Source organism: Mycetocola sp. 2940 (genome assembly GCF_040548835.1).
Lineage (GTDB): Bacteria > Actinomycetota > Actinomycetes > Actinomycetales > Microbacteriaceae > Mycetocola_A.
On sequence record NZ_JBEPSK010000003.1, the window covers coordinates 1 to 225,017 of the forward strand.

221 protein-coding genes, 5 tRNA genes and 1 pseudogene are annotated in these 225,017 nt (G+C 67.1%); 91 read left to right on the top strand and 136 right to left on the bottom strand.

Translation table 11 applies throughout. The features are described 5' to 3' along the window. Nucleotides 1-95 precede the first annotated feature (95 nt). The 6 genes from ABIE24_RS04765 to serS form a co-directional block, all read right to left on the bottom strand. A tRNA-Ser gene (locus ABIE24_RS04765) sits at nt 96-187 on the bottom strand. A gap of 71 nt (nt 188-258) precedes the next feature. Beyond that, nucleotides 259-1,518, bottom strand: a complete 1,260-nt coding sequence (locus ABIE24_RS04770; protein ID WP_354497333.1) for an LCP family protein — start codon at nt 1,516-1,518, stop codon at nt 259-261. 52 nt (nt 1,519-1,570) lie between these two features. Further along, the gene (locus tag ABIE24_RS04775) at nt 1,571-2,854 is read right to left on the bottom strand and encodes an LCP family protein (RefSeq protein WP_354497335.1); all 1,284 of its coding nucleotides are present in this window, start codon (nt 2,852-2,854) and stop codon (nt 1,571-1,573) included. A gap of 42 nt (nt 2,855-2,896) precedes the next feature. Next, a tRNA-Ser gene (locus tag ABIE24_RS04780) sits at nt 2,897-2,984 on the bottom strand. Between the two features lie 99 nt (nt 2,985-3,083). Then, nucleotides 3,084-3,884, bottom strand: coding sequence for an HAD family hydrolase (locus ABIE24_RS04785; protein ID WP_354497337.1), 801 nt, complete (start codon nt 3,882-3,884; stop codon nt 3,084-3,086). After that, nucleotides 3,881-5,146: a serine--tRNA ligase gene (gene serS, locus ABIE24_RS04790; protein ID WP_354497339.1), complete on the bottom strand. Its 1,266-nt coding sequence runs from the start codon at nt 5,144-5,146 to the stop codon at nt 3,881-3,883. The genes ABIE24_RS04785 and serS overlap by 4 nt, the downstream gene beginning before the upstream one ends. 37 nt (nt 5,147-5,183) lie before the next feature. Here serS and ABIE24_RS04795 point away from each other — a divergent pair, with 37 nt between their 5' ends. Further along, nucleotides 5,184-6,155 carry a diacylglycerol/lipid kinase family protein gene (locus ABIE24_RS04795; protein WP_354497341.1) on the top strand — a complete coding sequence of 324 codons (972 nt, stop codon included), beginning with the start codon at nt 5,184-5,186 and terminating at the stop codon, nt 6,153-6,155. Between the two features lie 143 nt (nt 6,156-6,298). Here ABIE24_RS04795 and gdhA read toward each other — a convergent pair whose 3' ends face one another. The 4 genes from gdhA to pheA all read right to left on the bottom strand — a co-directional run bounded on the left by gdhA (nt 6,299) and on the right by pheA (nt 9,855). Continuing rightward, nucleotides 6,299-7,639, bottom strand: coding sequence for an NADP-specific glutamate dehydrogenase (gene gdhA / locus ABIE24_RS04800; protein ID WP_354497343.1), 1,341 nt, complete (start codon nt 7,637-7,639; stop codon nt 6,299-6,301). 165 nt (nt 7,640-7,804) lie between these two features. Then, nucleotides 7,805-8,272: a hypothetical protein gene (locus ABIE24_RS04805; RefSeq protein WP_354497345.1), complete on the bottom strand. Its 468-nt coding sequence runs from the start codon at nt 8,270-8,272 to the stop codon at nt 7,805-7,807. Next, complete coding sequence (locus tag ABIE24_RS04810) at nt 8,269-8,844, bottom strand: hypothetical protein (RefSeq protein WP_354497347.1); 576 nt, start codon at nt 8,842-8,844, stop codon at nt 8,269-8,271. Before ABIE24_RS04810 ends, ABIE24_RS04805 begins: the two co-directional genes overlap by 4 nt. Nucleotides 8,845-8,904: 60 nt before the next feature. Next, nucleotides 8,905-9,855: a prephenate dehydratase gene (pheA, locus tag ABIE24_RS04815; RefSeq protein WP_354497348.1), complete on the bottom strand. Its 951-nt coding sequence runs from the start codon at nt 9,853-9,855 to the stop codon at nt 8,905-8,907. Between the two features lie 172 nt (nt 9,856-10,027). Between pheA and ABIE24_RS04820 the strand changes: the two genes are divergently transcribed. Next, nucleotides 10,028-11,350 (top strand): alpha/beta hydrolase, encoded by a 1,323-nt coding sequence (locus ABIE24_RS04820; RefSeq protein ID WP_354497349.1) that lies wholly within the window; start codon nt 10,028-10,030, stop codon nt 11,348-11,350. 41 nt (nt 11,351-11,391) lie between these two features. Beyond that, nucleotides 11,392-13,011: a phosphoglucomutase (alpha-D-glucose-1,6-bisphosphate-dependent) gene (pgm, locus tag ABIE24_RS04825; RefSeq protein ID WP_354497351.1), complete on the top strand. Its 1,620-nt coding sequence runs from the start codon at nt 11,392-11,394 to the stop codon at nt 13,009-13,011. A 93-nt stretch (nt 13,012-13,104) separates the two neighbouring features. Here the strand turns inward: pgm and ABIE24_RS04830 are convergent, their stop codons facing one another. Together ABIE24_RS04830 and ABIE24_RS04835 are read right to left on the bottom strand one after the other, a co-directional pair. Continuing rightward, nucleotides 13,105-13,779 carry an SGNH/GDSL hydrolase family protein gene (locus ABIE24_RS04830; protein WP_354497352.1) on the bottom strand — a complete coding sequence of 225 codons (675 nt, stop codon included), beginning with the start codon at nt 13,777-13,779 and terminating at the stop codon, nt 13,105-13,107. 36 nt (nt 13,780-13,815) lie between these two features. Further along, nucleotides 13,816-14,763 carry an amidase domain-containing protein gene (locus tag ABIE24_RS04835; protein WP_354497354.1) on the bottom strand — a complete coding sequence of 316 codons (948 nt, stop codon included), beginning with the start codon at nt 14,761-14,763 and terminating at the stop codon, nt 13,816-13,818. 293 nt (nt 14,764-15,056) lie between these two features. Between ABIE24_RS04835 and ABIE24_RS04840 the strand changes: the two genes are divergently transcribed. After that, nucleotides 15,057-16,370, top strand: coding sequence for a cysteine desulfurase (locus ABIE24_RS04840; RefSeq protein WP_354497356.1), 1,314 nt, complete (start codon nt 15,057-15,059; stop codon nt 16,368-16,370). Further along, nucleotides 16,367-16,816: a Fe-S cluster assembly sulfur transfer protein SufU gene (gene sufU, locus ABIE24_RS04845; protein ID WP_354497358.1), complete on the top strand. Its 450-nt coding sequence runs from the start codon at nt 16,367-16,369 to the stop codon at nt 16,814-16,816. Before ABIE24_RS04840 ends, sufU begins: the two co-directional genes overlap by 4 nt. Before the next feature lie 102 nt (nt 16,817-16,918). On the opposite strand, the gene ABIE24_RS04850 is transcribed toward sufU, so the two are convergent. The 3 genes from ABIE24_RS04850 to lplAB form a co-directional block, all read right to left on the bottom strand. Continuing rightward, the gene (locus tag ABIE24_RS04850) at nt 16,919-17,845 is read right to left on the bottom strand and encodes an LLM class F420-dependent oxidoreductase (protein WP_354497359.1); all 927 of its coding nucleotides are present in this window, start codon (nt 17,843-17,845) and stop codon (nt 16,919-16,921) included. After that, entirely contained in the window at nt 17,842-18,855 is a 1,014-nt protein-coding gene (locus tag ABIE24_RS04855) for a DNA-methyltransferase (protein ID WP_502916249.1), read from the bottom strand. The genes ABIE24_RS04850 and ABIE24_RS04855 overlap by 4 nt, the downstream gene beginning before the upstream one ends. A 167-nt stretch (nt 18,856-19,022) precedes the next feature. Beyond that, complete coding sequence (gene lplAB / locus ABIE24_RS04860) at nt 19,023-20,072, bottom strand: lipoate-protein ligase LplAB (protein WP_354497361.1); 1,050 nt, start codon at nt 20,070-20,072, stop codon at nt 19,023-19,025. An 88-nt stretch (nt 20,073-20,160) separates the two neighbouring features. Between lplAB and ABIE24_RS04865 the strand changes: the two genes are divergently transcribed. Then, complete coding sequence (locus tag ABIE24_RS04865) at nt 20,161-20,784, top strand: histidine phosphatase family protein (RefSeq protein ID WP_354497362.1); 624 nt, start codon at nt 20,161-20,163, stop codon at nt 20,782-20,784. Between the two features lie 135 nt (nt 20,785-20,919). On the opposite strand, the gene ABIE24_RS04870 is transcribed toward ABIE24_RS04865, so the two are convergent. Then, nucleotides 20,920-21,795 (bottom strand): alpha/beta hydrolase, encoded by an 876-nt coding sequence (locus ABIE24_RS04870; RefSeq protein WP_354497364.1) that lies wholly within the window; start codon nt 21,793-21,795, stop codon nt 20,920-20,922. A 107-nt stretch (nt 21,796-21,902) separates the two neighbouring features. Here ABIE24_RS04870 and ABIE24_RS04875 point away from each other — a divergent pair, with 107 nt between their 5' ends. After that, the gene (locus tag ABIE24_RS04875) at nt 21,903-22,328 is read left to right on the top strand and encodes a MarR family winged helix-turn-helix transcriptional regulator (protein WP_354497366.1); all 426 of its coding nucleotides are present in this window, start codon (nt 21,903-21,905) and stop codon (nt 22,326-22,328) included. A 5-nt stretch (nt 22,329-22,333) separates the two neighbouring features. Beyond that, on the top strand, nt 22,334-23,740 hold the full coding sequence (locus ABIE24_RS04880; RefSeq protein ID WP_354498105.1) for an MFS transporter: 1,407 nt from the start codon (nt 22,334-22,336) through the stop codon (nt 23,738-23,740). Nucleotides 23,741-23,805: 65 nt separating this feature from the next. Here ABIE24_RS04880 and ABIE24_RS04885 read toward each other — a convergent pair whose 3' ends face one another. From ABIE24_RS04885 to ABIE24_RS04900, 4 genes are read right to left on the bottom strand one after another with little or no spacing between them, the layout of a single operon-like run. Then, the gene (locus ABIE24_RS04885) at nt 23,806-24,651 is read right to left on the bottom strand and encodes a transglutaminase family protein (RefSeq protein WP_354497367.1); all 846 of its coding nucleotides are present in this window, start codon (nt 24,649-24,651) and stop codon (nt 23,806-23,808) included. After that, nucleotides 24,648-25,577, bottom strand: coding sequence for an alpha-E domain-containing protein (locus ABIE24_RS04890; RefSeq protein ID WP_354497368.1), 930 nt, complete (start codon nt 25,575-25,577; stop codon nt 24,648-24,650). The genes ABIE24_RS04885 and ABIE24_RS04890 overlap by 4 nt, the downstream gene beginning before the upstream one ends. Then, on the bottom strand, nt 25,571-27,232 hold the full coding sequence (locus tag ABIE24_RS04895) for a circularly permuted type 2 ATP-grasp protein (RefSeq protein ID WP_354497370.1): 1,662 nt from the start codon (nt 27,230-27,232) through the stop codon (nt 25,571-25,573). The genes ABIE24_RS04890 and ABIE24_RS04895 overlap by 7 nt, the downstream gene beginning before the upstream one ends. A 47-nt stretch (nt 27,233-27,279) precedes the next feature. Then, a complete protein-coding gene (locus ABIE24_RS04900) occupies nt 27,280-28,323 on the bottom strand; it encodes a LacI family DNA-binding transcriptional regulator (RefSeq protein WP_354497372.1) in 1,044 nt (347 codons plus the stop codon). Nucleotides 28,324-28,505: 182 nt separating this feature from the next. Between ABIE24_RS04900 and ABIE24_RS04905 the strand changes: the two genes are divergently transcribed. From ABIE24_RS04905 to ABIE24_RS04915, 3 genes are all read left to right on the top strand, one after another. After that, the gene (locus tag ABIE24_RS04905; RefSeq protein ID WP_354497374.1) at nt 28,506-28,901 is read left to right on the top strand and encodes an L-rhamnose mutarotase; all 396 of its coding nucleotides are present in this window, start codon (nt 28,506-28,508) and stop codon (nt 28,899-28,901) included. Between the two features lie 4 nt (nt 28,902-28,905). Next, entirely contained in the window at nt 28,906-30,072 is a 1,167-nt protein-coding gene (rhaI, locus tag ABIE24_RS04910) for an L-rhamnose isomerase (protein ID WP_354497376.1), read from the top strand. A gap of 178 nt (nt 30,073-30,250) precedes the next feature. After that, a complete protein-coding gene (locus ABIE24_RS04915) occupies nt 30,251-31,834 on the top strand; it encodes an HNH endonuclease signature motif containing protein (RefSeq protein ID WP_354497378.1) in 1,584 nt (527 codons plus the stop codon). A gap of 250 nt (nt 31,835-32,084) precedes the next feature. Here the strand turns inward: ABIE24_RS04915 and ABIE24_RS04920 are convergent, their stop codons facing one another. Further along, nucleotides 32,085-32,633: a hypothetical protein gene (locus ABIE24_RS04920; RefSeq protein ID WP_354497379.1), complete on the bottom strand. Its 549-nt coding sequence runs from the start codon at nt 32,631-32,633 to the stop codon at nt 32,085-32,087. Nucleotides 32,634-32,639: 6 nt separating this feature from the next. After that, nucleotides 32,640-33,218, bottom strand: coding sequence for a dienelactone hydrolase family protein (locus ABIE24_RS04925; RefSeq protein ID WP_354497381.1), 579 nt, complete (start codon nt 33,216-33,218; stop codon nt 32,640-32,642). A gap of 172 nt (nt 33,219-33,390) precedes the next feature. Between ABIE24_RS04925 and ABIE24_RS04930 the strand changes: the two genes are divergently transcribed. The 3 genes from ABIE24_RS04930 (at nt 33,391) to ABIE24_RS04940 (ending at nt 37,784) form a co-directional block, all read left to right on the top strand. After that, nucleotides 33,391-34,152, top strand: a complete 762-nt coding sequence (locus tag ABIE24_RS04930) for a DeoR/GlpR family DNA-binding transcription regulator (protein ID WP_354497382.1) — start codon at nt 33,391-33,393, stop codon at nt 34,150-34,152. Between the two features lie 70 nt (nt 34,153-34,222). Next, complete coding sequence (locus ABIE24_RS04935; protein WP_354497384.1) at nt 34,223-36,274, top strand: bifunctional aldolase/short-chain dehydrogenase; 2,052 nt, start codon at nt 34,223-34,225, stop codon at nt 36,272-36,274. A 94-nt stretch (nt 36,275-36,368) separates the two neighbouring features. Next, a complete protein-coding gene (locus ABIE24_RS04940) occupies nt 36,369-37,784 on the top strand; it encodes a rhamnulokinase (protein WP_354497386.1) in 1,416 nt (471 codons plus the stop codon). On the opposite strand, the gene ABIE24_RS04945 is transcribed toward ABIE24_RS04940, so the two are convergent. Continuing rightward, entirely contained in the window at nt 37,781-37,999 is a 219-nt protein-coding gene (locus ABIE24_RS04945) for an SCO4848 family membrane protein (protein ID WP_354497388.1), read from the bottom strand. The two genes, ABIE24_RS04940 and ABIE24_RS04945, sit on opposite strands and share 4 nt — an antisense overlap. Before the next feature lie 59 nt (nt 38,000-38,058). Here ABIE24_RS04945 and ABIE24_RS04950 point away from each other — a divergent pair, with 59 nt between their 5' ends. The 3 genes from ABIE24_RS04950 (at nt 38,059) to ABIE24_RS04960 (ending at nt 41,205) form a co-directional block, all read left to right on the top strand. Further along, complete coding sequence (locus ABIE24_RS04950) at nt 38,059-38,979, top strand: 2-hydroxyacid dehydrogenase (RefSeq protein WP_354497390.1); 921 nt, start codon at nt 38,059-38,061, stop codon at nt 38,977-38,979. Nucleotides 38,980-39,212: 233 nt separating this feature from the next. After that, on the top strand, nt 39,213-39,950 hold the full coding sequence (locus ABIE24_RS04955) for a FadR/GntR family transcriptional regulator (RefSeq protein WP_354497391.1): 738 nt from the start codon (nt 39,213-39,215) through the stop codon (nt 39,948-39,950). Then, nucleotides 39,943-41,205: an alpha-hydroxy acid oxidase gene (locus tag ABIE24_RS04960; protein WP_354497393.1), complete on the top strand. Its 1,263-nt coding sequence runs from the start codon at nt 39,943-39,945 to the stop codon at nt 41,203-41,205. The genes ABIE24_RS04955 and ABIE24_RS04960 overlap by 8 nt, the downstream gene beginning before the upstream one ends. Nucleotides 41,206-41,295: 90 nt before the next feature. On the opposite strand, the gene ABIE24_RS04965 is transcribed toward ABIE24_RS04960, so the two are convergent. The 3 genes from ABIE24_RS04965 to ddaH form a co-directional block, all read right to left on the bottom strand. Then, on the bottom strand, nt 41,296-42,033 hold the full coding sequence (locus tag ABIE24_RS04965; protein WP_354497395.1) for a polyprenol monophosphomannose synthase: 738 nt from the start codon (nt 42,031-42,033) through the stop codon (nt 41,296-41,298). A 115-nt stretch (nt 42,034-42,148) separates the two neighbouring features. Beyond that, nucleotides 42,149-43,636 carry an ornithine--oxo-acid transaminase gene (rocD, locus tag ABIE24_RS04970; protein ID WP_354497397.1) on the bottom strand — a complete coding sequence of 496 codons (1,488 nt, stop codon included), beginning with the start codon at nt 43,634-43,636 and terminating at the stop codon, nt 42,149-42,151. Beyond that, entirely contained in the window at nt 43,633-44,493 is an 861-nt protein-coding gene (ddaH, locus tag ABIE24_RS04975) for a dimethylargininase (RefSeq protein WP_354497399.1), read from the bottom strand. The genes rocD and ddaH overlap by 4 nt, the downstream gene beginning before the upstream one ends. Nucleotides 44,494-44,672: 179 nt before the next feature. On the opposite strand from ddaH, the gene ABIE24_RS04980 reads away from it, so the two are divergent. After that, nucleotides 44,673-45,110, top strand: coding sequence for an Lrp/AsnC family transcriptional regulator (locus ABIE24_RS04980; RefSeq protein WP_354497401.1), 438 nt, complete (start codon nt 44,673-44,675; stop codon nt 45,108-45,110). A gap of 90 nt (nt 45,111-45,200) precedes the next feature. Here the strand turns inward: ABIE24_RS04980 and ABIE24_RS04985 are convergent, their stop codons facing one another. Beyond that, nucleotides 45,201-45,368 carry a hypothetical protein gene (locus ABIE24_RS04985; protein WP_354497402.1) on the bottom strand — a complete coding sequence of 56 codons (168 nt, stop codon included), beginning with the start codon at nt 45,366-45,368 and terminating at the stop codon, nt 45,201-45,203. A 178-nt stretch (nt 45,369-45,546) separates the two neighbouring features. Between ABIE24_RS04985 and ABIE24_RS04990 the strand changes: the two genes are divergently transcribed. Next, entirely contained in the window at nt 45,547-45,885 is a 339-nt protein-coding gene (locus ABIE24_RS04990; RefSeq protein WP_354497404.1) for a cupin domain-containing protein, read from the top strand. A gap of 3 nt (nt 45,886-45,888) precedes the next feature. Here ABIE24_RS04990 and ABIE24_RS04995 read toward each other — a convergent pair whose 3' ends face one another. Then, nucleotides 45,889-46,722, bottom strand: coding sequence for an alpha/beta fold hydrolase (locus tag ABIE24_RS04995; RefSeq protein WP_354497405.1), 834 nt, complete (start codon nt 46,720-46,722; stop codon nt 45,889-45,891). A gap of 103 nt (nt 46,723-46,825) precedes the next feature. Here ABIE24_RS04995 and ABIE24_RS05000 point away from each other — a divergent pair, with 103 nt between their 5' ends. Together ABIE24_RS05000 and ABIE24_RS05005 are read left to right on the top strand one after the other, a co-directional pair. Continuing rightward, nucleotides 46,826-48,592 (top strand): alkaline phosphatase D family protein, encoded by a 1,767-nt coding sequence (locus tag ABIE24_RS05000; protein WP_354497407.1) that lies wholly within the window; start codon nt 46,826-46,828, stop codon nt 48,590-48,592. Further along, on the top strand, nt 48,546-49,295 hold the full coding sequence (locus tag ABIE24_RS05005; RefSeq protein WP_354497408.1) for a GTP pyrophosphokinase: 750 nt from the start codon (nt 48,546-48,548) through the stop codon (nt 49,293-49,295). The genes ABIE24_RS05000 and ABIE24_RS05005 overlap by 47 nt, the downstream gene beginning before the upstream one ends. A gap of 23 nt (nt 49,296-49,318) precedes the next feature. Here ABIE24_RS05005 and ABIE24_RS05010 read toward each other — a convergent pair whose 3' ends face one another. Beyond that, nucleotides 49,319-50,203, bottom strand: coding sequence for a Vgb family protein (locus ABIE24_RS05010; RefSeq protein WP_354497409.1), 885 nt, complete (start codon nt 50,201-50,203; stop codon nt 49,319-49,321). A gap of 78 nt (nt 50,204-50,281) precedes the next feature. Here ABIE24_RS05010 and ABIE24_RS05015 point away from each other — a divergent pair, with 78 nt between their 5' ends. Further along, nucleotides 50,282-50,650, top strand: coding sequence for a GntR family transcriptional regulator (locus ABIE24_RS05015; protein ID WP_354497411.1), 369 nt, complete (start codon nt 50,282-50,284; stop codon nt 50,648-50,650). Nucleotides 50,651-50,770: 120 nt separating this feature from the next. Here ABIE24_RS05015 and ABIE24_RS05020 read toward each other — a convergent pair whose 3' ends face one another. Further along, nucleotides 50,771-52,162, bottom strand: a complete 1,392-nt coding sequence (locus tag ABIE24_RS05020; protein WP_354497413.1) for a DHA2 family efflux MFS transporter permease subunit — start codon at nt 52,160-52,162, stop codon at nt 50,771-50,773. 34 nt (nt 52,163-52,196) lie between these two features. Beyond that, a complete protein-coding gene (locus ABIE24_RS05025; protein WP_354497414.1) occupies nt 52,197-55,853 on the bottom strand; it encodes a proline dehydrogenase family protein in 3,657 nt (1,218 codons plus the stop codon). A 153-nt stretch (nt 55,854-56,006) separates the two neighbouring features. Between ABIE24_RS05025 and ABIE24_RS05030 the strand changes: the two genes are divergently transcribed. Next, complete coding sequence (locus ABIE24_RS05030) at nt 56,007-56,903, top strand: LysR substrate-binding domain-containing protein (protein WP_354497416.1); 897 nt, start codon at nt 56,007-56,009, stop codon at nt 56,901-56,903. 379 nt (nt 56,904-57,282) lie between these two features. Continuing rightward, the gene (locus tag ABIE24_RS05035) at nt 57,283-58,944 is read left to right on the top strand and encodes a phytoene desaturase family protein (protein WP_354497418.1); all 1,662 of its coding nucleotides are present in this window, start codon (nt 57,283-57,285) and stop codon (nt 58,942-58,944) included. An 85-nt stretch (nt 58,945-59,029) separates the two neighbouring features. On the opposite strand, the gene ABIE24_RS05040 is transcribed toward ABIE24_RS05035, so the two are convergent. After that, nucleotides 59,030-59,614, bottom strand: a complete 585-nt coding sequence (locus tag ABIE24_RS05040; protein WP_354497420.1) for a helix-turn-helix domain-containing protein — start codon at nt 59,612-59,614, stop codon at nt 59,030-59,032. Between the two features lie 67 nt (nt 59,615-59,681). Here ABIE24_RS05040 and ABIE24_RS05045 point away from each other — a divergent pair, with 67 nt between their 5' ends. Next, nucleotides 59,682-61,349 (top strand): FAD-dependent oxidoreductase, encoded by a 1,668-nt coding sequence (locus tag ABIE24_RS05045; RefSeq protein ID WP_354497422.1) that lies wholly within the window; start codon nt 59,682-59,684, stop codon nt 61,347-61,349. A 4-nt stretch (nt 61,350-61,353) separates the two neighbouring features. Here the strand turns inward: ABIE24_RS05045 and ABIE24_RS05050 are convergent, their stop codons facing one another. Beyond that, nucleotides 61,354-62,358 carry a DNA-3-methyladenine glycosylase family protein gene (locus ABIE24_RS05050; protein ID WP_354497423.1) on the bottom strand — a complete coding sequence of 335 codons (1,005 nt, stop codon included), beginning with the start codon at nt 62,356-62,358 and terminating at the stop codon, nt 61,354-61,356. A gap of 118 nt (nt 62,359-62,476) precedes the next feature. On the opposite strand from ABIE24_RS05050, the gene ABIE24_RS05055 reads away from it, so the two are divergent. Continuing rightward, nucleotides 62,477-63,994 carry an aldehyde dehydrogenase family protein gene (locus ABIE24_RS05055; RefSeq protein WP_354497425.1) on the top strand — a complete coding sequence of 506 codons (1,518 nt, stop codon included), beginning with the start codon at nt 62,477-62,479 and terminating at the stop codon, nt 63,992-63,994. 1 nt (nt 63,995) lies between these two features. Here ABIE24_RS05055 and ABIE24_RS05060 read toward each other — a convergent pair whose 3' ends face one another. The 11 genes from ABIE24_RS05060 to ABIE24_RS05110 all read right to left on the bottom strand — a co-directional run bounded on the left by ABIE24_RS05060 (nt 63,996) and on the right by ABIE24_RS05110 (nt 74,798). Then, entirely contained in the window at nt 63,996-64,580 is a 585-nt protein-coding gene (locus ABIE24_RS05060) for an acyl-CoA thioesterase (protein WP_354497426.1), read from the bottom strand. Nucleotides 64,581-64,685: 105 nt separating this feature from the next. Next, the gene (locus ABIE24_RS05065) at nt 64,686-65,801 is read right to left on the bottom strand and encodes a bifunctional 2-methylcitrate synthase/citrate synthase (RefSeq protein WP_354497427.1); all 1,116 of its coding nucleotides are present in this window, start codon (nt 65,799-65,801) and stop codon (nt 64,686-64,688) included. An 89-nt stretch (nt 65,802-65,890) separates the two neighbouring features. Beyond that, a complete protein-coding gene (prpB, locus tag ABIE24_RS05070; RefSeq protein WP_354497428.1) occupies nt 65,891-66,790 on the bottom strand; it encodes a methylisocitrate lyase in 900 nt (299 codons plus the stop codon). Continuing rightward, nucleotides 66,790-68,325, bottom strand: coding sequence for an MmgE/PrpD family protein (locus tag ABIE24_RS05075; RefSeq protein WP_354497430.1), 1,536 nt, complete (start codon nt 68,323-68,325; stop codon nt 66,790-66,792). Before ABIE24_RS05075 ends, prpB begins: the two co-directional genes overlap by 1 nt. Beyond that, entirely contained in the window at nt 68,322-68,987 is a 666-nt protein-coding gene (locus ABIE24_RS05080) for a GntR family transcriptional regulator (RefSeq protein WP_354497432.1), read from the bottom strand. Before ABIE24_RS05080 ends, ABIE24_RS05075 begins: the two co-directional genes overlap by 4 nt. 94 nt (nt 68,988-69,081) lie before the next feature. Further along, nucleotides 69,082-70,122: an enoyl-CoA hydratase/isomerase family protein gene (locus ABIE24_RS05085; RefSeq protein WP_354497434.1), complete on the bottom strand. Its 1,041-nt coding sequence runs from the start codon at nt 70,120-70,122 to the stop codon at nt 69,082-69,084. Between the two features lie 114 nt (nt 70,123-70,236). Beyond that, complete coding sequence (locus tag ABIE24_RS05090) at nt 70,237-70,650, bottom strand: hypothetical protein (protein WP_354497435.1); 414 nt, start codon at nt 70,648-70,650, stop codon at nt 70,237-70,239. A gap of 114 nt (nt 70,651-70,764) precedes the next feature. Then, nucleotides 70,765-71,592, bottom strand: a complete 828-nt coding sequence (locus ABIE24_RS05095; protein WP_354497436.1) for an SDR family oxidoreductase — start codon at nt 71,590-71,592, stop codon at nt 70,765-70,767. Nucleotides 71,593-71,715: 123 nt separating this feature from the next. Next, a complete protein-coding gene (locus ABIE24_RS05100; RefSeq protein WP_354497438.1) occupies nt 71,716-72,486 on the bottom strand; it encodes an enoyl-CoA hydratase/isomerase family protein in 771 nt (256 codons plus the stop codon). Between the two features lie 118 nt (nt 72,487-72,604). Further along, entirely contained in the window at nt 72,605-73,369 is a 765-nt protein-coding gene (locus tag ABIE24_RS05105; RefSeq protein WP_354497440.1) for a 3-hydroxyacyl-CoA dehydrogenase, read from the bottom strand. 235 nt (nt 73,370-73,604) lie between these two features. Continuing rightward, the gene (locus ABIE24_RS05110) at nt 73,605-74,798 is read right to left on the bottom strand and encodes a thiolase family protein (protein ID WP_354497442.1); all 1,194 of its coding nucleotides are present in this window, start codon (nt 74,796-74,798) and stop codon (nt 73,605-73,607) included. A 119-nt stretch (nt 74,799-74,917) separates the two neighbouring features. Between ABIE24_RS05110 and ABIE24_RS05115 the strand changes: the two genes are divergently transcribed. The 3 genes from ABIE24_RS05115 (at nt 74,918) to trhO (ending at nt 77,252) form a co-directional block, all read left to right on the top strand. Next, complete coding sequence (locus ABIE24_RS05115) at nt 74,918-75,481, top strand: dihydrofolate reductase family protein (RefSeq protein ID WP_354497443.1); 564 nt, start codon at nt 74,918-74,920, stop codon at nt 75,479-75,481. Between the two features lie 46 nt (nt 75,482-75,527). After that, on the top strand, nt 75,528-76,268 hold the full coding sequence (locus ABIE24_RS05120; RefSeq protein ID WP_354497444.1) for an NUDIX hydrolase: 741 nt from the start codon (nt 75,528-75,530) through the stop codon (nt 76,266-76,268). A gap of 78 nt (nt 76,269-76,346) precedes the next feature. Further along, nucleotides 76,347-77,252 carry an oxygen-dependent tRNA uridine(34) hydroxylase TrhO gene (gene trhO, locus ABIE24_RS05125; RefSeq protein WP_354497446.1) on the top strand — a complete coding sequence of 302 codons (906 nt, stop codon included), beginning with the start codon at nt 76,347-76,349 and terminating at the stop codon, nt 77,250-77,252. Here trhO and ABIE24_RS05130 read toward each other — a convergent pair. Further along, nucleotides 77,249-77,500, bottom strand: coding sequence for a hypothetical protein (locus tag ABIE24_RS05130; RefSeq protein WP_354497448.1), 252 nt, complete (start codon nt 77,498-77,500; stop codon nt 77,249-77,251). The two genes, trhO and ABIE24_RS05130, sit on opposite strands and share 4 nt — an antisense overlap. A gap of 251 nt (nt 77,501-77,751) precedes the next feature. After that, complete coding sequence (locus ABIE24_RS05135) at nt 77,752-79,212, bottom strand: MFS transporter (RefSeq protein WP_354497450.1); 1,461 nt, start codon at nt 79,210-79,212, stop codon at nt 77,752-77,754. A 39-nt stretch (nt 79,213-79,251) separates the two neighbouring features. Here ABIE24_RS05135 and ABIE24_RS05140 point away from each other — a divergent pair, with 39 nt between their 5' ends. Further along, entirely contained in the window at nt 79,252-80,262 is a 1,011-nt protein-coding gene (locus tag ABIE24_RS05140) for an MDR family oxidoreductase (protein ID WP_354497452.1), read from the top strand. Nucleotides 80,263-80,569: 307 nt separating this feature from the next. On the opposite strand, the gene ABIE24_RS05145 is transcribed toward ABIE24_RS05140, so the two are convergent. From ABIE24_RS05145 to ABIE24_RS05165, 5 genes are all read right to left on the bottom strand, one after another. Continuing rightward, entirely contained in the window at nt 80,570-81,262 is a 693-nt protein-coding gene (locus ABIE24_RS05145; RefSeq protein WP_354497454.1) for a hypothetical protein, read from the bottom strand. 80 nt (nt 81,263-81,342) lie between these two features. Continuing rightward, the gene (locus ABIE24_RS05150) at nt 81,343-82,320 is read right to left on the bottom strand and encodes a sugar kinase (RefSeq protein WP_354497455.1); all 978 of its coding nucleotides are present in this window, start codon (nt 82,318-82,320) and stop codon (nt 81,343-81,345) included. Further along, complete coding sequence (locus ABIE24_RS05155; RefSeq protein WP_354497456.1) at nt 82,317-82,934, bottom strand: bifunctional 4-hydroxy-2-oxoglutarate aldolase/2-dehydro-3-deoxy-phosphogluconate aldolase; 618 nt, start codon at nt 82,932-82,934, stop codon at nt 82,317-82,319. The genes ABIE24_RS05150 and ABIE24_RS05155 overlap by 4 nt, the downstream gene beginning before the upstream one ends. Next, a complete protein-coding gene (locus ABIE24_RS05160; RefSeq protein ID WP_354497458.1) occupies nt 82,931-83,689 on the bottom strand; it encodes an SDR family oxidoreductase in 759 nt (252 codons plus the stop codon). Before ABIE24_RS05160 ends, ABIE24_RS05155 begins: the two co-directional genes overlap by 4 nt. A 31-nt stretch (nt 83,690-83,720) precedes the next feature. Next, a complete protein-coding gene (locus ABIE24_RS05165; protein WP_354497460.1) occupies nt 83,721-84,764 on the bottom strand; it encodes a zinc-dependent alcohol dehydrogenase in 1,044 nt (347 codons plus the stop codon). A gap of 162 nt (nt 84,765-84,926) precedes the next feature. Between ABIE24_RS05165 and ABIE24_RS05170 the strand changes: the two genes are divergently transcribed. Genes ABIE24_RS05170 through ABIE24_RS05190 form a run of 5 tightly spaced genes read left to right on the top strand, consistent with a single transcriptional unit; the run spans nt 84,927 to nt 89,484 of the window. Then, nucleotides 84,927-85,952, top strand: coding sequence for a TRAP transporter substrate-binding protein (locus tag ABIE24_RS05170; RefSeq protein ID WP_354497462.1), 1,026 nt, complete (start codon nt 84,927-84,929; stop codon nt 85,950-85,952). A gap of 28 nt (nt 85,953-85,980) precedes the next feature. Continuing rightward, entirely contained in the window at nt 85,981-86,496 is a 516-nt protein-coding gene (locus ABIE24_RS05175; protein WP_354497463.1) for a TRAP transporter small permease, read from the top strand. Further along, nucleotides 86,493-87,803 carry a TRAP transporter large permease gene (locus tag ABIE24_RS05180; RefSeq protein WP_354497465.1) on the top strand — a complete coding sequence of 437 codons (1,311 nt, stop codon included), beginning with the start codon at nt 86,493-86,495 and terminating at the stop codon, nt 87,801-87,803. Before ABIE24_RS05175 ends, ABIE24_RS05180 begins: the two co-directional genes overlap by 4 nt. A 44-nt stretch (nt 87,804-87,847) precedes the next feature. After that, complete coding sequence (gene kduI, locus ABIE24_RS05185) at nt 87,848-88,684, top strand: 5-dehydro-4-deoxy-D-glucuronate isomerase (protein WP_354497467.1); 837 nt, start codon at nt 87,848-87,850, stop codon at nt 88,682-88,684. A 29-nt stretch (nt 88,685-88,713) separates the two neighbouring features. Next, nucleotides 88,714-89,484 (top strand): IclR family transcriptional regulator, encoded by a 771-nt coding sequence (locus ABIE24_RS05190; protein ID WP_354497468.1) that lies wholly within the window; start codon nt 88,714-88,716, stop codon nt 89,482-89,484. A 43-nt stretch (nt 89,485-89,527) separates the two neighbouring features. Here ABIE24_RS05190 and hemL read toward each other — a convergent pair whose 3' ends face one another. The 11 genes from hemL to hemE form a co-directional block, all read right to left on the bottom strand. Continuing rightward, nucleotides 89,528-90,847, bottom strand: coding sequence for a glutamate-1-semialdehyde 2,1-aminomutase (gene hemL, locus ABIE24_RS05195; protein ID WP_354497469.1), 1,320 nt, complete (start codon nt 90,845-90,847; stop codon nt 89,528-89,530). Further along, nucleotides 90,844-91,770, bottom strand: a complete 927-nt coding sequence (hemB, locus tag ABIE24_RS05200; RefSeq protein WP_354497470.1) for a porphobilinogen synthase — start codon at nt 91,768-91,770, stop codon at nt 90,844-90,846. The genes hemL and hemB overlap by 4 nt, the downstream gene beginning before the upstream one ends. 93 nt (nt 91,771-91,863) lie before the next feature. Beyond that, complete coding sequence (locus ABIE24_RS05205) at nt 91,864-92,670, bottom strand: uroporphyrinogen-III synthase (protein ID WP_354497472.1); 807 nt, start codon at nt 92,668-92,670, stop codon at nt 91,864-91,866. A gap of 11 nt (nt 92,671-92,681) precedes the next feature. Then, nucleotides 92,682-93,641, bottom strand: a complete 960-nt coding sequence (gene hemC, locus ABIE24_RS05210) for a hydroxymethylbilane synthase (protein ID WP_354497474.1) — start codon at nt 93,639-93,641, stop codon at nt 92,682-92,684. After that, nucleotides 93,638-94,819 carry a ferrochelatase gene (locus ABIE24_RS05215; protein WP_354497476.1) on the bottom strand — a complete coding sequence of 394 codons (1,182 nt, stop codon included), beginning with the start codon at nt 94,817-94,819 and terminating at the stop codon, nt 93,638-93,640. The genes hemC and ABIE24_RS05215 overlap by 4 nt, the downstream gene beginning before the upstream one ends. After that, nucleotides 94,816-95,538 carry a hydrogen peroxide-dependent heme synthase gene (gene hemQ / locus ABIE24_RS05220; RefSeq protein ID WP_354497477.1) on the bottom strand — a complete coding sequence of 241 codons (723 nt, stop codon included), beginning with the start codon at nt 95,536-95,538 and terminating at the stop codon, nt 94,816-94,818. Before hemQ ends, ABIE24_RS05215 begins: the two co-directional genes overlap by 4 nt. A 290-nt stretch (nt 95,539-95,828) precedes the next feature. After that, the gene (locus ABIE24_RS05225) at nt 95,829-96,095 is read right to left on the bottom strand and encodes a hypothetical protein (protein ID WP_354497479.1); all 267 of its coding nucleotides are present in this window, start codon (nt 96,093-96,095) and stop codon (nt 95,829-95,831) included. After that, entirely contained in the window at nt 96,082-96,495 is a 414-nt protein-coding gene (locus ABIE24_RS05230) for a phage holin family protein (protein ID WP_354497480.1), read from the bottom strand. The genes ABIE24_RS05225 and ABIE24_RS05230 overlap by 14 nt, the downstream gene beginning before the upstream one ends. Nucleotides 96,496-96,513: 18 nt before the next feature. Continuing rightward, nucleotides 96,514-96,867: a YtxH domain-containing protein gene (locus ABIE24_RS05235; protein WP_354497481.1), complete on the bottom strand. Its 354-nt coding sequence runs from the start codon at nt 96,865-96,867 to the stop codon at nt 96,514-96,516. A 44-nt stretch (nt 96,868-96,911) separates the two neighbouring features. Beyond that, complete coding sequence (gene hemG / locus ABIE24_RS05240; RefSeq protein WP_354497483.1) at nt 96,912-98,438, bottom strand: protoporphyrinogen oxidase; 1,527 nt, start codon at nt 98,436-98,438, stop codon at nt 96,912-96,914. Further along, on the bottom strand, nt 98,435-99,550 hold the full coding sequence (gene hemE, locus ABIE24_RS05245) for a uroporphyrinogen decarboxylase (protein WP_354497485.1): 1,116 nt from the start codon (nt 99,548-99,550) through the stop codon (nt 98,435-98,437). The genes hemG and hemE overlap by 4 nt, the downstream gene beginning before the upstream one ends. A 249-nt stretch (nt 99,551-99,799) precedes the next feature. On the opposite strand from hemE, the gene ABIE24_RS05250 reads away from it, so the two are divergent. Further along, the gene (locus tag ABIE24_RS05250) at nt 99,800-101,272 is read left to right on the top strand and encodes an SDR family oxidoreductase (RefSeq protein ID WP_354497487.1); all 1,473 of its coding nucleotides are present in this window, start codon (nt 99,800-99,802) and stop codon (nt 101,270-101,272) included. Nucleotides 101,273-101,275: 3 nt separating this feature from the next. Here the strand turns inward: ABIE24_RS05250 and ABIE24_RS05255 are convergent, their stop codons facing one another. Beyond that, a complete protein-coding gene (locus ABIE24_RS05255; protein ID WP_354497489.1) occupies nt 101,276-101,860 on the bottom strand; it encodes a thermonuclease family protein in 585 nt (194 codons plus the stop codon). A 30-nt stretch (nt 101,861-101,890) separates the two neighbouring features. After that, nucleotides 101,891-102,448, bottom strand: a complete 558-nt coding sequence (locus ABIE24_RS05260) for a MarR family winged helix-turn-helix transcriptional regulator (RefSeq protein ID WP_354497491.1) — start codon at nt 102,446-102,448, stop codon at nt 101,891-101,893. A gap of 67 nt (nt 102,449-102,515) precedes the next feature. Here ABIE24_RS05260 and idi point away from each other — a divergent pair, with 67 nt between their 5' ends. From idi to ABIE24_RS05300, 8 genes are all read left to right on the top strand, one after another. Continuing rightward, entirely contained in the window at nt 102,516-103,064 is a 549-nt protein-coding gene (gene idi, locus ABIE24_RS05265) for an isopentenyl-diphosphate Delta-isomerase (RefSeq protein ID WP_354497492.1), read from the top strand. Beyond that, nucleotides 103,061-104,128, top strand: a complete 1,068-nt coding sequence (locus tag ABIE24_RS05270; protein WP_354497494.1) for a polyprenyl synthetase family protein — start codon at nt 103,061-103,063, stop codon at nt 104,126-104,128. The genes idi and ABIE24_RS05270 overlap by 4 nt, the downstream gene beginning before the upstream one ends. Further along, nucleotides 104,125-105,012 carry a phytoene/squalene synthase family protein gene (locus ABIE24_RS05275; RefSeq protein WP_354497496.1) on the top strand — a complete coding sequence of 296 codons (888 nt, stop codon included), beginning with the start codon at nt 104,125-104,127 and terminating at the stop codon, nt 105,010-105,012. The genes ABIE24_RS05270 and ABIE24_RS05275 overlap by 4 nt, the downstream gene beginning before the upstream one ends. Then, entirely contained in the window at nt 105,009-106,589 is a 1,581-nt protein-coding gene (gene crtI / locus ABIE24_RS05280; RefSeq protein WP_354497498.1) for a phytoene desaturase family protein, read from the top strand. The genes ABIE24_RS05275 and crtI overlap by 4 nt, the downstream gene beginning before the upstream one ends. Further along, nucleotides 106,586-106,906: a lycopene cyclase domain-containing protein gene (locus ABIE24_RS05285; protein ID WP_354497500.1), complete on the top strand. Its 321-nt coding sequence runs from the start codon at nt 106,586-106,588 to the stop codon at nt 106,904-106,906. Before crtI ends, ABIE24_RS05285 begins: the two co-directional genes overlap by 4 nt. Then, on the top strand, nt 106,903-107,238 hold the full coding sequence (locus ABIE24_RS05290) for a lycopene cyclase domain-containing protein (protein ID WP_354497502.1): 336 nt from the start codon (nt 106,903-106,905) through the stop codon (nt 107,236-107,238). Before ABIE24_RS05285 ends, ABIE24_RS05290 begins: the two co-directional genes overlap by 4 nt. Beyond that, nucleotides 107,225-108,109, top strand: coding sequence for a prenyltransferase (locus tag ABIE24_RS05295; protein ID WP_354497504.1), 885 nt, complete (start codon nt 107,225-107,227; stop codon nt 108,107-108,109). The genes ABIE24_RS05290 and ABIE24_RS05295 overlap by 14 nt, the downstream gene beginning before the upstream one ends. Before the next feature lie 213 nt (nt 108,110-108,322). Further along, entirely contained in the window at nt 108,323-109,663 is a 1,341-nt protein-coding gene (locus ABIE24_RS05300) for a glutamyl-tRNA reductase (protein WP_502916242.1), read from the top strand. A 155-nt stretch (nt 109,664-109,818) separates the two neighbouring features. On the opposite strand, the gene ABIE24_RS05305 is transcribed toward ABIE24_RS05300, so the two are convergent. Then, a complete protein-coding gene (locus tag ABIE24_RS05305) occupies nt 109,819-110,223 on the bottom strand; it encodes a DUF4190 domain-containing protein (RefSeq protein WP_354497506.1) in 405 nt (134 codons plus the stop codon). A gap of 156 nt (nt 110,224-110,379) precedes the next feature. Further along, the gene (locus ABIE24_RS05310; protein WP_354497508.1) at nt 110,380-111,765 is read right to left on the bottom strand and encodes a glycine--tRNA ligase; all 1,386 of its coding nucleotides are present in this window, start codon (nt 111,763-111,765) and stop codon (nt 110,380-110,382) included. A gap of 149 nt (nt 111,766-111,914) precedes the next feature. Here ABIE24_RS05310 and ABIE24_RS05315 point away from each other — a divergent pair, with 149 nt between their 5' ends. From ABIE24_RS05315 to ABIE24_RS05325, 3 genes are read left to right on the top strand one after another with little or no spacing between them, the layout of a single operon-like run. Then, nucleotides 111,915-112,664, top strand: coding sequence for an alpha/beta fold hydrolase (locus ABIE24_RS05315; protein WP_354497510.1), 750 nt, complete (start codon nt 111,915-111,917; stop codon nt 112,662-112,664). Further along, the gene (locus ABIE24_RS05320; protein WP_354497512.1) at nt 112,661-113,416 is read left to right on the top strand and encodes an esterase/lipase family protein; all 756 of its coding nucleotides are present in this window, start codon (nt 112,661-112,663) and stop codon (nt 113,414-113,416) included. Before ABIE24_RS05315 ends, ABIE24_RS05320 begins: the two co-directional genes overlap by 4 nt. Next, the gene (locus ABIE24_RS05325) at nt 113,413-113,820 is read left to right on the top strand and encodes an NUDIX hydrolase (protein WP_354497514.1); all 408 of its coding nucleotides are present in this window, start codon (nt 113,413-113,415) and stop codon (nt 113,818-113,820) included. The genes ABIE24_RS05320 and ABIE24_RS05325 overlap by 4 nt, the downstream gene beginning before the upstream one ends. Nucleotides 113,821-113,958: 138 nt before the next feature. Here ABIE24_RS05325 and ABIE24_RS05330 read toward each other — a convergent pair whose 3' ends face one another. The 8 genes from ABIE24_RS05330 to ABIE24_RS05365 all read right to left on the bottom strand — a co-directional run bounded on the left by ABIE24_RS05330 (nt 113,959) and on the right by ABIE24_RS05365 (nt 121,522). Next, a complete protein-coding gene (locus tag ABIE24_RS05330) occupies nt 113,959-114,423 on the bottom strand; it encodes a DoxX family protein (protein WP_354497516.1) in 465 nt (154 codons plus the stop codon). 196 nt (nt 114,424-114,619) lie between these two features. Beyond that, nucleotides 114,620-115,021, bottom strand: a complete 402-nt coding sequence (locus ABIE24_RS05335) for a VOC family protein (protein WP_354497518.1) — start codon at nt 115,019-115,021, stop codon at nt 114,620-114,622. Nucleotides 115,022-115,195: 174 nt separating this feature from the next. Next, nucleotides 115,196-116,119, bottom strand: coding sequence for a serine hydrolase (locus ABIE24_RS05340; protein ID WP_502916243.1), 924 nt, complete (start codon nt 116,117-116,119; stop codon nt 115,196-115,198). 167 nt (nt 116,120-116,286) lie between these two features. Then, nucleotides 116,287-118,302: a M13 family metallopeptidase gene (locus tag ABIE24_RS05345; RefSeq protein ID WP_354497521.1), complete on the bottom strand. Its 2,016-nt coding sequence runs from the start codon at nt 118,300-118,302 to the stop codon at nt 116,287-116,289. Nucleotides 118,303-118,392: 90 nt separating this feature from the next. After that, a complete protein-coding gene (locus ABIE24_RS05350; protein WP_354497523.1) occupies nt 118,393-118,533 on the bottom strand; it encodes a heme-binding protein in 141 nt (46 codons plus the stop codon). A 12-nt stretch (nt 118,534-118,545) separates the two neighbouring features. Continuing rightward, nucleotides 118,546-120,165: an ABC transporter permease gene (locus tag ABIE24_RS05355; protein WP_354497525.1), complete on the bottom strand. Its 1,620-nt coding sequence runs from the start codon at nt 120,163-120,165 to the stop codon at nt 118,546-118,548. After that, complete coding sequence (locus ABIE24_RS05360; protein WP_354497526.1) at nt 120,162-121,118, bottom strand: ABC transporter ATP-binding protein; 957 nt, start codon at nt 121,116-121,118, stop codon at nt 120,162-120,164. Before ABIE24_RS05360 ends, ABIE24_RS05355 begins: the two co-directional genes overlap by 4 nt. 32 nt (nt 121,119-121,150) lie before the next feature. Beyond that, nucleotides 121,151-121,522, bottom strand: coding sequence for a VOC family protein (locus ABIE24_RS05365; protein ID WP_354497528.1), 372 nt, complete (start codon nt 121,520-121,522; stop codon nt 121,151-121,153). Between the two features lie 192 nt (nt 121,523-121,714). On the opposite strand from ABIE24_RS05365, the gene ABIE24_RS05370 reads away from it, so the two are divergent. The 7 genes from ABIE24_RS05370 to ABIE24_RS05400 all read left to right on the top strand — a co-directional run bounded on the left by ABIE24_RS05370 (nt 121,715) and on the right by ABIE24_RS05400 (nt 128,302). After that, the gene (locus ABIE24_RS05370) at nt 121,715-123,028 is read left to right on the top strand and encodes an MATE family efflux transporter (protein WP_354497530.1); all 1,314 of its coding nucleotides are present in this window, start codon (nt 121,715-121,717) and stop codon (nt 123,026-123,028) included. A 137-nt stretch (nt 123,029-123,165) separates the two neighbouring features. Next, nucleotides 123,166-123,747: an RBBP9/YdeN family alpha/beta hydrolase gene (locus tag ABIE24_RS05375; protein ID WP_354497532.1), complete on the top strand. Its 582-nt coding sequence runs from the start codon at nt 123,166-123,168 to the stop codon at nt 123,745-123,747. A gap of 172 nt (nt 123,748-123,919) precedes the next feature. Next, on the top strand, nt 123,920-124,822 hold the full coding sequence (locus ABIE24_RS05380) for an ABC transporter ATP-binding protein (protein ID WP_354497534.1): 903 nt from the start codon (nt 123,920-123,922) through the stop codon (nt 124,820-124,822). Further along, entirely contained in the window at nt 124,815-125,684 is an 870-nt protein-coding gene (locus tag ABIE24_RS05385; protein WP_354497535.1) for an ABC transporter permease, read from the top strand. Before ABIE24_RS05380 ends, ABIE24_RS05385 begins: the two co-directional genes overlap by 8 nt. 112 nt (nt 125,685-125,796) lie before the next feature. Beyond that, on the top strand, nt 125,797-126,972 hold the full coding sequence (locus ABIE24_RS05390; protein WP_354497537.1) for a sensor histidine kinase: 1,176 nt from the start codon (nt 125,797-125,799) through the stop codon (nt 126,970-126,972). Beyond that, on the top strand, nt 126,969-127,622 hold the full coding sequence (locus ABIE24_RS05395; RefSeq protein WP_354497539.1) for a response regulator: 654 nt from the start codon (nt 126,969-126,971) through the stop codon (nt 127,620-127,622). Before ABIE24_RS05390 ends, ABIE24_RS05395 begins: the two co-directional genes overlap by 4 nt. A gap of 110 nt (nt 127,623-127,732) precedes the next feature. Beyond that, complete coding sequence (locus ABIE24_RS05400) at nt 127,733-128,302, top strand: GNAT family N-acetyltransferase (RefSeq protein ID WP_354497541.1); 570 nt, start codon at nt 127,733-127,735, stop codon at nt 128,300-128,302. Nucleotides 128,303-128,325: 23 nt separating this feature from the next. Here ABIE24_RS05400 and ABIE24_RS05405 read toward each other — a convergent pair whose 3' ends face one another. The 8 genes from ABIE24_RS05405 to ABIE24_RS05440 are packed head-to-tail and all read right to left on the bottom strand — an operon-like array spanning nt 128,326 to nt 136,537. Beyond that, nucleotides 128,326-129,729, bottom strand: a complete 1,404-nt coding sequence (locus ABIE24_RS05405) for an alkaline phosphatase family protein (RefSeq protein ID WP_354497543.1) — start codon at nt 129,727-129,729, stop codon at nt 128,326-128,328. After that, nucleotides 129,726-130,895, bottom strand: a complete 1,170-nt coding sequence (gene eboE, locus ABIE24_RS05410) for a metabolite traffic protein EboE (RefSeq protein WP_354497545.1) — start codon at nt 130,893-130,895, stop codon at nt 129,726-129,728. The genes ABIE24_RS05405 and eboE overlap by 4 nt, the downstream gene beginning before the upstream one ends. Next, the gene (locus tag ABIE24_RS05415) at nt 130,895-131,773 is read right to left on the bottom strand and encodes a TatD family hydrolase (RefSeq protein ID WP_354497547.1); all 879 of its coding nucleotides are present in this window, start codon (nt 131,771-131,773) and stop codon (nt 130,895-130,897) included. The genes eboE and ABIE24_RS05415 overlap by 1 nt, the downstream gene beginning before the upstream one ends. Nucleotides 131,774-131,775: 2 nt before the next feature. Further along, on the bottom strand, nt 131,776-132,384 hold the full coding sequence (locus ABIE24_RS05420; protein ID WP_354497548.1) for an EboA domain-containing protein: 609 nt from the start codon (nt 132,382-132,384) through the stop codon (nt 131,776-131,778). Further along, on the bottom strand, nt 132,381-133,268 hold the full coding sequence (locus tag ABIE24_RS05425; protein ID WP_354497550.1) for a sugar phosphate isomerase/epimerase family protein: 888 nt from the start codon (nt 133,266-133,268) through the stop codon (nt 132,381-132,383). The genes ABIE24_RS05420 and ABIE24_RS05425 overlap by 4 nt, the downstream gene beginning before the upstream one ends. Beyond that, nucleotides 133,265-134,167 (bottom strand): SCO3242 family prenyltransferase, encoded by a 903-nt coding sequence (locus tag ABIE24_RS05430; protein ID WP_354497552.1) that lies wholly within the window; start codon nt 134,165-134,167, stop codon nt 133,265-133,267. Before ABIE24_RS05430 ends, ABIE24_RS05425 begins: the two co-directional genes overlap by 4 nt. Beyond that, nucleotides 134,164-135,381 carry an inositol-3-phosphate synthase gene (locus tag ABIE24_RS05435; RefSeq protein WP_354497553.1) on the bottom strand — a complete coding sequence of 406 codons (1,218 nt, stop codon included), beginning with the start codon at nt 135,379-135,381 and terminating at the stop codon, nt 134,164-134,166. The genes ABIE24_RS05430 and ABIE24_RS05435 overlap by 4 nt, the downstream gene beginning before the upstream one ends. Before the next feature lie 28 nt (nt 135,382-135,409). Beyond that, a complete protein-coding gene (locus tag ABIE24_RS05440) occupies nt 135,410-136,537 on the bottom strand; it encodes a polyprenyl synthetase family protein (protein WP_354497555.1) in 1,128 nt (375 codons plus the stop codon). 304 nt (nt 136,538-136,841) lie between these two features. On the opposite strand from ABIE24_RS05440, the gene ABIE24_RS05445 reads away from it, so the two are divergent. Next, nucleotides 136,842-137,936 (top strand): FUSC family protein, encoded by a 1,095-nt coding sequence (locus tag ABIE24_RS05445; protein WP_354497557.1) that lies wholly within the window; start codon nt 136,842-136,844, stop codon nt 137,934-137,936. Between the two features lie 9 nt (nt 137,937-137,945). Here ABIE24_RS05445 and ABIE24_RS05450 read toward each other — a convergent pair whose 3' ends face one another. Next, on the bottom strand, nt 137,946-139,019 hold the full coding sequence (locus ABIE24_RS05450; protein WP_354497558.1) for a LacI family DNA-binding transcriptional regulator: 1,074 nt from the start codon (nt 139,017-139,019) through the stop codon (nt 137,946-137,948). A 132-nt stretch (nt 139,020-139,151) separates the two neighbouring features. On the opposite strand from ABIE24_RS05450, the gene ABIE24_RS05455 reads away from it, so the two are divergent. The 4 genes from ABIE24_RS05455 to ABIE24_RS05470 all read left to right on the top strand — a co-directional run bounded on the left by ABIE24_RS05455 (nt 139,152) and on the right by ABIE24_RS05470 (nt 143,392). Next, complete coding sequence (locus tag ABIE24_RS05455; RefSeq protein ID WP_354497560.1) at nt 139,152-140,387, top strand: MFS transporter; 1,236 nt, start codon at nt 139,152-139,154, stop codon at nt 140,385-140,387. 206 nt (nt 140,388-140,593) lie between these two features. After that, nucleotides 140,594-141,289, top strand: coding sequence for an endonuclease NucS (nucS, locus tag ABIE24_RS05460; RefSeq protein ID WP_354497562.1), 696 nt, complete (start codon nt 140,594-140,596; stop codon nt 141,287-141,289). A gap of 61 nt (nt 141,290-141,350) precedes the next feature. Beyond that, on the top strand, nt 141,351-142,055 hold the full coding sequence (locus ABIE24_RS05465) for an HAD hydrolase-like protein (protein ID WP_354497564.1): 705 nt from the start codon (nt 141,351-141,353) through the stop codon (nt 142,053-142,055). A gap of 53 nt (nt 142,056-142,108) precedes the next feature. Beyond that, nucleotides 142,109-143,392: a coiled-coil domain-containing protein gene (locus ABIE24_RS05470; RefSeq protein ID WP_354497566.1), complete on the top strand. Its 1,284-nt coding sequence runs from the start codon at nt 142,109-142,111 to the stop codon at nt 143,390-143,392. Nucleotides 143,393-143,476: 84 nt separating this feature from the next. On the opposite strand, the gene ABIE24_RS05475 is transcribed toward ABIE24_RS05470, so the two are convergent. Beyond that, nucleotides 143,477-144,604 carry a peptidoglycan DD-metalloendopeptidase family protein gene (locus ABIE24_RS05475; RefSeq protein WP_354497568.1) on the bottom strand — a complete coding sequence of 376 codons (1,128 nt, stop codon included), beginning with the start codon at nt 144,602-144,604 and terminating at the stop codon, nt 143,477-143,479. 215 nt (nt 144,605-144,819) lie between these two features. Between ABIE24_RS05475 and ABIE24_RS05480 the strand changes: the two genes are divergently transcribed. Next, entirely contained in the window at nt 144,820-145,341 is a 522-nt protein-coding gene (locus ABIE24_RS05480) for a GNAT family N-acetyltransferase (RefSeq protein WP_354497570.1), read from the top strand. A 12-nt stretch (nt 145,342-145,353) separates the two neighbouring features. Here ABIE24_RS05480 and ABIE24_RS05485 read toward each other — a convergent pair whose 3' ends face one another. Next, nucleotides 145,354-146,178 (bottom strand): hypothetical protein, encoded by an 825-nt coding sequence (locus ABIE24_RS05485; RefSeq protein ID WP_354497571.1) that lies wholly within the window; start codon nt 146,176-146,178, stop codon nt 145,354-145,356. Nucleotides 146,179-146,192: 14 nt separating this feature from the next. Beyond that, nucleotides 146,193-148,028 carry a hypothetical protein gene (locus ABIE24_RS05490; protein ID WP_354497573.1) on the bottom strand — a complete coding sequence of 612 codons (1,836 nt, stop codon included), beginning with the start codon at nt 148,026-148,028 and terminating at the stop codon, nt 146,193-146,195. Between the two features lie 249 nt (nt 148,029-148,277). Here ABIE24_RS05490 and ABIE24_RS05495 point away from each other — a divergent pair, with 249 nt between their 5' ends. Beyond that, the gene (locus ABIE24_RS05495) at nt 148,278-149,423 is read left to right on the top strand and encodes an AI-2E family transporter (RefSeq protein WP_354497575.1); all 1,146 of its coding nucleotides are present in this window, start codon (nt 148,278-148,280) and stop codon (nt 149,421-149,423) included. Between the two features lie 78 nt (nt 149,424-149,501). Next, nucleotides 149,502-150,884, top strand: a complete 1,383-nt coding sequence (locus ABIE24_RS05500; protein WP_354497577.1) for an FAD-binding oxidoreductase — start codon at nt 149,502-149,504, stop codon at nt 150,882-150,884. Between the two features lie 11 nt (nt 150,885-150,895). Here the strand turns inward: ABIE24_RS05500 and ABIE24_RS05505 are convergent, their stop codons facing one another. The 6 genes from ABIE24_RS05505 to ABIE24_RS05530 all read right to left on the bottom strand — a co-directional run bounded on the left by ABIE24_RS05505 (nt 150,896) and on the right by ABIE24_RS05530 (nt 156,289). Next, nucleotides 150,896-152,287 carry a YibE/F family protein gene (locus ABIE24_RS05505; protein WP_354497578.1) on the bottom strand — a complete coding sequence of 464 codons (1,392 nt, stop codon included), beginning with the start codon at nt 152,285-152,287 and terminating at the stop codon, nt 150,896-150,898. A gap of 14 nt (nt 152,288-152,301) precedes the next feature. Next, nucleotides 152,302-153,525 (bottom strand): MFS transporter, encoded by a 1,224-nt coding sequence (locus tag ABIE24_RS05510; RefSeq protein ID WP_354497580.1) that lies wholly within the window; start codon nt 153,523-153,525, stop codon nt 152,302-152,304. Nucleotides 153,526-153,592: 67 nt separating this feature from the next. Next, nucleotides 153,593-154,030: a DUF5655 domain-containing protein gene (locus tag ABIE24_RS05515; protein ID WP_354497582.1), complete on the bottom strand. Its 438-nt coding sequence runs from the start codon at nt 154,028-154,030 to the stop codon at nt 153,593-153,595. After that, nucleotides 154,027-154,683: a TOPRIM nucleotidyl transferase/hydrolase domain-containing protein gene (locus ABIE24_RS05520; RefSeq protein ID WP_354497584.1), complete on the bottom strand. Its 657-nt coding sequence runs from the start codon at nt 154,681-154,683 to the stop codon at nt 154,027-154,029. The genes ABIE24_RS05515 and ABIE24_RS05520 overlap by 4 nt, the downstream gene beginning before the upstream one ends. Before the next feature lie 582 nt (nt 154,684-155,265). Beyond that, the gene (locus tag ABIE24_RS05525) at nt 155,266-155,802 is read right to left on the bottom strand and encodes a hypothetical protein (protein WP_354497586.1); all 537 of its coding nucleotides are present in this window, start codon (nt 155,800-155,802) and stop codon (nt 155,266-155,268) included. A gap of 49 nt (nt 155,803-155,851) precedes the next feature. After that, nucleotides 155,852-156,289, bottom strand: coding sequence for an Lrp/AsnC family transcriptional regulator (locus tag ABIE24_RS05530; protein WP_354497588.1), 438 nt, complete (start codon nt 156,287-156,289; stop codon nt 155,852-155,854). Between the two features lie 67 nt (nt 156,290-156,356). Here ABIE24_RS05530 and ABIE24_RS05535 point away from each other — a divergent pair, with 67 nt between their 5' ends. After that, nucleotides 156,357-156,986: a LysE family transporter gene (locus ABIE24_RS05535; protein WP_354497590.1), complete on the top strand. Its 630-nt coding sequence runs from the start codon at nt 156,357-156,359 to the stop codon at nt 156,984-156,986. A gap of 5 nt (nt 156,987-156,991) precedes the next feature. On the opposite strand, the gene ABIE24_RS05540 is transcribed toward ABIE24_RS05535, so the two are convergent. After that, nucleotides 156,992-157,201: a hypervirulence associated TUDOR domain-containing protein gene (locus tag ABIE24_RS05540; RefSeq protein WP_354497592.1), complete on the bottom strand. Its 210-nt coding sequence runs from the start codon at nt 157,199-157,201 to the stop codon at nt 156,992-156,994. A gap of 22 nt (nt 157,202-157,223) precedes the next feature. After that, nucleotides 157,224-157,952: a DUF72 domain-containing protein gene (locus ABIE24_RS05545; RefSeq protein WP_354497594.1), complete on the bottom strand. Its 729-nt coding sequence runs from the start codon at nt 157,950-157,952 to the stop codon at nt 157,224-157,226. 110 nt (nt 157,953-158,062) lie between these two features. Between ABIE24_RS05545 and ABIE24_RS05550 the strand changes: the two genes are divergently transcribed. From ABIE24_RS05550 to ABIE24_RS05565, 4 genes are read left to right on the top strand one after another with little or no spacing between them, the layout of a single operon-like run. Further along, on the top strand, nt 158,063-159,214 hold the full coding sequence (locus tag ABIE24_RS05550) for a zinc-dependent alcohol dehydrogenase (protein ID WP_354498109.1): 1,152 nt from the start codon (nt 158,063-158,065) through the stop codon (nt 159,212-159,214). A gap of 15 nt (nt 159,215-159,229) precedes the next feature. Next, nucleotides 159,230-159,799: a hypothetical protein gene (locus tag ABIE24_RS05555; RefSeq protein WP_354497596.1), complete on the top strand. Its 570-nt coding sequence runs from the start codon at nt 159,230-159,232 to the stop codon at nt 159,797-159,799. Nucleotides 159,800-159,859: 60 nt separating this feature from the next. Beyond that, complete coding sequence (locus ABIE24_RS05560; protein WP_354497598.1) at nt 159,860-160,675, top strand: endonuclease/exonuclease/phosphatase family protein; 816 nt, start codon at nt 159,860-159,862, stop codon at nt 160,673-160,675. A gap of 37 nt (nt 160,676-160,712) precedes the next feature. After that, nucleotides 160,713-161,321: a DUF2238 domain-containing protein gene (locus tag ABIE24_RS05565; RefSeq protein WP_354498111.1), complete on the top strand. Its 609-nt coding sequence runs from the start codon at nt 160,713-160,715 to the stop codon at nt 161,319-161,321. 80 nt (nt 161,322-161,401) lie between these two features. On the opposite strand, the gene ABIE24_RS05570 is transcribed toward ABIE24_RS05565, so the two are convergent. From ABIE24_RS05570 to ABIE24_RS05585, 4 genes are all read right to left on the bottom strand, one after another. Continuing rightward, nucleotides 161,402-161,776, bottom strand: coding sequence for a fluoride efflux transporter FluC (locus ABIE24_RS05570; protein WP_354497600.1), 375 nt, complete (start codon nt 161,774-161,776; stop codon nt 161,402-161,404). After that, the gene (locus tag ABIE24_RS05575) at nt 161,773-162,222 is read right to left on the bottom strand and encodes a fluoride efflux transporter FluC (protein WP_354497602.1); all 450 of its coding nucleotides are present in this window, start codon (nt 162,220-162,222) and stop codon (nt 161,773-161,775) included. The genes ABIE24_RS05570 and ABIE24_RS05575 overlap by 4 nt, the downstream gene beginning before the upstream one ends. Beyond that, on the bottom strand, nt 162,219-162,725 hold the full coding sequence (locus tag ABIE24_RS05580) for a universal stress protein (RefSeq protein WP_354497604.1): 507 nt from the start codon (nt 162,723-162,725) through the stop codon (nt 162,219-162,221). The genes ABIE24_RS05575 and ABIE24_RS05580 overlap by 4 nt, the downstream gene beginning before the upstream one ends. A 133-nt stretch (nt 162,726-162,858) precedes the next feature. Further along, complete coding sequence (locus tag ABIE24_RS05585) at nt 162,859-164,184, bottom strand: FAD-dependent oxidoreductase (protein WP_354497605.1); 1,326 nt, start codon at nt 164,182-164,184, stop codon at nt 162,859-162,861. 91 nt (nt 164,185-164,275) lie between these two features. Between ABIE24_RS05585 and ABIE24_RS05590 the strand changes: the two genes are divergently transcribed. Then, nucleotides 164,276-164,653 carry an ArsR/SmtB family transcription factor gene (locus ABIE24_RS05590; protein ID WP_354497607.1) on the top strand — a complete coding sequence of 126 codons (378 nt, stop codon included), beginning with the start codon at nt 164,276-164,278 and terminating at the stop codon, nt 164,651-164,653. 117 nt (nt 164,654-164,770) lie between these two features. Further along, a complete protein-coding gene (locus ABIE24_RS05595) occupies nt 164,771-165,409 on the top strand; it encodes a hypothetical protein (protein ID WP_354497609.1) in 639 nt (212 codons plus the stop codon). A 119-nt stretch (nt 165,410-165,528) separates the two neighbouring features. On the opposite strand, the gene ABIE24_RS05600 is transcribed toward ABIE24_RS05595, so the two are convergent. From ABIE24_RS05600 to ABIE24_RS05615, 4 genes are all read right to left on the bottom strand, one after another. After that, a complete protein-coding gene (locus ABIE24_RS05600; RefSeq protein ID WP_354497611.1) occupies nt 165,529-166,839 on the bottom strand; it encodes a TRAP transporter large permease in 1,311 nt (436 codons plus the stop codon). A 7-nt stretch (nt 166,840-166,846) separates the two neighbouring features. After that, on the bottom strand, nt 166,847-167,455 hold the full coding sequence (locus ABIE24_RS05605; protein WP_354497613.1) for a TRAP transporter small permease: 609 nt from the start codon (nt 167,453-167,455) through the stop codon (nt 166,847-166,849). A gap of 110 nt (nt 167,456-167,565) precedes the next feature. Continuing rightward, nucleotides 167,566-168,597: a TRAP transporter substrate-binding protein gene (locus ABIE24_RS05610; RefSeq protein WP_354497615.1), complete on the bottom strand. Its 1,032-nt coding sequence runs from the start codon at nt 168,595-168,597 to the stop codon at nt 167,566-167,568. Nucleotides 168,598-168,799: 202 nt separating this feature from the next. Beyond that, on the bottom strand, nt 168,800-169,885 hold the full coding sequence (locus tag ABIE24_RS05615) for a LacI family DNA-binding transcriptional regulator (protein ID WP_354497617.1): 1,086 nt from the start codon (nt 169,883-169,885) through the stop codon (nt 168,800-168,802). Nucleotides 169,886-170,016: 131 nt separating this feature from the next. Between ABIE24_RS05615 and ABIE24_RS05620 the strand changes: the two genes are divergently transcribed. The 3 genes from ABIE24_RS05620 (at nt 170,017) to ABIE24_RS05630 (ending at nt 173,473) form a co-directional block, all read left to right on the top strand. Next, nucleotides 170,017-170,382 (top strand): adenine nucleotide alpha-hydrolase family protein, encoded by a 366-nt coding sequence (locus ABIE24_RS05620; RefSeq protein ID WP_354497619.1) that lies wholly within the window; start codon nt 170,017-170,019, stop codon nt 170,380-170,382. Between the two features lie 116 nt (nt 170,383-170,498). Beyond that, complete coding sequence (locus ABIE24_RS05625) at nt 170,499-172,859, top strand: glycoside hydrolase family 3 protein (RefSeq protein WP_354497620.1); 2,361 nt, start codon at nt 170,499-170,501, stop codon at nt 172,857-172,859. 215 nt (nt 172,860-173,074) lie between these two features. Next, nucleotides 173,075-173,473 carry an iron chaperone gene (locus ABIE24_RS05630; RefSeq protein WP_354498112.1) on the top strand — a complete coding sequence of 133 codons (399 nt, stop codon included), beginning with the start codon at nt 173,075-173,077 and terminating at the stop codon, nt 173,471-173,473. A gap of 73 nt (nt 173,474-173,546) precedes the next feature. On the opposite strand, the gene ABIE24_RS05635 is transcribed toward ABIE24_RS05630, so the two are convergent. Beyond that, nucleotides 173,547-173,831, bottom strand: a complete 285-nt coding sequence (locus ABIE24_RS05635) for a PLDc N-terminal domain-containing protein (RefSeq protein ID WP_354497622.1) — start codon at nt 173,829-173,831, stop codon at nt 173,547-173,549. A gap of 178 nt (nt 173,832-174,009) precedes the next feature. Next, a tRNA-Leu gene (locus ABIE24_RS05640) sits at nt 174,010-174,093 on the bottom strand. Nucleotides 174,094-174,311: 218 nt separating this feature from the next. Here ABIE24_RS05640 and ABIE24_RS05645 point away from each other — a divergent pair. The 7 genes from ABIE24_RS05645 (at nt 174,312) to pknB (ending at nt 183,233) form a co-directional block, all read left to right on the top strand. After that, nucleotides 174,312-175,058, top strand: coding sequence for an FHA domain-containing protein (locus tag ABIE24_RS05645; RefSeq protein ID WP_354497624.1), 747 nt, complete (start codon nt 174,312-174,314; stop codon nt 175,056-175,058). Continuing rightward, nucleotides 175,055-175,594 (top strand): FHA domain-containing protein FhaB/FipA, encoded by a 540-nt coding sequence (locus tag ABIE24_RS05650; RefSeq protein ID WP_354497626.1) that lies wholly within the window; start codon nt 175,055-175,057, stop codon nt 175,592-175,594. Before ABIE24_RS05645 ends, ABIE24_RS05650 begins: the two co-directional genes overlap by 4 nt. Before the next feature lie 6 nt (nt 175,595-175,600). After that, nucleotides 175,601-176,854 (top strand): Stp1/IreP family PP2C-type Ser/Thr phosphatase, encoded by a 1,254-nt coding sequence (locus ABIE24_RS05655; protein WP_354497628.1) that lies wholly within the window; start codon nt 175,601-175,603, stop codon nt 176,852-176,854. Nucleotides 176,855-176,961: 107 nt separating this feature from the next. Further along, on the top strand, nt 176,962-178,308 hold the full coding sequence (locus ABIE24_RS05660) for an FtsW/RodA/SpoVE family cell cycle protein (RefSeq protein ID WP_354498114.1): 1,347 nt from the start codon (nt 176,962-176,964) through the stop codon (nt 178,306-178,308). Then, nucleotides 178,305-179,759: a peptidoglycan D,D-transpeptidase FtsI family protein gene (locus tag ABIE24_RS05665; protein WP_354497630.1), complete on the top strand. Its 1,455-nt coding sequence runs from the start codon at nt 178,305-178,307 to the stop codon at nt 179,757-179,759. The genes ABIE24_RS05660 and ABIE24_RS05665 overlap by 4 nt, the downstream gene beginning before the upstream one ends. Next, nucleotides 179,756-181,477, top strand: coding sequence for a protein kinase domain-containing protein (locus ABIE24_RS05670; RefSeq protein ID WP_354497631.1), 1,722 nt, complete (start codon nt 179,756-179,758; stop codon nt 181,475-181,477). Before ABIE24_RS05665 ends, ABIE24_RS05670 begins: the two co-directional genes overlap by 4 nt. Nucleotides 181,478-181,538: 61 nt before the next feature. After that, nucleotides 181,539-183,233: a Stk1 family PASTA domain-containing Ser/Thr kinase gene (gene pknB / locus ABIE24_RS05675; protein ID WP_354497632.1), complete on the top strand. Its 1,695-nt coding sequence runs from the start codon at nt 181,539-181,541 to the stop codon at nt 183,231-183,233. A gap of 235 nt (nt 183,234-183,468) precedes the next feature. Here the strand turns inward: pknB and ABIE24_RS05680 are convergent, their stop codons facing one another. The 9 genes from ABIE24_RS05680 to ABIE24_RS05720 all read right to left on the bottom strand — a co-directional run bounded on the left by ABIE24_RS05680 (nt 183,469) and on the right by ABIE24_RS05720 (nt 189,042). Next, on the bottom strand, nt 183,469-184,161 hold the full coding sequence (locus ABIE24_RS05680) for a DUF3618 domain-containing protein (protein ID WP_354497634.1): 693 nt from the start codon (nt 184,159-184,161) through the stop codon (nt 183,469-183,471). Then, nucleotides 184,158-184,571, bottom strand: coding sequence for a phage holin family protein (locus ABIE24_RS05685; protein WP_354497635.1), 414 nt, complete (start codon nt 184,569-184,571; stop codon nt 184,158-184,160). Before ABIE24_RS05685 ends, ABIE24_RS05680 begins: the two co-directional genes overlap by 4 nt. Beyond that, the gene (locus ABIE24_RS05690; protein WP_354497637.1) at nt 184,568-185,212 is read right to left on the bottom strand and encodes a hypothetical protein; all 645 of its coding nucleotides are present in this window, start codon (nt 185,210-185,212) and stop codon (nt 184,568-184,570) included. The genes ABIE24_RS05685 and ABIE24_RS05690 overlap by 4 nt, the downstream gene beginning before the upstream one ends. Nucleotides 185,213-185,565: 353 nt before the next feature. Further along, entirely contained in the window at nt 185,566-186,201 is a 636-nt protein-coding gene (locus ABIE24_RS05695; RefSeq protein ID WP_354497639.1) for an anthranilate synthase component II, read from the bottom strand. A 9-nt stretch (nt 186,202-186,210) separates the two neighbouring features. Further along, entirely contained in the window at nt 186,211-186,369 is a 159-nt protein-coding gene (locus ABIE24_RS05700; RefSeq protein WP_354497641.1) for a hypothetical protein, read from the bottom strand. Nucleotide 186,370: 1 nt separating this feature from the next. Continuing rightward, nucleotides 186,371-187,069: a class E sortase gene (locus ABIE24_RS05705; protein ID WP_354497643.1), complete on the bottom strand. Its 699-nt coding sequence runs from the start codon at nt 187,067-187,069 to the stop codon at nt 186,371-186,373. A gap of 254 nt (nt 187,070-187,323) precedes the next feature. Continuing rightward, the gene (locus ABIE24_RS05710) at nt 187,324-187,569 is read right to left on the bottom strand and encodes a cell division protein CrgA (protein ID WP_354497644.1); all 246 of its coding nucleotides are present in this window, start codon (nt 187,567-187,569) and stop codon (nt 187,324-187,326) included. Between the two features lie 18 nt (nt 187,570-187,587). Beyond that, nucleotides 187,588-188,307 carry a rhomboid family intramembrane serine protease gene (locus ABIE24_RS05715; protein WP_354497646.1) on the bottom strand — a complete coding sequence of 240 codons (720 nt, stop codon included), beginning with the start codon at nt 188,305-188,307 and terminating at the stop codon, nt 187,588-187,590. 192 nt (nt 188,308-188,499) lie between these two features. Continuing rightward, the gene (locus tag ABIE24_RS05720) at nt 188,500-189,042 is read right to left on the bottom strand and encodes a peptidylprolyl isomerase (protein ID WP_354497648.1); all 543 of its coding nucleotides are present in this window, start codon (nt 189,040-189,042) and stop codon (nt 188,500-188,502) included. A gap of 107 nt (nt 189,043-189,149) precedes the next feature. Between ABIE24_RS05720 and ABIE24_RS05725 the strand changes: the two genes are divergently transcribed. Both ABIE24_RS05725 and ABIE24_RS05730 read left to right on the top strand, forming a co-directional pair. Next, entirely contained in the window at nt 189,150-189,668 is a 519-nt protein-coding gene (locus tag ABIE24_RS05725) for a DNA helicase (protein ID WP_354497650.1), read from the top strand. Nucleotides 189,669-189,800: 132 nt separating this feature from the next. Further along, entirely contained in the window at nt 189,801-190,229 is a 429-nt protein-coding gene (locus ABIE24_RS05730) for a pyridoxamine 5'-phosphate oxidase family protein (protein WP_354497652.1), read from the top strand. Between the two features lie 31 nt (nt 190,230-190,260). Here ABIE24_RS05730 and ABIE24_RS05735 read toward each other — a convergent pair whose 3' ends face one another. From ABIE24_RS05735 to dnaA, 11 genes are all read right to left on the bottom strand, one after another. Beyond that, nucleotides 190,261-190,674 carry an NUDIX hydrolase gene (locus ABIE24_RS05735; RefSeq protein ID WP_354497654.1) on the bottom strand — a complete coding sequence of 138 codons (414 nt, stop codon included), beginning with the start codon at nt 190,672-190,674 and terminating at the stop codon, nt 190,261-190,263. Nucleotides 190,675-190,751: 77 nt separating this feature from the next. After that, nucleotides 190,752-190,824: transfer RNA gene (locus ABIE24_RS05740), tRNA-Ala, on the bottom strand. A 35-nt stretch (nt 190,825-190,859) separates the two neighbouring features. Continuing rightward, a tRNA-Ile gene (locus tag ABIE24_RS05745) sits at nt 190,860-190,933 on the bottom strand. An 83-nt stretch (nt 190,934-191,016) separates the two neighbouring features. Then, nucleotides 191,017-191,421, bottom strand: coding sequence for a DUF3566 domain-containing protein (locus tag ABIE24_RS05750; protein WP_354497656.1), 405 nt, complete (start codon nt 191,419-191,421; stop codon nt 191,017-191,019). After that, the gene (gene gyrA, locus ABIE24_RS05755; RefSeq protein WP_354498116.1) at nt 191,418-193,958 is read right to left on the bottom strand and encodes a DNA gyrase subunit A; all 2,541 of its coding nucleotides are present in this window, start codon (nt 193,956-193,958) and stop codon (nt 191,418-191,420) included. Before gyrA ends, ABIE24_RS05750 begins: the two co-directional genes overlap by 4 nt. Nucleotides 193,959-194,025: 67 nt before the next feature. Beyond that, complete coding sequence (gyrB, locus tag ABIE24_RS05760) at nt 194,026-196,035, bottom strand: DNA topoisomerase (ATP-hydrolyzing) subunit B (protein ID WP_354497658.1); 2,010 nt, start codon at nt 196,033-196,035, stop codon at nt 194,026-194,028. 121 nt (nt 196,036-196,156) lie between these two features. Then, nucleotides 196,157-196,660 carry a DciA family protein gene (locus ABIE24_RS05765; RefSeq protein ID WP_354497660.1) on the bottom strand — a complete coding sequence of 168 codons (504 nt, stop codon included), beginning with the start codon at nt 196,658-196,660 and terminating at the stop codon, nt 196,157-196,159. After that, nucleotides 196,653-197,831, bottom strand: a complete 1,179-nt coding sequence (gene recF / locus ABIE24_RS05770; protein ID WP_354497662.1) for a DNA replication/repair protein RecF — start codon at nt 197,829-197,831, stop codon at nt 196,653-196,655. The genes ABIE24_RS05765 and recF overlap by 8 nt, the downstream gene beginning before the upstream one ends. 35 nt (nt 197,832-197,866) lie before the next feature. Continuing rightward, nucleotides 197,867-198,757 (bottom strand): phosphogluconate dehydrogenase (NAD(+)-dependent, decarboxylating), encoded by an 891-nt coding sequence (gene gnd / locus ABIE24_RS05775; protein WP_354497663.1) that lies wholly within the window; start codon nt 198,755-198,757, stop codon nt 197,867-197,869. Nucleotides 198,758-198,788: 31 nt separating this feature from the next. Further along, nucleotides 198,789-199,937, bottom strand: a complete 1,149-nt coding sequence (dnaN, locus tag ABIE24_RS05780; RefSeq protein WP_354497665.1) for a DNA polymerase III subunit beta — start codon at nt 199,935-199,937, stop codon at nt 198,789-198,791. A gap of 414 nt (nt 199,938-200,351) precedes the next feature. Continuing rightward, on the bottom strand, nt 200,352-201,785 hold the full coding sequence (dnaA, locus tag ABIE24_RS05785; protein WP_354497667.1) for a chromosomal replication initiator protein DnaA: 1,434 nt from the start codon (nt 201,783-201,785) through the stop codon (nt 200,352-200,354). A gap of 329 nt (nt 201,786-202,114) precedes the next feature. On the opposite strand from dnaA, the gene rpmH reads away from it, so the two are divergent. The 9 genes and pseudogenes from rpmH (at nt 202,115) to ABIE24_RS05830 (ending at nt 209,908) form a co-directional block, all read left to right on the top strand. Next, nucleotides 202,115-202,252, top strand: coding sequence for a 50S ribosomal protein L34 (gene rpmH / locus ABIE24_RS05790; protein WP_010204566.1), 138 nt, complete (start codon nt 202,115-202,117; stop codon nt 202,250-202,252). Between the two features lie 29 nt (nt 202,253-202,281). After that, entirely contained in the window at nt 202,282-202,623 is a 342-nt protein-coding gene (gene rnpA / locus ABIE24_RS05795) for a ribonuclease P protein component (RefSeq protein WP_354497669.1), read from the top strand. Nucleotides 202,624-202,661: 38 nt separating this feature from the next. Beyond that, a complete protein-coding gene (yidD, locus tag ABIE24_RS05800) occupies nt 202,662-202,961 on the top strand; it encodes a membrane protein insertion efficiency factor YidD (RefSeq protein ID WP_354498117.1) in 300 nt (99 codons plus the stop codon). A gap of 7 nt (nt 202,962-202,968) precedes the next feature. Then, nucleotides 202,969-203,922, top strand: a pseudogene (gene yidC / locus ABIE24_RS05805) (membrane protein insertase YidC); the annotation flags it as partial. A gap of 223 nt (nt 203,923-204,145) precedes the next feature. Next, nucleotides 204,146-204,664, top strand: coding sequence for a Jag family protein (locus ABIE24_RS05810; protein ID WP_354497671.1), 519 nt, complete (start codon nt 204,146-204,148; stop codon nt 204,662-204,664). 948 nt (nt 204,665-205,612) lie between these two features. Then, entirely contained in the window at nt 205,613-206,248 is a 636-nt protein-coding gene (gene rsmG, locus ABIE24_RS05815; RefSeq protein WP_354497673.1) for a 16S rRNA (guanine(527)-N(7))-methyltransferase RsmG, read from the top strand. A gap of 168 nt (nt 206,249-206,416) precedes the next feature. Further along, complete coding sequence (locus ABIE24_RS05820; RefSeq protein WP_354497675.1) at nt 206,417-206,722, top strand: GIY-YIG nuclease family protein; 306 nt, start codon at nt 206,417-206,419, stop codon at nt 206,720-206,722. Between the two features lie 1,261 nt (nt 206,723-207,983). After that, nucleotides 207,984-208,955 carry a ParA family protein gene (locus ABIE24_RS05825; protein WP_502916244.1) on the top strand — a complete coding sequence of 324 codons (972 nt, stop codon included), beginning with the start codon at nt 207,984-207,986 and terminating at the stop codon, nt 208,953-208,955. Next, a complete protein-coding gene (locus ABIE24_RS05830) occupies nt 208,955-209,908 on the top strand; it encodes a ParB/RepB/Spo0J family partition protein (RefSeq protein WP_354497677.1) in 954 nt (317 codons plus the stop codon). The genes ABIE24_RS05825 and ABIE24_RS05830 overlap by 1 nt, the downstream gene beginning before the upstream one ends. A 22-nt stretch (nt 209,909-209,930) precedes the next feature. On the opposite strand, the gene ABIE24_RS05835 is transcribed toward ABIE24_RS05830, so the two are convergent. From ABIE24_RS05835 to ABIE24_RS05870, 8 genes are all read right to left on the bottom strand, one after another. Next, nucleotides 209,931-210,884: a D-alanine--D-alanine ligase family protein gene (locus ABIE24_RS05835; RefSeq protein ID WP_354497679.1), complete on the bottom strand. Its 954-nt coding sequence runs from the start codon at nt 210,882-210,884 to the stop codon at nt 209,931-209,933. A 35-nt stretch (nt 210,885-210,919) separates the two neighbouring features. Further along, the gene (locus ABIE24_RS05840) at nt 210,920-212,242 is read right to left on the bottom strand and encodes an aminotransferase-like domain-containing protein (RefSeq protein ID WP_354497681.1); all 1,323 of its coding nucleotides are present in this window, start codon (nt 212,240-212,242) and stop codon (nt 210,920-210,922) included. A 143-nt stretch (nt 212,243-212,385) separates the two neighbouring features. Continuing rightward, nucleotides 212,386-212,709 (bottom strand): thioredoxin, encoded by a 324-nt coding sequence (trxA, locus tag ABIE24_RS05845; protein ID WP_297359289.1) that lies wholly within the window; start codon nt 212,707-212,709, stop codon nt 212,386-212,388. Between the two features lie 30 nt (nt 212,710-212,739). Then, on the bottom strand, nt 212,740-213,714 hold the full coding sequence (gene trxB, locus ABIE24_RS05850) for a thioredoxin-disulfide reductase (RefSeq protein WP_354497683.1): 975 nt from the start codon (nt 213,712-213,714) through the stop codon (nt 212,740-212,742). Nucleotides 213,715-213,905: 191 nt separating this feature from the next. Beyond that, nucleotides 213,906-215,534 carry a murein biosynthesis integral membrane protein MurJ gene (murJ, locus tag ABIE24_RS05855; protein ID WP_354497685.1) on the bottom strand — a complete coding sequence of 543 codons (1,629 nt, stop codon included), beginning with the start codon at nt 215,532-215,534 and terminating at the stop codon, nt 213,906-213,908. Further along, entirely contained in the window at nt 215,531-217,759 is a 2,229-nt protein-coding gene (locus tag ABIE24_RS05860) for a DUF6049 family protein (RefSeq protein ID WP_354497687.1), read from the bottom strand. The genes murJ and ABIE24_RS05860 overlap by 4 nt, the downstream gene beginning before the upstream one ends. Nucleotides 217,760-218,263: 504 nt before the next feature. Further along, entirely contained in the window at nt 218,264-218,536 is a 273-nt protein-coding gene (locus tag ABIE24_RS05865; RefSeq protein ID WP_354497689.1) for a GIY-YIG nuclease family protein, read from the bottom strand. A 196-nt stretch (nt 218,537-218,732) separates the two neighbouring features. After that, on the bottom strand, nt 218,733-219,086 hold the full coding sequence (locus tag ABIE24_RS05870; protein WP_354497691.1) for a hypothetical protein: 354 nt from the start codon (nt 219,084-219,086) through the stop codon (nt 218,733-218,735). Between the two features lie 141 nt (nt 219,087-219,227). Here ABIE24_RS05870 and ABIE24_RS05875 point away from each other — a divergent pair, with 141 nt between their 5' ends. Then, nucleotides 219,228-219,593 (top strand): TraR/DksA family transcriptional regulator, encoded by a 366-nt coding sequence (locus ABIE24_RS05875; RefSeq protein WP_354497693.1) that lies wholly within the window; start codon nt 219,228-219,230, stop codon nt 219,591-219,593. 3 nt (nt 219,594-219,596) lie between these two features. Here the strand turns inward: ABIE24_RS05875 and ABIE24_RS05880 are convergent, their stop codons facing one another. From ABIE24_RS05880 to ABIE24_RS05895, 4 genes are all read right to left on the bottom strand, one after another. Beyond that, nucleotides 219,597-221,111 (bottom strand): glycoside hydrolase family 43 protein, encoded by a 1,515-nt coding sequence (locus tag ABIE24_RS05880; protein ID WP_354497695.1) that lies wholly within the window; start codon nt 221,109-221,111, stop codon nt 219,597-219,599. Between the two features lie 74 nt (nt 221,112-221,185). Then, nucleotides 221,186-222,193 carry a carbohydrate ABC transporter permease gene (locus ABIE24_RS05885; protein ID WP_354497697.1) on the bottom strand — a complete coding sequence of 336 codons (1,008 nt, stop codon included), beginning with the start codon at nt 222,191-222,193 and terminating at the stop codon, nt 221,186-221,188. After that, entirely contained in the window at nt 222,190-223,215 is a 1,026-nt protein-coding gene (locus ABIE24_RS05890; RefSeq protein ID WP_354497699.1) for an ABC transporter permease, read from the bottom strand. Before ABIE24_RS05890 ends, ABIE24_RS05885 begins: the two co-directional genes overlap by 4 nt. Beyond that, nucleotides 223,212-224,723, bottom strand: coding sequence for an extracellular solute-binding protein (locus ABIE24_RS05895; protein WP_354497701.1), 1,512 nt, complete (start codon nt 224,721-224,723; stop codon nt 223,212-223,214). Before ABIE24_RS05895 ends, ABIE24_RS05890 begins: the two co-directional genes overlap by 4 nt. Nucleotides 224,724-225,017: the final 294 nt, after the last annotated feature.

Genomic DNA, 225,017 nt, shown 5'->3' on the forward strand with positions numbered 1-225,017 from the left:
CTATCAAGCCAAGAAATGACGAAAACCCCCTCCCGAAGGAGAGGGTTTTCAAGAATGTCTCGACACATTTGTCAACGATGTCCCGACACATCACATGGCGGAGACGGCGGGATTTGAACCCGCGGTCCCCTTACGAGGACTCCACCTTAGCAGGGTGGTGCACTAGGCCGAACTATGCGACGTCTCCATGAGCGACCGACGAGCGAGCGCACGGGCTTAATCATAACCGGCAAACCGCCAACGACCGAATTGAGCACATCAGTTCGCGACGGAACAGGTCTGATCCAGGGCCGTCTGCCCCTGGAGGCCTTCGATCACATCCGTCGTCGGCGTCGGCTGCGGGGTCGCGCCAGGGGTGGCCGGTGGCGTGGTGGGTGCAGTCGCTGGTGGCGGAGTCGTCGGGGTCGGCGTACCCGGGACCGCATCGACGCCGAAGCGGTTCACAGTGGGATCGGGCAGAAACGGCACGTCCGCGGCGATACGGTCGAACAACTCCTCGGCCAGTCCCGCGAGCGGGACGACACGATTCGGGTTGGTCGGATCGTCCACGACGGGGTACTGAACCAGGTTGAGTTTGTCGAGGTCGATGGTCTGCAGCGTGCGCGCCATCGCGACCATGCGCGTCAGGCTCGTCAGCGACGTCGACAGCCGCACGTGCTTCGCGGCGACCTGCGCGAGTGAGTAGAGCTTGGTCACATCCGTGAGCGTGTCGTTGCTCTTGATCGTCCTCACCAGCGATGAGATGTACTGCTGCTGGCTGGCGATCCGCGACAGGTCGCTTCCGTCGCCGACACCGTGGCGGGTTCGCAGGAACGCGAGTGCGGTCTGGCCTGAGATCACGCTGGTTCCTGCGGGCAGGTCGAGGGCAGAGAAGGGGTCGTCGATCGGGGCGGTGAGGCAGACGGGAACGCCGCCGACGGCATCCGTCATGCGCACGACGGACTCGAACGACATCTGTGCGGCGTACTCGATGTCGAGGCCGGTCAAGTCGGATATCGTCGCGACCACGCAGGCCAGGCCACCGCGCTGGAGCGCGGTGTTGAGCGGCTGGGCCAGCAGGGCGTTGTGGGGCTCGCCGGTTTCAGGGTCGGTGCACGGCGGGTGCGGGACGATGAGGTCGCGGGGAAAGCTGACCACGACCGCCGAGGAGTGATCCTCGGCCACATGCAGAAGCATGTTGACGTCGTTGAGCGTGACGTCGCGGGTTCCGTAGGCGTTCTTGTCCTGGCTCTCGTCGTTGTCCGCTCCGACGACGAGGAGGTTGAATCCGCCCTCCAACGCGTCGATGTCGGGCACGTCCGGCACGGGAGTGCTGGTGTCGTCGGGTCGGCTGATGTCGACCGCGTTCGACGTGACGTTCGAGGCCAGGTCCCAGACCACCCACGTGGCAACGGATGCTCCGCTCACGAGCACGACGGCCAGTGCGATCGCGAGTCCACGAAGCAGCGTGGCGATCGCGCCGTGGCGCGGCTGGCGGCCATGGTGCATGGCACGCTGCGCTGGCCTCGAGCTTTTCACAGAGCAACTCTAGGGCGCTGGGCGAGAAGCGGAATCCCCCCAGGGAGGGACGTTAGTCGTTGCCCTTCGAGCAGGTGTAATCCCCGGCGGTCTGGCCCTGGACGGATGAGTCGAGGACGACACCTGGGGTGGCTTCCGGCGTCGGAGTACCTGTTCCATCCGGCGCGGGGCTCGCCTCGGTGGTCGGGGGAACGGTCTCCTCCGGCGCGGGGGTCGCTTCGACTGGAGCGTTCGGGTCGAGGACGGATCCGGGTCCGGTCTCACCGCTGAGCGACAGCGGTTCATCGTCGGCGAGTGCTTCGAACAGCTCAGCCGCGGGAGTCTTGAGGGGGAGGACGCCCTCGTAGCCGTTGATGTCGCCGTACTCGGTCGGGTACTGGGCGAAGACAACCTGCTCGAGCGGAATGTCCTTGAGCGCCAGGGCGATCGACACCATCGTGTTGACGTTCGACAGGCTCGTCGACAGCGTCATGTTGCTCGCCGCCGCCTTGGCGATGCCGAAGAGCTTGGCTGGGTCGGTCAGCGTCTCGCCGCTCTTCAGCGTGCGCACGAGTGACGAGAGGAACACCTGCTGGTTGCTGATGCGCCCGAGGTCGCTGCCGTCGCCGACGCCATGGCGGGTGCGGAGGAACTGCAGCGCGGCCATGCCCTGAAGCGTGTGGGTACCCGCGTCGAGGTAGGTCTGGGTGTAATCGTCGTCGATCGGCTCCGCGACACAGACGTCGACGCCGCCGACGGCGTTCGACAGTTCGATGACCCCGTTGAACTGCACTTCAGCCGCGAACGGAATCTTCAGTCCGGTGAGTTTCTCTACGGTCAGCACCGTGCAGGCCAGGCCACCGAAGGAGAGCGTCGTGTTGATCTTCTGCGCCGCCATGGCGTCGTAGGTGCCGCCGTCTTCTTTCGGGCAGGACGGGATCGCCACGAACATGTCACGGGGAAAACTGACGACCGTCGCCGACGTGTGGTCCTCAGAGATGTGCAGGAGCATCGTGACGTCGTTGAGCTTGGCTGTTTCTTTCTCGACGTCACCGAAAACGGCATCCTGGCCCTGTCGGCTGTCGCTCCCCACGAGAAGCAGGTTGACGCCACCTTCGATGGCGTCGATGTTCGGCACCGCGGCACCGGGTGTTTCGTTCGCGAGGGAGACCGACGGGGCGACGCTCGACGTGATGTCCCACACGGCGTACGCGGCGATCGCGGATCCGCTGACCAGAACCACGGCGAGGACCGCGGAGATGAATCTCGCGATCGCTCCTGCCGTCGTCGAGGTGCGAAGCCTTCCGTGCCTGGCGGTCGGCGAGGATCGCCGGGGGCGGCGGACGGGTTCGCTCACGCAACGTTCCTTTCGCGGCAGGCAGGTGAAGAGGTAAAGAGATGGCGGAGGGCGTGGGATTCGAACCCACGAGACATTTCTGCCCACCAGTTTTCAAGACTGGCTCCATCGGCCGCTCGGACAGCCCTCCATGCACGCCGTTCTACGAACAGCAGGCAACGCTCGATTGTAGCCGATGAGGGCTCTTCCAGAGTGACAGGAACGCCTGACAGCAGCCTGTACGCCCGGGTCAGAGCGAGTGAAGGACCGCCACGAGGCCGTCGTCCTCGATGCTTCCGGTGACCTCGGTCGCTGCCGCTTTCACTTCGTCGGGGGCCTGCCCCATCGCGACGGCCCGGCCGCTTCGCCCGGCCCATTCGAACATTTCGATGTCGTTGCGCCCGTCTCCGACGGCCACGACCCGGTCGGCCGGAATGTCGAGCCACTTGCGAACACGCTCCAGGGCGGTCGACTTGTTGACACCGAGTGGGGCGATGTCGAGCCACGCGGTCCAGCCGATGGCGTAGGTGACGGAGTGCAGGCCCATCTTCTCGACGACGTCGAGAAAGTCGAGCTCGTCGTGTTCGGGCGAGACGACGACGACGCGGGTGACCGGTTCGGAGAGGAGGTGCTCGAACTCGACCTCTTCGGCGTTCTCGAGATTCCAGTCGGTCATGCCCTCGGTGTAGCGGCGGTAACCGCTCGGATACTCGACCATGTACCGGCCGTCGGCAAGGTGCGACCGGATCTTCGTCAGCACCTCCCGCGGGTTGAACGTCTCGATCAGGTGCCTGCGGTAGCCGGTGGGCTCCGCCTCATCACGCCGCATGATGAGCGCCCCGTTCGCGCAGACGACGTATTCGGGAGCGATGCCGAGCTGCTCGAGGACGTGGTCGGTGGTCTCCCAGCTGCGCCCGGTTGCGAGCATGAGGTGGTGACCGCGAACGGATGCCGTCTGCGCGGCGTCGATCACGGCATCCGACATCGTGCCGTCTTCGTTCAGCAGGGTCCCGTCGACGTCGAGGGCGACGAGAAGTCCGGTGTGGGTCACAGGGGCGACACGACCTCGAGCCCGCCGAGGTACGGGCGCAACGCTTCGGGGATCACGACCGAACCGTCGGCCTGCTGGTGGGTTTCGAGCAGGGCGACGAGCCACCGCGTGGTGGCGAGGGTGCCGTTGAGGGTGGCGACCGGTGTCGTCTTGCTGTCGTCGCCCGCGCGGTACCGGATGTTGAGGCGCCGCGCCTGGTACGTCGTGCAGTTGGAGGTGGAGGTGAGCTCGCGGTAGGCGTCCTGCGTGGGAACCCACGCCTCGACGTCGTACTTGCGGGCCGCACTCGAGCCCAGGTCGCCGGCGGCGGTGTCGATGACGCGGTAGCTCAGGCCGAGCGCCTGCAGCATGCCCTCCTGCCAGCCGAGCAGGCGGAGGTGCTCGGCTTCGGCCTCTTCCGGTGTTGTGTACACGAACATCTCGAGCTTGTTGAACTGGTGCACGCGGATGATCCCGCGGGTGTCGCGGCCGTAGGAGCCTGCTTCGCGGCGGTAACAGGTGGACCATCCGGCATACCGGATGGGGGCATCCGCCACGTCGATGATCTCGTCGGCGTGGTAGCCGGCGAGCGCCACCTCGCTCGTGCCGGTGAGGTAGAGGTCATCGGCGGGGAGGTAGTACACCTCATCAGCGTGGGCGCCGAGGAACCCGGTCCCAGCCATGATCTCGGGCTTCACGAGGGTCGGCGTGATCAGCGGGATGAACCCCTCGGTGAGGGCACGGTCGAGCGCCATGTTCATGATCGCGAGCTCGAGGCGGGCGCCGATGCCGCGCAGGTAGTAGAACCGGGCGCCGGACACCTTCGTGCCGCGCTGCATGTCGATCGCGCCGAGCAGTTCGCCGAGCTCGAGGTGGTCCTTCGCCTCGAAGTCGAAGGCGGGCTTCTCGCCCACCTCACGGAGGGTGATGAAGTCGTCTTCGCCGCCGGCAGGCACACCGTCGAGGATGGGGTTCTGGATGGCGCCGGCGATCTCGGTGAAGCGGGTCTCGGCATCCGTCACCTGCTGGTGGGCCCGCTTGACCTGCTCGGAGAGGCCCTTGACCTCGGCCAGCAGGGCGGGCTTCTCCTCTTTGGACGCTTTGGCGACGCGCTTGCCGAAGGCGTTTTGCTCGGCGCGGAGCTCCTCGAACGACGTGATCGCGGCACGACGCACGCGATCGGCGTCGAGGGCCTGGTCGACGAGGTCGACGGGCGATCGCCGGGCCTCCTGCGAACGCCTGATGAGGTCTGGATTTTCGCGGAGGAGCACTGGATCAATCACGCCTGCAAGTCTAACTGCGCACGGTACGGTTGCAGGTATGACTGAGCCCGGCCCGAAGCGCGCGGCGGTCGTGTACAACCCCACCCGCGTCACCGCCGCAACGCTGCGCGCCCTCATCGAGCCCGCAGCGGCAGACGCCGGCTGGGGCGAGACGCTCTGGTACGAGACGACGATGGCCGACCCGGGAAAGGAACTGACCCGCAGGGCGGTGCGCGCCGGGGCGTCGATGGTCTTCGCGGCGGGGGGCGACGGGACAGTCCGGTCTGTCGCCGAGGGCATCCGGGATTCGGGCGCGGCCCTCGCGCTCCTCCCCCTGGGAACAGCGAATCTCCTGGCGCGCAACCTCTACCTCCCTGTGGGTAATGTGCCCGACGCCATCGCGATCGCGTTCACCGGGCGCACACGGAACATCGACCTCGGCATCGCCACGCTCAGCCGGGTCGACGGCACGATCGAAGAGCACGGGTTCCTCGTCATGGCCGGGATGGGCATCGACGCAGACATCATGGCGAACACGAACGAGACCCTCAAGAAGACCGTGGGCTGGCTCGCGTACGTCGACGCCGGCATCCGGGTGATTCCGAATGCGGGTCCGTTCCGCATCCAGTACCAGCTCGACGACAAGCCCGTCCACACCGCCCACGTGTCGACGATCCTGTTCGGCAATTGCGGCACCCTCACCGGCGGGCTCGAGATGATGCCGGATGCCGTCGTCGACGACGGCCTGCTCGACGTCGCGGTGCTGCAGCCGAAGGGAACGCTGGGCTGGATCGACATCTGGCGCAAGCTGCGCTGGGAGAACGGGTTTCTGCGGCGGTCGAGCATCGGGCGGCAGATCATCCGGGTGACGTCGGGCAACGCGTCGACGATCACCTACCTGCGCTCGAGCGGCATCACCGTGTCGCTCGACAAACCCCGCGACGTGGAACTCGACGGCGACGGGTTCGGCGTGATCTCGGCTGTGCGTTTCTCGGCGGATGCCGGCGCGCTCGCCGTGCGCGTCCGGTAGCGGCGCTCACATCCCGCACGCTCAACAGGAACAATCGCGCCGTTCGCACCGTAAACAGGAAGAATCGGCCCCGTTGTGGACCCGGATCCTGTTGACCGTGCGGTGGCATACGAACGTGCCCGCGCACGCCCGTGACGAGGAACCTAGATGACGCCCTGGGCGAGCATCGCGTCCGCGACCTTGACGAACGCGGCCGTGTTCGCGCCGACGACATAGTCGCCGGGGCGGCCGTACTTGTCGGCGGCCTCATGCGCGGCGGCATGCACGCCGCGCATGATCTTGTGCAGGCGGTCCTCGCTGTCGCTGAAGGTCCAGCGCTGACGCGAGGCGTTCTGGCTCATCTCGAGGGCGCTCGTGGCGACACCACCGGCGTTCGCCGCCTTACCCGGCCCGAAGAGCACGCCCGACTGCTGGAACGCGTGGACCGCATCCGGGAAGCACGGCATGTTCGCGCCCTCCGCGACGGCCTGGACGCCGTTGCCGATGAGCGCCTTGGCGTCGGCCAGCGTGAGCTCGTTCTGCGTCGCGCTCGGCAGGGCGATCTGGCCGGGAACATCCCAGACACTGCCGCCGGAGATGAAACGGGCGGAGGCACGCCGCTCGGCGTACTCCGAGATCCGCAACCGCTCGACCCCCTTCACCTGCTTGAGCAGCTCGAGGTCGACACCCTTTTCATCGACGATGTACCCGGACGAATCGGATGCCGTGATGGCACGCCCGCCGAGCTGCTGAACCTTCTCGATGGCGTACGTGGCGACGTTCCCGGAGCCCGAGACGATGGCGGTCTTGCCGTCGATCGACGAACCCTTTGTCGCCAGCATCTCCTCGGTGAAGAAGACAGCGCCGTACCCGGTCGCCTCGGTCCGGACCTCGGCGCCGCCCCAGCCGGTCCCCTTGCCGGTGAACATGCCCGACTCGTGGCGGTTGGTGATCTTGCGGTACTGGCCGAAGAGGTACCCGATCTCGCGCGCGCCGACCCCGATGTCGCCTGCCGGAACGTCGGTGTGCTCGCCGAGGTGCCGGCCGAGCTCGTTCATGAAGCTCTGGCAGAAGCGCATGATCTCTGCCTCGCTCTTGCCGTGCGGGTCGAAGTCGCTGCCGCCTTTGGCGCCGCCGATGCCCTGGGCGGTGAGCGCGTTCTTGAAGATCTGCTCGAAGCCGAGGAACTTCATGATCGACAGGTTCACCGTCGGGTGGAAGCGCAGGCCGCCCTTGTACGGACCGAGCGCCGAGTTGAACTGCACCCGGAACCCACGGTTGACCTGCACCCGGTTGTTGTCGTCGGTCCACGGCACCCGGAACATGATCTGGCGCTCAGGCTCAACCAGCCGCTCGAGGATCCCTGCTTCGCCGTACTCCGGGTGCTCGGCGAGCGCCGGTTCGATCGACTCGAGCACTTCGTGCATGGCCTGGTGGAACTCCGGCTCTCCGGGGTTCCGCTGGACAGCGGCCTGATAGACGGAGGTGACGAACGCGGAAGGCATGGATGGTGAGGGCACTGGAGATCTTTCTGGGGGAGCGTGAAAACAAGCGAACGACGCTGAACGCAGGGAACGCGGGGCACCCGATTTCACGGATTCATCGGGGGCATGGCGCGCAGAAAGGCCCTGGTGAGGCCCCGGACAGTCTGACTTGCGAGGCGGCATCCGTCAATTTCCGGCAAGTGGATGCCGGTTGTTCCAGCGGGCCGCTGCCAGAAAGAGTGAGCCGATGATCAGGGCCAGTCCGGCGAAGGTGAGGACGCCGGTCGGCAACCACTGCCACGCTCCCCCCGGCGAGCCGAGCAGGGGCCCCTCGATGCCTCGCCATGACATCGACACGTTCCCGTCCTCCTCTTCGCGAATCTGATAGGCGCGGTCAGGAACCTCCACCCCCGTCGACAGGCTCTGCAGGATCAGCACCCGGCGGATGAAGCCGGCGTCATCGACGACTGACTCGACCATGCCCGCACGCTCAAGAATCCGGCGTTCCTCCGGCGTCAGCGTGACGGCGGCCGTGGCCGCGTCGCTGCGCAACTGGGCGTCGACGGCGGCGGCGACGACGCCGGAGACGAGGAGGAGGACGCCCAGGGCAGCAGCCAGGCCGGCGATGCCCCGGCGGCGAACGGAAGCCATCATCGGCCCGCCAGGCTCTCGCCTTCACTGCTCTCGAACTCGTCCTCGTCCAGCGCGCGGCGGGGACGCCACCGGTGCGCAACGAAGAAGAGCTCGCCCAGCAGCGTCAGCACTCCGGCCAGGGTCAGCAGGGGCGCCAGCCCCCACGCCAGCTGCGAGGCGATCATCGCCTCCTGCATCTCTTCGTCTGACACTCCGTCCCCGAACATTTGGCCACCATAGGTCTGGCTCACCGCCCAGCGGAAGGCACCGATTCCGACGACGACGAGCGCGATCCCGGCGACCGTGAGAGCGACGAGATACGGGTTCCGCCAGGGCGACGCCGGCAACTCCGGTTCCCCGGACGTCCCGGCGGTCGACTCCTCGAACTCCGGTCCGGACAACACCGCACCGGCCTCAGCAGAGTCCCGCGCAGCGGGCGCGGGAGGGATGCGCCGCACGGTGGGCGGAACGGGGACGCGCTCGACCGGCCCGGTCTCCGCCGAGACGGGGCTCTCGTCCGCATCGTCGGCGGCTGGATCGAATCCGCGCTGGAATTCGGGGCTGTAGCGAGGGTCGAAACCTGCGCCGTCCATCCGATGCTCCTTCGCCGATATGTCTGGAGCCTAGCGAACCGTGCGGGTCACGGCGAGTGCTCAGGCGCCGGGTTCGCCCGTGATCAATCCGCGCAACCAGTCGCGCGCGTCGGCGAACACATCATCGGAGTACTTCGGGTCGAACGTGATCGACGCCTTGTCCGCCCGCGGATACGACCCGAGGAACATCACGCCAGGGCTGAACCGGCGCACGCCGAGCAGGGCATCGGCGACCCGTTCGTCCCGGATGTGCCCGTCGGCGTCGATGATGAAGCGGTATCGGCCGAGTTCGTCGCCGATGGGACGCGACTCGATCAGGCTCATGTTGACCCCACGGGTGGAGAATTGCTCGAGCAGCTCGAGCAGAGCACCCGGGCGATCCACCGGCAGTTCGGCGATGAGGCTGGTCTTGTCGGCGCCCGTCGGCTCGGGCAACTCGGTTGTCTTGCTGACCAGAAGAAAGCGCGTGACCGCGTTCGGGTTGTCGCCGATGTTCTCGGCGAGCACGTCGAGGTCGTAGTGGCCGACGATCCCGGGCGGCGCGATCGCGGCATCCGCAAGGTCGTTCTCGAGAAGTGCGGATGCCGCGGCCACGTTGCTGGTGGCGGGGATGTGCCCATGCTCGGGCAGGGTGGCATCGACCCACAGGTGGCACTGCGCGTATGCGACAGGGTGGGCGTTGATCACTTTGACGTCGGCGAGGGCGGTACCTCGGCGCGCGACGAGCACGAAATTCACCGGCACGAGGTATTCACCGATGATCCGGAGGCCCGGCATCGTGGCCAGGGCGTCCTGGGCGACGGAGACCCCGCCTTCGATCGAGTTCTCGATGGCGATGACGGCCGCATCGCTGCGTCCCTCGATCACGTCGTCGAGCGCCTCACCCACATTGTTGACCGACCGCCAGTTCTGGCCGACCGCCTCAGGCACCTGGGCGAGGGCGGCCTCGGTGAAGGTGCCGCGGGGGCCCAGGTAGCTGTAGGTACGGAGTGGGGGGCGGGATTCTGCCATGGTTGTGAGCCTACTGGTCCGACCCGAAAGGGGAGTGTGCCCGGGGGCCCCCGACCAGTAGAGTAATTAGAGTCTGCCCACTTGTGTCTTCGCTGGTGGGAGCGACATTCGGGCGTCGTGGGACTGAGGGTGGAACTCGGTGGGATTCTGGGGGGTAGCCAGGGGGACGGTGTTGCACCGTGTTTCCCCGGTTTGGCATGCCTTCGGAGGGGCAGCAACCGCACTCGCCATCGGCGTCGCCGCGTTCGGCCTCGTGCCCGATCCCAGGGCCACGAACGACTCGCCCGTGCCGGTCGTCGCCGCGGAGCCGGTGGCCTCGACCGGCCCCGGATTCGCTGCGCAATACGCCGGACGCGCGTCCGCCGCCGCCGACAGGCTCACCACCCTTCCTCCCGCGCAGGTGGCGGCACTGTGGCGGGACCTGCCCCAGCACTTCGTCAGCGAGCTCATCGAGCAACGGCCGGATGTCGTCGGCAACCTCGAAGGCGCCCGGTACACCGACCGCGACGACGCAAACATCCGGCGCCTGACCACGGTGAAGGAAGAAGCCCTGGCCGCCGAGCAACTGGCGCTCTCGGAGCTTCGCTCGCCGTCGTCGCGCGGGTCGTCCGCGTTGACGGCCGCCGAGGCATCCGCTCGCGTCGAGGCCGTCGAGGTCCTGCTCGCGCTGTTCACGGACGCACCGTCGAAAGACCGCTACCTGCTCAGCCTCGACCCCTCGGTCGACGGGCCGCCGCTCGCCGCGATCGCCGTCGGGAACCTTGACTCAGCCCTGTACGCGACCTACTTCGTGCCCGGCATGAACAGCAACGTGCTCCAGGCCGAAGACCTCCTGCGGGGCGTCACGCGCATCCAGCAGGCCTCGGCCGACAGCGCCGCGGTGCTGTGGCTCGGGTACGAAAGCCCCGGGCCGGTCGAGACGGTGTCGACGGCTCGCGCGGAAGCGGGCGCCGTGCTGCTCAGTGCGGCCCTCGGCGGCTACGACGCGTATCGCACCGCTGTCGGCCTGCAGTCGGAACTGACCGTGCTCGCGCACTCCTACGGTTCGACGACCGCAGCCATCGCGCTGGCCGACGCCGAGTACTCGGTCGACTCGTTCGTGATGATCGGCTCGGCCGGTGTCCCTCCGTCGATCAGCCTCGACGACCTCCACGTCCCGTCCGACCGCGTTTTCGCGTCAGAGGCGACAGCCGACGACATCGCCGCCAAAGGCCAGTTCTGGTCGGGACGAGCCAATCCGGCGTCGATCGAGTGGGGCGCCCGCCTGTTCAGCAGCAACGGAACCACCCTCGCCGACGGAACCATCCTCGCCGCGGTCCGCGCCCACGACGTCGTCGGCGCCGATGACGAAACCGATCAGGAGAAGTACCTGGGCGACGGAACCGAGAGCCTGTACGGCATCCGCAAGATCGTAACCGGCCAGCCGTACGACATCACCCCCGTCGCCCCGGCTCCATCGACGGACTCCACGATCCTGGCCTCGGCCGCGGGGTAATTCCCTGACGAAGTCGCGGAGCTTGATGCCACAATGGGGGCATGACTGACCGCGCAGGAACCCCAGCAGCTGAGTCCGACCTGATCGACGTCCCGGCCCTCCTCGAGGCGTATTTCGCTTTGAAGCCCGACGTGTCGATCCCCGAGCAACGAGTGGTGTTCGGCACCTCCGGCCATCGCGGCTCCTCCCTCAACACCGCATTCAACGAACACCACATCGCCGCGACGACGCAGGCGATCGTCGAATACCGGGCCGACCAGGGCATCACCGGTCCCCTGTTCATCGGGTCAGACACCCACGCGCTCAGCCATCCCGCCCAGACCACCGCCCTCAAGGTGCTCGTCGGCAACGACGTGCGGGTGCTCGTCGACGAGTACGACGACTACGTCCCCACCCCGGCGCTGAGCCACGCCATCCTCACCTGGAACAACTCGGGCGCTGAAGAGCAGGCCGACGGCATCGTCGTCACGCCGAGCCACAACCCGCCGGCGGACGGCGGCTTCAAGTACAACCCGCCGCACGGTGGTCCCGCCGACAGCGACGCGACGAGCTGGATCGCGAACCGGGCCAACGAGATCATCGAAGCCGGCCTTCTCGACGTGAAGATGGCAGAACCGAGCGCGGTCGAGACGTATGACTTCCGCAGCAAATATGTCGAGGACCTCGGCTCCATCATCGACATGGATGCCATTCAGCGGTCGGGCATCCGGATCGGCGCCGACCCGCTCGGCGGGGCGAGCGTCCACTACTGGCAGGCGATCGCCGAGCGGTACGACCTGAACCTCACCGTGGTGAACCCGCTCACCGACCCCACCTGGCGGTTCATGACGCTCGACTGGGACGGCAAGATCCGCATGGATCCGTCGTCGCCCTCGGCGATGGCATCCGTTCTCGCGCACAAGGACGACTACGACATCCTCACCGGCAACGACGCCGACGCCGACCGGCACGGCATCGTCACGCCGGACGGCGGGCTGATGAACCCCAACCACTTCCTCGCCGTGGCGATCGACTACCTGTACCGCAACCGGTCAGGCTGGGGGGCGGATGCTGCGATCGGCAAGACGCTCGTCTCCAGTTCGATCATCGACAAGGTGGCCGAGTCGCTCGACCGGCGGCTCGACGAGGTCCCCGTGGGGTTCAAGTGGTTCGTGCCGGGGCTCGTCGACGGCTCGGTCGGCTTCGGCGGCGAGGAGAGCGCAGGGGCGAGCTTCCTGCGCAAGGACGGCACGGTCTGGACCACCGACAAGGACGGCATCCTGCTCTGCCTGCTCGCCGCTGAGATCCTCGCCGTGACCGGCAAGACGCCGTCGCAGCTGTACCGGGAGCTGACCGAGAAGTTCGGCGACCCGGTCTACGAACGCGTCGACGCTGCGGCGACTCCGGCGCAGAAGGCGGCGCTCGGCAAGCTCGACGGTGCCGCCATTCCGGCCACCGAGCTGGCCGGCGACCCGATCGTCGCGAAGCTCAGCAAGGCGCCGGGCAACGGAGCGGCCGTGGGCGGCGTGAAGGTCGTCACCGAGAACGCCTGGTTCGCGGCCCGGCCGAGCGGCACCGAGGACGTCTACAAGATCTACGCTGAGTCGTTCAAGGGGCCGGAGCACCTCAAGCAGGTGCAGGCCGAGGCGAAGCTGATCGTGGATGCGGCGCTCGGCGGGTAGCTCGCAGAGCTTCGACCGGACTGACGCTCCCGAAATCGACAGATCCTCCTGCTGAGCGTCCACGACGGGCGATTTGCCCTGTCGAACGGCGGGCTACAGCCCCAGCTTCGTGAGCTCGGCGTCCATCCGCTCCGCGATTTCGGTGTGCCCGGCGTCGTTGGGGTGGATGCCGTCCGGGGCCATCCACTCGGGGTGTCCCTCGAGCCAGCGTGACGCACCCGGGATGTAGTCCGCGCCGACGTCCGCCGCGGCATCCGACACCCAGCCGATGATCGTGTCGACGGACGCCGGCCGCTCGTCGGTGTACCAGAACGGCTCGACGACGACGAGGCGGGCATCGGGAAGCTCATCGGCGAAGGTGTCCAGGTCGTCGCGGATCGCCGACTCGATCGCTTCGGCTTCGCCCGGCATCGAGAAGTTGTCGTTGAGGCCCATGGTGACGAGCACGATGTCGGGATCCTCGGCGACGATGAGCTCCACCAGGTCGTCCGGGAGCAGACTGCGGTTGTTAACGAAGCCGAGCCCGTCGACGCTCGGGTTCACTTCAGCCCAGCCCCGGTCTTTCGAGAGCTGCGTCGACCACCGAAACTCCGGGTCGCTCACCCCGGTGCCGCGCGTGTACGAGTCGCCATAGAAAGCAGCGACCGGTTGTCCGGGGTCCCGGGATGCTCCCAGGCCGCTGTCGGGCACGGCCGCGGAACACCCGGCGAGGGCGACGGTCGCGAGCGCGACAGCGATCAAAGACCGGTGTGCTGTGGATGCCGCCATCGGGATTTCTCCGGTCGGGAAGGGCGCCGAAGCGCCTTATGCGGGGATGCTCCAGAACCAGGCGGTTCCGCCCGGGTGCTCGACGTTGAGGACGTTGTCGAGGTCGCGGTAGTCGCCATCGAGGTTGTGGCTCACGAAGGCAATCTTCGTGACGCCGTCGACGACCTTCACACTCGACACGAGCATCACGTGGTCAGGGGTGTTGTTCAGGTTCCAGTCGAACATGCCGATGTCGCCCACCTTCACCTGGTCGCGCTGGTCGAGGGTGAGCCTGGTCAGGCCGAGGCTTGCGTCGCTCGCGAGCCACTTCTCCATCGCAGGCACGTAACCCCACTCCGGGCTCCAGTCGGAGATCGTGGCGGCGGCGTTCCGGTTGAACCAGGTGTCGTTCTGTGCCCAGCCGCGCTGGATCAGGGTCTGGCTGACGAAGTTGGCGCAGTCGCCGCCGACCGGGTTCAGGTTGCCCCACTGGGCCGAGTTGTAATCCTTCCAGTGCTTCAGCGCGTACTGCATCTGCGCGTCCACGCCGGTTTCCACCGCGTAGGCGAAGTTCAGCGGCGTCGGTTGCGGCACCGTCTCGCTCCCGCTGGCGACGACGATGGCGGCAGCCGCCGGCTGGTAGTGCAGGGCGGCAGGTGCGACCGCGGTGACCGAGCCGTCTTCGGCGACGGTCACGTCCGTGGCGGGGACACCGCCGATGGTGACGTCCGTGACATCCGCGAGCCCGGTGCCGGTCAGGGTGAGCGTGGTGCCGCCGGAGACCGATCCGGATGCCGGCGACACGGCGGTCACTGCGGGGGCCTCGGCGACCTCGGCGGGCGTGGAGGTGCTGCTCGGCTGCGGCCGTGCGTCCGCTGTCGGCGCCGGGGCGGGCGCCGCGGAGCATCCGGCCCACAGAAGAGCCGAGCTCGCCAGGAGAACCGCCGCTGTCATGCGCCGACGGCGGACCCGGGGGCTGACTGGTCTGCGGGCGCTACTCGGCACGGTACATCCTTCGAAAAACTGCGGTGAATCTCCATGGTAGGCGACGGATGTGAACGGATCCTGATGACGCGGCGGAAACCCGCCCGGCCGCGAGTCGCAGGCTTTGCAGGGGTGCGGTGGCCGCGAAACCACAACATAGTCAGCACCGGGCGGGGCTCAAGAGGCACAATAGAGGAATACCCCGCGGCGTCGGGCCCTTGAGAGAAGGGGACGCCCGGACCCGGCGCGAAACACGGGCGAACGTCCCTGGGCGTTCCCCGCCGTGCCCCGAAAAACAGATCGTGAGTTGTGCAATGCCCCACCCGACCGGAACGACAACGGAGCTGGCCGCACCGCTGGCCGACGCCGAGGTTCTGCTTCTGCGCCGCGACTTTCCGGCCCTCGCGCAGCAGGTCAACGGACACGACCTCGTCTACCTCGACTCCGGCGCGACCTCGCAGAAGCCGGTGAGCGTGCTCGACGCTGAACGCTCGTTCTACGAGCGCGAGAACTCCGCCGTGCACCGCGGCGCCCACACCCTCGCGGCGAACGCCACCGAACTCTTCGAAAACGCCCGGGCCACGGTCGCCCGCTTCGTCGGCGCGCGCGAGAACGAAATCGTCTGGACCTCGAACGCCACCGAAGGCCTCAACCTGGTCGCCTACGGCATGTCGAACGCGAGCATCGGTCGAGGCGGGGCGGATGCCGCGCGCTTCGTCCTGCGCGCAGGCGACGAGATCCTCACCACCGAGGGCGAGCACCACGCCAACCTCGTGCCCTGGCAGGAACTCGCCGCCCGCACCGGCGCGACTCTCCGTCACATCCCCGTCGCCGACGACGGCACCCTGCGGATGGAGGAGGCCGAGCGGCTGATCACCGACCGGACGAAGCTGGTCACGTTCACCCATGTCTCCAACGTCACGGGCGTGATCAACCCGGTCGAAGACCTCGTCCGCCTGGCCCACGCCGTCGGGGCGCTCGTCGTGCTCGACGCCTGCCAGTCGGCACCGCACAAGGCGCTCGACCTGAAAGCGCTCGACGTCGACTTCGCCGTGTTCTCGGGCCACAAGATGCTCGCGCCCACGGGGATCGGTGTGCTCTACGGCCGGGCGGAACTGCTCGACGCGCTGCCTCCCTTCCTCACCGGCGGATCGATGATCACGACCGTGACGCTCGAGGCATCCGGTTACCTGCCCGCTCCGCAGCGCTTCGAAGCCGGCACCCAGAAGGTGTCGCAGGCGATCGCCCTCGCCGCCGCCGTCGATTACCTCTCGGCCGTGGGCATGGACCGGATCGGCGACTGGGAGGCGGAGCTCGGCGCCCGCCTCGTCGACGGGTTCAGTGCGATCCCGGGCGTGCGGGTGCTCGGCCCGGCGGCCGGCATTCACCGCGCCGGGCTCGTGAGTGTCGACGTCGACGGTGTGCACGCGCATGACGTCGGCCAGTTCCTCGACGACCGCGGCATCGCTGTGCGCGTTGGGCACCACTGCGCCCAGCCGCTGCACCGTCGCTTCGGGGTGACCGCGTCGACCCGCGCGAGCGCTTACCTGTACAACACCACCGGCGACGTGGATGCCGTCATCGAAGGCATGGCCGCCGTGCGCGCCTTCTTCGGGGTGACCTCATGAGCGGCGACCTCGCTGGGCTGTACCAGCAGGTGATCCTCGACCACTCGCGCGAGAAGCACGGGTTCGGGCTCGCTCCGACCGCGGATGCGTCAAGCCACCAGCTCAACCCCACCTGCGGCGACGAGCTCACCCTGCAGCTGCATCTCGCCGACGGGGTGATCGGCTCGGTGACGTGGGAGGGCGCCGGATGTTCCATCTCGATGGCATCCGCGTCGCTGCTTCATGACCTGGCACCGGGTCTCACGCTCGCCGAGGCACGGGAGCGGATCGCCCTGTTCCGGGAACTGATGCAGTCGCGCGGCGCCGGCGTCGATGACGAGGATGAGCTGCTCGGCGACGCCATCGTGCTCGAGGGCGTCTCGAAGTACGTCGCCCGAGTGAAGTGCGCGATGCTCGCCTGGGTCGCCCTCGAGGCGGACCTGGGGCAGCTCGACGCCCAGCGCTGAGCGTGCATGCTCAACCGGAGAATCTGGCCCCGCCGCACGCCCAACAGGACAACTGGGCCGGTTCCGAAGGCAGCGCCCTGTTGAGCGTCGAACGGATGCCGTTCAGCTGAGCGCCGGCACGACCTCAGCGGCGAGGAACTCGAGGTGGTCGAGGTCACTGAGGTCGAGAATCTGCAGGTACGCGGTCTCGACACCGTCGTCCTGCAGCGCGCCGAGGCGGTCCACGATCTCCGACGCCGTCCCGGCAAGCCCGTTCTCGCGCAACTCCGCCGGTTCGCGGCCGATCCCCGCCGCCCGCCGCACGTATTCCGCCTCGTCCGCGCCGCCGGCCGTCACGAACGCCGCCGAGTAGACCAGCTCGTTCGGGTCGCGCTCGATCGCCTCACAGGCCGCACGCACCCCGGCGAACTTCCCGGCGATCTCGTCGAACGGGAGGAACGGGAGGTTGAACTCGGTGGCGAATCGGGCGGCGAGGGCTGGCGTGCGCCTGGCCCCTCCGCCACCGACGATGATGGGCAGCTGCGACTGCACCGGCTTCGGCAGCGCCGGTGAGTCGGTGAGCGTGTAGTGCCTGCCGGAGAACGAATAGGTGTCGCCGACCGGTGTGCCGAACAGACCGGTGACGATCTCCAGTTGTTCCTCGAGCATCCCGAATCGCTTCGGCGGGAAGGGTATGCCGTATGCGGCATGCTCTTCTTCGAACCACCCGGTACCGAGCCCGAGTTCGACCCGGCCGTTCGACATGGCGTCGACCTGGGCCACCTGGATGGCAAGAATCCCGGGCGCACGATAGGTAACACTCGTCACGAGGGTTCCGAGACGGATGCTCGTGGTCTCGCGGGCAAGGCCGGCCAGCGTCGTCCACGCGTCGGTCGGTCCCGGAAGTCCCGAGAAGTGGTCGCCCATCAGCAGGTAGTGGTCGCTGCGGAAGAACGCGTCGAACCCGAGCCGCTCAGAGGCCTGCGCGACCGCGAGGAGGTCGTCGTAGCTCGCGCCCTGCTGCGGCTCGGTGAAGATTCGGAATTTCACAGGTGGGGTGCCTCCTCGGGTTGGGGGTCGATGTGCCAGTCGACGGGGATGCCGGCCAGCCGCTTCTGCATCACGGTGATCGCTTCGGGGTTCTGGTCGATGAGCACGAACTGACGACCCAGCGCGGCAGCCACCGCGCCGGTCGTGCCGCTGCCGGCGAAGAAGTCGAGCACCCGGTCGCCTTCACGGCTGGATGCCTGGATGATCCGCCGGAGCACGCCCACCGGTTTCTGGGTCGGGTACCCGGTCTTTTCCTTCCCGGTCGGCGAGACGATGGTGTGCCACCAGACGTCGGTCGGCAGTTTGCCGCGCTCCGCCTTCTCGGGGGTGACCAGGCCGGGCGCCATGTAGGGCTCGCGATCGACAGCATCCGAGTTGAAGTAGTAGCGTTTCGGATTCTTCACGTAGACGAGGATCGTGTCGTGCTTTGTGGGCCACCGGCTCTTCGACTTGGCGCCGTAGTCGTATGCCCAGATGAGTTCGTTGAGGAACGAACTGCGCCCGAAGATCGCATCGAGGAGAACCTTGGCGTAGTGGGCCTCACGGTAGTCAAGGTGCAGGTAGAGGGTGCCGTCGTCGGCCAGGAGCCGCCACGCCTCGAGCAACCGCGGTTCGAGGAACGCCCAGTAGTCGTCGAAGGCGTCGTCGTAGCGCTTCAGCGCGCCACGGATGCGGTCGTAGCTCTGCCCCTTGAAACCGACGGTGCCCCCGGAGCCGGGCTCCGCCCGGACGCTGCTCGTCTCGTGGCGCTGCTGCTCCCGCCCGGTGTTGAACGGCGGGTCGATGTAGATGAGTGTGAACGACTCGTCGGGCAGTGTCGGGAGGATGTCGAGGTTGTCGCCGAAGTAGACGGTGCCAGGGTAGACGGTGCCGGGGTAGACGGTGCCGGAATAGACGTCGCCGGCGGGAGCGGCAACCGGCACCTCCACTTCCACCGGAATCGAGATCGAGATCGTTCCGTCGAGGATGCTGCCCAGCCCGTCTCCGGGGATGGGCGCCGGCGCCGGGATCCGCGTCTCGCGGTCGCGTTCGATCTGGGCCACGTGCCTGGTGGGGGCGAAGACCTCATCGAACACGCCGAGGGCGCCGCCGGTGGTGGTGCCGCTCGGGCGCTTCCGCTTGCGCGCCTTGGGGGTGAACTCCGCCGGCAGCTTCTCGTCGGGAGCCAGGTCGTCGCTCACGGAACCCGATTCAGCCAGGTGTCCGAGGCGAACTTCGACTCGGCGAGGAGTTCTGCCGCGGCATATTCCTCGGGCGTTATGTTCCCCGGATCCGCCCCGGTGAGGCTGATGAACGTGTCCTTCATCCGCTCGATGATCTCCGCCCGGCTGAGCCCGGTCTGACTGCGCAGTGGGTCGACGCGCTTGGCTGCCGACTTCGTCCCCTTGTCGCTGAGCTTCTCCCGGCCGATGCGCAGCACCCGCGCCATGAGCTCGCCGTCCATGTCGTAGCTCATCGTCACGTGATGCAGAACCGCCCCGTTTCCGAGGCGTTTCTGGGCGGCGCCGCCGATCTTGCCCGCGGGACTCGTGATGTCGTTGAGCGGCTGGTAACTCGCGTCGATGCCGAGGGACTGCAGTGCGATGAGGACCCAGTCGTCGAGGTACGCGTAGCTGTCGGCGAAGGTCATGCCCTGCACGAGCTCGGCGGGCACGTAGAGCGAGTAGGTGATCACCTGACCCTTCTTCATGAGCATCGCCCCGCCGCCGGAGATCCGGCGGACCACCTCGAAACCGTTCTGCTCGGCCTGGTCGAGGTCGACCTCGTTCTTCACCGACTGGAAGCTGCCGAGCACGACGGCAGACTCGTCCCATTCCCAGATCCGCAGGGTGGGACCGCGGCGCCCCGCGCCGACCTCGGCCGTGAGGACCTCGTCCAGCGCCAGGTGAACGCGCGGTGGAACAGCCGCCGAGTGGATCAACTGCCAGTCGAAATCCTTCCAGTCCGCTGCTCCGGCGAGCGACCGGCGGATCGCCGTGCCGACCGCCTCGGGGCTGAAACCGAGCAGCGTCGCATCGGCAGGAAGCGCGCGACGGATCGCGGATGCCAGCGACGAGGCATCCGTTTCGGCCGGAAGCCCGTTGACCGCACGGTTGATGTCGTCGAGGGCTGAATCCGGTTCGAGGAAGAAGTCTCCGGCGAGCCTGAAGTTCGTGATCCGGCCGTCGACGACGTCGAGGTCGACCACGACGAGTTTTCCGCCGGGGACCTTGTACTCACCATGCATGCGTTCAGCCTAGTCTCGGCCGTGCGGGGCGGGATCAGTGCGGTGGGGAGCCGGGCGGTCTGGAGGCCGTCGGGAGCAGAATGGGTCCATGACGACTCTCTTCCTGGCCAGGCACGGCGAAACCGTGTGGCACGCAGAACACCGGTACGCCGGGATGGCCGATGTCGGGCTCACCGAGACGGGTTATCGCCAGGCGGAATCGCTGGCGCTGTGGGCTGCCGAGGCGCGGCTGGACGCGGTCTACTCGTCGACGCTGAGCCGTGCGGTGCTGACCGCGGAGCCCAGTGCGCGGGCGCTCGGCGAGATCGTCGAAACCGACCCGGACCTGTGCGAAGTCGCCTTCGGCGTCGGAGAGGGCCGCACGCTCGACGAGCTGCGGCCCGACCATGCGGATGCCGTGGACGCGTTCGTCGCACGCCCGGCTGAGGCCGTTCTGCCCGGCGGCGAGCGCGGACTGGACGGCATCACCCGCTACCTGCGGGCGTTCGACCGCATCGAGGCGGCCTTTCCGGACGGCCGCGTGCTCGTCTCGTGCCACGGCACCGCGCTGCGGCTCACCCTGTGCGCTCTGCTGGGGATCGACCCCAACCGCTACCGGGAGCTCATGCCTGCGGTGCAGAACTGTTCACTCACGACTCTCGAGTACACCGACGGCCACGCCCGGCTGTATGCGTTCAACGTTCCCGCCGACGCCGCTGCGCACCGGTACTGAGGCCGGCGGCATCCGCTCGTTGGGACGTCCAGCGCCGACCTGCCCCGAAACGTTGTTCCCTGCGAGCAGGAACAGCACTTTCGGGCGACTCGATCCCACGGACAGCACGTCGGGGCAACTCGATCGCGCGACGTGTCAGGCCCGGGCAGCCGTGTGCCGGTCCAGCCACTCCACGAGGTCGGCGATGATCTCGGCGCGATTGGTCTCTCTGTAGATCTCGTGCCTGCACTCCGGGTAGATGCGCAGGGTCACATCGCTGAGCTTCGCCCGCTTCACGTAGGCGTTCCGCAGCATCGTCAGCCCGCGCGTCCCGCCGAGTGGGTCTTCCGCGCCACCCTGGATGAGCATCGGGATGTCACGGGGCATAGCCCGCGGGGGACGTCCGAGAAACGCGAACGCCTGCACCGGCGTCCAGGCCGGGGTCACCGCGATGTCGAAGTTCTGCTCGTCGGCGGTGAACGCCGCCCAGACAGCTTCGTCGCGACTGAGCCATTCCAGCCCGGTGGCCGTCGGTGATTTCCACTTCTTGTTGTAGTTGCCTGTGCCGATGACGCCGGGCACCGCGAGCGACGAGCCGCTGAGCACCACGGCGTCGTAGATGTTCGTGCGGTTGATGATCTTCTGCCCCATGAGCGAGCCCCAGCTGTGGGCGAGGAGCACGAGCGGGGTGTCGGGGTCATCGGCCCGGAGCCGTTCGCCCACCAGCTGGACGGCGGCCATCGCCGCCTTCGTCGTCTTCTCGCCGAGCTTTCCGACCCCGAGGTGGTGAAGCCCGGTCTGCCCGTGGCCGCGGTGGTCGTCGGCGACGACGGTGTACCCGGCGGCGTTGAGGTCCGCGGCGAGCGCCGTATAACGGCGCGCGTGCTCGCCGACGCCGTGACTGAGGTGGATGACCGCCTTCGCGTCGACCGCCTGCCACACGTAGTAGTAGATCGTGACCCCGCCCGCGTCGGTCAGGGTCCGGGTTTCGGGAGTCGTGGCATCCGCCCCGGTTCGATCGTCTTCGGCCATTTTCCCAGCGTAGTGAATCGGCCGCGCCGAACGGCAGTAACCTTGCTTAATTAGCCTTGCTAAACAGATGCTTAACATTGCTAACTATTCTGTTAGACTCGACCTCCGTGGCAAAGACAATCGCAGAGCAGGCAGCAGACCTGCGCATGGGCACCTTCAGGCTTGCGCGCCGGCTTCGCAACGAACGCGCGGACGACGACCTGAGCGACGGCCAGTTCTCGGTGCTCGGCGGCCTGTACACCCACGGACCCCACACCCTCAGCGGCCTGGCCGAACGTGACCATGTCTCTGCGCCGTCGATGAACCGCACGGTGAACTGCCTCGAGGAATCGGGCTACCTCACCCGGGTCGCCGACGCCGCGGACAAACGCCGCGTGACCATCGAACTGACGGATGCCGGCACGGCGATCGTCAAGGAAACCGTCAAGAAGAGAGACGCCTGGCTGCACCGCCAGTTGCGCACCCTCGACCCCGCCGACCGGGAGACCCTGGCGAAAGCCGCAGACCTGATGAGGAGAATCGCCACCCAGTGAGTGCAATGTTCCGTTCCCTGTCGAGCTACAACTACCGGTTGTGGTTCATCGGCGCGCTCGTGTCGAACATCGGCGCCTGGATGCAGACGACGACCCAGAGCTGGGTCGTGCTCACCGTTCTGACCGAGAACGACGCCGTTGCGGTCGGAATCACCATGGCCCTGCAGTTCGGGCCACAACTCCTGCTCGTGCCGGTCACCGGCCTCATCGCCGACCGCTTCGACCGGCGCAGGATTCTGCTCATCACGCAGTCCTCGCTCATGCTGCTCGGCGTCGGGCTCGGACTGCTCCTCATCCTCGGCCATGCGGAACTGTGGCACCTCTACCTCTTCGCCCTCCTTCTCGGAATCGTGAGCGCGTTCGACAATCCTGCGCGCCAGACCTTCGTCTCCGACCTCGTCGACGAGCACAACATGTCGAACGCCGTGGCGCTCAACTCCGCCTCGTTCAACCTGGCACGCATGATCGGCCCCGCCGTCGCCGGACTCCTCATCGTTGTGATCGGCTCCGGCTGGGTGTTCCTGGTCAACGCCTTCACCTTCCTGGCCGTGCTGCTCGCCCTCTCCAGACTGCGAACGGCGCAACTGCGCAAGCGCCCGCGGGCACCCCGCCAGCGCGGCCAGCTGGTCCAGGGCTTCCGTTACGTGCTCTCCCGCCCGGACCTCGGGGTGATCTTCGTCATCGTCTTCATCATGGGAGCGTTCGGTATGAACTTTCCGATCTTCGCATCGACGATGGCGGTGGAGCTCGGGGGCGGCGCCGGCGACTATGGCCTGCTCTCCTCCATTCTCGCGATCGGCTCGCTGACCGGCGCCCTGCTGGCCGCCCGGCGCGACCGGCCCCGCATGCGTGTCATCATCGCGGCCGTCGGCCTGTTCGCGGTCGCCGCGTTCGTGGCATCCGTCATGCCGACGTTCTGGACTTTCGGCGCGGCCCTCATCGTCATCGGGTTCGCCACCGTCACCATGCTGACCACCGCCAACGCCTTCGTGCAGACGACGACGGATGCCGCGGTGCGCGGCCGCGTCATGGCGCTGTACATGGCTGTTCTGATGGGCGGCACACCATTCGGCGCCCCGGTCGTCGGCGGTATCGCCAACGCCTGGGGCCCCCGGTGGGCCCTCGCCGCCGCCGGTGTGGCCGCCGCGATCGCGTGCCTGTTCGCCCTGACCTGGGCGGTTCTCGCCCGGAGCCTGCGCGTGCGCGTGCACCCCGAGTTCCGCTGGCGCCTCGTGCTCACCCACGCGGGCAAGCCGCTGCCGGTGTCGTCGCTCGTGCCCGAGGACTTCTCGGAGCAGATCGCATTCACGTCCCCGATTTCGCTGCGGGCGCTGGCGAAGCAGAAGCCGCGCATGGCGTACGACTCCGACGAGATTCGCTCGAGCGCGGGCGACCCGGTTTCGCGCCGGTGATTTTTCACCCGCGCCGGGCCGAAACACCCGCGCGAACGGTCGGGTGCCCTGCGGATGCCGCCGGCTCAGGATTCGCGCGTGATCTGCACCGTCACGAAGAGTTGTGAACTGAACGGGCCGGCGTACACCCCGCGCAGCGGCGACACATCCGAGTAGTCACGTCCCCGCCCGACGAGCACGTGCCGGTCTTCGATGTCGATGAGGTTGGTGGGGTCGTAGCCGCGCCAGGTGCCACAGTTCCACTCCACCCAGGCGTGGGACTCCCCGGTGATCGTCTCACCGATCTGGGCGTCGGACTTCGGCAGCAGGTAGCCGGACACATACCGGGCCGGGATGCCGACAGACCTGAGCGCTCCGATGGCGATGTGTGTGATGTCCTGGCACACGCCCTGTTTCTTCGCCCACGCGTCTGCCGCAGTGGTCCTCACGCCGGTGACTCCCTGCATGTAGGTGACCTGCCGACCGACCTCCTCGGCGATCTCCAGGCCGGCGTCGCACGGGTTCTCGTGGGCATCCGCGATCTCACGGGCGAGCGCGGCGAGATCGTCAGGAGGATCCGACCGTGGGGTCTGGGCGAGCTGCTCCACGGTCTCGATGCTCCGGCCGGCCTGCTGGCGCAGTTCTTCCCACGTCATCGCATGGTCGGGGTGCTGCCGCGGGCGCACCTCCACGAGGCTGGAGGCGGTGAGCGACATCTCGGTGTGGGGCGTGAGCACCTCGAACGACGTCACCCGGGTTCCGAAGTAGTCGACGTAGCCGTGCTGGGACGCAGGCGGCTGGATGTCGATGTGCGACGACAGCACGAACTGGCCGTCCGTGGTCGACGGCAGCATCCGCGCCTCGTTGTACGACGCGTTGACTTCGCCCTGATAGCTGAAGCCGGTGCGGTGGTGGATGCGCAGTCTTTTCACGAGTGTCCCCCGATCCAGCTCGGTTCGGCATGCGTCGGGAAGAACCGCTGCCGGATCGCCTCCGAGGTGTCGAGGGTGACCTGCTGGATGGCATCCATGTGCGGGAGCAGGTTGTCGAGCACCTCGCTGATCGGCGTGTACTCGAGGGTGCTGCGGGCCTGGCCGAGCAGGCGTTGCGCCTTGCCGCCGACGACGGCGCGATTCGAGTGTGGTTCAAGTTCTCGCATGCAATCCTCCGCCTGGCTCAGGGCGAACAGGATGGAGCGGGGGAACAGGCGGTCGAGAATGAGGAACTCTGCCGCATTCTTCGAGCTCGGCACTCCCCGATAGGTGCGAAGGTACGCCTCGTAGGCGCCGCACGACCGCAGAATGGTGGTCCAGCTGGGGCCGGATGCCTCGGTGAGCGACCGCGTCGCGAGCAGCCGGGCGGTCATGTCGGCGCGTTCGATGTTGCGGCCGAGCGTGAAGAAGTGCCAGGCCTCGTCGCGGCTCGTCGCCGAGTCGAAGATCCCGACGGCGAGGGCCGCGCGCTCGTGAACCCAGCCGAAGAATTCGTGCACCTTCTCACCCTGCAGCCGGCGCGGCATCCGGGCGCTCGTCGTGTTGAGGCACTCCCACACTTCGGTCGAGACGATCTCACGTGCACGGCGGGCGTTTTCGCGCGCCGCTGCGAGGGAATAGGCGATGGACGCCGGTTCTGAGCGGTCCATGGCGAGCCGCTGCAGGACGTCGCGTCGCTCCAGGCGCGCCTCTGCCGGTGCGACGCTCCCCATCACGCTCAGGAGGGAACGGCAGGCCGAGTCCTCATCGATCCACGGGTCCTCGAGCAGGAGTTGCAGGTGCACGTCGAGGATGCGCGCGGTGCCGTCGCTGCGTTCGATGTAACGGCCGATCCAGAACAGGCTTTCTGCGATTCGGCTCAGCATGTCGCGTCTCCTGCCTGCTGTTGCTGTTGCTCGTGCTGGTCGCCGCGACGGTGTGGTTCATCCTGCGGCGAGTGCTCGGGCTCATGCCGGTCGTCGTACACGATCGGGAGCGCCTGAGTGACGGTGGCCTGGTCGGCGACGAGCCCCTGGATGTCGTGAGGGCCAACGGTGGACCCGCGCCGCCCGACCACCCAGGTGTCCTTGGAGCCGCCACCCTGGCTGGAGTTCACGACGAGCTGGCCCTCGGGCAGTGCGACCCGGGTCAGGCCACCGGGCAGAACCCAGACGTCTTCGCCGTCGTTCACTGCGAACGGCCGCAGGTCGGCGTGCCGGGGGCGCATCCCGTCCTCGACCAAGGTGGGGATGGTGGACAGCATGACCACGGGCTGCGCGATCCAGCCCCGCGGGTCCTTGCGGAGCCGAGCCGCGAGAGCGTCGAGTTCTTTCTTCGACGCATCCGGTCCGACGACGAGTCCCTTTCCGCCGGACCCGTCGACGGGCTTCACCACGAGTTCATCGAGCCGGTCGAGGACCTCCTCGAGTGCTCCCGGATCCTCCAGGCGCCAGGTGTCGACGTTCGGCAGGATCGGCTCTTCGCTGAGGTAGTACCGGATGAGATCCGGCACGTAGGTGTAGACGAGCTTGTCGTCGGCGACACCGTTGCCGACCGCGTTCGCGATGGTGACGTTACCGAGGCGGGCGGCGAGCATGAGTCCCGGCGAGCCGAGGGTCGAGTCGGCGCGAAAAGTCAGCGGGTCGAGGAACTCGTCGTCGACCCGCCGGTAGATGACGTCGACGCGCTGCGGTCCGAAGGTGGTGCGCATGTACACCTTGCCGCCGGAGCAGAACAGGTCCCGCCCCTCGACGAGCTCGACGCCCATGAGCCGGGCGAGCAGGGTGTGCTCGAAGTACGCCGAGTTGTAGACGCCCGGGGTGAGCACGACCACGTTGGGCTCGTCGATGCCGTTCGGTGCGCTGGCGCGCAATGCCTGCAGCAGTTTGTTGGGGTAATCGCCGACCGGGCGCACCCGCATCGATACGAACAGTTCGGGCAGGGTCTGCGCCATCACGCGACGATTGGAGATGACGTAGCTCACGCCGCTCGGCACCCGCACGTTGTCTTCGAGTACCCGCATCTTGCCGGCGCCGTCGCGGATGAGGTCGATGCCTGAGACCTGGATGCGGACGTTGTTCGCGCTGACGATTCCGGCGGCCTGCCGGTGGAAGTGGCTCGAGGAGCTGATCAATGCGGCGGGAATCACTCCGTCGCGCACCGCATTCTGCCTGCCGTACACGTCGGCCAGGAAGGCCTCGAGGGCTCGCACCCTCTGCTTGATGCCGCCCTCGATTTCGGTCCACTCGTCCTGCTGGATCACACGGGGAACCGCGTCGAGCGGGAACGGTCGCTCCTCGCCGGCGAAGTCGAAGGTGACACCCTGGGCGAGGTACGAGCTCGCGAGTGCCTCCGTACGCCCGCGGAGGTCATCCTGGCTCATCTGTGCCAGTCCGGCATAGATCTCCCGGTACGCGTCACGCGATTCAGCCGGATGCCCCGGCGCGGGCGGGTCCTGGAACATTTCGTCCCACGGGACCTCGCCTGTGGCGCTGACCCGTGGTGCCAGGGTGCCGCCGTAGCCATCGAAGAGGTCCGCCATGGGCCGAGCGTAACCGGGGCGTGTTGCGGGCATGTTTCACCTTCAGGTCAGGAAGACGCCGTACCGTCAACGGCGATCAGGGGTGGTGCTGTGGATGCCCGGACGACGAGCTCCGGCTGAAAGACGACGTGCTCGTGGGTGAAGCCGTCAGGCGCGGCAGCCTCGCGAACGAGCAGGTCGACGGCCGTGTGGCCGATCAGGGCGCTCGGCTGGCGGACGGACGACAGCGGCACGACGGCCGCCGACGCGAAGTCGATGTCGTCGTAACCGATCAGTGCGATCTCCTCGGGCACACGGGCGGAACCGAGCATGCTCAGCGCCTGCAGCACGCCCATGGCGAGCAGGTCATTCGCGGCGAAGACGGCATCCGGCCGGGCCTCGGGGCTGCGTGCGAGGATCACCTCGCCGACGTGCCGGCCCTGCAGGACGGTCAGCGCTTCGGTTTCGACCACCTCGAGTTCGGTTCCGGGCGTCTCGGCGACGGCCTTGCGGGCGCCGGCGAGGCGGTCGGCGACCTGCTTCAGCCCGCCTGGACCACCGACGAAGGCGATCCGGCGGCGGCCCGTGTCGACCAGGTGCCGCACGGCCAGATAGCCGCCGGCGACGTCGTCGACCGATACCGAGGAGAACCGGTCGTCGTCGGTCTGGCGGTCGACGAGCACCGTCGGGATGCCGCGGCGCAGCAGGCGCTCGAGGCGAGCACTTTCGTCTCCCACGGGGGTGAGGAGCACCCCATGGACGCGTTGCTCCTCGAACAGGTCCAGGTACGATTTCTCGCGGTCCGCGTCCTCATCGCTGTTGCCAAGCAGAAGGGTGAGCCGCTCTTCGGCAGCCCGGTCCTCGGCGCCCCGCGCGACGTCGGTGAAGAAGGGATTCGAGACGTCCAGCACGATCATGCCGATGCTGCGGCTGCGTCCGGCGCGGAGTTGCCTGGCGGCGTCGTTACGGACGAACCCGAGGGTCTCGATCGCGGCCTGCACCCGCTCGATGGTCGCGGGTGACACCTTGTCAGGGCGGTTCAGGACGTTGGAGACCGTTCCGACGGACACGCCCGCGTGCCTGGCGACATCCCGCACGCTCATCGACGCCATTGCCGGCCCTCCCGCCCTCTGAGAGCCAGCCTAGGGTAACCACGGATCTGAAACGTGTCAGCGAGCGGATCTTGACGCATAGGCCTCCGGCACCTATATTCGAAGAATGCCTTTGAAACGATTCACGGCGGCAGTGTCGCTCCGCGAAAAAAACCCTCGCCACGGCACAGGGCGGGTTTGAGATGGAACGCGTGTGCTTCCAACTCCAGGTGAAGCCGGGTCGGATCGGCGAATACACCGAACGCCATCGGTCGATCTGGCCCGAGATGGCTGCGGCGCTCACGGCGACCGGCTGGAACAACTACTCCCTCTTTCTGCGACCGGACGGGCTGCTCATCGGCTACTTCGAAACCGAATCGCTTGAAGCGGCCCGCGCGGGCATGGCAGCGACCGACGTGAACGCTCGCTGGCAGCACGAGATGGCCGAGTTCTTCGAGGACCTCGACGGCATGCCGGACGAGGGATTCACCCGCATCCCCGAGGTCTTCCACCTCGAGGACCAACTGCCGGGAACCGGCCCGCCAGCATCCGCCTCCCAGGCAACGACCACCACCAGACCAAGAGACACAGAGAAGTGACACCATGACGACTTTCGACTCCATCGCCGACCAGCTGGCCCAGCAGGCCATCGAACTTCCGTCCTGGGCGTTCGGAAACTCGGGCACCCGCTTCAAGGTATTCGGCACACCCGGAACACCCCGCACGATCCAGGAAAAACTGACCGACGCGGCGCAGGTGCACAAGCTCACCGGCCTCGCGCCGACGGTTGCCCTGCACATCCCGTGGGACAAGGTCGACGACTACTCGGAGCTCCGCGACTTCGCCAGAGACCTCGGCGTCGACCTCGGCACCGTGAACTCGAACACGTTCCAGGACGACGTCTACAAGTTCGGCAGCCTCACCCACACCGACGCCGCGGTCCGACGCCAGGCGATCGACCACCACCTCGACTGCATCGACGTGATGGATGCCACGGGCTCGCGTGACCTCAAGATCTGGCTTGCCGACGGCACCAACTACCCCGGCCAGGGCGACATCCGCGGGCGCCAGGAGCGACTGGCCGATTCGCTGCAGCAGATCTACGCCCGCATCGGCGACGACCAGCGGCTCGTGCTGGAGTACAAGTTCTTCGAGCCGGCGTTCTATCACATGGATGTTCCCGACTGGGGAACCTCGTACGCCCACGTGACAGCACTCGGCGAGAAGGCTCTGGTGTGCCTCGACACCGGCCACCACGCCCCAGGTACCAACATCGAGTTCATCGTCGCCCAGCTCCTGCGCCTCGGCAAGCTCGGCTCGTTCGACTTCAACTCACGGTTCTACGCCGACGACGACCTCATCGTCGGTGCCGCAGACCCGTTCCAGCTCTTCCGCATTCTCTTCGAGGTCGTCCGAGGTGGCGGCTACGGACCCGACAGCCCGGTCGCGTTCATGCTCGACCAGTGCCACAACGTCGAGGACAAGATCCCCGGTCAGATCCGAAGCGTACTCAACGTGCAGGAGATGACCGCACGGGCCCTGCTCGTCGACCGGCTCGCCCTGACCGCCGCGCAGGACGCTGGGGACGTGCTGGGCGCAAACGCGATTCTGATGGACGCCTTCTACACGGATGTCCGTTCGGACCTGGCTGCGTGGCGGGAGTCACGCGGTCTTCCGGCCGACCCGATGGCTGCGTACGCGGCATCCGGCTACCAGCGGAAAATCGCCGAGGAACGCGTCGGCGGGCACCAGGCCGGCTGGGGTGCCTGAGCAGTTATCCACAGCTTTGTGAGGCGGGGGCACAACGACGCTCGAATGTCAGTGGTCGGTGGTGTACTAAAACCATGAACCAGCCACGCACACTCTCCACCCCGGCACCGGTTGTGCTTGGCGGGGCGAGCGTGTGCGGCCGGTTGCTGACCTCGACACCCGGTGGTGACCTGGAGCCATGAACCCTCCGGTGAGCGCCCTCCGCCCGGCATCAGATGTGCCCGGCGAAGTGCAGGCGCTCGACGGGGTGCTGGCCCACCTCGGTGAGGTGATCGACACGCTCGATCTCGACTACCTCAGTCGGCTCGACGGCGATACGGTGCTCACCGTGCTGGCGAAGACCGCGGCGTTGGGGCGCGGCGTCGAGGCCATCCTGTCGGCGGCGAGCGCCGAAGTGGCGGTCCGCTCGGATCCGGTGCGCGGAAGCGAGGGTCTCGCGGCGAGGCTGAACTTCGCACAACCGTCACACCTGATCGAAATGGTCGCCGGCGTCTCAGCGGCGACGGCAGCGCGGCTCATGCGAGTCGGTTCGCGCACCTCCCCCCGGGCCACCGATTCAGGTCTCCCGCTCCCGCCGCTGTTTCCGGCCGTGGGCGAGGCGATGAAGGCCGGGCTGATCGGTGTCGAGACGGCCGAGGTCATCACCCGTGAACTCACCGTGGCTGCGCCCCGAGCAGAGGTCGAAGAACTCGCCGTCGCCGAGCGGATTCTGGTCGGCCAAGCCACAGGATCCGGTGATGACGCAGGCCTACCGATGCCACCGGACCTCATTGCCATCCAGGCGCGGCAGTGGCGTGATCGTCTCGACCAGGACGGCACCGAACCCCGCGCCGACAAGGCGTTCCAGAACCGCGACTTCTGGGTTTCCCGGACCCCGGTGAATGGCCTGGTGAAATTCGGCGGCAAGGTCACGGTCGATGTCGGCGCGAAACTGCAGGCCTTGTTCAACTCCATCCTCACTCCTCGCTCAGCACCACGGTTTCTCGCCGACGAAGAAGAAGCCGATCGGAGCGACGCCGCGAACGACGCCACAACCACGGATGCCACGGTCACGGATGCCACACTCACGGATGCGGCCACCAGGGATGCGGCCACCAGGGATGCGACCATCAGGGATGCGACCATCACGGGCGGATCCACCGAGAAGTCGGTAGCCGACGCCGGATCAGGCCCAACGCGACCAGCTGGATCAGATCAGCGGGTTCCCAAGGAGACCCGCACTCCCGGGCAGATACGCGCCGACGTCTTCGCCGCGATGATCGACTCGCTTGCCCGCTCCACCGACGTCCCCACCGTCTCGGGAGCGGCACCGACCGTCGTCGTCCGCGTCACAGCCGAGGTTCTCAAAAAACAGAAAGGCACCGGCGAGATCGTGGGAGTGTCGGATCTGATTCCGTACTCGACGATCAAGCAAATCCTGTGCGACGGCTCCGTCCTTCCGGCGGTGATCGATCCGGACGGAGCACTTGTCGCCCTCGGCACGGAACAACGGCGTTTCAATCGACCGCAGCGAATGGGCATGATCGCGCGTGACGGACCGACCTGCGGCATCCCCGGCTGCATGATCCCGGCCACCGCCTGCGAGGCCCACCACATCATCGAACATCACGAGCAGGGCAAGACTCATACCGACAACGGCGCGCTCTACTGCTGGTTCCACCACCGCATGATCGACACCGGTGTGTTCTCGGTCGAGATGGTCGACGGCCGGCCGGTGGTCACGATCCCGGACTGGCTGCTGCGGAAGCCGTACTTTCAGTGAGATGCGGCTCCCGCGCGGCCGACAGTCGCTGACGGACTCACGTCGGACAGGCGCCGCGGACTCAAGTTCGACAGGCGCCGCCGCGGGCATGGGAGGCCGGGACGCGAACGGAGAGCCTCAACTCAGGACGGCGACCCAGGACAGCGACCCAGAACAGCGACCCAGGACAGCGACCCAGGACAGCGACCCAGGACAGCGACCCGGAACAGTGACCCGGAACAGTGACCCGGAACAGCGACCCGAACTGCGACTAGGACCTCGGATTGCCCGGTGTCGCAGGTTTTGAGTGGTCCTGAGAGCTTGGGCGGTCGCGAGGACTCGGGTGGCCGCGAAGGCTCAGGAGCCCACCGGCCACGCAGTACGCGATCAGCACACCCAACGGTATGAGAACAGAGAAAGCCACGCCGACCATCGCCATCCCCTGCCAGCCCTCGCTCCGCGCATACGGGATAGCGGATGAAACGGCGAAGAACGCCACGGGAATCGCCGCGACAACGAACGCCACGAGAGCGCGCGACCCAAAGCCTCGCTTTCGCACCAGCAGATTCCCGAGGGCCACGAAAACGGCCCACACCGTGATTGGGGCCGCAAGGAAAGCGACCGCCTGCACCATCCGCACGGCGAAGTCGAGACCCGACGTGTACGGCTCGGCGATCGGCACGTTATTGCGCACCGCATTGGCGGAATAGAGCAACAGCCAGACCGTGACAATCCCCAGGAGAATTACGCCCGTGGCCGCGGGCTCCGTGTACCACCGGGTCGCCTCAGGATCCGCCCTTTTGGGAACACCATCTGCCATGTCGCTTCACCCGACGCGATCGAGGAAGGCCAGCACGCGTTCCTTCAGGAGACTCGTCGCGGCGTCGTCATACGAGTCGAGACTGCTGTCGGCGAAGAGGTGCCTGTCGCCGGGGTACAGGAACAATTCGGCGTCCTCTGCATCATCGACCAGCGCGCGCGCCTCATCGATGTCACCCGAATCGACGAACTCCGGGTCGCCGTCCATGGCGTGGATCTGAACAGGCACTCCAGCCGGCCAGCGATCACTGAATTCCGAGACCGGCAGGGCCGCGTGGAAGAGCAGGGCCGCCTGCGCGCCCGGCCGGGTCTGGGCAAGCAGTTGGGCCGGCATCCCGCCAAGCGAGAACCCGGCGTAGACGAGCTCGTTCGGCAGAGAGTCCGCAGCCGCCCGCCCGAGCTCGAGGACGGTGTCGAACCCGAGCCTGCGGACATAAGCCATGCCATCGTCCAGGTCCTGGAACGTGTTGCCGTCGTAGAGATCGGGCACGTGCACGGTGTGACCGGCATCACGGAGGGTGTCGGCGAAGGCGTGCACGCCGGGCGTCAGGCCCTGGGCGTGGTGAAACAGCAGGATCTCGGACATTTCTTGGACGGCTCCCGGCTCAGGCCCCGTTGGGCTCAATTCGACCGAGTATGGCCGAAGAGGCAGACGACCGGAAGGGGCTTCGCACCTGCGTCAGCAGCGCGAAGGCTGCCGTCGACCGGGATCCGTGACCGATCCAGCGATAGCATTTCAGCGAAGACAGGAGCACGACATGGCAACGACGTCGACCGTTGACGCTGAATCCCGCCGCGAGCGCCTGCTGGAAATCCTCAACGCCGACGGCATCATCAGGCTCGATGCGGCTGCCGAGCGGCTCGGCGTCTCGCCGATGACCGTGCGGCGTGACCTCGCGGACCTCGAAACGGATGGCCAGCTGCGGCGTGTGCGAGGCGGCGCGGTGCCGTCGCTTCGGCCTCGCTCCTTCGTCGAGCGGATGTCGATCGGGGCCGAAGCGAAGCTCGTCATCGCCGACAAGGCGCGCGCTCTCGTGCCCGCGGCGGGCGCCGCGGCTTTCGATGCGTCGTCGACGGTCGGAACCCTGCTGTCCCGGCTGGAGGGAGCATCCGACCTCTCCATCGCGACCAATTCGTATGAAAACTTCCAGGTGGCGCGCCGCCTGCCGGGCGCGCACGCGCTTCTCATCGGCGGAGAGGCCGAGGAACGCACAGACAGTTTCGTCGGGCTCCTGGCCTGCCAGGCGGCCGGCTCTCTTCACTATTCGCGGTTCTTCACCTCGTCGGCGGCCGCAGACCCCGCCCGCGGAACGAGCGAGGTCACCCTCGCCGAAACGCAGGTGAAGCTGGCTTTCGTCGAGGCGTCCGATGAGACCGTCCTCCTTGTCGATTCCACGAAGCTCGGCCAGCGGGCCCTCGCCCGGGCCCTGGACTGGGACCGGATTGACACCATGGTGACGGAACTCGACCCGGCAGACGAGCGGCTGGACGCCTACCGGGAGCTCACCAATCTGTTGTGACGTCTTGACCATCCCAACAGCTGCTGTTACTTTGTGTAATAAGTAACACAAACAAACAGGAGATGGGCGCATGACCGAGGACACCGCAGCAGCACTTCTTGCACGCAGCAATCGGCTCGGCGCCGATCCGAAAAACACGAACTACGCCGGTGGAAACACCTCGGCGAAGGGCACGGGAACCGACCCCGCCACGGGCGAAGATGTCGAGCTGCTCTGGGTCAAAGGCTCAGGCGGCGACCTCGGCACCCTCACGGCCGAAGGGCTCGCGGTGCTGCGCCTCGACCGGATGCGGGCGCTCCAGAACGTATACCCGGGCCTCGACCGCGAAGACGAGATGGTCGCCGCCTTCGACTACACACTGCACGGCAAGGGCGGGGCCGCCCCGTCGATCGACACGGCCATGCACGGCCTCGTCGACGCGGCGCACGTCGACCACCTTCACCCCGACTCCGGCATCGCCCTCGCCACGGCCGCCGACGGTGAAGAGCTCACGAAGACGATCTTCGGCGACAAAGTCCTCTGGGTCCCCTGGCGCCGCCCCGGCTTCCAGCTCGGCCTCGACATCGCGAAGATCAAGGCCGAGAACCCGGATGCCGTCGGCTGCATCCTCGGCGGACACGGCATCACTGCGTGGGGCGACACGAGCGACGAGTCCGAGAAGAACTCGCTCTGGATCATCGACACCGCCGCCGAGTACATCGCCGCGAACTCGCGTCCCGAGCCGTTCGGCCCCGCCCTTGACGGGTACGGTGCGCTCCCGGAAGCGGAGCGCCGCGCCAAGGCCGCCGCCCTCGCACCGACCCTCCGCGGGCTCGCGTCCACCGACAGGCCGCAGGTCGGCCACTTCACCGACGACGCTGTCGTCCTCAACTTCCTCGCCAGCGCCGAGCACCCCCGGCTTGCCGCGCTCGGCACGAGCTGCCCCGACCACTTCCTCCGCACCAAGGTGAAGCCGCTTCTCGTCGACCTGCCGGCATCCGCGTCGGTGGAAGAGACGATCGAACGCCTGCACGCCCTGCACGAGGAGTACCGGGCCGACTACACCGCGTACTACGAGCGGAACGCGGTTTCGACAGGCTCAACCACCGAGTGGCCCGCGATCCGCGGCGCAGACCCCCTCATCGTGCTCGTCCCCGGCGTCGGCATGTTCAGTTACGGCGCGAACAAGCAGACCGCCCGTGTCGCGAGCGAGTTCTACCTCAACGCCATCAACGTCATGCGCGGCGCCGAGGGCCTGTCCACCTACGCCCCCATCGACGAGGCCGAGAAGTTCCGCATCGAGTACTGGGCGCTCGAAGAAGCCAAGCTGCAGCGCATGCCGAAGCCGAAGCCGCTCGCCACCCGCGTCGCCCTCGTGACCGGTGCCGCCGGCGGAATCGGCAAGGCCATCGCCGTCCGGCTCGCCGCCGAGGGCGCCTGCGTCGTCATCGCCGACCTGTCGCTCGAGAAGGCGCAGGAAGCCGCCGCCGAGATCGGGAACACGGATGTCGCCATCGGAGTCGCCGCTGACGTCTCGAACGAACAGGCTGTGCAGGCCGCGATCGACGCCGCCGTGCTCGCGTTCGGCGGACTCGACCTGGTCGTGAACAACGCCGGGCTGTCGCTGTCCAAGTCGCTGCTCGACACGACCGAAGCGGACTGGGACCTGCAGCACAACGTCATGGCGAAGGGCTCCTTCCTCGTCTCGAAGGCCGCGGCGCGCGTGCTCATCGACCAGAAGCTCGGCGGCGACATCATCTACATCTCGTCGAAGAACTCGGTCTTCGCCGGCCCGAATAACATCGCGTACTCGGCGACGAAGGCAGACCAGGCCCACCAGGTGCGGCTGCTCGCCGCCGAACTCGGCGAGTACGGCGTCAAGGTCAACGGCATCAACCCCGACGGCGTCGTGCGCGGCTCCGGGATCTTCGCCTCGGGCTGGGGTGCGAACCGTGCCAAGACCTACGGCATCGAAGAAGAGGACCTCGGCAAGTTTTACGCCCAGCGCACCATCCTCAAGCGCGAGGTCGTCCCGGAGAACGTGGCCAACGCCGTGTTCGTGCTCTGCACGAGCGACCTCTCGCACACGACCGGCCTGCACATCCCCGTGGATGCCGGCGTCGCGGCCGCGTTCCTCCGATGAGTGCGCCAGGCCAGGTCATCCGTTTCGGTCCAGGTCATCCGGTACGCCGGGTGACCGCGTCCGAAACGGGTGACGTCGTGCGCGGGTTCGAGCGATGAGCACGGGAACCGTCGCCGCCGTCGACCTCGGCGCGACGAGCGGGCGGGTCATGCTCGGCCACGTCGCCCCTCACCAGCTGCGGCTCGAGCCTGTGCACCGGTTCCCCAACGGACCGACGAGCACCGACGACGGGTTGCACTGGGACGCGACCGGACTGTTCCGGTCCGTTCTCACCGGCCTCACCGAAGCCGCGCGCCGCGAGCCGGCCATCCAGAGCATCGGCATCGACTCCTGGGCGGTGGACTACGCCCTGATGTCAGACGGGCGGATGCTGTCGGAACCGTTCCACTACCGCGACGACCGCACCGCGCGCGGGGTCGCCGCCGTGCACGGTCGCGTGCCCTTCGCCGAGCTGTATGCGCAGAACGGGTTGCAGTTCCTCCCGTTCAACACGCTGTACCAGCTGGCCGCGGACGCCCGCCTGCACGATGCCGACTCGGTGCTGCTCATCCCTGACCTCCTGGCGCACTGGCTCACCGGTGCCCGCGGTGCCGAGGTCACGAACGCGTCGACCACGGGACTGCTGTCGCGCGACGGAGCCTGGAACGACGACCTGGTCGCCCGCCTCGGTTTTCCGCGCGGCGTCTTCCCGCCGCTCGTCGAGCCGGGGACGCTGCTCGGCACGGTGCTGCCCGCCATCGCCGCCGAAACCGGGCTCTCGCCGCAGACCCCGGTGACCGCCGTCGGGTCGCATGACACGGCATCCGCTGTCGTGGCCGTGCCGATGACGACACCGAACGCCGCGTGGATCTCCTGCGGAACCTGGGGCCTCGTCGGACTCGAACTCGACAGCCCCGTGCTGACCGACGCCAGCCGTCAGGCCAACTTCACGAACGAGGGCGGCGTCGACGGGCGGGTGCGGTTCCTCCACAACGTGATGGGACTCTGGCTGCTCAGCGAATCGGTCCGCACCTGGGAACGCGAATCAGCCGAGGTCATCGACCTGGCCGCTCTCCTCGCCCAGGCTGCGGCCGTCACCACCCCGATGCCCGTCTTCGACGCCGACGACCCGCGCTTCCTCCAGCCCGGCGACATGCCCGCACGCATCGCCGACGTGCTCACCGAGCAGGGAAAACCCGTCCCGCGCACGAAGGCCGAGTTCGTCCGCTGCATCCTCGAAAGCCTCGCGGATGCCTTCGCGCGCGCCGTCCACACGGCATCCGACCTCGCGAGCGTCCCGGTTTCGGTCGTGCACATCGTCGGGGGCGGCTCGCTCAACACCCTGCTGTGCCAGCTCACTGCGGATCGCGCCGGACTTCCGGTGCTCGCCGGCCCGGTTGAGGCCACCGCACTCGGGAATGTGCTGGTCCAGGCGCGGGCAGTCGGCCTCATCGACGGCGACCTCGAGTCGCTGCGCGCGCTCGTCGCCACGTCGTTCGAGCCGGTGAGGTACACCCCGAGCTCGCGCTAAGGGACGAGCAGGACGATTCCCGCGACAACGCTCGCGACGGCCAGAGCGAGGGCGATGGCGACGAGAACGACATGGACCCTCAGGAAGGCCGTCGCCTTGCCGCTCGCGTTCCGGGCGCGCGGGTCGCGGGAAACCCGGCGAAGGAACTGGGGCCACGCGACAACATTGAACAGCGCGTTCGCGAACAGAACCACGACGGCAAACAGTGAGTCCATCCCCCGAACCTAACAGCGGGCACCCGGCCGGGCGGCATCCGCTTCGATAGGCTCGAGGCATGACTACTCCGTTGCGCGTCGGCGTACCAGGCACCACCCTCCAGAAGGCCATCGGCGACATCGACAATGTCGAGTTCGTGTCGTGGGACATGTCCGGGCCCCCGCCGGTCCCGACGTTCGACATCGTGGTGCAGCCGTACATGGGCGGGACGACGAAGCTCGGCGCCCTCGCCGGAGTCCCAACCCGGCTCGTGCAGAGCCAGTCGATCGGTTACGACGGCGTCGACGAGGTGCTGCCTCCCGGCAATGTCTTCGCGAACGCGTCGAGCGTTCATGAGACGTCGACCGCCGAGCTGACGCTCGCGCTGATCCTGGCTGCGCAGCGCGGCATCCCTGACTTCGTTCGCGCCGCAGGCGTTGGACGCTGGGCTCCGGCCCGCCACGCGAGCCTGGCCGACCGCACCGTGCTGCTGCTCGGCTACGGCGGTGTGGGCAAGGCCATCGAAGACCGCCTCCTCCCCTTCGAGGTGACCGTCGTACGCGTCGCCACGACCGCACGCACCGACGAGCGCGGCGCGATCCACGGCATCGATGAACTGCCCCGGTTGCTGCCCCAAGCCGACATCGTCGTCGTGGGTGTTCCTCTCAACGACAGCACCACGGGACTCGTCGATGACGAGTTCCTGGCGGCCATGCGCGACGGCGCCCTGCTCGTCAACATCGCCCGCGGTGCGGTGGCGAACACCGACGCGATCCTCCGCTCCGCCGAGTCCGGGAGACTGCGGTTCGCACTCGACGTGACGGACCCCGAGCCGCTGCCGGACGGGCATCCGCTCTTCGCTCTGACCAACGTGCTCATCAGCCCGCACGTCGGTGGCGCCTCCACCGCCATGATGCCGCGGATGGCGCAGCTGGTCAGGGAGCAGATCGAGCGGATGCAGCGCGGCGACGAACCGGTCAACGTGGTGCTGCGCACGTAGTGCCGCTGTAGCTTCCGGGCGAGCGGCCCACGCGGGTCGTTTCGCGTCGCGCGGGCGCACGAGCGCCCGCTTCGCGTAAAGGGACCCGCGCGGGGCATTGCGGCTCCCGCGTCCGTCGAACGTGCCGGCCAAACGTGCCAGCCTGGAAATGCGCCCAGCCGGCAACGGGCCCGCACAGGGAAGCCGAAACTGTGTAAACTGTGTGGTCTGACCACACAGGGAACGGGAGCAGCGTGACGGACGAACCTCGCGCCTGGCAGGTGGTGCTCGAGTCGATCGAGCGCGACCTGCTCGACGGTCGGTTGCGCCCCGGCGACCACCTCCCGGGCGAGCGCGCCCTCTCCGCCGACCTCGGCGTCGGCCGCTCGAGCGTGCGGGAGGCACTCCGGGTGCTGGAGGTGCTCGGGCTCATCCGCACCGCGACCGGCTCAGGGCCCAACTCAGGAGCGATCATCGTCGCCCTGCCGGGAGGCGGCATGTCCTCGCTCATGCGCCTGCAGGTTGCCGCGACCGGCTTCGCCGTCGCCGACATCGTGAAGACGCGCCTCGTGCTCGAAACCGCTGTCGCCGCCGAACTCGCCGATGCGTCGCCCCGGCCGGACCTCACGGCATCCGCCGACCTGCTCGACGCCATGGAGTCGCGCGCGCTCCCGGCGGCCGAGTTCCTTGCTCTCGACGCGCAGTTCCACCTGGCGCTGGCGGAGGCGTCCGGTAACCAGGTCATCGCCGCGACGATGGCCGGACTGCGGAGCTCCATCGAGCGCTATGTGCGCCAAGGTGCGGCGACGCTGCCGTCCTGGCCCGAGACGTCGGCCCGGCTGATGCGCGAACACCGCAGCATTCTCGCCGCGATCGAGTCCGGCGAGGCGGCGAGCGCCCGCGAGCTCGTTCACGCCCACATCTCCGGTTACTACGCCGAAACCAACCTGCCCACCCGTAGGACGCCGACAGAAAGAGACCCTCATGGTTGAGAGACGAATCCCCAAGGTGCGAGACCTCGCGCCGCTGATGCAGTTCAAGAAGCCCGAGTTGAACGCCCGCACCCGGCACCTGGCCGCCGCGACGAGCATCGCCGACCTGCGCCACATCGCGAAGCGCGTCACCCCGAAGGCCCCGTTCGACTACACCGACGGCGCCGCCGAGGGCGAGATCTCGCTTAGCCGCGCCCGGCAGGCGTTTGAAGACATCGAGTTCCACCCGGCAGTGCTCCGCGACGTGTCGACGGTCGACACCACCCGGGACGTGCTCGGCAAGACGAGCGCGCTGCCCTTCGGCATCGCCCCGACCGGCTTCACCCGCATGATGCAGACCGAGGGCGAGCGCGCCGGAGCGACCGCCGCCGAAGCCGCAGGCATCCCCTTCACACTGTCCACCATGGGCACGACCTCGATCGAAGACGTCGCCGCGGCCGCCCCCGGCGGGCGGAACTGGTTCCAGCTCTACATGTGGACCGACCGCGACCGCTCCCTCGCCCTCGTCGACCGCGCCCAGGCCGCCGGCTACGACACCCTCATGGTCACCGTCGACACCCCGGTGGCCGGGGCCCGGCTCCGCGACGTGAAGAACGGCCTGTCGATCCCGCCGGCGCTCACCCCGAAGACCGTGATCAACGCGCTGCCCCGGCCGGCCTGGTGGATCAACTTCCTCACCACCGAACCCCTCGCGTTCGCGAGCCTGGACCGCTGGTCCGGAACCGTCGCCGCCCTCATCGACACGATGTTCGACCCGACCGTCGGCCCCGACGAAGTGCGCTTCATCCGCGAACAGTGGAAGGGCAAGCTCGTCGTGAAGGGCATCCAGTCCGTCGCCGACGCCCGCCTCGCCGTCGAGCTCGGCGCCGACGCCATCATCCTGTCGAACCATGGCGGCCGCCAGCTCGACCGCGCCCCGATCCCGTTCCACCTGCTGCCCGCCGTGGTCCGCGAGGTCGGGTCCGAGGTCGAGGTCCACCTCGACACCGGCATCATGAACGGCGCCGACATCGTGGCATCCGTCGCGCTCGGTGCCCAGTTCACCCTCATCGGACGCGCCTACCTCTACGGCCTCATGGCCGGGGGCCGTGAGGGCGTCGACCGCACCATCGAGATCCTCTCGGCCGAGATCCGCCGCACGATGAAGCTGCTCGGGGTGGCAAGCCTCGACGAGCTCGAACCCCGCCACGTCACCCAGCTGGCCCGGCTCGTGCCGTACGCGCTCCCCGCGGCGGATGCGGTCGCCCAACGCTGAGGTCTGACACTCGGGAGGATAATTCGCGGGTTCATCGTCGCTACGGCGACGGACCCCCGGATTGTCCTCCCGAATTCTTCGTCGGCCCGATCAGCGCCCGACCAGGCGCCGCAGCCGCCCTGGCAGGGCGCCGATCCCCCAGAGCGTCACCCGCAGCATCGCTTCGAGCACGATCCCGCCGGTCATCTTCGACTCGCCGAGCCGGCGCTCCACAAAGATGATGGGCACCTCGACGATCCGGAGCCCGGCGCGGGCGGCGTGGAACAGCAGGTCGACCTGGAACCCGTAACCCCGGCTGTGCACGTCCTGCAGCCGGATGCTGTCCAGCGCGTGCCGAGTAAGCACCCGGTAGCCTCCGGTCACGTCGCGCTGCGGCAACCCGAGCAGAACGCGGGAGTACGCGCTGCCGGCCCGCGACAGCAGCTCCCGGTACGTCGGCCAGTTCTCGACGCCGCCGCCCGGAACCCAGCGCGACCCGAGCACGACGTCGGCACCCGCATCAGCGGCCGCAAGCAGGGCCGGGAGCTGCTCGGGCTGGTGTGACCCGTCGGCATCCATCTCGACGAGGCGGGCATACCCACGCTCGAGCCCCCACCGGAACGCCGCGCCGTACGCGGCGCCCAGGCCGGTCTTGCCCGAGCGGTGCAACACGAAGACGGCGGGGTCGGATGCCGCGAGACCGTCAACGATGCGCCCAGTGCCGTCAGGGGAGTTGTCGTCGACCACCAGCACGTCGACCTCGGGCGTCGCCGCGCGCACCCGGGCAACGATGCCGGGGATGTTCTCGCGTTCGTTGTACGTGGGGATGATGACGAGCGTGTCGGCCACGGCATCCCTCCCTCATGCGCGTGCGCACGTCGCCCCAGCGGCACCCGTGCGGCGGCATGAGAAACCAGACTACCGAACGCCGCCCGCTCTCCTGGCGCTGGGGCGCATCGCGTGATCACCCGGTCGGGATGCCGCGCAACTCCTGCAGCACCTCGCCGAACTGGTCGACCATCCAGTCGAGGTCGGACTCGTCGATGACGATCGGCGGGGCGAAACGGATGGTGGAGCCGTGGGTGTCCTTCGCCAGGATCCCGCGTTCCATCAGCCGCTCGCAGACCTCACGGCCCGTGGCAAGCGCCGGGTCGATGTCGACCCCGGCCCACAACCCAGCGCCGTGGACGTCGAGAACGCCGGAGCCGACGAACGCGCCGAGCTTCTCGTGCAGTCGCGCCCCGAGCACCCGCGCGCGTTTCTGGTATTCGCCGCTCGCGAGCATCCGGACGACCGCGTGCCCGACAGCGGATGCCAGCGGGTTGCCGCCGAACGTCGAGCCGTGCTGACCAGGCTGGAGCACCCCGAGGATGTCGTCGTTGCCGACCACGGCGGAGACGGGCACGATTCCGCCGCCGAGGGCCTTGCCGAGCAGGTACAGGTCGGGCACGACCCCGGCGAGGTCACAGGCGAAGGTGGTTCCGGTGCGGCCGAGGCCGGACTGGATCTCGTCGGCGATGAACAGCACGTTCTGGGCTGTGCAGAGCGCCCGGACTGCGGGCAGGTACCCCGTCGGTGGCACGAGGACGCCGGATTCGCCCTGGATCGGTTCGACCAGCACGGCGACGGTGTTGTCGTCGATGGCGGCGGCCAGCGCGTCGGTGTCGCCGTACGGCACCGTGCGGAATCCGGGTGTGTACGGGCCGAAGTCGGCGCGAGCGTCGTCGTCGTCCGAGAAGCTGATGATCGTGGTCGTGCGGCCGTGGAAGTTGCCCGACATGACGATGATGTTCGCCGCGTCGCGCGCGACGCCCTTGACCCGGTAGCCCCAGGCGCGGGCGACCTTGATCGCCGACTCGACGGCTTCGGCGCCGGTGTTCATGGGGAGCACCATGTTCTTGCCGCACAGTTCGGCGAGCGCCTGGGCGAACGGTCCGAGCTGGTCGTTGTGGAATGCCCGGCTGGTCAGGGTGACCCGCTCGAGCTGTGCGCGAGCGGCGTCGAGAAGCACCGGGTTGGAGTGGCCGAAGTTCACGGCCGAGTACGCGGCGAGGCAGTCGAGGTAGCGCCTGCCGGTGACGTCGGTCACCCAGGCGCCCTCGGCGGAGGCGACGACGATCGGCAGCGGGTGGTAATTGTGGGCGACGACGGCCTCTTCGGCTGCGATGGCTGCTTCGGACTTCTCCGAACCACCACGGCTGGCGTCAGCTCCCCCAGCCCCCTCCGACACGCGGATTGAGGCGGCTGCCTCTGTCTTCTCCGGAGACCCGACGGCGGCGACGTCGAGCCCGTCAGATACACCGACGGCGGTGACGTCGGAAGGTCCGGGTGTGGTCGGGCCTCTATGGGCGGGACCTTCCGAGGTCGCCGCCGTCCCCTGCAAACCGCTCGACGTCGCCGCCGTCCCCGCAAGACCGTCCGGCGTCGTCGCCGCCTCCTGCATAAAACTCATCGTCTCAACTCCAACGTGCAGCACTTCACTCCGCCGCCACCGAGCAGAAGCTCCGACAGGTCCACCCCGATCGGGTTGTACCCCCGCTCTCTCAGTTGCCGTTCGAAACCGGTGGCCCTGGCCGCGATAACGACGTTGTAGCCGTCGGAGATCGAGTTGAGCCCGAGGATCGACGCGTCCTCTTCACTGACGATGATGGCATCCGGGTAACGGTCCTGCAGGATCGCGAGCGACTTCGCGTCGAACGCACTCGGCAGGTACGCGATGTTCGCGTTCTCGTCCCCGGTCAGCGGGTCGAGCACGGCGACCGCGGTGTCGAGGTGGTAGAAGTTCGGGTTGACGAGGCTCAGCGTGACGACCTCGCGGCCGAACAGCGCGGCCACTTCGGAATGACTGCGGGATTCGCTCCGAAACCCGGTGCCGGCGAGGATCGTGTTGCCGACGAGGAGGAAGTCGCCCTCCCCCTCGTTGATGTTCTGGGGTACCCGCACATCGAAGCTCCGCTCCCGGAACCAGTCCATGTAGGCCGGACCCTCGGCCTGGCGTTGGGGAAAGGTGAAGCTCGCGCCATAGGCCACGTTGTCGATGATGAAGCCGCCGTTGGCGGAGTAGACCATGTCGGGCAGCCCGGCGATCGGGTCGACAAGCTCGACGGTGTGGCCGAGGCCGATGTACGTGTCGTACAGCGTCTGCCACTGCAGGAGCGCCCGGGCCGTATCGGTCGGCCTGGTCGGCTCCATCCAGGGATTGATCTTGTACGACACGGTGAAAAACTCCGGTCGGCACATGAGGTAGGTGCGGGCAGTGGGCGTTCGGGTGGCCGAAGCCACCTCCGCCGCGGTGTCGGTGTCAGTCATGCACGTCTCCTGAAAGGGAAGCGGCGGACGCAGTCCTCGAGTCCCTGCCGCATTGTCGACCGCGGGGGCACGCCGTGCTCCCAGTGTTGCACGCAGCACCGCTGAAGTGTCCGCCGTTCGGCGCAGGAATCCTGCGTCAAAACGGCGTCAAACGCAACGAAAGCGCATAGACTGGGGGTATGGACAATCTGGATCGTGGCATCATCGACCTTCTGCGCCAGAATGCGCGCGCGGGTTACGGCGATATCGGCCAGGAGATCGGGCTCAGCGCTTCGGCCATCAAGCGGCGGGTCGATCGGCTCGTTGCCGATGGCGTCATCCGCGGCTTCACGATCAAAGTGGACCCGACGGTCGACGGCCTCCATACCGAGGCGTACGTCGAGCTGTTCTGCCGTGGCACGGTGGCCCCGGGTGAACTGCTGAAGATCCTCTCGGCGGTGCCCGAAGTGGTTGACGCGGGCACCGTGACCGGCGGCGCCGATGCGATCGTGCACATGCGATCCCGTGACATCCCGAGCCTGGAAGCCGCGCTCGAGCGGGTGCGGAACGCCCCGAATGTCGACCACACCCGGAGCGCAATCGTGCTCTCCCGGCTGATCCACCGCACCGCCGACTGACGGAAACGACGAAGCCACGCCCCCGGAACCTGTCGGTTCGGGGGCGTGGCTTGTCTGTTCAGTTGTGGCCGGGTTTCCCCGTGAAGTCGGTTAGACGCGCTTCTTGCCTGAGAGGGACCGGAGCAGCCAGACGATGATCGCGATGACGAGCAGAACGATACCGACCCACAGCAGGAACTGGAGCGACTGCACCAGCCCACCGGTGATGGCAAGGATAATCGCGATGACGATGATGACGATCAAGAGTGTGTTATTCATGATTTGGACGCTATCAGCAGCTGACTTTCGGCGGTTTCAAAGCTGGGGGGCCTTGCGTTAAGCATTGCGGGGCTGCTATGACGCTCCGCCGTGATCCCCGATGCGACGGCCGGAATCCCTTGATTCGCGGGGGTGGGACGAGAACAATGGAGGCCCACCGTTCGCGGAGGGAGTCTTCATGTTCACTCGCGTTTCCGCGTCCGACCTCGTCACCGACACAGGACGCACCGCCCGGTTCGAGGGCAAGGACCACCAGTCCGGGGTGTCGTTCTTTCTCGTCGACAACGATCCCGGCCAGGGCCCTGTGCTTCACCGGCATCCGTACACCGAGACGTGGGTGGTGCGCGCCGGCTCCGTCACGATCACCGCGGATGATGAAACCGTCGAGGCGGGCGCCGGTGACATCCTCACCGTGCTGGCGGGTACGGCACACAAGTTCACGAACTCAGGCCCCGGCCGCCTTGAGATGGTGTGCATCCACGCGTCTCCTCGGATGATCCAGGAGAACCTCGAGTAGCGCCTACGTCCGAAGAAAGGCGAGCAGCGCCTCGTTGATCTCGTCGGCGTGGGTCCAGAGCAGGCCGTGGGGCGCCCCCTCGATCTCCACGTACTCGGCGTCAGGCAGGAGCTTCGAGAACGGGCGCCCGGTCGAGTCGATCGGCAGGATCCGGTCGGCGGTGCCGTGCACAATGAGCGCCGGCACGTCGATCGCGGGGATATCACGACGGAAGTCGGTGTACCAGGTGGGCACGACGGCGGCGACCGCGAACCACGAAGCCGATGTGGCGACGTTCCAGCTGCCTCGCACGGCCGCATCGCTCATGCGCGAGCCGAGGTTCTCGTCGAGGTTGTAGAAGTTCGGCAGGAAGCCCTCGAACCAGGCGAATCGGTCCGCGACGGTGTTCGCACTGATCTCGTCGAACACCGACTGGGGAACGCCGTCCGGGTTGTCGTCGGTGTGCAGCAGGAACGGCCCGAGCGAGGCGAGGAAAGCGACCTTTGCCACACGCCGGGAGCCGTGGGTTCCGAGATACCGGACGACTTCGCCTGAGCCCATCGAGAATCCGATGAGCACGGCGTCGCGCACGTCCAGCGCCTCGAGGAGCGTGTGAAGGTCGGCGGCGAAGGTGTCGCAGTCGTAGCCGGTGGTGGGTCTCGACGATCGTCCGAAGCCGCGGCGGTCGTAGGTAATCACGCGGTAGCCGGCATCCAGAAGCGCCCTCGACTGTTTCTCCCACGAGTTGCCGTCGAGGGGGTACCCGTGGATGAGCACGACGGGCTGCCCTGAACCGTGGTCCTCGTAGTAGAGATCGATACTGGTCGAGTTTTCCTGGCCTACCGGGATGAACGTCATGAGCCCGATCCAACCATGGATTCTGCGCGCCCGGCCAGTGGTTCCTCCTCCCTTTTCCGCCGGACCATGGCGTGCGCCGGGCCGGAGCAGGTAGAACTGTGTCATGACGAACTCACCGCTCGTGCTCGGCCCGTTGATGCGGTACGTGGATGAGACCTCGGCGAGTGTCTGGGTGGAGACACGGGACGCCGCGCGGGTCTCGGTCCGTGCCGGCGGCGGACGCTGGGCCGCCCGGACATTCCAGGTGCACGGCCACCACTACGCCCTGGTCGAGGTGAACGGGCTGGAACCGGGAACGGTGACGGCCTACGAACTGGACGTCGACGGAATCCAGGCCTGGCCGGATGCCTCGTCCGAGTTCCCGCCGTCGAAGATCGCCACGCTGGATCCGGCCAGGCCGCTCCGGCTGGCCTACGGCTCGTGCCGTACCAGCGTGCCCCATGACGAATCCGGCAACCGGAGCCACGGCGTGGACTCGCTGCGCGCCTACGCACTGGCCATGGCCTCCGGCCGCGACCTGCCATGGCCTGATCTCGTGGCCTTCCTCGGGGACCAGGTCTACGCCGACGCGACCAGCGAGCAGATGCAGGAGTTCATCCGCGCCCGCCGGGACATCGAGGCACCGCCAGGCGAGGAGCTCAAGGACTTCGAGGAATACGCTCACCTCTACTACCTGGCCTGGTCGGATCCCGCCAACAGGTGGCTGCTTTCGACGCTGCCCAGCGCGATGATCTTCGATGACCACGACATCCGCGACGACTGGAACACGTCGCTCAGCTGGAAGAAGGAGATGGAGGCGACAAGCTGGTGGCACGAGCGGATCGTTGCCGGGCTGGCCTCGTATTGGCTCTACCAGCATCTCGGCAATCTGTCACCGCAGGAGCGGGCCGAGGATGCCATCTGGCAGAAGGTTGCCGGGTACAGCGGCGATGCCGAGCTCGACCTGAGCACGACGCTGGACCGTTTTGCGGAACGGGCCGACTCGGACCCCGTGTCGTACCGCTGGAGCTACTGCCGGGATTTCGGGGACACACGGCTGGTTGTGGTGGACTCCCGCGCCGCCCGGGAGCTGGACCCGGACAACCGGGCCCTGCTCGACGAGGAGGAACTGGCCTGGCTCGATGGCAAGATGCGTGGCGGCTTCGACCACCTGCTGGTTGCGACGTCGCTGCCTTTCCTGCTGCCAATGGGTCTTCACCACGTCGAGTCCTGGAGCGAAGCCCTCGCGCAGGGCGGGTGGGGTAAACGAGCGGCCCGGGTGGGCGAGAAGATGCGCCAGGCGGCTGACCTGGAACACTGGGGCGCCTTCCAGAACAGCTTTCGCACGGTGGCGGCGATCGTGTCCGAGGTCGCCGACGGCAAACGCGGCCCGGCTCCGGCTACCATCGCCTTTCTCTCCGGCGATGTGCACTTCTCCTACGTCTCGGAGGTGAAGCGTTCCTCCGGCAGCCGGGTCGTGCAGGCGGTCTGCTCACCGATTCGTAACCCACTACCCCGCCTGACGAGGTTCTTCACGGCGATCATGTCCTACGGCCTGGCCGCCCCGGTCGGGGCGTTGGTTGCGCGGTCGGCGCGGGTCCCTGACCCGCCGTTCCGCTGGTCAGGGATGAAGGGCCCGTGGTTCGACAACAATCTTGCTCACCTCGAGGTGACACCGGAGGGGCTCAAGCTCTCGTGGCGCAAAGGCGTCGTTGAAGACGGCGACCATCTGCACCCCAGGCTGGAAGAGGTGGCGTCGCTGACCGTCACGGCGTTCGATCAGCGGCCGGGTGGCAGACTGAAAGCCGGCGGAAACAGCCCCGCCCCCGGAAGGAACCGCCACCATGGCAGACGTCCCGCGAGAGTTGACCGACCTTCGCAAACTCACTGACGAGTTCACCCGTTTCATGTTGTCGTACAAATTCGGCATCGACGAGGTCATGACCAAGCTCAACATTCTCAAGGAAGAGTTCCACCACCGGCACGACTACAGCCCCATCGAGCACGTCAGTTCGCGCCTGAAATCTCCCGAAAGCATCATGGAGAAAGCGAACCGCAAGGGCTGCGAGCTGACGCTCGACGGCATCCGCTCGGAGCTCCACGACATCGCCGGCATCCGGGTCACCTGCAGCTTCATCTCGGACACCTACAAGGTGTCGGAGATGATCTCCGCCCAGCAGGATGTCACCGTCCTCGAGGTGCGCGATTACATCCGCGAGCCGAAGAGCAACGGATACCAGAGCCTGCACATGATCATCGAGGTACCGGTGTTCATGTCTGATCGTGTCGAACGGGTGAAGGTCGAGGTGCAGATCCGGACCATCGCCATGGACTTCTGGGCGAGCCTCGAGCACAAGATCTATTACAAGTACCACCGCTCCGTTCCGGAAACCCTGCTCGACGAGCTGCGGCAGGCGGCTGAGGCGGCCAGCCGGCTCGACGTCAAGATGGAGCGACTGCACGACGAGGTGGTCGCCCTCAGCGACGTTGCGGGAGCGGACGACGGGGTCATCGAACCAGCGGAGATCGGGCGCTCCGACCTGCCGGACGCCCTGGTCCGCATGCTCAGCGCCGCGCGGATCGAGCGGTCATGAGCTCCGGGCCCGGCTGACCGCGGTCAGGGTCGCAGTTCGGCCAGGGCGCCGGTCGCCAGCGCCAGCCACACGGCGCCGTCTGCCGCGACGGCCACACCGTGCGGTTCGCTGTCCGGCGTCGGCAGCTCGGTCACGGCGGTGGTTCCATCTGCGGAAACAAAGCCGACCTGGTTCGACCCCGGCAGGGTGAACCAGCAGCCGCCCGCGGGATCGGCGGCGATGGCGGAGGGTGTGCTCGAGCGATCGGGCAGGGCGAACTCGGCGAGCGCACCGTTGCGATCGATCCGACCGACCTGGCCGGCGCCGCTCTCGGTGAACCAGGCCGCACCGTCGCTCGCCACCGTGATCCCGACCGGCGCTGAGCCGTCGGCGGGCAGGGCGGTGACCACCGGCGCGGAGTTGCCTCCGCGGATGTACCCGACCGCATTGCCCTCGGAAAGGGTGAACCAGACGCTCTCGCCGTCACAGGCGACTCTCGAGATTCCGCCGCCAGCCGGGCCGGCGGCGAATTCGTCGACGCGCCCGAGGATGCCGATCCGTCCGAGTGCCGAAGCGCCGCTCTCGGTGAACCACACCTGGCCCGAGGGGGCCGCCGCGATCCCGAACGGGCGGGCGCCCGGTGTCGGCACCGCGAGAGAACCGCGGATGCCATCCGGCCCGACCCGCAGGATCCGGTCGCCGCCGGAGTCCGTCACCCAGACCGAATCCTCCGTGGCCGCCGTGAGGAGCGACGGTTCGGAGCCGTCGCCGAGCGGGATCGTGGTCACCGTGCCGTCGGCGTCGCGGCGCACGACGGCTTCACCTCGGGTCAGCGTCGCCCAGACGGCGCCGTCCTGGGTCACGGCCACCCCGTACAGTCCGGCCGTTGCGTCGGCGATGCGGTGTTCGGTCACGAGCGGGGACGTCATCCGCTCAGCCTAGCCGGGGCGAGGCTTTGCGCCCCGGCCGTTCCGGTTGCTACGTTGACCTCAACAAGGGAGCCAGCCATGGGCGGACCATTTGCGATCGATGAGGGTTCGTCGACCCCGCCGTTCGAGCAATTGCGGAGACAGGTCATCGACCGGGTGCGAACCGGCGACCTGGTTCCGGGCGACAAGCTGCCGACGGTGCGCGGACTGGCCGGGGAGCTCGGCCTCGCCGCCACCACCGTGGCCCGCGCATACCGGGAGCTCGAGCAGGACGAGGTCATCGAGACCCGCGGCCGCAAGGGGTCCTTCGTCTCCGCGGTCGGCGACCCCACGCACAAGCAGGCTCAACTCGCCGCCGTCGCGTACGCCGACCGGGTGAAGTCGCTGGGCCTGGACGCTGATGAGGCGCTGTCGATCGTGACCGCCGCCCTCGGCATCCGCACCTGACCCCTGCCTGCGCTCGCAACTCCGCCTGGCCACAGGTCCCGCCCGGTTCTCACCCCATTCGCGACGGAGTCGGATGCGATCAGGCGGAGTTGTGCGCGTCAGCCTCATGAGGGTCCGGATTCAGGCTGCGGTCGGGGATTCGTCCGCGAGTTCCGGGTTCCGGATGCCCAGCCACGAGACGATCCCGCCGAGGATCAACGCGATCGCCGTCGCGAACATCGCCCGGTGGAAGCCGGGCAGGTCGAGGACGTCGCCGAGGATCAGGCCCGCGCAGGCGACCGCCACGAGGCCGGCGACCCGGGCCACAGCGTTGTTCACGGCCGACCCGATTCCGGCCTGGCTTGAGTCGATGGCGCCCAGGATCGCACTGGTGAGCGGCGCGACGGTGATCGAGAGACCGATACCGAAGACAACGAGCCCGGGCAGCAGCTGCAACCAGTAGTCGACCTCGGCTCCGACCGTGAGCATGAGCAGAAAACCGACTCCCCCCATGATCGGCCCGACGGTCATGAACAGCCGCGGCCCCAGCTTTCCGGCGAGCGCGCCGATCCGGCTCGACAGCAGCAGCATGACGATCGTGGGCGGCAGGGTGGCGAGCCCGGCGAGCGTCGCCGACCAGCCCGCGACCTGCTGCAGGTAGATCGAAATGACGAAGAACCCGAGGCCGAGCGCGCCGTAGATGAACACCGTCGCGATGTTGCCCGCCGAGAAGTTGCGCGAGGAGAACAACGACAGCGGCATCATCGGGTCGCGGGTTCTGCTCTCCCACCACAGGAACAGGCCGAACGCGAGCATGCCGATCACGAGCGGGACCCAGACGATCGGACTCGCCCAGCCGTACCGGCCCTGCTCGATGAGGGCGAACACCGGGCCGCCGAGCCCGACGGCCGCGAGAATCGCCCCCACGACGTCGACCCGTGGCCGGTTGAGGTGCGCCGGCTGCTTCTCCATCTTGAGCAGCAGCCAGAGCGTGACGGCGATCGGCAGCACGTTGATCCCGAACACCCACCGCCACGAGACGGTGTCGACCAGGAGCCCGCCCAGGAGCGGGCCGACGATCAGGGCGGTGCCGGTCCAGGCTGTCCAGGTGCCGATCGCTTTGGCCTGCGCCTGCCCGGAGAAGGTCGAGATGATGATGGCGAGCGAGCTGGGCACGAGGAGCGCAGCGGCCGCCCCCTGCAGGGCGCGTGCCACGATGAGGAACTCAGCGCTGGGCGCGATCGCACAGAGCAGGGAGGTCGCCCCGAACCCGATCAGGCCGATGGCGAGGATGCGGACCCGGCCGAAGGCATCCGACAGCGAACCGGCCAGCAGGATAAACGCGCCCAGGGTGAGCAGGTATGAGTCGACGACCCACTGCTGCACCGGCAGGCCACCGCCGAACTCGCGCGAGATCGCCGGCAGCGCCACATTGATGATGGTGCCGTCGAGGAACGCGACGAACGAGGCAAGAATCGCGACGAGCAGCACGATGCGCTGCGTGGCCGCATCGGTGCGAGGGACGGATGCCATGACACCCAGTATGCTCCGCCGGTCGCGCGGCGCGTCAGCCCTGAATGACCTCTTCGCTCCACGGGTCGGGGTTGCCGAAGCGGTGCGCCGTGATCGAGATCGCCTGCTCGTGCAGGAACGGAAGCATCTCGATCCGCCCCGACGGCGTCACGGCGCCGGAGTAGATCGCAAGGTCCGGGTTGCCCCTGGCGGCACCGGCGAGCGCTGCGTGCAGCGCCCTCCGCGATGCCTCACTGCCCACCAGGCGTACCCGGGGCACGTCTCCGGTGGCCGTGCGGGCGATCCACTCGTCGTCGGTTTCCACGACGACGGGAACGTTCAGGTCGCCGAGGACTCCCCGGACGGCGGCGGGCAGGCCGGATGCCATGCTCAGCGAGAACGAGGACCGGGCACGCACGGCGGCGAGCGCGACGCGCAGCACCTCGCCGAGGTCGGCGTCGCCCGTGCCGCGGATCGCGACGGGCACCGGGCGGTAGCGGAAGAGGTTGCGTTCGACCGGAATGCCTGAGGCGTCCTTCGTCTCGCCGTATTCGTTGCCCCACGCGATGGCATCCGACAGCGCCGACCGGCGCAGCACGTCGAACTCCTCGTAACCGAGCGACGGCTGGGCTGCTTCGATGAGCCGGGTGACCCGGCTGTCCAGGCCGCGCAGGTGCAGCGTCTTGCTGCTCGACCCGGCGTCGGGAACCCACGACCCCAGCGTGAGCAGGTAGTTGGGCCCGCCGGCCTTGGCGCCCGCACCGACGGCGGAGCGCTTCCAGCCGCCGAACGGCTGACGCTGCACGATGGCCCCGGTGATGCCGCGGTTGACGTAGAGGTTGCCGGCTTCGACGGTGGCGAGCCACTCGGCGAGCTCCTCGGGATCCTGCGTGTGAAGCCCCGCCGTGAGCCCGTAGTCGATGGCATTGGTGAACCGGATCGCCTCGGTCAGCGTCGCGGCGTGCATCACGCCGAGAACCGGCCCGAAGAACTCAGTCAGGTGGAAGTACGAGCCGGCGGCGACACCGGACCGGATACCGGGCGACCAGAGCCGACCGGTGTCGTCGAGCCGTTTCGGTTCGACAAGCCATTTCTCGCCGATGCCGAGTTCGGTGAGGGCGTGGAGCAGTTTGCCGGCGGCCGGTTCGATGATCGGGCCCATCTGGCTGGTGGCGTCGTCGGGGTAGCCCACCCGCAGCGATGTCGCCGCGTCGACGAGCTGGCGGTGGAACCGTTCACTCCGCGCAGCCGAGCCGACGAGGATGACGAGGCTCGCCGCCGAGCATTTCTGGCCGGCGTGACCGAACGCGCTCTTCACGACGTCGGCGACGGCAAGGTCGAGGTCGGCGCTCGGGGTGACGATGATCGCGTTCTTGCCGCTGGTCTCGGCGAGGAGCGGCAGGTCCGGCCGCCAGGACCGGAACAGGTCGGCCGTCTCCCAGGCACCGGTGAGGATGACGCGGTCGACGCTGGGGTGCGAGACGAGCTGCTTGCCGAGGTCGCGTTCGTCGAGGGTCACCAGGGTGAGAAGCTCCTGCGGGATACCGGCCTCCCACAGCGCCTCGGCGAGGATGGCGGCGGAGCGGCGGGCCTGGTGTGCCGGCTTGAGGATGACGCCGGAGCCGGCGGCGAGCGCGGCGAGCACTCCGCCGGCGGGGATCGCGACCGGGAAGTTCCACGGCGGGGTGACCACCGTCAGCTTCGACGGCACGAACCGGGCCCCGCGCACGGCGTCGAGTTCGCGCGCCTTGGCTGCGTAGTAGTGGGCGAAGTCGATCGCCTCGCTCACCTCAGGGTCGGCTTCGGCGATCGTCTTTCCGGTTTCGGATGCCATCACCTCGATCAGGCGGTCACGGTTCGCAGCGAGCGCCAGCCCGGCCTTCTCGAGCACCGCCGCACGGTCGGCGGCAGGAAGCGCTCCCCAGGCTGCGCCACGGCTGCGGACGCCGTCGATGATGAAGTCGAGCGTCGCGGCATCCGACACGGTGCACTCGGCGATGGTGCGATTGCCGAGTTCGCTGCCGGGGACCCGCGCCAGGATGCGCCCTGCCCAGGCCCGGTTCGCGGGGAGCGACGGGTCGGTGTCGCGGGTGTTCACGAAGCCGGGGGCGCCGAGGTCGGTTGCCGGGACCGTGTTGAGGGTGGTGGTGTCGAAGACACGCACCGTGTCGAACGGGGATTCCTGCTTCGCCCCCCGGGCCAGGCCGAGGACCTGCTGGGTCATGCTGAGGTCGTCTGTGTCGGGTTTCGTGAAGCTGTCTGCGGCGGTCGGGGTGACGGGGTTGCCCGTCGCGAGCGTCCACTCCGTCTCGCGGTTCTGGATGCGACGCGGAGTCGGGATCTCGTGCGGGGTGGCCTCGAGCTGCGCCGCAGAGGCGAGGAAGCGCTGTTTCTCACGCTCGAACAGGGCCTCGTTCTCATGCAGCTCGAACACCGCGGACATGAAGTTCTCCTGCGACGCGTTCTCCTCGAGCCGCCGGATGAGGTACGAGATGGCGACGTCGAACTCCTTGGGGTTCACCACCGGTGTGTACAGCAGCAGGTTGCCGACGTCGCGCTTCACGGCGGCGGCCTGGCCGGTAGCCATCCCGAGGAGCATTTCGAATTCGACCCCGTCGGTCACGCCGCGGTTCTGGGCGAGAAGCCAGGCAAAGGCAAGGTCGAAGAGGTTGTGCCCGGCGACGCCGACACGCACATTGCGCGTCCGTTCCGGGGTGAGTGCCCACATCAGCACGCGCTTGTAGTTGGCGTCCGTGTCCTGCTTCGAGTCGTACGGCGCCGTCGGCCAGTCGTGGATGGCGGCGTCGACACCCTCCATGGCGAGGTTGGCGCCCTTCACGAGGCGCACTTTGATCGGCGCCCCGCCGGATGCCACGCGCGCGGCGGCCCAGTCCTGCAGCGTCTGCATCGCCGACAGGGCGTCGGGCAGGTAGGCCTGCAGCACGATTCCCGCCTGCAGGTTCTTCAGCTGGGGCTGGTCGAGGATCCGGGTGAACGCCGCGATGGTGAGGTCGAGGTCGCGGTACTCCTCCATGTCCAGGTTGATGAACTTCTCGGTGCCGGCGCCGGCCGCCAGTTCGTAGAGCGGGGTGAGCCGCTCGACCACCCGCCGGACGGCATCCTCGAACGACCACATCGACAGCTGCGAGGCGATCGCCGAGACCTTGATCGAGACGTAGTCCACGTCGGGCCGCGCGAGAAGTTCGCGGGTGCCGTCGAGACGTTTGGCGGCCTCACGTTCGCCGAGGACGGCCTCCCCGAGCAGGTTGAGGTTGAGCCGTGACCCCTCCTCGCGGAGGTGCTCGATGGCCGGGCCGAGTTTGGCGGGCGTGGCGTCGACGACGAGGTGGCCGACCATGTCGCGGAGAACGCGCCGTGCGGCCGGGATGACGACCCACGGGATCACCGGGCCGAGGATGCCGCCGGCCAGAATCGCCGCGCGGAGGTGCCAGGGCAGGAACGCCGGGGCGAGCTTCGCCACACGCTGCAGGTTGTACCCGGCGACAAAGAGGTCCTCAGGGCGCATGACGCCGTCGACGAAGCCCACCGTGAAGGCGAGGCCGTTCGGATCCTTGAGCACCTCGGCGAGACGCTGCGCGGCGGGATCGACGGGAGCGTCGGCGCTCTCGTCCAGCCAGGTGCGGGCGAGGCTGACGGCATCGGTGGCGAGCTGGGTGGCGCTCAAATCGGCGCCGGCCGAGGTGTGAGGCATGACCATGAGACTATTCCCTCTCGATGTGCTGGGCGGGGAGCGTTGCGGCGGTTGAGCCAACTCCCAGTCTCAGTGTGCGGCCGGTTCTCGATTCACAAAAGCGAATGTTTCTGATGGATATTCATCAGCTTTGCCGATGAGTACGCTGGGTGGATGCTCGACATGAGACGGCTCAGGCTTCTGCGCGAAGTGCAGCTGCGCGGCACGCTCGCTGACGTGGCGGAGGCGCTCGCGTACAGCCCGTCGTCGGTGTCGCAGCAGCTGGCGCAACTGGAACGCGAGGCGGGCGTCAAGCTCCTGCAGAAGAGCGGCCGGCGCGTGCAGCTGACGCCGCAGGGTGAGCTGCTGGCGACGCGTGCCGCCGAACTCCTCGACAGCATGGAACGAGCCGAGGCCGAACTGGCCACGTCGCTCGACGCGGTGACCGGCACGGTGCGGCTGGCCGTGTTCCAGTCGGCGGCGCACGCGGTGATCCCTGAAGCGCTCTCACTTCTCCGGGAGGAACATCCGCAGTTGCGCGTGGAGATCGTCGAGCGGGAACCCGAAGCCGGTCTGTTCGACCTGGCCGCGCGCGACTTCGACCTCGTGCTCGCCGAACAGTACCCGGGCCACACCCGGCCGCACCTCGCCGACCTTGATCGGGAGTTCCTCGCGACCGATGTCCTGCGACTGGCGCTGCCACCGGCATCCGACGTGGCCTCCCTTGCGGATGCCGCCGCCCTCCCGTTCGTGATGGAACCGGAGGGCACCGTCGCGCGGCTCTGGGCGACGCAGCTGTGCCGGGCGACCGGCTTCGAGCCCGACGTGCGTTTCGAAACCGCCGACCTCATCGCCCACATCCGGCTGATCGAGTCGGGGAACGCCGTTGGCATGCTGCCCGACCTGGTCTGGTCGGGCCGCGACCCGGTACTGCGCCTCGTCGACCTGCCCGGAACGCCGTCGCGGACGGTGTTCACGTCGGCCAGGCGGGTGAGCGCCGACCGGCCCGCGGTGACGGCGGTGCGGGCGGCGCTCGCGCGGGCGACCGGGTTTCTGGTGCAGCCGGCCTGAATCGTCCCGTCGCGCGCACAACTCCGCCAGAACACCGCTCGCCCGGGACGGCACGCCGTCAATTGCTGCCCGAGGCGCCGACCGCACCCGATACCGGCGGAGTTATGCGCGCAGTGTGCTCAACGGTTCACCCCCCGCTACCTCGCACCAAAACGCCCCTCCGAACGCGCACAGGCGGAGTTGTGCGCGGAACCCCCGGCACCCTTCTTGAGACCGCGCTCGAGGGATGGGCGCGGACAGCCGGCGGGTCGCCTCACTCCGCCAATCTCGTCGGCTCCGCTGGCGCCCCCGCGGGAGCCCGGCTCTCCCTCGCACTTCCGCCGCGGATTGGCGGAGTTGTGCACGCCGCACACCGCGGCCCGCGTGGAAGAATCGCAGCATGACGACACTGCAGGGCTACGACGCCATCATCGTCGGCGGCGGTCACAACGGCCTCGTCGCCGCTGCGTACCTCGGCAAGGCGGGCAAGAAGGTGCTGCTGCTCGAACGACTGGATGCCGTCGGCGGCGCCGCCGTGTCGGCCCAGGCGTTCGAGGGGGTGGAGGCCTGGCTCTCCCGGTACTCGTACCTCGTCAGCCTGCTTCCGCAACGGATCATCGACGACCTCGGTCTCGACATCACGCTCGTCCGCCGGCGTTACGCCTCGTACACGCCCGATCCGGCCGACCCGTCCCGCGGGCTCCTCGTCGACAACGACGATGCCGAAGCGACCGCCGCCTCCTTCGCCCGGATCGGCGCCCCGGCCGACGAACATGAACTGTTCGAGCTGTTCTACGAGCACTGCCGGCGGCTCACCGAAGTGCTGTGGCCCACGATGACCGAGCCGTTGCCCACACGCTCCGAAGCGAAACGGATGGTGCTGGATGCCGGCGGCGCGAGCGAGTGGAAGGCCATGATCGAGACGCCCATCGGCGATGTCATCCGCCACCTGCACACCGACCTCGTGCGCGGCGTGCTGCTCACCGACGCGCTCATCGGCACGTTCGCCCGCGCCGACGACGAGGAGTTGCAGCAGAACATCTGCTTCCTCTACCACCTGATCGGCGGCGGCACCGGCGACTGGGACGTTCCGGTCGGCGGGATGGGGGCCGTGTCGAGCGAGCTCGCGCGGGCCGCCCGTGACGCGGGAGCAGAGATCACGACGAACGCCGACGTGACCGCCATCGACCCGGGCGGCACGGTGCGGTACCTGGTCGACGGGGCGGAACATGAGGCATCCGCCCACTGGATCCTCGCCAACGTCGCCCCGGCGACCCTCGCGACGCTCGTCGCCGCCGGGACGACGGTGTCGTCCGGACGTGAGCAGCTGGCCGCCGGCGAACCGTCGGCTGGCGTGTTCGAGGCGCGACCCTTCGCCGCCGGCCTGAAGCCGAACCACTCCCGCGAGGGCGCCCAGGTGAAGGTGAATCTCCTGCTCACGCGCCTGCCGCGGCTGCTCGACGACTCAGTCCGCCCGGAGGCGGCGTTCGGCGGGACCTTCCACATTCACGAGACGTTCACGCAACTCGACGACGCATACCTCGCAGCCGCCGGCGGGAGCATCCCGAGCCCGCTGCCGTGCGAGATCTACTGCCACTCCCTCGCCGACCCGACCATCCTCTCGCCCGAACTTCGCGAGGCCGGGGTGCAGACGCTGACCGTGTTCGGGCTGCACGTCCCGTCGCGGCTGGTCGACGCCTCGAACAACGACGAGATGCGTGCCCGGCTGCAGGACGCCGTGCTGGCGTCGCTCAACTCGGTGCTCGCCGAGCCGATCGAGGATGTCCTGCTGAAGGATGCCGCCGGCCGCCCCTGCATCGAAACGAAAACGACGCTCGACATCGAACAGGCCATCGGCATGCCGGGCGGCAACATCTTCCACGGCGGGCTCGACTGGCCGTTCCTCGAGGATGACGCACCCGTCGCGACGCCCGCCGAACGCTGGGGCGTGGCGACGCAGCATCCGCGGGTCGTGCTCTGCGGCTCCGGGGCACGCCGGGGTGGAGCGGTGTCGGGCATCGGCGGGCACAACGCGGCGATGGCGGTGCTCGAGAGCGAGTAGCCGCAGGTCACGCGCACCGAACGAAACGCGGCACGCCGGATGATTCGGTCCGGAGTGCGTGAAGTGGGGGACGGTGCGGAGATGGTCAGCGCGTGGCGGGTTTCGGCGCGGCGCGCAAGTGGATCCGCTTACCCTCCTTGCTGAAGATGGACAGTATCTCGACGGGCCCGGAGCCCGTGGCCGACAGCCAGTGCGGGATCCGGGTGTCGAACTCGGCCGCCTCCCCCTGCCCCAGCGTGACCTCCTGTTCGCCGATCACGAGCCGGAGTCGTCCGGAGAGCACATAGAGCCATTCATGACCGTCATGCACCTTCGGTTCGGGCACGGCGACGACGCCCGCCGGAGTCGCCGGCAGCGTGACCTTGTAGGTCTGCACCGGGCTGGACTCGGGCGAGAGCGTTTCGTACGTCGTCTCGCCGACCCGCCGCGTCGTGCGCGACACCCGCGGGTCCGGCGCCGCACGGGGCACGATGTCGTCGAGTTCCAGCCTCAGGGCCCGCGCGATGGGAATCACCAGTTCGAGGTTCGGGGCGCGCTTGCCCGCCTCCAGACGCGACAACGTGCTGGACGAGATTCCCGTGGTCTTCGAGAGTTCGGCGAGCGTCATGCTGCGCTTCTCTCTCCAGCTCTTGAGACGCGGGCCGATGAGGGCGAGGGAGTCGTCGGGCATGGTCCTCCGTTTTGCCGATTCAGCATCGATAGTTGCCATCACGATAGCAGGTCGGCACGCTGGAACCATGACCGATGAACCCACCTCTGCATTCACCCCCGCCTTCGACGGCCCGAGTTCCTCGATCTCCGACGTGCGCTGGGACGTTCTCATCGTCGGCGGCGGCTCCGCCGGGCTCAGCGCCGCGCTCATCCTCGCTCGCGCTCGTCGGCGTGTGCTCGTGCTCGACGCCCAGGCGCCCCGCAACAGGTTCGCGCCCCACATGCATGGCGTGCTCAGCCGCGACGGCTACTCGCCGCTCGACCTCGTCGCCGACGGCTACCGTGAAGTGCGGGCCGTCGGCGGCGTGATCGAGAATGCCCGCGTCGCGGAAACGCGCGCGATCCCCGACGGGTTCGAGGTCGTGACCGACGCCGGCGTCCGTGCCACGGCGCGCCGGCTCATCGTGGCCACGGGAGCCCGCGACCAGCTGCCCGACATCCCGGGCCTCGCCGACCAGTGGGGCCGCGGGGCCGTCGCGTGCCCGTACTGCGACGGGTATGAAGCGACCGGGCGCGCCATCGGCGTGCTCGCCGGCTCAGTCCAGGGACTGCACAAAGCCCACATGTTGCGGTCGTACTCGAGCGATATCACGGTCTTCACCGCACTCGCCGGACCGATCCCCGACACCGACAGGGCCGTACTCGAAGAACGTGGAATGCGGATCGAGCAGCGCGTCGTCACACGCGTCGTCACGGCCGGAGACGCCATCACGGGGCTCGGCCTCGCCGACGGCACGGTGGCACCGGTCGATGTGGTGTTCGCCGAGCCGGCCCTCGTCGCCCTGGACGAGCCGCTGAGGCAGCTCGGCGTCGAACGCACCGACACGCCGTTCGGCTCGTGGCCCGCAGTCGACGCGTTCGGCAGGACGAGCGTCCAAGGGGTCTGGGCGATCGGCAATGCGGCCAACCCGGCCGCGCTCGTTCCCATTGCGGCCGGGTCGGGCGCGACGGCGGCGCTCGCCCTCAACGGGGAGTTCGTAGCCGAGGAGGTCGCCGCGGCATCCGAGCGGGTGGGCGCGGCATCCGCCAGCGACGTGCCGTCCGACGGCGGTGACACAGCCCCCACCGGGCCGGCCGGGTTCTGGGAGGCGCACTACACCGCCAACCGCGGCGACACCGGGCAGGTGTGGAGCGGTCGGGTCAACGCGACCGTCGCGCAGGAGATCGCCGGCCTGGCGCCCGGGACAGCGCTCGAACTCGGATGCGGTGAAGGCGCGGATGCTCTCTGGCTCGCCACCCGGGGCTGGGCCGTGACGGCGATCGACATCTCGGCGACCGCCCTGGCTGTTGCCGAGGCGAAGGCCGCCCGGGATGGGCTCGCCGACCGGATCACGTGGGTGCAGGCCGACCTCGCGGACTGGCATCCGTCGGAAGAGTTCGACCTCGTGACCGCCGCGTTCCTGCACTCCCCGGTCGAGCTTGCCCGCGACGAGATCCTCCGGCGTGCTGCCGCGGCGGTGGCACCCGGTGGACGGCTGCTCGTCGTCGGGCACGGAGCCTTTCCGCCGGGCTCGGGCCACAGCGACCACGACGCCCCGCCCCTGCCGACACCCGACGAGGTGCTCGCGTCGCTTCGGCTGCCCGACGGCTGGGTGGTCGAGACCACCGGGCTCGTCGACCGGCTGGTGTCGGGGCGCGATGGTCACCCCGCCACCCTCGTCGACACGGTGCTGCGGGTGCGGCGGCAACGATAGGGCGTCAGTGCCTGCGGTGGTCCTGGATCGTGATCCGCGGCCCCCGCCGGGGCTTGGTGATTCCACTGAGCAGGATCAGCCGCAGCACGCGCTGGCGCTGCCCCGCCCACGGCGCGAGCAGCTCGAGCATGCCGTCGTCGTCCACCGGCGAGCCGGTCAGGGCCATCCCGACGGTCGACGCCAGGTGGTAGTCGCCCACGCTGACGGCATCCGGGTCGCCGTGCGCCCTGCTCGTCACTTCGGCGGCGGTCCATACACCGATCCCCGGCAGGCTGCGCAGGCGAACGGATGCCTCGGCCGCCTCGTCGAGGATGCTCCCCGCCCCCGTGACCGTCCGCTGCAGCGCGACCGCCACCCGCGACGCGCGCACCGCCGACTCCGACCGCTGCGGCCCGACGCCCGCGGTGTGCCACTCCCAGCTCGGGATGAGCCGCCAGGTGTCGGCGGCGGGCGCGACCACCATGCCGTCGGGCGCCGGCCCAGGGGCCGGCGAACCGTGCCTCCGCACGAGGAGCCGCCACGCCGCCCACGCCTCGACGGCGGTGACTTTCTGCTCGAGGATCGACGGCACGAGCATCTCGAAAACCAGCCGGTTGCGGCCGAGCCGCAGCCCCGGGTTACGGCGACGCACCTCGGTCAGCAGCGGGCTCGGCGACAGGTCGATGTCGCTCCAGTCGTCACGCGAGCCCAGCAGCTCGGGCACGCCGTCGAGTGCCCACTCGGCGCCGGGCCCCCAGGCCTCGGCCGCGATGCCGTCGGCATCCTGTTCGAGGTGGAGCGTCACCGGCCCGGTCGGCGCCCGCATGGTGATCCAGGCGCCTGTCGCAGTGCGCCGGAGACACGGCCCGTCGCCGCCGCGAGCCATCGGACTGAGGATCTTGTGCAGGTGAAGCGGATGCCGCGGAGCGTACCGGGCGCGACGAACCGGCATCCCTGGATCGACCGCCGGGTCTACAGCTGGGCCGTCCGCGTCGTCGGGGGCGACGCGGGGCGCGGTGCGTGCGTCCATTCCCTTCACACTACGTCAGCGCCACCGACATTTTCGTGCGGTCTCCTCGGCCTCCTCCACAACGCCATCTGGCGAACCCCCACTGTCCGCACGGGGACGGAGGTGGCAGCATGTGCTCATGACAGCGACGTCCGACGTGAAACTGCAGAACCCGGGCACCATCACGAACCCGGCGAGCGGGGCCGTGGCCGGAGAGGTCCACTGGACCGACCCCGCTGAGGTGCCTTCCCTGGCCGCCGCCCTCCGGGAGGCGCAGAAGGAGTGGGAGGGCCGCGGCCCGAAGGGTCGAAGGAAGGTGCTCGCCCGGTACGCGGTGTGGCTCGGCACGCACCGCGCCGAGATCGAGAGGCAACTGATCGAGGAGACCGGCAAGTCCGCCATGGACGCCGAGCAGGAGGTGCCGCTCATTCTGCTGATTCTCGCCTACTACGTGAAGACGATGGAGAAAGCGCTGGCGCCGGAGGACCGCCCGGCCGCGCTGCCCTACCTGGCCGTCAAGAAGGTCACCGTGTACTACCGGCCGTACCCGGTCGTCGGCATCACGGCTCCGTGGAACTACCCGGTCGCCCTCCTGCTGATGGACTGCATCAGTGCGCTCGCGGCGGGCTGCGCGGTGCTCCTCAAGCCCTCCGAGCGCACGCCGCTGACCGCCGAACTGCTGCTGAAGGGCTGGCGGGACTCCGGCGGACCCGAGATCGTCGCGATCGTGCAGGGGGCGCGGGAGGCCGTCGAGGCCGTGGTGGACAACGCCGACTTCGTCCAGTTCACCGGGTCGAGCGCGACCGGCGCCGTCGTGATGGCGCGCGCCGCCCGCAGGCTCACGCCGGTCAACCTCGAACTCGGCGGCAAGGACCCGATCATCGTGCTCGACGACGCTGACGTCGACCTTGCCGCGCACGCGGCCGTCTGGGGTTCGATGTTCAATGCCGGGCAGACCTGCGTATCGGTGGAACGGGCCTACGTCCTCGAGTCGGTGTACGACCGGTTCGTCGCCGCCGTGGTTCGCGATGTGACGAGACTTCGGACGGGTGCGGGCGACGGCTCCCACTTCGGCGCGCTGATTGACGAGCGCCAGCTCGCGGTGACCGAGCGCCACGTTCGGGATGCCGTGGCCGCCGGCGCGACGGTCCTGACCGGGGGTGCACGCCCCGACGGGCCCGGCACCTTCTACCCGCCCACCGTCCTGGTCGACGTCGACCACTCGATGGCGTGCATGACCGAGGAGACCTTCGGCCCGACGCTGCCGATCATGAAGGTCACGAGCGTCGAGGATGCCGTCCGGCTGGCCAACGACAGCGCCTACGGCCTCTCGGCGTCGGTGTTCTCTCGGAACGTCGACCGAGCCAGGGCGGTCGCGGTGCAACTGGAGTGCGGCGCGGTGAACATCAACGACGTGCTCACCAACCTGATGTGCACCACCGCGCCGATGGGCGGCTGGAAGAGCTCAGGGTTCGGGGTGCGGTTCGGCGGCGCCGACGGGCTGCGCAAGTTCTGCCGCCAGGAGGCCGTGGTCGCACCGCGCACCCGGGTCGGCGCAGGCAGCCTGTACTACGGCAACTCGCCGAAAGCACTCAGGCGCCTGAACCGGGTCCTGACCCGGCTGGCCATGATCGGTCCCCGGCGCGCGGCGAAGTAGGTCAGCGCGGGTCGACCGGAACCGCCCCGGGCCACTCGCTCGGGGCCGGGGCCGAGGTGGACGGCAGGGCGACGTCCTGACCCCACCGCGCCTGCCATTCCGGCAGGCGGAGCTCGGGCGGAACCGTGCCGATGGCGTCGATGAGTTCGTCGACCGAGACGGTTCCGCCGCGTCTCTTGAGGAACCGCGCGCGGATCACGGCCTGGGCGTAGATCTCACCGTCCACGACGATGCGCTGGTCGACGAAGACCGCCTTCTCGTCGTAGCCGGACACCCTCGTCTCGATGACGAATTTCTGCCAGAGGTTCAGCGACTTGCGGAACGTGATGGTCTCCGAGACGACGACCGGGTACCAGCCACGGCCCCGGAGGATGTCCCAGATACCGTTGCGGATGAGCAGGTCGAACCGGCCGAGGTCGAGCACCGACAGGTACACCCCGTTGTTCATGTGGCGGTTCAGGTCGAGGTCGGTCGGCAGCGTGCGCATCGGCAGCCGGCCGACGTCGTAGTGGCCGAGCGGTGTCCCCCGGCGCCCGGCCCGGGGGGACCGCCAGAACAGGAGCAGGGTGCGGAAGATCATATGCATTCGACGGATGCTACGCAGTCGCGCGCGACGCAGCATCCGCCCTGTAGATGACGGACAAGCCGCATCGACCGAACGGCGACGGCTCTGCACCGAGCCGACAACGGGTCAGTCGGGCAGGTGCCGCTCCTCGTGTCCGTTGTAGGCGGACAGCGGACGAATCAGCGCGTTGGATGCCGCCTGTTCCGCGATGTGAGCGGTCCAGCCGACGACCCTCGAGGCGACGAACAGCGGAGTGAAGGTCAGCGTGTCGAAACCCATCAGGTGATAGGCGGGACCGGACGGGTAGTCGAGGTTCGGCAGGATGTTCTTGCGCGATGTCATGGCCTGTTCGAGCGTGTCGTACAGCTCGAGCATGTCCTGGCGGCCGTAGTGCTCGACGAGGGTGTCGAGCGCCGCCTTCATCGTCGGCACGCGCGAGTCACCGTGCTTGTAGACGCGGTGCCCGAAGCCCATGATCTTGCGCTTTGAGGCGAGGGCCTCGTCGAGCCAGGCTTCCGCTTTGTCGGCGCTGCCGATCTCGTCGAACGTGTGCATGACCGCTTCGTTCGCACCACCGTGGAGAGGTCCCTTGAGCGCGCCGATCCCGCCGACCACAGCCGAGTACAGGTCGCTGAGCGTCGACGTGATGACGCGGGCGGTGAAGGTGGACGCGTTGAAGGAGTGCTCGGCGTAGAGGATCATCGAGACGTTGAAGGCGTCGACGACGACCTGGTCGGGGACTTCACCGAAACTCATCCAGAGGAAGTTCTCCGAGTAGCCGAGGTCGTCCCGCGGCGGCACGAGTTCCTCTCCGCGTCGGCGACGCTGGTCATAGGCGACGATCGCCGGGAGCTGGGCGTAGAGCCGGGCAGCCTTGTTGAGGTTGGACTCCTCGGTCGCCAGGTCGGCGTCCGGATCCGAGGCCCCGATGGCGCTGACCGCGGTACGGATGACGTCCATCGGGTGCGAGGTCGTGGGAATGAGGTCGACGACGGCGCGCACGTTGTCGTCGAGCGCGCGCTGCCCCCGTTCGACGCTCTCGAACTCGGCCAGTTCGGCATCCGTCGGGAGTTCGCCGTACCAGAGGAGGTAGGCGACCTGTTCGAAGCTGCAGCTCTTCGCGAGCTCCTGCACGGGGTACCCGCGGTAGAGCAGGGAGTTCGTGTCAGGGTTGACCTTCGAGACCGCCGTGTAGTCGACGACGACGCCCGCAAGACCCTTCTTGATGTCGGTTTCGGTCATTCCGTGCTCCTTTGCGTGAATAGCGGGCGCTGGGTACAGTCCACCCTATGTACTGGCGGCTCGGCCGCCTATGCCGGTGTGCGTCGTTCTTAGCGCGAAACCGTGAAGTTGAACACCGACGTGTCGAAGTGGTTGTAGCCCTCGTAGTCGATGAGCTCGTAGAGGTCGGCGCGGTGCTGCATCTCACCGAGCTTCGAGGTGAGCGACCCCTCCTCGGTCAGCGTGTCGAGCGCACGGCCCGCCGCACCCATCGCGATGCGGAGCAGCGACACCGGCCAGATCACGATGTTGATGCCGACGTCGGCGAGCTGCGCCGAGGTGAACAGCTCGCTCTTGCCGAACTCGGTCATGTTGGCCAGGATCGGCACGTCGACCGCGTCACGGATGGCCTCGAACTCGCTGAGGTCACGCATCGCCTCGGGGAAGATGGCATCGGCGCCGGCATCGACCAGCTTTTTGGCGCGATCGACGGCGGCATCGAGACCATCGACGGCACGGATGTCGGTGCGCGCCATGATCAGGAAGTTGTCGTCCCGTCGCGCGTCAGCGGCGGAGCGGATGCGCTTGAGCGCGGTGGATTCGTCGACGACCTGCTTGCCGTCGAGGTGCCCGCACCGCTTCGGATTGACCTGGTCCTCGATGTGCATGCCGGCGAGGCCGGCGTCCTCGAGTTCCTGGATCGTGCGGGCGACGTTCATCGGTTCGCCGAAGCCGGTGTCGGCGTCGACGAGCGCGGGAAGTTCGGTCATCCGGGCGATCTGCTTCGCCCGCCCGGCCACCTCGGTGAGCGTGGTGAGTCCGATGTCGGGCAAGCCCAGGTCGGCGCTGAGGACCGCTCCGGAGATGTAGACGCCGTCGAAGCCCTTCTGCTCGATCAGCCGGGCGGACAGCGGGTTGAACGCGCCCGGAAAACGCAGGAGCTCGCCGCTGGCGAGACGCTCGCGGAAGATCCGGCGCTTGTCCTCGGGTGTGGTTGTGGCGTACAGCATTAGAACAGTCCCTTCGGTGACGGCACGGAGGCGAGAACGCCGGGTGAGGCCTGGATGGTGAGACCGCCGAGTTCCTCGGCGGTGAGCTCGGGAAGGCGTTGGACCAGCCCGAGGAACCGTTCGATCTCGGCGGGTTCGAGAACGGGCTCCGCGAGGGTGCGGAACTTCGCGATGTAGTCCTCGCGGGCGAACGGCCGGGCACCGAGCGGGTGGGCGTCGGCGACGGCGATCTCGTCGACGAGAGTGGAGCCGTCCGTGAGGAAGATCTCCACGCGGCCGCCGAAGGCCTTCTCGGCCGGGTCGAGTGAGTGGTACCGGCGGGTCCATTCGGCGTCTTCTTCGGTGGTGACCGTGTTCCAGAGCGCGACGGTGTCTGGGCGCGCCGCCCGCTCGGGCGAGTAGGAGTCGACGTGGTGCCAGCTGCCGTCCTGCAGTGCGACGGTGAAGATGTAGGGGATCGAGTGGTCGAGTGTCTCGCGGGAGGCCGTCGGGTCGTACTTCTGCGGGTCGTTCGCACCGGAGCCGATGACGTAGTGCGTGTGGTGCGAGGTGTGGATCACGATGTGGTCGATCGCCCCCCGCTCGCCCTGGGCCTGCAGCAGTTCCGGGTGCTCGGAATGCAGCTTGCGGGCGAGGTCGATCCAGGCCTGCGCCTGGTACTCCGCCGAGTGCTCCTTCGTGTAGCTGTCGAGGATGGCGCGCTTCGGCTCGCCCTTCTCCGGAAGCGGCACCTCGTAGGAGGCGTCAGGGCCGTCGAGCAGCCAGGCGATGACGCCGTCTTCGCCTTCGTAGATCGGTTCGGGCGAGGTCTGGCCGCGCATCGCCCGGTCGACCGCTTCGACCGCCATCTTGCCGGCGAACGCGGGGGCGTGTGCCTTCCAGGTGGAGATCTGGCCCTTACGGGACTGGCGGGTGGCGGTCGTGGTGTGCAGCGCCTGGCCGACGGCCTGGAAGATGGTTTCGACGTCGAGGCCGAGCAGGGTGCCGATTCCGGCGGCGGCCGAAGGGCCGAGGTGGGCCACGTGGTCGATCTTGTGCTTGTGCAGGCTGATCGCCTTGACCAGGTCGACCTGGATCTCGTACCCGGTGGCGATGCCGCGCACGAGGTCGCGGCCGGTCGAACCGACGTGCTGGGCGACGGCGACGATCGGGGGGATGTTGTCGCCCGGGTGCGAGTACTCGGCCGCAAGGAACGTGTCGTGATAGTCGAGCTCGCGCACGGCGACGCCGTTGGCCCACGCCGCCCATTCCGGGCTGACGCGACGGGCGGCATCCGGCCCGAAGACCGTCGCCCCGTTGCCGCCTGTGGTGACCGGGTGGGCGAGGGCCTGGGCGCGGGCCGACACGACCGGCGCGCGGGTGAGGGATGCCGCGGCGACGGCGGCGTTGTCGATCACCCGGTTGATGATCATGTCGGTGACCTCGGCGGAGACCTCCACCGGGTCGGCCGCGACCTCGGCGATCGCCCACGCGAGCTGACCCGTGCGTTCCAGGTTCTCTTCGCTCTTGTGGACCCTCAGATGGTGGCTCTTCATGGTGTTCCCTTCGTGGAATTCGAGACGGCATCGCCGGTGGCGACGGCGTCGAGGAGGTTGGCGAGGCTCTTGCGCAGGTGCACGGCGGTGGCCTGGGCGGCGAGCATTTCGTCGCGGTCGAGGATGGCCTGGACGATGAGCAGGTGTTCGGACACCGACTCGGCCAGGCGGGACGGGTTGTCCTGTGCCAGGCGGCGGACGCGGGCGAGGTGGTTGCGCAGGCCGGCGAGGGAGGCCAGGAGGAACGGGTTGGCGATGGCGACATCGATCGCGGCGTCGAGGCGGGCGACAAGTTCGTAGTAGCCGCTCGCTCCATCGACGAGGCTGGCCGGCGCCGAGAGGAAGTCCTCGCGCAGCTGCTCGAAGGTCGCGGCGTCCCGTCGGCGGGCGGCGAGCCGCGCCGCCTGCGTTTCGAGGGCTTCGCGCAGCTCGAAGAGTTCGGGGAGGTTCGCGGGCGACACGTCGGTGACGACGCCGGCCCGGCCGCGCTGGGTGTCGACGAGACCTTCGGCCGCCAGGCGGGTGATGGCCTCGCGGAGCGGGGTCCGGGAGATGCCGAGCCGCTCCGACTGTTCGGTTTCGCCGAGGACGGTGCCGGGCACAAGGCGCCACTGAAGAATGTCTTCCTTCAGGACGTCGTAGGCCCGGTCGCTTGCTCGCACGGGATCAGCATACGCGCTTCGCGGGCCTTCGGTATACAGAGGCGGGGAAAAAGTCCGGTGGGGCGCGGGTTTCCCTGCACTCCGTATACCGGACTCAGTGTTTCGGGGGCTGGGATTGCAGGGCCGCCTCGGCGACGCCGGCGGGGACGGCCGCGAGGGTCGACGGCATCCACCGGGGGCTGCCGTCCCTGTCGAGGACCTGCGCGCGGATGCCCTCGGTCCAGTCCGGCTGGTCGGCCAGCCAGGACGCGACCCGGTATTCCAGCTCGAGAGACGCGCGCAGCGTGCCCAGCCGGCGTGCCTCCCGCACTGCGGCGAGGGCGACCGTGAGGGCGAGGGGCGAATACCTGGTGAGTTCGTCGGCGGCGTGGCGGGCATCCCGGTCGGCCTCCGAGCCGAGGCGCTCGAGGATGTCGGCGACGGAGTCGCCCGAATAGCAGCGGTCGATCCAGATCCTGCGCGCCAGGAGTTCCGACGGAGGCGGCGTCTCGTCGAACAACAGCACGATCTCGGCCGGGGAGCCGGGGTCGGCCCGCTCGCCGAGGGCCTGGTAGAGGTGTCGGAGCAGGTCGGAGGGGACGTAATAGTCCGCGAATCCGCACGCGACGGCATCCGGCCCGGTCATCGTCGCCCCGTTGAGCGCGAGGTACGTGCCGACGTGCCCGGGGGCACGGGAGAGGAGGTGGGTGCAGCCGGCGTCAGGGCTGAAGCCGACCCGGGTGTCGGGCATGGCGATGCGGCTGCGCTCGGTGACGATACGGATGCCCGCGTGCGCCGAGATGCCGACGCCACAGCCGAGGGTGAGGCCGTCCATGATCGAGACGATCGGTTTGGGGTACTCGGCGAGGGTCGCGCAGAGTTCGTACTCGTCGTACCAGAAGCGTCGCGAGAGGTCGTTGCGACCGGTGACAGCGTTGGCGTGCAGGACGCGAACGTCGCCGCCAGCGCTGAGCCCGTGCTCTCCTGCGCCGTCGAGGATGATGAGCGACACCTCAGGATCGGTCCGCCAGCGCTCGAGGGCGCCCAGGATGCCGAGGACCATCGCGTGAGTGATCACGTTGAGGTCGTCCGGGCGGTTCAGCGTGAGGTGCCCGACGCCGTCGCCCACGCTGGTGAGAAGTTCGTCCACACCCATCCCCCTCCCGTCTCCTCGAGCTTAACCCCGCGGTTCTCGCTTCGGACAGGTTCAGGCGATGCGCCAGGTGATTGGTCCGGAACGAGCGAAAACCGCGGAGGGGCGGTGCGTGATTCAGTCGCCTCCCCCACCGCCGTCGCCGCCACCACCACCGTCGCCCGAGCCTGGGTCGGAGTCGTCGGAATAGCCGCCACCGTCCCCGCCCGAACCATCCCGGCCGGCGGGGCCGCGCCTGCCCGTGCGGTATCCCTTATCGGGGCCAATGCGCCCGTTGAGAAAGAGGGTCCAGCCGAGGAACGCCACCAGGCCGCTCGCGGAAGCCATGCCGAGGATGGCGCCGCCGTGCGAGACATCCCAGGAGCCGCCGTCGGGCGGAAGCACGTCGATGCCGCCGAAGAGGAATGTGCCGACCAGGAGAATCGCGATCAGGGTGCCGATGACAAGCACGACGATGCCGAGAAGCATGAGTGCCAGCCGAAGCAGCAGCGGTCGAGAATCCATCGTCGGTGCTGCGACCCGTCTACCCATGGTCGAAAGCGTATCGGTCCCAGTGCCTCAGGCCGGTCGCTTCACCCGGACGAAAACACCCGGGGAACAGCGTTGGCTGGTCCGCGCCGATCCCTCCGGCGGCCCGGGATGCCGCTACAGGAAGATGTCGGGGAAGAGGTCCTTCTCGTCCACACCGGGCGAGTACCGCGAGAAGTCGGTGACCCCGGCGGCGATCAGCACGTCCTCGACGATGAGTGACTGGCCCGTGTACTCCCGCGCCGGTTTCGTGAGCACCTCGTAGGCGGCATCCGCGTAGATCTCGGGCGTGCGGCTCTTTGCGAGCAGGGCCTCCCCGCCGAGGATGTTGCCGACCGCAGCCGTCTTGATCGTGGTGCGCGGCCAGAGCGTGTTGGCGGCGATGCCATCGCGGGCGAACTCGGCGGCGAACCCGAGGGTCGCCAGCGACATGCCGTACTTGGCGAGGGTGTAACCGGTGTGGGCGCCGAGCCACTTGGGGTCGAGGTTGATCGGCGGGCTGAGCGAGAGGATGTGGGCGTTCTCGGCCGCTTTGAGATGCGGCAGGGCCGCCCGGGAGAGCATGAACGTGCCGCGCATGTTGACGTCCTGCATGAGGTCGAAGCGCTTGGGGTCGAGGTCGAGTGTGCGGGCGAGGCTGATCACGCTCGCGTTGTTGACGACGATGTCGATGCCGCCGAACGTCGACACCGCCTGGTCGACCGCGTTCGCGATGTCGCCGTCGTTGCGCACGTCGCCGACGACGGCGAGCGCCTGCCCGCCCGCCTTCTGGATGGCATCCGCAGCGGTGTGGATCGTTCCCTCGAGCCGCGGGTCGGGGATGTCTGTCTTGGCGAGCATCACGACGTTGGCGCCGTCGCGGGCGGCGCGGAGGGCGATGGCGAGCCCGATGCCGCGGCTCCCGCCAGACATGAGGAGGGTTTTGCCGTGGAGTGGTGCGGTCATGGGGTCTCTTTCGGTGGGAGGGTGCGGATGCTGCGGGGCCGGGTCATCCGTTCCGGTCGAGGTCACCCGGCGTACCGGGTGTTTCCGTCCGGAACGGGTGACCTGGCCGGTGCGGCCGAGACGCTAGCGGCGGGCGGAACGGGCGAGGAACGCGCCGATCCGCGCTTGGGCGTCGGGCGTCTCGAACGCCGCTCCGATGGTGCGGGCCTCGTCGTTGAGTGCGGCGCCGTAGTCGCGACCGACCCCGCCGCGGAGGAGTCGCTTCGCCTCTCCGAACGCTGCGGTGGCGCCGGTGAGCCAGCCGGCGGCGATCTCGCGGGCGCGGGCATCCGTCTCGCCGTCGGCGACGACCTCGGTGACGAGGCCCCAGTCCAGCGCCTCGGCCGCCGTGAGCAATCGGCTCGTGAGGGTGAGCTGCAGTGCACGACGCATGCCGACCGCCTCGGGCAGGAGTGTGGAGACTCCGCAGTCGGGGGTGAGGCCGACGTCGGCGTACTTGGAGACGAACCGGGCCGACTCGGCGGCGACGATGTAGTCGGCGACGAGCATGAAGCCGAGTCCGCCGCCGGCCACAGCGCCGTTCACGGCAGCGACGATCGGTTTCGGCATCGCGGCGAGCGTGCGGTGGCCGTCGTGGATGATGTCGGCGAAGGCCGCTATCGAGTTCACGCTGCCTCCCATGGCCGACATCTCGGCGACGTCGCCCCCGGCGCAGAACGCGGGGCCGACGGCGTCGAACAGGACGGCGCCGACGTCGGAACGGTCGGCCACCTCCGTCGCGATGTCCCGCCACGCCATGGCCGCCTCGGCGTTGATCGCGTTGAGGCGCTCCGGACGGTTGAGGGTGACGTGGGCGAGTCCGTCGTTCACGGTGAGAAGGATGCTGTCGGTCATGCGGTCACTTTCGGTGGAAGGTGGGTGGTGCGGGTCGAATTCACTCGTTACGGACCGATTCACCCGGCGCACCGGGTGTACCCGACCGGAACGTATGTTCTCGACCGGATGGGCGCCGCTACTTCGGCGCCATCCGGATGGCGCCGTCGAGCCTGATCGTCTCGCCGTTGAGGTAGGCGTTCTCGAGAATGTGCTGCACGAGCGCCGCATACTCGTCCGGGCGCCCGAGCCGGGACGGGAACGGCACCTGCTCGCCCAGCGAGTCCTGCGCCTCCTGCGGCAGGCCCTTGAGCATGGGGGTCTCCATGATGCCGGGGGCGATGGTGTTGACCCGGATGCCGTGGCGCGCGAACTCCCTCGCCAGCGGCAGCGTCATGGCGTGCACACCGCCCTTCGACGCCGCGTAGGCGGGCTGGCCGATCTGGCCGTCGAAGGCGGCGACGGATGCGGTGTTGATGATCACGCCGCGTTCGCCGTCGGCGTCGGGTTCCGATCCGGCCATCGCAGCGGCCGCGAGTCGGACGACGTTGAACGTCCCGATCAGGTTGATCTCGAGAACGCGGGTGAAGTTCTCGAGGGGCAGCGTGCCGTCCCGGCCGAGGACCTTGCCCGGGGTCGCGACCCCGGCGCAGTTGACGACGATCCGGAGGGGCGCGAGTGCGACCGCCGCGTCGACGGCCGCCTGCACCTCGCTGTCGTTCGACACGTCTGCGGGAACGAACCGGGCGTTCTCGCCCAGCCGCGCCGCGGCATCCGCACCGGGCGATGACGGCAGGTCGACGATGACGACCGACACGCCGGCCGCGGCAAGTCGGGTTGCGGTGGCGTTGCCGAGGCCGGATGCGCCCCCGGTGATGAGGGCGGATGCTCCGGGTAGCTTCATTGCTGGATCCTCACTGTGCTGGAGAGGGGTGTGTTGCGAGCCTAGGGGAGGCCGGGGAGCGCTTCACACCCGTTGTCGGGGCGGCTGTTCCCACGACGGTCGCCGCGCGGCGCTGTTGTGCCGTGTCTACAACGACGGTGGTGATGCTCAACAGGATCGGGCGCGGAATGTCGGGCACATTCTCCTGTCGAGCGTACGGACGCCGCCCAATCTCCTGTCAACCGTCCGCGCCAAGTCAAATCCGCTCGATGATGGTGGCGTTCGCCATGCCGCCGCCCTCGCACATCGTCTGCAGCCCGTACCGCCCGCCGCTCGTTCGAAGCGCGCTGACCAGGGTGGTGAGGAGTCGCGTTCCCGAGGCACCGAGCGGATGGCCGAGGGCGATCGCGCCGCCCCACGGGTTGAGCCGCGACGCGTCCACGTCGAATTCACGCTGCCACGCGAGCGGCACCGACGCGAAGGCTTCGTTGACCTCGAACACCTCGATGTCGTCGATCCGGATGCCGGTGCGGTCGAGCACGCGCCTGGTGGCCGGGAGGATGCCGGTGAGCATCTCGATCGGGTCGCTGCCGACCTGGGCGAAGCCGACGAATCGCGCGAGCGGCGTCAGGCCGAGCTCATCGGCTTTGTCCTCGCTCATGAGAAGGGCGGCGGATGCGCCGTCGGTGAGCGGCGACGAGTTGCCCGCCGTGATGTTCCAGCCGATCTCGGGAAAGCGCTCGGCGTACTCGTCGGTGCGGAACGCCGGCTGAAGACCGCCGAGGGCCTCCGCGGTCGTGCCTCGCCGCACCGTCTCGTCGACGCCGAACAGGGAGAGCCGGCCGTCGGCATCCGTCAGGGTGACCGGGATGACCTCGGGAACGAACAGGCCGCGGTCGATCGCCGACGACGCGCGGGCGTGGGACTGGGCCGCGTACGCGTCGAGCTCAGCCCGGCTGATGTTCCAGCGGGAGGCAATGAGTTCGGCGGAGATGCCCTGGTGCACGAGGCCGTCCGGGTAACGGTCGCGCAGCATCGGGCCGGCGACGTCCTCGCCGAGTGTCGAGTAGCCGATCGGCTGCCTGCTCATCTGCTCGACCCCGCAGGCGATGACGACGTCGTTCGTTCCGCTGAGGATCGACTGGGCCGCGAACTGCGCCGCCTGCTGGCTCGAGCCGCACTGCCGGTCGATCGTGGTTGCCGGGACGCTTTCGGGGAAGCCGGCAGCGAGCACCGCGTTCCGCGCGATGTTCGTCGATTGGCGCCCGGCCTGGGTGACGCAGCCGGCGATGACATCGTCGACGATGCCGGGGTCGATCCCCGCCCGGGCCACGAGGTGCTGCAGGGTCTGGGCGAGCAGGTCGACCGGGTGGATCGTGCTCAGCGCACCCCCCGGTTTGCCGCGCCCCGACGGCGTGCGCAGGGCGTCGATGATGACGGCGGATGACATGGCGCTCCGATCGATCGGTTCACGTCGAGCGTACGACGGATGCCGCCCGGCGGGCCAGCGGCATCCCCTTCTCACGCGGGCGATCCGGTGGCAGCGTTGGGGTCACGAGAGGAGAGGACATGGGAAACATCATCGTTCAGCAGGGCGTGAGCCTCGACGGGTATGCCGCGGACGCCCGCGGGGGGCTCAGCTTCTTTTCCGCGGTGGAGGACTGGACCGAGCCGGACACGGACCAACTGGACCAGCTCGACTCGATCTCGCACATGGTGCTCGGCGGCACCACGTACCGGGAGTTCGTCGGGTTCTGGCCGACGGAGCAGTCGCGCGACGAGATCATCGCCGACAAGCTCAACGCCCTCGACAAGGTCGTCTTCTCCCGAACGCTCGAGCGGGCCCCGTGGGGCGGGTACCCCGAAGGCCGCGTCGTCGACGGCGACCCCGCCACGACCCTGCGTTCTCTCGCCGAGACCGCGCCGGGCGACCTGATCGTCTGGGGCAGCCTGGAGCTGACCGACCAGTTGTTCCGCTCGGGAGGAGTCGACCAGGTGCAGCTCCGGATCTGCCCGGTAGCCATCGGGAGGGGTCGGCGCGTGTTCCCTGACGGGTTCGCGACCGCACTGCGGCTTCTGCGCTGCAGGACCTACGACTCCGGGCTGATCTGGGCGGACTACGCCCTCACCTGACCCGCACACGGACATTCAGCGGGCCTAAGCTGGCAGCAGAGAAGCCATGACACTCACGCCACCGGCCGTACCGCGCCTCGCCGCCACCATCGTGCTCGTGCGCGATGACCCCTTCGAGGTTCTCCTGGTGCGCCGCCATGAGAAGGCCGTGTTCGCATCAGCCCTCGTCTTTCCGGGCGGAGCGGTCGACGACGACGATGACTGTGACGAGTGGCTGCCCCTGCTGGGAAGCGGGGTCGAGCTGCCGCGGAACGAACGCGCCATCCGCATCGCCGGCATCCGGGAGGTGTTCGAAGAGACCGGCGTGCTGCTCGCGAGCCGCCCGGATGGTTCGGACGTGGAACAGCCGGAGCGCGCGACCGCCTCGTTTCTCGACGTGGTGCGGGCATCAGGAGGCCGGCTGATGCTCGACGACCTCCATCCGTTCGCGCACTGGATCACCCCGGAGGTTGCGCCCCGGCGCTTCGACACCCACTTCCTCCTGGCGCGGGCGCCGAAGGGCCAGCAACCGACGCCGGACGGCGCGGAGATCGTCGCCGTCGAATGGGCGCGACCGGCTGACGTCGTGCGGCGGGCGGAGCACAAGGAGCAGCCGCTCATGTTCCCCACCCTGCTGAACCTGATGCGCCTGGCCGAAAGCGAGGATGCGGCGAGCGCGATCGCCGCCGCACAGAACCGGCAGCCGTACACGGTGCTGGCCGCCATGGAGATCGGTGACGACGGATCGAAAAAGGTCGTGATTCCTGCCGAGGCCGGGTACGGCGTCACCGAGCACCCGTTCCCGTAGCGAGGCGCAGTGAGTCGTGCCGCGGCCCAGCCGCCGTTCCGGCCAGCCGCCGTTCAGGCCAGCGGGTAAAATCGACCCGTGGCCATTTCGAAGATCCTCCTCTACTACGTCTTCACGCCACTCGCCGACCCGGATGCCGTGCGGCTCTGGCAGCGGGACCTCGCGGAGTCGCTGAACCTGCGCGGGCGCATCTTGCTCTCCAGGGACGGCCTGAACGGCACGATCGGTGGCGAGCTCGGCGCCGTGAAGAAGTACCTCCGCAAGACCCGTGAGTACCCGGCGTTCAAGAACCTCGATGTGAAGTGGTCGGAGGGCACCGGTCTCGATGAGAGCGGTGCGAGCCTCGACTTTCCGCGGCTCGTGGTCAAGGTGCGCGACGAGATCGTCTCGTTCGGTGCGCCGGGCGAGCTCGAGGTGGACGAGAACGGCGTCGTCGGCGGCGGAACGAGGCTGCAGCCCGCCGAACTCCACGACCTCGTGGCGGAGCGCGGCGACGACGTCGTGTTCTTCGACGGCCGGAATGCGTTCGAAGCCGAGATCGGCCGGTTCAGGGACGCGGTCGTTCCCGACGTGTCGAACACGCGCGAGTTCGTGGCCGAACTCGACAGCGGAAAGTACGACCACCTCAAAGACAAACCGGTGGTCACGTACTGTACCGGAGGCATCCGGTGCGAGGTACTCTCCGGGCTGATGAAAAGCCGGGGCTTCGGTGAGGTCTACCAGCTCGAGGGCGGTGTCGTCCGCTACGGCGAGACGTACGGTGACGACGGCCTGTGGGAGGGGTCACTGTACGTCTTCGACAACCGCATGTCGATGGACTTCTCCGATCACACGGCCGTGATCGGCTCGTGTGCCGTTTGCGGTGTGGCATCCCGGCACATGCAGAATTGTGCGGATGCCTCCTGCCGCACCCAGCTCGTCCTCTGTGCCGACCACGCGGCCGCGGCGCCGCTCTGCGAGACGCACGCGGCCCTCGCGGGTTAGCCGTCGGTGCGGCCGTCGATCTGATCGTTGAGGATCTCGTCGGCGGCGTCCGGATCGGCGTCGTCGGCGTTGTAGTGCTCCTTGAGGACTTCGTTGTCGCCCTCGTAGTCCTGGCCGCGCTGCGCCGGCGACGAGACGATGTCTTCGCCGAAACCCTGGTCGACGAACTGGGCGTCGATCACCTCGGGCGTCGCGGCGAGGCCGTCGGGCAGGGCGTTCTTCGGGGAGCCGTTCTCGATGTCACTCATAGTGTTCCTCTCGTTGCGTACCCTTCGACGCTAGGCGGCCCGGCTCGACGCGGGCAAGGCCTTGCGTTCGGTTTGACACGGCGACGCCCCGCCTGCGTTCGATGTGGGCGGTGGTCTCTGCTGGCACGTCCTCCTGCGCGGATGCCGTCAGCACCGCACAAGGAAAACACCGCCAGATAAGGAAAGGATCAACAAACCTGTCCTTGCCTGAGGGCTTTTTCCTTCCCTCGTGTCGACGATCCGCTCACCCCTTAGGACCGACCTGCAGCCGTCCGCGGTCCACCCGCCACTTCGTCGCCGGCCTTTGCCGGCATCCGCGCCGCTTCGATCGCCGGCAGCACCAGCAGCACAGCCACGACTCCGAACGCCCAGCGGTAGCCGAGTTCGGGCGTGCCCGGGTCGACGGCATCCGCTGCGACGGTCGTAACCCGCACGACCAGCGCCGCGACCGCGATGCCGAGCCCGGTCGCCACCTGCTGCATCGTCGACGCGAGCGTGTTCGCCCGCGACGTCAGCGTCGGGGGCACATCGGCGAACTGCACCGAGTTGTATCCGCTGAACCCAATCGAGCGGAAGACTCCACTCGCGAAGAGCAGCAGAGCGGTCACCACGAGCGGAGTGCTCGGCGTGAGAAAGACGCAGCCGACGTACACCAGCGCGCCGCAGAGGTTCGCGCCCACGATCACGCGCCGAAAGCCGAACCGCCGGATCAGCGGGCTGGTCGCCGGTTTGATCAGGATGTTTCCGAGAAACACCGCCATCACCATGAGCCCCGCCTGCGACGCGCTCCAGCCGAACCCCGCCTGGAATAACAGCACGAACAGGAACGGTGCCGCACCGATGAGCAGACGGTAGACCCCACCGCCGACATTGCCGACCCGGAACGTCGCGATCCGCAACGCCGAGAGATCGAGAAGCGGATGCCGCGCGAACCGCAACCGCAGAAACGCCCCAGCCCCGACGAGACCGGCCAGGAGAAGCAACCCGGCGCTGAGCCGCCAGTCGGTCGGGTCTGCCCCGACCTGCTCCATGCCGAGCACGAGTGCAGCCAGGGCGACGCCGACGAGGAGGAAACCCCACCAGTCGAGGCCCTCCCTGCTCCGCTCGGCGAGAGCGGGCACGTATCTCAGGGCGGCCAGGAACGCGACGATTCCCAGCGGGATGTTGACGAGGAAGATCCATTCCCAGCCCACCGTGTCGGCGAGGATTCCTCCGAGCACCGGCGCGATCACGGGCGCGAGCAGGGCGGGCCAGGTCAGGTACGCTATCGCATTCAGCAGGTCGCCCTTGTTCACCGCGCGGAGCACCGCGAGCCGGCCGACCGGCACCATCATGGCGCCGCCGATACCCTGCAGCACCCGCATGACGCACAACATCGGCAGTGACGTGCTCACCGCACACAGGGCCGACGCGATCGTGAAGATCACGATGGCCATGCAGAAGATCCGTTTCGTGCCGAATCGGTCGGCCAGCCAGCCGCTGACCGGCACGCCGACGGCCAGCGCCAGAAGGTACGTCGTCATGGCGAGGTTGATGTCCACCGCGCGAACGCCGAAATCCGCCGCCATGGCGGGCGCCGCGGTCTGGATGATCGTGGCGTCGAGGATCTCCATGAACGCCGTCCCGGCGACGAGAAGCGCGAGAGGCCGGTTGAGGGTGGTCCCTGAGCGAGGCCGCCCGCGGCCGCGCTGAAGGGTGGATGATCGGGGCATCCCCCCATTCTGCCCCGGCCGCGCCCCTAGGCTGGGCGCATGACGACCACGTTCCGGGCCTGGCTGGTTTCGAAAGAAACGGATGCCTCCGGCACCGCCACGCAGACAGCATCCGTTCACGGCTTCACCGACGACGACCTGGGAGCGGGCGACACCACCGTCTCGGTGCAGTACTCGAGCATCAATTACAAGGACGGACTCGCCCTCTGCGGCCGGCCGGGTGTGGTGAGAAACTGGCCACTCGTCGCGGGGATCGACCTCGTCGGCACCGTCGAGTCTTCGGACTCGGCCGGATGGGCGCCGGGCGACACCGTCCTGCTGAACGGCGCGGGGTTGGGCGAGAGCCTGCACGGCGGTCTGGCGCAGCGCGCCCGCATCGACGGATCGCGCCTGGTTCGGGTTCCGGATGCTCTCGGCCCACTCCGGGCCGCCGCGATCGGCACGGCCGGATTCACGGCGATGCTGTCGGTGATGGCTGTGGAGCGCCACGGGGTCTCCCCCGGCGACGGGCCCGTACTCGTCACCGGCGCGGCCGGAGGTGTCGGATCGGTCGCCGTCGCGCTTCTCAGCCGGCTCGGGTTCGAGGTCGTTGCCTCAACGGGACGTGCCGACACCGAGCGCGAGTACCTGACGATGCTGGGCGCGACGGAGATCCTCGACCGCGGCACGCTCTCGGAACCGGGCAAACCGATGCAGTCGCAGCGCTACGCCGCCGTCGTCGACGCGGTCGGAAGCCACACCCTCGTCAACGCCATCGCCCAGCTGACCTCCGGCGGTGTGGCGACCGCCTGCGGTCTCGCCCAGGGAACCGACCTGCCGGCGACGGTTCTGCCGTTCATTCTCCGCGGCGTCAGCCTCGTCGGCATCAACTCGGTGGAAGCGCCCCTCGGGTTACGGCAGGAGGCGTGGAGCCGGCTGGAGCGCGACCTCGATCCCGAACTGCTCGACGGAATGATCGAGGTGATCCCCCTCGACGCCGCGAAAGACAGCGCTGAGCGCATCCTTGCCGGCGGTGTTCGAGGGCGAACCGTCGTCGACGTGAACGCCTGAGTCGACCGTCAGCGGCCCGCTCGGGGATCTCGCGCGGGTGAGCTCGCCACACGCGGCTGAAACTGCACCCGCGCGCGACGAAAAGACCCGCGCCGGGGCTCGGCACCAGCACCCCGAGCCCGACGGGACGGCGAACCGCTGCTGGCTCGGATGCGGACGCGGATGCGACCGGCAGCTCTCCAGAAAGACGCGCGCGGGTGGATTCGCGGCCCGCGGCTGAAAGTGCACCCGCGTGCGGCGAAAAGACCCGCGCGGGCGCGTCGGCAGCGGCCTGCCGCTTGCACCCGCCGCGATGGGCCGCGACGGCCTAGACCGAGTCGGTGGGGGCGGATGCCGTGTCGGCGGGGGCGGATGCCGTGTCGGCGGGGGCGGGCGCGCCGGTGGGGGCGGGCGCGCCGGTGGGGTCGGGCGCGCCGGCGGCCGGAGTCGTTTTCGGCGTCGTCTTCGGGCGGCGCGGTGCGCGGGTCCTGGCCGCAGCCGTTGCCGTTTCGGGTGTCACGACGGCGGTGGCATCCGGTGTCACGTCTGTCGGGGCCGGCGTGCTGTCGGCGGCCGGGGCGTCGGCATCGGTTTTCGGCTTCACGACGCGCTTGGGCTTCGGCGTCACCTGCGGGGTCGTCTTGCGCGCGCGGGGCGACTTCTTCGCCGGCTTCGCGTCGAGCTGAAGCTTGGAGACGAGCTCCATACCGTGCTTCGTCGTGATGATCAGCCGCGAGAACTCCTCGTCGGCGACGTCGATCACGACCGAGGGTTTGGTGCCCTTGAGCACGAGGAAGTCCTTGCCCCCGTGGAACTTCCACTGGCCGACCGCGAGGGTCAGGGGAATCGCCGTCCCGGGCGCCCGGATGCCGCGCACCCAGATCCACGGATCGTCTGTCAGCGTGGCCGAGCGGATGGACGAACGCGGCACCACGATGTTCTCCCGGCGAAGCGAGAGCGTCTTTTCAGCGGTCGACAAAATGACTTCAAGACGATCGGAGTGCAGCAGGAGTCGAGCCATCCCCCTAGTCTGCCAGTGACCTCCGACAATTCCGGTGGTGAAACCTCACAACGAGGTAACGTCCGCCTTGTCGGTGGTTCTCACCGACTGACCGGGTCGCCGCCATTTCCGTCCAGCCATGCGATGTCGCTCCGGGTGGGAGCTGACTCCCAGTCGCCCTGGGCAAGGCACGCGAAAGCACCGCACCGCACTGCCAGGTCGAGCCGGGCTCCCGCGTCCCCACCGCGGGTCCATTCGACCAGCCACCCCGCCGCGAACGCATCACCCGCTCCCACGGTGTCGACCACCGTGACGGCGATCGCAGACCGCTGCGTGGCGGCACCCTCCCGACACTTCTCGAGCGCGCCACGTTCACCGAGCTTGACGACAGCATGCTGTGGACCAAGCGCAAGGATGGCGTCGAGTTGCCTCTGCGGGTCTGCATGACCCGTGAGTATGGCCGCTTCGTCGTCACCGGCGAAAACGACGTCGGCGCGCTCGGCAAGACCCCGATACGACCGCGTGACGGCATCGAGGTCGTCAACGAGAGAGCTGCGATGGTTCACATCGAAGGCCACCAGCGTCCCCGCAGACTTCGCGTAATCAATGGCGGCGTGAGCTGCGGCCAGTGGGCTCGCGCCGAGGGCGGCCGAGATGCCGGTGATATAGAGCACTTTCGCATCGGCGACAGCGTCCGGTGCGACGTCAGATGGACTGAGTCGACTTCCTGCGTGCCCCCGGCGGTAGTAGGTGATGCGGCTCGCGCCGGGGTACGGCCGTTCTTTCAGCATGAGAGCCGTCGGTGCGTCGGTGTCGCGGGTTGGATGGACGGATACTCCCTCGGCGCGCAGTTCGCGGACGATGAGGTCACCAATAGCATCGGAGCCGACCCTGCCGATCCACGCGGCTGCCGCTCCGAGTCGCTGGACCCCGATGGCCACGTTGCTTTCGGCGCCTCCGAAGGTGAGCCGCAGTTCCCCGCCGAGGGAGAGGCGCCCCGCTCGATCGCTCACAATGAGTCCCAGGCTTTCCCCAAGAACGACCACATCGTGTTTCCGGGTGGCAGGAAATGACGTCATGAGGAGGCCCCAACTGCTTCGCGCGCGCGCTCGGCAACCGCGCTCGCACCCTGCGCCGCGGGCTGGACGATCCAGCTCCCGCTCACAGCGAATACGGCGGGATGCGCCAGGTGTGCCGCGAGGTTCGCAGGACCGACGCCACCGGACGGCATGAACTTGACGTCACGGAAAACGGCCGAGTATGCCTCGATCAGCGCGACCCCGCCGAACACGCCAGCAGGAAAGAGTTTGACGCGTGTCAGCCCTGCCGCGCGCGCGGACTGGATCTCTGTCGGAGTAAGGACACCCGGCACGATCGGAAGATTCGCACCGCGCACGTATTTCACCACCTCCAGATCAAGACCCGGCGTGACGATGAACGCCGCTCCCGCGTCGATCGCATCGCGCGCCTGGTCAATCGAAAGCACCGTGCCGGCACCGACCAGGATGTCTCCTCGGTCCGCAAGCCGCCTGAGCGCCGGCAATCCGAAGTCGCTTCGCAACGCAACCTCGACGACCGGAAGTCCACCGGAGACGAGGCCGTCGCCGATCGCATCGACAACCCCGGGGTCTGAGATGGATGCAAGCGGCACCACCCGATGGCTGAAAAGCGGGTGCTCCCGCTCATCGCTCATCGCCCCATCCATCCGCCATCGACCGGAAGGACGACGCCTGACACATAATCGGATGCTCGGCTCGCCAGGAACACCGCGGCTCCTCCAAGGTCGCTGGCTTCGCCCCACCTGGCAGCGGGGATACGGGACAGAATCGATTGTGAGCGCTCCGGATCGTCGCGAAGCGCTTCGGTGTTGTCGGTCGAAATGTATCCTGGCGCGATCGCGTTCACGTTGACCCCGCGCGACGCCCACTCGTTGGCAAGCGCTTTCGTGAGACCACCGATCGCAGACTTCGTCGCCGCGTACCCGGGAACCGTCACTCCACCCTGGAAGCTGAGCAGACTCGCGGTGAAAATGATCTTTCCGCCCCCACGCTCGATCATCTGGCGTCCGACGTGCTGGGTGAGCACGAACTGGCTGTTCAGATTGACGTCGATCACCTCATCCCACCATTCGAGTGGATGCTCCGCGGCCGGTGCGCGCCGGATCGTGCCCGCATTGTTCACGAGGATGTCGGTGCGCGCGGCGACGTCCTGACCGAACGCGGTCACAGCGTCCCGGTCGCGGAAGTCCACGCCGTGACCTTCGAATGAACGGCCGAGTTCTCGTACTCTGCGGCCGATTGCACCGCCGTCAGCTTCCTGGCCGGCGGATGCGGCGATGATGTCTGCGCCGGCGACGGCGAGGGCTTCGGCCATCGCAAAGCCGATGCCGCGACGTGCTCCGGTGACGACCGCCGTCTTTCCGGTGAGGTCGAACGGGTTGGTGTTCATGTGTGCTCCTGGATCTCTTCGCTGGCGCTGGTCAGTTCTGGACGTCCACAAGCACCTTCAGGGCTTGCGCTGTGGTGAGGGTCTCGAAAGCTTCGAGGGTGCGGGCAAGGGGGACTGTCGCGCTGATGAGTTCGTCGGCGGGCACGAGCCCGCTGCGGATCAACTCGATGGCGTGGTCGAAATCTTCTCGCTCGTAGACGCGAGCGCCGATGAGCTCAAGCTCGCGCCAGAACACCCGATGCAAGTCGATGGGAACGGGCTGCGGGTGGATGGCGACCATGACAACGCGGCCGCGGGTGCGGGCGTGGCGAACAGCGTCCAGCGCCGTGGCGGCCACCCCGGCTACCTCGAAGACGACATCGGCGCCAGCGCCGGAGGTGTGTTCGCTCACGATGGCGCCAAGGTCGTCGGCGATCGGGTCGACGACGGTTGCTCCATGCCTGGCCGCGAAAGCGCGGCGGTCGGCGTTGGGCTCAGCGAGGATGACTTTCGCTCCGACCTGGGCGCTGACCAGTGCGATGAGTTGGCCGATCGGTCCGCCGCCGATGACGAGGGCAGTCTCTCCTGCGGCGAGACGAGACCGGCGCACGTCGTGCGACGCCACGGCGAGCGGTTCGACGAGAGCGGCGTGCTGGAGGGAGACACCGGCCGGTATGGGCACGACTATCGACGCGGGGACCGTCCAGAGTTCCTGGAGTGCACCGGTCGTCTCGATGCCGACGAAGTTGAGCCGGTGACAGATGTGAGCGTGTCCGGCACGACAGGCGGGGCAGTCACCGCACCAGTCCAGCGGCATCACGGTGACCGTGTCACCCGGGCGAACGGAATCGACGCCGGCTCCGACCGCTTCGACCGTGCCGCTCATCTCGTGCCCGATGGGCTGCGGTGCGTTGACCCGGTGGTCCATGTGGCCGTGGAGGATGTGCAGGTCCGTGCCGCAAATACCGACGTACGCGACCCGGATCTGAACAAGACCTTCATCCGGCGGGAAGGCAGGACTGCTGCCCAATTCGATGTGGCCGCTCTTCGTGTAATTCGCCGCTCGACCGCCGCCTGCATATCGTGTCATTGCCATGAGAATTCCTCGCTCGATGATTCCGCAGGCATGCTGCCGGCGAATTCGGTTTGGTCTCTTTGAGTTCCGTGTGGCGAAACTCGGTTCCGTTTCTGTATAGTAGCCCAAGATCGAACGGCCGGCGCAGTGGTGACCGGTTCCGACTCAATGAGGAGATTTCACATGCACAAGCGATTTGTTGGTGCCATCGGCGCCACGGCAGTTCTCGCGCTGGGCCTTGTCGGCTGCGCCTCCGGAGGAGACGCAGACGCAGACGCGGGCGCGGACACCGGCGGCAAGGCGCGGGTGTTTCGCGTCGCATTCAATCAGAACGAATCGCACCCGCAGGCGCAGGCCATTCTCGAGCTTTCCGACAAGCTGGAGGAGGCGACCGATGGTCAGTACTCCCTCGAGTTGTACGCAGACGGCACGTTGGGCGCACAGGAGGCGACCATCGAGCAGGTTCAGTCGGGAACGATCGACTTCGCTTTCGTCGCCGGCTCGTTGCTCGAAAGCTTCAATCCCGACTTCTCGGTAGTGAACCTGCCATACATGTACGAGTCGCCTGAGCACCAGATGGAAGTGCTCAATGACCGCGACGTTGTCGGCGACCTCTACGATTCGCTCGACGCGGACAATCTGACGCTTCTTGCCGCGTTCCACGGTGGAGTGCGCAACGTCTACACCGACAAGCCGATCAAGACGCCGGCGGATCTCGCCAGCTCCAAGGTCCGCGTCATCGGATCGGAAACCAACGTACGGATGATGGAACTCATGGGTGGTATCGGCACCCCGATGGCACAGGACGAGGTCTATACAGCCATCCAGTCGGGTGTCCTCGACGGGGCGGAGAACAACGAGTTGATCTACTCGTCGCTTGCTCACGACGAAACGGCTCCCTTCTACTCGTACACACAGCACCTGATGATGCCCGACTACTTCGTCGCCAGTCCGACCGTGTGGGATGGCCTGGACGAGGAGACCCGCGGGCTCTTCGAGGATCTCCTCGACGAAGCGGTTGACGATGAACTGGAAGCATTCGATGCCGCGGTCAAGGCCGCCGTCGCCGACGCTGAGGACGCGGGCGCAACTTTCGTCAAGGCGGATGTCGATGCCTTCCGCAAGGCTGTCCTCCCACTGCACGAGGAGCTCATCACCACTCCTGCATCCCAGGAGATCTACGACGCCATCGACGCCGCGCGCGGCTGATACGTCCGTCTGAGGGAAGAGTAAGTCCATGACCACATTTCGCGCCTGGCTCGACCGAGTGTTGCGAGTTCTCTGCGTCGTCCTGTTCGCGGCGCTCGTGCTGCTCGTCGTCTGGCAGGTTTTCACACGTCTGGTCTTGAACGACCCGAGCGCCTGGAGTGAAGAAGCCGCCAGATACACGTTCGTGTGGGTCAGCCTGATCGGGGTCGCGATTGCGATCGGCGAGAAGGCCGACGTGGTCATGGACTTCCTCGTCGAGAAGCTTCCCGTCGCCTTGCAACGGGTCGCCGACATCCTCGCGTACCTGTCGGTGTTCGCTTTCGTCGGCTATGTGATGATCTACGGCGGAATCAAACAGTCGGCGATGGCGTGGACTCAGACCAATCCGTTGCTCCCGTTCACCCAGGGGCAGCTCTACCTGGCTCTGCCGATCGCCGGCGTCTTGATTGCTTTCTATCTTGTGCTGCACATCTCTCACGCCCTTTCTCCGGCCTACAAGGGTCGCGAAGGGTTTCACGAAGACCTGGAGGCGGCAACCGCATGATCGATCCTCTTGTCCTGAGCGCCATCCTGATCGGCGGGCTCATCATCCTGCTCGCCATCGGGGCACCGGTATCGATCGCCATCGGGTTGCCGTCGGCGGTATGCATGCTGCTGCTGGCCGGCTTCGACAACGGCGCGACGACGTCCGTCCAACAGATGTTCCGTGGGGCGAACTCGTTCGCGTTGCTCGCGATCCCCTTCTTCGTTCTCGCGGGGGCGATCATGAACACCGGCGGAATCGCCGCGAGGCTCATCAATCTGGCGCGAGTCTTGGTTGGTCGAACCCCGGCGGCGCTCATGCACAGCAATGTCATCGCCAACGCGATCTTCGGGACCGTCTCCGGATCGGCCGTTGCGACGGCCGCTGCGGTGGGTTCGACGATGACGCCCATGCTTCGAAAAGAGGGTTACAACCCGGCGATGGCGGCAGCGGTCAACGTCAGCTCAGCCCCGGCGGGAATGCTCATTCCCCCGAGCAACACGCTCATCGTGTACTCGCTGGCCGCGGGTGGGACCTCGATCGGTGCCCTCTTCGTAGCTGGATACATCCCCGGTCTGCTCTGGGCCCTGGCGTGCACCGTAACGGTCTTCTTCTATGCCCGACGCCACCCAGAGCTCAAGGGGACGCCGTTTCCCGGGTGGACGGTGTTCTTCACCACCGTCCTCCGGGCTCTGCCGTCCCTCGGCCTCATCGTCGTCGCCATCGGCGGCATCATCGCCGGGTTTTTCACCCCTACCGAAGGCTCAGCGATCGCGGTGGTCTACGCGCTTGCGCTCTCAATGATCTACGGCACGGTCAAGCTGCGGGATATCCCGGGAATCCTCTTCGACGCCTGCCGCACCAGTTCGATCGTCATCTTCCTGATCGCAGTGTCTTCGATCATGGGGTACGTGATGACTTACGCGCGGCTACCGCAGCTGATCGCTGAGACGCTGTTCGGATGGACCGACTCGAAGGTGGTCGTGCTTCTGATCATGATGCTCGTGCTGCTCGTCATCGGAATCCCGCTTGACCCGACTCCGGCGCTGCTCATTTTCGTTCCGATCTTCCTGCCGATCGCGGTCTCCTACGGCGTGGATCCCATCCACTTCGGAATCATGATGGTCTTCAACCTCTCGATCGCCGTCATCTCCCCGCCGTCTGCGCCGGTGCTGTTCGTGGGCACGCAAGTGGCGAAAGTCAGGCTCGAGCCGGTCATCGCCAAAATGGTCCCCTTCCTGCTGCTGTTGGTCGCGATGCTGTTTGTCGTGGTGTTCGTGCCCGAGCTCTCGATGTGGTTGCCGCGCCTGCTCGGTCTCGCCAACTAACGCCCCAGCACATGCCTTTCGAACCGATCGTCCTTGGAGGACTCATGTCATCACTAATGCGCGGCCCCGTCGCCGCTGAACAGATCCCCGGCTTCTCACAACAGGACCTGCGGGATCGCTTCCTCGTGGAGCGCCTGCTCGTGCCGGGCGAGTTGATCGCCGTTCCGACGCACTACGACCGGGTGGTCGCCGTCGGCGCGGTGCCGACGGCTTCGCCCATCGAACTCAGGCCGATTCCGGAGATCCGCTCAGAGTATTTTCTGGAGCACCGCGAGATCGGGATCGTCAACGTCGGCGCGGCCGGCGCGGTGCGGGCAGACGGCACCGACTATCGAATGGAACCCGAGGCGGTCCTCTACCTGGGCCGCGGAACCCGACAGGTCGTCTTCACGTCAGACGACCCGACAGTCCCGGCCAAGTTCTACGGATTCTCCGCGCCCGCGCACACGGCGTTCCCCAACATGCTCGCAGGACCCGACGAAGGTACTGTTCGCGAGCTCGGCGATCAACTCACCTCCAACTCCCGCACGCTTCGGCAGGTCATTCACGAGAACGGCATCCGTAGCTGCCAGGTGGTCATGGGAGTGACCCGCCTGCACCCTGGGAACATGTGGAACACCTTGCCGTCGCATACCCACGAGCGCCGCTCCGAGTTCTACCTGTATTTCGACGTGGCCGCGGACGCACGGGTGCTGCACCTCATGGGCGAGCCCAGCGAGACGCGTCACCTCCTCGTCGCGAACGACGACCTGGTCATGTCGCCGAGCTGGTCGATCCATTCCGGTGTTGGTTCGCGCGCGTATGCATTCGTATGGGCGATGGCAGGGGAGAATCAGTCGTTCGACGACATGGATCATGTGCAGATCACCGAGCTGGTGTAAAAGTAGAGGTGACTGACAGGGAGAGCTGAATGGAGTCGTCGACGGGGGCGCACGCGTCAGTGTCCAACGCGAACCAGAAGACGCTGCGCGTGCTCGAGGTGGCATTGCTCAACGAGCGCTTCACCGACATCGTGACCGAAACGGGCCTCCCGAAATCGACCGTGCATCGAATCCTCGCGTCCCTGATCGAGGAGGGATTCCTCTCTGGTGATGCCGAACGCGGCTACCATGGGGGCTCCCGGTTCATGGCATTGGCGGGGCGGGTACTTTCACGCGTCGATATCTCGCGCATCGCTGCGCCGGTCGTCGATCAACTCGTTGCTGAGGTGGACTGCACCGTGCACGTCGGGACGCTTTCTGGCGATGAGATGGTCTACGTGATCCGCACGGATTCGTCGAAGCCATACCGCATGCGTTCACGAGTCGGCCTGGCCATTCCCCTGCACTCGACGGGGATGGGGAAGGCCGTCATGGCGTTCTGGCCGGACGACCGGATAGCCTCGTATGCCTCACGGACAGGCCTGCCCGCCCGAACCGACTCGACGATCACCGATCTCGGGCGGCTTCGTGACGCGCTCGCTGACGTCAGAGAGAGGGGCTACGCGCTCGATCTCGGCGAGAACGAACCGGGGACCGTCTGCGTGTCCGCCCCGATCTCTGACCACACCGGTGAAGTTTCGCACGGCCTGTCTGTCTCGTCGATTGCTCTCGAGCATCCCGGACAATCGATCGAAGAATTCGCACCACAGGCAGTTGCGGCCGCGAACGAGATCTCCCGGCTGTTGGGCGGTACGCGCTGACTCCAGACGGGGCAGGTCGGCTGACCGCCGAACGGGGAACCGGTCAGGCCAGTTTCGCTGCTGCGGCCGCGCGGGCCGCCGCCGGGAGCGCCTCGACGATCCGCGAGATCACGCGCTCGTCGTGCGCTGCCGAGACGAACCACGCCTCGAAGACGCTCGGCGGCAGCGAGACTCCGCCGTCAAGCATGGCGTGGAAGAACGGCGCGTACCGCCAGGCCTCCTGCGCCTGCGCCTGCGCGTAGTTACGGGGTCGCTCCTCGGCGAAGACGAAGCTGAACAGGTTTCCTGCGCGCTGCACGACGTGAGCGACGCCTTCCTGGCTGAGCGCGTCGGACACGGCCTGGGACAGCACGGCGGATGCCTCATCCAGGCGCTCATACACAGCTGGGGTGGCTCGCTCGAGAGTGGCGAGTCCTGCCGCGACGGCGACGGGGTTCCCCGACAGCGTCCCGGCCTGGTACACCGGGCCCTGGGGAGCGAGGTAGTCCATGATGTCGGCGCGCCCACCCAATGCCGCGAGCGGCATACCTCCGCCGATGACCTTGCCGAAGGCGAACAGGTCGGGCGAGTAGAGCGGGCCGTCGGCGAGCGAGAGGCCCCAGTAGCCCGAGGAACTCACGCGGAACCCGGTGAGCACCTCGTCGAGGATCACGAGGGCCCCATGCTCGTGCGCGAGTTCGACCAGCGCGGCGTTGAAGCCCTTCTCGGGCGCGAGCACGCCCATGTTGGCGGCCGCCGCCTCGGTGATGACGGCGGCGATCGAATCGCCCCGTTCGGCGAACACGACCCGGAGAGCGTCGAGGTCGTTGTACGGCAGAACCAGGGTCTGGGCGGCGATCGCGGCAGGTACGCCGGCCGAGCCAGGCAGGGCGAGCGTGGCGAGGCCTGAACCGGCTTCGGCGAGGAGTCCGTCCGAGTGGCCGTGGTAGTGCCCGGCGAACTTGACGAGGAGGTCACGGCCGGTGAAACCGCGGGCGAGCCGGATGGCCGTCATCGTGGCCTCAGTGCCGGTGGACACCAGCCGGAGCTTCTCGATCGGCGACATCCCGACGGCCGACACCCGCTCCTTGACCAGCTCGGCCAGTTCCGTCTCCGCCGGCGTCGATGCGCCGAAGGAAAGGCCGCGGGCGGCAGCCTCCTGAACGGCGCGCACCACCTCCGGGTGGGCGTGGCCGAGGATGGCGGGGCCCCAGGAACCGACGAGGTCCACGTATTCGGTGCCGTCGGCATCCGTCACCGTGGCACCGGATGCCTTCACGAGGAAGCGGGGGGTGCCGCCGACGGAGCCGAACGCCCGCACCGGGGAGTTCACCCCGCCGGGGATGGAAAGCTTCGCGCGGGTGAAGAGGTCGTCGTTGTTCATCGCAGCCACCCCGCCAGTTCGGTCGCCCAGTAGGTCAGGACGACATCGGCCCCCGCCCGGCGAATGCCGACGACGGACTCCTCGATGGCGCGGCGCCTGTCAATCCAGCCGTTCTGCGCGGCCGCCTCGATCATCGCGTACTCCCCGGAGACCTGGTATGCCCAGACTGGAATGTCGCTCATCGCGGCCACATCGGCGAGCACGTCGAGGTAGCTGCCTGCTGGCTTCACCATGACGATGTCGGCGCCCTCGGACATATCGAGGGTGGCCTCGCGCATGCCCTCCCTGCGGTTGGCCGGGTCGAGCTGGTAGCTGCGGCGGTCGCCGCGAAGCTGGGAGTCGACGGCCTCGCGGAACGGACCGTAGAACGCCGAGGCGTACTTGGCGGAGTAGGCGAGGATCGCGGTGTCGACGAAGCCGGCTTCGTCGAGGGCGCTGCGGACGGCGTCGACCTGCCCGTCCATCATGCCGCTCAGGCCCAATATGCTCGAGCCGGCATCCGCCTGGACCAGTGCCATGTCGACGTAGCGTTCGAGGGTCGCGTCGTTGTCGACCCGGCCCGACTCGTCGAGCACGCCACAGTGGCCGTGGTCGGTGAATTCGTCGAGGCAGAGGTCGGTCTGCACGACGAGAGCGTCGCCGACTTCGGCGACGAGAGCAGCGGTCGCCACGTTGAGGATGCCGTGAGGGTCGGTGGCACCGGACCCGACGGCATCGCGCACGGCGGGAATCCCGAACAGCATGACGCCGCCGACACCGGCCTCCGCGGCATCCGTCGCCGCCCGTTTGAGCGAATCGAGGGTGTGCTGCGAGACGCCCGGCATCGAGCTGATCGGCACGGCGTCTTTCACGCCCTCGCGGACGAAGAGCGGAAGGACCAGCTCGGCCGGATGCACCCGGGTCTCGGAGACGAGGCGGCGCATGGCGGGGGTCTGACGGAGTCTACGGGGACGAATCGAGGGTACGTTCACCCGTTCAGCCTACGCGTCGACGGCTGTACGCCGCAGAACGGTGGGTCAGTCCTCGACCGCCACGTCGAGCGCCTTCGGCGCGTCGCCGGACTCGACGAGGGCGACCATACTGTCGAGCAGGGCGGCAACCGTCTGGTGCCGGGAGACCACGTGGACGGCGAGACCGAAATCGGCGGCGTCCTTGGCCGTCCTCGGACCGATGGCGGCGACGAGGGTCGACTCCGGCAGTGTGCCGAACTGTTCGACGACCTGCTGCGCCACGCTGCCGCTCGTGACGAGGATGCCGTTGATCCGTCCGGAGCGCACGTCCTCAATGACCTTCTCTGAAACCGGTTCGCCGACGGTGCGATAGGCGACCACCGATTCGACGTCGTGCCCGGCGTGAATGAGACCCTCGGTCAGGAGGGGCTTGGCGATCTCGGAGCGCAGGGTGAGGAACCGTTTCGGTTTCGGCTCGAGCTTCGTGAGTTCCGAGACCATGCCCTTGGCGGAGTTGTCCTTGGCCGGCACGAGGTCGACGCGGTAGCCGACGGCCTGGAGTGCGGCGGCGGTCGTCTCACCGACGGCGGCGACCCGGGTGCGCTCGGGGATGCGGACACCCTGGGAGTACATGACGTCGACAGTCGTCGCACTCGTCACGGTGAGCCAGTCGAACGCGCCGTTGGCGAGCGCCGCGAGGGCGGCGGTCAGCCGCTCGGGGTCGTTGGTCGGCGCGAAGTTGATCATCGGCGCCACGACGGGGGTCGCCCCGCGGGCCCGGAGGTCGGCGGCGACACTGTCACCCCACGGCCCGCCGCGAGGCACAAGAATGCGCCAGCCCTTCAGCGGCTTGGACGGTACGGGTGTGGACATTATTACTGCCTTCAGCTCTGCCTGAGGGGTGCGAGGGTGGCCGCGCCCTGGGCCAGCAGGTCGTCGGCCAGGGCACTGCCGACGGTCTCTGCCGTCCCTATGATGTCGTGTACGGCTGAGGTCGCGAAATCGGCCCGCCGGTTGAGCCTGAGCGTACCCGATCCGTCGGGCGCGTAGACGGCTGCGTTGAGATCGATCCCGTCCGGGGTGACGACGGCGTGCGCGCCGATCGGGGCGGCGCAGCCGGCTTCGAGCTTTGCGAGGATGGCCCGCTCCGCTGTTGCGGCGGCGCGGGTGGCCGGATGCTCGATCGCTGCGAGAGCGTCGAGGATGTCAGCGTGCCCCTCCTGATCGTCGAAGATGGCCGTGCGGACCTCGATGGCCAGTGCACCCTGCGCGGGTGCGGTCGGCCAAACGTCCAGCTCGAAGAACTCGGTGACCGCATCGAGCCGGCCCAGCCGGCCCAGCCCGGCAGCGGCGAGCACGACGGCATCCAGTTCGCCGGAGGAGACGAAGCCCAGACGGGTTCCGACGTTTCCCCGGATATCCACGATCTGGAGGTCGGGACGCTGGGCGGCGAGCTGCGCGGCCCGACGGGGTGATCCCGTTCCCACCCGCGCACCGACGGGCAGCGTGGCGAGGGTGAGGCCGTCCCGCGCGCAGAGCGTGTCGCGGGCGTCGGCGCGCACCGGAACGGCGCCCACCCGCAGCCCGGCATAGGCGACCGTCGGCAGGTCCTTCATCGAGTGCACGACGAGGTCGCACTCGCCGCGGAGCAGAAACTCGCGCAGGGCGGAGGCGAACACACCGGTCCCGCCGAGGCTCGACAGCGACTCCCGCGACACGTCACCGTGGGTGGTCACGGGGACGAGCTCGGTGTCCACACCTGTCGCGGCCTCGATCGCCCGCGCGATGTCGCCGGTCTGTGCCATCGCGAGGGCGCTGCCCCGCGTACCGATCCGCAGGGTCATGGCTGCAATCCGGCGAGTGCCGGCTTGAACCCGAGGCGCACGTTCTCGCAGCATCCTGGCCGGCACACGTCATACCAGGGCCCGAGATCGGTCAACGCCGGACGCTCAGCGACGGGCGTGCCGTCGCGACGCTCGAGAACGAGATCGATGAGGCCGGTGACGTAAGCGGCGTGCGTGCCGGGCGTGGGAACGCGTACCGAGTAGAGCTTGTTCTCCTCGGCGGACTCGGTGGCCTCGTTGTCGAGGTCCCAGAGCACTTCCATGTGGTCACTCACGAAACCCAGCGGCACGATGACGACGGCACGGATGCCACGGGCAGGCAACTGGGCGATGGCGTCGTTGATGTCCGGCTCGAGCCACGGCATGCTCGGCGGGCCCGAGCGGGACTGGTAGACGAGCTGCCAGGCCAGTTCGCCGTCGAGGGCGAGTTCACGCTTCACTGACTCGATCACGACCTCGGCCACGGCGTTGTGCTGCGCGGCGTACGCGCCCCCCTCACCGAAACCGCGTTCTGCGGGGCCGGACTTCGCGGCATCCGTCGACGGGATCGAGTGGGTGGAGAAGAGGATCTCGACCTCGGAGAACAGGTCGATCCCGGGGTTGTCGCGCTGGATCTGCGTCAGTCCGTCGCGAACGCCGTCGATGAACGGGGTGACGAAGCCGGGGTGGTCGAAGAACTGGCGCACCTTGTCGATCGCGATGTGCCCGAACAGGCTCGTCTCGTCGAGGGCGATGGCGAAGTCCTCGCGGTACTGCCGGCAGCTCGAGTACGACGAGTACGCGCTCGTGGCGATTGCGATGAGCTTCGTATAGCCGCGGTCGTTGGCCTCGACGAGAGCGTCGCGCAGGTACGGGTCCCAGTTGCGGTTGCCCCACAGCACCGGCAGGTCGATCCCGCGCGAGGCCAGCTCGGCCTCGAGCGCGGCCTTGAGTTGCCGGTTCTGGTCGTTGATCGGGCTCACTCCGCCGAAGTGACGGTAGTGGGTCGCGACCTCCTCGAGGCGTTCCTCGGGGATCCCGCGCCCGCGGGTGACGTTGCGCAGGAACGGGATGACGTCATCCTGCCCCTCCGGGCCGCCGAAGCCGGCGAGAAGAATCGCGTCGTAGGCGACGGGCACCTCGATGTGCGGGTCGCCGGATGCTGCGGCATCCGTCGCACCGAGAACGGCTTCGGTCACTGCAGGACCTCCGGGATCTCGCTGGTGGCGATGCGGCGGCCCGTGTAGAACGGGACCTCCTCGCGGACGTGCCTGCGGGCATCCGTCGCGCGGAGGTCACGCATGAGGTCGACGAGTTCGAGCAGGTCGTCGGACTCGATCGGGAGGATCCACTCGTAGTCGCCGAGCGCGAACGCGGAGACGGTGTTCGCGATGGCGCCGCGGAACGCTGCCCCCTTGCGGCCGTGGTCGGCGAGCATCTTGCTGCGTTCCTCGTCCGGAAGGAGGTACCACTCGTAGCTGCGCACGAACGGGTAGACGGTGAGCCAGCCCTTCGGCTCGATGCCGCGCAGGAACCCGGGGATGTGGCGCTTGTTGAACTCGGCCTCGCGGTGCACGCCCATCGCGTTCCAGGTGGGGAGCAGGTGCCGCAGGATGCTGGTGCGGCGGAGCACACGGAGGGCACGCTGGAGACTGTCGGCGGTGTCGCCGTGCAGCCAGATCATGAGGTCGGCGTCTGAGCGTAGGCCGGAGACGTCGTAGAAGCCGCGAATGGTCACCCCATCAGCCTCGATGCGCGAGACAGCGCCGTCGAGTTCGAAGACGGCGTGCTCGCTGAGCGGGGCTCGATGTTCGGGGTCGCGGCGGAGAACGGCCCAGAGCGTGAAGCCTGTGGGGTTCTCTTCGGGTTCGGGGTTGTGCATGGTCGATGGTGCCTCGGCAGAGGCCGGGTGAGTCATACCTAACATCATCACTCTTTCTCCTCCACTACCCAAATTGCTTCACCGTGGAAGCGAAGCTTTCTCAGCGAAGCAGATCGCCCTTCGACAGGCTCAGGACCCGCATCCGGCACGCTGCCGGATCGTATCGAGATTTTCGCTGCGAGACCCGCCCCCACCAACGCGAGATAAGGAAAAAGCCGCCAGATAAGGACGCGAACGCCGAGGCATCCTTTCCTCGCGCCTTTTTCCCTGTGCCGCGCTGACCCGACACCGTCAAGCGGATGCCGCCGCGCGGCTCGGCCGAGGAACTAGCGCGTCGCGATCGCCCGCGCCACGGCCCAGGCCACGGTCCCTGCCACGGCTGCAACCGCGGCGATGCCACCGATGAAGGCAGCAGGGCTCTCGCGCTGCAGTTTCGCAGCCGCGACCTTGCCGCGGGCAATGGCACGCGACACCTTACGGGGGACGTTGAGCTTGTCCTCGATCGCGTTGAGCGTCGACACCAGTTCGGCTCGTGCCTGCTCGGGCGACGAGGGCGTCGACGGAACAGGGTATGCAGGATTAATAGCGGTCATATTCTCCCTCTCCCTTCACAGCGCGGATGTCTTTCTTCACGCTTTCGATCGGATTCGGGTCGGAACTGAGCTTCTTGAAGTAGCTCACTCCGATGAGCGCAAGCACGGCCGCGATCAGCAGGAACACGACGAACACGATCAGCGCGGCGAGCCACGCCGGCATCACGAGTGACAGCGCCAGGATCCCGACGGCGACGAGGATGCCGACCGCGAAGAACACGAAGATGAGCGCGAGCACCATGAAGATTGCGCCCTTGCCCGCGTACGAGCCGAGATGCTGGGCCTTGGTCTTGAGTTGGTCGATCTCGGCCTGAATCAGGTTGGTCAGCAGACCGGGCAGGTTCCCGATCAGGGTGGCCAGCGATTCCCGGTTCTTGTCGCTCACGGTGCGATCCGTCATGAAAGAACTCTCCGACGTCTAGTTGGTGGTGCTCGGGTTCGATGTGCCCGTCTGCCCCGGGATCGGGGGCGTGTAGGAGGAGGCGTCCGCCGGGGTCGGGGCTCCGGTCGACCAGGACGAATCCTGGGTGGACTTGCCCTTGGTGTTGATGGCGTCCGAAACCTTCTTCACGCCGGCGACAACCGCAGCAGGAAGCTCGCTGGCTCGTGACTTGGCAAAGTCTTCGACGAGTTCGACCTTCTCCTGGACGGCGTCGGTCTCCCACACCTTGAGCCAGTTTTTCTTGATCTGCTCGTACCGTGCACGTCCCGCACGGGATCCGAGCACGTATCCGGTGGCCAGACCGGCCACAAAAATCAGCTTGCCCCTCATATTCACTCCGTTTCGTCGCGCTACCAGCTTGACCAGCGTAGACCCTAAGCGCCCGTTTCGTCCGGACTGGTTTTGTCCATGCCGATTCTGGTATGCCCGTCGCCCAGCACGTCGTGTTCCAGATAGAACGACGCCACGAGGTGCCGAATCCGTGCGGACGCGGCCAGCGCGTCAGGCACAACGGATGCCAGTCCCGTGCCCGAGAGCCAGGCCCCCGTGAGATCCACGTCGCCGACGGCGAGCGCTGCGGTCCGCAGCGATTCCGCGCGTTCCCGCTGGCCGATCGCCGCACCAGGCAGCGTGCCTCGCCACACCGTCCGCTCGAAGCCAGCCACGCTCGACGGGTCGAGGCGCACGCCGAGGATGCCAGAGGCATCCTGGAGCGCAATCGCCAGCGCCTCTCCGTCGTCGAGATCGGTCGTCGGGTTCGCGGCGCCCTGCCTGCCGTAGGACAGCCGAATCACGTGGCGGTGAGGATGCTGCGCGGCGGCTTCGGCGCGCAACCATCCCCACTTGGCGGTGGAGTGGGTCAGGGCCTTGGCGACGACGCCGGAACGGGGCGACTCGGCCACGAGGACCCCGGTTCCGCGGGGCGCGGCATCGAGCTCCTCCGCGTCGAGAACGAGGGTGATCAGTTCGACGGTGGGCGTCTCGGCCGGTTCGGCAGCGAACTCGGGGGCGAACGGCGCGAGCAGTCGGAGCGCTTCGGCTTCGGGTGTCGCGACGATCACGTAGTCGGCGGTGAGGACCCGCTCGTCGTCGAGGGTGACCTGCCAGCCTGCGGCCTCACCCGGATCGTCTGAAGCAGGGACCCGGGCGAGCCCGGTCACGCCGAGGCCGAGCAGCAGCTCCCCCTCGCGGCTGCGGAGCTCAGCGACGAGGGCGTCGATGAGCGTCGACATGCCGCCGCGCAGGCCTTCCACGGCGGAGCCGGCCGCGCCGGCCGGGGCGTCGGCACGAAGCAGGGCGACAGCGCCCGAGAGCGAGCCGGCCACCGTCAGGGCCCGGTTCAGCCCCGGCGCCGCGCGGGTGACGTCGAGGTCGTGCGGGTCAGCGGAATACACACCGCGGGTGACGGGGGCGACGAGAGACTCGAGAACCGCCTTGCCCATCCGGCGCTCCACGAGGTCGCCCAGGTTGTGCTCGCGCCCGATGGTGAGCACGGGAAGGATGCGGTCCAGGTACGCCCGGGTCGCACCGCGCCAGCCGATCACGCGCCGTACATCGTCGGCGAGCGGATTCGACGGAATGCCGAGCAGCCCGGCCTTCGGCAGCGGGACCGACCGGCCGTCGGCAAGGCGCACCCAGGCGCCGGCGGCAGCGGGCCGCACCACGGCGTCGGCCAGCCCAAGGCTGTCGATGAGCGCCCGGACCGTTCCACCCCGCGTGGCGTAGCTTTCGGCGCCGGTGTCGACGCGGATGCCGGCCACGGTCGCGGTCGCGACGTTGCCGCCCGCCGACGGGGCACGGTCGACGACCGTCACCCGGATGCCGACCCGGGCGCAGTCGAGCGCCGCGACAAGTCCGGCGACGCCGCCGCCGATCACCAGAACGTGACGCGGTTCGATCATTGCGCGTGCACGAATTCCACGAGGCGGGTGAGGACGGCCGGGTCGGTTTCGGGCGGAACGCCGTGGCCCAGGTTGAGCACGTGGGAGGGCGCGCTGGCGCCGCGCGCCAGCACATCGCGCACGTGCGCTTCGAGCACCGGCCACGGCGCGGCCAGGAGTGCCGGGTCGATGTTGCCCTGGACGGGAACGACCCCGCCGAGCCGGCGCGACGCCTCATCGAGCGGAACCCGGTAGTCGACGCCGACGACGTCAGCGCCGATGTCGTGCATGGCCTTGAGCAGCTCGCCCGTCCCCACGCCGAAGTGCACGATCGGCACCGAGTGGACCGGAGCGTGCAGGTCCAGCTCGGTGGGTTCGGTGGTGTAGCTGAGGTCGCGCACGTGCTCGAGGGCGCGGGCGGATGCCGGTGCCACGTGGCGCACATAGTCGTCGAGCGAGAGCGCCCCGGCCCACGAATCAAACAGCTGCGCGGCTGAGGCGCCGGCGAGCACCTGGGCGCGGAGGAACCGGCCGGTGACTTCGGCGACCCACTCCATGAGCCGGGACCATGCCTCCGGTTCGGCGTGCATGAGGGTGCGGGCGTGGATGTGATCCTTCGACGGCCCGCCCTCCACGAGGTACGCGGCGAGGGTGAACGGCGCACCGGCGAAGCCGATGAGCGGGGTCTTCCCGAGTTCAGCGACGGTGAGGCGCACAGCCTCGACGACCGGCGCGAGGCCCTCGTCGAGAACCGCCGGGTCGAGCGCGATGAGCTCGTCGACATCGGCGGCCGTGCGGACCGCCTTGCCGAGCACGGGACCCTTGCCGGGCACGATCTCGACATCGACGCCCACCTGCTTGAGCGGGACGACGATGTCGCTGAAGAAGATGCCGGCGTCGACTCCGTGCCTGCGCACCGGCTGCAGGGTGATCTCGCTGGCGAGCTCAGGTGTGAGGCACGCGTCGAGCATCGCGTTCCCGACCCGCAGTTCGCGGTACTCGGGCAGCGAGCGCCCGGCCTGGCGCATGAACCACACCGGCGTCACCTCTGGCCGGGTGCCGCCGTAGGCGGTGATCAGCCGGGAGTCGTGGGTGAGTCCTGCTTCGAGCGGGTGGTTCTGAGAGAGCTGCACCCTCTCATTGTGTCAAAGTTCATTGTGTTCACGGTCGTTGCCCAACGTCGGCAAGGTCGCACCTGTCGGCCGTCCGAATTCCCGGACGGACGGCGTGCTCACCACACCGTCGCCAGCTCCGCCTGGGCGGAATGTCGCCGAAACCATCCGACTGAGACCGCCTCGGCATGGACGCGGACGGTGCTGTTCCCGCTGGGAGCTCCCCCGCAAGCCCCGCCAAAGCGGAGACTCCGGGCGTAGGGTCGCCCCATGACAGCGAAGCGCATCCTCGTCACCGGCTCAACGGGTTACGTCGGCGGCCGGCTGGTGCCCCGGCTCCTCGCCGCCGGGCACGAGGTGCGGGTCCTCGTCCGCACCCCCGAGAAACTCCGCGACGTTCCGTGGGCCGGTCAGGTCGAGATCGTCGAGGGGACGCTCCAGGACAGGGATGCGACGTCCCGCGCCTGCGAGGGCATCGACGTCGTCTACTACCTCGTCCACTCGATGACGGGCCGGGGCAATTTCGAGACGGAAGAGCGCACGGCGGCCGAGAGCGTGGCATCCGCCGCCCGGGACGCCGGGGTCGGGCGCATCATCTACCTTGGCGGTCTCCACCCGGATTCCACGGACCTGTCACGCCACCTGCGCTCCCGGGTGCTCGTCGGCAGGACGCTGCTCGAGTCCGGCGTGCCGACCGTCGCCTTCCAGGCCGGCGTCGTCATCGGATCGGGGTCGACCTCGTTCGAGATGATCCGGCATCTCACCGAGGTCCTTCCGTACATGCCTGCGCCGAAGTGGGTGCGCAACCGGATCCAGCCGATCGCGATCCGGGACGTACTGCACTACCTCCTCGCGGCGATCGACCTGCCGCCCGAGATCAACCGGACCTTCGACATCGGCGGCCCGGACATCCTCCGCTACGGGCAGATGATGAACGGCTACGCGGTCGAAGCGGGGCTCCCGCAGCGCGCCATCGCCGCCCTGCCGGTGCTCACCCCGTGGCTCGCGTCGCAGTGGGTGAACCTCGTCACGCCGATCCCGCGCTCGATCGCCGTGCCGATCGTCGAGTCCCTCCAGTTCGACTGTGTCATGCGCGAGCACGACATCGACGAGGTCATCCCTCCCCCGGAGGGCGGACTCACCGGCTATCGCCGCGCCGTGCAGCTGGCGCTGGCGAAGATGCGCGACGGCGACGTCGAGACCAGCTGGCAGAACGCGTCGGTCGACGGCGCACCGAGCGACCCACTTCCGAGCGACCCCGACTGGGCCGGGCACACGGTCTTCACCGATCTGAAGGTGCGCGAGACGGATGCCTCGACGGCGCAACTCTGGACGGTCATCGAGGGAATCGGTGGCGACAACGGCTGGTACTCGTTCCCCCTCGCCTGGGCGCTCCGCGGCTGGCTCGACAAGCTCGTCGGCGGTGTGGGACTTCGCCGCGGCCGGCGGCACGCCCAGGAACTGCAGACCGGTGATGCGCTGGACTTCTGGCGGGTGGAGGCTCTCGAGCACGAGCGCCGGCTGCGGCTCCGCGCCGAGATGCGGGTTCCTGGCAAGGCCTGGCTCGAGATGGAGATCGAACCCCGGCCGGAGGGCGGCTCCCGTTACCGCCAGCGCGCCGTGTTCTTCCCGATGGGCCTGTCCGGGCGGCTGTACTGGTTCGCCATCCTGCCGTTCCACGGCATCATTTTCAACGGAATGGCGAACCGCATCACGCTCGAGGCGGAGACCCGCCCGGCCTGACCGTCAGGCGCAGGCACTCCACAAGCCGCGCCCGCCGGTCTGCGCCTCGACGCCGAGGGCATCGAATCCGGCCTTCCGCGAATGGGAGTCCCGATACGGTTCAGCGAATCCGCCGCTGAGCAGGAGCACCTCGACCGAGTTCCACGTGCCGGCATCCGCCACCCAGACGTACCGGAGCAGCCGGCCGTAACGGTCGGTGTCGGCCTGGCTCGGATCGGGGTCGAGACTCACCGTTCGGCCGGCGAGGAGGCCGGTGAGGTAAGCGGATGCCTCGGGGCCGAAGCACTCGACCGGTGCGTTCGGCGCGACGGTCTCGGGAGTGTCGACGCCGACAAGCCGCACCCGTTCGTCGCCGTTGCCGCGATCGACCACGAGCGTGTCGCCGTCGACCACCCGCACCACTGTCGCCGTCTGGGCCGAGGCGGACGGAGCCGTGGGAAGCCCGGCGGGAAGGACCCCGGGCTCGACCGGGGGCGCCTGCGATGGGGCAGGAATCCCGTGAATCGGGACATCCAGCCAGGTGCAGACGAGAAGAGCGGCGATCGCGAGGACGCCGGCGATCAGGATCAGTTTCAGTCTTCGGAGCATGGTTCCTCCCTGGACTGCTGCCCTCCGAGCCTACGGCCCCTCCTCGTCCACCGCCGACACGGCGCTGAGGTCCGTCAGGAACCTGATCACGACCTCGCGCTCGTCTGGACTGAGCCGTGCCGCTGCTTCGAACCGGCGGGCGTGGATCCGGCCGACGCTCTCGCGGGCGTCGGTGCGCGTGGCATCCGTCACCGTGATCATCAGCGCCCGGCGGTCGGTCGGGTGCGGCGAGCGGCGTATGTGCCCGGCCCGCTCCAGCCGGTCGAGAAGCTTCGTCGTCGACGCCGTCGAGATCCGCAACGTCTCGGCGAGCAGACCAGGCGTCACTACCGCGCCGGCGTTGCGCGACGCCATGAGAAAACGGAGGGCCTTCATGTCTGTTGCGTTGAGCTTCATGTGCCTCTGCGAGGCCTCGCTCATCGCCTGTTCCGCGTCGCGCCAGGCGCGCAGGGCGGCAAGCACACTGACGACGGAGTCAACCTCGGCATCATCCATCGACGCGCGTTTCACGAGGTCCTGGGTGGGGTCGATGACGCGCGGATCGAGCATCCATTCCCCGGAGCCGGGAGGTGTGCGATCGGAGGTCATTCCGCTAGTCTACGAGAAAGAGCCGTGCTAATCTATTTACTCGCCTAGCTAGATATACCGGAGAATCATGCCCGTTCAGGAGACGACCGAACGCGTCGTGCTTCTCGATGCCCATGGTGACCCCATCGGCTCTGACTTCAAGTCGACCGTGCACACCGAAGACACCCCGCTTCACCTCGCCTTCTCCTGCCATGTCGTGAACGCGGCAGGGCAGGTGCTCGTCACCCGCCGGGCACTCGGGAAGAAGACCTGGCCGGGCGTCTGGACGAACTCGTTCTGCGGACACCCCCAACCCGACGAGGACTCCGCGGATTCTGTCGCCCGACGCGCGGCCCACGAGCTCGGCCTCACTCTCACCCGCCTGGAGCTCGTCCTCCCCGAGTTCCGGTACCGCGCCGTCGACGCATCCGGGGTCGTTGAGAACGAGATCTGCCCGGTCTACGTGGCACGCGTCGACGCCGACCCGATCCCCAACCCCCACGAGGTGATGGACGTCGCGTGGGTCGACCCGATCGCCCTGGGCGAATCGGTCGCCCGCACGCCGTGGGTGTTCAGCCCCTGGCTGGTGCTCCAGGCCGAGCAGCTCGAGTTGCTCGGCGGAACGGCGCCCGCATGACCGTTCTCACCGACTTCGCCGGCACCGGCGTGCACGAGGCGGTCCAGGACCGCCTCGATGCCTTCTTCACCGATCGGATCAGCCTCGCGGCGGCGTACGGCGACAATTACCGCCTGCTCTGGGAGGCGGCACGGTCCGCCAGCCGGGGCGGCAAGATGTTCCGCCCCGCCCTCGTCGTGGGCGTCTACCGCGACCTCGGCGGCTCCGACGACGACTCCGCACTGCGCATCGCCACCGCTTTCGAGTTGCTGCACACGGCCTTCCTGCTGCACGACGACGTGATCGACCGCGATCTCATCCGCCGCGGCGTGCCGAACCTGGCCGGCTCGTTCGCCGCGGATGCCACGGCGCGCGGTGCGACGGAGGCCGCGGCCGAGACGTGGGGGCAGGCATCCGCGATCCTCGCCGGCGACCTGCTCATCCAGGCGGCGCAGGGATTCCTGGCCCGGCTGAGCGTCTCGGCCGGGATACGCGCAGACCTGCTCGACCTGTTCGACCGGAGCATCTTCGTCACCGCCGCCGGCGAACTGGCCGACGTCGCGTTCAGCGCCGGCGTGCGCCTGCCGTCTCTCGTCGACGTGATGGCGATGACCGAGCAGAAGACCGCGAGCTACTCGTTCGAAGCGCCGCTCAAAGCGGGCGCCATCCTCGCGGGAGCCGACGCCGAGACGCTGACGATCCTCGGCGAGTTCGGCCGGCTCGTCGGCGTCGCTTTCCAGCTCCGTGATGACCAGCTCGGCGTCTTCGGTGACGCGCAGGTCACGGGGAAGAGCGTCCTCAACGACCTCCGCAACCGCAAGGAGACGCCGCTCATCGCACACGCCCGCTCCACGCCGCGGTGGGCGCAGATCGAGGAGGCCCTCGAGATCCTCGGAACCTCCGACTCAGACGGCACCAGCGTGCGTGCCGCCCTTGAGGAGTGCGGCGCCCGCACCTTCGTCGATTCCCTGATCGACGACCACGTGGCTCGCGCCCAAAGCCTTCTCGACGACTCCGGCCTCCCGGCAACCCTGCGAGGTCACCTGCGCGACGTCGCCAGGCACGCGGTGGTGCGCGCCGCATGAGGCAACGAAAGCCGGTCGCAGTCAGCGACCTCTCCCTGTACTCGCGTGTTGCCCACCGGAGCTCCTCACGGATCATCCGCGATTACTCGACGTCGTTCGGCCTGGCGTCGCGGTTGCTGTCCGCAGACGTCCGCACGCGCGTCGAAGACATCTACGCGCTGGTCCGAGTGGCCGACGAGGTCGTCGACGGCGCCGCCGAGCAGGCCGGCCTCGGACTCGACCGCCAGCGTGCGCTCCTCGACGCCCTCGAGGCTGAGACGGATGCCGCGCTGGGCGACGGCTACAGCACCAACCTCGTCGTCCACGCATTCGCCATCACGGCGCGCGAGAGTGGCATCGGCGCCGACCTCACCGCGCCGTTCTTCGCCTCTATGCGGCGGGACCTCAGCCCGGTGGACTTCACCGAGGACGAACTGCGCGAGTACATCTACGGCTCGGCCGAGGTGGTCGGACTGATGTGCCTGCGGGTGTTCCTCCGCGGCCGTGCGATCGACGAATCGCAGCGCTTCCGGCTCGAGGCGGGGGCTCGACGGCTCGGCGCCGCCTTCCAGAAGATCAACTTCCTTCGTGACCTCGCGACCGACTGGAGCACCCTCGGGCGCAGTTACTTTCCCGGTATCGACCCCGGCCACCTGACCGAGGAGCAGAAGCTCGCGCTCGTCGCCGACATCGAGGCGGACCTGAACGCGGCCGGTTCGGTCATCCCCGACCTGCCGCCGAACTGCCGTCGAGCGGTCGCCGCCGCCCACGGCCTGTTCCGGGTGCTGACCGAACGAGTGAAGGCCACCCCGGCCGAGGATCTCCTGGCCGCACGGGTACGGGTTCCCGCCCGCACGAAGCTCGCTGTCCTCGCCCGCACGCTGATGCCGGCCCGGTCGCTGTGACGGGCGCTGGGACGGGCGCCGGCCGCTCGGCCATCGTGATCGGCGGAGGCATCGCGGGCCTCGCCACCGCCGGGCTCCTGGCGAAGGACGGCTTCGCGGTCACCCTGCTCGAAGCGCGGAGCGAGCTCGGCGGCCGTGCGGGCAGCTGGGAGAAGGACGGCTTCCGGTTCGACACCGGTCCCAGCTGGTATCTCATGCCCGAGGTCTTCGACCACTTCTTCCGGCTGATGGGAAGCTCGGCCGACCGCGAACTCTCGCTGACGAAGCTCGACCCCGGTTATCGGGTGTTCTTCGAAAGGCACGACGACCCGATCGACATCGCCGCCGATCGGAACACCAACCTCGACACCTTCGAACGGGTGCAACCGGGCGGGCGGGCCGCGCTCAGCCGCTACCTGGCATCCGCCCGCGACACCTACGAGATCGCCCTCAAGCGCTTTCTCTACAGCACCTTCCAGTCGTACCGCACCGCCCTGACCCGCGACGTGATCGGCCGTACCGGGCGGCTGGCCCGGCTTCTGCTGCAGCCCCTCGACACCCTGACCTCCCGCTCGTTCTCCGACCCGCGGCTCCGCCAGATCCTCGGCTACCCGGCCGTGTTCCTCGGCTCGTCGCCGTTCGTCGCCCCGAGCCTCTACCACCTGATGAGCCACCTCGACCTCGAGGACGGCGTGTACTACCCGCGCGGTGGCTTCACCGACATCATCACGCGCATCGCCCGCCTCGCGACGGATGCCGGGGTGACCGTGACGACGGATGCCACGGTGACCGCGATCACGACGGACGGCTGGAGGCGGGCCAAGGCGACAGGGGTGCGCTACACCGACGCCGCCGGCGTCGGGAACCACCTCGACGCCGATCTCGTCGTCTCGGCCGCAGACCTGCACCACACCGAGACGACGCTCCTGCCCGAGCACCTGCAGAGTTACCCCGAGAGCTGGTGGGCGAACCGCGTCCCCGGGCCCGGCGCCGTGCTCGTCATGCTCGGCGTGCGGGGCGCGCTGCCCGAGCTCGCCCACCACAGCCTGTTCTTCACCGAGGACTGGCACGACAACTTCGACCGCATCTTCGGCGCTGAGACGTCGATCCCGTCGCCGGCGTCGATCTACGTCTGCCGCCCCAGCGCCACCGACGATTCGGTCGCCCCGGCCGGGCACGAGAACCTGTTCGTGCTCGTGCCGGTTCCCTCCGACCCCGGCATCGGAGTCGGGGGCGAGGACCGCGCGGGATCCCCGGTCGTCGAAGAGGTCGCTGACGACGTCATCGCGCAGATCGCGACCTGGGCGGGAATTCCCGACCTCGCCGACCGGATCGTCGTGCGCAGGACGGTCGGACCGCAGGACTTCCGCGACGACCTGAACTCGTGGCGGGGAACGTCCCTCGGCCCGGCGCACACCCTCCGGCAGAGTGCGTTCCTGCGCGGCAGGAACGTCTCGTCGAAGGTCGACGGCCTCTACTATGCCGGCGGCACCACCGTTCCCGGCATCGGACTGCCGATGTGCCTGATCAGTGCCGAACTCGTGCTCAAGCGCCTCCGCGGCGACCTCAGCACCGGCCCCCTGCCCGAGCCGCGATGAGCGTCGTCTACCTGCTCGTGCTGCTCGCCTCGATCGGCTGCATGGTGCTGCTCGACCGTCGCTTCTCACTGTTCTTCTGGAGGGATGCCCGCCGCGCGACGTTCGTGCTCCTCGCCGGCGTCCTTTTCTTCGTGCTCTGGGACCTGCTCGGCATCGGCCTCGGCATCTTCTACCGCGGTGAGACATCGTTCATGACCGGACTCGTCGTCGCCCCCGAATTGCCCGTCGAGGAACTCTTCTTCCTTGCCTTCCTCTGCTACCTGACGATGGTCCTGCTCACCGGTGCGGACCTGCTGCTGCGGGCGGTGCGCCGATGACCTACGTCACCCTGAGCCTCGTGTTCCTGGCCGTCGCCGCCGCGGTGCTCGCGGTCGCCCTGCTCACCGCCAGCGACCGCCGACGGCTCGTGGCCCGCTGGTGGCTGCCCGCCGTGGCCACCGCCATCGCCCTGGCGGTCCTCACCGCTGTGTTCGACAACGTCATGATCGCAACGGGCCTCATGGTCTACGAACCGGCCCACCTCGTCGGCATCCTGATCGGCGGGGCCCCGATCGAGGACTTCGCCTACCCGTTCGCCGGCCTTCTGCTCCTGCCGGCCGTCTGGCTGCTTCTCGGCCGCACTCGAAAGGACGCCGGTGACGATCAATAGCCCCGCACGGATCGCCGGGCAGCTGCTGCTCTCATCGCGGCCGCTGAGCTGGATCAACACGGCGTTCCCGTTCGCTGCCGCCTACGTCCTCACCAGCGGATCTGTCGACCTCGCGCTCATCGTCGGAACGATCTTCTTCCTCGTGCCGTACAACCTGGCGATGTACGGCATCAACGATGTCTTCGACTACGAGTCGGACCTTGCCAACCCGCGCAAGGGCGGGGTCGAAGGGGCCGTGCTCGACCGCAGCCTGCACCGCTGGACCCTCGCCGCCGCGGCCGTCACCTGCATCCCGTTCGTCGTGGTCCTCGTGCTGCTCGGCGGCCCGGCATCCTGGCTCGTCCTCGGCGTCAGCCTCTTCGCGGTGATCGCATACTCGGCGCCCGGCCTGCGGTTCAAGGAACGACCGTTCCTCGACTCGATCACGTCGAGCACGCACTTCGTCAGCCCGGCCGTGTACGGGCTCGTGCTCGCCGGCGCGACGTTCACCCCGCAGCTGGTCGCTGTCCTCGCGGCGTTCTTTCTCTGGGGCATGGCGAGCCACGCCTTCGGCGCGGTGCAGGACATCCTTCCCGACCGTGAGGGCGGGATCGCCTCGATCGCCACGGTGCTGGGGGCGTCGGCGACGGTGCGCTTCGCGCTCGGCGCGTGGACGGTCGCCGGCCTGCTCATGCTTCTCACCGAGTGGCCGGGCCCGCTGGGTGCGTTCCTCGCGCTCCCCTACATCCTCGCCGCCCTGCCGTACCGCTCACTCAGCGATGCGGACTCCGAGCGGGCGAACCGTGGCTGGAAGCACTTCCTCTGGCTGAACTACCTCGTGGGGTTCCTCGTCACGATGCTGCTGATTGCGTGGTCGTTCCTCAGCGCATGACGCGGTCGGCTCGGTGACCGAACCAGGCGGCGCATAACTCCGCCGGAACGCACGCCCGGCGGCATCCGACCCGCAGAACTGTGCGGCCCAGCACCGGCCCCCGCCCATCCGAGGCGGAGTGATGCGCCGGCAAGACACCGGCCCGGATGCGCCCTGAGCGGACGCGCGTCGACCTGGGCCCGAGCACTCGATCGGGGACGGTATCCTTGTCTGGTGCTCATGTGTCTGACGGCGAGTCACAAAAACGCCTCCTTCGACCTCCTCGAGCGTCTCTCCGGGGGCGCCGGGCTCGTTGCCGAACGCATCACCGGTCACTCGGAGTGCGTCTCCGGAGCCGTCGTCATCGCGACCTGCAACCGTTTCGAGGCGTACATCGACCTCGATGAACCGCTCACGGCAGGCCAGCAGGTGGGCGTCGAAGCCGCGACGGCCGCGATCAGCGCCGCCTCCGGCATCCCGGCCGAGGAACTGCGTTCGACCTGGAACGTCCACACCAACGAAGACGCCGCCCGGCACCTCTTCGCCGTGTCGGCGGGTCTCGAATCCGTCGTCGTGGGCGAGGGCGAGATCGCCGGCCAGGTGCGCCGTTCGCTGGAGTCCGCGCGCGAGGCCGGTACGACGACGAGCGACCTGGAGCGGCTGTTCCAGCGCGCCTCGCAGACCTCCCGCGGGGTGAAGAACAACACCCCGCTGGGCCGGGCGGGCCGCTCGATCGTGCGCCTCGCCCTCGACCTCGCCGAAAGCCGCATCGTGGACTGGTCCGCGGTCCGCGTGCTGCTCATCGGCACCGGCGCGTACGCCGGCGCAAGCCTCGCCGCGCTCCGCAACCGCGGCGTCACCGACGTCGCCGTGTACTCACCTTCCGGCCGCGCAGCAGGTTTCGCGGCCAGCCACGCCATTCGCGCCGTCGAAGCGGACGCCTTCCCCCGCGAAGCCGCTGAGGCGACCATCGTTGTGACCTGCACGACGGCATCCGGATTCGTGCTCGACGCCGCCCTGCTCACCGCCGGGCGCCGGGCATCGCTCGAGTCGCTGCCCCCCTTCGCCCACGATGGCACCCCGGGCTGCCCCGTACACACCGACGCGAACCAGCTGGTCATCGACCTCGGCCTTCCCCGCAACGTCGACCCCGACGTCGCCGGTGTCCACGGCGTCGATCTGCTCGACCTCGAGACCATCCGCATCCACGCTCCGCTCGAGGAGTTGCAGGCGACCGATCACGCGCACGAGATCGTGGATCGCGCCGCGCGCAAATTCGCCGCCGTCACCGACGAGCAGAGCCTCGCCCCCGCCGTCGTCGCCCTGCGCAGGCACGCGCAGGAACTCCTCGAGTCCGAGATCGCCCGAGTAGCCCCGCGCGACCCCGACGGGGTCGCCGCCCAGGCGCTGCGGCACATGGTGGGCCGGCTTCTGCACGCTCCGACGGTTCGTGCCCGCGACCTGGCCCGCGCGGGCGACGCCCAGCGTTACATCGATGCCCTCGACGCGCTGTTCGGCCTCGCCGTGGAATCGGAAGCCGTCGTCGATCTCGACGCGAGCGAAGAGGCATCCTGAACTGACAGGCTGCTCGCCGCTCGACAGGACCAGTCGTACGCAACCAGCCGGTTTTTCCTGTTCAGCGTACGCTTCGGCCGTTTCCTCCTGTTGTAGGTGCACAAACAAAGAACGCCCGCACCACGAAACCGTGGCGCGGGCGTTCGTGAAGCGTTCTAGTACGTCTCGAAGCCGGTCGTTCCGGCGGAGCCGAGGATCGCGAAGAACGCGATGATCGCAATGATGTAGCCGATCGTGGAGAGTGCGCCGATCACGATACCGACGATGGCGAGGACCTTGCCCTGCTCGCCGGTCCGCTTGATCTGGTTCAGCGAGATGATGCCGAGGACGATCGAGATGATCGCGAAGCCAAGAATGGAGCTCACGAGGGTGATGATCGCGAGGACGTTCCACTTCTGCGACTGCTGGCCGGGCTGGCCGTAAGCCGGGACACCGTACTGGGGTGCCTGCTGCGGAGCGTTGTACTGCGGAGCGCCGTACTGCGGAGCCTGCTGCGGGTTCTGACCGTAGGGCGGGTTTGAGCCGGCCGGGGGTACTGGCGGAATGTTGTTCTCAGTCATAGTGCTCCTTCGTAAGCCGGATTCCATGCTGGCAGTCCGGCCATACGAGTGTCAATTGCCGCGGCAGCCCCGAAGTGGGCAGAACTACCCGCCCCAGGCTCGGGCGAAGGCCGCCCCCGGAGCCGGGAACGGCCTTCTGGTGGAACGGGACTCGGGCTACGCGCCCCTGAGCCGCTCGGCGAGGTACAGGTAGAGCTTGTCGACCGGCACCCGTTCCTGGGCCATGGTGTCGCGGTCGCGCACGGTGACCGCGTGGTCCTCGAGGGAGTCGAAGTCGACCGTGACGCAGTACGGCGTGCCGACTTCGTCCTGGCGGCGGTAGCGGCGGCCGATGGCGCCGGCGTCGTCGAAGTCGATGTTCCAGGTCTCCCGCAGTTCGGCCGCGATCTTCTTCGCGATCGGCGAGAGTGCTTCGTTGCGGCTGAGCGGAAGGACCGCGGCCTTCACGGGCGCGAGGCGCGGGTCGAGCTTGAGCACCGTGCGCTTGTCGGTGCCGCCCTTCGCGTTCGGCACTTCCTCCTCGTGGTACGCGTCGACGAGGAACGCCATGAGCGAGCGGGTCAGTCCGGCCGCGGGCTCGATGACGTAGGGAACCCAGCGTTCGTTCTTGCCCTGGTCGAAGAAGGACAGGTCCTTGCCCGAGTGCTCGGCGTGGGTGGTGAGGTCGAAGTCGGTGCGGTTCGCCACACCCTCGAGCTCGCCCCAGTCGCCGCCGACGAAACCGAACTTGTACTCGATGTCGACGGTGCGCTTCGAGTAGTGCGAGAGCTTGTCCTCGGGGTGCTCGAACAGGCGCAGGTTCTCGGGGTCGATGCCGAGGTCGGTGTACCAGGCGAACCGGTAGTCGATCCAGTACTGGTGCCACTCTTCGTCCGAGCCGGGCTCGACGAAGAACTCGAGTTCCATCTGTTCGAACTCACGGGTGCGGAAGATGAAGTTTCCGGGTGTGATCTCGTTGCGGAAGCTCTTGCCGATCTGGCCGACACCGAACGGCGGCTTGATGCGGGCGGCCTGCAGCACGTTGGCGAAGTTGACGAAGATGCCCTGGGCGGTTTCGGGGCGCAGGTAATGCATGCCCGACTCGTCTTCGACCGGGCCGAGATAGGTCTTGAGCATCATGTTGAAGTCGCGCGGAGGCGTCCACTCACCGCGGGTGCCGCAGTTGGGGCAGGCGATCTCGAGCATCCCGGTCTCCGGGGCACGCCCCTTCTTCTCTTCGAACGCTTCGAGGAGGTGGTCCTCGCGGAACCGCTTGTGGCAGCTGAGGCATTCGACGAGCGGGTCGGTGAAGACACCGACGTGGCCGGATGCTTCCCAGACCTTCTTGGGCAGGATCACGCTGGAGTCGAGGCCGACCACATCATCACGGCGGGTGACCATGTACTTCCACCACTGGCGCTTGATGTTCTCCTTGAGCTCCACACCGAGAGGCCCGTAATCCCAGGCGGATCTCGAACCTCCGTAGATCTCACCGGCCTGGAAGACGAATCCGCGATGGCGGGCGAGGGCGATGACTGAGTCGAGACGGCTGGATGCGGCCACTGTGGCTCCTGATGCAAAAAAGAGGCCCGTGCCGGCTGCACGGACGCCTCTCCAGCTTAGCCGCGCCTCTCCGGCCCGGCTGCCGGGCCCCTGCGGTGGATCCGTCAACCCTCAGGGTGCTGCCCGGGAGGGCTCCGTAGACTGACGGGATGTCCACCCCGCACACCTCCGCGTTCCGGTCGCGCGAGCGCGTCACGGTGATCGCGGAGAGCGGCATCCGGACCGGGCCCAGCTTCATCCTGCTGCACGGCATCGGCATGGGCCGGCGCTACTGGGGAACCCTCACCGACACGCTGGGCCGGCACGGGCGGGTCTACGCGCTCGACCTCCCCGGTTTCGGCGACGCGCCCGAGCCGGAGGCACCCCTCGACCTGCGCCAGTCGGGCGACCTCATCGCTGAACTGGTGGAACGCCTGCGAATCCCGAACCCGGTGCTCGTGGGCCATTCCATGGGTGCGCAGGTCGCTGTCGAGGCGGCGGCGCGGCATCCGGAGCTCTTTGAGCGGATTGTCCTGATCAGCCCAACGGTCAACCCGGAGGAACGTGGCGCCCGGGTCCAGGCGCTGCGGCTGCTGCAGGACCTCTGGGGCGCACAGGTCCGCGTTCTCGGGTTCGGTCTCGTGTACTACCTGAAGGCCGGGCCGCGCTGGTATTTCAAGACGCTGCGCACGATGATGGAGCACCGGGTCGAGGAGACCTTGCCTCGGGTGTTGGCAGACACGCTTGTCGTGCGGGGCAGCGAGGACCGGCTCTGCCCGAAGAGCTGGGTCGACCGGATCGTCGCAACGGTTCCGCGGTGCCGGCTCGTGCAGGTACCCGGGACCGGACACGAGGTCATGATGACCAACGGTAAGACGGTGGGCAGCCTGATCGCCCGCCACGCGGAGGGACGACGGTGAACAAACTGCTGCACAACCTCGGGGTGTGGGCGATGGACTACGTCGATGCCGGCCTCGTGCACGCCCGATCGATCCTGGCCTGGTCGGTGCCGCCCGAGTTCAGCACCGGCGACCCCGGCAAGCCCACGATCGTGCTGATCCCCGGGGTGTACGAACGGTGGAGCTTTCTGCGCCCGATCGCCGAGCGCCTCAACGCGGCCGGCTACCCGATCAGCGTGGTGCACGGGCTGGGCTACAACCGCCGCCCGATCGTCGAGACTTCGGAGCGGCTCGCGCGGGCACTGTCGCTCGTCTCGGCGAATCCGGCGGGCCGGTTGATCGTCGCGCACAGCAAGGGCGGCCTCGTGGGCAAGCACATGCTGGTGTCGTTCTCCGAGGACCTCCACCTGCGCGGGCTGGTCGCTGTGTGCACGCCGTTCGCCGGCTCGCGCTATGCCCGCTATGTGCTCGGGCAGACCCTTCGGGCGTTCATTCCGACGCACGAGACCATCGTCAGCCTCGGGAGCAACACGAGCGTCAACGCCAAGATCGTCTCGATCTTCGGCGGATTCGACCCGCACGTGCCGGACGGCAGCGTGCTCATCGGCGCGACGAACGTGAAGCTTCCCGTCGACGGCCACTTCCGGATTCTGCACCGGCAGGAGACGCTGGATGCCGTCACAGATGCTGTCGACCTGCTCGTGCGCTCATCGGCAGCCTCGGCTGTGCTCGGCGCGGTCGCCGGCGACGGCACTGGCGAGCACACGGCGTGAGCGCGCTCCCCGACATCTCGGTGGCGGCCGTCGCGCTGATCCGCGACCGCCGGATGCTCATGGTCACCGCACGCAATCGTGACGTGCTCTACCTGCCCGGCGGCAAGGTGGACCCGGGCGAGTCCGCGGCGGATGCTGCCGCCCGCGAAACCCGCGAAGAGGTGGCCGTCGAACTCGTGGCCGACACCGTGCGCGAACTGTTCACCGTGGTGACCCAGGCGCATGGCGAACCCGATGGGCGCCAGGTGCGCATGGTCGTCTTCGCGGCGGAAACCGATGGCGAACCGCAGCCGAGCGCCGAGGTCAGCGAAGTGCACTGGGTGACGACCGCTGATGCGCACCGCTGCCCACCGGCCGGCACAGACGTGCTGAGGCGCCTGGCCGCGATGGGCCTCATCGACTGAGCCGTACTCACGCGGTCTCCGGCTGCGGACGATTTGTACGACCGGGGCAGAGTGATCTGCAATCCGTCCGGTCGTGCGAATGTCTCCGACGTTTTGCGAACAGCCCCGGGCGACGCCCGGGGCTGCCCTCGCGCAACGTCAGACGGCGACCGGCTCCGGCGCAGCGACAACGGCAGCGCGACGGCGGCGGGCGCTGGCGATCAGTTCGTCGACGCTGAACGTGCCAGGGCCGATGAGTGCGATCGCGATGGCGGCGGCAGCGAGCAGCAGCACGAATTCGTAACCGCCGGCGTCGACGAAGAAGCCGAGGGCGGCATGGAACGTCGCGATGGCCACGATCATGTTGATCGTCAGCAGGGCAGCGATGATGCGGGTGAACGCTCCGACGATCAGGAGCACGCCGCCGACGAGTTCGAGCAGCGACACGGCGGGAGCCGCGACCGCGGCCAGAGGAATACCGAGGCTTTCGAAGAAGCCCTGAACGCCGGGGAACGTCTGCTCGAAGGTCTTCTGCGCGCCGTGCAGGACGAAGATGATGCCGACGACGACGCGGAGGAGCGTGAGGCCGATGGTCTGGCGGAGGGCGGAGCGGAAGGCAGGCATAGCGGAGTTCCTTTTCGTTGCACAATCGTTCCCGCCAGGGGCGAGAACTTGAAGCTACAACTATATCTGGACCTCGGGTGGGTGACAAATCGACGGATGCCCCGTCACGAATTCACCCGTTGCGGACGAGAACACCCGGCGCACCGAGTGAACCGGTCCGGAGTAAGTGAATACGTGGCGTGGCCGCCCCAGTTGGTCACCGGGGTCCGTCGAGCTCCTGAAACACCGTGATCTGCAGGTCCGGGGCCTCGAGCCGCGCGTTCAGCGACCGCCACGGCGTCTCGGTCGGCTCGGCGACGAGCGTTGCACCAGCCGCGGTGAGGGTCTCGGTCGTGCCGGCGGCATCCGTCACCTCGAAGGCGAGCCTGAACTTCGGGGCGACCGGCCGACCCACCTCGACGTCATCGATCAGGCGCTTCTGCGCCGGGTTGATGATCTCGAGGGTCGCGCGGCCGGCATCGAGGATCATCACGCGGGCATCGCCCTCGCCCTGGAACGCGGCCTCCTCGTCGAGCCCGAGCGCGTCACGGTAGAACGCGACGGCAGCGTCGTAATCGTCGGCCTCGACCACCAGCCGCATCTGCAGAACCTTACCCATGGTGTCCCCACTTCTTGAACCGGTGCCTGGTGCAACCGCAAACGCGACCGCACCCTTCCCTCGAGCGCTTGCTCCGCCGAAAAGGGTCACGAACTCGAAGAAAATCCAGCCGTTCTCGACCGAGCACGGCGCGAACAGCCGTTTGTGACCGAGGAGGGCGACAGCAGCCGGACGTCAGTGGATGTACTCCACCACGTCGAGGCCGACGGTGTGCATGGCGTCGTACACGGCGAGCCTCGTCGACAGGTCGGTGTCGGCGAACGACACGGCGACGGCGTAGGCAACCCCGGCCCGCGGCCCGCGCACCACCCCGGCGTCGGCGCGAATGCCGGGGTCCGCCCCGGTCTTGTTGAACATCTGGAGGCCGTGATCCCCGGCGCGGTGCGACAGCGGATCCATGCCGAACGCGGAGGCCACCATCGACAGGTCTGCGTTGAGCGACAACCAGCCGGCCACGCGCTGGCTCGTGGACTGGTCGACGATCTCACCCCGGGCAAGAGCCGAGAACAGCCAGGCGATCTCCTTCATCGAGCCGACCGACAGATGCGGGGCATCGTCGGGCCCGCGCTGGTCGCGCACACGGTCGAGGAGCGCTGTGCGCTTGAGCCCGATCGCCTCGGCTCGCTTGCGAACGGAGTCGAGCCCGATCAGTCGCAGCAGCACGTTGGTGGCGAGGTTGTCGCTCGTCGCACCGATCAGGGCGGCGAGGTCAGCGACCGGCAGGGAAGGGGCCTGCAGGTGCTGCCAGATCCCGGAGTCGCCGACGGAATCGTTCGACTCACGGTCGAGGATGGTGAGCGCCGCAAACTCGGTGTCGGCCAGGCGCGCGGCGACGTCCACAAGCAGCAGGACCTTGCCGATCGATGCGGTCGGCATGACGACGTAGTCGTCGACGCTCAGCAGTTCCGCACCCGTGGAGAGATCGGTGACCCGGGCAGAGACCTGCACGCCGTTCCTGGCGAGGAAACCGAGCGCTTTCAGGCTCCGCGAGAACGTCTCAGCGGGTTCAGCCGCTCGGTGCCGGGCGCGTCGACGTTCGCGTTGCCGAATCCGGCCACGCGGCTGCGGTGCAGCAGGGTGTTGCGTCGACGGTGCCACTGGCTTGATCTTCCGTAGAGTGACCGGCAGTGTCGCGGAAATCGCGCCGATCACAGATTGCTCTGGTCCGGCCTGAAAAACGGATGTCCGCCCCTCACGGGAAGCACGGACGATCGGAAGTGGCCGTCCTCTCAGTATCGCAGACTTGCCACGGCCAGGGCAGGAAACTACCAGATGGTGACCCGCTGCGACGGGTCGAGCCAGAGAGCGTCGGCGGGCGTGACGTCGAAGGTCTCGTAGAACTCATCGATGTTGCGGACGATCTGGTTGCAGCGGAACTCGTTGGGCGAGTGCGGGTCGATCGCCAGCAGCCGGATCACCTCGGCGTCACGGGCTTTCTGCTGCCAGGCCTGGGCCCAGGACAGGAAGAATCGTTCGGCACCGGTGAGGCCGTCGATCACCGGCGGCTCCTGCCCTCGGAGGGAGATGAGGTAGGCCTTCCAGGCGATCGACAGGCCGCCGAGGTCGCCGATGTTCTCGCCGATCGTGAGGGCACCGTTGACGTGGTGGTCGGGCACCTGGGCAGGCGCGAGCGAGTTGAACTGGGCGATCAGCGAGGCGGTCCGCTTCTCGAACGCCTTGCGGTCCCGGGCGGTCCACCAGTCGGTGAGTTTGCCGTTCCCGTCGTACTTCGACCCCTGGTCGTCGAAGCCGTGCCCGATCTCGTGCCCGATCACGGCGCCGATCGCGCCGTAGTTCGCCGCGGCATCCCGGCCCTCTTCGAAGAAAGGGAACTGGAGGATCGCCGCGGGGAACACGATCTCGTTGAATCCCGGGTTGTAGTAGGCGTTGATCGTCTGGGGAGTCATGAACCACTCCTCGCGATCGAGCGGCTTGCCGATCTTGCCGAGCTCGCGATTGAACTCGAACAGGCTGGCCCGTCGGACGTTGCCGAGCAGGTCGGTGCGCTGCACGTCGAGGCTCGAGTAGTCGCGCCACTTCGACGGAAAACCGATCTTGGGCGTGAACTTCTCGAGCTTCTCGAGCGCGCGCTTGCGGGTGTCGTTGCCCATCCAGTCGAGCTTCGAGATCGACTGGCGGTACGCCTCGACCAGGTTGGCGACGAGCACGTCCATCGACACCTTTGCCGCCGACGGGAAGTGCCGGTCGACGTAGATCTTGCCGACGGCCTCGCCGAGCACGCTCTCGACGAGCGAGACCCCGCGCTTCCAGCGGTCGCGAATCTCCGGCGTACCGGAGAGAGTGCGGCCGTAGAAGGCGAAGTTGGATGCCACGAATTCGTTCGAGAGATAGGGCGCGGCGCCGTGGATCACCTTCCAGGCGAGCCAGTCCTTCCAGGCTTCGAGCTTCGATGGCACCAGGAGCGTGCCGAGCCCGGTGAAGAAGCTGGGCTGGCGGACGACGATCTCATCGAAGGCGCCCTCCGGCGCCCCGAGGGCCTGGAGCCAGGCGTCGAGAAGCGCGCGATCTCCGGCCCCGCTGGCGAAGAGGCCGGCCGCTTCGTTCCAGGTGTGCAGGTTGTAGGTGGCTTCGCTGTCGCGGGAACGGACGTTGTCCCAGTGCACGGCGGCGATCGCGGTTTCGATGTCGAACACGTGCTGGGCGCGGGCGGCGGCGGGCCGGAACTGCGTTCCTCCCGGGAGCCCTTCGGCCACGAGCTCGAACAACTGCTCGACGTGGGAGACGTACGCGGTGCGGATCGACGCGAACTTGTCGTCGCGGTAGTAGCTCTCGTCGGGCAGGGAAATGCCGCCCTGCTCGAGGAGCACGAGATACCGCTCGGGGTTTCCCGGGTCGTTGTCGACGTAGAGCTGGAAGAACCCGCTCACGCCCGCCCGGTCCAGCTGCGCCGTGGTGCGCACGAGCTGCTCGATCGACCCGATGTTGTCGATCGCGGCGAGCTGGCCGGCGATGGGCGTCGCGCCGAGCGCCTCGACCAGGCTCTCGTCCATGAAGCTCGCGTAGAGGTCGCCGACCTTGCGCTGCTCCGGGTCGGTGTTCTCGTCGTCCGGGGCATCCTGCGCTTCGAGGATGATCGCTTGGACCGCCTTCTCCGCCTCTTCCGCGAGCATGTGGAACGAACCCCACCGTGCCTTATCCGCCGGAATCTCGGTTCGTGCGAGCCACTTGCCGTTGACGTGCCGGTACAAATCGTCTTGCGGCCGAACGGTCTGGTCGAGTTCGCCGAGAGAGATGCCGGAGGGAAGAGCAACGTCAGTCATGCCTCCACCATAGGAGACTGCGGGCGGTTCCGGGCGGTCAATTCTCGACTCGCCCTGCAGCATCCGCCGCAGGGCGAGTGGGTCCGGCGTCTAGAGCGCAGCAGCCCCCGCCTCGGCGACCGAGTGGTCCTGGTCGCCCGAGCCTCCGCTGACACCGATCGCGCCGACCACCTGGCCCTCGCGCGTGAGAGGGATGCCACCCGCAAAGATCAGACCCGGCCCGAATTGCAACCCGCCGTGTCGTCAGGTGGACTCCACATCCCTGCGCCGGAACAGGATGAATGCTGCGCCGCCGGCCAGTAGCGCCAGCCCCGCCATCACGATCCCCCCGCTCCAGTCGGTGTCCGCGCCGGACGGCACGGGGCTGTGGCTGAACGGAGAGAGCTCAGCCGTCCAGTCCGGCAGCCCGACGAGGGCACCGAAGATGCCGAGAAAGACCGAGAGCACCAGCAGTCCCCAGCCGAGCCCGGCGGTGAGCCGCGGCACGACCGACCAGACGAGCGCCACGACCGCGAGGAAGAGCAAGGCCGCCGGAAGCTGGGCGAAGGCCGCCACCACCGAGTCCTCGATGCTCTCCTCCGGCGCCCCGACCGTGAGGGCCGCGAGAACGGATGCCGTCGCGCCGGTCGCGAGGACGAGCACGACCGCGATGGCCCCGATTCCGATGTACGACCCTGCCCAGTGGTCCCGCGACACCGGTGTTGCCAGAACGAGCTCCCCGCCGACGTGCGACTCCTCCTGCCGCATCCGGACGATGGCCTGGATGGCGCAGCCGGCCGCGACCACGCCGATGATCGTGAAGATGACCGAGATGAAGGCTTCGGTCAGGGTGTCGCCGCCCCGCGAGAGCCGGGCAAGTTGGTCGGCGATCGGGCTGTTTCCCAGGTCGGATGTCGCCACTGCCGTTCCGAGCGATCCACCGAAGACCCCGAATGCGGCTGCCCCGACGCACCATGCGACAGTCGAGGGCCACTGCAACCGCCAGGCCAGCCCGAACGGGCCGGCGAGGGTCGGCAGGGCCGTCGTCCGGCCCGAATTGGTCGCCAGGACGCTGGCGCCGGTGTCCCTGCGCGCCATGATGAGCACCGCGACGCCCACGAACACGCCCGCGGCAGCGAGGCTCAGCAGAAGCGGCGCAAGGGTGTCCTCGGTGAACGGCCGCGTCTTCTGGGCCCAGCCGATCGGTGACAGCCAGGCCAGCCAGGAGCTCTCGACGCTCAGCCCGTCATCGGACACGGTTCCGAAGGCATCCGCGATCCCGCGCAGCAGGTAACTGAAGAGGACGGCTCCGACGGCGAGGCCGTTCGCTGCCCGGGCACTCGGCATGAGTTCGGATGCCACACCGCCGACGGTGAGGAAGACGACCCCGATGGCGGCGAGCGCCAGGCCCGTGACGACCGAGCCGGCTGGGTCCTGACCGGCGAGAAGAAGGCATCCGGCGACCGCGACCGCCAGCACGGCGTTCACGAGGAGGCCGTACAGGAGCGTTGCCAGCGGCGGGAACGCCCTGGCAGCGGGGGTCGACGCGACGAGGTCGGCCCGCCCGCTCTCCTCCTCGGCGCGCAGGTGGCGGACCGCCAGGAACGTGTTCATGAGGCCGACCAGCACCCCGAGAAAGGCGAGGACCGTGAAGATCAGGACCGCAGCGGCGCCTGTGCCTTGCGGCACGCCACGGATGAACATGATCGCCGGGTTCGCCGAGGCGAGTCGAACGAGGAGCGTCCGCTCGGTCACGTCACCGAACGTGTCCTGGAGGGCGAGCGCCGAGAACAGGAGAAGGGCCGCGATCGACGCCAGCCACACCGGGATCTGGATCCTGTCACGTCTGATCCGATGACGGATGAGGATCGCGAGGGTGGTCATCGCCCGACCCGGCTGTGGCGCGCGGCGCGGCGCGTCTGGCGGGCGACATCGGTCGAGAGGTCGCCGTAGTGGCTGAGGAACAGCTCCTCGAGCGACGGCGGGGTGACGGTGAGGCCGCGGACCCGGAGCTGTGCCAGGGTCGGCAGCACGTCGACGAGCTCGTCGCTGTCCGCGGTGAACCGCGCGCGCGGTCCGTCGATCACGAGGTCGTGGCTGCCTGGGATGTCACGCAGGTCGGCCTCGGCGAGGCCGTCCAGGGAGAAGGCGACCTCGGTGCGGGTGAGGTGCCGCAGGTCGGCAAGTGTGCCGGTCTCGACGATGCGGCCGGCGCGGATGATGCTGACCCGGTCACAGAGCTGCTCGACCTCGCTGAGGATGTGGCTGGAGAGAAGAGCGGTGGCTCCGTCGGCCACGACGGCGGAGAGTTCCCGGCGGAAGACCGCTTCCATCAGGGGGTCGAGCCCCGCGGTGGGTTCGTCGAGCAGGTACAGGCTGGCCGGCGTCGCCAGGGCGGCGATGAGGGCGACCTTCTGGCGGTTCCCGGTCGAATACGTGTGGCCCTTGCGGCTCGGATCGAACTGGAAGGCCTCGGTGAGGTGCTCCCGTCGCGCCGCGTATTGCACCGGGTCGTCGATGCCCCGGAGCCGGCTGAGCAGGTCGATCGCCTCGCCACCGGTCAGGGTGGGCCAGAGGGCGACGCCGCCGGGGACGTAGGCGATTTTGCGGTGGAGTGCCACGGCATCCGTCCAGGGATTCCTGTCGAGCACCGTCACGCTGCCGGAGGTGGCCCGGGCCAGGCCGAGGAGGATGCGGATCGTCGTCGACTTGCCCGCGCCGTTCGGGCCGAGGAAACCGTGGATCTCGCCCGTCGTCACGGTGAGGTCGAGGCCGTCGAGGGCTCGCGTCCTGCCGTAGTACTTCCGCAGGTCCTGGGCTGAGATCACCGTACTCATGCTGCGGACATTACGCCTGTACTTCGGCGTTGTTAAGGGGTTGCAGGGCTCACGTCGACGAGGCAGAACGGATGCCCGGCGGGGTCGAGATAGACCCGGAAATCGGCTTCGCGGTAGCCGGCATCCGTCGCCCCGAGCGCGAGGACCTGCTCCTCGGCGGCATCGAGGTCGTCGACCCTCACGTCGAGGTGCATCTGCTGGGGCACGAGCTGTCCGGGCCACTGTGGCGGGGTGTACGGGTCGACGAGCTGGAAGGCGACCCGGGCGGTTCCCGGGCCGGTGGAGATGGCGACCCAGTCGACCTCGTCGGAGACGCGGTCCATGCCGAGCAGCTCCTGGTAGAACGAGGCGAGTTCGTCGGGATTCGGGCAGTCGATGACGACGCTCCGCAGTTGTCCGATCATGGCCGCGAGACTACCCGGGCCGGGGTTCGGCGCGGAAGCCCTCGGATCGAGTCGCCACAGCCACGAGTCGAGTCGCCACACAATGCTGTTTTGGCTCTCGAGTGGCCGAACTCTGTCGTCCACCGATCCGCGGGAGCGCAATACGTGGCACATCGATCGAGGTGAGACGCCCCTGGGGATAGGCTCGCTCTGGTGACCACCGTGAACCGCGACATCCTGCGCCTCGCGGTCCCCACTCTCGGCGCGCTGATCGCCGAACCGCTGTTCCTGCTCGCCGATTCGGCCATGGTGGGGCACCTCGGCATCACGCCGCTGGCCGGGCTCGGCATCGCGGGCGTCGTGATCCAGACCATCATCGGGCTCATGGTGTTCCTCGCCTACGCGACGACGCCGGCGGTCGCCCGGCGGCTCGGTGCCGGCGACGAGCGCGGGGCGGTCTCGGTCGGCATCGACGGGTTGTGGCTCGCGCTCGGCCTCGGCCTGGTGCTCGGCGTCTCCGGCTGGTTCGCCACACCTCTCCTCGTCGCACCGTTCGGGGCGTCGCCGGAGGTGACGGAGCAGGCATCCATCTATCTCTCGATCTCGATGGCCGGGCTTCCGGCGATGCTCCTCGTGTTCGCGGCGACGGGGCTGCTGCGCGGGCTGCAGGACACCCGCACCCCGCTTCTTGTCGCGACGGCCGGATTCGCGGCGAACATCGCGCTCAACTTCGTGCTCATCTATCAGCTCGAGTTCGGCATCGCCGGGGCGGCCCTGGGCACGGTGCTCGCGCAGTGGGGCATGGTGATCGCCTACCTCGCTGTGGTGCTGCGCCACGCGCGCCGCACGGGCGCGACGGTCCGGCCGCACCGGGAGGGCATCTCAGGGTCGGCACTCTCGGGCGGCTGGCTGTTCGTGCGCACGGTGAGCCTGCGCGCCGCGATCCTCCTGGCCACGTTCGTCGCGACGAGCCTGGGCACCGCGGAACTGGCCGGGTTCCAGATCGTGATGACCCTGTTCACCCTCACCGCCTTCGCGCTCGACGCGCTCGCGATCGCCGCGCAGGCGCTCATCGGCAAGGGCCTCGGTGCCGCCGACACGACCCTCGTTCGCGCGATCCTCGCCCGGTGCCTGCAGTGGGGGGTCGGTGCAGGACTCGTGCTCGGCCTCCTCGTGATCGCCACCTCGGGCGTCGCCGGGCTGCTGTTCACCGGCGACCCGGAACTGGCCCGGCTGCTGATGCCAAGCCTCGTGATCCTCGGCATCAGCACCCCGCTGGCCGGGTTCGTCTTCGTGCTCGACGGGGTGCTGATCGGAGCCGGTGACGCGCGGTATCTCGCGCTCACGGGCATCCTGAACGTCGCGGTGTTCGTGCCGCTGGCCCTGTGGGTTCTCATGGCAGCGCCCTCGGATGCCATGGGCCTCTCCCTGCTCACCGCTGCGTTCGCGATCGGGTACCTCGGCGCGCGCGCGGTGACGCTCGGGCTGCGGGCCCGCACGACGGCGTGGATGCGCACGGGCGCCTAACGTCTGCGGCTTGTGCGTCGCCGCCCGACCGGAGGGACCGGGCCTGGCGCACCCCCAACAGGAGGAAGTGGCCGGATTCTCCCTCTGCATCCTGTTGGGCGTTCGGGAGGAGGAGACGGTGCTGGCAGACTCGAGCTATGGCTCCCCGGATCGTCGTCGCGCATGGCTACCTCGCCTCACCCGAGAAGCACTGGTTCCCGTGGCTCGTCGGGCAGTTCGATGAGGGCGTCGTGCAGGTGCCTGCCCTGCCGAACTCGACCAGGCCCCAGCCCGGGCCGTGGCTCGAGACGCTGCGGGATGCCGTCGGCGAGGTCGACGACGACACGATCCTGATCGGCCACAGCCTGGGGTCGGTCACCACGCTCCGGCTGCTCGATACCCTGCCGGGTCCGTGGTCGCTCCGCGGGCTCGTCCTCGTGGCCGGGTTCGCCCAGCCGCTGCCGAACCTCCGCAAACTCGACGCGTTCACGGCGGCACCGCTCGACTTCGCGTCGATTCGCGCGGGCGCACCTCGGCGGCACGTGTTCGGGTCGGACGACGACACCACCGTCGCGCCGCCGATCACCGCGGCCCTGGCCCGGAGCCTGGACGCCCCGCTGACGATCATCCCGGGCGGCGGTCACTTCGTGGAACGGCAGGGCTGCCGCTCTCTCCCCGAGCTTCTGCCGGTGCTCGACGCGATGCTCGCGGCGCCGGACGTCGTGCGCGACGAGGGATGACCGCGCGGGTGGCTCTGCCGGGCGCGCGTGAACCCGCACCCGCGCGCTGCAAAAACGCCAGCGGGCGGCTGAACCCGTCGCATCCGCTGCCGCAGCATCCACCGATCGGTTGATGCCGGATTCAGCCGGATCACCGCTACCAGGGCATGCGCAACGCGGGCACGCTGGAAGCATGAACCAGCACGCTACAAGCACTCCCATCGTCGAGGTCGAAAACCTCGGCAAGCGCTACGGCAGCCTCGCCGCCGTCGACGACGTGAGCTTCGACATCTGTCGCGGTGAGACCTTTGCCCTCCTCGGCCCCAACGGAGCCGGCAAGTCGACCACCATCGAGATCCTCGAGGGGTACCGGGACCGCACGAGCGGAACCGTCCGCGTGCTCGGCGTCGACCCGCAGAAGGCCGACCTCGCCTGGAAGGCGCGGCTCGGCATCGTGCTCCAGTCGAGCGCCGAAGCAGCGCACGTCACCGTTCGCGAGCAGGTCGAGCAGTTCGCTGCCTACTACGACCGCCCCCGGAACGTCGACGAGGTGATTGCGGCCGTCGGGCTCACCGAGAAGGCGAAGACCCGCATCGGCAAGCTCTCCGGCGGCCAGCGCCGTCGCGTCGACGTCGCGCTCGGGGTGATCGGCCGGCCACAACTGCTCTTCCTCGACGAGCCGACCACCGGTTTCGACCCTGAGGCCCGCCGCCAGTTCTGGCAGCTCATCCGCTCGCTCAAGGCCGACGGTACGACCATCCTGCTCACCACCCACTACCTCGACGAAGCCGCCCAGCTCGCCGATCGAGTCGCCGTCATCGCGGCAGGCCGGCTCGTCGAGATCGGACCGGTCGACACCATCGGCGGAGCGGATGCCAGGACTCCGGTCGTCCGCTGGCGCGACGAATCCGGGCTGCACGAGAAACGCACATCCGAACCCGCCGCCTTCGCCGCGCGCCTCCACGCAGCCACCGACGGTGAGCCGCGCGACCTCGAGATCCTCCGGCCGACCCTCGAGGACATCTACCTCGGCCTCGTCGGGGCCAGCCGCGTTCCGTCCACCGCGCTCATTCCAGGAGAAACAGCACATGTCTGAGCAAACACTCACCAGGCCCGTCTCCACCGGGCTCCCCGCCCTCTCACGCGGTCGCGGCATCCGCCTCGGCCTGAAACGCATCGCCTACGAGATCCGGGTCTACTTCCGGGTGGGAGACCAGGTCTTCTTCACCTTCCTCTTCCCGATCGTCATGCTCTCGATCTTCGCCACGGCGTTCTCGACGAGCGGCAACGTCGGCACGAACCCCGACGGCAGCGGTGGCATCAGCCAGGGCGCCTACTTCCTGCCCGGGATGATCGCCGCAGGCATTCTGCTCTCCGGGGTGCAAAACCTCGCCACCGACATCGCCATGGAGAAGAGCGACGGCACGCTGAAACGGCTGGGCGGCTCGCCCCTGCCGGTGATGAGCTACTTCCTGGGCAAGATGGGCCAGGTCTTCGTGACCTCATTCGCCCAGCTCGTGCTGCTCCTGCTGGTCGCGAGCGTGGTCTTCGGCATTGAGCTGCCGACCGAACCCGAGAAGTGGCTGACGCTCGCCTGGCTCTACCTGCTCGGCATCGTCACCTCGGCCGTGCTCGGCATCGCGCTGTCGTCCGTTCCGCGAACGGGCAAGAGTGCGACGGCCGTGGTCATCCCCATCGTGCTCGTGCTGCAGTTCATCTCCGGGGTCTACCTGATGTTCACGATGCTTCCGGAATGGCTGCAGAACATCGCAAGCCTGTTCCCGCTCAAGTGGCTGGCGCAGGGGATGCGGTCGGTGTTCCTGCCCGAGAGCTTCGCCGCCCTGGAGCAGAACGGCACGTGGGACCTCGGCTGGGTCGCCGTCAACCTGCTCGTCTGGTGCGTCGTCGGGCTCGTGCTCTGCCGGCTCACCTTCCGCTGGATCCGCAAGGACAGCTGATCGCTGCCCAGGTCATCCGTTGCGGACGAGAACACCCGGCGTACCGGGTGACCTCGTCCGCTTCGGGTGATCTCGCCCAGTACCGCCGACCGAAATACGAGAGAGTAGTTTCGTGACCAATCCGAAGTGGTGGGATATCGCGGTGACGGCGACCCTCCTGATCGTCGGCACGACCGTGGCGATCGCCGATGACGGCCCCGACCGGTGGGCCGCCTGGATCGCCCTCGCCCTGATCGGCGTCCTCTATGCCGCCTTCGGCCGCAGGCTCATCGGCGCTGGGGACCGCGAGCCGCCCCCGACGTCGATGGCGCCGAGCATCGCCCTGCAGGTGGGCCTCATCCTCATTCTCGCCGTCGGCGCGGCCTTCCAACCGAACATCGTCACGGCGCAGGTCATCGTCTACCCGCTGCTCTGGGTGGTCTCGCTCACCAGGAAACAGGCCGTGCTCGCCAACATCGGTGCGTCCGTCACGATCACCGTCGGCTTCATCATCGGCATCGACGAGGGCGCGGCGGGGATTCTCCAGGGCCTCTTCATCGGTGGCCTCTCGCTCGGCTTCAGCCTCGCCCTCGGTCTCTGGATCACGAACATCGCCGAGTACGGCGAGGAACGCCAGCGCCTGCTCGACGACCTGCAGGCCGCCCAGGGCGAGCTTGCGGCGCTGAGCCGGGATGCCGGTGCCACCGCCGAGCGGGAACGCATCGCCCGCGAAATCCACGACACGATCGCCCAGAGCCTCACGAGCGTCGTCATGCTCGCGCAGCGCGCACGGCTCGAACAGCCGACCGCGGACTCCACCCTCGAGATGATCGAGTCGACCGCCCGCGAAGCCCTCAGCGAAGCCCGCTCGCTCGTCGCCGCCAATGCCGGTCTCCCGCAGCGCGACGCCTCGCTCGCCGACACCCTCGCCCGACTCGGCGAGCGCTTCACCCGCGAGACCGGCGTCACCGTGACGACCGAAGCGTCGCCCACCGAACTGCCCCGCGACGTCGAGGTCGTGCTGCTGCGGTGCGTGCAGGAGGGACTCGCCAACGTGCGCAAGCACGCGAACGCGCGCGCGGCATCCGTCACCATCACCCAATCCGACACGAGCGTTCGCCTGCGGGTCGCGGACAACGGCCGCGGGCTGGGCGGATTCCAGCCCGGCGACGAACACGGGTTCGGCCTCAGCGGCATGCGCGACCGGGTGGGCCTGGTCGGCGGATCGCTGACCGTGGCGGATGCCACAAGCGGCTCAGGCACGGAGCTCACCGTCGACATCCCCCTCGTGAAGGACACAGCATCGTGACCGTTCGACCCATCCGGGTGATCGTCGCCGACGACCACCCCATCGTGCGCTCAGGGATCGCCGCCCTGCTCGCCCTCGCCGACGACATCGACGTGGTCGCCGAGGCGGCGAGCGGGGCGGAGGCGGTTGCCCTCGCCCAGGAGCACCGGCCGGATCTCGTGCTCATGGACCTCCGGATGCCGGTGGCGGACGGGCCCGAGATCGACGGCGCGGCGGCGACCGCGCTCATCATCGAATCAGTGCCAGGCACCCGCGTGCTCATCCTCACCACCTACGAGACCGACGACCACATCCTCGGTGCGATCGAAGCCGGCGCCAGCGGCTACCTGCTCAAGGCCGCGCCGCAGGAGGAGATCCTCGCCGGAGTGCGGAGCGTCGTGGGCGGACAGACCGTTCTCGCACCCGCGATCGCGGCGAAGCTCGTCGCGCGGATGCGCCAGGAGGCGTCCCCTCCGCGCCCGAAGCTCAGCGCACGGGAACTCGACGTGCTCCGCCTGGTCGCGGCGGGCAACAGCAACCCCGCCATCGCCGGACGCCTGTTCATCAGCGAGGCGACGGTGAAGACGCACCTGCTGCACGTGTTCGAAAAACTCGGTGTTTCTGACCGCACCCGCGCCGTCACCCTCGCGCTCGAACTCGGCCTGCTCTGACGTCGACGCCGCTCGCGAGAAGCCAGAAACGCACCAAAACCTGCTCAGAACGCGGCGTTTCGGTGCTTGATGGTATCTCGTTGCTTGCGGCCACCTCGCTAGCATGAGGCATGCACCCACTCGAGTTCCGCGAGCCGATCGAGACCGAACGTCTGGTCCTCCGCCTCGAAACGGATGCCGACACCGACGCGATCCACTCGTGGCAGTCGCGGGCGGATGTCTGCCAGTACCTCCTCTATGAACCGCGCGACCGCGCGACGGTCGCCACACGGATCGCGGAGGATGCCCAGCGCACCCGGCTCGAGGAGAACGGTGATTACCTGCAGCTCGCCGTCGAGCGCCGGTGCGACGACCGCGTGATCGGTCAGATGTACTTCACCGTCGACAACGCCGAGTACTCGACCCTCGAGATCGGCTGGGTCTTCCACCCGGATGTCGCGGGGCAGGGGTACGCCGCCGAATCGGCACGGGCGCTCCTCGCGCTCGGCTTCGAGACGATGGGCGCGCACCGGATCATCGCGTCCCTCACGCCGGAGAACACGGCATCCGTTCGCCTCTGCCTGCGACTGGGCATGCGCGAAGAGGCGCACTTCGTCGAGGACATGTTCATCAAGGGCCGCTGGGAGGACACCGGCATCTACGCCATCCTCGAGCGCGAGTGGTCAGCGATCCCAGCGTAGTAACGTGCGGCGCCGCACGACGTTCACCGCCCGGTCACCGCCTGCCCTACTCCCGCTGCCTGCAGAATGAGGTCGCGAACACTCGCGGCTGGCACCGTTTCGGATGCCGAGTCCCAGAACGCCAGCCCGGCATCCGAGCAGAGCAGCAGCGGCGTATCGGCGTTCGAGTTCGGCAGTCGCCCGTGTGTGCCGCGCACCCATGACGGATCCAGCGGGACGACGTTCATCGCGTAGCGCAGCCCCGCCTTCTTGCGCAGGAGCCCCACCCCTGCCTTCGCCTTCGCGAGCCTGTCCGCGGGGTCGAAGAACAGTTCAGCGGGGTCGTACCCGGGCTTGCGGTGGATGTCCACGCCCCGGGCGAACTCAGGTGCCCTGTCGTCGTCGAGCCAGTAGTAATAGGTGAACCATGCCCCCGGTTGCGCGATCGCCACGAGTTCTCCGGATCGCTCGTGGTCGAGGCCGTATCTCGCCTGGGCTTCGCGGTCGAGCACCTCGTCGACGCCGGGCACGTGCCGCAGAAGATCCCGCACCCGGGGAACGTCGCGGGGGTCGGCGACATAGACATGGGCGACCTGGTGGTCGGCCACGGCGAAAGCACGCGAGGTCCACGGGTCGAGTTGCTCGAGCCCGGCCTGGGTGTACACCTCCAGCAACCCCTCGGCACGGAGCACCCGGTTGATGTCGACCGGCTGCGTGGCCGGCGCGATCCCGTACTCCGCGAGCGCGAGGACGGTGACGCCGGCGGCCAGCGCGTCATCCAGCAGCGGGGCCAGCGCGGTATCGAGTTCGGCGGCCGCGCGATCGGCCTCGGGCGAGTCCGGACCGAAGCGCTGGAGGTCGTAGTCGAGGTGGGGCAGGTAGGCCATCACGAGGTCCGACCGCTCCTCACGCATGATCTTGCGCGTGGCATCGACGATCCACTGACTCGACCGCAACGAAGCCGTCGGGCCCCAGTACTGGAAGAGGGGAAACTCGCCGAGGGCGCCCGTCAGCTCGTCGTGCAGGGCGGCCGGGCGCACGTAGCAGTCCGGCGACTTGCGCCCGTCGGCGTGGTAGATCGGGCGGGGCGTGACGGTGATGTCCGTTGTCGCGCCCATCGCGTACCACCAGCCGATGTTCGCGGCAGTGAAGTCGGCGCGAGCCCGCCGCGCCGTCTCCCACACCTTCTCGCCCTGCACGAGGGCGTTGTGCTGGCGCCAGAGGTGCACCTCGCCCACGTCGCGAAAATACCAGCCGTTCCCGACGATCCCATGCCTGGCCGGGGACAGGCCGGTGAGGATCGTCGACTGGACGCTGCAGGTCACGGCCGGGAGAACGGTGACCAGCCGGGCTTGGGCCCCGGAGGCGGCCAGGGCGCTGAGCCGCGGCATGCACGCGAGAGCGCGCGTGGTCAGCCCGACAACGTCGAGGAGGAGTACCGATGTCATGACGGCACGCCCGCCATTCCGGGGACGGATGTCCCGGGAGGGGCGACGGCGAGCCCGAGCAGCTCGGTAGCGGCCCACCGAACCTCGCCGGCGATGCCTGCGACCAGGTCGTCGACACCGTCGGGCAACACACTCCACGTGTAGGTTTCGACGTCGAGGTGCGCCTCATCCCCATGGGGAATGCTCCTGACCGCATCGAGCGCCGCCCTGAGCACCTCGGTGGTGGCGGTCAACGGCGCCCGCGGCGCGAGGTGGAGAGGCACATGGAAGTGCACCCGCCACGGCCCGCGAGCCGGAAGTCCGTCGAGGGCCTCCGGCAGGTCGTCGACGGCGAGAACGTTTCCGTCGGCAGACAGCTCGCGCGTCTGGTGCAGGTAACGCTGTTCGACGAACGCCGCCACCGCATCACGGCTCGCTGGGTCCGCGGGATCGGCGACGTGCAGCGCGGCCGACGCCTGCACCTTCACCACCCGGAGTCCCGCGTCGGCGATCAGGCGCACCGCCGCCGCGGGGTCGGCGAACGACACCGCGAGGTGACAGGTGTCGAGGCAGATGCCGACGAACTCGGGGTCGATGCCGTCGTCGCCGGTGCGGGCGGCGAGCCACTCGACGACATCGGTCACGGTGTCGAGCACACAGCCAGGCTCCGGCTCGATGGCGATCCGCACCGTACGCCCTGTCTCCTCGCGGAGGACGCGGAGGCCATCTGACACCGACTTCAGCGCGGCTGATGCCCGGCTGTCCGCGTCCGCGGTCCACGGCTCACGCCAGCCGAGCGGGAGGGTCGAGATGCTGCCGTCGGCACCCTCCGGCAGGAGCGCGGCGAGGACGTCGGCGCAGTCGAGCGTGTACGCGGCCCGACGCGGGTCCGTCCAGTCGGGAAGGTAGACGTCGAGCTTCACGACGTCGGCGTGGAACGCGGCATAGGGGAATGCGTTGATCGTGCGGAGCACGAGCGCGTTGGCTTCGAGACGCTCCCGCAGCAACTCCCTGTCCTCCCTGCTCTCCGCGAGTTGCCGTGCGAGGTCGGCGGGCAACCACAGGCCGACGCCCAGCTCAGGGAGCCCTGCCGCCCGCCGTGCCGGCCCGGCGAAGGCATCGAGTTGCTCGAGTACGCCGGCGAGATCCTCGGCCGGGTGCACGTTCGTGCAGTAGGAAAGCTCCATCAGATCCTCGCTCCTCGCAGTACGGAATTGCCCTCGAAGGTCACGCCCGCGAGCGGTGGTTCGGCTGCCGCGAACCCCGGCACCGGGTCGAGGTGCAGGCGACCGCTCTGGCCGAAGAAGAACACCGGGTTCTGCCAGAGCACGACATCGACATCGTGTTCGGTGAATCCGGCGTCGAGCATGGCCAGTCCGGCCTTGTGGGTCTTGAGCGGGTCGGAGTGCCCCCAATCGGCTGCCGAGTTCACGAGCACGCGCTCCGTTCCGTACTCGCGCAGAATCGCGACGAGGCGCTGCTCGTCCATCTTCGTGTCGGGGTAGATCGAGAATCCCATCCAGCAGCCGCTGTCGGCCACGGCGCCGACCGTCGTCTCGTTGAGGTGATCGACCACGACCATGCCAGGGGCGAGTCCCGATTCACGCACGACGTCGAGTGTTCGGGCTGTTCCAGCGGCTTTGTCCCGGTGCGGGGTGTGCACCATCGCCGGCAGCGCGAACGTCCTGGCCATGGCGAGCTGCGCGGCGAACACCTCGTCTTCCTCAGGAGTCATCGAGTCGTAGCCGACCTCGCCAACCGCAACCACGCCATCCTTGGCGAGATAGCGGGGCAGAACCTCGAGAACCTCGCGGCACCGGGGGTCGTTGGCTTCTTTCGGGTTGAGGGCGATCGTGCAGTGATGCCGGATGCCGTACTGGGCTGCGCGGAATCGCTCCCAGCCGATGAGCGCGTCGAAGTAGTCGGTGAAACTGCCGACACTCGTGCGTGGCTGGCCCAGCCAGAACGCGGGTTCCACAACGGCCCGGACACCTGCCCCGTACATCGCTGTGTAGTCGTCGGTCGTGCGCGAGCTCATGTGGATGTGGGGATCGAAGATTCGCACTGTTAGCCTCCTGGCTGGGTTGTGGCGGCGAGCCGCGCAATGTCGGTGCTGATGGAACGACCCGCCGCTCGCCGCTCAGCGATGAGGGCGGAGGCCATGCGGGCGAGCTCGGCGTCGCCGCGTCGGTCGACGTCGGACACCGCTGTCAGCGGGACGCCCATGAAGACCGCCTTGAGCACGCCGTGGCGCCAGCCGTACTGGTCGATGTACCTGCCGCTGAAAGCGCCAAGGGCCGCAGCGACCAGCCGCGGGTCGTTCGTGCGGAGCGCATCGGCGACGAGGTCCAGTCCCGTCGCGATCACGGGCTCCGCGGGGGTCATCGCGGCGTTGAGGCCCCTGAGCACTCCGCGTCGTTCCGCGTCATCGCCGAATCGGTACAGCTCGCGGAGCATCCGTGCCGCATCGTGCGGCGGAACGGCGGCCAGCAGTGCCTGCACCAGGCGTTCCCGGGCGCGGTCGTCGACGGTACCGTGCACGAGTCCGAGTGGGTCTGAATCCGGCTTGATCGGTTCCCGCCCTACGGCCCGCCCGGCTGCAGGGAAGAGACCCGCGATCCGCCCGGGATCGGCCTCCACCTCCCGGACTCCGTCCTCGACCCAGGTGTTCGTCATCGTGCCTCCCATGCCCGGTGGAGCTCCCGCATGCTTCGGGCGGCAACGCCCGGCGCGTCATGCGAGTGTCGCGGCAGTTCCACGGCCGCGATGCCCCGATATCCGATGTCGTGCAGTGTGTTCAGTGCTGCGGTCAGGTCCAGTCGGCCGAGGCCCAGTTCGAGGTGCTCGTGCACCCCCGGCAGCATGTCGTCGACCTGCACATTGACGAGCAGGCTTCCTGCGGACCGCAGGGCGTCGACGACGCCTCCCGGTTCGACCGCAACGCAGTGGCCGAGGTCGACCGTGATGCCGAACGACCGTGGCGAGCCGAGTTCCTGGCGCAGGCGCAGGGCGTCGGCGACGGTCTCGACGAGCATGCCGGGTTCGGGTTCGAACCCGAGCACGACGCCGGATGCCTCGGCGTACTCGACGAGGCGGAGCATTCGCTCCCGGAGCAGGAGCCACCCTTCCGCGGGTGCGACATCCTCCGGCAGCACGCCGGACCACAGCGAGACGCAGTCGGCACGCAGAACCGCTGCGATGTCGATCGCCCGGCGGAGGAATCGCATCCGCGGTTCGGCGGCGAGATCGACGAGGGTGGGCCGGTGCTTGAGGAACGGGTCGAGCAGGTAGCGGCTGCCTGTCTCGACCACCACGCGCCAGTCGAGTTCGTCGAGACGCCGCCGCAATCGGGCCGCCGCCTCCAGCGCGTCCTCGGCTAACGGATCCAGGTGCGGGTGGCCGAGAGTCAGGGCCAGCGCCCCATATCCGCTCGACTCGAGTACCTGGATGACGTCGTCGAGGGTGTGGTCGGCGAAACCGTTGGTGCCGTAGCCGAGGGTGAAGCTGGCTTCGGGCAGCGGACCTAGGCGCTGGCCGGTGGCCAGTGGCGCCACCGTCACGTCAGGTCACCCGCTGCGCGCCGCGCCGACAGCGCACGACGGACCTGGTCGAGGACCGCGAGGGCCGCAGCAGGAGCGAGAGCACCCGTGCGGGCGACCAGAGCCGCCTGCAACGGGATCATGGCACCGATGCCTGAGCGCGTGGCCGTGCGCACATTGGCCGCAGACGGTTCCGCGAGGACCTTCATCTGACTCGGCAGCGCTTCGGCGAGGTACGCGACTGCTCCCGTCGCGCCGCCCAGTCCGGCCAGGACGGTGCGGGTGTCGGCACGTCCCCCGCCGGTTGCGGGGCTGACGACGCCACCGAGCGCAGCGCCCAACGCGGTCGCCGCCGTGACGGCGATACTCCTCCTGGCGGCCGCCGGTGTGCCGCCATGGACCTCACCGCGGGACTGGGCGGTGAGGCCGACGGTGTGGAGCGCGATCACGCCGGCAGCCGGCAGCGCGGCGCGGGCGCCTCCCGCGCCCATCAGGACGTCGAGCCCACGGCAGGCCGCCATCGAGATCGGCCCGGCTGGAGTCGACTTCGCCGCGAGGTTATACAGGCAGATCGCCCCGGCCAGGGGCGTGGCCACAGCCAACGCCCGCGGGCCCCCGCCCGCTGCGGCGAGGCCGAGACCTGCGGCCAGGCAACCGCACGCCACCGCGAGAGCCTGCCGCGGCGAGATGCGCCCGGACGGGATGGGCCGCTCCGGCCGCTCGACGGCATCCAGGGTCCTGTCGGCGTAGTCGTTCAGGGCCATCCCGCCGCTGTAGAGAAAAACGGATGCGACGGGCAACAGCCAGCGGCGGGGTCCGAACGGCAACGCGGCGGCGTGCGCCCCCGCCATCGTGTCGCCGAGAACCGTGAGAGCGGCTGGCGCGCGCACCAGCTCGAGCACCGTGGAAAGGGCGCTCACAACACGGCCGCCATCGACCGCGCCCATTCGTGCAGCTCCGTCGTCTGCTGGGCGAAGTCGTGAACCTCGCTGCCCCAGGGGTCCTTGAAGAAGAACCCCAGTTCGGCGATCGCGCCAGCCTGCCCTGTGGCACTCGCCAGCGCCAGCAGGCGCGCGAGGTCCAGAACGAGAGGTGCGGCGAGCATCGAGTCGTAGGCGCTCCACGTGGTCTGCAACGTGATGCGCGAGGAGAGGAATCCCTCGGCATGGACGTGGTCCCAGGCCGTCTTGATGTCGCCGAGGTCCGGCACGTTGTCGATGTGGAGGGGAGCGACGATGTGATCGCCGACGAGGCTCTTGAGTCCGCGGGTCTTCGATGCCAGTTTGCTCCGTACGGCCTCGGGGTCCGCGAGGGTCGCACCGTCGCCGCCGCCGAGGAGGTTCGTTCCCGCCCACGACAGCACGCGCATGCCGCGCGCGTTGAACATGGGGCCGAGAACGGTGCGCAGAAGAGTTTCGCCTGTCTTGCCGTCCTGTCCGGCGAAGGGGATTCCTGCTTTCTCCGCGAGGTCGTGGAGCACGGGGAGACTCATGCCGGCCGACGGCGTGAAGCAGGCATAGGCGCTCCCCGATTCGATCGCCGCAAGCGCCGCGACGGCACTCGGCGGCAACACGGCCTTCGTCGGGTCGGCCAGTGCGGCCGCAAGAAGGTCGGGGTCGTGGTACTCGTCGCGGTCGGCCGGGAGCGGTTCCGTCGACGAGACGTCGATGACGACGACGCGGCCGAGGGCATGGCGCTCGCGGAACGAGACGATGTCGGCGGCGAGGCGTTCTACCACGTCGATCTGGGCGCCGGCGTGAGCGGTCGGGTCATAACCGGGGCGGATCTCCGCGTCTGTGCTCGCCAGCTCGTCGCGAACCGCCGCGACGTAGCGCGGTGGGATCATGCCGCCCTCGGTGAGCCGGGCCGCGCGATCGGTGAGGCTGACCGTGCTCACGTCGTGTCCGCCGAGCACGAGCTCGGCGAAGCGGGGCAGGGGCACCGACGCGAAGTCCTCCGCGGCCGTCGCGCAGCCCGTGGGTGGAGCGACCCCCGTCGCCACCGCGTGCAGCCCGACGGCCACGGTGGCGCCGACCGATCCGCGCGCGCCGATCAGCCAGATACCGACGCGCCCTCTCGACCAGTCGGCGTTCTCCGTCGTCTCAGGCAGTGCGGGGTTGGCGATCAGGGTCATGTCGTTCCTCCAGGTGGTATCGGTGAATTCATCGGGTCCGCTCCCGCATGCCGCGGGCAAGCCGCGTCAGATGCCCTGCGAGTGCAGCGGGGCAGGCCTGAGCGAGAAGGATGCCGCGTTCGAGGTGTTCGTCGACCGTACGGAGCACAGCGTCGCGCGCGCCCGTCCGGGAAACGATCTCGCGCACGGCGGAGACGTCGTCCTCGGTCGCTTCTGCGAAGCCGAGCAGCCGGTCCAGCACCTCCCGGTCGGACGCGTCCGACCGGGAGTACGCTTCGCGAATGTGCTCGGTGCGTTTGCCCCGTTGCACGTCGGAGAGAACCGACTTGCCGGTGCGCGCGGCCGAGCCGAACAATCCGAGGTCATCGTCGACAAGCTGGTAGGCGATGCCGAGCGCAATTCCGATGCTGTGCAGCCGGTCCAGAACCGACTCCGATGTGACGCCGGCCGCGATCGCGCCGAGACGCAGGGGCAGTGCAACGCTGTAGCACGCTGTTTTGAGTTCGGCGATACGGAGCGGCTCGGCCTGTTCGGGCGGAGTGACTTCGGATCGCACGTCGATCAGCTCGCCGGCAATCGTGCGCTCGAGGGCGGATGCCGTCTCGGTCGCCAGTCGCAGTCGCACGTCACCGGGGGCGGAAACCGTCAGCAGGGCCAGGAGCGCGGCGTTCAAGGTCAGGTCGCCTGCGAGCATGCCTGCGGCTGTCGCCTGCCTGTCGGCGTCCGCGGCCGAGAGCCCGGCTGTCCGCCCCGCTTCCGCGACCCGGGCGATCAGGTTGGCTCGTCCGTGTCGCATGCGGTCGCCGTCGATGATGTCGTCGTGGATGCACAGGCCCACGTGGAGCAGCTGCATGGCGCCGGCCACTTCACCGAGCAGGTGCGGGTCGTTCCCGCCCAGTCCGAGAAACGCGGCGGCCACGAGCTGCGGACGCAGGTACTTGCCGCCGTCCGAGGCCTCCGCCGCATCGATCAGTTCCGTCAGCGCCGGCCCGCCGTCCGCACATCGTTCGCGAACCCCCTGCCACCGTTGGGACGTCTGACGCGGTGCGCTCTCGGCGAAAACCTTGATCTCGGACTCGAGTCGTGCGACCCCGCCGGCGTCGGGCGTCTCAGGAGTCCGGGACCCGTTCGGGCTCCGGACAGAAGTAATTCGCAACTCTCTGTGCTCCTCGTCGATGTTGGCTGGCGCGCGACTGAAAGTCGGGCGTCGTGCACGCGTGAGTTGAAACCGACAGGGGGCCCGACGGCTGGGGCATGGCCGTAATCTGATGTTGCCTCACGTATTGACGCTCAGCCTAGGACCAGCCGCCCCGGGGCGCCCGCCCCAGCCCGAGGGCCATAAGGCATCGGACTCGATGCGCCAGACAGCCCGGTGAGGCCGCGTCCCACGCGGCCCGCTGAGTGGGCTCTCCCGCGATCGCCCTTTTCGGGATCAGGAGCTGAGGGGCGATGATGAAACCATGAGTACCCCCCGCTCGGCGGCGATCGCCGGAACACGCGTCAAGGCCTGGATCGCCCATCCGCGTCTCCTTCTCGCCGCCAAGACCGCCATCGCCGTCGGCCTCGCCTGGTTTCTCGCCCACCTGGTGCCCGGCGTCGCCGACGACTATCCGTATTACGCGCCGCTCGGTGCGCTCATCAGCGTGTCTCCCACGCTGATGACCTCGGTGAAACGCGGCGCCCAGACTCTCGCGGCCCTCGCCATCGGCATCCTTCTTGCCGGCGCCATCATCATCTTCTGGGAACCGAACGTGTTCTCGATCTCCCTCGTCGTCGGGGTCGGCGTGCTCATCGCTGGGAGCCGCTGGCTCACCGCTGGAGGGGAGTATGTGGCTGTCGCCGCCCTCTTCGTTCTGATCATCGGCGGCCAGGACGCCGATGATTACTCCGTCGGCTACCTCGTGCAAATGGCCGTCGGGATCGCCGTGGGGCTCGGCGTCAACCTGCTCATTCTGCCCCCGCTGAACACGACGTCAGCGGTCCTCCGGCTCGCTGGGTTCCGGTCGCTGCTCTCGGACCACCTGCACGACATCGGCAAGGCGCTCATCGAGACCTGGCCGCCGGTGCACGAAGACTGGGCCGGCCGCAGCGGCACCCTCACCGAGACGGCCGACCGCGTGCGCGAGGCCGTTACGCAGGCTGATGAGAGCCGCAAGCTCAACCCGAGGGCCAGGCTTCACCAGCGCAATCTCGAGAAGGACTACGAGGACCTCGCGGACCTCGAAACGATGACCTTCCATGTGCGCGACCTCACCCAGGTCCTCGCCGCAGCCATCTGGGAAAGCCCGTTCCCTGCCGAACTTCCACAGGACCTGCGTGAGCCGCTGAGCGACACCATCCACGCCGTGGCCGACGTGCTCACGCTGCGAAACGCCGACGAGGACCTCAGCGAGGGGGTCGATGCCGCTGACGACGCACTGCGCACCCTGCTCGAACGACTCGACCAGCAACGCGACGTGGATCCCTCCGCGCTCAGCCCCACGGCATCCGTCGCCATGGACCTTCGCCGCATCCTCGCCATCATGCAGGGCTCGTCGACGACGGCGAACGCCTAGCCATCCCGCTCAGGCCGGCGCCGGGCCTGTCGTGTCTCCGGGCTGGAACTGCACGTCGAAGCTCACAGGGGCGGGAGAACGCCCGGCGAGCAGCTCGACGATGGCGCGACCCGCCGCCGCTCCCTTGCCTTGCGACGGCTGCCACACGGTGGTGAGCGATCGCTCGAGGCCATCCACCCGGATGCCGTCGAAGCCGACGACGCTGAGATCCTCCGGCACACGAAGGCCGAGCTCGTCGGCCGCAGCGAGCACCCCGGCAGCGAGGAGATCGCTCTGGGCGAGGATCGCGGTCGGACGGTCGGCCTGCGGCACGTCGAGCAGGGCAAGGGCCGCTTCCCGGCCGGCGTCACTCCTGCTGCCTTCGGCGATCCAGCCGCCGACTCCCGGGAAAACGTTGCGAGCCCCGGCGATGCGCTCGACGGTCGTCGTGACGGAGGCACCCGCTTCGCGTTCGGGCGTGAGCGGGCCGACCGTGCGATCCCGGTCGATGGCGAGGGTGACGAGCGCGACCCGGGTGTGCCCGAGATCCCGGAGGTGTTCGGCCAGCAGCCTCACGCCGCCGCGGTTGTCGACACTGATCGTGTGCACGTCGGCGTCGGCCGGCCCCTCGATCTGGACGATCGGGATGTTGCGACGCCTCAGCGCCTCGAGCGTTGCCAGCGCATCGGCGTTGCAGCCGACGAGCACGACCGCGTCGACAGGGGCATCCGTGACGCTCACGTAGCCGCTGCCGGGATCGTGGTCGGGCAGCAGCAGCAGCCCGGCTCCGATCGCGCTGATCTCCTCCGCCAGGCCGTCGAGGGTCTGGATGAGCACCGGGTCACGGAAGGACACGCCGATCCGTGCCGGGATGACGGCGCCGATGATCCCGCTCCGGCCCCGGCGAAGCGACTGGGCGAGGGGATCCGGGCCGCCGTAGCCGAGCTCAGCCGCAGCGGCCAGCACCTTCGCCCGTGTCTCGTCCGACACCGGGCCGTGGCCGCTGAAGGCGAGCGACGCCGTCGAGGCGGAGACGCCGGCGCGGGCCGCAACGGCGGCGAGTGTCGGTCGACCGCCAGCGGATGCCACAGACTGGCTTTTCATACACTCCCTCGGCGCGTTCCGGTCGATCGATCTTGACCGTTGCAGGTCGTCTCGGATAGTTTAGGCCGAAATGGCTCGAATCGATTCGACCACGATCCGTGCCCGTCTCCCCTCGAATTGATGGTTCCCCTTTTGCCCACACAATCCGCACTCCGTCCCCACCGCGAACTCGTCGCCTGGCGGAACGCCATCTTCGTGATCTTCACCCTCTCCGGGTTGAGCATCGCGACCTGGGCAGCACGACTCCCGGAGATCAAGGCCAACCTCGACGTCTCGACCGGGTCGGTCGGCATCCTGATCCTCGGCATGAGCGCCGGGTCGATCCTCGGCCTGATGGCATCCGCGTGGCTGATGGTCCGCCTGGGCGCGCGATCCGGCATGGTTCTGGCCCTGAGCCTGGTCGCCGTCGGCCTCGTGCTCATCGGCATCGGAGCGGGCGTCGTGTTCTCGCCCGTGCTGGTCTTCCTGGGACTGGCCCTGTTCGGCTTCGGCAACGGCAGCGTCGACGTGATGATGAACGTCGAGGGCGCTGCCGCGGAGTCCGAACTGGGCAAGACCGTCCTGCCCCTGATGCACGCGTGCTTCAGCCTCGGAACGGTGATCGGCGCGGGAATCGGCGCCGCGGCATCCGCGCTGGAGATCGGGATCGTCTGGCATGCGGTGGGCATGGCCGTGCTCATCGCACTTGCCGTCGTCACCGCGGTGCGATTCGTGCCGGTACGCGACGAACTCGGCGACGACACCCCGACCCATTCGCACAAAGCCGACTGGAAAACACGGCTGCGCGCCAACCTCTCGGTCTGGGCCGACCTGCGCCTCCTCCTCATCGGCGTGATCATGCTCGGCATGGCGTTCGCCGAGGGCAGCGCCAACGACTGGCTGGCGCTTGCCGTCGTCGAGGGTCACGGCCAGTCGGCGACGACCGGCGCCATCGTGTTCGGGATCTTCGTCTCTGCCATGACCGTCGGTCGGGTGGCGGGCGGTCCCCTCATCGACCGCTTCGGTCGGGTGCTCGTGCTGCAGGTGTCCGCGGCATCGGCGATCGTCGGATTGCTCGTCTTCATCCTCGGGCCGAACCTGTGGGTCATCGTCCTCGGCACGGTGCTCTGGGGCCTGGGCAGCGCGCTCGGCTTTCCGCTCGGCATGTCGGCGGCCGCCGAGGGCAAGAACGCTGCCGCCAGGGTGAGTGCGGTCGCGATGATCGGCTACCTGGCGTTCCTCGTGGGTCCGCCGCTGATCGGGCTGCTCGGCGACGCCATCGGCCTGCTCAATGCGTTGTACGTGGTGCTCGTCCTCGTGGTGCTTTCGGGGCTCGCCTCTCCTGCCGCGCGAGAGCGGAAAGCGGAGCTTTCCTCTCGAGCGGATTGAGCGTCGCGGCACGCTTGCCGCGACAGCCGAAATCAAGAGAGCGGAAAGCGGAGCTTTCCCGCTGACCCAGCAGTCGGATTCGCCCGGGCCGGGATCGGGGCCAGGCCTTATCTGACGCGGATGCCGATTCTCGCGAGCAGAAATCGACATCCGCGTCACACGAGCCCGTGGCAGGGGGCCGTCCCGCGCCGGGCTACACTCGTCGAGTGCGTTTGGTGATTGCGAAGTGTTCGGTGGACTATGCCGGTCGGCTCTCGGCGCACCTTCCGCTCGCGACACGGCTGCTCATGCTCAAGAGCGACGGCAGCCTGCTCGTGCACTCAGACGGCGGCAGTTACAAACCGCTCAACTGGATGAGCCCGCCGTGCACGCTGAGCGTCGTCGAGCCCGAGAAGGACCAGGCGGATGCCGGCATCACGCAGCTCTGGAAGGTCACGCACGCCAAGACCGGCGACCAGCTGATCGTCTCGGTGTACGAGGTGTTCTCCGACACCGCCCACGAGTTCGGGGTCGACCCCGGGCTGCAGAAGGATGGCGTCGAAGCCCACCTGCAGAAGCTCCTCGCCGAGCAGATCGACCTCCTCGGCGACGGCCACACCCTGGTGCGGCGCGAATACATGACGGCCATCGGCCCGGTGGACATCCTCGCGCGCGACTCCTCGGGCGCGTCCATAGCGGTTGAACTGAAACGCCGGGGCGACATCGACGGGGTCGAGCAGCTCACCCGCTACCTCGAGCTGATGAACCGCGATCCGCACCTCGCCCCAGTTCGGGGTGTATTCGCAGCACAGGAGATCAAGCCACAGGCGCGAACGCTGGCCGAGGACCGTGGCATCCGATGTTTGGTGCTCGATTACGACACAATGCGAGGCCTTGACAACGCTGACGGCCGACTGTTCTGATGTATCTCCCGTTCGCGGGAAATGTCGTTTCAATCGCGAAACTGCTTACTATGGAGTCCTCATGTCTATCTCATCTCCCGAACTCACGGGCACCGGCTCTTTAGCTGTTCCCCGCACCTGGTCCACCATCCTGTTCGACCTTGACGGCACCATCACGGACTCCGCACCCGGCATCGTCGCGCGGCTGGCGAAGATGTTCGCCGCGCTCGGCCTGCCCGTTCCGTCAGACGACGAACTGCTGCACTGGGTGGGGCCGCCGATGCTCGAGTCTCTCGAACTCCGGGCAGGAATGACGCCGACCGAGGCCCTTGAGGCACTGCTCGTGTACCGCGGCATTTCCGATGAGGACGGCCCGTGGAGCGGTTCTGCCGTCTACCCGGGTATGGCGGGGCTGATCAAGCAGGTCGCGGCCAGCGGCATCCCGACCGCGATCGCCAGCAGCAAGCCGGAATCCCAGATTCACGCCGTGCTCGGTCACTTCGGATTGACCGACTTCTTCACGGTGATCTGCGGCGCCTCGGAGGACGAGACGCGGAGTGCGAAAGCGGATGTCGTCGCCGAGGCGCTCGTCCGGCTCGCGGAGAAGGACATCGACACCAGCCATCTCGTGCTCGTCGGTGACCGCCACCACGACGTCGAAGGCGCTGCCGTCCACGGCATCCCGACCATCATGGTCGAGTGGGGCTACGGCTCGCCCGCCGAGGCCACCCACGCCATGGCCGTCGTGCACTCGACGGACCAACTCGCCAAGCTCCTGCTGGGCTGATTCGCCCGCGCCGCTCTCGGCATCCTCTCACCGCCGCCGCCTAGGCTCGATCCATGACTGACGGACTGTGGTGGGTGCCGTCCCTGATCGTCTTCGGCACGACGGGTCTCGCCGTGGCCGTTGCCGTGCGGCTCACTGCAGGCAGGCGCCGCCGGCTCGGCATCGCGCACCAGGACGCACTCGCCGCGCTCCAGCAGCAGGCCGGCGTCACCCTCGTGCGCACTGACGACCTGGTCCGGTCCGCCGAGGACGAGGTGGCGTTCGCGGCCGCTGAATTCGGGGAGGCCGCCGCGAAGGACTTCGCCCGCACCGTGGCATCCGCGCGCGAACAGTTGCGTGAGGCATTTCACCTGCACCAGCAGCTCGGTGACGACGTTCCCGACAGTGAGTCGCAGCGGCGCCGCTGGAGTGAGCGCATTCTCGAGCTCTGCACCGAGATCGACCGTCGGATCCGGGAACAGACCGACCGGCTCGACGCCCGTCGCGCACTCGAACGCAACGCGCCCGACCGGCTCGCCGAACTCCGCGACGCGATCACGGAAACCGAGGGCCAGCTGCCCGAGATCGAGTCGACCCTCGTGCGCCTCGCCTCCCGCTACGCCCCGTCGACGTTCGCGTCGGTGGCGGATGCTCCGACGCGCGCCCGCGACGCCCTCACGCAGGCGCGCGCGACCCTCGCGCAGGCGCAACTGCGGGTGTCGGCCCGCGAGACGTCGGCGGATTACCTCGACGACGCGTCACAGCACCTCCTCACCGCACGGCACGCGCTCGACGGCGTGACGCGCACGGCATCCGGACTCGACTCAGCGAGCATCGAGCTGACCGCGTCCATCGATCGCATCCGGAACTCCGTGGAGGACGCGTGGCGCCGGCGCGACGCCGCCGAGGTTCCCGAAGCCGTCGCCGAGATCTCGACCGGAATCGTTCTCGCGTCCGGGGCTCTCACTCGAGCGAGTGACCGCTCGACCCTGCCTGACCCGCTTGCCCGGCTCGACCTGCTCCGCGAGGCCGAGTTGCGCCTCGACACCGCGCTGTCGAGCGCCCGAAGCCGCACGCAGCGCCTCGATTCTGCCCGAGAAGCGCTCCGCGGTGCGCTGTTCTCCGCACGCAGCCACCTCGGCGTCGCATCGACCTTCATCGCCGCGAACCGCTCCCAGGTGGGACCGGACGCTCGCACCCGCCTCGCCGAGGCGGAGCGCCAGCTCGCCCTGGCCGAAGCAGCGGACGATCCCGTCGACGCGCTCGACATCGCCCGACGTGTGTCCCGGCTGGCCCAGGATGCCGACGCCCTCGCGCGCTACGACGCCGGGCCCCGGACGGCGCCACACAAGGACTAACGAGTTCGAGGCCGGCCGCCGCTCAGGTCCCGGAACGACTGAAGGCCCCAGCGCAAGCCGGGGCCTTCAGATGCATGGGGCCTCTTAGAGGTTGACGCCCTTGCCCGCCATGAACGGGACCGGGTTGGTGAACGATCCGCCGAGACGGATCTTGAGGTCGAGGTGGCAGCCGCTGACGACGCCCGTCGCACCGATGCTCGCGACGACCGTGCCGGCTTCGACGAGCTGGCCGACCGAGACCTTGAACGAACCGCTCTGGACGTGTCCGTAGATCGACTCGACTCCGCCGCCGTGGTCGACGATGACGCGCTGACCGTATGCGCCGGCGGAACCGATGAAGGTCACCCGGCCGGCGGAGACTGCCTTGATCGGGGTGCCGCAGGCGCCGCTGAAGTCGGTGCCGTCGTGGAAGGAGTTGGAACAGCCGGCAGAGTTGCAGATCAGGCCGCGCGGACCGTATGGCGACGAAATTCCGCCGGGGACGGGACGGATCCAGGAGCCGCCGCCGCCGACGAAGGCGGAGAGGTCGGTGTCATTGGCGTTGTAGTAGCCGCCGGCGTCGCTGGCGCGACTGGCCGCGAGCTGGGCTGCCGCAGCAGCTGCCGCGGCGGCTGCCTCCGCTGCGGCCTTGGCCGCTGCAGCCGCAGCAAGTTCTTCGGCGGTGGTGGCCGAGTAGCCGTCACGCGCGAGCACCGGACGCGTCCAGTTCGGCACGGTGAGCGACTGGGCGCCGGTGTCGTGGATGGGGGCGATCGCGGCCGTCTCCTCCGAGGTGAACGCGTAGGCTGGTAGGGCGACCGTGCCGAAGATGGCGGGCACGGCGATCGCGACGACCAGGAGCGACCGGATGGACTTCCAGCGCGACTGCGTCGGCGCAGTCCGCGCGGATGCCGGCGGCGGGGTGGCAGCGACACGGGCGGCCAGGCGAGCGCGGGACGGTGCGGAAGCCGAGGGCGCCATGGTCGGAAGTGCGGGCGGGGTGGGGCCCTGCGCGTCGACCATCAGCACCGGCTTGGCTGCCTCAGTCGGTTCGGCGGTCTCGGACGGAGCCTGCTCGACGGGTGCGACGTCTGCGTCCTGCGCAGCAGGAACTGACGCAGCCGAACGCGCAGCGGCGCGCAGGCTCCTGCGGGTAGGGAGCGCGGTCGTCGAGTCGAGGGTGGAGTCGCTGCCCGTATCGTTGTCGGTCTCGCGGCTGGTCTCGTTACTCATCAAAGATATCTCCGGGCGTTCCTGCGATAGGCCGCGCGGCATCCGTGTCTCGGAGCACTGCGTGGTCTCGTTGAACGCACTCGTTCTGGGGCGGCGGCGGCCGGGATCAGCCGTGCCAGGACTTTCGGGTACATCCGAGGGTACCCGATGCTCCCTGAGAGAAAACTCCCAGTTCGGGTGGCCAGCCCGACACCGGGCGGGTACGGTCGTCATTTATGGCAGTTGTGCGAGAACCGTCGCTCGAAGACGCCGCCGATCTGGGCCGCGTCCACCAGCAGTGCTGGGTCGAGACCTACGCCGGTCTGGTGCCGTCGGAGTTCTGGGAGCACTCCACCGAGGCGCGCCGGATCGGTATGTGGGAGCGGATGCTCCGCCGCAGCGACCCGAAACGGCGACTGGTGGTGGCCGAGGGCGAGGGCGGCATCGTCGGGTTCGCGCTCGTGGGCGCCGCGCTGGCGCGAGAGCACCCGGACGCACCACCGGCCGTGCCGCTCGAAGTGCGGATGCTGTACCTCACGCGCTCGCAGCACGGGAGCGGAATCGGCCAGCAGCTTCTCGACGCCGTTCTCTTCGACGGCGAGGCCGCCCAACTCTGGGTGGCCGAGCAGAACGGGAGGGCTCAGGCGTTCTACCGCCGCAACGGATTCGTGCCCGATGGCATCCGCGATCCTGACGCACACCGCGGAACGGACCTCGCGGCGATCCGGATGCTGCGCCCCGCGTCGCGCGTGGACTGATGGTCGCGCCTGTCACCGTTCCTCAGCGACCAGGACGACGCCGAGGCCGCCGACGACCCGTTCGTCGAGCGCTTGCGAGAACTCGAAGGCGGCGAAGGTTCCCGGCGGCAAGTCCACCTCGATCGTCGCCTCGAAGTGGCGTTCGTTCCCCGGGCCGAGCTCGACATCGAATTCCAGCGAACGCTCTCCGGCCATGCCGTCGAGATGCAGCACCGCGATGAAGTCGGTGAACGCCTCGCCGGTCACGCCGTCGACCCCGACGAGCAGCCTCGGGTCCGTTATCGGAGCGAGGCGGATGTGGAAGCCAGCGCCATCAGGGAACGGGTTGGCGACCACAAACGGCACCACGACCGGAGCCCCGGCGGGCGCTGCGACGACCGACAGGTTGCGTTGCGCCCAGTGGCGGTCGTTCACCGGGTCCGGCACCGGCGGCGCCGGGTCAAGCGGATGCGAGACTCGCGCGAGAAGACAGATGTGGTTGGGTGCGTCCGCCGGCATCTGCCGTGCCATGAGTGCCGTCGTCGCGGCTCCCCCGCGCGGATCCACGGCCACCTGACGGAATCCGATGAGGTTCTCGGGCTTGATCACGAACCCGAGTGCCGGGTCAGACCACCAGACCGTCACCTGTGCGAGCGATGGCGCGTTCGAGCCGCCGTTGTTGCGCACGTCAACCGACACCTCGAGCACCTGGCCCGGCTGGTAGGTCGACGTGCGGATGCCGGCACACAGGTACCACGTGACGGTGCTCGGCAACGGGCGATCCTCGCCGGTGTCGCCTGGCGACCAGTATGGTATCGCCAGGAAAGGCCGGGCATCCGGGATCTCTTCTCTGGGCATGGCTTCCTCTCGCCTCAGATGTCGCGGTAGCCGAGCGCGACCACGTCGACGGGTTGGTCTGTGATCGACCCACCGGTGCGCCAGCACGGATGCCGCCACCCGCGGTCGGCGTCGAGGTCGTAATTGTCGGCATCGTCCACGTCGGTCGCTACTTGCCACCACAACGGAAGGCTCACCGACTTCGCCGACAGCTGCCCACCGCCGCCGATGCCCGAGAGGATCGCCGATGGCGTCGTTCCGGGCTGGAACGGAGCAGAACCGGCGGGCTCTTCCAGACCGGTCTGCGGGTACTCGTCGAACCGATCGCCGTTCTCGGGCAGCTGGGGCCAGCTGCCCTCCTCCGTCGCCGGAATCACGGTGAACTGGCGGTAGCGCCAGGTTTCGAGGAACGCGTCCGGGTAGATCAGCCCGTTCAGTGCGAGGAACTCGGCGGCCTTTTGCAGACCCTCCCACATCGTCGACTGCAGTGTGAAGAGGTCGCCCGCCATCTGAACCGTCTCGGGGCGTTGCGCGAGCGACCCCGCTGTGGCCTCGGTCAGTTGCGCAGTGCCCCAGTCGGTCTCGTGCTCGCCACCCACGTAGACGCCGTTGGAGAACGCCGCCGACCAGTTGGCTTCCATGTCGTCCCACAGGGTGCACTCGCCTTCGCTGGCCACCTCGATGATGCAGACGAGCCACCCGCCGAGGAGGAACAGGATGGCCTGGCCCAGGGCCTCCCAGAACGCGCCGCACTTGACTTCGGTCGAGTCAGGCGGCTCCTGGTGCGCCGGACCGTCGTCTCCCGCGGACAGGATCTGCACGCCACCGCCGCTGCCGGCCACTCCCGGCTCACCGCCTGACTCGGTCAGGACCGACTGGTCCGGGAGCTTGGGCGTGTAAGGCGCGGCCGGGTCGGCGAACAGCGTCGCGACGATCGAATCGGGCAGGGGCGACGGCTCCGGTGGCGTCGAGATTGCTTCGAGTGCTCGCAGGTGAGCGACCATCCGCGAGAATCCCGCACCCACATCGGGAGGCGACGGAAGGTCGTCGAGCGGGAACACCTCGGCGAACGCCTCCGAAAGCTGGTTCGCCACGTCGGGGTCGAGTCCCGCCGGCATGGCTGACTCGAGCTGGTCGGCGAGGGCACCAAACCGGGGCACGTCGGGGCGGTGCGCTGCAATCCATGACCCGACGGCATTCCGTCCGAGTCGGTCGCGCACGCGGTGTGAGCGGCGCGGACCACCCACGGCTTGCCCGAGATACATCGAACCGGAGACCTGGGCGCCGTACGCAGCGCACGTGCCGAGGGCGAAGGCTTCGGTTTCGGGCGTCGCGGCGCGACGCATCAGGGTGCGGACGAGGGCGTCGGTGCGTCGACCGAGGAGGAGATCGTTCCAGTTCCAGGCATCGACGCCGAGATCGTCCTGGCGGGGATGGGGAGGCAGGTGGTCACGGGTGGCGACGCGGTTGCGCAGCTTCTGCAGCTGGGTGAGCATGCGCTGTATTTCGGGAGCGAGGTCGCGGATCGCATTTCCCGCAGCGTTCAGCTCCGCCACCGAGGCGGCGTCGGGCGGACTGTCGAGTATCGACTGCAGAGAGGTGCGGTACCTCCCGAGCGCGTCGTAGAGCTGCACTCCTTCCTTCCACAGGGCGGCGATCTCGTCGACCAGTGCGGCCTCCTCCTCCCCGACCGTTGCGAACCATGCCAGCGGCGCGAGCAGGCTGCCGAGGCTCGCATGTCCGGGTGCTGCCGACATGGCAGCGATGTGGCGGTTTCGCGTCTGCGCGTGCGTCGGATCGGGGATGCTTTGCGCTGACAGGGCCGCCTGGAATTCGTGGAGGGAGCCCATCAGACTGCGGTATTCGAGCACAATTCTCACCCTTCGCCCGGGTCGCCGTGCAGGTCGAATGAGGTCGTATCGCACGGCCCCCCACCAGCCTTGGCGTCACAGCGTAGATCCGGTGCGACGGGGCCGCAAGGGGGACCGGGGAGGGCGTCGTCGCGGGATTTTCGCATGGACCGCTGCGGCGAGCCGAGTGCAAGCCGGACCGGTGTACGGCACGATATGAGCAGGCGAAACAGCCGAGAGCCACCGGGCTCGACCGAGGGTGTGGGGACCATGCGAAAGAGAAAACAGACCGCCGAGATAAACAAGGCCGATCTCAAGCCCGATGTCGCCGTCCAGCGCGGCGCCGGGGCAGCCGGATTCAGCATCGCCGCGTTCCGCATCGGGCTCGTCGGCGGCCTCGGCGTGATTACGGCCCTCGTCATCGGCGGCATTCTCGGCCAGCTCGGCACGGTCCTTATCTACATCGGCCTCGCACTGTTCCTTGCCCTGGGGCTCGACCCGCTCGTCACCTGGCTCGAGAAGCGCATCGCCAGGGGCGTCGCCATCGCCCTCGTCGTCTTCGCCGTTCTCGGTGTCTTCGTCGGACTGCTGTTCGCCGTCATCCCCGTGCTCATCGAGCAGGGAACGAATCTGGTCGAGGACTTCCCCCGCCTGCAGAGAGAAGTTCAGGCCAGCAACTTCATCCAGGACCTGGAGAGCGCGTTCGGCGGAGCGGTGAGCATCGCGGATGCCATCTCAGGCGCCATCGAATTCATCAGCGATCCCCAGAACCTCGTGGCGATCGGCGGCGGGCTCGCCGCGGTTGGAGCGGGAGTCGCCAGCGGCGTGACCGGCGCGACCATCGTCCTCATCCTCACCCTCTACTTCCTCGCCTCACTCCGCTCGATGAAGGGCGCCGCCTACCGCTTCGTGCCCCAGTACCGCCGGATCGGTTTCGCGACCATCACCGAGGAGATCACCGGGGCGGTCGGCCGCTACGTCGTCGGCCAGGTCAGCCTGGCGCTGTGCAATGGCATCCTCAGCCTCATCTTCCTGTCGATCATCGGAGCGCCGCTTCCGTTCCTGCTCGCGATGATCGCGTTCCTCGGATCGCTCATCCCCCTCGTCGGAACCCTGACCGCCTCGATCATCAACACCCTGATCTGCCTGTTCGTCTCGCCCACGACGGCCCTGTTCGCCGGTGTCTATTACCTCATCTACATGCAGATCGAGGCGTACGTGCTGAGCCCGCGCATCATGAACCGGGCCGTGGCCGTGCCCGGGGCGATCGTCGTCATCGCGGCCGTCGCCGGCGGCGCCATCGGCGGAGTGCTCGGGGCTCTCGTCGCCATTCCCGTGGCGGCATCCGCCATCATCATCGTGCAAAAAGTGGTCTTCCCGCTGCAGGACTCGAAGACCTCGCCGAGCGGGGTGTGAACGCGCTTCCCCCCTTGACCTCGCTCAGCGACCGGAGAACACTCGACGGAAAATCCCCACCGTCCGAAGTGAGAACCCGTGACTACCATCGACTCCCCGAGCCTGCACCCTGACGCCCTCGCCGACCTCGCGCAATCCGTGACCGGGGCCGTCGTCCTCCCGGCCGACCCCGAATACGAGGCGGCGAGCGCCGTCTACGGAACTGTCTACGGCACCGTCAGCGCCCCTGCCGTCGTCGTCCAGGTCGCCGACGCTGACGACGTCGGGGTCGCCATCGCCTTCGCCCGCTCGCACTCGCTCGAGCTGTCCATCCGCAGCGGCGGCCACAGCGGCAGCGGCTTCAGCACGAACGTCGGCGGGCTCGTGATCGACCTCAGACGGCTGAACGGGATCGAGGTGATCGACCCAGACCGCCACCTCGTCCGCATCGGAGCGGGGGCGGTCTGGGGGGATGTCGCAACCGCCCTCGGGGCCCTGGGTCTCGCCCTCACCTCCGGCGACACCGTGACCGTCGGCGTGGGTGGGCTCACTCTCGGGGGCGGCATCGGCTGGATGGTACGCAAATACGGGCTCGCATTCGACAGCCTGGTGGAGGCATCCGTCGTCACCGCGGAGAGCGAACTGGTTCGAGCCAGCGCCGACAAGAACCCCGACCTTTTCTGGGCGATCCGCGGCGGCGGCGGCAATTTCGGCGTCGTGACCGGCTTCACCTTCGAAGCGCACCCGCTCACGGGTGTGTTCGCCGGTACGCTCCAGTTCGGGAACGACGAGCTCGCGCCGCTCCTGACCGGTTGGCGCGACGTCATGCGAGCCGCGCCCGAGGAACTCAACACGACCTTCCTGGCCATGCCCGACTTTCCCGGGATGCCGGGAGGCGTTCAGATCCTCGCCTGTTACGCCGGGTCGGAGAAGACGGCAGCCGACGCCGCCCTGGCCCCGCTACGCGCGCTTCCGGGCCTCGCCGGCGAGGATATATCGTTCAAGGAATATGCGGACGTCCTCGAGGAGGCACATCCGCCCGAGGGAATGACCATTGTCGGGCACAACGCCTTCGCCGAGGTACTGAGCGACGAGGCGATCGCCGCCTTCACCGCGATGTACGACGAACTCGGCGGCTCGGTCCTCATGATCCGAAGCCTCAACGGCGCGTTCAACCGGGTCCCGAACGACGCGACGGCCTTCGGGTTCCGGAACAGCGAAGTCCTGATCATCTCGGTCGCGTTTCTGCCTCCCGACGCCCCGCCCGAAGCTGCTGCGCGGGTGGGAAGCCTCTGGACGACGGTCGAGCCGTTCCTTCAGGGCACGTATGCAGGCTTCTCGAGCGCGCCGAACGGCGAGGACCCGGCGCTGCTGTACCCGCCGGACACACTGGCGCGGCTCGCCAGCATCAAACGCGCCTATGACCCGGGAAACCTCTTCAGCCGCAACCACAACATCCGCCCGGCGTCTGCTTTCTCCTGAGATGCGGCGACTTACTTGTCGTCGTCCCATCCGGTCGGGCCCCAGATGGACCGCTCCTCTTCGGCGGCCTTGCGGCGCAGCACCCGCCGGGAGACCGGTACGTCTGCTGCCGGGAAGTCCTCGGACGCGAGCGCCCGCGAACCGGTCGGCTCGTCCGTCGCGTCGACGGGTTCACGCCGCGGGGCGCTCGACGTTCTGCTTCCCGAGCCCACTGCCTTCACGACGAGCACGGCGATTCCGGTCGTGACCGGGATGGCGAGAACGAGTCCGATCGACCCGACAAGGGTGCGCACGATCTCTTCCGCCAGTTCGCCGCTGCTGATCGTCTCGACGAAAGGACGTTGCTGCAACGACAGCAGGATGAGCAGCGGAAGCGCAGCTCCGGCGTAGGCGAAGACGATCGTGTAGACCGTTGAGGCGATGTGGTCCCGCCCCACCCGCATGGCGCCGGCGAACAGCCGTCGGGCGCTCGACTCGGGAGCCAGTTCGTGCATCTCCCAGACGGCGGACGATTGGGTGATGGTCACGTCATTCAGCACACCCAGGCCGGAGATGATCAGGCCGCAGACGAGAATCCCGGAGAGCGAAATCGACCCGGTCGCATAGGAGAGGGTGTAGTCGGCTTCGTCGTTCAGGCCGGTGAGGTGCGCGGCGCCTGTCGCCCACGCCGCGATCAGCGACGTGGTCACGAGACCGAAGATCGTCCCCAGCAGCGCCGTCGAGGTCCGCGCCGAGAAACCGTGCGCGAAATAGAGCACCCCGATCATGATCACGCTCGACCCCACCAGTCCGAGCAGAATCGGCGGCTTGCCTTCGACGAGGCCGGGGATGATGAACTGGGCGACGACGAGGTAGGCGCCGGCCAGCCCGAGGAGGGCACGGAATCCGCGCCACCGGGCCACAAGGACGACGACGAGAGCGTAGATGGCGGCGAGCAGTGCCATCGGCGTGGTCCGCACGAAGTCGATGAAGGAGTAGCGAGCCTGGGCGCCTTCGCCGGCGGCGCCGAGGTCGAGGAAGCGGATGCGGTCACCGGCGTTCACGTCGGCTTCCTCACGCACCTCCGGCGGAATCTCCACAGCGACGACCGATCCTCCGCGTTCCGGCGCCAGGTGGGCGACGGTGCAGGACTGCTCGCCGGCGGCCTCGGGGGACGGATAGAGGCACGGGGCGACGCTCGTCCGCTCGACGGTTCCGACCTGGAAGCTGGCGCCCTGCGCCGCCGAGTAGGGGTTGCCGATCTCGACGTCGCTGCTCGTGCCGGACGGCCACAGCAGGAACATGCCGAGGATCGTCGCGAGGGTGATCGGGATCAGGATGACGGCGAGGAGCCGGTTGGCGCGACGGCGCATGGCGACGGCCTCGGGCGAGTCGTCCTGGTCGTGAGAGTGGCTGTGTCCCATGGTGTCCTTTGGCGTCAGTGCTGAAGGCGTCGAGCCCGCGCCGCTCGTGCGACATCCGTGCCGACCATCAGGGTGAGGCCGGCGGCGAGAAAGAGAATGAGGGCGGCCGGGAGCGACTGAATGCCGCTGTGGTCGAGCAGAAGGCCGCCGAGCAGCGCTCCGCCGCCGATGCCGATGTTGAAGGCGGTGGTCTGCAGTGCCGCTGCGAGGTCGCGGGTCCGGAACGACGCGGTATGCAGCATCCGGGTCTGCAGCATCGCGGGAACCCCGCCGAACGCGACGCCCCAGACGACGAAGGCCACGACGACCACCGCGGAGTTCGCCGACCAGACCGCAAGCACGAGGACGGAGGCCATCACGGCGATCACGGCGAGCGCGAAGCCGCGCCGCGGGAACCGGTCGGCGGCGAATCCGGCCAGGACAAGCCCGATGGCACCCGCGCCGCCGAAGAGGAAGAGGAGGAAGGCGACCGAGGTCTCCGGGAACCCGGCGGCGTCGACAAGCCACGGCGCTATGTAGGTGTAATACGTGTTCTGCCCGGTGAGGAGCACCAGGATGACGATGCAAAGGAGCACCACACCGCGCATGCTGCGGTCCTTGTACATCGGAATGCGGATTTCACCGGTCTTGAGGGGCACGTGGTGGTTGACCGCAGGGAGGAATTTCAGGACGGCGAGCGCGAGGAGCACCACGACGGCGGCGATGATCCCGAAGGCGACGCGCCAGCCGAGGGCGTGCCCGAGAGCGGTGCCGACCGGGACGCCGAGAACGAAGGCGGCCGAACCGCCGCCCGCGGTGATCGCCACGGCCTTGCCGAGTTGATGCTTCGGTACGAGGTGGGCGGAATACGCGGCAACGACCGCCCAGAACAGGCCATGGGCGAGGCCACCCAGGACGCGCGCGCCGACGAGGATTTCGTAGGTCGGGGCGATCGCGGCGAGCACGTTGGCCAGGGCGACCACGAGCAGCACGACGAAGACGAGGCCTTTGCGCGAATACTTGCGCGTCAGCGCTGCGAGCGGAGTGGTGGCGAGCACCACCGTGCCGGCGAAGACGGTGATGAGCAATCCCGCCGTCGACACGCTGACATCGAGCTCGGCGGCCATCTCCGGAAGCAGGCCGGTCGGCAGGAACTCGCTCGTGACCGAGACGAAGATCGCACCGGCGAGGGTGAGCAGGCCGATCCAGGGGAACACCGGTGGTGCAACCAGTGTGGTGGGGGCGGATGAAACAGACACAGGCGTCGCCGATCGAGTGGGTTGGGGGGGTGCAGACCGACTCGGGAGGGCGGACGGCGATTTCAGCCTATTCGACGTTGGGTGGATGATGCCTCTGCAGCCCGACGTCGTACGCTTCGTGCAGGAGCTCGAGAAAGGCGGAATCGAGCTCATCGGGCCGTGTCAGCCGGAACTCGTGGACGATGTTGTGCGGCGAAAACTCCTGGATCCGTGTGACGAGCGGATGCTCCACCCTCCTCGCGAGGACCAGGTGGCCGTCAAGCCACTGTCTGCGCGGCTGAAACGCGGCGAAACTCATCCGAACGTGCAAGGCGATCCGGGACTTCTCGGCCAGGATCTCGAGCGGCCCGAGTTCGCCGACGACCCGGTCGAAGCACTCGCGCACGCGTGGATCGCTTCGGGCGAAGTGCGCGTCGAGGTCCCCGAGTGGCGCGCAGGTGTGGGTCTGGTTTCGGTTCGCGAAGGACCGGCCGCACCGCGGGCAGATCCACAGCGGGGAGCTCATGTCGCTGTCGCGTCGAGCACCAACTCGAGCGGACGTGGCGCCGGAGTCGTGCCGAGAGCCTCGACGAGCGCGCGGGCGTAGCGGCTCTTGCGCCCGCCGATCGTACCGAGGAACCGCCGCAACTGCGCATCGACGGCGCGGGTCCGCTGTGCGGGCTGGTTCTGGAACGTCCGAAACGCCCGAAGGTCGCCCTGCGCGTCGAGAACCCGTTCCACGGCATCCACCCCGAGGCTGCGGATGAGCTCGTCTTCAAGGTCGGCGTCACAGACCGAGAATCCAAGGTCTTCCAATGCGGCGCGCGACAGATCGTGCCCCAACCCCGCGTCGTGCAGTGCGCGCCGAAAATAGCCTTCCTCCCCGACGTCGCAGAGCCCGGCGAGGGCGAGGCCGAGGCCGTTCGGTCCGAGAAGACCGACGTAGTTCCGGATGTTCATGGCTCCACCGAGAGGAATGATCGCCACCCGCTCCCGCTCGAAATCCCGGCCGCGCGCTTCGGCGAGCGCCTCGATCGCGACCCGGTCGCTGTCACCTTCGACCAGCACAGCACGGCGAACGGAGTCGGCGAGTTCACCTACCTCAGCGGGCACGGACACGTCCTTATCGCGGGTCACCCACGCAGAAACCGCGGCCCGGAACCGTGCCATGTCCTCCATGGCCTCATTGTCTCCCAGTGAGTGCCACCGCAGAAGGAACACCGCCAGATACGGGAGCGGCACGAGAAAAGGAAAGAAGCGCCAGATAAGGACCGGGAGGCCAAAACCATCCTTATCCGGCGGCCTTCTCCTTATGCCATGCCGACGTCCTCCTCAGGCGGATACCGCTGACGCTGCCCACCCGGCCGACACCAGAAAAGGAAAGAAGCACCAGATAAGGACCGGGAGGCCAAAACCATCCTTATCCGGCGGCTTTTTCCTTATGCCATGCCGACGTCCTACTCAGGCGGATACCGCCGACGCTGCCCACCCGGCCGACACCAGAAAAGGAAAGAAGCACCAGACAAGGACCGGGAGGCCAAAACCATCCTTATCCGGCGCCCTTTTCCTTACCTCACGCCGACTTCACACTCAGGCGGGCGACGAAGTCCTGTGCCGAGGGTGTGGTCGGGCGCCCATGGGCGCCGGTGCAGGACTTCGCCGCCCGCCGTCCCCACCCCATGGGCGCCGGTGCAGGACTTCGCCGCCCGCCGTCCCCACCCCATGGGCGCCGGTGCAGGACTTCGCCGCCCGCCATCCCTACTAGGCCCCCGCCGGCGGCTCGACCAGCAGCTGGACCCGGTCATCGAGGTATGCCGCGAGGTCGACGGCATCCGCATCTGACGCTGTGGCGTTCCAGCGCACGAGCGGGCGGTCGCCGGAAACGAACAGCCGCCCCGTCGACCCGCGCAGCGCATCCGCGTCGAGCACGACAGGCACCGCATCGAAGTTGACAGTCTCACCGTGCGGGAACCGCCCCCGGGATGCCGCGGCGCGGTACGCACGACGCTGCTCCGCCGACTGGGACTGGTAACCCGGGCGCCCCGGCTCCAAAGCACGGGTGGTCAGACCCGTTTCATACAGCGTCGCGTCGGCGCCGAGCAGGAACACACCGAGCCGCCACACCCGACCAAGCGAGCGAAGCACCGGTGGGCGCGGAACCAGGAGCACCCGGCGCTCGGGAACGTATTCTGCCAGCGCCTCGGTGCGTGCGCCTGCGGCGCCCAGCCGCTGGACCGCGCGATCGAGAAGCGCTTGAATCTCTGTGGCGACCCGGTCGTTCTCTGCGGCAGGAGGCATCCGTCATCGTCCGAACTCAGGGCACCCGAATCGACTCATGGCGCCCAGCCTAGCGAGGCACCCGAAGCGCCAGCCTCGTCTGGGTCTGGGCGGCGCCCGCCTCCGTCTTCAGCCGTCGAAGGAGCGCGTCGAGGTGTTCGGTGTCGCCGACGACGACATGGAGAAGGTAGTCGTACGGTCCTGTGACGTGCACGGCGTCGCGCACCGGCGACAGATCTTCGACGAAGGCCAGGAAGGCATCGGAATCGCTGTCAGGGCGGAGCCGCACGTCGATGAACGCCTCCAGTCCGACTCCGTGCAGGCGGGCATCGGGCGCATCGTCGGCGATGACAGCCCGGTAGCCGAGGATGACGCCGGATCGCTCGAGCTTTCGCACACGGGCGGCAGCCGCATTGGTGCTCAGGCCGACCATGCTGCCCAAGGCCCCGAACGTGATCCTGCCGTTTTCGCGGAGGAGACCGAGGATTTTGCTGTCGATGTCGTCCATGCCGCGAATATATCCGAGGTACCGCGAGATCGGCAGCGGGGTCGAAAACGTCGTTCATCCTGAAGATATGTCCCTGTTCCTGATCGGTGCGCTGGCCGGGCTCGGCGTCGCGATGCCGCTCGGAGCAATCGGCGTGCTGATCATCCGGGAAGGCGTCGTCGCCGGCTTCCGGAGCGCCGCTGCCGGAGCAATCGCTGTCGGCCTGGTCGACACCGCCTACTGCGTGCTCGCCGTGACGGCGGGGGCCCTCGCCCAGTCGTGGATCGATCAGCTCGGCGCAGTCCCGGCGCTGATCTCCGGGGTGATTCTGGTCGGGCTCGGAGTCGTCGGCCTGAGCCGGGTGAACCGAACGGCGACGACGGCGTCCGGCGCGGCGCGAGCCCGCTCATCGATCGGCGTCTTCGTGCGCTTCGCCGGGCTGACGGCGATCAACCCGGCGACACTCCTCTACTTCCTGGCACTCGCCGCGACTCTGAACTCGTCGCTCCCGCTCGGCGGGAGCATCGTGCCGTTCGTGGCCGGCGTGAGCATCGCCTCGGTGGGGTGGCAACTCGGCCTCGTCGGCGTGGGAGCAGCCCTCGGAGGACGGCTCCAGCCCTCCGGCCAGCGGCGGCTGAGCATTCTCGGCTCCGGAATCGTCCTCGCCCTGGGCGTCGCCGCGCTGGCCTCAGCCGCGGTCCAGGCGGGCGGGAACTGACGGAGTCAGATCCTCGTCAGCGCGCTGCCCTTGTGCATCGCGTCGTGTCCCGTCTTGTCGCTCGTGACCTCGTACTGGGGATCTTCCGGGCTGCACCGCCGGGTGCGACCCATGAACTCCACGTCCCTGGTGTGCACCTTGGTGATCTTGCCCTCGACCTCACCGGCCTCCGAGTTCCAGCGCACATGGTCTCCGACTGAGAACTTCTTCGTCATCGTTCACTCTCCATCCGTATCGTCAGGCCACGAAGGCCCTCAGAGTGTCTGCGTTCCGCACCGCGTTACCGCCGCCGTCATTGTTGAAGTAGACGTAGACATCCGTTCCGCCGTCGCGCCACTCGCGGATGCGATCCGCCCACCAGCGCAGGTCGTCGTCGGAATACGAGCCGCCGTAGAGATGGTCATGATCGGGTCCGTGCAGGCGAACGTATGCAACCGGGGAGGTGACCCGGAGGATGCACGGCAGGTTGGCGCCGCTCATCACGCAGTACGCCGCACCGTGCTCCTCGAGAAGGCGGAAGACGGCATCCGCATTCCAGCTCTCATGCCGGAACTCGACGGCGACCGGGATCCAGTCCGGGATGCGACGGAGAAAGTACGCGAGCCGGGCATCGTCACGGTACATGCTCGGCGGCAGCTGCACGAGGAGCACCGCCCGTTTATCGCCGAGCTCGTGCCAGCTGCGGGCGATCCTGTCGATCCAGGCCTCGGGTGCATACAGCTTCTTCGCGTGGGTGAGCCCCCGCGGCGCTTTCACCGACAGCCGGAACCCGGGCGGGAGCCGGGTGCGCCAGCTCGCGAAGGAGGCATCCCGCGGCCAGCGATAGAAGCTCGCATTCAGCTCGACCGTGTCGAACCGCCCGACGTAGTGCGCGAGCCGGTGCCAGCGGGGCAGCCCCTCCGGGTAGAGCACGTGCTCCCAGTGGTCGTAGCTCCATCCTGATGTTCCGATCGAGATACTGGCCATCCGAACACCGTATAAGTGTGTGCCGGGTGCGCCACAACCCCCTTGCCGCGGCGAAGGCCCGCGGCCACGCTTGCCATCACGACAGCAACGACGATGTGGAGAGGATGCCGATGCGCGCGATGGTGTACCGCGGACCGTACAAGGTCCGGGTCGAAGAGAAGGACATCCCAGCCATCGAGCATCCCAACGACGCCATCGTGCGGGTGACACTCGCCGCCATCTGTGGGTCCGACCTGCACCTGTACCACGGCATGATGCCGGACACCCGGGTAGGAATGACGTTCGGCCACGAGTTCATCGGGGTCGTCGAGGACGTCGGCTCCTCGGTCCGGAACCTCAAACGAGGCGATCGTGTGATGGTCCCGTTCAACATCTACTGCGGTTCCTGCTACTTCTGTGCGCGGGGCCTCTACTCCAATTGCCACAACGTAAATCCGAACGCCACGGCCGTTGGAGGCATCTACGGCTATTCCCACACGTGCGGCGGATACGACGGCGGCCAGTCCGAGTACGTTCGCGTTCCGTTCGCGGATGTCGGCCCGGCGCTGATCCCCGAATGGATGGACGATGAGGACGCGCTCCTCTGTACCGACGCTCTCGCCACCGGATACTTCGGTGCCCAGCTCGGGGACATCAGCGAGGGAGACACGGTCGCGGTCTTCGGCGCCGGACCCGTCGGCCTGTTCGCCGCCAAGTCGGCGTGGCTCATGGGCGCGGGGCGCGTGATCGTGATCGACCACCTCGACTATCGGCTCGAGAAAGCCCGCACCTTCGCACACGCCGAAACCTATAACTTCGCGGAGCACGACGACATCGTCGTTGAGATGAAGAAGACGACCGACTACCTCGGCGCCGACGTCGTGATCGACGCGGTCGGCGCCGAAGCGGACGGCAACATCACCCAGCACGTCACGAGCGCAAAGTTCAAGCTGCAGGGCGGATCGCCCGTCGCCCTCAACTGGGCGATCGATTCGGTGCGCAAGGGTGGAACGGTGTCGGTGATGGGCGCATACGGCCCGATGTTCAGCGCCGTGAAATTCGGTGACGCCATGAACAAAGGCCTCACCTTGCGGATGAACCAGTGCCCGGTGAAACGACAGTGGCCCCGGTTGTTCGAGCACATCCAGAACGGGTATCTCAAGCCGAGTGACATCGTCACCCACCGAATCCCCCTCGAGCACATCGCCGAGGGATACCACATCTTCTCGGCCAAGCTCGATGACTGCATCAAGCCGCTCATCGTGCCGAGCATCACCGCCTGATCCGGAGGAACCGCCATGCCATACACCGCTGAGCAGCCGAAACGGCGCGAGTCCAATGAGGAACTTCGAGCGCGCATTCCCGGCTGGGGAGCCGACCTCGACCCGAGCGACCGTCCGGCCGTGCCGAGGGAACGTTTCGACCCCGAAGCGAGCGGCGCGCATTGGGAGTTCCCGGAACGCCAGCCGGAGAAATGGCCGCGAGAACGATCTGTGGAGCACAGGATGCTCACGCCGGTCTTCGGAACGGTGGCGCCGCTCAAGGGCCTCTCGGGTGTGATGCGTAGATACGCGTACCGGAAGTACAGCGAGGCGCAGGCCGCTCACTGGCTGATTCTTCTGGCATCCGACCGGGTCGATGCGGTGGAAAGCCACCTTCGATCCTTTGCGAGCGTGCGCCCCGACAACCCGCTCGCCGAGACCGGCGTACGGAGCGAACTGACGCGGCACGGGTATTCATCGCGGGTGGGCAGGAATCGCGCCGACCTGAAGCACCAGTGGATGGATCCGATCCTCGTCGCGGGCCCGTGGATCGCGGCCGGCGGGCTGCTCGTTGCCGGCGTTCGCGCCCTCGCCCGCCGACGCTGAGAGGGTGGCATGTCATCTCGACGGCAAGGCGCGACGTTGCCCAGCCCCTACGCTGGGCAGATGACGGACGCGGCGCTGATCGGCCGGGTGGAGCCTCCGGATCTCCACGTGATGACGTACAACATCCGCCGTCGGATGGCTCACGTGACCAAGCACAGCCCCGACCTGTGGACCCGTCGGCGGCCCCATCTGCAGACGCTGCTCCAACGTGAACTCCCGACGCTTCTCGGGATCCAGGAGGGACTCCCCGACCAGGTCGAGTTCGTCGCACAGTCCCTCGGTCCTGATTACCGGCGGATCGGCCGGGGCCGCAACGCCGACGGCGAGGGTGAGCAGTGCACAATCTTCTACGACGCCCGCAGGCTCACCCTCAACGACTGGACCCAGCGGGCCCTCTCCGACAGTCCGCACGTTGCAGGGTCCCGATCCTGGGGCAACATGCTGCCTCGCGTCGTCGTGTCCGCCGACCTCACCGACGCGGCCACTGACATCCGCTTCTCGGTCTTCAACGCCCACTTCGACCACTTCTCGCGCGCCTCGCGGGCCCGGTCGGCGATGATGCTCAACGACCTGGTCGACGCGGCGGATGTCCCCGCGATCGTGTTGGGCGACATGAACTCCGGCGTGCGGTCGGCGCCGTTCCGGATCCTCACCAGCGGTCCGCTTCAGGATGCCTGGGCGATCGCTGACGAGCGGCTCACTCCCGCATGGGGCACGTTCTCCGGGTACCGGCGACCGAAGCAGGGCGGCAAACGCATCGACTGGCTGCTCGTCACCGAGTCCGTGAACGTTGAGGCGGTCGGCATCAATGCGTCGCGGTTCCGGGGCGCCGCGGCATCCGACCATGAGCCGGTGCAGGCGCGTCTGAGGCTTTGACAGCGGAAAGGGCCGAGGTGACACTTGTGCTGTGGCAATGATCGAGACGTTTCGGCGGCTGCCCCGTGGGCCCGCCGAGGTGGCGGCAGACGGCGTGCGGGTGCTCGGCCTGCTCAGCATCGTCGTCGCGCTCATCGGCTGGTCTCCGCTCGACGTCGCCGTGCTCGCCCTCGGCCTCCTGGGCCTGGTGATACCGCGCTTTCTCGGTACCCGCCCGGCGCTCGACATAGCGTTCGGCATCACCGTGCTCGTCGCAACATGGAGCGGACTGCTCAACCTCTATGAGGCGATCGCGTTTTGGGACATCCTCGTTCATTTCGCCCTGAACGGTCTGTTCGCCGCCGTGCTCTACATCCTCGCCATGAGGTGTGACGTGATCCCCGACCCCGGCGACGGGCGGGCGTCTTTCCGCACCGTGTTCACACTGATCACGGCCTTCGGGCTCGCCTCCGGCGCGGTCTGGGAGTTGTCGGAATGGGTGGGCCACACGATCGTCGATGAAACCATCTTCGTGGGGTACAACGACACGATCGGCGACATCGCTGCCGGTGCACTCGGATCACTGCTGGCCGGCCTCGCCGGCCACTACCTCACGGCGGAGAGCCGGTTCATTCCGGCGCGACCGCCCGCAAGCGCCTCCATCTGAACGCCGCTTCAGGCGAGGATCGACGAAATCTCCGCACTGGCAAACGGGGCCTCGCTCGCCGAAGCCGGAAATACCCCGAGCTAGGCAAAGCTGCCGAGCAGGAGCCCGAAGGCGCTGGCGAGAACGGCCATCACGAGCATGCCGACGCTGCTGAGAAGGGCGATGCCCCAGCGGCGGCTCTGAATCAACCGCACCGACTCGATGCTTGCCGTGCTGAACGTCGTGTATCCGCCGAGGAATCCCGATCCGACGACAAGGAGGACGGACTCGGGCAGCACAGCGGCGAGGGTCAGCCCGGTCACCAGCCCGAGAAGGAACGACCCCGAGACGTTGATGACGAACGTGGCGAGCGGGTAGCCGGTCGCGGTGGTGCGGAGGAGTCCGTCGAGAACGAACCGCACAGCGGCGCCGATTCCCCCGGCCAGCGCGAGCGCGACGAACAGCAGCGGGGTCACGCGCCCGCCGCCGAGCGGCGGATGGCCCCAGCCACGGCGACGCCCACCCCTGCGGCGGCGAGTCCGAGCAGGAGCGTGCCCACCGAGAACACGATGGCTGTGCCTGCGTCGCCGACGCTCAGCAGCGCTTCGGTGCCGGTGGCGAGTGCGCTGTAGGTGGTGAACCCTCCGAGGAACCCGGTGCCGGCGAACAGCCGCAGGTTCCTGGCGCGGTCCGGGGCCGATCCGGCGACCAGACCCTCGAGCAGAAGTCCGAGCGTGAAAGAGCCCGCGACGTTGATGACGAAGATCGCGAGCGGGAAGGACCCGAGCGACGGCACAGCCAGGGTGAGGGCCTCGCGCGCAGCTGTGCCGAGGGTCCCACCGAGCAGAACCAGGCCGATGAGGGCCGGCCGAAGATGGGCCGGCCGATCGGCGGAACGGAACGTGGGTGAGCCGTCGCTCACTCCCGGTTCTCCCAGGGCGGGGGCGCGTTGGTTCGGGTACCCGGGTTCGGAACGACGATGAGGGGGCGATGCTGCCGGTGTGCCAACTGCGCGGCAACCGAGCCGGTGAAGAATTCCAGCAGAGTGCCGCGGAATCCCGGCGCCCGGGTGCCCACAACGATCATGAGCGCATCGACCCGGTCGGCAAGCGCCGCCAGTTCGTGGCTGGGGTCGCCGACGAGGGGCTGCACACTCCAGCGGATGCCGGTGGGCTCGAGAATCCCGGCGATCCGGTCCCGCAAAGACGCGTCGAACATCTCCACCCGCAGGTCAGAGACCTCCGGGTCGACCGGCATCGACGTGAACCGTCCATCCGCGAACCGTTCCACGACATACCGGCTCGGATCGACCCGGGCGCAGACCAGCATGGCGTTGAATTTCGACGCGAACTCCGCGGCCTTCTCGAGCACGTGTGGCGGCTGGCGTGACACGACTCCGACGAGAATCACATCCGGATCGGGCATCGATCATCCCCTCTCTGAACCATCCGGCACCCGAGACGGGAACCGGACGGGCCCACCCAGACAGCAGAAACCTGCGATGAGAGAAGTGTTCCAGAAATCACTGCACGGCGGAAGCAGACCGCGGGCCCTGACCTCAGGTGCAGCAGGCCGAGCCGGACTCGTCGACGCCAGCGGTCGAGCACACTCCCGTTTCCGGGAGGACAAGCTTCACCTCGCGAGCCGCACCGTGGTTGCCGGCGAGCTCATCCGCTATCGAGCGCACCTGCTCATATCCGGTGAGGAGGAGAAAGGTAGGGGCTCGGCCGTAACTCTTCATGCCGGCCAGATAGAAGTTCGGCTCCGGGTGTGCCAGCTCGACCACGCCGTGCGGGTATACCGTTCCACAACTGTGCAGGTTCGGGTCGATGAGCGGGGCAAGTGCCCGGGGCGCCTCGACGATCTCGTCGAGCGACAACCGGATCTCGCGCAGCATGTCGAGGTTCGGCCGGAACCCGGTGGCGCAGACGACCTGGTCGATCTCGAGGGTGGTCGGCTCGCCCCGGCGCCGCCCGGCGACGAGCACACGGCCATCGCGGGCAGGACGGACGTCGTCGATCTCGAACTCGTCGACGAGGGTGATCCGGCCCTGCCGCACCAGGTCGTGGACCGACGTGCCGAGCCGCCCCCGAGCTTCGAGCTCATCGTTCTCCGAGCCGAAGACGCGCACCGGGCTCGTACCGCGGATCGCCCAACGAACGCCCGTTCCGGCTTCTTCCCGCGCCAGTGCGGCGAGTTTCAGGAGCGTGTTGGCAGCCGAGTGGCCGGCGCCGACGACCAGGGTGTCCTTGCCGGCGAACCGGGCGCGGTCAACGCCGAGTACGTCGGGGAGAGCGGAGCTGATGTTGCTCCTGATGCCATCGACGTCCGTCGGAGCCAGTCCGCTCGCGGTGAGGGGGTTGGGTGTTCCCCAGGTCCCGGAGGCATCGACAACCGCCCGGGCGAGCTGTTCGACGACGGTGTTTCCGCGACGGATCCGCAGGAGAAACGGAGTCGAGCTGCGCCCGGTCGAGCGGGTGCGATCCATCCCCTGGCGGCTCACGTCGGTGACGGTGCTGTTGTAGCGGATGCGCGGTGCAAGCTCAGGCGTCGCCGCCAGCGGCAGCAGGTAGTCTTCGACCAGGTCCCGGCCGTACGGAAGCTCCTTCGCCGCGGGCGCATGCCAGCCGGATTTGTCGAGAAGCTTCCCGGCGGCCTCATCCACGAGGTACTCCCACGGGGAGAACAGCCTCGTGTGCCCCCAGGCGAGAACGGATGCCCCCGCCGTCGCGCCCGCTTCGAGAACGAGCGTCTCGACCCCGCGTTCGATCAGTTGCGCGGCGGCGGCGAGGCCGACGGGGCCGGCGCCGATGACCACGACGGGCAGCCCGTCGAGCGTGCGCGACGCGGGGACGGTGAGGGAAGGCGGTTCGGCGATGGTCATCGTTCCACCCGCTCGGGTTCGGACATCGGGTTCCTGCCCTCCATGGTACATTGATGATTGTCGATGTATAGTCTGATCAAGACATCGATGAATGTCAATCTATGGGGAGGTCACGGACATGGCACCAACCGAGTCCCTGCCGATCACGGACCTCGCCACCTGCTGCACGCCGATCACGCGCCAACCCATGGATTCCGTCGGCGCCGACAGACTCGCGAGGTCGCTCAAGGCGTTGGCGGACCCGGCTCGCCTGCGGCTGCTCTCCCTCGTCGCCTCGCACGAAGATTCCGAAGCCTGCGTGTGCGACCTCACCGAACCGCTCGGACTGAGCCAGCCGACCGTTTCGCATCACCTCAAGGTCCTCGTCGATGCGGGGTACCTCGAGCGCGAGAAGCGGGGAACGTGGGCGTATTACAGCCTGACCCCGAACGCCCTGTCATCCGTGTCACAACTGATCAGCGGACTCTGAGCCGACGCCCGTGGCATCCGGGATCGGTCCTGCTTGCATTCCCATAGGGGGTGTGTAAGCTCGACCCTCGTGTTCGGAAAAGTCAGGTCTTCGAGCGAAGCGTCAACGCTCCTGGCATTGGTCGAGCCGGAATGGCCCGACACAGAGAGCGTCGGGCGCTCGGATGCTTCTTCTCGTTCGTCCTCGGGGACGGGCTACGGCAGTGCCCCGAATCGCGTACTGGTTCTGGGTGACGCTGACTCCACCTTCGAGGCCATCGTCGGCGAACTTGCCCACCATGGCGTCGATGCGGTCCGGGCCCACGAGATTTCCGCGTGTGCGGCCTCGCTCCACGAGAACAAGGCCACCGGGGTCGTTCTGACGATCGACGCCGCGAGCCTCGCCACCCGGTCGGCGCGCAAGGAGCTGGCCCAGTTGCTCTTCGGCATCCTTCGCAGCCTGCTGCCGCTGCTGGCGCAGCCCGCCCAGGTCCTCGTCCTTGCCCGCGGCACCGATGCGTCCCAGAAGGTGCGCTTGGACCGCGAGGTCCAGTCGGTGATCGCCAGGATCAGCCAGAAGGCCACCAACGAATACGGCGTCAACCTCACCATCAACGCCGTGGATATCACCGGCGACGTCGACACGGCGCTCGTGGCCCGGCGTGCTGCTGAGCTCTTCGACGTGCGTGAAGAAGTCACCACGGGCGAGTTGTTGGACTACACCGAAATCGAGGGACAGACCATCGGTTGCGCCCTCGCCCTCCGCTTCGTCTACTGAAACCCGAATTCACTCGTTCCGGTCGGAAACAACCGGCGTACCGCGTGTTCCCGTCCGGACTGAGTCAATCGGCCGTGCAGTGACGCCGCCGACCCGCCGTCCGGCGCCCGCGGCATCCGCTACTTCGAGATGAATCCGAGCTGGGTCGGGATCCAGGTGGAGAGTTCCGGCACGTAGGTGACGATCAGCAGGGCGATGCACAGCGCCCAGAAGAACGGCATCAGTCGGCCGATGACAGGCTCGATCTTCACGTTCCCGACGCGCGCCGCGACGAACAGGTTGTTGCCGATCGGCGGGGAGATGTTGCCGAGGCACATGTTGAAGACCATCATCGCGCCGAAGTGAATCGGATCGACGCCGACCGAGACCACGACCGGCAGGAAGATCGGCGTGAAGATCAGGATCGCCGGCGTCGGGTCCATGATGGTGCCCGCGAGCAGCAGGACGACCATGATGATGGCGAGAATGATCGCGGGGTTGTCGGTGAACCCGAGGAGGCTCTTGCTGATCGTCTCGGGAATGCGGGAGTACGACAGCACCCAGGCGAGGATGCCGGAGACACCGATCAGGAGCATTACGATCGACGTCGTCTTGGCGGCATCGAGGAGGACCTTCGGCAGTTCGCGGATCGGCAGCGTCCGCTGGACGAGACCGAGAACGAACGCGTAGAGAACGGCGATGACAGCCGACTCCGTCGCCGTGAACAGGCCGACGAGGATGCCGCCGATCACCACGAGGATGAGGGCCAGGGCCGGCAGCGCGCGAAGGAAGACGACCAGGGCCTGCCGGAGGGTGGGCCGGTAGGTGCTTCGCAGTTCGGGATGCTTGCGGGCATAGAACGCCACCATGACGAAGCACACCGCGGCCCAGAGCAGGCCCGGGCCGATGCCGGCCATGAACAACGCCGCGATGGACGTGCCGGAGACGAGCGAGTAGACGATGAACGTGTTGCTCGGCGGAATCAGCATTCCGGCCGGTGACGCGGCAGCGTTCACCGCGGCGGAGAAGGCCGGGTCGTAGCCGTTCTTCTTCATCGGGGGTGACAGCACGGTTCCGACGGCAGCGGCGGACGCTACCGACGCACCGCTGACCGCCCCGAACATGGTGTTGGCGACGACGGTCGTCTGGGCCAGTGATGCCGGCAGCCGTCCGGCGAGGACCTGGGCGAGGTCGATCAGGCGCGAGGCGATGCCGCCGTTGGTCATGAGGCCGCCCGCCAGGATGAAGAAGGGGATGGCGAGAAGGGCGAACGAGTTACTGCCCGAGAACACACGCTGCGCGGAGGTCAGCGCGGCGCCCTCCCAGCCCAGCAGGATGACGATGGCGAGCGCCGACGGCAGCCCCATGGCAACAGCCACCGGGAGACCCAGTGCGATGCCGACGGCGATGCCGCCGATAAGAACGATTGTGGTGATTGTCAGAGTATCCATGAGCGCCTTAGATCACTTCCGCTGTCTCTTCAACGGACGGCACGGGACGCTCTCCGTTGAGAAGGACCGCGATGAGGTGATAGATCGAGTAGAAGATGATGAGGATGCCGACGAGCGGGAGCACCATGTAGACCTGCCCGACAGTGACCGGAAGCGTCGAGATCTGCTGATCCCATGCGTTCTCGGCCACGCGGTACCCGCCGACGACGAACACGAGCAGCGCGAAGAAGATCACGATCAGCTCGACAGCCACGGCCACCGCCAGCTGCGCGGTTCTCGGGAATTTCGACACGAGGAGCTCGACGGCGATGTGGCCGCGCTCCGAGAAGACCAGAGCGGCGCCGAGAAGCGCGAGAACGACGAAGGTGAATCTCGAGGCTTCTTCGGTCCAGGGAGCCGGATCGTTCAGCACGGTCCGGGAGATGACCTGCCAGGTGACGACGATGACCAGCACGACAAAGAGCACGATGCACAGAAGCCCCAGGACCCGGTCGGTGACAGTGCGAATCAGCTCGAGTGCCGTGAATGTCTTGTAAATACGCTCCGGCTCAGCGGCTGCTCCGTCCTGCCCGGTTTCTTCGCGAGGATTCGCCTCGGCGTCCTGGTTCGTGTCCATTGTGTTCCCTTCGGCTGCCGGCTGGTGCCCGCGTAAATCCGGTTGTGCGCTCACGTGAGCGTGGTCGGGACGGAGCGAGTGCTCCCTCCCGACCACGCGTGCGAATGCGGCTACTTTTCGCTTGCGTCCCGTGCGGCGTCGTACAGCTTCTGCTGGCTGGGCTCCGTCAGGAACTGCTCGACGATCGGCTCGAGGGCTTCGATGAACGCGTCGGAGTCGACCTCGGTGAACGTGGCGCCGGCTGCTTCAGCGTCGACGATCGCCTTGTCGGTGGCTTCGGTCCACAGCTCGGTGTGCTGCTCGTACGTTGCCGCCCAGGCCTCGTCGAATGCCGACCGGTCCTCGTCCGTCAGGCCGTCGAGCTTGGCGCTGTTGATGATCAGGTAGTCGAGTCCGATGAGGTGCTCGGTGTACGAGAAGAACGGCGCGACTTCGTGGTGCTTCTGCGTGAAGTACGACACTTCGTTGTTCTCGGCACCGTCGATGACGCCGGACTGGAGTGCCGTGTAGACCTCACCGAATGCCATCGGGGTCGGGGATGCGCCGAGCGACTCGACGAGCGACAGGAAGAGTTCGCTCTCCTGGACGCGGATCTTCTGGCCGGCGAGGTCCTTGGGGCTCTCGACCGGTGCGTTCTTCGTGTAAACGCTGCGCGCGCCCTGCGTGAATCCGCCGACGACCGAAACGTTGTTGCTGTCGGCGAGTGAGGAGTAGAGGTCGCCCGTGATTTCCGGGTCGTTCACCACCGAGATCTGGTGCTCCACCGAGTCGAACACGGTGGGGAGGTTGAACGCGATGAAGTCCTTCGAGAGGTTCTCGAGCTGAGCGCCGGAGACGATCGCCATGTCGACGACTCCGTCGCCGACCAACTGGAGGGTCTCCGCCTGGGCTCCGAGTGTCTCGTTCGGGAACACTTCGATGTCCCAGCGTCCGTCGGTGGCCTCGAGGAGCCGCTCGCCGAAGGCGTCGAGGGCGATGAACGACGGGTGCTCTTCGGTCTGGTTCAGGGCGAGACGCAGGGTCGTCGTCTCGACGGGGCCGTCCTCCGTGCTTTCGCCGACTGCCGGGCTGCTGCAAGCGACGAGCGAGAGGGCGAGCAAGCCGACCGTGGGGGCTACGAAATACCGCGATGTGATCCGCATGGGTGTCTCCTTGGGTGCGTGGGTGGCAGACGCTCTCCCGGAGACTGCAGCCGAAGATTGCTCGGGTGCGGTGACAGTGGGGCGGGCGCCTTTGCCGTGCTGTGTAGACGTGGTTACGGTGGCGAAAGCGCCACCGTCGGTACTCATTTATTCAGTTCGCCGTGCCCGTGGCAACCAGTTGCCATCACTTGTCGCGGAAGCGTCAGCGAAGTAGCGCCGGTTCGGCGGCAACCCCGTTCCCGGTGAAACGACCCGTCAGCAGCCCCGTCGATTCACGGATGATCAATTGCGACGGGAGGAGTGCGACTTTCAGTGGTTTCGGTGGGAGGAAACGAGAGGAAGCCGGCTTACGAAGCTCGACCAGCAAGGTTTGCACCGCATAGGCACCGAGGCTGTGCAATGAAGCCGACACTGTTGTGAGCGGGGGGCTGCAGAAGTCCGAGCCGAAGATGTTGTCGAAGCCGATGACCGATACCTCGCCGGGCACGGCGATTCCCTGCCGCGCGAACCCCCGCATGAGTCCGATGGCCATGAGGTCGTTGTACACGATCAGGGCAGATGCGGCGCCTGTGGCCAACTCGTGTGCCGCGGTGAGCCCTCCCGCCTGGGTCGGAGCGTACGGCCCCACGCGCCTGCCTTTCAGGGAGAGCTCATACGTCGCTTCACGGAATGCCTGCCAGCGGATGCCGTCGGCCCAGGAATCCTTCGGACCCGAGACATAGGTGATCGCACTGTGCCCCAGGTCAGCCAGGTGCTCGACCGCTCGCCGCATCCCTCGCGCGTTGTCGGTGACCACGCTGGGGATATCGCTCGTCGATCGGTTGAGGACGACTGTGGGGCGCTGCTTGGCGGCGACGCGGATCGAGGAGTCCGACATGCGGGACGTGGCCAGGATGATTCCGTCGACGAGGGGCAGGGTGCGATCCAGTGCCGTGCGCTCAGCATCCGCGGACTCGTTGACGTCGGCGATGAGAAGGGTGTAGCCGGCCGCCGATGCCGTCTCTTCGGCCCCCCGGATGATCTCGAAGAAGAACGGATTCGTGACATCCGATACCAGGAGGGCGATCAGCGAACTCCGCGCGGGCGAGAGCGCCTGGGGCACGGGAGTCGTCCGATAACCCAGTTCGGCCGCGACCCGGCGGATGCGATCGGCGGTCTCAGCGTTGACGCGACCTGGCCGGGAGAACGTCCGCGAAACGGTCGAGGCGGCGACGCCGCATGCCGCTGCGACGTCGTAAATCGTCGGACGGGAGTGACGGGCAACGTCGCCGTCCGGAGCTTCAGACACCCTCAGACTCTACGTTGATTGAGAGATTCTGGCAACCGGTTGTCGCGGTTCGGGAGATGATGGACGAGGTCGTCCTATACAGTGGCAACTTCTTGCAGCCTTCGGCTGCCTCACAACGGGGAACCCACCACATGACAGACGAGATCGTTCCAGTAAGGGTTGACCTTCCGGAGGGCGGGGCTCCTCTTCGCGACGCCGACTCGTCTGTCGCGCTCGGCACTGTGGCAGGCTCCCAGGTCGAAATGGCTGAGACGGCGCTCCGTCGACTGGGAATCGCGAACGCTCGGGTGCATCACTTCGGCGAGCTTGCCCGGGTGATCGTGGACGCCGCAGACATCCCGGTCGTGAGCGTGGAGCCTCTTCGCGGCGAGGTGGTCAGCCTTGTGCAGTCCGCGGGATTCTCTGCCGTCGCACTCGACATGACGGGGACACGACTCCCGGGACCCTCCGGATGCCCAGCGCGCGCGACAACCGCGACAACTGGTGGCAAGAGCTAGGCAATCTCCGAATGGCTCGCCACCATCAGGTTCTAAGCGTGGCGATCCTGTAGCGCCCGATCGGTATCGGACCGACAGGCGCGCGCCACTCAATCGATGGAGATTCGACTATGGCTATGCACAGACCTGCCCGCAAACGGGTATCGCGAATAGCGGTTCCACTCGTCCTCACGCTTCTCGCCGGAAGCGTCGCCGTGGCCACCACGGACGCCAGCCCGGCGACGGCGGCTCCGGCCCCCGGGGTCGAAGCGGTCAGCAAGGCGCTTCTCAAAATCAAGGGCAAGACCTTCAAGGACCTCAACGCCAATGGTGAACTCGACGCCTATGAGGACTGGCGGCGTCCCGTCGCGGAACGCGTTGACGACCTGGTCGGCAAGATGACGCTGGCCGAGAAGGCCGGCCTGATGCTCATCGACACGCTCAATGCGGCCTGTGACACGGCAACCGGCACACGAGGCACCGTGCCAGCAGCTGCGACGAACTTCATCGACACGCAGAACATGCGGCGCCTGATCATCCGGAACGTCGTCACGAGCGAGGACAAGGCTGTGTGCGGCGACCCGGCAGCCGGCGGCTTCGCCGCGAGCACCAGTGTCACTCCGGGCGAAGCGGCGAATTTCACCAATTCGGTTCAGGAGATGGCAGAAGCCTCGCGTCTCGGCATCCCGGTTCTCTTCAAATCGAATGCGCGCAACCACATCGACCCGAACGCACGCGCGGGCATCAATGAGGCGGCCGGGGCCTTCACGGCGTTCCCGAAAGAAGCAGGGCTTGCCGCTGCGGCGCTTGGCGAAGAAGTCGGCTACACCGGCGGGACCCCGACGACCGGTGACATGTCGATCGTTGAGGACTTCGCCGAAGTCATGGGTGACGAATGGGCATCCATCGGCCTGCGCGGAATGTACGGGTACATGGCGGACCTCTCCACGGAACCGCGGTGGTACCGGGCACACGAGACGTTCACCGAAGACGCCGACCTCAACTCGAACATCATGCGAAGCCTCGTGCAGACCCTGCAAGGCCCCGTCGATGCCGATGGTCTTTCGCTCTCTCCTGAGTCGCAAGTCGCCCTCACCATGAAGCACTTCCCCGGTGGTGGACCGCAGGAGCTCGGGTTTGACCCTCACTACTCCTTCGGGAAGACCCAGGTCTACCCGGGCGGCGGTTTCGAATACGCGCTGAAGCCGTTCGAGGCAGCGATCGAAGCCGGCGTTTCGTCGATCATGCCGTACTACGGCGTTCCGATGGATGTCACTCACAACGGCGTCACCTACGACGAAGTCGGCATGGCATTCTCTGACCAGATCGTCAACGGTCTGCTTCGGGATGAACTCGGGTTCAAGGGTTACGTGAACTCCGACACCGGCATCATCAACGACCGGGCGTGGGGCCTCGAGGATGCGACGATTCCCGAGCGTGTGGCGGCCGCGATCAACGGGGGAACCGAAACGCTGTCGGGCTTCAGCGACGTCGACACCATCCTCGACCTCGTCGATGCCGGTCTCGTGGCCGAGACCCGGGTCACCCAGGCTGCCGAGCGGCTCCTCGAGCCGATGTTCCACCTGGGACTCTTCGAAGACCCGTATGTCGACGAAGCCGCTGCCGATTCGACCGTGGGAACCGCGGAACACAACGAAACTGCCCTGGAGATTCAGCAGAAGTCTGCGGTGCTCCTGCAGAACAAGAAGAACGCCACCGGCACAGCAACGCTCCCTCTCGCGGAGGGATCGAGCGTGTACCTCCTCGGAGACATCCAGCCGGATGTCGCGGAAGAGTACGGCTACACCGTCATCGACGGTCAGAGCACGGATGCCAGTGGGGCTCGCCCGAGCGCCGCAGGCAGCGACTACGTCGTGATTTCGATGACGGCGACGAACAAGAACACGAGCACGTACGACAGCCGTAAGGCCGCCGAGACCGCCCCGGTGAACCCGATCGTCGCGGACGGATTCGATGGCCTGGACGGCGAGAGCCGCTTCGGTGCCACCGATGCGTGCATCACGCACGGCACGCCGGCGTGCACCGACAACGGACTGCGATTCGGTGGCTCACTTCCGTGGGAGACGAACCTTCTCGACTTCACCGGAATGTCAACGTCGGAATCGTGGCAGGTCACCCCGTCGCTCGACACCATTCAGCAGGTCATGGCTGAGGTCGACGACCCAAGCAAAGTCGTGTTGCACGTGTACTTCCGCCAGCCATTCGTGCTGGACGAAGCGAGCGGCCTGCGCGATGCCGGAGCGATCGTCGCCGGTTTCGGGATGAGCGACACCGCACTCATGGACGTCCTCTCCGGGAAGGTCAACCCGCAGGGTCGGATGCCGTTCGCCCTGGCGGGAACCCGCGCGGCCGTTGAGCAGCAGTTCAGTGATCTGCCGGGATACAAGGAGACCGACGACGGCGCGCTGTTCGAGTTCGGGCACGGACTCAACTATGAGGTCGACAAAAAGAAGAACACACGTCACCCCAACAAGTAGAACCGTAGACGGTGATTGCGGACTGGCCCGATACGCCCCGGCGTATCGGGCCAGTCCTGTGCCACCCAGCCGAACGCAGTCGAGCATTTTTGAAGAAGCACCCAGAGACATCCGGGATTAGAGTCGTGCCATCGGACTGCTGCGAAAGGAGACCGCCCGTGAACGACACGAGTGGGAAGAGCTACGACGGATTTTCGGCCGAAGAACGCGAGGCCATGAAGGAACGCGCGAAGGAGCTGAAAGCCGAGGCACGCCGTGACGAGCGCGACGCCAAGGCCCGCGAGAAAGGGGAGGCGGACCTGCTCGCGAAGATCGCCGAGATGTCGGATGGAGACCGCGCCATCGCTGAGCGCGTGCACGCCGTGATCACGGAAGCCGCACCCAGCCTCCTGCCGAAGACCTGGTACGGGATGCCGGCATATGCCAGGGATGGCGAGGTTGTCTGTTTCTTTCAGCCGGCGGACAAGTTCAGCGCGCGGTACTCGACGCTGGGATTCAACGACCCCGCACAACTCGACGACGGCACCATGTGGGCGACCTCGTTCGCGCTGACGAAACTGACCCCCGAGGACGAGGAGAAGATTGCCGCTCTGGTCAGAAGGGCTGTGGGCTGACGGAAGGGCTGTGGGCTGACGGACGCCGAAGGACGCCCTGTCAGCCCCTCAGCACGACCTTCATCGGTGGGGCTCAGGCGACAGCCCGGCGACCCCTGATGAAGTAGGCGATCGGCCCAACCCAGTTGATGGCAATGATCGCCGCCCAGAGACCCTTCCGGCCACGGATTTCTGCGGCGGAGCGTTTGGCGAGGTCCCGCCAGGCGGTGGCAGCGAGGGCCATCTGCGCCGTGCCCATCGCCACGACGCCGGCCTTCTTTCCTGTGCTCAGCTCGCTCCAGGTCGGCTTCTTGTTCTTCTTTCCGCGCCGCTTCTTTCGATTGTCTTTCGCCAGCTTGTTGATCGTCAGCTTCGTCACGATGGTTACTCCCTTTCTGAATGGAACGCGAACATTCCTCTTCAGAATCTCCCCAACGATCCGTCGGCACAACCGGGTAGCCGCCAATCTCGCGGACGATGGCGGCCTATTGAGAGGTCCATCGGGACACAAAAAAAGCCTCCGAGCTCTCGGAGGCTTTTCTTCTGTTTCAACGCTGTGCGCGAGGGGGGACTTGAACCCCCACGCCCTTTCGAGCACTGGCACCTGAAGCCAGCGCGTCTGCCAATTCCGCCACTCGCGCAGTGTTGCGACACATGCGTGTCAACTCAGCGAGATTAGCATGGCGTCGACTGAATCGCCATTCGAGTCGGGTGCCACCGGACTCGGATCTCCGAGACTTCTCAGGCCTCGGTTGTATGGTTCCTGAGCCAGGCCGCTAGCGGCCGCGTCGAAGGGGGGCCTCACTCTCAGGCCCGCCTACTAACATGTGGGTAGCCATTGAACACGATCGGGAGACCTGTGGGCATTCTGGACAACTTCGAGAAGGGTCTCGAACGTGCCGTGAACGGTGCGTTCGCCAAGACCTTCCGTTCGGGGCTGCAGCCGGTCGAGATCACGTCGGCGCTCAAGCGCGAACTCGACACCAAGGCCGTCGTCGTGAGCCGCGACCGCATCCTCGCTCCCAACCAGTTCGTCGTGCGCATGTCGACCTCCGACCACGAGCGCATGTCTGGCATCGGCCCAGCCCTCATCGACGAGCTCACCAGCCTCGTACAGAAGCATGCGGCCCACCAGGGATACACGTTTGCCGGCGGAATCAGCATCCGGTTGAAGCCGGACGGCAGCCTTTCCGACGGGATGCTGCACCTCGATTCCGTCAACGTGAAGGGGCAGGTTTCGTGGACCCCGGTTCTCGACGTCGGCGGCAAGCGTTACCCGATCACCAAGGCCAGGACAGTCATCGGACGCGGGAGCGACGCCGACATCACCATTGACGACTCGGGGACGAGCCGCAAACACGTCGAAATCCTCTGGGACGGCGAGCGCGCTCAGGCACGCGATCTCGGCTCAACCAACGGTTCGACGCTGAACGGAGCACCGTTCACGCAGGTCGCCCTCTCGCCCGATTCGGTCGTTCAGATCGGCCGGACCCGTATTGTGTTCCGAGTGCTGGCACAATCTTCCACCCCGAGTTCACCCGACAACCTCGACGACTCCACCCGCGCTTACGGCGCAGAGGGCGGATTCTGGGGGCCCTCGTCGTGAGTGAACTCACCCTCCTGGTGCTCCGCATCGGGTTCCTGCTTTTGTTGTGGCTTTTTGTCTTCGCCATCGTCTACGCCCTCCGCTCCGACATCTTCGGCCACGGCCCTCGCAAAACCCAGGCGGCGCAGGCCGCGCAGCCGGCCCCGCGAGCCGCGCCCCCGCCCGCACCTCCGGTTCTGCCGACCAGGACGGCACCCCCGGTGCTGCCGCCCAGCGGCCGCAAGAATGAGAAGGCGACGATCAACAACGTCAGCCGCCTCGTGATCACGGCAGGTCCCAAGGAAGGGCTCGAGGTGTCACTCGGGCGCGATCCGCTGACGATCGGCAGGGCACCGGACTCGGGGCTCGTCATCCGCGACGATTTCACCTCCACCCACCACGCCAAACTCCTGCTGTGGAACGAAGACTGGATGATCCAGGACCTCGACTCGACCAATGGCACGTTCCTCGGGGGAAAACGCATCAGTTCACCGACGCAGATCACGCTCGGCACCCCGATCAAGGTCGGCGCGACCAGTTTTGAACTGCGGCGGTAGACGACAGTGACCAAAGCAGGCGACTCTGCGGCCATCTCCCATGTCGGGAAGATCCGCTCGAACAACCAGGACTCCGGTTATGCCGGAACCCACCTGTTCGTCGTCGCCGACGGCATGGGCGGCCACGCCGGTGGTGACGTGGCCAGCGCCATCGCCCTCAAACGCATCATGCAGGCGGATGCCGACTTCACCAGTGCGCAGGATGCCGAAGCGGCCCTGCAGACGGCGATCAGCGCCGCGAATGCTGAACTCGCCGAGGCTGTCTTCGAGCATCCGGAACTCGGCGGCATGGGCACCACGGTCGACGCCATCATCGCGGTCGGCGACGAGGTCGCGATCGCCCACATCGGCGATTCCCGCATCTACCTCCTCCGCGACGGCGAACTGAGCCAGATCACCGCCGACCACACCTTCGTTCAACGCCTCGTCGACTCCGGCCGGATCACGGAGGAAGAAGCCATGGTTCATCCGCGGCGCTCCGTTCTGATGCGCGTGCTCGGTGACGTCGACTCGAACCCCGAGATCGACACCATGGTCATGCGCACCCACCCCGGCGATCGCTGGCTTCTCTGCTCCGATGGGCTCTCCGGTGTCGTCGACAAGGACGCGCTCCAGGCGACGCTCGCCCAGGAACTCCCCGCCAGACAGGTCGGCGAGCAGCTCATCCGCAAGGCACTCGACGGCGGAGCACCTGACAACGTCACTGTCGTCATCTTCGACGTCGGGGCCGAACGATCCGCAAGTGCGCAGACCCCGGTCATCGTCGGGTCGGCGTCTCGCCCCCTCGCCTTCCAGAATGACGCGCCGCGGCGGACAGGCCTGTTGCCCTCTCTCCGGCTTCACTCCGGGCGTGCCACCTCGTCGGGCCCGAGCCACTTCGAGCCCGCATCGGACGACTATCTCGACGAACTGATCGAAGAGGATGCCCGACGCGCGAAACGACGTCGGCTGACCTGGCTGGTCGGCTCCCTGGCCCTCGTTCTCGCCATCATCCTTGCCCTCCTGGTCGGCTATGCCTGGACCCAGTCGCGATTCTTCGTGGGAGCCGACGAGAACACCGTTGTGATCTACCAGGGGATCCAGCAGGACATCGGACCCTTCAGCTTGTCCACCGAGCACAACGACACCGGAATCCCCCTGTCGATGCTCTCCACGTACGACCGTCAGCAGGTGGAGCAGACCATCAGCGCGTCGTCTCTCGACGAGGCGCAGGAGATCGTCTCCCGGCTCCGAACCACCACGTCGAAGGACGACGAGTGATGACAAACGACTCGAGAACCCGCCCCACCGGCGCCGTCGGCGGTCGGATCGTTGAACTCCCTGCCCAGCAGGAGGAGTTCAAGGCAGATACAGCCGTCCTCCGCACCATGCGCAAGCTGCGCCTGCCGCTGAAGCTGCGCAACCGTGAGCTGGCGCTGCTCATCTTTGCCTGCGTCATCAACTCGGTGGCCATTCTCCTGGTGCAGCTCGGCGCGACCGGCGCCATCGACCTCGATCTCGTCTACCTCGGCGCAGGCCTCTCTGCGCTCGTTCTCGGCCTTCACGTCTGCCTGCGCTACGTGGCTCCGCAAGCCGACCCGTTGCTGTTGCCGATCGCCACCGTGCTCAACGGACTCGGCGTCGCCATGATCTACCGCATCGACCTCGCCGCGAACGCAACAGGGTGGGCCGCGGCCTCCACCCGGCAGATCCTGTGGAGCGGGATCGCCGTCCTTGCGGCAATCGTCGTGATCCTCGTGGTCAGGAACCATCGTGTCCTGTTCCGCTACACCTACCTGTTCGGCGCTTTCGCCTTCGTACTCCTGCTCCTCCCGCTCGTACCCGGCATCGGCCGTGAGGTCAGCGGAGCCCGGGTGTGGATCGGGATCGGCGACATCGTCAGCTTCCAGCCGGGCGAGATCGCCAAGATCGCGCTGGCCATCTTCTTCGCCGGCTACCTGGTTCGCACCCGCGACAGCCTGTCGATGGTCGGCAAGAAGTTCCTGTGGATGCAGTTTCCGCGGTTGCGCGACCTCGGGCCCATCCTCGTGGTCTGGGCTCTCTCGATGGCTATCATCGTGTTCCAGCACGACATGGGTACCGCGCTGCTCTTCTTCGGCCTGTTCACCGTCGTCCTCTACATCTCTACGGGACGGTTGAGCTGGATACTGATCGGTGTCGGGCTCTTCGCCGTCGGCGCCTACTTCGCCAGCCAGACGCTGACCTACGTCCACGGCCGGTTCCAGAACTGGCTGGATGCCTTCAGCCCACAGGTGTACGACGCACAGGGCGGCAGCTACCAGCTCGTCCAGGGCATCTTCGGGCTGGCGCAGGGCGGGCTCCTCGGCACAGGACTTGGCCAGGGACGCCCTGAACTCACCCCGCTGTCGCAGAGCGACTACATCATGGCGAGCCTCGGAGAGGAACTCGGTCTGGCGGGGATCTTCGCCATCCTCAGCCTCTACCTGCTCTTCGTATCCCGCGGGCTCCGGATCGGCTTCCGTGCCCAGGATGACTTCGGCAAGCTGCTTGCCGTCGGCCTCGCCTTCGTCATCGCCCTTCAGGTCTTCATCATGGTCGGCGGCGTCACCCGAGTCATCCCGCTGACCGGCCTGACCACGCCTTTCCTCGCGGCGGGTGGCTCGTCTCTCGTCGCCAACTGGATCATCGTCGCTCTGCTCCTGCGCGTGAGCGACAGCATCCGTACTGGGCCGGTACAGGAGGTTTCCTCGTGAATCGTGAACTGAAGCGCGTCAGCGTGCTCGTCCTCGTCATGTTCTTCGCCCTGTTCGGGTCGACGACAATCATCCAGGTGCTCCAGGCAGACACCCTCCGCCTCGACTCAAGGAACACCCGCGCCCTCTACGACAGCTACGACACCGAGCGAGGGCCGATTCTGGCCGGAAGCACGGTGATCGCCCAGTCGGTGCCCACCGGCGACCAGTTCGTCTTTCAGCGCGCATACCCCGAGGGGGCGATGTACGCACCCATCACGGGATACTTCAACCCGACCCAGGGCTCGGCGGGTATCGAGAAGTACATGAATGATTACCTGTCGGGTACCTCCAATTCCCAGTTCCTCGACACCATCAACCAACTCGTCGCCGGGCAGGCCCCGAAGGGCGCGGCCGTCGAAGTGACCATCGACCCGGATGTTCAAAAGGCGGCGTTCGAGGCGCTCGGCGACCGACAGGGGGCGGTTGTGGCGATCGAGCCCTCGACCGGCCGGATCCTTGCCATGGCGTCGACTCCGACCTATGACCCGAACGCGCTGGCGTCGCACGATTCGCAGAGCGTCATCACCGCCTACGAGGCCCTCAAGGCGGATTCCCTCGACCCGTTGAGCAACCGGGCCACGAGCGGCAACATGAACCCACCCGGCTCGTCGTTCAAGGTTCTGGTCGCCGCGGCAGCCGTCGAAAGCGGTAAGTACACGGCCGAGTCGACCTTCCCGAACCCCGTCAGCCTTCAGCTTCCTGGGAGCAGCGCGACGGTCTACAACTGGAACCGCCTGGCCTGCGGCCCGGGCGAGACAGTCACCCTGGCCGAGGCGATCCGGCAGAGTTGCAACGTTCCCCTGGCCCAGCTCGGTATGGAACTGGGCGACGACGCTCTTCGCGAAACCGCCGAGAAGTTCGGGTTCAACACGAAGATGGCGCTTCCTACTCCTGCCGGCGTGAGCGTCTACCCCAAGGACCTTGACGACGCCCAGACCGGGCTGACCGCCTTCGGCCAGTACGAAGTCCGGGCGACTCCGCTCCAGATGGCGCTCGTCTCAGCTGGAATCGCCAACGGCGGCACCGTCATGGCACCGACCCTCGTCGACCGCGTGACGGGCCGGAACCTCGAAGTTCTCAAGAGTTTTGAACCGCAGGTCATGAGCGACGCCGTCAGCTCTGAAACGGCCACATCGGTCACGGAGATGATGATCGACAGCGTGGCTAGCGGTCAATCGAACGGTGCAAGAATAGAGGGGGTCGACGTGGCGGGTAAGACTGGCACAGCTCAGAACGGTGAGGACGAACCATATTCGCTGTGGTTCACCGGATTCGCCCCAGCAAGCAATCCCGAGGTCGCGGTCGCGGTTGTCGTTGAGAACGACGGAAATCTGGGTCGTCACAGCTCAGGGAACATCGTTGCCGCGCCAATTGCCAAGAAAGTTCTAGAGGCGGTGCTGAACAAATGAGACCCACAGCAGGGGTCACCTTCGGGGGACGATACGAACTGGAGTCCCGGATCGCCATCGGCGGTATGGGCGAAGTGTGGAACGCCACCGACCTCGTCATCGGTCGGACTGTCGCGATCAAGATTCTCAAGGAAGAGTATCTCGGCGACCCCAACTTTCTCGAGCGGTTCCGCTCCGAAGCGAGGCACGCGGCTCTGGTCAACCACGAAGGCATCGCCAACGTCTTCGACTACGGCGAGGAGGAAGGCAGCGCCTTCCTGGTGATGGAGCTCGTGCCAGGCGAAGCCCTCTCCACCTTGCTTGAACGTGAACACGTGCTGGCGACCGACAAAGTGCTCGACATCACGGCGCAGACCGCGCTCGCACTGCAGGCGGCGCACGCCGCCGGCCTGGTACACCGCGACATCAAACCAGGCAACCTCCTCATCACACCTGATGGTCGCGTCAAGATCACCGACTTCGGCATCGCGCGCATCGCCGATCAGGTTCCACTGACCGCAACGGGCCAGGTCATGGGCACCGTGCAGTATCTCTCTCCGGAGCAGGCATCCGGCCACCCTGCGTCACCGACGACGGATATCTATTCTCTGGGAATCGTCGCGTACGAATGCCTGGCAGGCAAGCGACCCTTCACGGGCGAATCGCAGGTTGCCATCGCCATGGCGCAGATCAACGAGACCCCACCGCCCCTGCCGGTCACGGTCTCCGAACCGGTGCGCAACCTCGTCCTTTCGATGATCGCGAAGAACCCGGCTGACCGTCCGGCATCGGCGGCACACGTGACCCGCGCAGCACAGGCCCTGCGCCGTGGAGACACCGCTGCGGCCGCGGCGGCTGTGCCTGCGATCGCCGAGGGCGGCGCACTCACCGACGCAACCGTGCTGATGAACAGCGGCGGGGATGCCACCACGCAACTCCTCGGGGCGTCGGAGGTCACGACGACAACGGCCGAAGTGCCGACCACTGAGGGCGAGAAGAAGAAGCGCAGTGCCTGGACCTGGCCGCTGATAGCGCTGATTACGATTCTGGCCATCGTGCTCACCGGAACCGTCATCGCACTCGTCAATCAGGGCGAAGTAGAAACGCCTCCCGCGACGTCCAGCACGCCGGCACCGGTCGCGACCACCCCGTCGGCGACACCGTCGCCGACGCCCACGCCGACACCGACGAGCGATCTCATTGCTGTCAGCGGCTCGGACTTCGTCGGCGACACCTATGACGAAGCCGCCGCGAAGCTCAGGGAACTCGGACTCGCCTCCGAACGTTCGGAGGGGAATGCGGCGACCTCCGAGGATCAGGTCGGAATCGTCTACGGGATCGACCCGGAGGGCAACCTCCAACGAGGCCAGATCGTCACCGTCACCGTGTACGGGCCGATGGCGGAGATTCCGATCCCGACAGATCCGCCGACCCTCTCCGGTGAGGGATGCGACGCCGCTGGTCGATGCGTGAATGTCGCGGCAGGCACGACGGTCACCGCCAACTGGCCGGCCTTCACCCAGTGCCCCGCCGGAATGCAGATGCTCGGGTACCGGATCACTGCAGTGGGCGGGACTCCGACAGCTGCAGGCGGCGCCGTCAGCACCAACAGTGGCGACATCGTCGTCGGAGATACGGAAGGCACCCTGAGCGTCACCTACAGCGCGTTCTGCGGTTCATCCGAGTCGGGCCAGTCGCCTGCGGCGACCGCGCAGATCCGCGCGGCCCAGCCTGAATGAGCATTCCTCGCCGACTACAATGTCCCTGACCCATCCGAGGTCCGATTTAAGGAGTTCATGAGTGGCTGACGAACAACGCCTGCTCGCAGGGCGCTACCTCGTCGGTGACCTGATCGGTCGCGGTGGCATGGCCAACGTTTTCCGAGGAACGGACACAAAACTCGGACGTACCGTCGCGATCAAGATCCTCAAGGCCGACCTCGCTAACGACCCTGCCTTCCGTACTCGGTTCCGCCAGGAGGCCCAGGCAGCGTCCCGGATGGCGCACCCCACCATCGTTCGTGTCTTCGACGCCGGCGAGGAGACGGTCAAGCATGACGGCCGTGTTTCACGTGAACCCTTCATTGTCATGGAGTACGTCTCTGGGCGCACGTTGAAAGCCGTCATCTCCGAAGGCCCGATGGAGTCGGCGCGCGCCGTCGCCATCGCCGAGGGCGTCCTGACCGCCCTCGAATACTCCCACCGCGCCGGGGTCGTGCACCGCGACATCAAGCCGGGCAACATCATGATCACCCCTGACGAGCAGGTCAAGGTGATGGACTTCGGAATCGCCAGGGCCGTCTCGGACTCCTCATCGACCGTCGCCCAGACCACGGCGATCCTCGGCACCGCGTCGTACTTCTCGCCCGAGCAGGCCAAGGGCGAGGTCGTCGACGCGAGGACTGACCTGTACTCGATGGCCGTTGTGCTGTTCGAGATGCTGACCGGACGGGCGCCGTTCCGCGGCGATACCGCCGTGGCCGTCGCCTACCAGCACGTCAGTGAGACCGCGGTCCGGCCGTCATCGGTGAACCGGAAAGTTTCTCCTGCGCTCGACCATGTCGTGATGCGTGGACTCTCGAAGGATCGGTTCGAGCGGTACCAGACCGCCGCGGACTTCCGCGACGACCTCCAGGTCGCGGCAGCCGGAAAAATCCCGCGCCATCACAACACGACCGACGCCAGCACGGCTCTGTTCGGTCCGCCTCCCGGGGCCTCATCGAGCACAGAACAGGCGCTGCGCCAACTGACCAGTGACGACTCGGTGACCAGAACCCAGCGCCGGCCGCCGGTGGTGTGGATCTGGGCGGGTATCGCCTCGATCGCCGTGGTGCTGATCGCTGTCATGATCTGGGTGATGTCGCTGGGGCAGGCACCCGTCCTCCAGACTGAGTCCCGGCCGATTCCCGACCTGGTCGGTGTCAGCGAAGAGAGTGCGATCAACACCCTGACCGAACTCGATCTCGTCGCCAGTGTGGTCACCGAGGAGAGCGCCACCGTCGACGAGGGTTTGGTCATCCGCACCGACCCGAACAAAGACAGCAAGGTGCGCCCGAAGGATGTCGTACGGCTCTACGTGTCGCTGGGCGCGGCGAAGGTGACCGTGCCCGACGTCATTAACAAGACGACGGAGCAGGCACAGGCCGATCTCGCCACTGTTGGCCTGGCATCCGGTGCCATCTCGAAAGAGAACTCTCCTGACCGTTCGGCGGGCTCGGTCATCAGCACCGACCCGGCAGCTGACGCTGAAGTGGCCAAGGGAACGACGGTCAACCTGCTCGTCTCAAGTGGTCTGGTGACCATCAAGGATGTACGCGCGCAGAGCATCGACGTGGCTACCGACCTGATGCAAGACCCGACGGTCGGCCTCACGGTCGAACCGGTGCCTGACCCGGCGTGCCCTGCCCTGCCCGGTAACCCCGTGACGGCCCAGTCGCTCGCGCCCGGAGACGTGCCGCAGCGCTCGACGATCCAGCTGACCTACTGCTCGGGCTAGCCCTCCGCGCTGCCCTCCGCGCTGCCGCTGGCGCGGCAACGCTTCCAGGGGCCGCGCTGACGCGGCATCGCTTCCAGGAACCGCCCTCCGCGCTGCCCTCCGCGCTGCCGCTGGCGCGGCAACGCTTCCAGGGGCCGCGCTGACGCGGCATCGCTTCCAGGGACCGCCCTCCGCGCTGAAACACCAGAACGGCGGCCCCGACTTCCGTCACGGCCGCCGTTGTGGGAAAAAGGGGTTAACGCAGCTGGTCATCCGTACGCGTGGCGTCGTAGACCGGCTCATCCACGAGCGGCGAGGTGCCGCTGTCCGGAGCGACGTATCCCGTGGTCGACGACGCGTACCCGGTGGTCCCGGACGTGCTTTCTGATTCGCCCTTGATGTCCTTCGCCTGGCTTGCGGCGTCGTCCTTGACGTTGGAGAAGGCGTTTGCCGCGGCGTCCTTCACGGACTCGGCAGCCTCCTTCGCCGGCTCCTTCAGATCCTCGGCGACACCCTTGGCTGTTTCCTTGAGGTCGTCGACGAGAGGGGCGGCTTTCTCCTTCGCCGTCTGGGCGAGTTCCTTCTCCTTGTCGGATGCCGGGATCAGCGACGCAGCAAGCAGGCCCGCTCCGAAGGCGATCAGTCCGACAGCCAGCGGGTTGCCCTTCGCCTTGTCGACAGCCCGATGCTGGACGTTCCCGAGACGGGACGCCTTGTCACCGACTTTGTCACCGACCGTCGACGCAGCGTCAGTAACGTGATCCTTGGCATCTTCTGCTGCACCCATGACGCTGTCCTTAATCTTTCTGGCCATGCCTTTCACCTTCTCCGTCTGACGCTGGGCAATGCTCGAGGGGCTCACCTTGTCTGCCAGGGCGTCCACGTCGTAGCTGAGGTTGCTCCGGGTCTCTTCGATTTCCTGCTTGATCGCTTCAGGATCGTTCGTCATCTCTGGTCCTCACTTGTCTTGAATGCCTCGGGAACTTCTTTGAGCGTTTCCACCGTCTTGGGGACGCCCTGAATCTCTTCGATTTCCTTCTTGCCACGTAGAGCGAGAATCGCGGCAACGATGCCCCAGATGACGGCAACGATGATGGCTGACCAGACGAGGCCGGTCAGGAATCCGAGTCCCCACCACAGCGCGACCGAGAGGAAGACGAGGGCCAGCAGTCCGGCTACACCGGCTGCGCCGAACATGCCCGCGCCCTTCCCGGCCTTCTTCGCTGAGGCGGTGATCTCGGCCTTGGCCAGTTCGACCTCCTGGCGGAACAACGTGGAGATATCCTTCGTCACTTCGCCGAGGAGCTGGCCGAGCGACTCGGACCGCTGTTCTGGGTCGGGCACGTAGGGTTCACTCATCGAAGGTCACCGCTGGTTGTGTAGTCCGGCGAGCCGGAAGGGGCCGTGTAACCGGTCGATGCGGTGTCGTAACCGGTGGTGTCACCGTATGCGGTGGTTCCTGAGTAGGCGGTACCCGTCGTGGCGATCGTCGGGTCTTCGCCGATGTAGTCGGCGCGACCAGCCTGGTAGCCGGCGTCCGAAGACTCGTTACCGCTTGCCAGAGACTTGGCGATCCGGCCCACGACGATGCCGGCTCCCGCGGCGATGGCGATGAAGACGCCCGGGCGTCGCCGCGCGAAGCGCTTCACTTCGGTGAGCACGTCGGAAGGGTCACGTCCCTCGAGCCATCCCGCAACGTCACTCGCGCGAGAGGCGGCCTGGGAGACGAGATTCGATGCAGCGCCGCGAGTCTCAGACGAGTCGGCCATCGACCGCAGCTCGTCGCTGACCGATCGGATGCCGCCGGCGGCGCGTTCCTGCTGGGTGGAGACCTGATCTTTCAACTGAGTCCGGACCTGGCCCACGAGGTTCCTGGCCTGGTTTCCGACCTCTTGCTTCACGTTGGACGCCTCATCGGCGGCCACACCGGCGACGTGGGATCCTGCGTCACGTACGCGGTCGGTGGTCGACGTGTCGTCGGCGCCTGAAGTTTGTGTCATGATTCTTCCTCCTTGGAGGAGACCTGCTTGCCTGGTCAGGGGTGACGGCGGCAGCAAAGTCTCGAGTCGTGTGAAAGAAATCCTCACCCGCGGTCGCGGGAACGCAAAGCTTCAGCCCAAGGCTTGACACCCCGCGAACAGGGGAGTATCAGGGACCGCCCTCCGCGCTGCCCTCCGCGCTGCCCTCCGCGCTGCCGCTGGCGCGGCATCGCTTTCAGGGACCGCCCTCCGCGCTGCCCTCCGCGCTGCCGCTGGCGCGGCAACGCTTCCAGGGGCCGCGCTGGCGCGGCATCGCTTTCAGGGACCGCCCTCCGCGCTGCCGCTGGCGCGGCATCGCTTTCAGGGACCGCCTCCTAGGAGCGGACGAGCGGGGAGAGCCCCTTGGCGGTTTCAGCCGCCTCAGGCAGACCAGCTGCGGCGAGCCAGTTGCCCAGCATCAGGTAGCCGCCCTCGGTGAGCACACTTTCGGGGTGGAACTGCACCCCGAAGATCGGCGCCTCGCGGTGACGAAGTCCCATGATGACGCCTCCGCTTGTACGGCTCGTGATCACGAGGTCATCGGGTACCGTGCCGTCGACGACAGCGAGCGAGTGGTACCTGGTGGCGGTGAACGGCTGTGGCACGCCGGCATAGAACGCGCTGGCGTCGTGTTCGATCACGCTGGTCTTGCCGTGCATGAGTTCGTCAGCGTTGGTGACCGTTGCACCGAATGCCTCGGCGATGGCCTGATGTCCGAGGCACACACCGAGAAGCGGCGTCTCCGACGTCAGCGCCGCGTTGACCATCGCGATGGAGACACCGGCATCCGCTGGTTTTCCCGGACCGGGCGAGACGAGCACCGCGTCGTACTCGGCCAGCCTCGACGCGGCATCCCTCTCCCGAAAGGTGTCATTGCGCACCACCTCGGTTTCTGCGCCGAGCTGCAGGAGGTAGCCGTTCAGCGTGTAGACGAAGCTGTCGTAGTTGTCGATAACCAATACGCGGGTCACGGGTGCCTCTTACTCTTCAACGGTCACTTCCTGGGTCTCAATGAACGACTGGACCCAGGGGAACACGACGGTTCCCAGTACGTACAACGCTACAGCGATCAGCGCGATCAGAAGGAGGAGGCGAACCCAGACCGGTCCCGGCAGTGCCCTCCACAGTGCTCCGTACACGTCAGCCCTCCATCGTCTCGGTCAGGGATGCCGGCGGGCCGGCAGCGCGGGGAGTCCACGATTCGAGCGCGCCGTAAGCGATGATGCGTTCCGCTGTTGAGAAAGCCGGATTACAGCTCGTGAGGGTGATGATCGAGTCGGATGCCTCCACCGCGTCTACCTGCGGCACGGGGTTCAGTACCCCGACTCCCGACGGCTCGACGTACTCGAGGGTCCGGAAGCGGTAGGTGTACCAGCCTTCGGGGACCTCGACGATGATCGCGTCGCCCACGTGGAGTTCACCGATCGCATTGAGCGGTTTGCCGTGCGAGTTGCGGTGCCCGGCGACCGCGAAGTTGCCGAGCTCACCGGGCATCTGGGTACCGGGGTAGTGCCCGAGCCCCAGCGGGTTCAGCGTGCGCGACGTCGAGACGCCGCCCGCCAATTGAGCGGCGTAGTCCGCTCCGAAACGCGGAACCCTCAGTATTCCGAACACTTCGGCGTCGTCGGGCTCAGCCAGAAGAACCGGTACCACCGGATCGGCGGACTCCTCTGCCACCTCAGGGACACCGGCTTCCCATGACTCGCTCAACTGGGCTGCCTTACTGTCCTGCTCGGCGCGGAGAACAGCGTCGTTCAACCACAACTGCCAGACGAGAAAGAGCAGGACGAGGACGCCCCCTGTGACGAGCAGTTCGCCGATGACGCCGACGACCGTCACACGAGGAGCCGGTTTCCGTGCGTTGCCCCGTCGGCGCACCGCTGGTGCTGTGGGAGAGCTGGGGAGCATTGTTCCACCCTACCGGGGCCGTATGTGAGTTCTACACAGGGTTATCCACATGCTGGGGATAATTACACGAGTGTAATTGTCCACAGTGTTAATAACCCTGTTAATAACTCTGGTCGGGGTTTTTTCGAGGAGAGCGCGAGCGTCGCCCGCCGTATCCCGGGCGCGCCGGAACGGATCTGTGGAAACTAACGCCAGCGCGTTGTCATGAGGAACCCGATGAACGCGATCCCGAACCCGACGACGATGTTCCACGACTCGAGTGCCGCGATGGGGAATGCACCCTGACTGACGTAGAACACGATGATCCAGGCCAGGCCGAGGAGCATGAAGCCGAACATGACCGGCTTGAACCAGACCGGGTTTGGTGCCTGCTCACCGGAGCGCTGTGTGCTCGGGGAGGCCTGGGTGCTCTTCGTCTTGTCGCGTGCCATATGGCCGATTCTAGTCGGTTAGACCAGTAAAGCGCTCACGTAAGGGATCAGGCTCACACCGACGAGAACAACGCACAGCCCCGTTATGAGAAGGGCCTGTCGGCTCTTGTGTCGGAGGTGCCGTGTTTCGTAGTAGATCAGCCCCGCCAGCGCACCACCGACGAGCCCGCCGAGGTGTGCCTGCCAGGCGACATTGATTCCCGGGATGAAGCCGATCACGAGGTTGATTCCGACCAGGACGAGCAACCCGTTCATGTTGCCGCCGCGCTTTCTCTGGATGACCAGGAACGCGCCCATGAGCCCGAAGATGGCCCCGGATGCTCCGACGACCGGGACGAAATCTCCCGCGAGAAGTGACACCCCGATGGAACCGGCAAAGCCGGAGATCAGATAGAGCGCGAGGAAGCGTGCCCGGCCGAGCATCGGTTCCAGCGCCTGACCGAAGAGCCAGAGCGAATACATGTTCAGGGCGATATGGAAGATGAAGCCCTGGGAATGGACGAAGACGGTGGTCAGCATCCGCCACGGTTCGAAGTCATATCCGGGGTAGACGCCAGACGGTAGCGAGTAGACGCCCGCGTAGAGCAAGGACTGTGTGATTCCCAGCCCGGGGATCAGTTGCAGCAGGAACACGAATGCCGTCACCGCCATCAGGACATACGTGACGACTGGTCGATCACCGCTCCGGCTGAAGAAGCCGGTGCGTGCGCGAGGCGTCGCCTGTCGCTGCTGCTTCATGCATTCCGGGCAAATCACTCCGACAGCGCCAGGGGTCTGGCATTCGCCACAGATCGTGCGTCCGCATCGCTGGCAGAGAACGAAGCTCTGGCGATCAGGGTGTCGGTAGCAGAAGTTATCCCGGCGAACCGGGGGAACAGACGACTGGCTCATCGGGCGAGGTCCGTGAACGGACCGGGGACCGCCTGCTGTCTAGGCGTCGGCAACCGTGACGCTCTCGATGACGATGTCGTCGAGGGGGCGGTCACGGGCGTCGCGAGGAACTTCGGCGAGCTTGTCGACGACCTTGCGGCTCGCCTCATCCTCAACAGCGCCGAAGATGGTGTGCTTGCCCTGAAGCCAGCTCGTTCCACCCACCGTGATGAAGAACTGCGATCCGTTGGTGCCTTTGCCGGCGATCTTTCCGGCATTTGCCATTGCGAGCATGTACGGCTCGTTGAAGTTGAGGTCCGGGTTGATCTCGTCATCGAACTTGTAACCGGGGCCGCCGGTGCCATTGCCGAGCGGGTCGCCGCCCTGGATCATGAAGCCGGGGATGATGCGGTGGAAGATGACGCCGTTGTAAAGCGGGGTGTTCTTCTTGGTCTCACCGGTGCGCTCGTCGGTCCATTCGATTTCGCCGGTGGCGAGGCCGACGAAGTTCTTGACCGTCTTGGGGGCGTGGTCTCCGAACAGGTTGACCTTGATTTCGCCGTAGTTGGTGTGGAGGGTTGCGACAGCGGTGTGCTTTGACATGTTTTCAATTCTTACACAACCATTGAGCCCACTCGGGTGGCGTTCCGGCCATTCGATGGCAAGATGGAGTTCTGTCGCGTCAAAAACGAGATCAATGGAGGTCAGCGGTGAGTCTGTCACGCAAGCGCAAGAAAGAACTCAAGCGACTCAAGGGTGAGGCCAATCAGTTGTGGCACGCCCAACAGGAGATTCTTGACCACGCCAACCACGTCGCCCGCGAGGCGAGCAGGCAGTTGGGTGCATATGGCCGTGAACAGGTCGTTCCCTCCGTCGTGAGCACATACGAGAACAGGGTTCAGCCGGTCGTCGACCGGGGTTACGCGGCAACACGCGGCGTTGCCGAAGGCGCCAGGCGCGGCCTCGACAAGACGGTCTTCCCGGTTCTCGGTGGGGTAGTCGGCAGTGTCCTCTCCATCGGAGACATCGCCAAGGATCATCGGGTCCGTGCGGCCCTCGAACGCTTCCAGCCGAAGCCACCGCCGAAGAAGTCGAATGTCGGCAGCGTCATCGCTGTCGGAGTCGGCGTGCTCGCGGCAGCCGGTGTGGCATACGCCGTGTGGCAGACGTTCCGTGCCGACGACGAACTCTGGGTCGCCGACGAAGAGCCGGCGCTGCCCAACCTCTGATCCAAAGCCTCGTGAAATGGCCGGTCCTTTACGGGACCGGCCATTTTTCGTCTCCTCGGATGCCCTGTTCGTCAGCGAGCGCGTGCGCAACAATAGGCAGGGGCGCCTGAGCCCCCGACGTGAGGAGTTCCAATGCCGGTACGGGAACTGACCGAAACCGAATCACTGCATTACCTGGCTGGCGCGTCGGTCGGACGCGTCGTCGTGACCGTCGGGGACGTCACCGATATTTTCCCCGTGACGCATACGATCATCGACGGTGCCGTCTATTTCCGGACGGCTCCGGGCGAGAAGCTTGCCGGCCTGGCCGCGAATGCCGCCGTGCTCTTCGAGGCCGACGAGCTCGAGGAGTCGCGCGCCTGGAGTGTCATCGTCCGTGGGCTCGCCCGACGGCTCGAGCACGACGACGAAATCGAGCCGGTTCTCACCTCGCTTCGGAACCCGTTCGCGCGCGGTCGCAAGGACGTTGTCGTCCGCATCCTGCCGACCTCTGTCAGTGGCCGCCTCTTCGAGCCGACCGCCGAGGATGACGCTGACGACACGGTCGAACCGACCGACTGACTGCGGCGGACGCGCTAACCCTTCTGACCGGTTACAGCATTGCCAGAGCAACGTCGACGAGGCTTACCCGATTCAGATTCGGTATCTCACTCAACGGATGCCATGCAGCGCGGTCGGTCGAGCCGCCGACCTCGTAGGTGAGTTCGCCCCCTGTGATGCGGGCGCGGTAGATGATCCGCAGGCCATGCAGCGCTTCGGTCGCTCCTGGGGTCAGGCGGTTCTCCGGCTGCGCGACGAACGAGTGGATGCCGAGCAGCCCCTCCAGCTCTGCTGTGTAGCCGGTCTCCTCGAGGATTTCGCGCACCGCGGCATCCGCGGGGTCTTCTCCGGGATCTATGCCGCCTCCGGGCAACGTCCAGCCGCTGTGGCCGTACTCCCGCCAGTGGGCGAGAAGAATCGTGTCTTCGTGGAGGATGACGCCGTAGGCACCGATACGAATATCCATCGGCCCACCTTACTCATGCGGGATGGCGCGAACGTAGAAACGGCCCGTCTCAGGGGTGAGACGGGCCGTTTCGTGTGTGGAGCCTAGGGGAATCGAACCCCTGACCTCCTGCTTGCAAAGCAGGCGCTCTACCAATTGAGCTAAGGCCCCGATTAGGGAGAATTGTGTGAAAAATGTCTCCCGAGTGGGGATACCAGGACTTGAACCTGGGACCTCTTCGTTATCAGCGAAGCGCTCTAACCGCCTGAGCTATATCCCCGTTTGGGCAGCTTTGAGACTACCTGAAATTCGCCATATGTTCTAATCGAGGGGGCCAGGAGGCCCCCTCGATTAGAGACGAGATCAGTTGTTCGTGAAGCCGACGAGCAATCCGCCGGTGATCTTCACGCTGAGGTTGTAGAGAGCCGCACACAATGCTCCGAGTGCGGTCACCACGATGAGGTTGAGGATCGCGACGACGACTGCGAAGCCCATCACTCGCCCAAGGTTGAAGATCGCGGTGAGGTCCTGGCCGACACCGGCGACATCCTTGTACAGGCCGTTCACCTGATCGAAGATGTTCGTCTGTTCGAGAACCGTGTAGACGAGGAAGAACACCACGATGGTCACGATAGCGAGAGCCACCGCCACAAGGAACGACAGTTTCACAGCTGACCAGAAGTCGATGTAGACCAGCTTCAGCCGCACCTGTTTGGTCGAGGTGCGCGTGGTCGACTTCTTCGCGAGCTTCTCGGCAACGCTACTCATTCTTCTTCTTTCTTTTCGGCCTCGCTCGCAGGCGCCGCAGCTTCGTCCACAATGAGGATTTCGGCTGCTTCTGCGTCTGCGGCGACAAGATTGCGGTCACTGTTCCTGGCCAGGGCAATAATCCGGTCGTCGTCAGCGAATCGTGCGAAGACGACGCCCATGGTGTCCCTGCCCTTGGCGGGAACTTCGGCCACGGCAGACCTTACCACCTTGCCGCTGGCAAGGACCACAAGCACCTCGTCGTCTTCACTCACGATGAGGGCGCCGGCGAGGACCCCGCGGTCTTCGTTGTACTTGGCTACCTTGATGCCGAGCCCGCCACGGTTCTGCAGGCGGTACTGCTCGACGGCGGTCCGCTTCGCGAAACCGCCCTGGGTGGCGATGAACACGAACGCATCGGCTTCAGGGTCAGCGGGCAGGACCGACGCAGAGAGGAGCTCGTCCTCTTCGCGGAAGTTCATGCCGATGACGCCAGAGGTCGACCGCCCCATCGGGCGCAGCGCGTCATCGTTCGCGGTGAAGCGGATGGACATGCCGAGCCGCGAGACCAGGAAGATATCGCTGTCATCCTCGACGAGCAGCGCCCCGACGAGTTCGTCACCGTCGCGGAGGTTGATGGCGATGATGCCACCGGTGCGGTTGGTGTCGTACTCGCTCAGCGCCGTCTTCTTGACGAGTCCGTTGCGGGTGGCCAGGACGAGGTAGGTCGCCGCCTCGTAGTCGGGGATGTCGAGGATCTCGGCGATCTCCTCGTCGGGCTGCATAGCGAGAAGGTTCGCAACGTGCTGGCCCTTGGCGTCGCGGCCGGCCTCCTGCACTTCGTACGCCTTGGCACGATAGACCCGGCCTTTGTTGCTGAAGAACAGCAGCCAGTGGTGGGTCGTCGTGACGAAGAAGTGATCGACGACGTCGTCTGCGCGCAGCTGGGCGCCCTTGACGCCCTTGCCTCCCCGGTGCTGCTGACGGTAGTTGTCGCTGCGGGTACGTTTGATGTAGCCACCACGGGTGACCGAGATGACCATCTCCTCTTCGGGGATGAGGTCCTCGATCGACATATCGCCGTCGTACCCGAACATGATCTCGGTGCGGCGGTCGTCGCCGTACTTCTCCACGATTTCGGTGAGTTCGTCGCTGACGATGGTGCGCTGGCGTTCCGGGCTCGCGAGAATCGCCTTGAATTCGGTGATCTCACGTTCGATCTCGTCATGTTCGTCGATGATCTTCTGGCGCTCGAGGGCGGCCAGGCGGCGCAGCTGCATCTCGAGGATGGCGCGCGCCTGCAGTTCATCGATGTCGAGAAGGTCCATCAAACCGTCACGAGCGTCTTCGACGGTTCCCGACCGACGGATGAGCGCGATGACCTCGTCGAGCGCGTCCAGCGCCTTGAGGTAGCCGCGGAGAATGTGAGCGCGCTCCTCGGCTTTCATCAGGCGGTGCGTCGTGCGGCGCACGATCACGTCGATCTGGTGGGCCGTCCACGCGGTGATGAAGCCGTCCAGCGCGAGAGTGCGGGGGATGCCGTCAACGATCGCCAGCATGTTTGCGCCGAAGTTCTCCTGCAGCGACGTGTGCTTGTACAGGTTGTTCAGGACGACCTTGGCGACAGCGTCACGTTTGAGAACGATGACGAGACGCTGGCCTGTGCGGCCGGAGGTCTCATCGCGGATATCGGCGATGCCGGAGATCTTGCCGTCCTTAACCATGTCGGCGATCTTGACCGCCAGGTTGTCGGGGTTGACCTGGTACGGCAGCTCGGTGACGACGAGGCAGGTGCGACCCTGGATCTCTTCGACGCTGACGACCGCGCGCATCGTGATGGAACCACGGCCCGTGGTGTAAGCGTCGTGGATGCCCTTGACGCCGAGGATCTGCGCTCCGGTCGGGAAGTCCGGGCCCTTGATGCGCTGCATGAGGGCTGCGAGCAGTTCTTCACGGGATGCCTCGGGGTTTGCCAGGTGCCACAACGCACCGGCCGAGACCTCGCGGAGGTTGTGCGGCGGGATGTTCGTCGCCATGCCCACGGCGATACCGACGGAGCCGTTGACCAGGAGGTTCGGGAAGCGGGCCGGGAGCACGGCGGGCTCCTGTGTGCGACCGTCGTAGTTGTCCTGGAAGTTGACGGTGTCTTCGTCGATGTCCCGGACCATTTCCATGGCCAGCGGGGCCATCTTGGTCTCGGTGTATCGCGGTGCCGCGGCACCGTCATTGCCGGGGGAACCGAAGTTGCCCTGGCCGAGCGCCAGCGGGTAGCGCAGGCTCCACGGCTGGACGAGGCGTACGAGCGCGTCGTAGATGGCGGAGTCACCGTGGGGGTGGAACTGTCCCATGACATCACCGACGACGCGGGCGCACTTCGAGAAGGCTTTGTCGGGGCGGTAACCGCCGTCGTACATGGCGTAGATCACCCGGCGGTGCACGGGCTTCATGCCGTCGCGCACCTCGGGAAGAGCGCGGCCGACGATGACGCTCATCGCGTAATCGAGGTACGACCGCTGCATCTCGAGCTGCAGGTCGACCTGACTGATTTTTCCGTGCACGCCGGGGTCGGTGGTTTCGTCTGTGACGACGCCCTCCGGGAGGTCGGTGTCGGGAGTGGTGTCGTCGTTAGATGTCAAGGAACCGCACGTCCTTCGCGTTCTTTTGGATGAAGTTGCGGCGGGACTCGACGTCCTCGCCCATCAAGGTTGAAAAGATCTCGTCCGCAGCCGCGGCGTCGTCGAGATTGACCTGCATCAGGGTGCGGGTCTCGGGTGCCATGGTGGTCTCCCACAGCTCCTTGTAGTCCATCTCGCCGAGGCCCTTGTAACGCTGGATCCCGTTCTCCTTGGGAATCCGGCGGCCGGCGGCGGCACCGGCGGCGAGCTGGGCGTCACGTTCGGCATCGCTGTAGACGTATTCGTGTGCCGCGTTCGACCATTTGAGTTTGAACAGCGGCGGCTGGGCGAGGTACACATAACCGAAGTCGATCAGCGGACGCATGTACCGGAACAGGAGCGTCAGCAACAGCGTGGTGATGTGCTGGCCGTCGACGTCGGCATCCGCCATCAGCACGATCTTGTGGTACCGGGCCTTCTCCGGGTTGAAGTCTTCACCGATGCCGGCGCCGAACGCCGTGATCATGGCCTGGACCTCGGCGTTGCCGAGCGCACGGTCGAGGCGGGCCTTCTCCACGTTGAGGATCTTCCCGCGAAGCGGGAGGATCGCCTGGGTCTCGGGGTTCCGGCCCTGCACGGCCGAGCCGCCGGCAGAGTCACCCTCGACGATGAAGATCTCGGAGAGCGACGGGTCCTTGGACTGGCAGTCCTTGAGCTTGCCGGGCATGCCTCCACCCTCGAGGAGTCCCTTGCGGCGTGCCGTTTCGCGAGCCTTGCGGGCCGCCATACGCGCTGTCGCTGCCTGGAACGCCTTGCGGATGATCTCCTTGGCCTGGACTGGGTTTCGGCCGAACCAGTCACCGAGCTGGTCGCCGACGACCTTCTGAACGAAGGCCTTCGCTTCGGTGTTGCCGAGCTTGGTCTTGGTCTGGCCCTCGAACTGCGGTTCGGTCAGCTTGACCGAGATCACCGCGGTCAGTCCCTCACGCACGTCGTCGCCGGAGAGGTTGTCGTCCTTCTCCTTGAGCAGGCCCTTTTCTCGGGCGTACTTGTTGACGAGGGTGGTCAGGGCAGCTCGGAAACCTTCTTCGTGGGTTCCGCCCTCATGGGTGTTGATGGTGTTCGCGTAGGTGTGGACGCTCTCGGTGTACGCGGTCGTCCACTGCATGGCGACCTCGAGCGCGATCTTGCGGTTCTCGTCCTCGGTCTCGAACGAGATGATCTCATCGTTGACGAGGTCTGCCTTGCGCGCGTGGTTGAGGTATTCGACGTAGTCGACGAGGCCGCGCTCATACAGGAAGACGTTTGACTGCTGAACGAGTTCAGGCTCTTTGCCGTCGACACCGGCAGGCGCCTCGACGAGGTGGTCGGTCCGCTCGTCGTGCAGCGCGATCCGGAGTCCCTTGTTCAGGAAGGCCATCTGCTGGAACCGGATGCGGAGAGTGTCGTAGTCGAACTCGGTCGTCTCGAAAATGTCCGCGCTTGGCCAGAACGTCACCGTTGTGCCGGTCTCGTCCGAGTCTTCTCCCTGGGCGAGCGGTGCGTCCGCGACACCATCGTGGAACGTCGCGCGCCACACGGAACCCTGGCGCCGAACCTCGACATCGAGACGGGTCGAGAGGGCGTTGACGACGGAGCTGCCCACTCCGTGGAGACCACCGGAGACCGCGTATCCGCCGCCGCCGAACTTTCCGCCGGCGTGGAGGATCGTCAGAACGACCTCGACGGTCGACTTGCCCTCGATGGGGTGGATGTCGACCGGGATTCCGCGACCGTTGTCGACGACACGGACGGCACCGTCGGCGAGAATCGTGACCTCGATGTTGTCGCAGTAGCCTGCGAGGGCCTCATCAACAGCGTTGTCGACGATCTCGTAGACCAGGTGGTGCAGACCGCGCGGACCGGTGGAACCGATGTACATTCCTGGACGTTTGCGTACGGCTTCGAGACCTTCGAGAACCTGAATCTGGCTTGCGCCGTAGTCGCTGTTATCTGCGGACCTGTTCGGTTCTGATGACATATGAAATTAGGCTCCAAACCGTGTTCGTGCTCGACATGTGATTCTATCAAGAACGGGCGGGCTTCGGGGCCATATGCCTGTCTGAGGCACTTTTATCGCACTGGCGACCAGATTTGTCTGGTTAACCGTAGGTATCGCGTACGCCACGCCCCTGAACCGATCTGGGGCCGCGTTTGAAGGTTGGGACGTTGGGTCCTAGAAAACGGATGCTCTCGATCCCGGCGTCGGGGTACCTCACGGCGATGTGCGTCATGATCTCCACACGCATCAGGCGGAGCTGGGTCGCCCACGCCGTCGATTCGCACTGGACGCTGAGCACACCCTGCTCGATTCCCACCGGAGATGAGTGGTTCGCGGTCTCTTCACCGGCGAGTTCTTTCCAGTTGGAGACCAGATCGGACTGCGCGAGCGGTGAGTCCCAGCCGAGCTGGCTGGTCAGGGCGCCGAGCACGTCGCCGACACCCTTCGGGTCGCGGCCGTGCCCGAACGGCACGCTCTCAGCAGGATCGATCTTCCGGTTCCGCTTGGAGCGGGCATAGTGCTTCTGTCCGCCGAACAGTTCCTTGAACCGCACGTACACGCGGGCGGATTCGGAGGATTCGCCACCGTGGATCGGCTCAGCCATGAGAGATCTCCTCGGCCGCTTCGAGGATGCGGCCGGCCGAGATATGCACCGTGTGTGCGGTGAGTCCCTCGGGTACATCCCCCAGAACAGCCGCGGTGATGAGGACCTGTTCGAATCCGACGACCGCGGCAGCCAGGCGTGCGCGCCGGTTCAGGTCGAGCTCGGCGAAGACGTCGTCGAGGATGAGCACCGGGTCACCTGAGGTGGAGTCGCGGCGCAGCAACTCGGCGGATGCCAGTTTGAGCGCCAGCGCGAACGACCACGTCTCACCGTGGCTGGCATACCCCTTCACCGGCAGGGAGTTCAGTTCGAAGAGGATGTCGTCGCGGTGTGGCCCGACGAGAGTGAGTCCGCGATCGAGTTCGCTCCGGCGCTGCAGGGCGAGCGCTGAGCGGAACCGATCAGCGGTTGCGGCGTTTTTCGGTGCGATCGCGGGGATGACCGTTGCCGGGGCATCCACATCGGGATCGACGCCGTCGATGCTGAGCAAGGGGAAGAGGGCGGGTCCGTGGTCGTCCCCGACGACGGAGGCGTAGGCATCCCGGATCGGTTGCTCGAGCGAACGGATGAGAGCCACCCGCTCGTCGATGATCTCGGAACCGAGTGACACGAGCTTGTCGTCCCAGATCTCAAGGGTGGTGAGCTGAGTGGGTTTGAGTCCGGAGACTCGCGCCGACTTCAGAAGGGAGTTGCGCTGTTTGAGGGTGCGCTCGTAGTCGGTGAGCACGCCCGCCAGTCGCGGGGTGTGCAGAACGAGCAGCTGGTCGAGGAACCGGCGGCGGCCGGACGGGTCACCGCGAATGATTCCGAGATCCTCCGGCGCGAAGAGCACGCTGGAGAAGTAGCGGGGCAGCTCACGGGGCTTGATCTGTCCCCGGTTGATCTGCGCCCGGTTGGCGCCGGTGCGGTTGATCTGGACTTCGGCGAGCAGGTCGCGACCGTTGTGCTGCAGCCTCGCCCGGATGATCGCGGCATCCTCTCCGGCACGGATCAGCGCGGAGTCGGTCGAGACACGGTGGGATCCGAGTGTCGACAGGTACCCGAGGGCTTCGACCAGATTTGTTTTGCCCTGGCCGTTCCGGCCCACGAAGAGGTTGGGTCCCGGTGCCATCGCCACGTCAGCGACCGCATAGTTGCGGTAATTGCTGAGGTTGAGGTGGGTGACGATCACCGCGTAAGCCTACCGATGGCGGCTGACAGCCGGCTTCAGTCGTCGGACTTCTTGACCGCGTGGCCGCCGAACTGGTTCCGGAGGGCAGCGACCGCCTTCATCGCCGGTGAGTCGTCCTGGCGCGAGACGAAGCGGGCGAAGATGGATGCCGAAATCGTCGGGACCGGCACGGCGTTCGCAACAGCTTCTTCGATCGTCCAGCGACCCTCGCCTGAATCCTCGACGTACCCCTCGATCTCGGAGAGGTCGTCGTCTTCGTCGAGCGCGCGAACGAGCAGTTCGAGCAGCCAGGATCGCACGACGGTTCCGCGCTGCCAGGCTTTGAAGGTGCCGGGCACGTCGCGAATGATGTCTTCGCGCTTCTCGAGCAGCTCGAAACCTTCGGCGTAGGCCTGCATGAGGGCGTATTCGATGCCGTTGTGGACCATCTTCGCGTAGTGGCCGGCGCCCACTTCACCGACGTGGACGAATCCTTCTTCGCGGGGACCCTCCGGCCGAAGCGCGTCGAACACCGGCATGACCCGCTCGACCTGTGCCTTCGAGCCGCCGACCATCAGGCCGTACCCGTTCTCCAGTCCCCAGACTCCGCCTGAGACCCCGGCGTCGATGTAGTCGATCCCCTTGGCGGAGAGCAGTTCGGCGTGCTTGAAGTCCTCGGTGAAACGGCTGTTGCCGCCCTCGATGATGAGGTCACCGGCCTCGAGCCGTTCGTTGAGGTCGGCGATGACACCATCGGTGATCTGACCGGCCGGCACCATGACCCAGATCGTGCGCGGCGAGGGGAGCGCCGCGACCAGGTCGTCCAGCGTTGCGACGTCCGTGACATCCGGATTGCGATCGAAACCAGTGACTTCGATGCCCGCGTTACGGAGCCGGGTGCGCATGTTGCCACCCATTTTGCCAAGTCCGATGAGACCGATGTGCATGGTGAAGTCCTTCGAGCTTGATGGAGGCGGGTCAGCGCAGGAGGAGGTTCGGCTGCAGCAGGTACTTGAAGCTGTCGGCGCCCGGCTGGTCCTTCGAGGACTGGCTGGTGATGAGCATCGGGCCGGGCTTGTTCGTGTTCTCACTCTTCGTGAATGAGAACCGCACGTACTCGCTGCGCACGGCGGTGAGCCCGTCGATCAGGAACTGCGGCTTGAGGCTGAGCACGATGTCGTCGCCGGTGAGCAGCGCATCGATCGCTTCGGATGCCTGCGCCTGCTCGGATCCGACGGCTTCCATCGTGAGTCCGTCGATGGTGAACGTGAAGCGGAGAGCGGCCTCCCGCTCGAGGACGAGCGAGACGCGGCGGACTGATTCGATGAGTTCGGCGGTGTTGATGACCGCATAGTTCTCGCTCGAGTCGGGGAAAAGCCGGCGGACGGGTGGGAAAGACCCTTTGATCAGCAGCGACGTCACAGTCTTCTTGTCGGCGGTGAAGGCGATGAGTTCGCGGTCATCCTTGCTCGTGAAGGCGACGGAGATGGTCGACGAATGGCCGAACGTCTTTCCGACTTCCTGGAGTGTGCGGGCAGGAACGAGCGCCACCAGGTGGTCAGGCGCGGTGTTCTCGCCGTTGTCCCAGTCGATTTCACGCACGGCGACGCGGTACCGGTCGGTGGCGACGAGGCTGAGGCGATTGTCGGTGACTTCGAGCTGGACACCCGTGATGACCGGCGTGACGTCGTCACGTGAGGCTGCGACAGCGACCTGGGCCACTGCTGCTGCGAAGTCTTCTCCGGGAACCAGTCCGGTTTCGCCCGAGATCTGCGGGATGCTGGGATATTCCTCTACCGGCATTGACAGCAGGGTGAAGTTTGCTGAGCCACAGGAGACGACGATGCGGTTCTCGTTGGTGGTGAACTGCACCGGAGCGTTCGGCAGCCGGCTGGCGATGTCAGCGAGCAGACGCCCCGACACGAGGATCGTTCCCGGCTCGTCGACCTGGGCGCTGATCTCGGTCTGTGCCGAGACCTCGTAGTCGAAACTCGACAGGGTCAGCCCGGTTTCGGTGGCTTCGATGAGCACACCGCTGAGGATCGGAAGGGTGGTTCTTTGGGGCAACAGCTTCACCGCGAATGAGACTGCTTCACTGAAGACATCGCGATTGACGCTAAACCGCACGGTGGATCCCCTGTCGTTTCAAGGTACGAGTGGTTCCCCATGTTAGTCGGGTCGGAGAAGCACTGTCATTCACGTCCCGGTGCAAGGCCCGTGGCTGAAGGCGGGGGCCGGAAAAGGTTATTGGCCTGAGAGAAAGTTTAAGAATGGTTAATGGTCTTAACCGCTGTGGAAACTGTGGATAACTTCCGACACGCTAACGATTTCATGGGAACTACAACGGTGTGACTTGTTGGCCGCGTGTGCAATCGCTGTCTGCGGGATCCCATGCGATTACTGGCATCCGAGGGGGTTGTTCACATTCCCCAGAGATCCGTTCACAGAATCGCCCGAGTTTTCAGGAGAGTTTCCACAGGGTTATCCACATTGTGTACGACGCCTCAGTTTCCACAACGTTAACCGTCTGTGAGCACCGCTTTAACGCGGGAAACGGTGCCCCTGTTTGATCCGGCTGGTCAATTCGGTGACCTGGTTATAAATCGATCGACGTTCCTGCATGAGGTCGGAAATCTTCTTATTCGCGTACATCACAGTCGTGTGATCACGGTTTCCGAAGAGCTGCCCGATCTTTGGAAGCGACAGATTCGTCAGTTCGCGACAGAGGTACATGGCGATCTGCCTCGACGTGGCGATGGCCTGGGAGCGGCTGGAGCCGTAGAGGTCGTCGACGCTGAGTTTGAAGTACGCAGCGACGATGTTGATGATGTCGACGGGGGAGATGACGTTGTCGTCGTCAAGGGTGATGAGGTCCTTCAGCACGGTCTGCACAAGGTTCATGTCGACGGGAGTCCGGTTGAGGCTCGCGAACGCGGTCACGCGGATGAGAGTTCCCTCGAGCTCGCGGATATTGCTCGAGACCTTCGAAGCGATGAATTCGAGCACCTCGTCGGGGATCTGCAGCTTCTCGCTCTGTGCCTTCTTGCGGAGGATGGCGATCCGGGTCTCCAGGTCAGGAACCTGGACATCCGTGATGAGACCCCACTCGAATCGCGAGCGCATCCGGTCTTCGAAACCGGTGAGCGCCTTCGGCGGCAGGTCACTGGTGATCGCGACCTGTTTGTTGTGGTCGTGGAGGGTGTTGAAGGTGTGGAAGAACGCTTCCTGCGTCTCCGCCTTGCCCTGGAGGAACTGGATGTCGTCGATCAGGAGGATGTCGATATCGCGGTAGCGCGCCTGAAAGACGGAACCACGGTTGTTCGCGATCGAGTTGATGAAGTCGTTGGTGAATTCCTCGCTCGAGACGTATCGAACCCGAATGCCGGGGTACAGGCTCATCGCATAGTGACCGATGGCGTGGAGGAGGTGCGTTTTCCCGAGCCCGGAGTCTCCGTAGATGAACAGCGGGTTGTACGCCTTCGCCGGCGCTTCGGCGACGGCGACGGCGGCTGCATGCGAGAACCGGTTCGACTGGCCGATGACAAAGTTGTCGAACGAGTACTTCGAGTTGAGTCGCGTGTCGTTCTGCCGGGCGGGAAGCGCGGTGTCAGCCATCGAGAGGTGCGAGGTCGGATTGTTGACGTAGCTCGGCTGTGGCTGGTGCATCGGGGCCTGCGGCAGAGGTTCGTATTCCTCGTCGATGATCTCGGGGTTCACGACGACGGCGAAGGTGGATGCCCCGTGGGATTCCTGCAGGGTGCCGATCGCCTTGAGCAGTGGCGCACGCATGCGCATGTTGAGCTGCCCGGCGGTGAACTCGTTCGGCACTTCGAGGTAGAAGGTGCCCGCCATGATGCCCTTGGGCACCACCAGATTGAGAAAGCCATGCAGGGGAGGTGTGATGCGCTCGTCGGTTGCGAGCTCATCGAGCACGGTCTGCCACGTTTGCGTGATTGACTCTTGCTCGTTTGCCATATTTCCCCAAAAAGTTATTCACAAAGTTATCCACGGATGCTCTCACACCCCCGGATCTATTGGGAACCGGATGGTGAGGGCTGGGGATAACCGATCCCTCACGCTAGCTAATCGGACGGTTCGCCCCAAATTTACCGCAGAAAATCGCCAGCGTGTCAGTGCTGGCGAAGCTGAGAAACCTGTGGATAATCAATCGTTTGCCTGGGTCCAGTTTGACCAGCGGAGTCACAGGCCGTAGGTTTAGTAGGTTGACTTGTGCCCTCGGGCGCCAATCTTTCCTCTGCCATGCGACTCGCCGCAGTGGAGATCCAAACGTGGAGTAACTGATTATGAGCAAGAGAACGTTCCAGCCGAACAACCGTCGTCGCGCCAAGGTGCACGGTTTCCGTTTGCGCATGCGCACCCGCGCCGGCCGTGCCATCCTCGGTGCACGCCGTCGCAAGGGCCGCACCGAACTCTCCGCGTAGCACCCTGGCCCCGGCACCCCGTCGTCATCGTGCTCGCTAAAGCGCAACGCATCACGAGCGCTGATGACTACAAGCGGGTCGTTCGCCGTGGCCGTCGGATGTCTGGCGCGAACAGCGTGACCTACCAATTGATGAACCCGAACGGCGGAACACCGCGGTTCGGGTTCATTGTTGCAAAAACCGTCGGAAACGCGGTTGTCCGCAACCGGGTTCGTCGTCGCCTCAAGGCCGCGGCATTCGCGATGGCTCCGGCGCTGCCGGCAGGCGCAGAGACCGTGTTTCGTGCCCTTCCCTCGTCGGCGAACGCGGACTTCACCGAGTTGTCGGCAGAAGTCGAGCGTTCTGCATCGCGATTGGCTGCGAAATCGTGACCGGCGTCGCCGCGGACCGTGGTGAAGGGATCGACGCAATGCGGAGCATCCTGTTGCTGCCTCGCAACGCCGCCGTGGCTGCACTGATCGCGTATCGCACAGCCATCTCACCGCTTTATGGGGAGGTGTGCCGGTACTATCCCTCTTGTTCGGCCTATGCGATGCATGCCATCGCACAGCACGGAGCAGTGATCGGCTCGGGGCTCGCGCTCCGCCGGATCGCCCGCTGTCACCCGTGGGCTGCCGGCGGCGTCGATGATGCGCCACTCAAAAAGAACTTCCGATATACCGTGACCCCACGCGGGTTCGTTGTAACAGCTAGCCACCGAAAGGGCTAAATCCCACATGGATCTCTTGTCGATCATCCTCTGGCCGCTGAAGTGGGTCGTCGAGCTCATCCTTGTCGGCTGGCACTCGCTGTTCAGCGCCATGGGTCTCGCCCCTGAGGCAGGACTCACCTGGGTCCTCTCGATCGTCGGCCTGGTGCTGGTGGTCCGTGCGTTGTTGATCCCGCTCTTTGTGAAGCAGATCAAGAATCAGCGTCGGATGATGGAAGTCGCCCCGCACCTGAAGAAGATCCAGGACAAGTACAAGGGCAAGAAAGACCAGTTCAGTCGCGAGGCCATGAGCCGCGAGACGATGGAGCTCTACAAGAAGACCGGAACCAACCCGCTCGGATCGTGCCTGCCGCTTCTGGTGCAGATGCCGATCTTCTTCGCCCTGTTCTCGGTGCTCAACGATTCGCAGACCGGCAAGTCCGGTGTTGGGCCGCTGAACGAGGAGCTCTCGGAGCAGTTCGGAACGTCATCGCTGTTCGGTTTCGCTCCCCTGCACATGAGCTTCTCCTCGGCCATGAACGCTCCCGGTGGACCCGAAGTCGGCGTGATGATCGTCGCGGCCATCATGGTCATCCTGATGACGGCATCCCAGTTCATCACCCAGCTGCAGATCGTCTCGAAGAATATCTCGGATGAGACCAAGGCCAGCCCGATGTTCAAGCAGCAGCGCATTCTCCTCTACATCCTGCCGTTCGTCTTCCTGTTCTCGGGCTTCGCTTTCCCGCTCGGCGTGATGTTCTACTGGCTCGTGTCCAACATCTGGACCATGGTTCAGCAGTTCATCATCATCCGGAACATGCCGATGCCCGGAACCGAGGCCGCCAAGGAGCGCGAGGAGCGCCTGGCCCGCAAGGGCAAGCTGAAGCCGGCCGACTCCGCCGGTGACACCCTTGTCATCGAGGAAAAGAAGCCGGCTCAGCGCCAGCAGCCGGTGGGCAAGAACCGCGCCAAGAAGGCTGCCCCGAAGAACCCTGCCGGCGCTACGCCGAAGAACCCGGCCGCGACAGGCCCGAAGAACCCGGCCACCACCGGTCCGAAGACCCCGCCGGCGCCAGGTGCGAAGAACCCGGCTGCTGCTCCGAAGAACACCGCGGCAGCGAAGACTCCCTCCACGCCACAGGCACCCACGACCAAGCCCCAACCCGAGGCCGGATCGGCTCCCCAGAACAATGGAAAGTAGCGCCATGTCAGACGTGATCGATAACCAGGCAGACGTTGAGATCGTTCGCAACGACTCCCCCACCGTTACGCAGCTTGAAGAAGAAGGCGACGTCGCAGCGGATTACATCGAGGAATTTCTCGACATCTGCGATCTCGACGGTGACATCGACATCGACGTTCGCAACGGCCGCGCTTATGTAGCTGTGACTGCCAGCGAAGGCAGCAACATCGGCGTGCTGTCGAAGCCGGATGTCGTCAGTGCGCTCCAGGAGCTCACCCGCCTCGCCGTTCAGAGCAAGACCGGCGCGTTCTCTCGCCTCATCCTCGATATCGGTGGCTCACGTGACGCCCGCCAGGCTGAGCTGGCTGTGCTCGTCGACAGCGCGATCGCGCAACTCGACGCTGGTGCGGCATCCGCTGCGCTCCCGGCAATGTCGAGCTACGAGCGCAAGCTCGTGCACGATGTGGTCTCTGACCGGGGATTTGTCTCAACCTCCCACGGTGAGGGCCGCGACCGGCACACGGTAATAACGCGGGCCTGATCGGCGGGGTTTCACGTGAAACGGTGCCGCCCCGCCCCCGCTGGTGGAGCCGGTCGACCGCGCTGATCGAGCTTGTCGCCCTCGTTGATCGAGCTTGTCGAGATCCGTCCCGCGACGCCCGGGACGAGCCTGAGGGCCTTCGCTCCTCGTTGATCGAGCTTGCCGAGATCCTCTCCGTGCGCGACTGGGAGGCCGCTGATCGAGCCGGTCGGGATCCCCTTCTCGGTGACGAACAGTCACGCTGATCGAGCTGATCGACATCCGTTCCCTGGGATCGGTGGAACGCAGGTCCGGCACCTCGCTGATCGAGCTTGTCGAGATCCTTTCCATGCGCAACGGAGAGGCCGATGATCGAGCCTGTCGAGATCCCTTTCTTGGTGACGAACAGTCACGCTGATCGAGCCGGTCCGGATCGATCCTTGGGTGCTGGATCAACCTCGCTGATCGAGCTCGTCGAGATCCGTTGCGTAGGTGACCTACAAATCGGTTGGTCGAGCGTGTCAGGAGCCGATACCCCTTAGTGGCCGCCCTCAGATCCGCTGATCGAGCCTGTCGAGATCCGTCCCGTCGACCGTCGACCCCGCCCCGATAATCGAGCGGTCAGTGGTTCGAACCCCTCCGTCGATCGAGTTCGTCGAGATCTGTTCCGCGACGCCCGGGACGAGCGTGGCGGCCTTCGCTTCTCGTTGATCGAGCTTGTCGAGATCCGTCCCCTCGCCGAGCCATCGAGCGTCCCAGGGCCGAGCCCCATCTCGGCGTCCTCCCCCCTGACAGTGAGCTCGTTGAGGTCCGTCCCCTCGGCGTTGAACCGTCCGCCTTCCGTTGTTTGATCTTGTCGAGAGCGCCGTAGGTGCCATCAGCACGTCATATTCACCCGATCTCACCATCGACTCCTTCCAAACTCCTTCGCCGCGACCCGTTCCCCAGAACGAATAGAGTTAAGAGGACATGACTGACTCCACGCTTGAGACCGAACCCGCTGCCGCATCCGAACTTCTCGGAGACCGCGTCGAGTTGACGCGGCGCTTCACAGAGAACCTCGCCACCCATGGAGAGGAACTCGGCCTCATCGGACCGCTCGAACTCCCGCGGCTCTGGACGCGGCACGTGCTGAACAGTGCCCTGGTCGCCCCGTTGCTCCGACCGGGTCTCGTTGGTGACGTCGGATCCGGGGCCGGCTTACCCGGTTTGGTTTTGGCTATCGCCCGCCCGGATGTGCAGTTTGTGCTCATCGAGCCGATGGAGCGCCGTGTCGCTTGGCTAAATGATCAAATCGGCGACTTAAAATTGAGCAATGTGACTGTCGTACGCGAGCGCGCCGAAGACGTGAAGCTCGCCGACCGTCTCGACCAGGTTACCGCTCGGGCCGTGAGTGCATTCCGGAAGCTCCTTCCCCTCACCGCTCCCCTCCTCAGAGACGGCGGTGAGCTGGTGCTCATGAAGGGCGCCGGTGCACAGGCAGAGATTGACGCAGCTCAGAAGGAGATGCGTAAGTACAAGGTCACCGACGCACGTGTGCAGATTCTTGGCGAAGGCATCACTGAGGACGTCACTCGCGTAATCCTCGGAACCGTGCGCGGCTGATCATATAGCCGTTTTCGCGGCCTGAGCCGTTTCACGTGAAACAGGCGGCAGTCGTCGCGGGAGCTGGTGATCCCTCCACAGGCGCCGCACCCGGGATGGTTACTCATTATGCGAGGGGAACCGTCATTGGAGTTCCCCGCCCGTGGCAGCGTTGTGCGCATGCCATACATGTACATTCTCGAGTGCGCCGACGGAAGCTTTTATGTCGGTAGCACCTGGCATATCCTCGAGCGCGTTCAGCAGCACAACGAGGGTATGGGTGCCGCATACACACGCAACCGACTCCCGGTCGCACTGGTCTACACGGAAGAATACGCGAGCATTGCTGAAGCGTATGGCCGCGAGAAGCAGGTGCAAGGCTGGAACCGCAGAAAGCGGCGGGCGCTGATCGAAGGCCGGCCGGAGGACCTGCGCGATATCGAGCGTCTGCAAAAGCTAAGGCGGACTGCTGAGGGTAATGCTCGTCCCCCGTGACTTCCAGTACGCGTCGCGTCCATGGCTAGTAGGCGGCGGTGGGCGCGACGTCTCTCCTACGAAAGTCGTCGAGTTCGTCGAGACTCGCTCGATCAGCGCCTGGGTTAGCCGTCGACCCCGTCGACACAAGGCCCAAGGGTGATCCCGACGCGCTCGATCCCCTACTCCCTCGGTCGTCGAGCTTGTCGAGACGTGCCACAGGGAGAATTTCGATGAGCGCGATCCTCGGATTGGTTCGGTTTTACGTGAAGCATTGGCCGCCACGCTCGCCACCAGGTGAGTCGGTCGTCGAGTTTGGCGATACCCGGCCACAGGGCGGATCTCGGCAGGCTCGATCGCCGGAATGGTGGGGTTTCACGTGAAACATTGGCCGCAGCGCTCGTCGAGCTGGTCGAGAGGAGCGGAAGGGTGGATCTCGGCAGGTTCGATCGCCGGCTGAGCCGCTCGTCGAGCTCGTCGAGACGAGCCACCGGAGGAATCCTTGCGAGCTCGATCCTCGGAAAGCATCCGTTTCACGTGAAACGTTGGCCGCAGCGCTCGTCGAGGTGGTCGAGAGGAGCCGGAGGGTGGATCCCGGCAGGCTCAGTCGCCGGGATGGGTCGGTTTCACGTGAAACATTGGCACCAACACTCGTCGAGCTTGTCAAGACCAGGCCCCAGGACGGATCACGGCAAGCTCGATCGCCGGCTGACCCGGTCGTCGAGCTGTCGGCACCGGTCCTGGTGTCGACTTCGACAGCTCGATCGCTGGATGGTGACTGTTTCACGTGAAACATCGACCTCGAATTTGCCGACATTACCGCTACACGGCTCTCTCGAGGATCTCGACAGGCTCGATCATCGTCTGGGCTGGTGGTCGAGCCTGTCGAGACCAGGCCACAGGGTGGGTACCGGCAGGCTCGATCGCCGACTGAACCGATCCTCGAGCTTGTCGAGACGTGGCGCCAAGGTGGAGGATCTCGGCAGGCTCGATCATCGTCTGGACAGGTGGTTCAGCTCGTCGAGAGCGTCCGTAGCGTGGATCTCGGCAAGCTCGATCAGCGGATTACCTGGGTTTCACGTGAAACATCTCCCTCCCCGCTCGTCGAGCGTGTCGAGACGGGCTCCTCTGGGGGTCTCGACCGGTTCGACCAGCGCCTGGATCTCGGCAAGCTCGATCACTGGAGTCGGCTCCGTCAGCGCGGCACGGCGGCGGGCCTGGCGGGCGGGGGGGGACCACGTCGGGTACGGTTGAGAGAACGAAAGAACGGAGACCGTTTCACGTGAAACATCCCCAATCTAAAGGAGAGTCGGTGAGCACAACGTCCGTCACAGAAGAGTCATCGCCCCTCATGCGGGAGATCCTCGATTTGACCCACCGCCGCAAGAATCTCGCTCAATCGACCGTCCCACTCCCCGAAAAGACCCGGATTTTCACGGTTTCCAACCAGAAAGGCGGCGTCGGCAAGACAACGACGACCGTTAACGTCGCAGCCGCCCTCGCAAAATCGGGTGCGCGCGTGCTGGTGATCGACCTCGACCCCCAAGGGAACGCCTCGACAGCGCTTGGGGTGGATCATCACGCTGAGGTACCGAGTATTTACGACGTGCTGATCGACGATTTCCCACTCGCGGACGTTGTTCAGAAGAGCCCTGAATTCGACACGCTCTACTGCGCCCCGTCGACGATTCACCTCGCAGGTGCCGAGATTGAACTGGTTTCGCAGGTGGCTCGGGAACATCGGCTGCGGACGGCGCTCGAACAGTTCGTCTCTGAAGCCGAAACTCCGTTTCATTACGTCTTCATTGACTGCCCTCCGTCGCTCGGACTGCTCACAATTAATGCATTTGTGGCCGCAAAAGAGGTCCTGATCCCCATTCAGGCCGAGTATTACGCCCTGGAGGGCCTCAGCCAGCTCCTGAACAGCATTCACATGATCCAAAAGCACCTGAATCCGCCCCTGCGGCTCTCCACGATCCTGCTCACGATGTACGACGGACGCACCAACCTCGCGCACCAGGTCGCCGACGACGTGCGTGCGCACTTCCCCGTCGAAGTTCTGAAGACGGTGATTCCGCGAGCCGTTCGGATCTCAGAAGCACCGAGCTTCGGCCAGACGGTGATCAGTCACGACCCGAGCGGAGTGGGGTCCATCTCATACCTCGAGGCGGCCGCCGAAATCGCCAACAGACACGCCGAATCGGCGGAAACACAGCACAGCACAGCAACACCCCTTGAAGGAGCAACAAAATAATGGCTGCGAAACGCACCGGTCTTGGCCGCGGCATCGGTTCACTCATCCCCACGGCAACACAGGAGATGACCGACAACGGGCGCCCTGTCGACGTGTTCTTCCCTGACACCAACACGAGCCGCGCAAATGACGAGCGCCTCGTCGAGGTTCCCGGGGCCCGGCTGGTCAATCTCAACCCGCACGACATCGTTCCCAACGCGGCACAGCCCCGTACCCACTTCGACGCCGATCACCTCGCGGAACTCGTGCACAGCATCCGCGAAGTCGGAGTGCTTCAGCCGATCGTCGTACGCGAGCACGCCACCGAGAAGGGCAAGTACGAGCTCATCATGGGTGAGCGCCGTCTCCGCGCGACGAAGGAGGTCGGGCTCGACAGTATTCCGGCGGTCATCAAAGACACAGCGAATGAAGACATGCTTCGCGACGCGCTTCTGGAGAACCTGCACCGGTCCAACCTCAATCCGCTTGAAGAAGCATCCGCGTACCAGCAGTTGCTGTCGGACTTCGGAATCACCCAGGACCAGCTTGCGCAGAGAATTGGCCGGTCACGACCACAAATCACGAACACGATCCGGCTCCTCAAGCTCCCTGAGGCCGTTCAGAAGCGCGTGGCGGCCGGCGTGCTCACCGCCGGACATGCCCGCGCTGTTCTCTCCGTCGGTCACCCCGAGGGGATGCAGCGCCTCGCCGACAAGATCGTCAATGAGGATCTCTCCGTGAGAGCCGCAGAAGCCGCCGCCGCGCAGGGTCTCGCTCCGAAAAGACCCAAGCCGGCCCAGGGCCACCGCCACGGCCACCTCGACGAGATCGGTGAACGCCTGGGAGACCGCCTCAACACTCGGGTCAAGGTAACGCTTGGGGCCAAAAAAGGCCAGGTCACGATAGATTTCGCAACCATAGGTGACCTCAATCGTATCCTCGGTGAAATCGGCGAACCGGTCTACGGAGCCTGAGCCGCCAGGGGGGCTGCCGGGGTTACTCCCCGGCCGCCGCCACGGCAAGTGCGCTGTACGCGGAAGACAGCGTGAGCCCGGCCGCTTCGATGGCCTGGGGCACCAGTGACGTCTCGGTGAGACCAGGCAGCATGTTCGCCTCGAGGAACCACACCACCCCGTCGGCATCCACGATGACATCGACCCGTGAGATGTGCCGGAGGCCCAGCAGGGTGTGGACCTGCACGGCCACCTCGGCGGCCCGTGCGGCGATCTCCTCGGACACCCGGGCAGGCGCGTAGAACGTCGTCTCTCCGGCGTTGTAGCGTGCCTCGAAGCTGTAGACGCTCGATAGAGGCTGAATTTCCACGGCCGGAAGCGCCACCGGGCCGTGCCCGGAATCCATCACGGTGATTGCGAGCTCCGTGCCCTCGATTTTCTTCTCGATCAGGGCGACATCCGAGTAGGTGTACGCGTCGACCATCGCACGAGGCAGGTCGGCGGAATCCGTCACGATCGTCACACCCTGCGCTGAGCCGCCCTGAGCCGGCTTGACGACCGCGGGGGCGCCGATGCCGTGCAGGACCTCAGCAAGCACGCCGTTGGCGCCCAGCTCGCGGAACGTGCCATTCGGCAGGGCCAGCCAGTCGGGGGTGGCGATCCCGGCACGTGAAACGAGCACCTTGGCGGTGGGTTTGAACCACGCCAGCCCGGCGCCCTCGGGGTCCGAGCCGACATAACGGATGCCACGGGCCCGCAACAACGCCTGGAGCGCCCCGTCTTCGCCGCTGGCTCCGTGCAGGGCGGGCCAGACGACATCCGGCGTGTTCTCGGTCAGAGCCGCAAGCAGCGACGCGTCGGGGTCGCGCAGCGTCACGGTGTGGCCCGCGGCCTGCAGTTCCTCTGCCACGCGGCGCCCCGAGCGCAGCGACACGTCACGTTCGTGCGAGATCCCGCCAGCGAGCACCACGATGTTGAGCTTCTTGAATGTTGTCATGATCAGGCCTTTTCTGTGGTCTGGATGGCTGGAGGTCAGGACATGTTGGGGGGAGGCGCCGTGTACTGCCCACGCGTCTGCGAGCTGGTCAGGCGGCCCGTTCCCGCAAAGGTGTTCAGCAGGTCGAGCTCACCGTTGATGACGGTCGCAAGGCGTCGGATGCCGACACGGATGCTCTCCGGCGTCGGATAACAGAACGACAATCGCATGTTCTGGCGGCCGTCACCGTCGGCGAAGAACGCCGTTCCCGGGGTGTACGCGACCAGTTCCTTGACCGCACGCGGCAACATGGCCTTGGAGTCCAGCCGCTCAGGCAGGGTCAGCCACACGTAGAAGCCCCCGGTGGGGTTCGTCCAGGTGAGGTCGGGCAGGTATTCGCCGAGCGCCGCCAGCATGGCTTCCTTACGCTCTTTGTAGACCCCGCGGAAGGTGTTGATCTGTCCCTTCCAGTCGGCCTGGTCGAGGTACTGCGAGATGACGAGCTGGCTGAACGACGACGGGCAAAGAATCGCGGCTTCGTTCGCGAGGATCAGCTTCTCGCGGATGGCGTGCGGCGCGAGGGCCCAGCCGACCCGGAATCCGGGGGCGAGCGTCTTCGAGAACGTGCCGAGGTACACGACGCCGTCCGATTCCAGCGAGCGCAGCGCGGCAGGCGGCTTCTGGTCGAAGTAGAGCAGGCCGTACGGGTTGTCCTCGAGCACGAGGATGTCGTTCTCCCGCGCGATCTGGAGGATTTCACTGCGCCGGGCTTCGGACAGGGTGACGCCAGCGGGGTTGTGGAAGGTCGGGATCGTGTAGAGGAACTTGATCTTCTTACCGTCGGCTTTGAGCCGCGCGATCTGCTCACGCAGCGCCTCAGGGATGAGCCCGTCGTTGTCCATCGCGACGTGGTTCACCTGGGCCTGGTAGCTCTTGAAAATGACCATGGCGGTGACGTAGCTGGGGCCCTCGGCCAGGACGACGTCACCCGGGTCGATGAACAGCTTGCTGAACAATTCAAGGGCGTGCTGGCTGCCGGTCGTGATGACAACGTCGGAGGCGCTGCCCTTGATGCCTTCCAGGGCCATGACCTCGAGGGTCTGTTCGCGGAGCTTCGCGACGCCCTGCCCTGAGCCGTACTGCAGCGCGACAGGGCCTTGTTCGCGCATGACGCGACTCATGGCATCCGTCACCAGGTCCTCTGGCAAGGCGGAGACGAACGGCATGCCTCCGGCCAGCGAGACGACCTCTGGGCGGCTGGCGACGGCGAACAGGGCACGGACCTCGCTGGCGGCCAACCCGGCCGTGCGGGCGGCGTAGGAGCCGTACCACGGGTCGAGGTTGTTTCCGGATGCTTGGCGGTGCACTGGTTCTGACACTGTTCTTCCGTTCCTGATTCCTAATCGATGTTATCTGTGTTGGGGTGATGCCGATTGCGGGGTTGTGGCTCCTTGTGGGATGGCTTAAACGACGAGACCCGCCCGGCGTGTGCCGGACGGGTCGAGTTTCGAGGGTCGTCGGGCTACGCCAGGAAGGCGGCCAGGTCGGCCTCGAGGGCTGCCTTGGGCTTTGCACCGATGATGGTCTGCGCGACTTCGCCACCCTTGAACACCTTGAGGGCCGGGATGGAGGTGATCTGGTACTGCATGGCAAGGCCGGGGTTCTCGTCGACGTTCACCTTGACGATGTCGAGCTTGTCGATGTTCTCGGTCGCGATCTGGTCGAGGATCGGCGAAACCATGCGGCAGGGGCCGCACCATTCGGCCCAGAAGTCCACGAGGACCGGGCGGGCGCTCTGCAGAACCTCTTTGTCGAAGGTGCTTTCGGATACGGCGCGTGCTGACATGGGTTATCTCCTTTGTGGATGAATCGAAGTTTAGACGGATGCGGCGACGGCCGCCGCGATCTCGGGGTTCTGGTGGGCTTCCTGCTCGAGGCTGGCGAGGAAGTGTTCGGCGTCGAGAGCGGCGACGGTTCCGGATGCCGCGGCGGTCACGGCCTGGCGGTACGTCGGGTCGATCACGTCACCGGCCGCGAAAACACCCGGCAGATTGGTGCGTGACGAGCGGCCGTCGACGGCGATCGTGCCGTCCGCGGTGAGCTCGAGCTGGCCGTGGAACAGGTGCGTGCGAGGGTCGTTGCCGATCGCGACAAACAGTCCACCGAGTTCAAGGTGGCTCTCTGATCCGTCGACCGTGGACTTCAGTGTGACGCCGTCGACGGCGTTCTCGCCGCTGATGCCGACGACCTGCGAGTTCCAGATGAACTCGATCTTGTCGTTGGCGAACGCGCGATCCTGCATGATCTTGGATGCCCGCAGGCTGTCCTTGCGGTGGATGACGTAGACCTTCGACGCGAAGCGCGTGAGGAAGGTGGCCTCTTCCATGGCCGAGTCGCCGCCGCCGACGACCGCGATGGTCTTCTGCTTGAAGAAGAAGCCGTCGCAGGTGGCGCACCACGAGATGCCGCGGCCGGAGAGGCGTTCTTCGTCGGCCAGGCCGAGCTTGCGGTAGGCGCTGCCGGTGGCGACGATGACGGATGCCGCCTCGAAGTCGCCCGAATACCCGGTCTTCACGGTCTTGACGTCGCCCTCGAGCGAAACCTCGGTGACGTCGTCGAGGATGACCTCGGTCCCGAAGCGCTCTGCCTGCTCCTGGAACTTGGTCATGAGCTCGGGACCCTGGATTCCCTCGGGGAATCCGGGGTAGTTCTCGACCTCTGTCGTGTTCATCAACTCACCACCAGCTTCGACGCTCGACGCGAGAAGCAGCGGGTTGAGGTTCGCCCGAGCCGCGTAGATGGCGGCGGTGTAGCCGGCCGGACCGGACCCGATGATGATGACGTTGCGCACAAAAGCTCCTTGGGAAAATGGCAGTCGCTGAGTGGAACACATCCTACTTCGCCGATATTCCGGGAGCCTGTGTGCCGCGCTTCGGAGGGGCTCCGGTTACGTGGCGCGGGTCGATTCGCGGCGCGCGGGTGTATCGGCGCCCGCGCGCGGCAATTGCACCCGCGCGCGCTCCCCGGCAGGCCCAGGAGGCGTCAGCGGCGGCGCAGGCGCCGGGTGACCGGGCCGATGGCTTCGCGCAGCTCCGGGGAGCGCATGACGGTCAGCACGCCCCCGTAGACGACCGACATGGCCACGGCGACGAGCGCCATGGTGACGAGCGCACCGAGAACCGATGCCAGTGCCCATCCGCCGCTGTACCCGCCGAGCAGCCAGACCAGGCCTGCGCCCACGAGGACGGCGGGTACCGCAGCGACCGAGTAGATCACGAGGCTGCGCACGATCCGGGGCATCTCGAGTCCCGAGATCCGCTTGCGCAGGAGGATTCCCGCGGTCAGCATCTGCACCACGATCGAGATCGACATCGAGGCAGCGAGCCCGACTCCGATGTACCGCAACGGCAGGAGCGAGCACGAGAGCGCGAGAGCGATGTACACCGCGACCTGCACGAGGGTGAAGAAGAACGGCGTGCGGGTGTCACCGAGGGCGTAGAACGTGCGCTGGAAGACGAACAGAACGGCGAACGGCACCAGGCCGACGAGGTAGGCGATGAGGACGAAACCCATCGCCGCGGTGTCTTCGAACGCAGCGGTGAACAGGCTGGCGAACGGGAACGACAAAACGATGAGCCCGGCAGTCGCCAGCACGATGATCAGGGTGATCTGGCGGACCGCGGAGGAGACATCCGTTTTCAGGTCATCGGCACGGCCCTCGCGCACGTGCTCGGCCAGGCGTGTGAAGTAGGCGGTGGCCACCGACAGGGTGATCACCGAGTGCGGCAACATGAAGATGAGCCAGGCGTTCTGCAGGGTCGCCGTGGACGGACCGTTTCCGGATGCGATGAGGGCGACGTTGCTCTGGACCAGCCCCGCCAGCGTCGTCAGTGCGAGCATCGCGAAGGACCAGCCGGCGAGTTTGCCCGTGGCGCGAAGGCCGATGCCGCGCCAGCGGAAGTCGGGGCGGAAGCTGAGGCCGATCTGCCGCCAGAAGAGGAAGAGCACGAGGGCCTGCGCCACCACGCCCAGCGTCGCGGAGCCGGCCAGGAGGGTGATCATGTCGGGGGTCCACTCGGTGACCGCCCTCGTGCCGTTCGGGTCGGCTCCGAAAAAGACGATGAAGAGAACGAGTCCAGCCATGGCCACGACGTTGTTGATGACAGGAGCCCAGGTGAACGGACCGAAGAGTTTGTGCGCGTTGAGGATCTCGCCGAGCACCGTGTAGAGCCCGTAGAAGAAGATCTGGGGCAGGCACCAGTAGGCGAAGGTGATCGCGAGAGCGCGCGCCTCGGGATCGAGACGGACGGAGTAGAGGTGTACGAGGAACGGGGCAAGGACGACCGCCACGGCTGTCGCCGCGAACAGGACGACGAGAGTGATGGTCAGCAGCTTGTTGACGTACGACCGGCCGCCATCAGCATGGACGATGGATCGGACGATCGACGGCACGAGGATCGCGCTGAGCACGCCCCCCGCGATGATGACGTAGAGCGTGTTCGGCAGCTGGTTGGCCACTCCGAAGGCATCCGCACTCTTGCTGCTGACCAGACCGATCGTGGTCGCGAGCAGCATGGCCTTCACGAAGCCGAGGATGCGGGAGACCATCGTTCCGGACGCCAGAAAAAGGCTGGCGCGGCCGATGCTGCCGCTCGCGGTCGTCCTGGTCATCGGTCGTGAGCCTCCACGCCGGCGGCTGGCGCGGCATCCGTTTCGATTACGGCGCCCGTTGCGTCTGCGGCATCAGGGTCGGTCGGGTTGCGTCGCTCGGCTCTGCGCTTGCGGACGGTCCGGATGAGGCCACCGATGAACAGCAGGCCGACGAGCGCGGCGAGCACGGCGGCGCCGATGCCCTCCCAGTCCGCGCGGACGGTGACGGGAACGAACACGCTTTCGCCGATCAGCGCGCTCTGCGGCGAATAGAGCTGCAGGCGCACCGTGACTTCACCGTTGCCCAGCCGCGCCTCGACCGGTACCCGCACCGATTCGCGAGCGTTGGCGGCGATCTTCTGCGTGACGCTGGAGTCGACACTGAGCTTGAGGCTCGAGCTCGAGGCCTGCAGCACGACCGTCACGGGCAGGTCGTATTCGTTGCGCACCGAGAACGGCAGCGACGACTGGTTGCTGACCATGAGGATCGGGCTGGTGGCGGCGATCGAAACGGATTCGAGGGTGATCGTGGTCGCGGTGTCGTGAGCGGTGACGGCGCTTGTCCAGCCGTCGTTGTCAGGGCGCCAGGAGACCGCGAGCAGGGCCAGGATCTCGGCACGTTCCCTGCCGGTGAGGAGCGCAGGGTCGTCGAGCATGGTGGAGAAGGCAGCGAGGTCCGCTTCTCGGCCGTTGAGCCGCTGCACGAGAGCGATGCGCTCAGGGGTCTGGGGTGCGTCGACGACGGCCACCGGTGTTGGCTCCCGCTCCGCCGCCGTGCTCAGCACGCTCCCGGAGACAGGAGGCATCGACATGAGGGTCGTGATCGCGTCGCTGAGGCGGGATCCCGTCGGCGGCCACTCCCGGCCGAGGGTGAGCAGCAGCGTGCGCTGCGGGGCATCCTCTTCCGAGGAGATCACCATCAGCTGTCCGGCGAGGTCGGCCAGGGCGTCCTGCTGGTCGTCGACGTTCACCGCTGTGGAAGCGCTGCGCAGAGCTTCGGATGCCGCGGCGTCAGACACGAGGACCGACGCGTCCCCGGCTGTTCCGGCCGCTCCCAGGGTGTAACCCTCTTCGGTGGTTACATTGCTCGACGAGACGACGGTGGTCGTCTCTCCCGACGCTGAGAAGACCGGAAGATCCGCGCCGCGTACGGTGCCGTCGTCGGGCCAGACGATACCCGTCGTCGAGTACGGGAAGTCGGTGAGCTCAGCGAGAGTGGGCAAGGTCGGCACGGCAGGGTCGGGCGTGGGTGACGGAGTCTCGGCGGGTTCGGTGGGCGCCGGGTCCGCGGGGTCGGCCGGTTCGGTCGTGGCGTCAGGCACCTCAGCCTCGATGAAGTTCTCGGGATTGAGGCTGTAGAGCAGCGAGGTCGGGTTCATCAGTACCGTCAGGCCGGCCTGCGCCTGGACCGACGCGTCGGCATCCGCGTATTGGAGCGGGAAGGTCTCATTGGTGGCGCGGGTCAGCCGGTCGAGCCAGCTGACGGCCGACGCCGGGGCGGCGGTTCCGAGGGCGCGGATCGACGCGATGATCATCGGGTCGATACCGAGGGCGACCGGTCGGTCGATGAGCCCATCGAGCTGCCTGGTGAGCACGCCGGTTGCCGACGTGTACAGGGAGAGGGCGTCGGCGGTGAGCAGACCGGTAGCACCGGCGGGCGCGGTGATCGGAGCCGCGACCGCGACCCCGAGGGTGCGATTCGTGGCATCCGGCGTGTGGACGACCGTTTCGTTGGCCCCGACGACGGTGTCCGCGCTCGTGTAGCTCGCGTCGATCGGGAAGGCGCCCGCTTCAGCCGGAAGCCCGAGCAGGTCGGCCGTGATCGTGACCGGGATGATGGTGTGGGAGCCACCGGGCTCGATGGCCGGCACAGGCACACTGGTCAGGGGCCGGTCGCTTGAGACCTTCCCGGTGCCCGACAGCCACTCCGTGAGCTCGGTGCGGGACTCGATCGGTTCGGTTCCGGTCTCGAGCGTGAGGGTTCCGACGGGGAGCGCTGACGTGGTGGCGTTGTCGATGGTGACCGTCAGGTTCATCGAGCCGCCGGCCGGGAGAAAGCCCGATGACTGGCGGATCTCGACGGTGACCTCGTCGACAGCAACCGCTGCGGAAATCGGATCGGTCACCGGGTTGGCGACAGGGGAACTGTCGATTGCAGCGGCGCCGGACCCCACCCCAAGGGACACCAAACCGACCGCGGTGGCAACGAGCACGCGCAGCGTCTTTGGCAGTCGATTCTTGGTCATAAGCTTTCGCTGGCGCCTCGCCAGCATGAGACCTGATTCTACGGGTGGACGCTGGGCGGAAGCCGCCAGCCACTCCGCTGGCGGGGCACCCGACGCCGCGGGCCCCGCTGCTCCGCGTCCCCCCGCTCGCTGCTCCGCGCCCCCCGCTCGCTCGCCCCCCCCGCTCGCTAGAAGGAGCGCAGCGACTGAAGCGTGCGGGCCGGCGGCATAGGCTTCGGCTGATCAAGAGGTCTCCGCCGACGGGCTTCGTCGCTTCGCTCCTCCAGCCAGCGGGTGGTGCGCGTGCGAGGTTGCGCGACTTGGCTCGATCGTCGCTCGCCCTCCCGCTCGCTAGAAGGAGCGCAGCGACTGAAGCGTGCGGGCCGGCGGCATAGGCTTTGGCTGATCAATAGGTCTCCGCTGACGGGCTTCGTCGCTGGCGCTCCTCCAGCCAGCGGGTGGTGCGCGTGCGAGGTTGCGCGGTGAGAGACCTCGGCGTGCCGGGTTTGCGCCGACGAGCTTCGGTCAGATCAAATCCGACGGGTTCTTCCCGCCTGGTCCCTCGGCGATCAGGCGATCCTTCCTCCAGCGCACCCAGCCGTGGATCTGCCGCTCGCGGTAGTAAGCCTCATCGATCCGGTCGAACCACTCGAAGTAGACGAGTGTCAGCGGCCGTCGGCGAGAGGTGTACTTCGCGCCGAGGCCGGAGTCGTGCTGTTCCATTCGATGAGAGAGGTCCCAGGTGCTGCCGGTGTACAGCGTCCCGTCGGAGCAGCGAAGGATGTACATGTAAGGCATGAATCGAGGATGCCGCGGAGGGAATACAGCTCGGCAAGACCTGGTTTTTTGGTGGAGCGAGGCTTTTGCGCGCCGGGATGTGGAGGGGTGGACCCCGTCGCGCGAGGGCTTCGGCAGAGCCACAGGTCTTCCGCTGACGGGCTTCGTCGCTTCGCTCCTCCAGCCGGCGGGAGAGGGCCAGCCAGCGGGACGACCCCTACAGCCCGATCTCGCCGATCATCGACCACACCGTGCGCGTCAGGTCCGGATGCTCGAGCGCAATCTCGCGAAGAAGGTCGTACTCAAGCTGGGCGACGTTGTGGCGGTGGGTGTCGGCATCCGGTCGGTTGCTGCGGGCGGCGTACCGGGCCATCGTGTACTGCGCGGTGAGGCCTCGGGCGTCCAGGGCGTCGGCCCGCAACTCGTGGACGACGAGTTCGTCGACGGTCGGGAGGTCGTGGATGAAGTCGTAGGGGTCTTCGCCGGCGCGGCAGCGGTGCTCGATCATCACGTCGAGCTCATCACGGGCGTAGCGCCGCAAACGGGCAAGGTCGAATTGCCTTGTCGTCATGTCGGCCCCTTCCTGGTCGCTCCTGATGCCCGTTAAAGGGTACGCCCTCTCATTCGAGCGAGAACAGAGCAGGAAGCGCGCCTGAGGAATTCACGGAAAACGGCTCCCCGCGTGCGACGATGGGTTATGGAACACTCACGGTTGAGCACGGCAACACTGGAGCATTTCCGCACTGTCCTCGAAGAGCAGCGCGCCGAGCTCGTGCAGCAGCAGAAGAACCACGAGCTCACCCTCGCCGAGGTCAGGGTCGCCCGGGACGGCGAGACCGACGACGAGCACGACCCCGAAGGCCCGACGATCGCTTCCGAGTGGTCGAGGCTCACCGGCCTCCAGGAGGAGGCTGCCCGTCAGCTCACCGTGCTCGACAAGGCACTCGCCCGTGTCGACGACCGCAGCTTCGGGATCTGCGCGCGCTGCGGTAACCCGATCGGCCGCGCCCGCCTCGACGCCCGGCCGTCTGCCGAACTCTGCATCGACTGCGCCCGGCTCGCTGAAACCAGGCGCTAGGCATCACCGCGCGTCCGGGTCGTAAGCCGCGTATCGCAGCGATTCGATCGTCGCGGTGCCGCCGAGGGCGCGCACGCCGACGACGCGACCGGTGAATCCTCCGGTGACCTCCGTCGAGAGGTAGCGGCCGTCGACCCGCCCCAGGCTCGTGAAGCCGGAGGGCGTCACCACACCGGCCTCCAGGTCGTCCGGCCCGTTCGTGAGTGACGGAAGGGAGAGGACCCGAAGGGTGACGGCTCCCGGGCCGACATCGATCGGGTCGCCGACGGGCGACGTCAATGGGCCGACCCGGAGGATTGCTTCGGCCCGGCCGCCGATGAGACGCACCTCGAACCAGTGGCGCTCGTCCATGCGCACCAGAAGGGCTGCATCTCCCGAGGTGACCGGGGCCTCGAACGTCCAGAACTCGTCGCGGATCCGCGTCGCAAGCATCGAGGTTCGACCCGGCCCGCTGTCGTTCGGTCGAAGCGTCACGCCGCCCCCGGGTTCGATCGACACGATCTCCTCGAGCCGGGCTGCGGGGGACACCCAGCGGGCGTGCAGAGCCGGCAGCTCGAACCGATCGACGAACGACCAATCGGATGCCGGTACTGAGTAGCGGTTCTCATCGAACGTCGGCCAGCCGTCGACCCAGTCGATCCCGGCGAGGAACGTCTCGCGTCCGTTCACGTGGAACGACGGGGTCGCCCCGCGCGGACGCACCCCGAGGTAGACGGCAGCCCAGCTCCCGTCAGGCAGCTCGACAAGATCGGCGTGACCGGCGTTCTGCACGCGATGCTGCGTGCTGCGGTGCGTGAAGATCGGGTTCGCTGGGGTGGCTTCGAAAGGACCCTCGGGCGAGGCGGATCGCGCGATGGAGACGCTGTGCCCGCGCTCGGTCCCGCCCTCAGCGATGAGGAGGTACCACCAGGAGCCGTGCCGGTAGAGGTGCGGACCTTCGGGGTGCGCCATTCCGGTTCCCGCCCAGACGACGCGGGGCGTGGAGAGCAACTCGAACGTCTCGAGGTCGATCCTGGCCTGTGCGATCCCCGGCAGGGCGGGGTCGTTGGAGCAGTAGGTGATGTAACAGGTGCCGTCCTCGGCCCAGGCGAGGTCCGGATCGATCCCCGGCAGTCCGGTGATCGTGTGGGAGGGTTCCCACGGTCCAGCCGGGTCTGTTGCTGAGGTGATGAGCTGGCCGGCTTTCGCTCCCGACACGTCCGTCGTGATCATCCAGAACCGGCCGTCGTAGTGACGGATCGTCGGTGCGTAGACTCCGCCGCTCGCCCCGGCCGATCCAGCAACGAAGTGCTCATCACCGGACAGGATGTTCCCCACGAGGTCCCATTCGAGCAGGTCGCGACTGTGCCACAAGGGTACGCCGGGCGAGTACTCGAAAGACGAGTTGACGAGGTAATAGTCCTCGCCGACGCGGCAGATGCTCGGGTCGGGGTGGAAACCGGGAATGATGGGGCGGATGCTCGCGCTCACCGTGGCGAGATCGGTTGCGGCGAGCCGCGAAACGTCGATCGTTGTCATGTCTGCCTTCTGAGGTTCGTGCGGGGCGACTGGAGCGGAAGAACAGCCGCCCGGGATTCCGGGCGGCTGTTCTCTTAGCCCTTGATCGCTCCGAAGATGACGCCCTTGGTGAAGTGCTTCTGCACGAAGGGGTACACGATGAGCACGGGGATGATCGCCAGCACGGTGATCGCCATCTTCACCGGGAGCCCCGTGACCGCGCCCGTTGCGACATCCACCTGGCCGGCTCCGCTGCCGGGCAGCGTCACACCCTGGAGCACGTAGGAGCGGAGGACGAGCTGCAGCGGCCACATCTCGTTGTCATTGATGTACAGCATCGCGTTGAAGAAGGCGTTGAAGTAACCCACTCCGTAGAACAGCGCGACGACGGCGATGACGGCGGTCGACATGGGCATGATGATGCGGGTCAGGATGCGCCAGTCCGACGCACCGTCGATCTGGGCGGCCTCCGTGATCGCCGGCTCGACACCCATGAAGAACGAGCGCAGGATGAGCACGTTGAAGGCCGAGACCGCTCCCGGGAGGATCAGCGCCCAGTAGGTGTTGATGAGACCGAGGTTGCTCACGAGGAGGTACGTCGGGATCATGCCGGCGCCGAAGAACATCGTGATGAGGAAGATGAACAGGATCGTCCGGTGCCCGAAGGAACTCGGGCGGGAGAGCCCGTACGCGGCGAGAATCGACACGACGGTCGAGATGAACGTTCCGACGGCTGTCACCCCGACGCTCACCAGCGCAGCCCGGGTGACGATGCCACCGGAGAGGATCTGCTGGTAGGCCGCGAGGGTGAATTCGCCCGGGACGATCACCATCCCGCCCGACCGGTTGACGTCGGCTGTCGTCGAGAACGACGTCAGCACGACGGTGTAGAGCGGAAACACCACCGTGAGGACCACGAGGGTGAGCACAATCGCCTTGAGGGACTGGCCGCTGAGCGTCGGCCGGCCCTCCCAGACGTTGCGGTTCGGGTTTTCCTTGCGCCTCCTGCGCACCGGACCCCGTGCATCGCGCACAGGTTCTGGAACAGGAACGGCGTACGGGTGACCCAGTGGGCCCTGGCCCGCGTCAGTTGGAATACTCATGCTTTCTTGTACACTCCTGCTTCGCCGAAGACGTGCGCGAGCTTGTTGGCTCCGAGCACGAGGAGGAGGGAGACAACGCCCTTGACAAGTCCGGCCGCAGCCGCGAACGCCCAGTCGCCGTTGACCACTCCCTGGTAATACACATACGTGTCGATGACCTCGGCAACACCCGGGCCGACCGCTCCACGCTGGAGGATCAGCTGCTCGAAGCCGACGGTGAGCGAGTCACCGAGGCGGAGGATGAGCAGCAGGATGATCGTCGGTCGAATCGCCGGCAGGGTGACGTGCCACAGCCGACCCCAGCGCCCTGCCCCGTCCATCGTCGCCGCCTCATATTGCGACGGGTCGACAGTGGCGAGGGCCGCGAGGAAGATGATGATCCCCCAGCCGGCGTCCTTCCAGATCGCCTGCGAGGTGACGAGCACCAGGAACGTGTCCGGGTTCGTCATGAGGTCGAAACCCGGATGCCCCGCCTCCGTCAGCACCCTGTTGACGAGCCCGGCTCCTCCGAAAATCTGCTGGAAGATCGTGACGACGAGCACCCACGAGAAGAAGTGCGGCAGGTAGACGATCGACTGGATCGTCGTGCGGATCGCCGGTGTCACGACGCTGTTGAGCAGAAGCGCGAGCATGATCGGAATCGGGAAGAAGAACACGAGCTGGAACGCCGTGATGGCGAGCGTGTTCGCCACGGACTGCAGGAACTGCGCGTTGGAGAACAGGCGAGCGAAGTTGTCCCACCCGACGAATGGACTGTTCAGCATGCCGACGTACGGCGAGTAGTCCTGCCAGGCGATGACGTTCCCGAGCATCGGAACGTACGCGAAGATGACGAGCAGCACCACTGCCGGCAGTGTCATGATCAGCAGCGAACGGTCTTTCTTCAGTCGCGACTTCAGCGACTTCTTCCGGATGGGAAGGGCAACAGGAGTGACCTTCTCCGGTCGGTCAGCGGTGGGCCGGTTTCCCGGGCTCAACGACGTTGTCGTCGAGCCCGGGCGGCGGGTGTCCTGGTCGGTCATGAGCCGGCGAGACCCGGGTTCTCGTCGAGGATCTTCTGGTAGAACTCCCGAAGATCGTCACCACCCGAGGTGCGCCAGGTGTCGATCGCCTTATCGAGGTCGTCCATCGACTTGCGGCCCCTGACGATGTCCTTCTCGAGGTCGTCGAACGGCTGGCTCAGCGAGGCGAACCGGTTGGGCTCGGTGATGTTCATTCCGTAGAACGGCGGCTCGATCAGGAACTCGGAGTTCCGGGCGGTCCACTCGCTGGAGGCGGCAACGTAGTCAGGGAGGGCCACCTTGGCGTTGACCACGGGAGGGTCGACGAGGAAGATGTACGACGGCTGCACCTCGGTCTGGGCGAGTGCCGTCGGGACCGTGGTTCCGGCCGCGTCGAAGTTGTAGTGGAGTCCCTCGACGCCGTAGTTGACGAGCTGGAATTCCTCGGTGCCGAAGGGCGCGGCTAGGAAGTTGGCGGCTTCGAGCAGTTCCTTGATGGCGCCGTCGTCGTCGCTCTTCTTCAGGTACGAGCAGATGGCTGCGCCTGGAGCCTTGTAGAGGACGGGGTCCCCGCCGTCGGCGGCGACGACCGGAAGAGGCGCCATCGTCCAGTCCGGGTTGCTCCCGCGGTTCCGCGTTGTGGCCTCATGCCAGTAGCCGACGCCGGTCGACAGCAGCGCGATCTGGCCGCCTTCGAAGCGCTGGCCGCCATCTCCACCGTTGTCGGCGACGGCATCCGGGTGTACTGCACCGGAGGCGTAGAGCTTCGTGTGCCATTCGAGTGCTGCCCGATACTCCGGAGTCTCGACCTTGTGGACGAGCTTGCCGTCGTCTCCGACCTTCCATTTCTCGGGAACGCCGAACATCGTCGTTGCCGTGGCCCACAGGTCGGTGGATCCGTAGAGGCCGTCCTTCGTCTGCGCCTGGGCGAACTCGATGACCTCGTCGGCGTTGGTCGGGAGTTCCGCGTCCGGGAGGAGGTCAGGACGGTAGAAGGTGTAGTTGCTGACGCCGACGTCCTGTGGGAAGGGCAGGCCGTACAGCTTGCCGTTCCAGGAGCAGCTCTTCCAGGCTTCGGTCGGGATGTTCGCGAGGAACGGGTATTCCTCCACCAGGTCACCGGACAGGTGCGGCGTCAGATCTTCGAACACCGAGTCGACGGCCTGGCCGAACCGGGGCGGAACGTTCCAGCCCGGGATGGACACCCAGTCGGCGACGTCCTTCGGCGAGGCGAGAACGGCGGCCAGCTTGTCGCCGTAGGTGTTGCCGTCGCTGATCTGGAATTTGATGTCCGTGCCGATCGCCTCGTTGACGGCGTCGAAGTACTGGTTGCCGTTCGTGGGAGGAATGGTGCCCCACAGCGGTGTCATTGCCGTGTAGCTCCCGCCGCTTCCCGGCGGTGTGTCGAAGCTCTTCACGAGGGGATCCGGGAGCGTGACGAAGCCAGAAGCCGAGCCGTTCACGCCCGGAAAGTCCGGCTCCGCAAATTCAACGGGCACGTACTTCGGGAGATCTTTCTCGGAGATCATCTGCTGGCCTGCCGACGGGGCAGCCTGCCCCCCGGAGCACGCGGCAAGAAGCGAAACTGCGGCGCCTGCGGCGACCACTGCCACCACCCGGCGGCGATTGTTACTTGGGGTTCGGCCCGATCGATACGACTTCATTGACGTTCCACTCTTGTAGTTCTCGAGGACGCGAGCGCCTCGAATTCGAATCCACGGCCAGCATTGGTTCGTGGCAAATGGCGAAAACGAACGATTGCATCTCCGCAATCGAAACGTTTAGATTGACTGTAAGGTCGTTTCGCGGTTAGCGCAACAAAT

Bases quoted from the DNA above. Each gene is read 5' to 3' on its own strand.
- ABIE24_RS05515 (WP_354497582.1), bottom strand. From the start codon at position 154,030: ATGAGCTCCCCGCTGTGGATCTGCCCGCGGTGCGGCCGGTCCTTCGCG.
- ABIE24_RS05505 (WP_354497578.1), bottom strand. From the start codon at position 152,287: ATGGGACACAGCCACTCTCACGACCAGGACGACTCGCCCGAGGCCGTC.
- ABIE24_RS05075 (WP_354497430.1), bottom strand. From the start codon at position 68,325: ATGAAGAGCCACCATCTGAGGGTCCACAAGAGCGAAGAGAACCTGGAA.
- ABIE24_RS05495 (WP_354497575.1), top strand. From the start codon at position 148,278: ATGCGAAAGAGAAAACAGACCGCCGAGATAAACAAGGCCGATCTCAAG.
- ABIE24_RS05400 (WP_354497541.1), top strand. From the start codon at position 127,733: ATGCACCCACTCGAGTTCCGCGAGCCGATCGAGACCGAACGTCTGGTC.
- yidD (WP_354498117.1), top strand. From the start codon at position 202,662: ATGCGGAGCATCCTGTTGCTGCCTCGCAACGCCGCCGTGGCTGCACTG.
- ABIE24_RS05170 (WP_354497462.1), top strand. From the start codon at position 84,927: ATGCACAAGCGATTTGTTGGTGCCATCGGCGCCACGGCAGTTCTCGCG.
- ABIE24_RS05880 (WP_354497695.1), bottom strand. From the start codon at position 221,111: ATGACAACGATCGACGTTTCGCGGCTCGCCGCAACCGATCTCGCCACG.
- ABIE24_RS05590 (WP_354497607.1), top strand. From the start codon at position 164,276: ATGTCAATCTATGGGGAGGTCACGGACATGGCACCAACCGAGTCCCTG.
- ABIE24_RS05270 (WP_354497494.1), top strand. From the start codon at position 103,061: ATGACCGTTCTCACCGACTTCGCCGGCACCGGCGTGCACGAGGCGGTC.
- dnaA (WP_354497667.1), bottom strand. From the start codon at position 201,785: ATGGCAAACGAGCAAGAGTCAATCACGCAAACGTGGCAGACCGTGCTC.
- ABIE24_RS05250 (WP_354497487.1), top strand. From the start codon at position 99,800: ATGACAGCGAAGCGCATCCTCGTCACCGGCTCAACGGGTTACGTCGGC.
- ABIE24_RS05895 (WP_354497701.1), bottom strand. From the start codon at position 224,723: ATGATCTCCGAGAAAGATCTCCCGAAGTACGTGCCCGTTGAATTTGCG.
- ABIE24_RS05255 (WP_354497489.1), bottom strand. From the start codon at position 101,860: ATGCTCCGAAGACTGAAACTGATCCTGATCGCCGGCGTCCTCGCGATC.
- ABIE24_RS05475 (WP_354497568.1), bottom strand. From the start codon at position 144,604: ATGAGTAACGAGACCAGCCGCGAGACCGACAACGATACGGGCAGCGAC.
- kduI (WP_354497467.1), top strand. From the start codon at position 87,848: ATGTCATCACTAATGCGCGGCCCCGTCGCCGCTGAACAGATCCCCGGC.
- ABIE24_RS05445 (WP_354497557.1), top strand. From the start codon at position 136,842: ATGAGTACCCCCCGCTCGGCGGCGATCGCCGGAACACGCGTCAAGGCC.
- ABIE24_RS04960 (WP_354497393.1), top strand. From the start codon at position 39,943: ATGGTTGAGAGACGAATCCCCAAGGTGCGAGACCTCGCGCCGCTGATG.
- eboE (WP_354497545.1), bottom strand. From the start codon at position 130,895: ATGGAGCTTTCCTACTGCACGAACGTGCACCCGGCCGAGGATCTCGCC.
- murJ (WP_354497685.1), bottom strand. From the start codon at position 215,534: ATGACCAGGACGACCGCGAGCGGCAGCATCGGCCGCGCCAGCCTTTTT.
- ABIE24_RS04805 (WP_354497345.1), bottom strand. From the start codon at position 8,272: ATGATGGCTTCCGTTCGCCGCCGGGGCATCGCCGGCCTGGCTGCTGCC.
- ABIE24_RS05165 (WP_354497460.1), bottom strand. From the start codon at position 84,764: ATGGCAATGACACGATATGCAGGCGGCGGTCGAGCGGCGAATTACACG.
- ABIE24_RS05375 (WP_354497532.1), top strand. From the start codon at position 123,166: ATGGCTCCCCGGATCGTCGTCGCGCATGGCTACCTCGCCTCACCCGAG.
- ABIE24_RS05060 (WP_354497426.1), bottom strand. From the start codon at position 64,580: ATGCATATGATCTTCCGCACCCTGCTCCTGTTCTGGCGGTCCCCCCGG.
- ABIE24_RS05365 (WP_354497528.1), bottom strand. From the start codon at position 121,522: ATGATCGGACAACTGCGGAGCGTCGTCATCGACTGCCCGAATCCCGAC.
- ABIE24_RS05680 (WP_354497634.1), bottom strand. From the start codon at position 184,161: ATGACGAACGATCCTGAAGCGATCAAGCAGGAAATCGAAGAGACCCGG.
- gdhA (WP_354497343.1), bottom strand. From the start codon at position 7,639: ATGCCTTCCGCGTTCGTCACCTCCGTCTATCAGGCCGCTGTCCAGCGG.
- ABIE24_RS05625 (WP_354497620.1), top strand. From the start codon at position 170,499: ATGCACAGACCTGCCCGCAAACGGGTATCGCGAATAGCGGTTCCACTC.
- ABIE24_RS05865 (WP_354497689.1), bottom strand. From the start codon at position 218,536: ATGCCTTACATGTACATCCTTCGCTGCTCCGACGGGACGCTGTACACC.
- ABIE24_RS05135 (WP_354497450.1), bottom strand. From the start codon at position 79,212: ATGCCCCGATCATCCACCCTTCAGCGCGGCCGCGGGCGGCCTCGCTCA.
- ABIE24_RS04905 (WP_354497374.1), top strand. From the start codon at position 28,506: ATGGAACGCGTGTGCTTCCAACTCCAGGTGAAGCCGGGTCGGATCGGC.
- ABIE24_RS05560 (WP_354497598.1), top strand. From the start codon at position 159,860: ATGACGGACGCGGCGCTGATCGGCCGGGTGGAGCCTCCGGATCTCCAC.
- ABIE24_RS04840 (WP_354497356.1), top strand. From the start codon at position 15,057: ATGCCCCACCCGACCGGAACGACAACGGAGCTGGCCGCACCGCTGGCC.
- pheA (WP_354497348.1), bottom strand. From the start codon at position 9,855: ATGGCAGAATCCCGCCCCCCACTCCGTACCTACAGCTACCTGGGCCCC.
- ABIE24_RS04830 (WP_354497352.1), bottom strand. From the start codon at position 13,779: ATGGCGGCATCCACAGCACACCGGTCTTTGATCGCTGTCGCGCTCGCG.
- ABIE24_RS05105 (WP_354497440.1), bottom strand. From the start codon at position 73,369: ATGAAGCTACCCGGAGCATCCGCCCTCATCACCGGGGGCGCATCCGGC.
- ABIE24_RS04980 (WP_354497401.1), top strand. From the start codon at position 44,673: ATGGACAATCTGGATCGTGGCATCATCGACCTTCTGCGCCAGAATGCG.
- ABIE24_RS05620 (WP_354497619.1), top strand. From the start codon at position 170,017: ATGACAGACGAGATCGTTCCAGTAAGGGTTGACCTTCCGGAGGGCGGG.
- ABIE24_RS05175 (WP_354497463.1), top strand. From the start codon at position 85,981: ATGACCACATTTCGCGCCTGGCTCGACCGAGTGTTGCGAGTTCTCTGC.
- ABIE24_RS05580 (WP_354497604.1), bottom strand. From the start codon at position 162,725: ATGCCCGATCCGGATGTGATTCTCGTCGGAGTCGTGTCACGCCAGCCG.
- ABIE24_RS05835 (WP_354497679.1), bottom strand. From the start codon at position 210,884: ATGACAACATTCAAGAAGCTCAACATCGTGGTGCTCGCTGGCGGGATC.
- ABIE24_RS05435 (WP_354497553.1), bottom strand. From the start codon at position 135,381: ATGACCCTGATCGCCAACCCCGCACTGCCTGAGACGACGGAGAACGCC.
- ABIE24_RS05420 (WP_354497548.1), bottom strand. From the start codon at position 132,384: ATGACGAACACCTGGGTCGAGGACGGAGTCCGGGAGGTGGAGGCCGAT.
- ABIE24_RS05235 (WP_354497481.1), bottom strand. From the start codon at position 96,867: ATGAGGGGCAAGCTGATTTTTGTGGCCGGTCTGGCCACCGGATACGTG.
- ABIE24_RS05160 (WP_354497458.1), bottom strand. From the start codon at position 83,689: ATGAACACCAACCCGTTCGACCTCACCGGAAAGACGGCGGTCGTCACC.
- ABIE24_RS05225 (WP_354497479.1), bottom strand. From the start codon at position 96,095: ATGACCGCTATTAATCCTGCATACCCTGTTCCGTCGACGCCCTCGTCG.
- ABIE24_RS05565 (WP_354498111.1), top strand. From the start codon at position 160,713: ATGATCGAGACGTTTCGGCGGCTGCCCCGTGGGCCCGCCGAGGTGGCG.
- ABIE24_RS04950 (WP_354497390.1), top strand. From the start codon at position 38,059: ATGACTACTCCGTTGCGCGTCGGCGTACCAGGCACCACCCTCCAGAAG.
- ABIE24_RS05050 (WP_354497423.1), bottom strand. From the start codon at position 62,358: ATGGACGCACGCACCGCGCCCCGCGTCGCCCCCGACGACGCGGACGGC.
- ABIE24_RS05030 (WP_354497416.1), top strand. From the start codon at position 56,007: ATGCTCGACATGAGACGGCTCAGGCTTCTGCGCGAAGTGCAGCTGCGC.
- ABIE24_RS05715 (WP_354497646.1), bottom strand. From the start codon at position 188,307: ATGAAGCAGCAGCGACAGGCGACGCCTCGCGCACGCACCGGCTTCTTC.
- ABIE24_RS04925 (WP_354497381.1), bottom strand. From the start codon at position 33,218: ATGTCCGAGATCCTGCTGTTTCACCACGCCCAGGGCCTGACGCCCGGC.
- ABIE24_RS05545 (WP_354497594.1), bottom strand. From the start codon at position 157,952: ATGGCCAGTATCTCGATCGGAACATCAGGATGGAGCTACGACCACTGG.
- ABIE24_RS04915 (WP_354497378.1), top strand. From the start codon at position 30,251: ATGAACCCTCCGGTGAGCGCCCTCCGCCCGGCATCAGATGTGCCCGGC.
- ABIE24_RS05110 (WP_354497442.1), bottom strand. From the start codon at position 74,798: ATGTCATCCGCCGTCATCATCGACGCCCTGCGCACGCCGTCGGGGCGC.
- ABIE24_RS05155 (WP_354497456.1), bottom strand. From the start codon at position 82,934: ATGAGCGATGAGCGGGAGCACCCGCTTTTCAGCCATCGGGTGGTGCCG.
- ABIE24_RS04985 (WP_354497402.1), bottom strand. From the start codon at position 45,368: ATGAATAACACACTCTTGATCGTCATCATCGTCATCGCGATTATCCTT.
- ABIE24_RS05130 (WP_354497448.1), bottom strand. From the start codon at position 77,500: ATGAGTGACATCGAGAACGGCTCCCCGAAGAACGCCCTGCCCGACGGC.
- ABIE24_RS05180 (WP_354497465.1), top strand. From the start codon at position 86,493: ATGATCGATCCTCTTGTCCTGAGCGCCATCCTGATCGGCGGGCTCATC.
- ABIE24_RS05535 (WP_354497590.1), top strand. From the start codon at position 156,357: ATGTCCCTGTTCCTGATCGGTGCGCTGGCCGGGCTCGGCGTCGCGATG.
- ABIE24_RS05520 (WP_354497584.1), bottom strand. From the start codon at position 154,683: ATGGAGGACATGGCACGGTTCCGGGCCGCGGTTTCTGCGTGGGTGACC.
- gnd (WP_354497663.1), bottom strand. From the start codon at position 198,757: ATGCACATCGGTCTCATCGGACTTGGCAAAATGGGTGGCAACATGCGC.
- ABIE24_RS05380 (WP_354497534.1), top strand. From the start codon at position 123,920: ATGAACCAGCACGCTACAAGCACTCCCATCGTCGAGGTCGAAAACCTC.
- ABIE24_RS05670 (WP_354497631.1), top strand. From the start codon at position 179,756: ATGAGACCCACAGCAGGGGTCACCTTCGGGGGACGATACGAACTGGAG.
- ABIE24_RS05550 (WP_354498109.1), top strand. From the start codon at position 158,063: ATGCGCGCGATGGTGTACCGCGGACCGTACAAGGTCCGGGTCGAAGAG.
- ABIE24_RS05000 (WP_354497407.1), top strand. From the start codon at position 46,826: ATGACGAACTCACCGCTCGTGCTCGGCCCGTTGATGCGGTACGTGGAT.
- ABIE24_RS05150 (WP_354497455.1), bottom strand. From the start codon at position 82,320: ATGACGTCATTTCCTGCCACCCGGAAACACGATGTGGTCGTTCTTGGG.
- ABIE24_RS05100 (WP_354497438.1), bottom strand. From the start codon at position 72,486: ATGACCGACAGCATCCTTCTCACCGTGAACGACGGACTCGCCCACGTC.
- ABIE24_RS05115 (WP_354497443.1), top strand. From the start codon at position 74,918: ATGGGAAACATCATCGTTCAGCAGGGCGTGAGCCTCGACGGGTATGCC.
- ABIE24_RS05345 (WP_354497521.1), bottom strand. From the start codon at position 118,302: ATGACTGACGTTGCTCTTCCCTCCGGCATCTCTCTCGGCGAACTCGAC.
- ABIE24_RS05315 (WP_354497510.1), top strand. From the start codon at position 111,915: ATGTCCACCCCGCACACCTCCGCGTTCCGGTCGCGCGAGCGCGTCACG.
- ABIE24_RS05870 (WP_354497691.1), bottom strand. From the start codon at position 219,086: ATGACGACAAGGCAATTCGACCTTGCCCGTTTGCGGCGCTACGCCCGT.
- ABIE24_RS05630 (WP_354498112.1), top strand. From the start codon at position 173,075: ATGAAGGAACGCGCGAAGGAGCTGAAAGCCGAGGCACGCCGTGACGAG.
- ABIE24_RS05095 (WP_354497436.1), bottom strand. From the start codon at position 71,592: ATGACCGCACCACTCCACGGCAAAACCCTCCTCATGTCTGGCGGGAGC.
- ABIE24_RS05290 (WP_354497502.1), top strand. From the start codon at position 106,903: ATGACCTACGTCACCCTGAGCCTCGTGTTCCTGGCCGTCGCCGCCGCG.
- ABIE24_RS05530 (WP_354497588.1), bottom strand. From the start codon at position 156,289: ATGGACGACATCGACAGCAAAATCCTCGGTCTCCTCCGCGAAAACGGC.
- hemL (WP_354497469.1), bottom strand. From the start codon at position 90,847: ATGAACAACGACGACCTCTTCACCCGCGCGAAGCTTTCCATCCCCGGC.
- ABIE24_RS05525 (WP_354497586.1), bottom strand. From the start codon at position 155,802: ATGCCTCCTGCCGCAGAGAACGACCGGGTCGCCACAGAGATTCAAGCG.
- hemG (WP_354497483.1), bottom strand. From the start codon at position 98,438: ATGATCGAACCGCGTCACGTTCTGGTGATCGGCGGCGGCGTCGCCGGA.
- ABIE24_RS05020 (WP_354497413.1), bottom strand. From the start codon at position 52,162: ATGGCATCCGTCCCTCGCACCGATGCGGCCACGCAGCGCATCGTGCTG.
- ABIE24_RS05860 (WP_354497687.1), bottom strand. From the start codon at position 217,759: ATGACCAAGAATCGACTGCCAAAGACGCTGCGCGTGCTCGTTGCCACC.
- ABIE24_RS05735 (WP_354497654.1), bottom strand. From the start codon at position 190,674: ATGGATATTCGTATCGGTGCCTACGGCGTCATCCTCCACGAAGACACG.
- rocD (WP_354497397.1), bottom strand. From the start codon at position 43,636: ATGAGTTTTATGCAGGAGGCGGCGACGACGCCGGACGGTCTTGCGGGG.
- ABIE24_RS05600 (WP_354497611.1), bottom strand. From the start codon at position 166,839: ATGGATACTCTGACAATCACCACAATCGTTCTTATCGGCGGCATCGCC.
- ABIE24_RS05555 (WP_354497596.1), top strand. From the start codon at position 159,230: ATGCCATACACCGCTGAGCAGCCGAAACGGCGCGAGTCCAATGAGGAA.
- ABIE24_RS05485 (WP_354497571.1), bottom strand. From the start codon at position 146,178: ATGCCCAGAGAAGAGATCCCGGATGCCCGGCCTTTCCTGGCGATACCA.
- ABIE24_RS05065 (WP_354497427.1), bottom strand. From the start codon at position 65,801: ATGACCGAAACCGACATCAAGAAGGGTCTTGCGGGCGTCGTCGTCGAC.
- ABIE24_RS04870 (WP_354497364.1), bottom strand. From the start codon at position 21,795: ATGGCCGAAGACGATCGAACCGGGGCGGATGCCACGACTCCCGAAACC.
- ABIE24_RS05285 (WP_354497500.1), top strand. From the start codon at position 106,586: ATGAGCGTCGTCTACCTGCTCGTGCTGCTCGCCTCGATCGGCTGCATG.
- ABIE24_RS05890 (WP_354497699.1), bottom strand. From the start codon at position 223,215: ATGACCGACCAGGACACCCGCCGCCCGGGCTCGACGACAACGTCGTTG.
- ABIE24_RS05190 (WP_354497468.1), top strand. From the start codon at position 88,714: ATGGAGTCGTCGACGGGGGCGCACGCGTCAGTGTCCAACGCGAACCAG.
- ABIE24_RS04945 (WP_354497388.1), bottom strand. From the start codon at position 37,999: ATGGACTCACTGTTTGCCGTCGTGGTTCTGTTCGCGAACGCGCTGTTC.
- ABIE24_RS05260 (WP_354497491.1), bottom strand. From the start codon at position 102,448: ATGACCTCCGATCGCACACCTCCCGGCTCCGGGGAATGGATGCTCGAT.
- ABIE24_RS05720 (WP_354497648.1), bottom strand. From the start codon at position 189,042: ATGTCAAAGCACACCGCTGTCGCAACCCTCCACACCAACTACGGCGAA.
- ABIE24_RS05040 (WP_354497420.1), bottom strand. From the start codon at position 59,614: ATGCCCGACGACTCCCTCGCCCTCATCGGCCCGCGTCTCAAGAGCTGG.
- ABIE24_RS04865 (WP_354497362.1), top strand. From the start codon at position 20,161: ATGACGACTCTCTTCCTGGCCAGGCACGGCGAAACCGTGTGGCACGCA.
- ABIE24_RS05820 (WP_354497675.1), top strand. From the start codon at position 206,417: ATGTACATTCTCGAGTGCGCCGACGGAAGCTTTTATGTCGGTAGCACC.
- ABIE24_RS05090 (WP_354497435.1), bottom strand. From the start codon at position 70,650: ATGGGTAGACGGGTCGCAGCACCGACGATGGATTCTCGACCGCTGCTG.
- ABIE24_RS05470 (WP_354497566.1), top strand. From the start codon at position 142,109: ATGACTGACGGACTGTGGTGGGTGCCGTCCCTGATCGTCTTCGGCACG.
- ABIE24_RS05015 (WP_354497411.1), top strand. From the start codon at position 50,282: ATGGGCGGACCATTTGCGATCGATGAGGGTTCGTCGACCCCGCCGTTC.
- ABIE24_RS05465 (WP_354497564.1), top strand. From the start codon at position 141,351: ATGTCTATCTCATCTCCCGAACTCACGGGCACCGGCTCTTTAGCTGTT.
- ABIE24_RS04940 (WP_354497386.1), top strand. From the start codon at position 36,369: ATGAGCACGGGAACCGTCGCCGCCGTCGACCTCGGCGCGACGAGCGGG.
- ABIE24_RS05360 (WP_354497526.1), bottom strand. From the start codon at position 121,118: ATGAGTACGGTGATCTCAGCCCAGGACCTGCGGAAGTACTACGGCAGG.
- ABIE24_RS05275 (WP_354497496.1), top strand. From the start codon at position 104,125: ATGAGGCAACGAAAGCCGGTCGCAGTCAGCGACCTCTCCCTGTACTCG.
- ABIE24_RS05765 (WP_354497660.1), bottom strand. From the start codon at position 196,660: ATGGCTGAGCCGATCCACGGTGGCGAATCCTCCGAATCCGCCCGCGTG.
- ABIE24_RS05035 (WP_354497418.1), top strand. From the start codon at position 57,283: ATGACGACACTGCAGGGCTACGACGCCATCATCGTCGGCGGCGGTCAC.
- ABIE24_RS04795 (WP_354497341.1), top strand. From the start codon at position 5,184: ATGACTGAGCCCGGCCCGAAGCGCGCGGCGGTCGTGTACAACCCCACC.
- ABIE24_RS04900 (WP_354497372.1), bottom strand. From the start codon at position 28,323: ATGGCGTCGATGAGCGTGCGGGATGTCGCCAGGCACGCGGGCGTGTCC.
- rhaI (WP_354497376.1), top strand. From the start codon at position 28,906: ATGACGACTTTCGACTCCATCGCCGACCAGCTGGCCCAGCAGGCCATC.
- ABIE24_RS05025 (WP_354497414.1), bottom strand. From the start codon at position 55,853: ATGCCTCACACCTCGGCCGGCGCCGATTTGAGCGCCACCCAGCTCGCC.
- ABIE24_RS04990 (WP_354497404.1), top strand. From the start codon at position 45,547: ATGTTCACTCGCGTTTCCGCGTCCGACCTCGTCACCGACACAGGACGC.
- hemC (WP_354497474.1), bottom strand. From the start codon at position 93,641: ATGACCCTGCGGATCGGTACGCGGGGCAGCGCCCTCGCGATGGCACAG.
- rpmH (WP_010204566.1), top strand. From the start codon at position 202,115: ATGAGCAAGAGAACGTTCCAGCCGAACAACCGTCGTCGCGCCAAGGTG.
- ABIE24_RS05730 (WP_354497652.1), top strand. From the start codon at position 189,801: ATGCCGGTACGGGAACTGACCGAAACCGAATCACTGCATTACCTGGCT.
- ABIE24_RS04890 (WP_354497368.1), bottom strand. From the start codon at position 25,577: ATGCTGAGCCGAATCGCAGAAAGCCTGTTCTGGATCGGCCGTTACATC.
- ABIE24_RS05005 (WP_354497408.1), top strand. From the start codon at position 48,546: ATGGCAGACGTCCCGCGAGAGTTGACCGACCTTCGCAAACTCACTGAC.
- ABIE24_RS04935 (WP_354497384.1), top strand. From the start codon at position 34,223: ATGACCGAGGACACCGCAGCAGCACTTCTTGCACGCAGCAATCGGCTC.
- ABIE24_RS05335 (WP_354497518.1), bottom strand. From the start codon at position 115,021: ATGGGTAAGGTTCTGCAGATGCGGCTGGTGGTCGAGGCCGACGATTAC.
- ABIE24_RS05585 (WP_354497605.1), bottom strand. From the start codon at position 164,184: ATGACCATCGCCGAACCGCCTTCCCTCACCGTCCCCGCGTCGCGCACG.
- rsmG (WP_354497673.1), top strand. From the start codon at position 205,613: ATGACTGACTCCACGCTTGAGACCGAACCCGCTGCCGCATCCGAACTT.
- ABIE24_RS04930 (WP_354497382.1), top strand. From the start codon at position 33,391: ATGGCAACGACGTCGACCGTTGACGCTGAATCCCGCCGCGAGCGCCTG.
- ABIE24_RS05140 (WP_354497452.1), top strand. From the start codon at position 79,252: ATGACGACCACGTTCCGGGCCTGGCTGGTTTCGAAAGAAACGGATGCC.
- ABIE24_RS05355 (WP_354497525.1), bottom strand. From the start codon at position 120,165: ATGACCACCCTCGCGATCCTCATCCGTCATCGGATCAGACGTGACAGG.
- ABIE24_RS05145 (WP_354497454.1), bottom strand. From the start codon at position 81,262: ATGGCTCGACTCCTGCTGCACTCCGATCGTCTTGAAGTCATTTTGTCG.
- ABIE24_RS05450 (WP_354497558.1), bottom strand. From the start codon at position 139,019: ATGAAAAGCCAGTCTGTGGCATCCGCTGGCGGTCGACCGACACTCGCC.
- lplAB (WP_354497361.1), bottom strand. From the start codon at position 20,072: ATGCATGGTGAGTACAAGGTCCCCGGCGGAAAACTCGTCGTGGTCGAC.
- hemB (WP_354497470.1), bottom strand. From the start codon at position 91,770: ATGCGCCGCCTCGTCTCCGAGACCCGGGTGCATCCGGCCGAGCTGGTC.
- ABIE24_RS05710 (WP_354497644.1), bottom strand. From the start codon at position 187,569: ATGGCACGCGACAAGACGAAGAGCACCCAGGCCTCCCCGAGCACACAG.
- prpB (WP_354497428.1), bottom strand. From the start codon at position 66,790: ATGCTGTACGCCACAACCACACCCGAGGACAAGCGCCGGATCTTCCGC.
- ABIE24_RS05330 (WP_354497516.1), bottom strand. From the start codon at position 114,423: ATGCCTGCCTTCCGCTCCGCCCTCCGCCAGACCATCGGCCTCACGCTC.
- hemQ (WP_354497477.1), bottom strand. From the start codon at position 95,538: ATGACTCACCCGGCCTCTGCCGAGGCACCATCGACCATGCACAACCCC.
- ABIE24_RS05010 (WP_354497409.1), bottom strand. From the start codon at position 50,203: ATGACGTCCCCGCTCGTGACCGAACACCGCATCGCCGACGCAACGGCC.
- ABIE24_RS05540 (WP_354497592.1), bottom strand. From the start codon at position 157,201: ATGACGAAGAAGTTCTCAGTCGGAGACCATGTGCGCTGGAACTCGGAG.
- ABIE24_RS05230 (WP_354497480.1), bottom strand. From the start codon at position 96,495: ATGACGGATCGCACCGTGAGCGACAAGAACCGGGAATCGCTGGCCACC.
- ABIE24_RS05305 (WP_354497506.1), bottom strand. From the start codon at position 110,223: ATGACTGAGAACAACATTCCGCCAGTACCCCCGGCCGGCTCAAACCCG.
- ABIE24_RS05690 (WP_354497637.1), bottom strand. From the start codon at position 185,212: ATGACACAAACTTCAGGCGCCGACGACACGTCGACCACCGACCGCGTA.
- ABIE24_RS04995 (WP_354497405.1), bottom strand. From the start codon at position 46,722: ATGACGTTCATCCCGGTAGGCCAGGAAAACTCGACCAGTATCGATCTC.
- ABIE24_RS05405 (WP_354497543.1), bottom strand. From the start codon at position 129,729: ATGACATCGGTACTCCTCCTCGACGTTGTCGGGCTGACCACGCGCGCT.
- ABIE24_RS05830 (WP_354497677.1), top strand. From the start codon at position 208,955: ATGGCTGCGAAACGCACCGGTCTTGGCCGCGGCATCGGTTCACTCATC.
- ABIE24_RS05750 (WP_354497656.1), bottom strand. From the start codon at position 191,421: ATGAGTAGCGTTGCCGAGAAGCTCGCGAAGAAGTCGACCACGCGCACC.
- ABIE24_RS05205 (WP_354497472.1), bottom strand. From the start codon at position 92,670: ATGTCCACACCCGTACCGTCCAAGCCGCTGAAGGGCTGGCGCATTCTT.
- pgm (WP_354497351.1), top strand. From the start codon at position 11,392: ATGACTGACCGCGCAGGAACCCCAGCAGCTGAGTCCGACCTGATCGAC.
- ABIE24_RS04810 (WP_354497347.1), bottom strand. From the start codon at position 8,844: ATGGACGGCGCAGGTTTCGACCCTCGCTACAGCCCCGAATTCCAGCGC.
- ddaH (WP_354497399.1), bottom strand. From the start codon at position 44,493: ATGACTGACACCGACACCGCGGCGGAGGTGGCTTCGGCCACCCGAACG.
- ABIE24_RS04880 (WP_354498105.1), top strand. From the start codon at position 22,334: ATGTTCCGTTCCCTGTCGAGCTACAACTACCGGTTGTGGTTCATCGGC.
- sufU (WP_354497358.1), top strand. From the start codon at position 16,367: ATGAGCGGCGACCTCGCTGGGCTGTACCAGCAGGTGATCCTCGACCAC.
- ABIE24_RS05045 (WP_354497422.1), top strand. From the start codon at position 59,682: ATGACCGATGAACCCACCTCTGCATTCACCCCCGCCTTCGACGGCCCG.
- ABIE24_RS05605 (WP_354497613.1), bottom strand. From the start codon at position 167,455: ATGGACACGAACCAGGACGCCGAGGCGAATCCTCGCGAAGAAACCGGG.
- ABIE24_RS05810 (WP_354497671.1), top strand. From the start codon at position 204,146: ATGTCAGACGTGATCGATAACCAGGCAGACGTTGAGATCGTTCGCAAC.
- gyrB (WP_354497658.1), bottom strand. From the start codon at position 196,035: ATGTCATCAGAACCGAACAGGTCCGCAGATAACAGCGACTACGGCGCA.
- ABIE24_RS05385 (WP_354497535.1), top strand. From the start codon at position 124,815: ATGTCTGAGCAAACACTCACCAGGCCCGTCTCCACCGGGCTCCCCGCC.
- ABIE24_RS05685 (WP_354497635.1), bottom strand. From the start codon at position 184,571: ATGAGTGAACCCTACGTGCCCGACCCAGAACAGCGGTCCGAGTCGCTC.
- ABIE24_RS05055 (WP_354497425.1), top strand. From the start codon at position 62,477: ATGACAGCGACGTCCGACGTGAAACTGCAGAACCCGGGCACCATCACG.
- ABIE24_RS05660 (WP_354498114.1), top strand. From the start codon at position 176,962: ATGCGCAAGCTGCGCCTGCCGCTGAAGCTGCGCAACCGTGAGCTGGCG.
- ABIE24_RS05885 (WP_354497697.1), bottom strand. From the start codon at position 222,193: ATGAGTATTCCAACTGACGCGGGCCAGGGCCCACTGGGTCACCCGTAC.
- ABIE24_RS05085 (WP_354497434.1), bottom strand. From the start codon at position 70,122: ATGGGTGTGGACGAACTTCTCACCAGCGTGGGCGACGGCGTCGGGCAC.
- ABIE24_RS04895 (WP_354497370.1), bottom strand. From the start codon at position 27,232: ATGGCGGACCTCTTCGATGGCTACGGCGGCACCCTGGCACCACGGGTC.
- ABIE24_RS04920 (WP_354497379.1), bottom strand. From the start codon at position 32,633: ATGGCAGATGGTGTTCCCAAAAGGGCGGATCCTGAGGCGACCCGGTGG.
- ABIE24_RS05610 (WP_354497615.1), bottom strand. From the start codon at position 168,597: ATGCGGATCACATCGCGGTATTTCGTAGCCCCCACGGTCGGCTTGCTC.
- idi (WP_354497492.1), top strand. From the start codon at position 102,516: ATGCCCGTTCAGGAGACGACCGAACGCGTCGTGCTTCTCGATGCCCAT.
- ABIE24_RS05120 (WP_354497444.1), top strand. From the start codon at position 75,528: ATGACACTCACGCCACCGGCCGTACCGCGCCTCGCCGCCACCATCGTG.
- trxA (WP_297359289.1), bottom strand. From the start codon at position 212,709: ATGTCAGCACGCGCCGTATCCGAAAGCACCTTCGACAAAGAGGTTCTG.
- ABIE24_RS05480 (WP_354497570.1), top strand. From the start codon at position 144,820: ATGGCAGTTGTGCGAGAACCGTCGCTCGAAGACGCCGCCGATCTGGGC.